The organism is Elusimicrobiota bacterium (assembly GCA_016722575.1).
Classification (GTDB): Bacteria; Elusimicrobiota; Elusimicrobia; order FEN-1173; family FEN-1173; genus JADKIY01.
The window spans coordinates 1-230686 of the sequence record JADKIY010000002.1; the positions used below are offsets into that span (position 1 = coordinate 1).

General features: G+C 60.1%; 162 protein-coding genes, 6 tRNA genes and 2 pseudogenes (1 of these 170 cut by a window edge). 48 read left to right on the forward strand and 122 right to left on the reverse strand.

Annotation, left to right across the window (positions count from 1 at the left end):
* Nucleotides 1-151: 151 nt before the first annotated feature.
* From IPP68_03745 to IPP68_03755, 3 genes are all read left to right on the forward strand, one after another.
* The gene (locus IPP68_03745; protein ID MBL0349476.1) at nt 152-793 is read left to right on the forward strand and encodes a hypothetical protein; all 642 of its coding nucleotides are present in this window, start codon (nt 152-154) and stop codon (nt 791-793) included.
* 82 nt (nt 794-875) lie between these two features.
* Nucleotides 876-2447 carry an AAA family ATPase gene (locus tag IPP68_03750; protein ID MBL0349477.1) on the forward strand — a complete coding sequence of 524 codons (1572 nt, stop codon included), beginning with the start codon at nt 876-878 and terminating at the stop codon, nt 2445-2447.
* A complete protein-coding gene (locus IPP68_03755) occupies nt 2444-4579 on the forward strand; it encodes a hypothetical protein (protein MBL0349478.1) in 2136 nt (711 codons plus the stop codon). Before IPP68_03750 ends, IPP68_03755 begins: the two co-directional genes overlap by 4 nt.
* 451 nt (nt 4580-5030) lie before the next feature.
* On the opposite strand, the gene IPP68_03760 is transcribed toward IPP68_03755, so the two are convergent.
* The 7 genes from IPP68_03760 to IPP68_03790 form a co-directional block, all read right to left on the reverse strand.
* Nucleotides 5031-8309: a hypothetical protein gene (locus IPP68_03760; protein ID MBL0349479.1), complete on the reverse strand. Its 3279-nt coding sequence runs from the start codon at nt 8307-8309 to the stop codon at nt 5031-5033.
* A 5-nt stretch (nt 8310-8314) separates the two neighbouring features.
* Nucleotides 8315-9109 (reverse strand): hypothetical protein, encoded by a 795-nt coding sequence (locus tag IPP68_03765; GenBank protein ID MBL0349480.1) that lies wholly within the window; start codon nt 9107-9109, stop codon nt 8315-8317.
* Nucleotides 9004-12042, reverse strand: a complete 3039-nt coding sequence (locus IPP68_03770; GenBank protein ID MBL0349481.1) for a hypothetical protein — start codon at nt 12040-12042, stop codon at nt 9004-9006. The genes IPP68_03765 and IPP68_03770 overlap by 106 nt, the downstream gene beginning before the upstream one ends.
* Entirely contained in the window at nt 11930-14848 is a 2919-nt protein-coding gene (locus IPP68_03775; protein MBL0349482.1) for a hypothetical protein, read from the reverse strand. The genes IPP68_03770 and IPP68_03775 overlap by 113 nt, the downstream gene beginning before the upstream one ends.
* Nucleotides 14849-15290: 442 nt before the next feature.
* Nucleotides 15291-15797 (reverse strand): hypothetical protein, encoded by a 507-nt coding sequence (locus IPP68_03780; protein MBL0349483.1) that lies wholly within the window; start codon nt 15795-15797, stop codon nt 15291-15293.
* The gene (locus IPP68_03785; GenBank protein MBL0349484.1) at nt 15788-17026 is read right to left on the reverse strand and encodes a hypothetical protein; all 1239 of its coding nucleotides are present in this window, start codon (nt 17024-17026) and stop codon (nt 15788-15790) included. Before IPP68_03785 ends, IPP68_03780 begins: the two co-directional genes overlap by 10 nt.
* A gap of 19 nt (nt 17027-17045) precedes the next feature.
* Nucleotides 17046-40646 carry a hypothetical protein gene (locus tag IPP68_03790; protein ID MBL0349485.1) on the reverse strand — a complete coding sequence of 7867 codons (23601 nt, stop codon included), beginning with the start codon at nt 40644-40646 and terminating at the stop codon, nt 17046-17048.
* Nucleotides 40647-41024: 378 nt separating this feature from the next.
* Here IPP68_03790 and IPP68_03795 point away from each other — a divergent pair, with 378 nt between their 5' ends.
* Nucleotides 41025-41261: a hypothetical protein gene (locus tag IPP68_03795; protein MBL0349486.1), complete on the forward strand. Its 237-nt coding sequence runs from the start codon at nt 41025-41027 to the stop codon at nt 41259-41261.
* 395 nt (nt 41262-41656) lie between these two features.
* On the opposite strand, the gene IPP68_03800 is transcribed toward IPP68_03795, so the two are convergent.
* The 10 genes from IPP68_03800 to IPP68_03845 all read right to left on the reverse strand — a co-directional run bounded on the left by IPP68_03800 (nt 41657) and on the right by IPP68_03845 (nt 62068).
* Nucleotides 41657-44977 carry an efflux RND transporter permease subunit gene (locus tag IPP68_03800; protein ID MBL0349487.1) on the reverse strand — a complete coding sequence of 1107 codons (3321 nt, stop codon included), beginning with the start codon at nt 44975-44977 and terminating at the stop codon, nt 41657-41659.
* Nucleotides 44978-44981: 4 nt separating this feature from the next.
* Nucleotides 44982-48284 (reverse strand): efflux RND transporter permease subunit, encoded by a 3303-nt coding sequence (locus tag IPP68_03805; protein MBL0349488.1) that lies wholly within the window; start codon nt 48282-48284, stop codon nt 44982-44984.
* 33 nt (nt 48285-48317) lie between these two features.
* A complete protein-coding gene (locus tag IPP68_03810; protein ID MBL0349489.1) occupies nt 48318-50186 on the reverse strand; it encodes a TolC family protein in 1869 nt (622 codons plus the stop codon).
* A complete protein-coding gene (locus IPP68_03815) occupies nt 50183-51463 on the reverse strand; it encodes a hypothetical protein (GenBank protein ID MBL0349490.1) in 1281 nt (426 codons plus the stop codon). Before IPP68_03815 ends, IPP68_03810 begins: the two co-directional genes overlap by 4 nt.
* A 161-nt stretch (nt 51464-51624) precedes the next feature.
* Nucleotides 51625-53586, reverse strand: a complete 1962-nt coding sequence (locus IPP68_03820) for a PorV/PorQ family protein (protein ID MBL0349491.1) — start codon at nt 53584-53586, stop codon at nt 51625-51627.
* Nucleotides 53583-55280 carry a T9SS type A sorting domain-containing protein gene (locus IPP68_03825; GenBank protein ID MBL0349492.1) on the reverse strand — a complete coding sequence of 566 codons (1698 nt, stop codon included), beginning with the start codon at nt 55278-55280 and terminating at the stop codon, nt 53583-53585. The genes IPP68_03820 and IPP68_03825 overlap by 4 nt, the downstream gene beginning before the upstream one ends.
* Before the next feature lie 374 nt (nt 55281-55654).
* Nucleotides 55655-58606: a fibronectin type III domain-containing protein gene (locus IPP68_03830; protein MBL0349493.1), complete on the reverse strand. Its 2952-nt coding sequence runs from the start codon at nt 58604-58606 to the stop codon at nt 55655-55657.
* A 175-nt stretch (nt 58607-58781) separates the two neighbouring features.
* On the reverse strand, nt 58782-59078 hold the full coding sequence (locus IPP68_03835) for a hypothetical protein (protein MBL0349494.1): 297 nt from the start codon (nt 59076-59078) through the stop codon (nt 58782-58784).
* Nucleotides 59023-60981 (reverse strand): hypothetical protein, encoded by a 1959-nt coding sequence (locus IPP68_03840; protein ID MBL0349495.1) that lies wholly within the window; start codon nt 60979-60981, stop codon nt 59023-59025. Before IPP68_03840 ends, IPP68_03835 begins: the two co-directional genes overlap by 56 nt.
* A 397-nt stretch (nt 60982-61378) precedes the next feature.
* Nucleotides 61379-62068 (reverse strand): SOS response-associated peptidase family protein, encoded by a 690-nt coding sequence (locus tag IPP68_03845; GenBank protein MBL0349496.1) that lies wholly within the window; start codon nt 62066-62068, stop codon nt 61379-61381.
* Nucleotides 62069-62403: 335 nt separating this feature from the next.
* On the opposite strand from IPP68_03845, the gene IPP68_03850 reads away from it, so the two are divergent.
* The 4 genes from IPP68_03850 to IPP68_03865 are packed head-to-tail and all read left to right on the forward strand — an operon-like array spanning nt 62404 to nt 65951.
* Nucleotides 62404-62976: a hypothetical protein gene (locus tag IPP68_03850; GenBank protein ID MBL0349497.1), complete on the forward strand. Its 573-nt coding sequence runs from the start codon at nt 62404-62406 to the stop codon at nt 62974-62976.
* Nucleotides 62976-63257 carry a hypothetical protein gene (locus IPP68_03855; GenBank protein MBL0349498.1) on the forward strand — a complete coding sequence of 94 codons (282 nt, stop codon included), beginning with the start codon at nt 62976-62978 and terminating at the stop codon, nt 63255-63257. The genes IPP68_03850 and IPP68_03855 overlap by 1 nt, the downstream gene beginning before the upstream one ends.
* Nucleotides 63229-65607: a hypothetical protein gene (locus tag IPP68_03860; protein MBL0349499.1), complete on the forward strand. Its 2379-nt coding sequence runs from the start codon at nt 63229-63231 to the stop codon at nt 65605-65607. Before IPP68_03855 ends, IPP68_03860 begins: the two co-directional genes overlap by 29 nt.
* Nucleotides 65604-65951, forward strand: a complete 348-nt coding sequence (locus IPP68_03865; protein ID MBL0349500.1) for an FKBP-type peptidyl-prolyl cis-trans isomerase — start codon at nt 65604-65606, stop codon at nt 65949-65951. The genes IPP68_03860 and IPP68_03865 overlap by 4 nt, the downstream gene beginning before the upstream one ends.
* Before the next feature lie 81 nt (nt 65952-66032).
* Here the strand turns inward: IPP68_03865 and IPP68_03870 are convergent, their stop codons facing one another.
* Nucleotides 66033-66719 carry a hypothetical protein gene (locus IPP68_03870; protein ID MBL0349501.1) on the reverse strand — a complete coding sequence of 229 codons (687 nt, stop codon included), beginning with the start codon at nt 66717-66719 and terminating at the stop codon, nt 66033-66035.
* 1102 nt (nt 66720-67821) lie between these two features.
* Between IPP68_03870 and IPP68_03875 the strand changes: the two genes are divergently transcribed.
* From IPP68_03875 to IPP68_03885, 3 genes are all read left to right on the forward strand, one after another.
* Nucleotides 67822-68082: a transposase gene (locus IPP68_03875; protein ID MBL0349502.1), complete on the forward strand. Its 261-nt coding sequence runs from the start codon at nt 67822-67824 to the stop codon at nt 68080-68082.
* Nucleotides 68033-68239, forward strand: a complete 207-nt coding sequence (locus IPP68_03880; GenBank protein MBL0349503.1) for a transposase — start codon at nt 68033-68035, stop codon at nt 68237-68239. Before IPP68_03875 ends, IPP68_03880 begins: the two co-directional genes overlap by 50 nt.
* 198 nt (nt 68240-68437) lie before the next feature.
* Complete coding sequence (locus IPP68_03885; protein MBL0349504.1) at nt 68438-68764, forward strand: hypothetical protein; 327 nt, start codon at nt 68438-68440, stop codon at nt 68762-68764.
* A gap of 51 nt (nt 68765-68815) precedes the next feature.
* Here IPP68_03885 and IPP68_03890 read toward each other — a convergent pair whose 3' ends face one another.
* From IPP68_03890 to IPP68_03965, 16 genes and pseudogenes are all read right to left on the reverse strand, one after another.
* A complete protein-coding gene (locus IPP68_03890) occupies nt 68816-69448 on the reverse strand; it encodes a hypothetical protein (GenBank protein ID MBL0349505.1) in 633 nt (210 codons plus the stop codon).
* Nucleotides 69449-69489: 41 nt separating this feature from the next.
* Nucleotides 69490-70677 (reverse strand): ankyrin repeat domain-containing protein, encoded by a 1188-nt coding sequence (locus IPP68_03895; GenBank protein MBL0349506.1) that lies wholly within the window; start codon nt 70675-70677, stop codon nt 69490-69492.
* 117 nt (nt 70678-70794) lie between these two features.
* Nucleotides 70795-71634, reverse strand: coding sequence for a tetratricopeptide repeat protein (locus IPP68_03900; protein ID MBL0349507.1), 840 nt, complete (start codon nt 71632-71634; stop codon nt 70795-70797).
* 178 nt (nt 71635-71812) lie between these two features.
* Nucleotides 71813-72256 (reverse strand): hypothetical protein, encoded by a 444-nt coding sequence (locus tag IPP68_03905; GenBank protein ID MBL0349508.1) that lies wholly within the window; start codon nt 72254-72256, stop codon nt 71813-71815.
* Nucleotides 72253-73938 carry a hypothetical protein gene (locus IPP68_03910; protein ID MBL0349509.1) on the reverse strand — a complete coding sequence of 562 codons (1686 nt, stop codon included), beginning with the start codon at nt 73936-73938 and terminating at the stop codon, nt 72253-72255. The genes IPP68_03905 and IPP68_03910 overlap by 4 nt, the downstream gene beginning before the upstream one ends.
* Complete coding sequence (locus tag IPP68_03915; protein ID MBL0349510.1) at nt 73839-74765, reverse strand: hypothetical protein; 927 nt, start codon at nt 74763-74765, stop codon at nt 73839-73841. Before IPP68_03915 ends, IPP68_03910 begins: the two co-directional genes overlap by 100 nt.
* 419 nt (nt 74766-75184) lie before the next feature.
* Complete coding sequence (locus IPP68_03920; protein ID MBL0349511.1) at nt 75185-76042, reverse strand: hypothetical protein; 858 nt, start codon at nt 76040-76042, stop codon at nt 75185-75187.
* Nucleotides 76043-76122: 80 nt separating this feature from the next.
* A pseudogene (locus IPP68_03925) lies at nt 76123-79257 on the reverse strand (type I restriction endonuclease subunit R).
* Nucleotides 79254-79580, reverse strand: a complete 327-nt coding sequence (locus tag IPP68_03930) for a restriction endonuclease (protein MBL0349512.1) — start codon at nt 79578-79580, stop codon at nt 79254-79256. Before IPP68_03930 ends, IPP68_03925 begins: the two are co-directional and overlap by 4 nt.
* Entirely contained in the window at nt 79559-80221 is a 663-nt protein-coding gene (locus IPP68_03935) for a hypothetical protein (GenBank protein MBL0349513.1), read from the reverse strand. The genes IPP68_03930 and IPP68_03935 overlap by 22 nt, the downstream gene beginning before the upstream one ends.
* The gene (locus IPP68_03940) at nt 80218-80511 is read right to left on the reverse strand and encodes a hypothetical protein (GenBank protein ID MBL0349514.1); all 294 of its coding nucleotides are present in this window, start codon (nt 80509-80511) and stop codon (nt 80218-80220) included. The genes IPP68_03935 and IPP68_03940 overlap by 4 nt, the downstream gene beginning before the upstream one ends.
* A complete protein-coding gene (locus IPP68_03945) occupies nt 80417-80935 on the reverse strand; it encodes an abortive infection family protein (GenBank protein ID MBL0349515.1) in 519 nt (172 codons plus the stop codon). The genes IPP68_03940 and IPP68_03945 overlap by 95 nt, the downstream gene beginning before the upstream one ends.
* The gene (locus IPP68_03950) at nt 80935-82206 is read right to left on the reverse strand and encodes a restriction endonuclease subunit S (GenBank protein MBL0349516.1); all 1272 of its coding nucleotides are present in this window, start codon (nt 82204-82206) and stop codon (nt 80935-80937) included. The genes IPP68_03945 and IPP68_03950 overlap by 1 nt, the downstream gene beginning before the upstream one ends.
* 87 nt (nt 82207-82293) lie before the next feature.
* On the reverse strand, nt 82294-82968 hold the full coding sequence (locus IPP68_03955) for a hypothetical protein (protein MBL0349517.1): 675 nt from the start codon (nt 82966-82968) through the stop codon (nt 82294-82296).
* Nucleotides 82961-84540, reverse strand: a pseudogene (locus tag IPP68_03960) (SAM-dependent DNA methyltransferase). Before IPP68_03960 ends, IPP68_03955 begins: the two are co-directional and overlap by 8 nt.
* 2 nt (nt 84541-84542) lie before the next feature.
* Nucleotides 84543-84707, reverse strand: coding sequence for an Arc family DNA-binding protein (locus tag IPP68_03965; GenBank protein ID MBL0349518.1), 165 nt, complete (start codon nt 84705-84707; stop codon nt 84543-84545).
* A 1456-nt stretch (nt 84708-86163) separates the two neighbouring features.
* On the opposite strand from IPP68_03965, the gene IPP68_03970 reads away from it, so the two are divergent.
* On the forward strand, nt 86164-87702 hold the full coding sequence (locus IPP68_03970) for a recombinase family protein (GenBank protein ID MBL0349519.1): 1539 nt from the start codon (nt 86164-86166) through the stop codon (nt 87700-87702).
* Here the strand turns inward: IPP68_03970 and IPP68_03975 are convergent.
* From IPP68_03975 to IPP68_04030, 12 genes are all read right to left on the reverse strand, one after another.
* Nucleotides 87681-87758: transfer RNA gene (locus tag IPP68_03975), tRNA-Asp, on the reverse strand. The two genes, IPP68_03970 and IPP68_03975, sit on opposite strands and share 22 nt — an antisense overlap.
* A gap of 44 nt (nt 87759-87802) precedes the next feature.
* The gene (locus IPP68_03980; GenBank protein ID MBL0349520.1) at nt 87803-88273 is read right to left on the reverse strand and encodes a prepilin-type N-terminal cleavage/methylation domain-containing protein; all 471 of its coding nucleotides are present in this window, start codon (nt 88271-88273) and stop codon (nt 87803-87805) included.
* Nucleotides 88274-88342: 69 nt separating this feature from the next.
* Nucleotides 88343-88414: transfer RNA gene (locus IPP68_03985), tRNA-Val, on the reverse strand.
* A 379-nt stretch (nt 88415-88793) separates the two neighbouring features.
* Nucleotides 88794-89720: a hypothetical protein gene (locus IPP68_03990; GenBank protein MBL0349521.1), complete on the reverse strand. Its 927-nt coding sequence runs from the start codon at nt 89718-89720 to the stop codon at nt 88794-88796.
* 2 nt (nt 89721-89722) lie between these two features.
* Nucleotides 89723-90391, reverse strand: coding sequence for an MBL fold metallo-hydrolase (locus IPP68_03995; protein ID MBL0349522.1), 669 nt, complete (start codon nt 90389-90391; stop codon nt 89723-89725).
* 2 nt (nt 90392-90393) lie between these two features.
* Nucleotides 90394-91155: a YaiO family outer membrane beta-barrel protein gene (yaiO, locus tag IPP68_04000; GenBank protein ID MBL0349523.1), complete on the reverse strand. Its 762-nt coding sequence runs from the start codon at nt 91153-91155 to the stop codon at nt 90394-90396.
* Entirely contained in the window at nt 91152-92429 is a 1278-nt protein-coding gene (locus IPP68_04005; protein MBL0349524.1) for a glycosyltransferase, read from the reverse strand. Before IPP68_04005 ends, yaiO begins: the two co-directional genes overlap by 4 nt.
* A 122-nt stretch (nt 92430-92551) precedes the next feature.
* Nucleotides 92552-93598 (reverse strand): HEAT repeat domain-containing protein, encoded by a 1047-nt coding sequence (locus tag IPP68_04010; GenBank protein MBL0349525.1) that lies wholly within the window; start codon nt 93596-93598, stop codon nt 92552-92554.
* Between the two features lie 4 nt (nt 93599-93602).
* Nucleotides 93603-95069, reverse strand: coding sequence for a response regulator (locus tag IPP68_04015; protein ID MBL0349526.1), 1467 nt, complete (start codon nt 95067-95069; stop codon nt 93603-93605).
* A complete protein-coding gene (locus IPP68_04020) occupies nt 95066-95473 on the reverse strand; it encodes a response regulator (GenBank protein MBL0349527.1) in 408 nt (135 codons plus the stop codon). Before IPP68_04020 ends, IPP68_04015 begins: the two co-directional genes overlap by 4 nt.
* 7 nt (nt 95474-95480) lie before the next feature.
* Nucleotides 95481-96656: a hypothetical protein gene (locus IPP68_04025; protein ID MBL0349528.1), complete on the reverse strand. Its 1176-nt coding sequence runs from the start codon at nt 96654-96656 to the stop codon at nt 95481-95483.
* Between the two features lie 80 nt (nt 96657-96736).
* On the reverse strand, nt 96737-97354 hold the full coding sequence (locus tag IPP68_04030; GenBank protein MBL0349529.1) for a hypothetical protein: 618 nt from the start codon (nt 97352-97354) through the stop codon (nt 96737-96739).
* Nucleotides 97355-97418: 64 nt separating this feature from the next.
* Between IPP68_04030 and IPP68_04035 the strand changes: the two genes are divergently transcribed.
* From IPP68_04035 to IPP68_04065, 7 genes are read left to right on the forward strand one after another with little or no spacing between them, the layout of a single operon-like run.
* On the forward strand, nt 97419-98294 hold the full coding sequence (locus IPP68_04035; GenBank protein ID MBL0349530.1) for a UbiA family prenyltransferase: 876 nt from the start codon (nt 97419-97421) through the stop codon (nt 98292-98294).
* Nucleotides 98295-98321: 27 nt separating this feature from the next.
* Complete coding sequence (locus IPP68_04040; GenBank protein MBL0349531.1) at nt 98322-98876, forward strand: UbiX family flavin prenyltransferase; 555 nt, start codon at nt 98322-98324, stop codon at nt 98874-98876.
* Between the two features lie 9 nt (nt 98877-98885).
* Nucleotides 98886-100634 (forward strand): UbiD family decarboxylase, encoded by a 1749-nt coding sequence (locus IPP68_04045; protein MBL0349532.1) that lies wholly within the window; start codon nt 98886-98888, stop codon nt 100632-100634.
* Nucleotides 100631-101752, forward strand: a complete 1122-nt coding sequence (gene mqnE, locus IPP68_04050) for an aminofutalosine synthase MqnE (GenBank protein MBL0349533.1) — start codon at nt 100631-100633, stop codon at nt 101750-101752. Before IPP68_04045 ends, mqnE begins: the two co-directional genes overlap by 4 nt.
* Nucleotides 101749-102522: a menaquinone biosynthesis protein gene (locus tag IPP68_04055; GenBank protein MBL0349534.1), complete on the forward strand. Its 774-nt coding sequence runs from the start codon at nt 101749-101751 to the stop codon at nt 102520-102522. The genes mqnE and IPP68_04055 overlap by 4 nt, the downstream gene beginning before the upstream one ends.
* Nucleotides 102515-103606, forward strand: a complete 1092-nt coding sequence (gene mqnC / locus IPP68_04060) for a dehypoxanthine futalosine cyclase (protein ID MBL0349535.1) — start codon at nt 102515-102517, stop codon at nt 103604-103606. Before IPP68_04055 ends, mqnC begins: the two co-directional genes overlap by 8 nt.
* A 1-nt stretch (nt 103607) precedes the next feature.
* Nucleotides 103608-103916 carry a (2Fe-2S) ferredoxin domain-containing protein gene (locus IPP68_04065; protein MBL0349536.1) on the forward strand — a complete coding sequence of 103 codons (309 nt, stop codon included), beginning with the start codon at nt 103608-103610 and terminating at the stop codon, nt 103914-103916.
* Between the two features lie 54 nt (nt 103917-103970).
* Here the strand turns inward: IPP68_04065 and IPP68_04070 are convergent.
* The 7 genes from IPP68_04070 to IPP68_04100 form a co-directional block, all read right to left on the reverse strand.
* Nucleotides 103971-104044, reverse strand: a tRNA-Gln gene (locus IPP68_04070).
* 393 nt (nt 104045-104437) lie between these two features.
* Nucleotides 104438-104959 (reverse strand): thiol peroxidase, encoded by a 522-nt coding sequence (tpx, locus tag IPP68_04075; GenBank protein ID MBL0349537.1) that lies wholly within the window; start codon nt 104957-104959, stop codon nt 104438-104440.
* A gap of 77 nt (nt 104960-105036) precedes the next feature.
* Nucleotides 105037-105351: a hypothetical protein gene (locus tag IPP68_04080; GenBank protein ID MBL0349538.1), complete on the reverse strand. Its 315-nt coding sequence runs from the start codon at nt 105349-105351 to the stop codon at nt 105037-105039.
* Nucleotides 105352-105374: 23 nt separating this feature from the next.
* A complete protein-coding gene (locus tag IPP68_04085) occupies nt 105375-106862 on the reverse strand; it encodes a glutamate--tRNA ligase (GenBank protein MBL0349539.1) in 1488 nt (495 codons plus the stop codon).
* Nucleotides 106863-106865: 3 nt separating this feature from the next.
* Nucleotides 106866-107738 carry an ATP phosphoribosyltransferase gene (locus IPP68_04090; protein MBL0349540.1) on the reverse strand — a complete coding sequence of 291 codons (873 nt, stop codon included), beginning with the start codon at nt 107736-107738 and terminating at the stop codon, nt 106866-106868.
* A gap of 111 nt (nt 107739-107849) precedes the next feature.
* Entirely contained in the window at nt 107850-109061 is a 1212-nt protein-coding gene (locus IPP68_04095; GenBank protein MBL0349541.1) for a hypothetical protein, read from the reverse strand.
* Entirely contained in the window at nt 108980-115357 is a 6378-nt protein-coding gene (locus IPP68_04100; protein ID MBL0349542.1) for a hypothetical protein, read from the reverse strand. Before IPP68_04100 ends, IPP68_04095 begins: the two co-directional genes overlap by 82 nt.
* A gap of 565 nt (nt 115358-115922) precedes the next feature.
* On the opposite strand from IPP68_04100, the gene IPP68_04105 reads away from it, so the two are divergent.
* Nucleotides 115923-116951: a zinc-binding dehydrogenase gene (locus IPP68_04105; GenBank protein MBL0349543.1), complete on the forward strand. Its 1029-nt coding sequence runs from the start codon at nt 115923-115925 to the stop codon at nt 116949-116951.
* A 160-nt stretch (nt 116952-117111) separates the two neighbouring features.
* Here IPP68_04105 and IPP68_04110 read toward each other — a convergent pair whose 3' ends face one another.
* From IPP68_04110 to zapB, 16 genes are all read right to left on the reverse strand, one after another.
* Nucleotides 117112-128028, reverse strand: coding sequence for a hypothetical protein (locus IPP68_04110; GenBank protein ID MBL0349544.1), 10917 nt, complete (start codon nt 128026-128028; stop codon nt 117112-117114).
* 198 nt (nt 128029-128226) lie between these two features.
* Nucleotides 128227-129333: a 3-isopropylmalate dehydrogenase gene (leuB, locus tag IPP68_04115; protein MBL0349545.1), complete on the reverse strand. Its 1107-nt coding sequence runs from the start codon at nt 129331-129333 to the stop codon at nt 128227-128229.
* A 104-nt stretch (nt 129334-129437) separates the two neighbouring features.
* The gene (locus IPP68_04120; GenBank protein ID MBL0349546.1) at nt 129438-129848 is read right to left on the reverse strand and encodes a PilZ domain-containing protein; all 411 of its coding nucleotides are present in this window, start codon (nt 129846-129848) and stop codon (nt 129438-129440) included.
* A gap of 6 nt (nt 129849-129854) precedes the next feature.
* Complete coding sequence (locus IPP68_04125; protein ID MBL0349547.1) at nt 129855-130472, reverse strand: 3-isopropylmalate dehydratase small subunit; 618 nt, start codon at nt 130470-130472, stop codon at nt 129855-129857.
* Nucleotides 130469-131869, reverse strand: a complete 1401-nt coding sequence (leuC, locus tag IPP68_04130) for a 3-isopropylmalate dehydratase large subunit (protein ID MBL0349548.1) — start codon at nt 131867-131869, stop codon at nt 130469-130471. The genes IPP68_04125 and leuC overlap by 4 nt, the downstream gene beginning before the upstream one ends.
* Nucleotide 131870: 1 nt before the next feature.
* Entirely contained in the window at nt 131871-133427 is a 1557-nt protein-coding gene (locus IPP68_04135; protein ID MBL0349549.1) for a 2-isopropylmalate synthase, read from the reverse strand.
* Nucleotides 133428-133486: 59 nt separating this feature from the next.
* Entirely contained in the window at nt 133487-134386 is a 900-nt protein-coding gene (pssA, locus tag IPP68_04140) for a CDP-diacylglycerol--serine O-phosphatidyltransferase (GenBank protein MBL0349550.1), read from the reverse strand.
* The gene (locus IPP68_04145) at nt 134383-135096 is read right to left on the reverse strand and encodes a phosphatidylserine decarboxylase (GenBank protein ID MBL0349551.1); all 714 of its coding nucleotides are present in this window, start codon (nt 135094-135096) and stop codon (nt 134383-134385) included. The genes pssA and IPP68_04145 overlap by 4 nt, the downstream gene beginning before the upstream one ends.
* A 16-nt stretch (nt 135097-135112) precedes the next feature.
* Complete coding sequence (gene ilvC / locus IPP68_04150) at nt 135113-136180, reverse strand: ketol-acid reductoisomerase (protein ID MBL0349552.1); 1068 nt, start codon at nt 136178-136180, stop codon at nt 135113-135115.
* Nucleotides 136181-136222: 42 nt separating this feature from the next.
* Complete coding sequence (gene ilvB, locus IPP68_04155) at nt 136223-138571, reverse strand: biosynthetic-type acetolactate synthase large subunit (GenBank protein ID MBL0349553.1); 2349 nt, start codon at nt 138569-138571, stop codon at nt 136223-136225.
* A 263-nt stretch (nt 138572-138834) separates the two neighbouring features.
* The gene (locus IPP68_04160) at nt 138835-140127 is read right to left on the reverse strand and encodes an ankyrin repeat domain-containing protein (GenBank protein MBL0349554.1); all 1293 of its coding nucleotides are present in this window, start codon (nt 140125-140127) and stop codon (nt 138835-138837) included.
* A 51-nt stretch (nt 140128-140178) separates the two neighbouring features.
* A complete protein-coding gene (locus tag IPP68_04165; protein ID MBL0349555.1) occupies nt 140179-140547 on the reverse strand; it encodes a CrcB family protein in 369 nt (122 codons plus the stop codon).
* A 1-nt stretch (nt 140548) separates the two neighbouring features.
* The gene (locus tag IPP68_04170) at nt 140549-141151 is read right to left on the reverse strand and encodes a 5-formyltetrahydrofolate cyclo-ligase (protein ID MBL0349556.1); all 603 of its coding nucleotides are present in this window, start codon (nt 141149-141151) and stop codon (nt 140549-140551) included.
* A complete protein-coding gene (locus IPP68_04175) occupies nt 141124-142443 on the reverse strand; it encodes a replication-associated recombination protein A (GenBank protein ID MBL0349557.1) in 1320 nt (439 codons plus the stop codon). The genes IPP68_04170 and IPP68_04175 overlap by 28 nt, the downstream gene beginning before the upstream one ends.
* Entirely contained in the window at nt 142440-142736 is a 297-nt protein-coding gene (locus tag IPP68_04180; GenBank protein ID MBL0349558.1) for a cell division protein ZapA, read from the reverse strand. Before IPP68_04180 ends, IPP68_04175 begins: the two co-directional genes overlap by 4 nt.
* Before the next feature lie 2 nt (nt 142737-142738).
* Complete coding sequence (gene zapB, locus IPP68_04185; protein ID MBL0349559.1) at nt 142739-142972, reverse strand: cell division protein ZapB; 234 nt, start codon at nt 142970-142972, stop codon at nt 142739-142741.
* Between the two features lie 149 nt (nt 142973-143121).
* Here zapB and IPP68_04190 point away from each other — a divergent pair, with 149 nt between their 5' ends.
* On the forward strand, nt 143122-143898 hold the full coding sequence (locus IPP68_04190) for a hypothetical protein (GenBank protein ID MBL0349560.1): 777 nt from the start codon (nt 143122-143124) through the stop codon (nt 143896-143898).
* On the opposite strand, the gene IPP68_04195 is transcribed toward IPP68_04190, so the two are convergent.
* Genes IPP68_04195 through IPP68_04210 form a run of 4 tightly spaced genes read right to left on the reverse strand, consistent with a single transcriptional unit; the run spans nt 143895 to nt 148124 of the window.
* Nucleotides 143895-144512 carry a VTT domain-containing protein gene (locus IPP68_04195; protein ID MBL0349561.1) on the reverse strand — a complete coding sequence of 206 codons (618 nt, stop codon included), beginning with the start codon at nt 144510-144512 and terminating at the stop codon, nt 143895-143897. The genes IPP68_04190 and IPP68_04195 overlap by 4 nt on opposite strands.
* Nucleotides 144509-146023: a hypothetical protein gene (locus IPP68_04200; protein MBL0349562.1), complete on the reverse strand. Its 1515-nt coding sequence runs from the start codon at nt 146021-146023 to the stop codon at nt 144509-144511. The genes IPP68_04195 and IPP68_04200 overlap by 4 nt, the downstream gene beginning before the upstream one ends.
* A gap of 2 nt (nt 146024-146025) precedes the next feature.
* Nucleotides 146026-147204, reverse strand: coding sequence for a DUF1343 domain-containing protein (locus IPP68_04205; GenBank protein MBL0349563.1), 1179 nt, complete (start codon nt 147202-147204; stop codon nt 146026-146028).
* A 23-nt stretch (nt 147205-147227) separates the two neighbouring features.
* Nucleotides 147228-148124 carry an N-acetylmuramic acid 6-phosphate etherase gene (locus IPP68_04210; GenBank protein MBL0349564.1) on the reverse strand — a complete coding sequence of 299 codons (897 nt, stop codon included), beginning with the start codon at nt 148122-148124 and terminating at the stop codon, nt 147228-147230.
* Between the two features lie 45 nt (nt 148125-148169).
* On the opposite strand from IPP68_04210, the gene IPP68_04215 reads away from it, so the two are divergent.
* Both IPP68_04215 and IPP68_04220 read left to right on the forward strand, forming a co-directional pair.
* Entirely contained in the window at nt 148170-149678 is a 1509-nt protein-coding gene (locus IPP68_04215) for a glycoside hydrolase family 3 protein (protein MBL0349565.1), read from the forward strand.
* The gene (locus IPP68_04220) at nt 149675-150526 is read left to right on the forward strand and encodes a hypothetical protein (protein MBL0349566.1); all 852 of its coding nucleotides are present in this window, start codon (nt 149675-149677) and stop codon (nt 150524-150526) included. Before IPP68_04215 ends, IPP68_04220 begins: the two co-directional genes overlap by 4 nt.
* On the opposite strand, the gene IPP68_04225 is transcribed toward IPP68_04220, so the two are convergent.
* The 31 genes from IPP68_04225 to IPP68_04375 all read right to left on the reverse strand — a co-directional run bounded on the left by IPP68_04225 (nt 150478) and on the right by IPP68_04375 (nt 177255).
* Nucleotides 150478-151683 (reverse strand): MltA domain-containing protein, encoded by a 1206-nt coding sequence (locus IPP68_04225; GenBank protein ID MBL0349567.1) that lies wholly within the window; start codon nt 151681-151683, stop codon nt 150478-150480. The genes IPP68_04220 and IPP68_04225 overlap by 49 nt on opposite strands.
* Complete coding sequence (locus IPP68_04230; protein ID MBL0349568.1) at nt 151676-152476, reverse strand: hypothetical protein; 801 nt, start codon at nt 152474-152476, stop codon at nt 151676-151678. The genes IPP68_04225 and IPP68_04230 overlap by 8 nt, the downstream gene beginning before the upstream one ends.
* Nucleotides 152473-154860, reverse strand: a complete 2388-nt coding sequence (locus IPP68_04235; GenBank protein MBL0349569.1) for a phenylalanine--tRNA ligase subunit beta — start codon at nt 154858-154860, stop codon at nt 152473-152475. Before IPP68_04235 ends, IPP68_04230 begins: the two co-directional genes overlap by 4 nt.
* Nucleotides 154857-155912: a phenylalanine--tRNA ligase subunit alpha gene (gene pheS, locus IPP68_04240; protein MBL0349570.1), complete on the reverse strand. Its 1056-nt coding sequence runs from the start codon at nt 155910-155912 to the stop codon at nt 154857-154859. The genes IPP68_04235 and pheS overlap by 4 nt, the downstream gene beginning before the upstream one ends.
* A gap of 37 nt (nt 155913-155949) precedes the next feature.
* The gene (rplT, locus tag IPP68_04245; protein ID MBL0349571.1) at nt 155950-156315 is read right to left on the reverse strand and encodes a 50S ribosomal protein L20; all 366 of its coding nucleotides are present in this window, start codon (nt 156313-156315) and stop codon (nt 155950-155952) included.
* Entirely contained in the window at nt 156305-156505 is a 201-nt protein-coding gene (gene rpmI, locus IPP68_04250) for a 50S ribosomal protein L35 (GenBank protein ID MBL0349572.1), read from the reverse strand. Before rpmI ends, rplT begins: the two co-directional genes overlap by 11 nt.
* Before the next feature lie 8 nt (nt 156506-156513).
* A complete protein-coding gene (locus IPP68_04255; protein MBL0349573.1) occupies nt 156514-157032 on the reverse strand; it encodes a translation initiation factor IF-3 in 519 nt (172 codons plus the stop codon).
* A 179-nt stretch (nt 157033-157211) separates the two neighbouring features.
* Nucleotides 157212-157910: a tetratricopeptide repeat protein gene (locus IPP68_04260; protein MBL0349574.1), complete on the reverse strand. Its 699-nt coding sequence runs from the start codon at nt 157908-157910 to the stop codon at nt 157212-157214.
* A gap of 34 nt (nt 157911-157944) precedes the next feature.
* Nucleotides 157945-158018 (reverse strand) — tRNA-Arg (locus tag IPP68_04265).
* A 21-nt stretch (nt 158019-158039) separates the two neighbouring features.
* Nucleotides 158040-158576, reverse strand: a complete 537-nt coding sequence (locus IPP68_04270) for an adenine phosphoribosyltransferase (protein ID MBL0349575.1) — start codon at nt 158574-158576, stop codon at nt 158040-158042.
* A gap of 1 nt (nt 158577) precedes the next feature.
* A complete protein-coding gene (locus IPP68_04275; protein ID MBL0349576.1) occupies nt 158578-159408 on the reverse strand; it encodes a sigma-70 family RNA polymerase sigma factor in 831 nt (276 codons plus the stop codon).
* A 15-nt stretch (nt 159409-159423) separates the two neighbouring features.
* Nucleotides 159424-159699: an acylphosphatase gene (locus tag IPP68_04280; GenBank protein ID MBL0349577.1), complete on the reverse strand. Its 276-nt coding sequence runs from the start codon at nt 159697-159699 to the stop codon at nt 159424-159426.
* A gap of 28 nt (nt 159700-159727) precedes the next feature.
* Nucleotides 159728-159800, reverse strand: a tRNA-Pro gene (locus IPP68_04285).
* 16 nt (nt 159801-159816) lie between these two features.
* Entirely contained in the window at nt 159817-160653 is an 837-nt protein-coding gene (locus IPP68_04290; GenBank protein MBL0349578.1) for a lysophospholipid acyltransferase family protein, read from the reverse strand.
* Nucleotides 160650-161783, reverse strand: a complete 1134-nt coding sequence (locus tag IPP68_04295; GenBank protein MBL0349579.1) for a hypothetical protein — start codon at nt 161781-161783, stop codon at nt 160650-160652. Before IPP68_04295 ends, IPP68_04290 begins: the two co-directional genes overlap by 4 nt.
* 95 nt (nt 161784-161878) lie before the next feature.
* A tRNA-Pro gene (locus IPP68_04300) sits at nt 161879-161950 on the reverse strand.
* Between the two features lie 31 nt (nt 161951-161981).
* Complete coding sequence (locus IPP68_04305) at nt 161982-162368, reverse strand: MerR family transcriptional regulator (GenBank protein ID MBL0349580.1); 387 nt, start codon at nt 162366-162368, stop codon at nt 161982-161984.
* A gap of 116 nt (nt 162369-162484) precedes the next feature.
* Nucleotides 162485-163228 carry a DNA alkylation repair protein gene (locus tag IPP68_04310; protein ID MBL0349581.1) on the reverse strand — a complete coding sequence of 248 codons (744 nt, stop codon included), beginning with the start codon at nt 163226-163228 and terminating at the stop codon, nt 162485-162487.
* Between the two features lies 1 nt (nt 163229).
* Nucleotides 163230-163487 (reverse strand): HU family DNA-binding protein, encoded by a 258-nt coding sequence (locus IPP68_04315; GenBank protein ID MBL0349582.1) that lies wholly within the window; start codon nt 163485-163487, stop codon nt 163230-163232.
* Nucleotides 163488-163501: 14 nt separating this feature from the next.
* On the reverse strand, nt 163502-164530 hold the full coding sequence (locus IPP68_04320; protein MBL0349583.1) for an NAD(P)-dependent glycerol-3-phosphate dehydrogenase: 1029 nt from the start codon (nt 164528-164530) through the stop codon (nt 163502-163504).
* Nucleotides 164530-165141 (reverse strand): glycerol-3-phosphate 1-O-acyltransferase PlsY, encoded by a 612-nt coding sequence (gene plsY / locus IPP68_04325; GenBank protein ID MBL0349584.1) that lies wholly within the window; start codon nt 165139-165141, stop codon nt 164530-164532. Before plsY ends, IPP68_04320 begins: the two co-directional genes overlap by 1 nt.
* Nucleotides 165138-166469, reverse strand: a complete 1332-nt coding sequence (gene der / locus IPP68_04330; GenBank protein MBL0349585.1) for a ribosome biogenesis GTPase Der — start codon at nt 166467-166469, stop codon at nt 165138-165140. Before der ends, plsY begins: the two co-directional genes overlap by 4 nt.
* Nucleotides 166466-167011: a CDP-alcohol phosphatidyltransferase family protein gene (locus IPP68_04335; protein ID MBL0349586.1), complete on the reverse strand. Its 546-nt coding sequence runs from the start codon at nt 167009-167011 to the stop codon at nt 166466-166468. Before IPP68_04335 ends, der begins: the two co-directional genes overlap by 4 nt.
* Entirely contained in the window at nt 167008-168255 is a 1248-nt protein-coding gene (hflX, locus tag IPP68_04340; protein ID MBL0349587.1) for a GTPase HflX, read from the reverse strand. Before hflX ends, IPP68_04335 begins: the two co-directional genes overlap by 4 nt.
* Before the next feature lie 47 nt (nt 168256-168302).
* The gene (gene miaA, locus IPP68_04345) at nt 168303-169259 is read right to left on the reverse strand and encodes a tRNA (adenosine(37)-N6)-dimethylallyltransferase MiaA (GenBank protein ID MBL0349588.1); all 957 of its coding nucleotides are present in this window, start codon (nt 169257-169259) and stop codon (nt 168303-168305) included.
* Nucleotides 169256-169633 carry a DUF393 domain-containing protein gene (locus IPP68_04350; GenBank protein ID MBL0349589.1) on the reverse strand — a complete coding sequence of 126 codons (378 nt, stop codon included), beginning with the start codon at nt 169631-169633 and terminating at the stop codon, nt 169256-169258. The genes miaA and IPP68_04350 overlap by 4 nt, the downstream gene beginning before the upstream one ends.
* Nucleotides 169634-169640: 7 nt before the next feature.
* Nucleotides 169641-170453, reverse strand: coding sequence for an ABC transporter permease (locus IPP68_04355; GenBank protein MBL0349590.1), 813 nt, complete (start codon nt 170451-170453; stop codon nt 169641-169643).
* Complete coding sequence (locus IPP68_04360; GenBank protein MBL0349591.1) at nt 170450-171229, reverse strand: ABC transporter ATP-binding protein; 780 nt, start codon at nt 171227-171229, stop codon at nt 170450-170452. Before IPP68_04360 ends, IPP68_04355 begins: the two co-directional genes overlap by 4 nt.
* 14 nt (nt 171230-171243) lie before the next feature.
* On the reverse strand, nt 171244-172290 hold the full coding sequence (locus IPP68_04365; protein MBL0349592.1) for an HD domain-containing protein: 1047 nt from the start codon (nt 172288-172290) through the stop codon (nt 171244-171246).
* A gap of 11 nt (nt 172291-172301) precedes the next feature.
* Entirely contained in the window at nt 172302-174746 is a 2445-nt protein-coding gene (locus IPP68_04370) for a glycosyl transferase family 36 (GenBank protein MBL0349593.1), read from the reverse strand.
* Between the two features lie 43 nt (nt 174747-174789).
* Entirely contained in the window at nt 174790-177255 is a 2466-nt protein-coding gene (locus IPP68_04375; protein ID MBL0349594.1) for a beta-galactosidase, read from the reverse strand.
* An 85-nt stretch (nt 177256-177340) separates the two neighbouring features.
* On the opposite strand from IPP68_04375, the gene mtgA reads away from it, so the two are divergent.
* Together mtgA and cls are read left to right on the forward strand one after the other, a co-directional pair.
* The gene (gene mtgA / locus IPP68_04380) at nt 177341-178099 is read left to right on the forward strand and encodes a monofunctional biosynthetic peptidoglycan transglycosylase (GenBank protein MBL0349595.1); all 759 of its coding nucleotides are present in this window, start codon (nt 177341-177343) and stop codon (nt 178097-178099) included.
* A complete protein-coding gene (gene cls, locus IPP68_04385; protein MBL0349596.1) occupies nt 178096-179511 on the forward strand; it encodes a cardiolipin synthase in 1416 nt (471 codons plus the stop codon). The genes mtgA and cls overlap by 4 nt, the downstream gene beginning before the upstream one ends.
* 401 nt (nt 179512-179912) lie before the next feature.
* Here the strand turns inward: cls and IPP68_04390 are convergent, their stop codons facing one another.
* Together IPP68_04390 and IPP68_04395 are read right to left on the reverse strand one after the other, a co-directional pair.
* Nucleotides 179913-181013: an acyltransferase gene (locus IPP68_04390; protein ID MBL0349597.1), complete on the reverse strand. Its 1101-nt coding sequence runs from the start codon at nt 181011-181013 to the stop codon at nt 179913-179915.
* A 10-nt stretch (nt 181014-181023) separates the two neighbouring features.
* Nucleotides 181024-181827 carry a rhomboid family intramembrane serine protease gene (locus tag IPP68_04395; protein MBL0349598.1) on the reverse strand — a complete coding sequence of 268 codons (804 nt, stop codon included), beginning with the start codon at nt 181825-181827 and terminating at the stop codon, nt 181024-181026.
* A 703-nt stretch (nt 181828-182530) separates the two neighbouring features.
* Between IPP68_04395 and IPP68_04400 the strand changes: the two genes are divergently transcribed.
* From IPP68_04400 to IPP68_04450, 11 genes are all read left to right on the forward strand, one after another.
* Nucleotides 182531-183595, forward strand: a complete 1065-nt coding sequence (locus tag IPP68_04400; GenBank protein MBL0349599.1) for a tail fiber protein — start codon at nt 182531-182533, stop codon at nt 183593-183595.
* 26 nt (nt 183596-183621) lie between these two features.
* Complete coding sequence (locus tag IPP68_04405; GenBank protein MBL0349600.1) at nt 183622-184218, forward strand: hypothetical protein; 597 nt, start codon at nt 183622-183624, stop codon at nt 184216-184218.
* Nucleotides 184219-184747: 529 nt separating this feature from the next.
* A complete protein-coding gene (locus tag IPP68_04410; protein MBL0349601.1) occupies nt 184748-188350 on the forward strand; it encodes an efflux RND transporter permease subunit in 3603 nt (1200 codons plus the stop codon).
* Nucleotides 188351-188421: 71 nt separating this feature from the next.
* On the forward strand, nt 188422-189018 hold the full coding sequence (locus IPP68_04415; GenBank protein MBL0349602.1) for a hypothetical protein: 597 nt from the start codon (nt 188422-188424) through the stop codon (nt 189016-189018).
* Complete coding sequence (locus IPP68_04420) at nt 189015-189467, forward strand: hypothetical protein (GenBank protein MBL0349603.1); 453 nt, start codon at nt 189015-189017, stop codon at nt 189465-189467. The genes IPP68_04415 and IPP68_04420 overlap by 4 nt, the downstream gene beginning before the upstream one ends.
* Entirely contained in the window at nt 189464-190624 is a 1161-nt protein-coding gene (locus tag IPP68_04425) for a PorV/PorQ family protein (GenBank protein MBL0349604.1), read from the forward strand. The genes IPP68_04420 and IPP68_04425 overlap by 4 nt, the downstream gene beginning before the upstream one ends.
* Complete coding sequence (locus tag IPP68_04430) at nt 190621-191862, forward strand: tetratricopeptide repeat protein (GenBank protein ID MBL0349605.1); 1242 nt, start codon at nt 190621-190623, stop codon at nt 191860-191862. The genes IPP68_04425 and IPP68_04430 overlap by 4 nt, the downstream gene beginning before the upstream one ends.
* 158 nt (nt 191863-192020) lie before the next feature.
* Nucleotides 192021-202130: an RHS repeat protein gene (locus IPP68_04435; protein MBL0349606.1), complete on the forward strand. Its 10110-nt coding sequence runs from the start codon at nt 192021-192023 to the stop codon at nt 202128-202130.
* Nucleotides 202131-203096: 966 nt separating this feature from the next.
* On the forward strand, nt 203097-204461 hold the full coding sequence (locus IPP68_04440; GenBank protein ID MBL0349607.1) for a hypothetical protein: 1365 nt from the start codon (nt 203097-203099) through the stop codon (nt 204459-204461).
* A gap of 1 nt (nt 204462) precedes the next feature.
* Nucleotides 204463-207834: a hypothetical protein gene (locus IPP68_04445; GenBank protein MBL0349608.1), complete on the forward strand. Its 3372-nt coding sequence runs from the start codon at nt 204463-204465 to the stop codon at nt 207832-207834.
* Nucleotides 207834-208283 (forward strand): hypothetical protein, encoded by a 450-nt coding sequence (locus tag IPP68_04450; protein MBL0349609.1) that lies wholly within the window; start codon nt 207834-207836, stop codon nt 208281-208283. The genes IPP68_04445 and IPP68_04450 overlap by 1 nt, the downstream gene beginning before the upstream one ends.
* A gap of 449 nt (nt 208284-208732) precedes the next feature.
* On the opposite strand, the gene IPP68_04455 is transcribed toward IPP68_04450, so the two are convergent.
* Together IPP68_04455 and IPP68_04460 are read right to left on the reverse strand one after the other, a co-directional pair.
* Nucleotides 208733-209125, reverse strand: a complete 393-nt coding sequence (locus tag IPP68_04455; GenBank protein ID MBL0349610.1) for a transposase — start codon at nt 209123-209125, stop codon at nt 208733-208735.
* 58 nt (nt 209126-209183) lie between these two features.
* Nucleotides 209184-209405: a transposase gene (locus IPP68_04460; GenBank protein ID MBL0349611.1), complete on the reverse strand. Its 222-nt coding sequence runs from the start codon at nt 209403-209405 to the stop codon at nt 209184-209186.
* 94 nt (nt 209406-209499) lie between these two features.
* Between IPP68_04460 and IPP68_04465 the strand changes: the two genes are divergently transcribed.
* Nucleotides 209500-210798, forward strand: a complete 1299-nt coding sequence (locus IPP68_04465; GenBank protein ID MBL0349612.1) for a hypothetical protein — start codon at nt 209500-209502, stop codon at nt 210796-210798.
* 311 nt (nt 210799-211109) lie between these two features.
* Nucleotides 211110-211802, forward strand: coding sequence for a hypothetical protein (locus tag IPP68_04470; GenBank protein MBL0349613.1), 693 nt, complete (start codon nt 211110-211112; stop codon nt 211800-211802).
* Between the two features lie 576 nt (nt 211803-212378).
* On the opposite strand, the gene IPP68_04475 is transcribed toward IPP68_04470, so the two are convergent.
* From IPP68_04475 to IPP68_04490, 4 genes are read right to left on the reverse strand one after another with little or no spacing between them, the layout of a single operon-like run.
* Entirely contained in the window at nt 212379-213149 is a 771-nt protein-coding gene (locus IPP68_04475; GenBank protein ID MBL0349614.1) for an IS3 family transposase, read from the reverse strand.
* 58 nt (nt 213150-213207) lie between these two features.
* The gene (locus IPP68_04480; GenBank protein MBL0349615.1) at nt 213208-213429 is read right to left on the reverse strand and encodes a transposase; all 222 of its coding nucleotides are present in this window, start codon (nt 213427-213429) and stop codon (nt 213208-213210) included.
* Nucleotides 213430-213472: 43 nt separating this feature from the next.
* Nucleotides 213473-213757 (reverse strand): transposase, encoded by a 285-nt coding sequence (locus tag IPP68_04485; GenBank protein MBL0349616.1) that lies wholly within the window; start codon nt 213755-213757, stop codon nt 213473-213475.
* Nucleotides 213679-214269 carry a transposase family protein gene (locus IPP68_04490; GenBank protein MBL0349617.1) on the reverse strand — a complete coding sequence of 197 codons (591 nt, stop codon included), beginning with the start codon at nt 214267-214269 and terminating at the stop codon, nt 213679-213681. The genes IPP68_04485 and IPP68_04490 overlap by 79 nt, the downstream gene beginning before the upstream one ends.
* A gap of 97 nt (nt 214270-214366) precedes the next feature.
* Between IPP68_04490 and IPP68_04495 the strand changes: the two genes are divergently transcribed.
* The gene (locus tag IPP68_04495) at nt 214367-214648 is read left to right on the forward strand and encodes a GreA/GreB family elongation factor (GenBank protein MBL0349618.1); all 282 of its coding nucleotides are present in this window, start codon (nt 214367-214369) and stop codon (nt 214646-214648) included.
* 13 nt (nt 214649-214661) lie between these two features.
* Here the strand turns inward: IPP68_04495 and IPP68_04500 are convergent, their stop codons facing one another.
* Complete coding sequence (locus IPP68_04500; protein MBL0349619.1) at nt 214662-215534, reverse strand: pirin family protein; 873 nt, start codon at nt 215532-215534, stop codon at nt 214662-214664.
* A 156-nt stretch (nt 215535-215690) separates the two neighbouring features.
* On the reverse strand, nt 215691-216017 hold the full coding sequence (locus tag IPP68_04505; GenBank protein ID MBL0349620.1) for a hypothetical protein: 327 nt from the start codon (nt 216015-216017) through the stop codon (nt 215691-215693).
* Between the two features lie 85 nt (nt 216018-216102).
* Here IPP68_04505 and IPP68_04510 point away from each other — a divergent pair, with 85 nt between their 5' ends.
* Nucleotides 216103-216345 (forward strand): CDGSH iron-sulfur domain-containing protein, encoded by a 243-nt coding sequence (locus IPP68_04510; protein ID MBL0349621.1) that lies wholly within the window; start codon nt 216103-216105, stop codon nt 216343-216345.
* 93 nt (nt 216346-216438) lie between these two features.
* Here IPP68_04510 and msrB read toward each other — a convergent pair whose 3' ends face one another.
* Complete coding sequence (gene msrB / locus IPP68_04515) at nt 216439-216873, reverse strand: peptide-methionine (R)-S-oxide reductase MsrB (GenBank protein ID MBL0349622.1); 435 nt, start codon at nt 216871-216873, stop codon at nt 216439-216441.
* Nucleotides 216874-217117: 244 nt separating this feature from the next.
* Here msrB and IPP68_04520 point away from each other — a divergent pair, with 244 nt between their 5' ends.
* From IPP68_04520 to IPP68_04545, 6 genes are all read left to right on the forward strand, one after another.
* On the forward strand, nt 217118-217705 hold the full coding sequence (locus tag IPP68_04520; GenBank protein ID MBL0349623.1) for a sigma-70 family RNA polymerase sigma factor: 588 nt from the start codon (nt 217118-217120) through the stop codon (nt 217703-217705).
* Complete coding sequence (locus IPP68_04525) at nt 217702-218529, forward strand: FecR domain-containing protein (GenBank protein ID MBL0349624.1); 828 nt, start codon at nt 217702-217704, stop codon at nt 218527-218529. The genes IPP68_04520 and IPP68_04525 overlap by 4 nt, the downstream gene beginning before the upstream one ends.
* Nucleotides 218530-218614: 85 nt before the next feature.
* A complete protein-coding gene (locus tag IPP68_04530; protein ID MBL0349625.1) occupies nt 218615-219061 on the forward strand; it encodes a DoxX family protein in 447 nt (148 codons plus the stop codon).
* A gap of 55 nt (nt 219062-219116) precedes the next feature.
* Nucleotides 219117-219449 (forward strand): hypothetical protein, encoded by a 333-nt coding sequence (locus IPP68_04535; GenBank protein ID MBL0349626.1) that lies wholly within the window; start codon nt 219117-219119, stop codon nt 219447-219449.
* Nucleotides 219450-219512: 63 nt separating this feature from the next.
* Entirely contained in the window at nt 219513-220460 is a 948-nt protein-coding gene (locus IPP68_04540; GenBank protein ID MBL0349627.1) for a DUF692 domain-containing protein, read from the forward strand.
* Complete coding sequence (locus tag IPP68_04545; protein ID MBL0349628.1) at nt 220457-221158, forward strand: putative DNA-binding domain-containing protein; 702 nt, start codon at nt 220457-220459, stop codon at nt 221156-221158. The genes IPP68_04540 and IPP68_04545 overlap by 4 nt, the downstream gene beginning before the upstream one ends.
* Here IPP68_04545 and IPP68_04550 read toward each other — a convergent pair.
* From IPP68_04550 to IPP68_04565, 4 genes are all read right to left on the reverse strand, one after another.
* Nucleotides 221155-224394, reverse strand: a complete 3240-nt coding sequence (locus tag IPP68_04550; protein MBL0349629.1) for an efflux RND transporter permease subunit — start codon at nt 224392-224394, stop codon at nt 221155-221157. The two genes, IPP68_04545 and IPP68_04550, sit on opposite strands and share 4 nt — an antisense overlap.
* Before the next feature lie 10 nt (nt 224395-224404).
* Complete coding sequence (locus IPP68_04555) at nt 224405-225499, reverse strand: efflux RND transporter periplasmic adaptor subunit (protein MBL0349630.1); 1095 nt, start codon at nt 225497-225499, stop codon at nt 224405-224407.
* Nucleotides 225496-226944, reverse strand: a complete 1449-nt coding sequence (locus tag IPP68_04560) for a TolC family protein (GenBank protein MBL0349631.1) — start codon at nt 226942-226944, stop codon at nt 225496-225498. Before IPP68_04560 ends, IPP68_04555 begins: the two co-directional genes overlap by 4 nt.
* An 81-nt stretch (nt 226945-227025) precedes the next feature.
* Nucleotides 227026-228216, reverse strand: coding sequence for a hypothetical protein (locus IPP68_04565; GenBank protein MBL0349632.1), 1191 nt, complete (start codon nt 228214-228216; stop codon nt 227026-227028).
* Here IPP68_04565 and lexA point away from each other — a divergent pair.
* Both lexA and IPP68_04575 read left to right on the forward strand, forming a co-directional pair.
* Nucleotides 228209-228802, forward strand: a complete 594-nt coding sequence (gene lexA, locus IPP68_04570; GenBank protein MBL0349633.1) for a transcriptional repressor LexA — start codon at nt 228209-228211, stop codon at nt 228800-228802. The two genes, IPP68_04565 and lexA, sit on opposite strands and share 8 nt — an antisense overlap.
* A gap of 33 nt (nt 228803-228835) precedes the next feature.
* A complete protein-coding gene (locus IPP68_04575) occupies nt 228836-229444 on the forward strand; it encodes a hypothetical protein (protein ID MBL0349634.1) in 609 nt (202 codons plus the stop codon).
* Here the strand turns inward: IPP68_04575 and IPP68_04580 are convergent.
* The 3 genes in view from IPP68_04580 to nth are tightly spaced (each overlapping or abutting the next) and all read right to left on the reverse strand, a layout consistent with a single transcriptional unit that may run on beyond the window.
* On the reverse strand, nt 229428-230039 hold the full coding sequence (locus tag IPP68_04580) for an NUDIX hydrolase (GenBank protein ID MBL0349635.1): 612 nt from the start codon (nt 230037-230039) through the stop codon (nt 229428-229430). The genes IPP68_04575 and IPP68_04580 overlap by 17 nt on opposite strands.
* Nucleotides 230032-230430 carry a DUF309 domain-containing protein gene (locus IPP68_04585; GenBank protein MBL0349636.1) on the reverse strand — a complete coding sequence of 133 codons (399 nt, stop codon included), beginning with the start codon at nt 230428-230430 and terminating at the stop codon, nt 230032-230034. Before IPP68_04585 ends, IPP68_04580 begins: the two co-directional genes overlap by 8 nt.
* A protein-coding gene (nth, locus tag IPP68_04590) for an endonuclease III (protein ID MBL0349637.1) crosses the window boundary here: on the reverse strand, nt 230420-230686 show its final stretch. 378 nt of this gene lie beyond the right edge of the window; the window shows 267 of its 645 coding nt (coding positions 379-645); its start codon lies beyond the right edge, outside the window — the gene reads right to left on this strand; the stop codon is at nt 230420-230422. The genes IPP68_04585 and nth overlap by 11 nt, the downstream gene beginning before the upstream one ends.

Consider the following 230686-nt stretch of genomic DNA (forward strand, 5'->3'; position numbering starts at 1 on the left):
AAAGCCGCCGCCGAGGTCCAAAAGCGCGCCTTTGGATAAGATCCGCCGAGGTCTTTGCGAGATTGGGAGACACGGTCCTTGTCACCACGACCTACTTGAAGGCGCGTTCCCACGATTTGGCTTTCCCGCCCATGAGCGCGAATCAACGGAAGTGGAAGGAATCATTGACGCGCACTTAAACAAATTAATCGAGGAATCGGGGGCCGGTTCCTTCGCCGTTTTAACCCGGGAAGACGAAAAAGCGGAGCGCGTTGCCGCGATCTGGCGGGCCTATATGGCGTCGCTGTCGGTCGAAAACGAGATTCAGCGGGGGCGGTTGGCTCTGCACAACGCGGAAGGGACGGCCGACCTGTCGCCGGAATTTCAAGCGACGTTTGAAGAAGCCACGGGCGTCGTTCGGGACTTGTTGGACCGGCAGGTGTTTCGGTCTGTAAACATCGTGTGCCCCCATCGACCGCGCCGCGTGGTCACGGGTGGAAATCAACCAATTTCCCCGTGGATGCCCGCGACTCGCTGCAGGGAAATCCTCTCCCTGCTGCAAGCCGCTTCAACAATAAGCGACGTCGTGCTTGTGATGGATTTGGACGAATTTCGATCGCGGTTCGGCGACATCCGGGCCCGATCGCTTTCCCGTATTTTGGGCCGCTGGGCGAGCCACCGCAACCCCCTGCCGCTGGTTTTCCTTTCGAGCGAGGAAACCAACGCCGATTTCACCGAAAACCTTCCTGTTTTCTTCCGTTGGATTCCTCAGCATCGGCTGAGGTCGCCAACGCCAAAGTGCTTTGGATTGTGAAGTAACGGCGCTGGAAAGGACGGGCGTCCCGGTCGAATCGGGGCGCGGGTTTGGCTGGAACTGAAATTGGCCCGGGAAGAGGGTGGACTTCGCCCTCGCCGCCCTGCTTTTGCGCGACGGCGCCGCCGAAGCGCACCGCCAACATCGTCGTCTGATGGTGGACGATTTGGAATCGGCCTGGTTGGCGATGCAATCCGGGGAATTGGCCGCCCGCGTGCGCATGCCTGCGGACCCCCGCCGGCGCCGGGGCATGGCTCTTCTGGCGCAGATGAACAACGCTCAAGAAGGATCCCACGAATACGGCAACATCCGCGATGTGCTGGAGAACCTGGTTCGGTTTCCGTGGTTGAAACGCACCCGAAGCCCCCTTCCGCCGTTGGCCGAGTTGGACCCGGTGGCCCAAGAAAAGGAATATCGGCGCGCGGGCCAAGCCATCTTGCGGAGCGCGCGGCTTCACTTGGACGAAAGTCATTACGGCATGAACGAAGCGAAAGAGGAGATCGCCGACTATTTGGCCGAACAAATCCAGCGGGAGCGGCACGGAAAACGGGGCACCGGCAAGGTTCTTTGCCTGGTGGGGCCCGCGGGGGTCGGAAAATCGACTTTGGGGGAATCCATCGCGCGCGCGTTGGGCCGCGAATTCGGCCGCGTCCCTCTGGGGGGCACCCGGGACCCGGCGGAAATCCGGGGACATTCGCCCACCTATCAGGGGGCCATGCCCGGGAACATCGTCCAGACGCTTCAGAAAGTTCAGGTCAAGAACCCCGTGGTCCTTTTGGACGAAATTGAGAAAATGGACTCCGGTATTCAGGGCAATCCGGCCGACGTCCTCCTGCAGGCGTTGGACGAAGAGCAAAACGAGCACTTCACCGACCACAACATCGGCGACGTGGATCTTTCGGAAGTCCTCTTTATCGCCACCGCCAACGAAGAAGAGAAAATCCCTGAACCGTTGAAGGATCGGATGGAAATTGTTCGCTTGCCCGCCTACGACCGGGCTGAGAAGATTACGATCGGGACCGAAAAGCTTTTGCCGCGCGTGTTGCGCGACTTGGGTGTGGCCGCGGAGCAAGTCCAAATTCCCCACCCCCAGGAATTGATGACCCTGTTGGTCGATGGTTACACCCAGGAGCCGGGAGTCCGCGAACTGGGGAAACAATTAACGCGTCTGATGAAGCGCGTCCTCACCGATGTGTACTTGTCCGGGGGTCGACCGGTGGTGCTCACCCCCGAATCCCTGCGCGGTTACATGGGCCTCCCCCGCCGGGGGATCGCGGCTCGTTCCTTTTCCGAAGTGGGCGAGGCGGTGGGGCTGGTGGTTTCCCCCCGCGGCGGCGGGACCATCAACATCCAAGCGGACGCGCGTCCCGGCCCCGACCCCGATGCGCCCATTGAATTGTCAATTTCGGCCAACTCCAAGCGGACATGCTGTTCAGCATTGAAACCGCGCTCTCTTTTTACGGAAAAACTCGACCCGACTCGGCGTGCCCCCCGCCGCGATGAAAGGCCAACGGGTCTTGATCAATATTTCGCCGGGGGACGTCAAGAAAGACGGCCCTTCCGCGGGAATCGGTTTCGTGGCGACCATTTATTCCGCCCTGACCGGGAGGCCGTTGCGTCAGGACTACGCGATGACCGGTCAGGTGGACGATGAAGGGAAAGTCTATCCCATCGGGGTTGAAGGAAAAAATTCTCGCGGCTTTGGAGGACCGGGCTTCCACCGTGATCCTGCCCGTGGGGAACAAAGAGGAATTGATTAAAACGATTTTCATTCAGTCGCCGGATTTGAAAGGCATCATCGAGGAAAACGGTCTTCAACGAATCACGGTGGAGCAGAAGAAACCGGTGGGAAATCCGTCTTCTCCGACGGCCGAGGATTCAACCTGGATCGCTTTAAACGCCTTCCTGTCGACCAAGGCTCAACGGTACGGTCTCCTCGCCGAATCCGATCGTTTCGGAGCGTTGAACCTGGCCGGAACGCCGGTGCAAATGCGTCAATTTCTAACCGATTCCGAAATTCAAAAAAACATTTCTTATCCCGTCACCTATTTGATCGTTTCGAACGTGGAGGAGGCTTTGAACGCCCTCCGAACGCCGGATGGGAACGACGGGTCGGAGGGGCCCCTCGACCGCTCCTCCGCCCCGCCATCGGCCAGTGTCGCCATGGGCGGAACCTTTTCGGCCCTCCTGCCCGGCCTTTTTTATTCGTCCAATTCCAGCGCGGCCACGCTGCTCCCGTCGGTCCCCGACGTCTTGACGCTTTCGTCGGCCGCCTTGGCGCCTGTCTTGTTGTTCCTGGGCGTTGTGGCATTCCGTTCGATTCGTCCGCGCGTTAACGTCACGCTTCTCTCTCAAAAGGCGTTGCGCGGTTTTGAGCGGTTGTCCAAGGATGTTTTTGCGGACGTTGCCTCGAAGGCCTTGGCGTTACTCTTCGAATCGGTCACCTTTCCCACTCGACTGAAAAATACGCCTCTGGCGCAGGGCATCGCGGGGGCGGCGGATGCCCCCCTGTCGGGCCGGACTTTTGTTGCGCAATTCCCGCTTTTATCGGCCTCGCTTTCCGGGAACGCCTATCGTTTCTGGGAGGCCCGCTGGAACGGCGGGGAGGCGGGACAACGCGGCTTTAAAGTCCTGGCCGACTGGGCCGAAAAGTTCATGATTCAAAATGAAATCCGGGGCGGGGGTATCGCCGATCCTTTCACGGGCAATCCGGGGGCGAGCGCGAAGGGGCCGGATCGGGGAAATAGGGGACAGTCCATTTCTCCGGCCGCTAAGTTTGCGGGCTTGGTTCGATCGGTTTCCTTCGCCATTAATCCCGTGGCGGAGGCGCGGCTAAATCAAGTGACTTCCGATTTGGTTGGCGGCAAAACGCCGGTGAAAGATTCAGTGGCCGCCGCGATGGAACAGATGAGGGGCGATGGTTGGAAATCCAACGAATTATCCGTTTTCGATGCCGAAAGGCTGGAATCCGCTCGGGCTGGAATTCTTGCCATTAAACGGATGTTGGTCGTTAATCTCTCCGACCCGCCGTCGAATCCCCCCTCCCCCGCCGGCCGGGAAATATGGAAAAAAGGGGGCGGGGTGCAAGCCGCGTCTTTAAACGTTGGTCTTCGCCCCCTCTCCGGCGGGCAAGCGGCCAACGAGGCCCTTTTTCTTCGTCCCGTTTCGATGGAATCTCAGGAGGTTTACATCCTGGACGCGGAGTTGGTCAAGACCGGCGTTCCGGATGAAATCCAATCGCTTTTAAAGCAACAAGGGCAAGGGAATGACGAAAACCGCGCCATGGTTGTCGTGGTGTCTGAAAAGGATGCCACGGACCAGGTAAAATCGCTTCTCCCAGCCGATCGGTGGGGTCTTCCTTCAACCCAGATCATGGCGATGGGATACGACGGCTTGACTCGGGCGAGCGCCATCGAATACGCTCCCAGCGGTCGGCGGGTATCGGTCGAAGCGTTAAAAACCGAGATCGCCCGATGGTCCGGGGGCGGGAGTGGCCGCGCTCTTCGCGTTACTCTGTGGGCGGCGGCTGGACGGTCCGACGTTTTTAGCGGCGAATTGGCCCGGCTCATTTCGGTGGAACAGGACCTTTTATTGGAGGGCGTCGCGGCGGCGGTTTTTGTGGAACACCTTCGGCAAATGTTCGGCCCGGAGGAAGCGGCCCGGATGATTCGCGATCTCTCCCCCGATGGAACCGGGCGAACCCTGCGTTTGCCCGGCCGCTCTCCGCTGTTGCAGGAAACCGTTAACGCCATCCAGACGGACCTGTTGATTCAAACCAACGCCTGATCTAAACCCCTTCGCCGCCTGCCTTCGCCCGCGGTCCCGGCGAAGCCCATGGATCCCCGGTCGACCGCCTCGACAGGCTTTCGATCAGACCCTCTGGGATCGGCTTTCCTTTCCCTCCACGGTCCGAAAGGCCACGCCCCGCCGCGTCGGGAAATTGGTTAAGCAGCAATCGCGTCAATGTCCGTTCCCTCCTCTCACAGGCGCTATCTTCGGTCCGTGTCACGTCGCTCGGGACGCCGTCGTTTCACCCAATTCCATCACCAAACCCGGCGGCCATCGAACGCGTGGAAGAAACAACGCCCATCACATCCCTGGAGTCCCCGATCCGGCCGGTTCTCGGGTCCATCGGAAGCGGGGAGGTCCAGGGACGATCGCGGTTCAACGAACTCCCGCAAAACAAAAGCCCCGATCCGCGAAGGCGCGGATCGGGGCTTTGGGTTAAAGCGACAGCTTAGGCGCTGCGTCCGGCGGCTTTCATCGCCTCGAAGGCTTTGTCCACGAACTCGCTGATCGTGAGCTTCATGAAGAAGAGCACTTGATCCTTGTCGGCGATCCAGCTTTCTTGCGCGCCGGTGAGGATGGCGATGCGCAGTTTGGCGCTGCGGGACAGGCCCAGGAGGCCGGGCAGCGCGGGCATCAGCCGGGCCAGGACGACCTTGTTGGTCCGGTCCTGCACCGCGCCCGCGGGCGCTTTGTCGATGGTCAGGACGCCTTTGCCTTTCAGTCGGGCGGTGATTTTCTTCCAGTCGCCCAAACGCTGGCCGAGGTTGTTCACCACGACGGCCCGGTACTCCTTGGTTTCCGAAGTGTCGCTGAGTTGCTGGGCCAAGGCTTCCAGGTTCTTGACCGCGTCCTCCAGCAATTTGCCGCGGGCGATCAGGTCCGAGGCCGAAACCATGAACAGCAGGGGTTCGGTGGCTTTGGTCGATGTTTTGCCCAACCCGACGCCCAAGGCCATGGCCAAGAGACCGCCGTCCTGTTGAGCGGCGGCCAGGGTCGCGCGCACTTCGCGGCCTTTGGCGGCGCCCAGGGCCAAGGCTTTGGCCAGGAGACCGTGGGCGATTTCACGGGCCCGCCAGAGCTCGGGACGGTTGTGGCCCGCAAAGGAGCGGGATTCGGATTCTTCGAATTGGGCCAGCGGCTGCAGAACCGCCCGCGACTCGAGCGCCAGACCGGTCAAGGCGCCGGCGAGGGCTTCCATATCGAGGCGTTCCTGGCTCATGGGACGTCCCCAAGCCGCCATCAAGACGGCGTGGGCCGATTCGTGGAGGAGCGCCAACGTGATGGACAGTTGGTCCGTGCCGCGAATTTCCACCTCGTTGCGGACGCTGTTGTTGGCCCATCGGCTGACCATCCAGGCCCGGGCGGCGTTGGCTTTGGAGGGCGTCGGCGACCACGTGACGCTCAATTCCGGCAAGACGGTGTTCGCCGGGAGGCCCAGGGTGCGGGCGAAAAGCGGCTGGAAGACTTTGTTGCCCAGGTCCGTCAGGGTGGCTTCGGTGAATTCAGCGTGTTTGCCCAAGAGGTTCAGATCCACGGCCCGGCCGTTCGCCTCGTTCACCAGGCGAGCCAGCATGCGTTCGGCGGCGGCTTGGTTCAGCGCCGCCTTGAGTTTCGCCGCTTTGGCTTTCAAGTCGTTGGCGTTCGTGACCAGCTCGACGCTGTCAACGTTGAGGGCCCGCAGGGCGGACAGGCGTTCGGTGTCCTTCGCCAGCGCCGCGTAGGCGGCGGAGGGCGCCAAGGGCGATTTTTCCAGGAACGCCCGGGCGGTGTGAAGCTGAAGCATCGGGTTGCCCTGGACCGCGCGTTGAGATTGGTCGACTTGACGGCGAAGTTCCTCGAGGGTCAGCCGGTTGGCCGCCAGGTCCTCCTCCAGGGAGTTGACGCCCCGTTGGAGGCTCGAGAGCACTTTGTCGAAGAAAGGCGTGTGTTCGGCGTTGGCCGGCATGGGTTCGCCGTTCAACACCGCGTTCGCCACGTACCGCTCCACGGGAATCAAGGTTTCGGCGGTGGCCGCCGATCCGACCCGGCCGTCGATCAATTGGACGAAGGCGAGACTCAGACCGGCGCGCGATCCGCGTTCCACGGCCGCGTCAACGGACAGACCGTTCGCTGGGCTCGTCCGATCGGCGGAGATGACGGGGGTCGCGTTCAAGGCGCCGCGTGTTTTATCGTCCCCGTCGCCGCCGTCCAAAATCAAGTGGTACTGCGTCCAGCGACCGTCGGCGCTCAAAATGATGCCTTGCATGACGCCGTTGACCTTTTGGAACAGGTCGGTGATCGAAGGCCAGGTGGATCCGGTCTCCGGGTGCGAGTGCGCCGCGATCGAGCCGGCCGGAATGTCGCCGGGAGAGACCGTGGTGTAATGAGGGGCGTTGGTGGCGCGGCGGAGAGGCGCCACGTCCATCACCCGGCCGTTCGCATCCAATCGGACCACGGAGGCCACTTCGCCGTCGGGGCTGGTCACGTTGGCCAAAGCCGAGGTGTTGGAGGCGAAGAAGAGCGCCAAGGACGCCGCCACCGTGCGACCCCAGGACCGGCCCGTGTTCAGGCCGGATGGGGTTTCCCCGTGGGTCATGGCAGAGAAGTTAAAGAGTCCGTGCGCCAGGGCCGACACGCCCAAAGCCGCCACGGGGCCGAAGACCGCCGCCGAGGCCAGATAAACCGCCGTCATGGCGCCCGAGAAGACCAGTCGTTGGCCGAAGTTGGACCAAACGGACCGGTCGGTCAGCGCGGACCTCCAGCCTTTGATCCCCCCGCCGCTCTGACGGGCAATCACGCTCATTTCGACCACGGAGTGCAGTCCGGCGAAAAGGGCGCCGAAGAGCACGGTGTCCCCCGCCACGGAGGCCAGGTTAAACCCGGCGCCGCCGAAGAGGGCCTGGCCGGCTTCGGCGAAGGCGGCGAAGCGGAAGACCGTTTCTTCAACCACCGGCATCACCAGCCCGCCCATGGCCCAATACAGGGCCCGTTGCGCGCGGTTGCCGTTTTGAAGGGGCGCCAAATAGGACTCAAAGATGTTAAATCGCGTGGCGCCGGCCTGAATCGTGTGAGCTTTCGCGGAATCCTGTTCTCCCACCTCTTTTTGGACCGCGATCAAGGATTCCACCGAAGTTCCCTCCGTGTCCCCCGCGGCCGGATCGACGTTGGCGGGGTTGTTGGACCCCACCGTTTGTTCTTCCGCGCCGTTGTTCTGCCCTTCCGTCAGATTGCGTCGCGACCGTCGTCCGGCGTTCCGGGAGGTGGGGGCCTGGATTTGTGTCGCCTCCCCTGTGGTGTCTTGCGATGCCGTCAAAGAAAGCGGCGCGCTTGCCGCCGCTTCGCTCGCGTGAACGGTTTCGGAGATGGTTTGAGCCTGATCGACGGATCGGCTGTCCTGGCTTACCGGGGCGGCCAGAAGCGGGGCGATGCCGGCCGACATCGTTTCAGAGGGGTTTGCCTGATCCGCGGTCGTTAAATCGACCACGCGGTCACTGGCCGCCGGGCGCTCGATGGTCCGTTCGGAAACAATCTCCGCGTCGGAGACGGGTTGGTTTCTCACCACGGCGGCTCGGGCGGACCGGGCTGTCATGATCAATTGGTCGATTTCCGACTCTTTGGAAGCGTCGGCGCGGTGGGCGTAGGCCTTCAGCGACGTCAATTGGCCTTCCACCGTTTGGAGGGATTGCAAAGCCGCCGTGACTTCGTGGCCTTTGGCGGATTCAATGGTCTGATGGATTTGGCCGGCCATCCCGCTCAGGGTGTCCTGCCACGAGGTTTCGCGGAGCCCGAACGCCCGGAGGAGGGCGCGAGCTTCGTGCCACGAGGCCCCGGTCGTGTCGGCCAGTTCCGAGGCCGTTCCGAGAGAAGTGTGTTGTCCGGGCGAATGGATTCGCCCAATCCCGCGTAAAGTCGGGTGGCGTTGGTTCGAGAAAGGCTGTTGGCCGCGGCCCGGAAGACGGGCGCGCCGACCTTCAGGGCGAATTGCGCGCCCGAATACAAGGCTCCGGCGACGGCCCCGGCCGCGCTCAACGCGCCGAAGGTCGTTGAAAAATCCAGAGCCGAGAACGCAACCGCGGCTCCGCTCACGCTGGCCTTCAACGTGGTGGTTCCCCACGAAAGAGTCGCCGATTTTCGCCTCATCCAATCGACGCCGGTTCGGAGGGCGCTCTTGTCCACTTCTTTGGAGGCGAACTGGAGGGCTTTCACGTTCGACCCCATGAGATCGGCGGTTTTCTCCGCCCGTTGGGAGGTGACGCGCGCCCCTCGGGCGGCAAGGGATTGCTCGTCGAGAAGTGTCAGTCGATCCCGCAGGCCGTTCATTTCACGAATGGCCGAGGCCCGGGAGGGGAGCACAACGGAGGCGGCCGTCGGACTGGTTTGAAGGGCGTGCAGGGCCGTGAGAGCCGAGGATTCGGTAACGCCGAGGCCTTCGGCCAGGGTCGTCAAACCGTTGGCCAACGCAATGGATCGGGCGTGGTCAAAGTTCGAACCCACGAGGGCCAAAGCGGCGCCGGATTCAATGAAATGCGCCAGGTCTTGGGCGTCCACCAGCCCGTGCGCGACAACAGGGTGGGCGTCATTTGATCGACCCCGCGGAGCATGTGGTGCGCGAGAGTTTTGCCGGTTTCGCTGTCCGCCAAGCCGCGGGAAGCTTCCAAGAGAGCCGGGCTTTGGGCCAACACGCCGGCAAAGGAGACTTCCAGCACCGGTTGTCCTCGGAGCATTTCACCGGCGGCCAACAAGGCGGGCACCAAGTCGGAATTGGCCGCGAAATCGGCGTTGACCGGCGTCGCGGTCAGGGACTCGCCCAGTGCGCCGATCAGTGGCTGCACCAGGGTTGTTAAGCGCGCGCTGTCGATGTTCTTTTCCCCCGCCAAATTCGAAAGGGCGGCGGTCATGCGGGCCAACGTCACGGACGTGCTGAGGCCCGGGAAGCGATCGGCGCTGGAGACCATTGTTTTAATGGAGGAGCGCAGGGCGCTGTCCAAAGTCGGCGTGTTGGGCAACGCGGCGAAGGCCAGCCGAACGTAGCGTCCGAAATGCTGGGCGCCCTCGGGCGTGGCCGTCAGGGCGTCGCCGGCCGCGGCGGCGCGCTGGAAGAAGGTCGCCCCATCGGGGTTTCCGGCCGCCAGCGTCGGGTTGGTCTGCATGAGTTGGGCGGCGGATTCCATGTACAGGGCGCGCGCGGAGGGCGTATTGAAGACCTCCTCGTTCATGTCCTCGGTCAGGACGCCGTGAATCGCCTCGGGCGACACGCCGTAGTTCGCGGCCAAAATTTCGCTGGACAACCGATCCGCCACGCCTTCCCGGAAGGCGAACCCGGAGGTGGGTTCGGTGAGGTTGCGGGTGGCCCAGGCCATGAAGGCGTTGGAGGGTCTCTCCGGCGTCGTGGCGTTGGTCTCGGCGGAATTCCAGAGCGCAGCGATTTGGGAATCGCTCATTCCGGTGGCGGTCGCCAGCGCTTCGCTGACGTCCGCTTTGGACCCGGAACCGCTTTCAAACCGGTTCAACGCCTGGAACACGGATTGATGGCTGTTGACGAAACCGACGGAGGAATGCGCCGCCGAGATATGGCGCCCCCGTTTGTCGAACATTTCCTGGGACACCTCGCTGGCCATGGACCCCGAATCAAAGACGTGGTCCAACACCAGTGACTGGGCGATGCCTTCCTGGAAACCTTCCTCGTAAATAAACGCCTGCATGCGTCCGAGCTTCCCTTCGGCGAACCGGCCGCCGATGAAGACTTCCGCTTGCCCGATTTGCTTCATGAGCGGTCCGAAGAACGGAATCGCCTGGAACAAGGGCCCCAGGACCGGATGCCCCACTCCCACCAACGCGGAGAAGGTCATCATGTGCGGGTCGAACAGCTGCGTGGACACCATGCTTGAAACCTGGCGCACGGCGCTCCCGAAATTATCGTAATTGCCGATGGTGATCAAGCCGCCCATGACAACGATGGGCGCGCCGTCCATTAGCGTGTTGATGGTGCCGCCCACGCCCGACACCAAGACATTGAACAACGCGACGTCGGCCATGATGTTGAAGGAACGCGGAACGGCCGTGACGAGGCCCGTGTAAACTTCCCCACCCAATTTACGGGCTTGAGCGGAGAGGAAAGTGGTCCCGCCGGAAACCAGATTTTGGAAGAAGGCCCGCGTCTCGGAGGTAATGACCAAATCCGCCGCCGAGGTGCGACCGGCCGCTTTAATGGTGTTGCCGGAGAAGAAGGCCGTAAAACCCTCGCCCTCGCGCGCGGCGAGTCCCGAGAAGAGGAACGGCGCCATAACCGCCATGTCGAGGATATGCCGGCCGGTGGAACCCGCCTCGACACCAAGGACAGAACCCAAGCCGCCGTAGTTCATCTTGATGTCGGTGAAGGGGATGTATCCTTGATAACCCCAAACCGCGGCGTTTTTCGCCATGCTGGCCGAAACGTTGGCCAAGAAACTGACGGTCGGGCTGGCCGCAAGCCGGGCCAAGGGCGAAGTGCCCTCCCCGACGCGCGTCAAGAGGCGGGACATGGATCCGCTCACCGGATTCAACAAGAACTCCCCGGACGAAGCGGCCAGGGACCGCGCCGTGGCGGACCACCCGATGGAATTCGTGTAGGCGAAGGCTTTCCCGCCCAGTCCCTTGGCGCCTTGCAGAACTACCTCTCCGGTCATTCCGTAGGTCGCGGCCAGTGTGGTCTCGACTTCGGCTGTTTTCAATCCGAGGGAAGCGGCCACGTCGGCCGCGCCTCGAAACCCAAACCGGGCCAGCTGCGTCATGTTCTCCGCCCCGGTGGCGGTGCGCGAAATCACGCCGACTTCGGCCATTCCATCGACGGTTCGAACGCCGGCCAACGCCAATCCGAAACGGTCCCCGAGCCCAATCTTCATTAAGAGGGCGGCTTTGTTGCCGTCCGCGAATTTTGCGGCGGCGGCGGTGAAGGCGGCGGTGATCCCGCGTCCGGTCACTTCAATGATTTTCCCGGCCCCCAGGGTAGCGGCCGTAATTCCGACATCGAAGGCAACACTCTTCGCAAATTGGCTGCCCGTGATGTAATCCCGGCTAAAGGCTTGGTAATTGTCGCCGATGCTGAAGCCCGTAATGCCAATCGCGATGACGGTCACCACGGCGATGGGAATGGAGGCCACGCCGACCACCACCACACCGACAATTCCGGCCGCCACGCCCGCCACGCCGCCGCCCACCCCCCAAGAATTGTCTTGGACCCAATTCATGGCGGATTTGAAAAGGCCCGGCTTGCTCGTGTCGGTCAGCGATTCCTCCACTCCGCCCTTGGCGTTCAAATAAGCGAAGGAGGCATGGACTTTGGATTCAGCCGATGCAACCCGGCCGTAGGTTTGACGCGTATAAGATTCGTTATAGCGCCCGGTGTACTCGGTGCCCTGCATGTAAACGCGTTCCTCTTTGGAAAGGACGACGCCTTGGCCCGGCGCCAAGGTGCGCCACGGTGTCGATTTTTGCGAATTCACCGTTTTTCGTGATTTCGTAAACGACGAGATTTTTAATGCCCGTAACACCGCCGGCCCCATTGAATTCCAGCTGGCCGACATTGAACGCTCGAACGGCGGTTCCGGCTCCGATAACCCGGTAAATATTGCCGTCGGCAAGCGTGAACCCGCGGAGTTCGAGATCTTTCGCGAGATGGCCGTTCCGTTCCACATCGGCGGTGGCCAGGACTTGCACGGTTTCCCCTTTAGCGCCCGTTCGGACGATCAAACCGTCCGAAAGGCCCATGTATTGTCGCGCCCGAACGGCAAAAGCGCTCTTTTCGTCCGCTCCTTGATCAAAGGCGAGGAGTCGCACGTTGTCTCCGAGCGTTTTATCGCCCGTGATGGATGTGGTCAACGACCCTTTGGCAAAAATACCCTTCACGTCCGAGCCTTCGACCAACAAAAATTTCACCCCGTTGGAATCGTTTTCGGTCATTGTCACGGATTTGCCCGATTCGTTGCGATAAAGAACGGCCAATCCATTCTCGTTTCGACCCACTTGGTCGAATTTCGCTTCGACTCCGTCAAACCGCAAACTGGTGTCGGTTCGACGCACATCGCCGGTCTCGCTGGTCGAGTGGAAGACCAAATCTCCCCGGCGATCCAGATTCAAGCTCGAAACGCCTTGATATCCCGCGATCTGGAGCCGGGTGTTCGCCGTCTTTAGATCGTCTCCGGCGAAAGCCTTGCTGCCGGCGCGGCTGTCGGACGTCAATCCAATCCGATCAAACACTTTGACGTTGTCATCGTCACGGACAAACTTAGCGTCCTCCGCCTTGGCGAACTTATTCAAGGGGTTGATTCCGTCGAAAACCGTCTTTTCCAGAGTGTAGAGTTCGGCGCGGCCCGTGTTCCGGTTGATGCTGACGACGGTGAAGTCGTCCTTGCCGGTGCGGGCCACGTGGACAGACCGACCGTCGCCGGAATCTTTGATGACTTGGCCGTCCCGAAGGTCCAGAGTATAAAGCCCGCCTTTAATGGAAGCATCGGCCATGTCCACCATCCGCGAAGTGGGAAGGAGCGCTTGACCTTCTTTGTTGTAGCCGTTCACCGCGAGGAAGGCGTCGTGTACAGCGCCGCCCGAGGTGACGCTGGCGATTCTTTGGCCATCTCCCACGACCAGGCTTTGCTTGTTTAAGAACTGCGTGTTTTGGTAAGTGAAACCACCCAAGACCGTCAATTGCGAACCCTTGGTGAAAGGATTGAATTGGACTTCCTTTTGATCAATGAGCCCGTTTTCAAGGGCCCGAAGAGCGAAGGATCCGACAATTTGAACGGGGCCGCCCCGCGCCTCGAAGTTGTAGCTCCCTTCGGAGTTCGCGCTCGCGTTGGAAACCAAAAGACGGCCATTCCCGCCTTTCACCGAACCCGCGGGCGGCAAATCGCCGCCGGATTTGCCGGATCCGCTTTTCGGCATGTCGTAGTGGAATTTTGTCCCATCCGGCAGGATCATCAGCGTTTGGAGGGTGATCTGCCCGGAATCGGCGTGAACGGAAGCCGAAAGGATGGTCAGGTCGATTTTCGTTTTTCCGCCCAAACCTTGGAAAGCGACGTTTTTGAAGTCCTTTTGCCCTTCGACGCTTGTAATTGCCCCGTTGTTGAAACGGAACGTCAACGTGGTTTTTTTGCCGTCGCCCACAGGAATTTCGCGGACGACATCAAACCGGGTGCGGGAAATTTCCGCTTTATTGGAGGACGCGGCGTAGTCCCACTTGATTCCATCGGCAGCGGTGTACCGATAGACGGCCGTCTTGTCGGCCAGTTTGGACCGGTCGAGAATCGGCAGGGATTGCCCATTCAGTTTGCCGTCCTTAAAGGTCAAAATGACATCCGCGTTGACTTTGACCATTTGGGTTTTACCGTTGGCGCCCAACTTTTCCATCGAGAAGACCGACGCCATGCTGAACGCCCCGCTCGTTTTGGGATCGACATTCCCCCACAGAACCTCGGATTTTTGAGACAGTTCGCCACGGCGGTTCGCGGTCATCGTGATTTGCACATTCACTTTAAGGGTCTTGCCGGCGTTTTCTTCCACGCCCCTCAACACCAGCGGATTGCCTTGGCTGACGACTTTGGACCCTTTGTCAGTCCAACCGGACCCGTCCCAACGGTAAATCTTGCCCTCGTGTCCAAGGTACACGACTTCCTTGCCGCCTTCCACGCGGCCCGCCAATTGCTTGTCGCTTCGAATTTCAATGATTCGTCCGCCACCCAGGTCCGCCAGCTTGGCCATGGTGGCCGCCCCGTCTGCGCCAACGTGAACGCGGACACCGAACGGATTGCCGTTGGGCCGAAGGTCGTAGGTGCCCGCCTTCGCTTCGGTCAGGACCATCGTTTGGCCGTCGGAAGATTTTGCCGTCGTCCAGGCCTGCAGGTGGGACCCGGATTTAACAACGACGATGAAGTCTTTGGTGGCGTTGTCGGCGTAGAAGGCCGTTTGGACCTGCATAACGCGCGTCGAACGACCTTCGGCGATTTCCAAGGTGGTGAACTTCATGGAAATCCCCTCTTTTTGAACCGACACGGTGGCAAAGATTTTGCCGTTCCCCATGGCCTGGACCGTGGTGAAGGTGTTCCCTTCCGTGGCGAAGCGAGCCCGCGCCGGTTGACCGTCCGCGGCGCTTTCCCCGACCACGAGAAGCCTCTCGTGGCCCTTGGCGTCCGTGGTTCGGTAAAGAATTTCATTGGACGTCGTTCGACCCATGGCCGACACTTCGCGTCCTTCGAAATACGTCGCCCGGCTTTTTTCAAAGCCGTTCGCGTCGATCGTAAATCGCGTTTGCAATGTGCCGATTTGAGTCGATTGATTGGAAAAAATGTTGTCGGTCGTTGTGGCCGCGCGAAGTTGTCCGTTGCTGGGTTCGACCGCGAACCAACGTCCTCCAGCGGTATGGAAAAGCGCGACGCACCGTTTTGACTGCCGGTGTCGACCGCGCCGTCGATACTGCCGTCTTCCCCCGCCGACAAAAGCCGGGACGCGACCGCCACGGGCACGGTGACCACGCGCGTGGCGGTGACTTGGACGGTCGGGGCCGTGAGGCTGACGTTCCCGTTGGCGTCCACCCGTACCTCCCCCTTCCCCGTTGGGGCTGAAGGGGTATTGGCGTTGGTTTTTCCGGCGGCTTCTACTCCGCCAAAGACCAATCCGCTGGCGTGTTTCACCCGCTCGCCGACACCCAACCCGCCGATCTCGCCTTTGGGGCTGAGGGTGAAGGATTCGACGTCCGTCAGGGTCGTGTAACCCATGATGGTGCTGCCGGCCCTGGCGTTGACGACTTCGAGTTTGCCGCCTTGAAAGGCGATCTGCTCGCCGCGAATGTAAACCGTTCCGGAGACGAAATCGTGGGTGTCCGTCCGCCGGTCCATGTGGAGAACCGCGTCGATTTTGTCCGCCGTTCCGAGGAACCGCCGCTCTCGCCGCCGCGTTTCACGGCCAAAGCGGAGTCGGCGTTCGCCGCGGCGTGCCCTTCAAACACGGCGCCGCCGGCGGTGATGGTGATGGTCCCACCGGCCGCCGCGGTCACGTCGTGCCAGGCGCCGGCGTTGTCCCGAATTTGAAGCGTGGTGGCCGATTCAATTTTGAAACGGCCGTCGGCTTCGGGAAGAGGCGAAATGCCGTCCATGCTGGCAACGCGGACGTTGCCTTTGAAGTTGGCCGACGTCGTGTCCAAAGCCGTCAGGTCGATTTTGGCGTTGGTGACGCCGGTCACGGTGCCCGCGCGATTCACTTCCACGATGGCCGCGCCGCTGTTCGGTGCGGCGATCGATCCAAGGCCAGGGCGGCGCTGGGGGTGCCCGATTGGAGTTGCGTCCTGGCCATTAAAGGTTCGCCCCATTCGCGAGGATCGGACCCATCTTCGGCGCCGGGAACCCCGTTCGCCAACGAGTGATACATGGGGCTTCCCAGGGGCACATTCCCTTTGATCGGATAAAGCCCCTCGGACGGCGTTCCGCCGCCGTTCGTCCCTTGGGGACCGCGGTCCAGGTCCAGGCGGTTCGTGGGGGTGACGTTCATCCCGTTAATCTTTGTCGGTTCGGTCACCGCGTACATTCGGGAGGAAACCTCGAGGGACGCCGTCAATTTGACGGCCGTTATGGATTTCCCCTCGCGGTCCTTGATCCCTTCCGAGAAGGTCAACTGCAACAGTCCGTCTTGAACCAGGCCCGAGGACTTAATCTTTACCTGTTGCCCATCGATGTTCATGCGGGCGCCGGCGAGCCCGTTTTGCGCGAAAAGCGCCAATTCGTCGGTGGGACGGAAGTCCCCGCCCAAAATAAACCCGGGTCGGCTTTGAACCGCCGTCCACCCGCCCAGCCGGTTCGACTGTTGAACGATGTGGAACGTCGTGCCGTCTTTTCGAACCTCCGTCAGACGCTCGGCGCCGGCGGAGGAGGTGACTTGACCCGTGATCGTGTTATATTCAACGGCTCCTCCCCGGAAAATCTGTCCCGGAAGCGCGGGCAAGGCGAATTTGCCGCCCGGGTTCGCGGCTTCCGCCGTGAAGGCAACGGTGGTCGCTCGACCGCCCTCCTCGTAAACGATGGTCGGCGTCACTTTCACCCGATCAAAAAAGTCCCCTTCCACCAATTTTCGTTCGCGCGCGAAGAAGGTATTGCCGGTGGTCGTTTCCGCTCCGGACACGATGCGCCAGAGACCGTTGCCCAGTTCGATGGCCTTGACGTCCCGCTTGGTGCCGTCGATGACCATCGTTTTATCGATGACCCCGCCGGTGGCTTGGCCGCCGATGACGGCGTCGGCCTTCAACGTCGCCAACGTGTCGATTCGCCCCTCGTCGTTCTTTCGGAAAGAGACGGAATAAACGCCGCCCTCGGCCACAATGCCGCGGGAGGCCCACTGGGCTTTGACATCCGCGCTCACTTTCGATTCGTCAATTTCAACCGACACCGTTTCGCGCGTTTGAACTTTGTCGCCTTCGCCCGATTTGGTGATATGAACGGTCATTTCTTTGAAGCCACTGGCTTCAAGATTCTGGAAGTTCCTTTAAGATGGCTTTCAGCCGGCGACCATCAAGCTTGATTTCGTTGTTTTGCACTTTTTGAATCAAGGTGCTGGCTTGTTCGCCGTTGAGTTTCAAGTCGATCTGATCGCCCACGGCGGTTTTGCCCTGGTCGACCGTCAAATTGAAGGCGACCTTGCCTCCGACGCTCCCGAGGCCGCCGAGATTTAACGTCGAATCATTGACCAGTTTCACATCGCCCTCAAAACGGACCCGGGCCCCTTCGATGGTCCCGTTTTCCATGGTGCGGGCGGTGAGTTTCAAATCGACGCCCATCGTAAAAGCGCCGGCCTCGTCGCTGAAGGCTTTCCTGATTTCCTTGGCATCGCTTTCGGAAACGCCCGAGGAGCGCAATTTAGCGGTCAGGTCCGAAGTGACATTCGCCACCGTCATGGGTTCCCGGCCCAGGAGAAAAATACTTCCGGATTTGAGGTCGATTTGGAAATTAACTTCTTGGCCTTTGCCGTAGCCCAATCCGCTCGCAAACCGCTGTAAACGGCCATCCAAACTGTCGAAGGATTTGCCGATCTCAACGGAACCATCAACGCCTTGGTTCACAGAGACCAGGAACTTTTTAACCGTGGCGCCTTTAAGGAATTCGTCGCCTCCCAAGGCCTTGAGATTCGCTTCCAACGATTTAAATAATTCGGACTTTTCACCGTAAGCCGCTTTGAGGAAGCCCATGAATTGCTCAGCGCCTTTGGCGTCTTTGATCTTGCCATCCCCGAACTGTTTCGTGAGATCGAGGAAAATCTTGCCGGAATCCATGTCGTGGACAACTCGAACAACCGACTCTTTAAGATGGGCCCGGTCAATGAAACCGGCGGTGGCCGGGTCTTTAATGGCCGATCCTTTGATTTCAAAAACAAGCACCTTGTTGCTTCCCAACAGACCGAGCTTGATTTGCCCAACAATCTCTTTAGGGTTGTAACTTTCGAAAAAGGCCTTGAGTTCGTTTTTGGTCAGCGAAAGCAGATTCGCTTTGCTTTGGGCGTCCAATTTATCGAGGTCCAGAACGGCCATGCGCAACTGCCCATCCGTGGCCGATCGGGGGTCCGTGACCTCGTAGGCTTGGCGGTCCGCCCGGCTCCAGGATTGCATCATCAAGTCGATGGGATTGAAGGCGTCTTTTAACAATTGCGACGCAATGTCGGTGATCCCAATGGCCTTGGCGGCCGCCACAAAGTCCGCGTTGCCGGCCAACTCTTTATTGAATTTGCCGGATTCAATGTCGCTTAAAGTCGCCCGACGCTCTTGATTGCCCGATTGGGCGTCATCGGAGGACCGAAAGCTTGCCCCAGCGGCCCGGTCGCCGTTCACGGCCGTCAAGGCCAGGTCCGAAGCCGCCATCCGACGGAGCCCGAGCTGACTATCCGGCAGGTTGGCTTGGGCCACTTCCTGCATCGTGGATTGAGCCTTCGCGCTGGGGGCCCTTTCGACGGGGGCAAAGGACCTCGCCGCTTGTTCGCCAAGGAAGTTTCCGATGTTTCGAACGCTGTCCGTCAGAAGAAACCCGACGGCGGTGCTTTTGGAGCCCACGACTTTGCCGTCGACGATCTTCGAGTAGGTGCTCATTTCGCCGGCGTATCGTTTTTGAAGCAGTTGATTGGCTTTGGTCGCCAACGAATTCATCAGGCCGCGCCACAGGTCGCCCTTGGAAGGGGAGAGAAGAGAAAACCCTTCCGCCGACGTTCCACCCTGCGTAAAGCCAACGACAACCATCAACAGCGAACTCATCCAGCCGTTTTTGGGGCCGAGGGCTTTATCGACCAATTGTCCGGCCGCGATCACCGCCGCCTTCTGCAATAGGACTTTCGAGTCCAGCATTTTCGAGAGGTCGCCCATGCCGCCAAAGGCCAGGAGGCCTTGTGTAATTGCGCCGGTCAAGTAACCAAGATCGGGGGCGTATTGTTGGAATGTGTCCGAAACGACGATGGTGATCGCCTGCCGGACAAAATCCTTCACCGCCGCAGTGATCACGTTCACGGCTTTGCCGGTCACATCGAATACGCTCGCGATGTTTTTGGAAATGCTGCCTGCCATTTCATTTAGAAAACCTTCGCTCGATCCCAGGGCGCTTTGCCCGGTGCCCGCCGCCGCGCCCGCCTCCCCGTTGCCCATGAACGAGGCGCTTCCCATGTAAAGGGTCGCCACGGAAGATGCCGCGGCCATTAACCCGGACAACAAAGCCATTTCCAAATTGCCGGTCATCATGTAAGTCATAGCGAAGCTCACGACGAAGGTGGAAACCGCAACGCAGACAAGGACCGTGGTGGCCCCGACCGCAACGCCGCCCACCGTGACCGCCGCCGCCGCGTCAAGCAACGACGCCCCCGCGGCCAGTTGTTCGCCAAGGGCGGCCCATTGGAAATTAATAGCGAATCCCACGCCAATATAAATCGCGGCAATCATAATGACGGCCATGAGCAACTTGCCGAAAATGCCGTCCATGCACCCGCCGCCGCCGCCCAGGGTTTCGGAGTGTTCCCACACCTTGTTTTCGTCCTTGGAGGTCAGTTCGTTTCGGTTGTCGTAGTGGTTGGTGACGATTTTCAATCCGTCGGTCACCGTGCCCCCGCCCTTGCCCACGGGAGGCGAGTAGCTGTGGTATTGTTCGTTCTGGCTCAGGACGTTGCCGGTGGCGTTATCGAAAACAATGTCGTAGGTGTTCTGCCATCCGCTGCTCCCGTCCGAATTCGAATAGGAGTTGTAAACCCGGTGGGCGCGACCGAATTCGTCAAAGTCCGAGGAACTGGTCCCCCCGCTGGTCCACAACATGGTGTTAACGGTTTTGCTGCAGTTTTTTCCGCAGCCCACGGTGGTGAGCCCGGGCATGTAATTGGAGTAGTCGTTGTAGACCAGGCGCCCGTAGACGTCGTATTTCATGTTGTATTGGTGGGAAGAGAATCCGAAAGCTGAAAAATACCCTTCGTAGCGCGCCTGGTTGGCGTTGTAGCCGCTGTAAACCGTTCCGCTGGCCTGCTGGTCCACCAAGCGGTCGGCGTTGTCGTAGGCGTTGGTGATCGTGACGTTGGCGTTGCCGTTGACCCAGCCGTTCACACGCCCGTCGCTGACTCCCGGGACCATGCCGTAGGTGGAATTGGTCCACTGAACGCTTTGGTTCTTCTGGTATTCGCGGCCTTTGGAATCGTACGACGTCCAATGGACTTGGACGCTGACGGGGACGCCGCCGTTCTTCGAGTAGGATTCATTGTAGGAATAAACCTGGCCGATGGAGTTGTAGGTGATGGAATTACGCTCGGTGTGGGAGGTCCCTTTGCCTTCGTCCCATCGATTTTCGACGTAGGCGGAGGTGCGCCCGCTGCTGTTGAAGGCCGTTACGGTGCGGTCCGACGTAAAGTGCCCCATCCCTCTTCGAAAACCGTCTGTGTGGACGGTTCCACCGGCAATGCGACGGCCGTTGGAGTCATACTTGTACGTTTCCAGGGAATTGCTGTAAGAATCGATTGAAGTATCGCGTATCGTCGTGGTGTGGGTCGTCACGATGGATCCATCGCCGTCGGAGACGTAACCGCCGCTTTCCCAGTCGTAGCTGTAAGTGGGCGTGCCGACCGTACTCGAGACGCTCGACTGGGATTCGCTGTAAATGGCCACGGTGTCGATGCGCGAGGACGATTCCAATATTTTCGCCGAACCCGCGAAAATGCCCATTTTCTGGTGAATCGTGCCCCTTCCCGAAATATACCCGCCCACGATGGACCACCCGGAGGTGGAGCTGGACCCGGTCGGCATGGCGCCATACCGTTGGTAATAAGCCATGCAGGACTCGCTGGAAACCGATTGGGTCGTTCCATTGGCCTTGCGGGAATCCACTCCGACAATTGAGATTGTCCCGTCCGCCTCCGCGCCGATCATCCGGCCCGCGCTGTCATAGGAGTACGTCGTGGTGATGGAGGTGGTCGTGTAACGGCCCATGCCTTCTTCGTCCGAGTAGCTCGTCGTCGTCGACGTGTTCGCCTTAATCAAGGCTTGGCCGTTGATGACGACGAAGGTCTGGGCGATGTTCCCCGAATAATTGCTCTTCCGCCCGTCCTCGGAAACGCTGGTGCCGGTCACGGTGCCGGACCCCGTGGCGCCGGTCAGGCGGCCTTGGGCGTCGTAGGAATAATTAGTCGTGACTTCCGAATGGCTGTTCCCTTGCCCGGTGGTGTCGGAAACAGAGGTCGAAACGAAGATTTTCGCCTGCCCGTTCAATACGCGGAAATACTGCGTGAGGGACCCACGGGTCGTGTTCCCTTCGCCGTCCGTGCTATGAAACGTTCCGCGCGCGTAGGCCCCAACCAGCTGCCCCGCGTGATTGAACGAATTAAAAATGGTGAGGTCTTGGGACTCGGTCGACCCGTCGGGGTGCGAGCCGGAGGTTTGCGTCCGTTGGGAGACCATCTGGTCCCGGCCACCCCAACGCTGGTAGGTTTGCGTCAAGGTGGAAGTGTTGGTAACGCTGGTCCACGTGCCGCTCCCGTTCCCGTCCGGGTCGTTGAATTGCTGGGTGGTGGAGGTGGTGGTGCCGTTGCCGTTCGTCAGCCGGCCCGCGGCGTTGTGGGTGTAGTTCAAAACGTTGCGGGAGGTGTCGGACGCGCCGTTCGTGGTGATGGTCGTGTTGGTCGTTTGGGAAGCAAGAACGGTTTGCCCCCACACGACGGCGTAGCTTTGATCCGAATCCGCAACGACCCGCTGGGCCACCAAGCCGCCGTTGGAGTAGACGTTTTCCCTGTTGGTCGAGTGAGAATGCCCCGAAGCGCCGGTCATCTGACCGACGCCGTTGAAAACAAAATCCATGGATTGGTCGGATTCGCGGGACGCGTCGCCGGCGGCGCCGCTGCTGCTGTGGGTTTGCGAATGGACCACTTCAGCGTTGCCGTTGATGATGCGGTAGGTGTTATCGGTGCGGGTCGTTCCCGACTCGATGACCGTTTCGTTGCCGGTCCAAACCCCGTCGCGATTGGCGTCGTTCCAAATAATTTCCCCGGTCGTTCCCTCGGAATGCCCGGTGGCTCCGGTCAGGCGGCTGCCGGAATACTGATAATCGACGACGCTGGTCGTTGATCCGGTCGAATTGGAGTGGGTCGTCGTTGATTCGGTGTGTTTCTCGAAGGTTTGGCCCGCCACCACGATCAAGTTGGACCAGCCGTTCGTGTAGGAATAAGTCCACGACGCTCCATCGGAGTCCAGCGTCTGCTGGGTGGAGGAAAAGGTGGTCCCGCCCCCAATCACGCGGCCGTAAAAATCGACGCTGTAACCGGTGTTGGATTCGCTGGTCGAAATGTCCCGCGCGGTGCCGTAATTCGACCCGTCGTAGGCGCTGTAGGTCGTGGTCCGGCTGTGGGTGGCCGTTACGACGGATTGTCCCCCCGCAATCACGTAGGTGGTGTCCCCCGAGAGCACTGAATGACTCACGGTGCCGTCGGCGTTCTTTTTGTCGGCGTAACCGGAAGACACGCCCCGGGTCCGGACCAGCTGGCCGGCGCCGTTGTATTCATTGAGCGTCCCCGACGTGTTGTGGGAGTGGTTGATGGCGGCCGTGTAATTCGAGCCCGCGTAGCCGGAGTAGGAGTCGCTGGTCGTCACGCTTCGTCCCGCGACCCCTTGGCCGTTGTGGATGGCCATGACGGTCGTCGTGTGCGAAAGGTCCCGTCGTTCCATGGTGCCGTATCGGTCGTCCGGCACCTGCGAAATGGACGTGCTGTCGGCCGTGCTCCCGGCGCTCGTTAGTTGGCCCAAGGCGTTGTATTCGTAATTCGTGGTCGTGTCGGTCGTGGTGTTGGTCCGGTCCGCGTTCGTGGTCGAACGCGTGGCGGAACGCGAAACGACGGCTTGTCCGGCCACGATCGCGTAGTCGTTGGCCGTTGAGAAACGAGTGATCGTGGTCGATTGGTCCGCGTTGGTCGCCGTGGTCGTTCCCGTGGTGGGGCGGGCCACCGCCCCGGTCAATTGCCCGCGCGCGTTGTAGGTGTAGGAAACGTCCGAGTCCGATTCCGTGACGTTGACGTTCCCTTCGGACGCGGAGCGGGTGTGCGAAGTCGTGCGGGACGACACCGCTTGACCCCAAACAATCGCGTTCTGGGTGTTCGACGTGATGTGGGCGGTTTGTTGTCCGGATTCGCCGGCGTCAAAAACGCCGTTTCCGTTGGTGTCGCGTTGCCAGACCCGGGTCACGGAATCGGTGGTGGAATCGGAACGGGAGTCGACCAACAAACCCCGGGAGTCGTAGGTGTTGAAGGTGTGGCTCGTGGTGTCGGACGACGAGTCAGCTCCCGAAGTGTGCGAGGTCGTCGTGATTCGGGTGGCCAGCGCTTGGCCCGCGACCACCCGGTAGGTCATGACCGACGACATCGTCGTGCGCGAAGCCGACGTGGAATAGGCGGCGTTCCCGGATACGTCGATGGACTTTTCAATGTAGGTGGTATCGCTGCTGCCGGTCGAGCTGCCCGACGCCGCCGTCAATTGGCCCAAGGCGTTGTAGGTGTAATTCGTGAGGGAATGACTGGTCGTCGTCGTGGCGCCCGACACCGTCGATGAATCGCTTTGGGCGCTCACGACCACCGCCTGGCCGCCGATGACGGCGTAGGTGTTGACCCCGCGGAAATAGGTGGACGATTGCGTCCCATCGGAATTGAGGCTGGAAGTGACACCGTTCGATATCACGCCGCTCGCGCCGGTCAATCGACCCACGGCGTCGTAGGTGTTCGTTGTGGTGGTATCGGAAACGGTGACGGCCGCCGCCTGTGCGTTAACAAGATTCCAGCGAGCGGACGTTTGGTCGAAACCGCTGTAAGCCGTCGAGTGCGTGCGGCTCTCTCGAACGAGGGCTTGGCCGCCGATCACGATGTAATCGTTGCGCGTCGTGGCCACGGAAAGACCGATGGTCCCATCGCTGTTCAAGGTCTGCGTGACGGATTTTGAGCCCCCGAGTGCCCCGGTCATTTGGCCCAGGGCGTTGTATTGGTAAACCGTCCAAGTGGCCGCGCCCGTGTCGACAAGGCCGTCCTGGCGGCCGAGGGGCGATTTGAGGATTTTGGAGGAAACGGCGGCGCTTTCCGCGGCCGTCAGATCGCCGGAATGGGACGCGGTTCGGCCCAGAGAGGCGGCGATTTGGGCTTGGCCGAAGTAAACGGCGTAATCGTTTTCGACATGATTGAAGTTGTGGGTTTTCGATCCGTCGGCGTTTGTGGTGGTGGAGGAGGCGTCGTTGATCCCCGTCGCTCCGGTCATTTGGCCTTGGACGTTGTAAGCGTAGTGAACGAGGCTGTCCGTCTCGGTGTGCACGTTCTTGAAATCGTTCACGCTGTGGGACACGTTGTCCAGCAACATGGCCTGCCCCCACAAGATGGCGTAGGTGTTAGTGCCCGTTGTGTGGTTGGTTTGGTCTTCGAGGACGCCGTTGGTGTAGGCCTGCGATGTCGAATCGCCGCGGGTGGTTCCGCGAGCGGCGATCATCATGCCCCGGGCGTCGTAGGTGTAGTAGGTCGTGTTCGTGCCCGTCGAATGATTGCCCGGGCCGTCGGTGATCGACGTGGTGGCGGCCGACATCAGCAACGCTTGGCCTTGGCGTACCAGGAACAGGTTGGTCGTTCGGGAATTGGTGGTCGAGGAGGTGCCATCGGCGAACGTCGTCGTGGAGGCGCTTGAATTGTCTCCCGTGACGTGGAGGAGGGCCCCGGAGCCGTAATCGTAGGTGTAGGAGGTCGTCGAGTCGCTCGAGGACTGCGTGGCCCCCGCCGGAGCGGTCGAATGGGTGGCGGTGCGAACCATCACCGCTTGGCCGTTAATGACGTCAAAGGTGTTCGCGGTGTGTTGGGGCGTGTCGGTGTAGGTGACGACGTTGTCGTACACCACCGAACTGGTGGTCCGGTAGAACGAATTCAGGTTTGCCGCCGCCTTGGACACCCCGCGCGCAACGGCGGCCACGCCGCCGCCCGGGGTCCAAAGGTCGGAGGCGGTGGCGAGGGAATCCGAAAGGCACGTGGAAAGAAATTCGGAAAAGGCGTCGGAATCAAATGAGGTGGACGACACGACGCGGGGCACTTTGTTGATGTATTGCTGATGCACGTTGCCGTCGGAATAACCCGTCACTCCAGTTAATTGGCCCAGATCGTTGAAGGCGTAGAACATGAAAGCCTTGCTCGTGGTGACGGTGGCGGCGGTGGCCGGGTCGTCCTTGACCATGCCCGTGCGGGTTGTTTGATCCGTGACGGATTTCGTCACGACCGCCTGGCCCCAGTGAATGGCGTAGGTGTTGATCGCATCGCTGGTCGTCCGCTGTTTAACCACTTCGCCGGCGTCTTGAACGAGATTGCCGTTGGTGTCGTTAAAAACCTCGTTGGCGCTCGTCGTGTGGGCCGAACCGGTGGCGGCCACCAACCGGCCCTGGGAATCGTAGCGATAGGCGATGTGCGAGGTGGTGTGGGACTCGTTGGTCCCCGTAACGGCTCCGGACGTGGTCGTCGATTCCATCAACTGGGCCTGGCCCCAGACGATGCCGTAAACGTTGGTGCTGGAAAAATCCGAAATTTGATCGGACCATTCGGGAGGATCGATGGTCGCCGGGTCGTTGTCGGGTTCGCTGTGCACCCGGGTCTTGTTCGTCCCACTGGACGATCCCGTCGCCGAATCCAGTTGGCCGAGGGCGTTGTAGTGATAATTCATGTAAGAGGTGGATTCGGTGGTGACGTTTCCATTCACCATCGTGGACGTCGTCTTCGTGCGAGCGGCGACCGCCTGTCCACCCACGACAATATACTCGCTGACCGAATGGCTGTGGTTCGTTTGCACCGATTCCTTGGCGATTTCTCCGGCTTTGATCGTCAGGGATTTCGTTGTGTTGTCGGTGGTCGTTTCGCCCCGAGCGCCAATCACCTGGCCTTTCTCGTTATACAAGGTGAAAGTGACCGAGACGGAATGGGTGGTTGAGGCGCCCGCCACCGTCGTGGAATCCGATGTGGAGGAAGAGACAAACGCTTGACCCCCGATGATGTCGTAGGTGTTCGTGATCGTCGAATCGGTGACCTGGAGTTCCAGTTCCCCCACGTCCTGCACCCCATCGTCGTTTTTGTCGTTCCAAACGCTCGTTTCGGAGCGGCTCGTTCCATGGCCTTCGGCGGCGATCAACTGGCCGGACGAATTGTAGGAGTAGTTCACGGTGATGGTCGAAGCGCTGTGGGTGGCGCCCGAGTCGGTCGCGGTCGTGGTCACGGCTTGGGAAACGACGGCCTGGCCCCAAATCGAGATATAGGAACTGGAAGTGTCGGAGGTGGAACGACCGATCTTTTCAACAAACACACCCTTCTGTTCCGATTCGTCCAAATACGTTGTCGTTGAATCGGTGTGGGAGGTCCCGTATCCTCCTGTCAATTGGCCGAGATCGTTGTAGGAATAATGGGTGTCGGCCGTCGTGTGCGAATGCGTGGCGCCGATATCGCTGTTGGTTTCCATGTGAGAGTCGGACTGGGCGGCCTGGCCATTAAGAATCAAATACTCGATGGAGCCGGCCGAAGTCGAGGTCTGCTGTTCCGTCTCTTTGTCTTCCTGCCAAACGCCGTCGCCGTTCAAATCGTTCCAGTAGGCCGTCGTCGAAGACCCGGTCACCCGCCCGGAGGCGGCGATTAATTGGGCGCGCTGGTTGTACGTGTTAATCACCGTCGTCACGTTGGTGGAAACGGTCCCCAGGTTCGTGGATGTCGTCGATGTGGTGGTTTGGATGGCGACGGCTTGTCCGGCGATAATCTTGTACGTCGTGTTTGAATTGGAGGTCGAGGTGCTGGCGTTCGTCAACGTGATCCCTTTTTTCAGGGAATCGGTGGTGGATTGAATCGGGTTCGAATCAACGCTGACGTCGACGATTTTGTCGGTTCCATCGGTGTTTTTGCCGTCGATGTATTTTCCGGTGGAGTGGACCGTCACTTTACCGCTTGAACCCGTTCGTTCCACAATGGTGCCCCACACGATGCGTTTTCCCGTTTCGTCATATTTCTCGTAGTTCAACGTCACGGTGCCATCCGGGGAAACCCGCTCCGTCATGTGTTCGCGCGTTTTATCGGAATTGACCCGGTTGATGGCACCGCTGTAGTCGGCGCTGTAGGTGGTCGTGGAGGACGATCCGGATCCCTGCGCGCTCACCAACTGTCCTTTGTCGTTGTAGAAATACTCGGTGACATTGGACGCGCCCGTGTTGCTGGCGCCAGCGGCGGTGGACGAATTGACGGTGGTCCGGGCGATCTGCGCTTGGCCGAAGACGATGGCGTAAACGTTGCTGGCCCGACTGGGGGTCCGCGTGACCGTGCCGTCGGCGTTCCGCGTGCTTGTCGTGGTGTCCGTGGTTCCGCTGGCCGAAATCAGCTGACCCTTCGAATTGTATTGGTAGTCCATCTTGCTTGTGCTGACCGAGCTGGTCGCGGCCAATTCGTTGGTGGAGGTCGTTTCGGTGTGAACCAGGACGGCCTGCCCCCAGCGCATTTCGTAGTCGTTTTTTGTCGTGGAGTGGCTGGGAACGTCGACTTCCTCGCCCGCGTCCACCTTCCCGTTTCGATTCTTGTCGGTGAACACGCGGGAGGTGGTGTCGCTTCCGCTCGTGCCCGTGGCCCCCGTGATTTGACCCAACGCGTTAATGTTGAAATGCATTTCGGAAGTGGCGGTGGTTTCGTTGATGTCGTTCCCCGCTTCGGGAACGCCGGCGGCCCGATCGGCCGCGGTGCGGGTGTCGACGTGCGAATTCGTTGTCGTGACCGAATCGCTCACGACGGCTTTTCCGCATCGAACGACGTATGTGGACGTGGTGTCGCTGTGGGAGACTTGCAGGGACGTATCGCTGTTTTCCTGGGTCGTGTCCGCGGAGGAGCCTCCCGAGGCGGAAACCAGCTGGTTTTTGCCGTTGTAGTTGTAATGGGTGTGGCTGGTGGAAACCGTCGTGGTGGCCCCCATGACGAGGCGGCTGTTGGTGACGCTGTCGACGATCAGAGCCTGGCCCGCTCGAATCGTATAGACGTTTTCGGACGAAAAGTCCTGTCGGGATTCGCGCGACACGGCTTGGCTCGGCGTGCTGTCCGCGTAGCGGGTGATGGTGAACCCGTCGCTCCGGCCCGTGGTGTGAAGGAGTTGTCCCAGCTTGTTGTATTGATTTTCGGTGATGGAATGGGTGTGGGTTTCGACCGCCGCGCGGGACAAGTCCGACCCGTCGTATCCCGAATACGTCGTCTGCCAACTGTCGATCCGAACGGCCACGGCTTGACCCCAAACCACCGCAAAAACGGTCGTGCCGGCGTGGTCGGGATCGCCCACGGTGACGACCACCTTCTCGTTTCCATCCTTGTCCTTCACTTTGGATTCGGTGCGGGAGGAAACCGTTCGCCCGCTCGCCGCCGACATTTGGGCGTTTTCGTTGTAGCGGTAGCTCGTTTCCTCGATGTTGACCGTGGTGTCGGCCCCGGAGGTGGTCGTGGATTTGGTGGTCGACTTGGCCACCACCGCCCGGCCGTTCAATATCGTGTAGGCGTTGTCGACTTCGATTTCCGTTTTACTTTCCGTGCCGTCGGCGTTGTACGTGATGCGAACCCCGGTTTCCCCGTCTTTGTGGACGGTGCGAGCGCCGATGAGTTGCCCCATGTCGTTGTATTCGTAACGGACCCGGCTGGGGGTGGTGGTGATGCTGTTGTCGGTTTTGGTGACGCTCAGGGAAAACGATTCCAGCAAGCGGGCTTGGCCAAGCAGGACCACGTAGCGGTTTTCCGTGTTCACGGTCGAGGTGATGACCGATCCGTCGGCGTTGCGGACGTTTTGTATCGTTGTGTTCTTCGACGAAGCCCCGATCAGCTGGCCAAGGGAGTTGTAGGCGTTGATCACAACGTTGTCGTCGACCGACGCGCTGACGGCGGTGGAAACGTCGAATTTGTCCAGGCCCGAGAATTGATTGAACTCTGGGGATTTCACGGTCCAAAGGTCTTTGGACTCCGCGACATAGCGATCAAACTTCTCGTCGATGGAGTCCCCGGCCGAGCCCGGCATGGCCGGAAGGGGTTTCATTTTGAAAATACCGTAGCGTTCGGCGGTTTCCACCAGCTTGGCGTCTTCGTAATTGGAATAGGATTCGGTGTGGGACTCGCTCTTCGTCACCAGCGCCTGGCCGGCGAAAACGCCATAGGTGTTTTTGCTGGTGGTGTAGGTGACGATGATGTGCTTGTCGTCGGTCAGCGTGTAGGACGTGGAATTTCCGGAGCCCGTGGCTCCAATCAACTGCCCGTTGGCGTTGTATTGGAAATTGACCGCGGCGTATTGGTAGGTGGTGGTGCCGGGAACCTGGACGACGCTGTTGGACACGATCCCAACCAGGACCGCCTGGCCCCAAATGACGTCGTAAACGTTGGAGGTGGAGGTGACGGTCGTTTGTTCGACGGATTCGTCTTTCGTTGGATCTTCGAGATCCCGAGTCCATTTGCCGTCGCCGTTTTTGTCTTTCCCCCACACCAATTCCTTGCTTTGGCTGAACACCGTGGGGGTGGAAACGCTCATCAAAATGCCCCGGGAATCGTACACGTAATCCATTTGGGTGGCGGAGCCCATCAGCGTGTCCGCCGTCCGCGATCCGGAAATGGATTTTGTCTGAGACACAACGGCCTGTCCCCAAACAATGCGGTAGGTGTTCGTGGTTTGGGCCCAACCAGGCGTGGTGAAGGATTCGCCCGCGTCCCAGTGGCCGTCCGCGTTCAGGTCGCTCCAGAGGCCGGTCGAGGAATTGGAGGTGCTGTAGCCGTTCGCGCCGATCAATTGCCCCAAGTCGTTATAAAAATAATTCGTCTGGGAAGTCGAACCCGACGCGGTCGCTCCCGATTGGCCCGAGGAGTGGGTGAGGGATTGCGCGACCACCGCCTGTCCCAAAACGATGACGTAACGACTGATCGTGTCGGAGACCGTTTTCTGCGTCAACGTCCCGACGTTGGGTTGCCCGGCGGCGTTCTCGGTGGTGGTGAGGACGTTCACCGCGGTCTCGGCGTGCGTTTGCCCCGAGGCCCCGATCAAAATGCCGAAACCGTTGTAATCGTTTTTCACGATGGAGCGGGAGGTCGTGTTGACGGATCCGCCGTTTGAAACGGTGGTGGCATCGGTCACTGTTTCCGTGACCATGGCCTGTCCCCAGAAAATGCCGTAACGCTGATGGGTGGCGTTGGTGGTGACTTGCACTGCCGTGCCGCCGTGGTTCCCGACCAACTGCCGGGTGGTCCCTTCCCCCTGGCCGTAGGCACCGATCAAATGCCCTTCCCGGTCGTAACGGTAATAGGTGGTGGACGAGTTGTCCGTGACCGTGGCCCCGCCCGCGCTTTCCGAGTGGGATCGGGTGATCGAATCCTTCACCTGGGCCTGCCCGTTGATAACGGTGTATCGACTTTCGGTTCTCGCGGTGCTGACCACCACTTGGGGGGATCCGTCGCTCAGCACGGTGTTCGTGGTGCGGCTGTCGGAGGCGGCGCTCGCGCCCAGCAATAACCCGACGTCGTTGTAGCGGTAATCGGTGCGGCTTTCCGTGTGGGTGGCGCTCACGGGATTGGCCTCGTTGGCCCCGAAACCGGCCGACGTGTCCGAACTCGTGTTGGCGGCGATCACCACCGCTTGGCCGGCGACCACCGCGTAGGTGTTTTGGGTCGAGGACTCCGTGTACTGCTTGGGCGCCCCTTTCAACCCCCCGGACGAAACGACGGTCGACGCCGCCTTGCGCACGTCCATCAACCGGGCAACGCCCTCGGCAATGGACAAAAAGGCGCCGGACAATCCGGCGGGCTGCTGGCCCGCCAGGGAGGCCAGCACGCTTTCCACTTCCGAAACCAACTTTTCGTTGAGGCTGTTTAAGGTCGAAAAAATGGGCAGAAAGTCGGTGAGGTCCAAATTCAGAGCGCCCGAGGCGTTGGAGGCCGAAGCGTCGGCCGGCGCCAAGGCCGTTTTTCGCGTCAACCCATCGAACTCCGCCAGGAGCGGTGCGGCCGCGGTGAGGACCGCGGTGAGGCCGCCCACCACGCGTTCCAAAAAGGTGCGCTGTTCCGCCGTGAGATCCGACGCCTCAGCGCCCGCCGCCAAAGACGACCAGGCCTCCACGATGGCCCGGAGCGGGGAAAGAGCGTAAAGGATTTCGTTTTCCCTAGCGGTGTTGGCCGAAAGGATTTTATTCCCGTCGTACATCAGCCCGGTCTCGCTGGTGGTGCGCGAACCGCCGACCGCGCCAATCAACCGGCCCGGAGCGTCGTAGCGATTGGTCGTTTCCGAGACCGTCACGGAAAGGGTCGCGCCCGCGTTGTTCGTCGACTCCGTGAACGTGTGTTCCACGAGCGCCTGGCCCCCGATGATCACGTAAGTTTGCTGGGTGACGCCGGACGCGAACACGGTTTGCCACTCAATCGGGTTTTGAGGCGCGTTGGCCGTGGTGAGCTTTTCCGCAACGGGCGCGCCGGCGTCCGCGGGGGCCGAGACGGCGTTTTCCAACAACGAATCGGGGGCGGTTTGGTTGGCGACCCAGCTGGTGGCGTTGAACACGGTGTGCCCGTCCGCGGCCACCGCGCGGCCCACGCCGTCGTACACATTCAGGACGGTGGAAACGGAATGGCTGTAACGGTCTTTGTCGCTCTCAATGGGACGGCCGGAGTTTGGATCAACGGACAACGTGTCCGTGACCGATCGTGAAACTTTGGCCTGGCCGTTGATGACCCGAAACTCCTGCGTGATCGTGGATTGATTCCGGGCCGTCACGATCAATTCGTCCACTTGGCCGTCCGGGGGGACGGTGGTGTCCGTCCAGCCCCGATCGGCGTTTTTCGAGTGCCCGAGCCCTGTGGCCCCGAGAAGGAGACCCTTTTTGTCGTAAGTGAAGGTCGTGGTCATGTCCCCGCTGTTTTCACTGCCGTTGACGTTGGTGGTTCGGTTGTCGCTGACGGTTTTCGAGACTTTAGCGTTGCCGTACAGAATCACGAAGGATTGCCGGAACGTGCTCTCGGATTCTCCCGTTTTCATGACGTTATCGGCCACCCCGTCCGGCGGAACGGTCGTGTCGCTCCAACCGCGAAGAAGGGTGTGGGATTTCCCCTCGGACCGCGCTCCGGTCATGCGGCCGGCGGCGTCGTAGGCGTAATCGGTCACAACGGTCTGGTCGGTTTCGTTTTCCCCCGTGGTCGCCTGATGAGTCACGGTGGTGGATCGGACCATGCGGACTTCCCGATCAAACACCGCGTAATCCTGCACGATCGATCCCGTCGAGGATCCCGTGTCGACCAACTGGCCGGCGTCGTTCAATCGGTTCCCGTTGGAATCCACCCATTCGATTTCCGCGTCCTGGACCACGCCATCGGCCGCTTTGTGGTCGATCTCGTCGGCGTCCACCTTTCCGTTTTTATTGCCGTCGGTCCACCCGTCGTGCCAAAGATGTTCGGGGTCGGACCAGCCGCGATCTTGACCCTCCGTCCACCCACGTCCGGCCGCGCCGGTCACGTGACCCAGGGCGTCGTAGGTGTAAATAAGATCCGAGACCGACCGATTTTCCGAACCTTCGGCCGTTTTGGAGGTGTTGTCCGAATGATTGATGATCGTTTTCATTTCACCGTTAATAACGATGGAGAGTTGTTGGAGGCGACCCTCGTTGAGGTTGTCAAACCCATCGTTGCCAACCGTGTGACCCGTGGAGACCGAACCCAATAAACGGCCCTTCGCGTTGTACTGATAGACGGATTGTGTGATGGACCGGGTCAGCCCTTTGGAATTGTCAACGCTTTTGACATTTTGTTCCGACATTTGGTTCAAAAGGCGAATTTGACCATTCACCGCGCCGAACGTTTGGTGGGACGCGCCGGTGACCGTCGGCAGCCACACCAACGCGTCTTTGTCCCCGTCTTGATTTTCGTCCGTCCACACTTGGGCGGGTTGGGTGGTGAACGTGGAGTGGGATTCGGCGCCCAGAAGCAGGTCGGTGGCGTTGTCGTAATGGAACGTCAGAACGCCGGTGGATTCCGTCCAACCGCCGTCCGTGTTGTCGATTCGGGAACGCGTGGTCTGGGTGTGGACGAATCCCCGCATGGTGTAGGTCACATCCACGTTGTTCACTTGCTTTTGAATGCGGTTTTCGGGATCGGCGCTTTCGTCCCGATAATGGGCCAGCTGCCCGTTCTCGTTGTATTGCATGTCGGTTCGGGTCGTGCTGGTCGTTTTGTCGAATTGGACGTCCACCGATCGAACCGAGAGTCGTCCGTTTTTGAGAAGTTCCCAGAACGTGGTGCCGGTGCTGGGCGCGCCTTCCTTTTCGTCCTCGGCTTTCAGCAGGGTCGCCAGGGCTTGGGCGTCGAGTTCGACCCCGTCCAGCTGGTAAATCAACTGCTGGGAAGGCCCGAATTGGTGGTTGGACATTTGGGAAGCGACCAACCGCCCTTGCGCGTCGTATTCCAGTTCGGACAAAACGTTGACGGAGGTGGTCCCGTCGGTGTTGTACACCGTCTCTTTCGAGGAAAGAACCCGGTTGAGTTTGCTGTATTTTAAATCGGTGGTCACGGAAACAATGGTTTCGTTGACCGCCACTTTCCGACGTTCAAAATTCAAGGCGCCGGACGTCACCAAGTCGGCCACGGTCTTGCCGGGGTGCGCTTCCAGAAAGGCGGTCAATTGCACCGGGGTCAAATCGGTCCCTCCGACGTTGTAAAACGTCTGAAGTTCGTCCCCCTGCTTGTTCGCGACGCTTTTGGAGGAGGTGATGCGCCCTTCCCGGTCGTAGGCGATGTCCATGACCGTGGTCACGACGTTGAGGCCGTTTTGGGTGGTGTGATCCACGTAACCGATGACCTGCCCGAAGGAGTTGTACGCCATGCCGTCCCGTTGCAGGGTTTGGAAGAGGTCGAGGTCCAGCCCGATTTTGTGGAGATCGGAAATGGTTTTGACCAGTTGACCCAACAGGTTGTAGTTGATGTCGTGAACGTGGCTCAGCGATTGAACGGCGCCTTCCTTGTTCGTGGACGTTCCTTCCCAATATTCGGCCGCGAGCCCGACGTTGTTGTAGGTGGTGCGGGCGCGAACGGCGTGGGACGCTTCGTCGACGAGATTGGACGCCCCGGGCAGATTGGAGGCGGCGGTCGAGGACACCCCGCGGGTTTGGGACACGCTGGCGTAGCCCTTTTGTTGCCCCTCGGTCGTGTAGGCGATGCCGGACATGCGGGTCGTGGACACCAATTGGTCGGTGGCCTTAACCGCGCCGGACCGAAGGTCGGATTTTTCGGAGGCGGAGAGGGAATTCCAGGCCCGATTTTGCCCGCCGAGGTTCAGGGTTTCGCTTTGAAAACGGACCTCGTCGTAACCGGTGGACCGGTCGAAGCGATCGTAGGCAAAGGCGTCCAGGACGATGGTCTGAACGACGTCCAAGGCGTGCCCTTGGTTGTCCCGGCCGGTTTGGGTGGACGTTTGATAAACGCCGATTTGCCGTTTGAGGGCGTCGTACGTCACGTCCGCGCGCGTCGCGGTCACCAAATCCGGTGTGGCGTCGCTGCGGGAGGTGTCGCGGTAGGACGCGATCAGGGACCGGTTGTCGTAAACGATGTTGTCGCGGGTCAAATGGGTGTCGGCTTGTCCCGCGCGGGTGTTGTCTTCCGTGTAACCGGTCACGCGGTCGTGCTGGTCGAAGCCCAAGGCGGTCCAATTTTGCGTGTAGGCAACGCCGTTGTCTGTGCCCGAACGATGGTAAGAGGCCAGCGCTCCGTAGTTGCTGTACGTCATTCGCGACTGGTCGTAAGTGTTCGAAGTATTCAGGTCCCAGACGACGGTGGCGTTCTCCAGACGGAAGGTTTCCCCGTTCAGCGTGGTTTGTCCGCTGGCCAGGAGGCGGACGCGGTCGGCCGAGGAAAGGTCGTTCCAACGGATCGTCTCCCCTTCGGACCCCGGGGCCATCAAATTCAATTCGTCGATGCCTTTTTTCTCTTTTTCAGCGCCCACCACGAAGGTCAGGTTCGTGAGCCAAAGGAGCCGCTCTTCGGGCTTGAGGGCCAAATCGTCCCAGTTCGACGGGAGGGTCAGGGTTTCGACGCTGAACCCTTGCTGGCCGTCCGCCTGGTGGAAGGAGACCAAATCCCCCAGCGTGTTGTAGAGCCCGCCCGAAAAATCATTGGTGACGCTCAGGTTGAAAGAGCCGTCGGGGTTGGTCGTGACGGCCAACTGATGGTATTGAACCGATTGTCCCAAGGCGTTGTAGAGTCCGCCGGTCATGTCGGTCGATTTGTTGGATTCCCGAACCAGGGCGCCGTTGACGTCAAAAATCGACGTGTAGGCTTCTTCGTGGCGCTGATCCACGTGGCCGGTGCTGTCGAAAAGGATGGGTTTTTGCGTGGAAAGCGTTTCGGTGCGGACGCCGGCGGCATCGGTGGCCACGGTGTTTTCGACCACTTCCGCCGCGAGGCCCGCGTCGTTGTATCCGGTCGCCCGCCGGTCCGTCACGGTTACGGTGGCGAGGGGGTCGGTCACGGTTTGTTTGAAAGTGGCGTTCCTTCCGGCGGCGTCGTAGGTGATGTCCTCTTGGACTTTGTGGGTGACGTTGCCCCGATCGTCCGTCGTCGTTTCATCGAAAGACGCCAAAAGGCCGCGGTCGTCGTTTTCCCCGGCCCAGGTCGTGACGCCGACGTGGCCCAGCTTGTCCGTGAGCCGCTGCACATACCCGATGGTCCGGTTTTGATCGTCGAATTGGATCCCGTCCCGGGCGGTCGAGGTGTGAATGTCCAAGGCGCCGTTGTCGGCGTATTGGTGGGATTGTTCGACAAAGGAACTCAGTCGGCCGAAGGCGTCAAAGGTGCCGGTCCAGTCCGTGGCTTGCTTCAGCGCCGGGTTGTCGGTGGCGGACGCGTCCTGGTGGTACCCGATCAAGTTCCCGAAAGCGTCGTAGGCGAGATCGGATTTCTTCTGGGTCGAAGTGACGTCAAAAGGCGCGCTGTTGCCCGACGCAAACCGCCGGCGCACTTCCAGAACGCCGGTGGCCAGACCCGCGCCGTTGAACCCGTCCGCGGACCAATCCAAAATCTCTGTGATTTTGTCGGCGTTGGTGATGATGGCGTCGGTGTAGGCTTGGGCCTGGCCGGGCAGGCTGTAGCGGATGTTCGAGCGCGTGGTTTCCACCCGGTGGGTGCCGGCGGGGTTGGTTTCAACGCGGACTTCTTCGGACGCCGTGACTTGGTTGTTGGCGTTCAAGTCCGTCGCCTTCCAGTCGGTGACCAGGGTGACGCTGGGCTTGTCGCTGGATTTCTTGGTTTCCCGGGAAGCCACCAAGCGCCCGCGCGTGTCGTAAAAAAGTCCCGTTTTGCTTGAAACGGTCGAAAGGCTGAACCCCGTCACCAGCGCGCCCGTCAAGACGTCGGTGCCCGCCTCCGCCGATTGGAGAGTTTCGATCGATTCGGCGGCCACGCGGCCGAACCCGTTGTAGCTCCCCACGGTGTACAAACGATCGGTGGTGACGCCTTGGGCATTGACGCCGACGGTGTGTTCCGTGGCCAGCCGGCTGGCCGCGTCGTAAGAAATATTTCGGTCGGTCTCCACCGTGGACGTCAAATCGCCGGTTTGGGTCTTGGTTTCGTGGTTGGCGATCATCTGTCCGAACCGGTTGTATTCGATGTTTTGAACGTGGGTGGTTTCGGTGATTCCCGGGGTGAGGTTGTCCCGAACGGTGTCGGTGTAGTTGATGGCCTGGGCGAGGGCGTTGTAGGCCACATTGCGGTGTTCGTTGGAGCGCGTGTGGTCCAGGTTCGTCGACAATTCCCGGGTGGCGTCGTTGTAGTCGGTGGTGAGACCCCGGCCGTTGTAGGCGATGCCGGTGCGGGAGGTCAAGGTGACCATTTCGTCCGCGATCAAGGCGCCCGATTGAAGGGCCGCGCGTTGCGCGTTGGACATCCCGCTCCAGGCTGTTTCGACCCCGTTGATTTTAACGGTGTCGCCGTCGAAACTCAATTCCCGGGAGGAGGTCAGCTGACCAACGTCGTTAAAGGCCCGTCCGGATTGAATCACCGTGGTCCATTTGTCCAGGGCCATCGGTTGGAAATCCCCGTTAATGTCCGGGGTGGTTGTTTGCCCCAGTTCGTGTCGAAGGGAGACGGAGGCGACTTCGCGGCCCAAAAGGTCAAAATCGGTCGATTGGCGGTCGGTCGTGGTGGTCGCGTCCGGTTGGGAGGAATCCCACTGGGTTTCCCGGAAAGTGCGGGTCAAACCCTGATCGTCGACTTCGACGGCCGATCGGCGGGTGGTTTTGGTGACGTCGTAAGTCCCGGCGGTCGTGCGGCCCGACGTTTCCACCGATTCCACGGAATCGGTGACGTTGCCGCGGCTGTCGTACAGCGCGGCCGACCAGTCGGTCTGGCCGGTGAGTTCCGGGGCGTCGGAGCGGTTGGCCGACTCGGTGTAGTGGCGAACGTGGCCCAGGTCGTCGTAGGAAACGTTGTCCCGGGAGGTGACGGTCACGATGCCGAGGACCCCTCCCGCCAAATGTTCCGTTCGGGTTTCGGTGAATCCCGCGGAACGGCCCAGGGGGTCGTAGCGGCCGTCCCAGGTCAGGGCGGTGGTGAGCTCGGGCGATTCCAGGCGCGATTCATCCCCTGTATAGGAGAGAAGTTGGCCCATGGGGTGAAAAACCATGTGGTCCCGGTGCAGGAGACTTCCCCCGGCCGGGCGGCCCAGGCCGTCGGTCAACGTGGTCTTTTCGGTGTATCCGGTCAACGCCCCGAGGGCGTCAAAGGTGGCCCCCGAACGTTCCGTGGTGGTCACGCTGTCCAACGTGGCGGCGGAAGAATCGATGACGGCGCGGCCTTTGGCGTCGCGCCCCACGGCGGTTTGAGAGACGCGCCGGGTCGTTTGATTGAAGGTCGCCACGCGGCCGAATTCGTCGTAGGTGGCGCCGCCAAAAGTCGTCACTTGAAGGAGGCCGGGGGTGGCGGTGCTGTCGGATTCCTCGCTGTAGGACACCAGAGAAACGCCGTCCCGGGTGTATTTCATTCCGTAGGTGCTCGTCTTTTCGATCACGTCCAGCCGCTGGGCCACCCCGTTGACCGTGGTTTCGCCCAATTTGTGCGTCACTTGGTTCGAAGCGGAGACCAAGCCCAGGACGTTGTATTGGCCGTGCCAATCCTGGGTGTCGATGACCGTGGTTCCCAACCGCGCGACCACTTCGTGGTAAACGGTCACGTCCGAAAGCGCGTTGTATCCGATGTTCGAGCGGTCCACCGTCGAGCCCGAGTGGATCCCCTGGGCTTCGCTGGCGGTTTCCATGTGGTAGCTTTCCAGCCGGTTTTGCTGGTCGTAAACCATGCCCGTCCGGGAAAGATCGGTGTGGACGCCCAGCGCGTTCAACGACACTTCGTGACTGGCGATCATGTTGCTGTCCACGTTGTGGACAATTTTGTCCACCGTGCGTTCGGTCCAAGTCGACGGGCGCCCGTTTTGAATGGATTCTTCTTTAAAAGTCACGGGGCGGCCGAAACCGTCCAACACGGTTCCGGTGCGATGGGTTTTTGTTTCGGTGTCCAGCGCCTCGCCGTCCGCCTCCCCTTTGGTGCGGCGGGTTTCCAAAAAGTCGCCCTGGGGCGTTAAGTCGGAACGCGTCGTGGTCACGGTCAATTGCCGGAGCAGTTCCCCCGTGGCGTTGTCGCGACCCTCGATCGTTTGAACGGACGCCGTGTCCGTAATCCGTTTTTTGTTCATGATGATGCCCAGTTCAATGTCTTTGGGCGCTCGTCCGGTTTCCAACGCGTCGGGTTTGGCGGTGGTCACGGTGGTCAACGTCACGTCCGCCGGCTGACCATCGGTTTCGATGCCTTTGATGACCTTGACTTCGGTCCCGCCGTTGCGGTGCCACAGGGCGTCGTAGGTGATGCCGGTCACGGTGGTTTGAACCGTGAGATTCTCAAACGTGGTCGTTTCCTGGTAACCGCGCAAATCGCCTTTGTTGTAGCCGAAGTCGGGGCCCACGGAACTCCACACCCGGTTCGAAACGCGGCCGGCGGAATCAATGACCTTTTCGCTGTAGCCGATCATGTTGCGTTTCGAATCGTAGGTTCCGTTGGAGAATTGGCGCTCCCGGGTGAGGCCGTTTTCGGTCACCTTCTCGATGTAGGAAATCATGTTGTCATCGATGGTGTAATCCGCTTTGCGGAATTCCAGACGCTGTTGATGCCCGAAGGAATCGGTGGTCACCTGATCGTAATCCGTGGCGCGGTCGTATTGGTCGTAGCCGCCGTCCCAAACGATTTCGGAGGGTTTGCCCTGGAAATCAATGGCGGTTCGGTCGAAATGGGTCATGTTGGAATACTTGTTGTAGGTCATGTTGCGGTAAATGTCGGTTTGTTCGGTGCCGTCGCCGTTGAATGTTTTCTTGGTGTAGCCGGTCAAGAAGTGCGATTGGCGGCCCCAGTCGTCGGTGGTCCCATCGTCGATGCCGGTCCATTCCGGGTTTGTGGTGTAGGAATCGGCCGCCCATTCCACGTACGTGTCGATGCCTTTGGTGCGGGACAGTTCCTTATACGACAGCATGTTTTTGTGCCCGTCGTATTTGGCGCCGTACCACCAGCGGTCGGTTTGAACGCCGTTTTCGTCCACCGCTTTTTCGTTAAACCGAATCAGATTGTTGTTCCCGTCGTACGTCATGTCCCAGCGCGACAAGGTCTTTTTCTCCCCCGTGTGAGTCGTGGTGACTTCATCGAGGGTCTTCATCTTCTGGGTTTTCTGAACCATCGCCTTCGCGCCTTCGTGATAGGACATTTTGCGTTCCGTATAGGTCCGCATGCCCTTGGGATCGGTGCTTTCGATGTTCATCGAAATCAACAAGCCGGACCGGTTGTAGGTCATGTCCGTGGTGTTGGACACGATGGCCAGTCCGTGGGGGTTCCGGGCCTTGGCGTCCAGAATCCGATGGGCCCGCCCGTTGATCAAATAGCTTCGGGAATAGGTCCCATCGAAGTTTTTGTTCAGATCGAACTTGAATTCGGCGCCTTGCCCGAACAGATTTTTCATTTTGGTTCGAATGGCTTCGATCACTTCCTGAATGGACTTGGCCGCCAAATCCGCGGGGGTCAGGGCTTTTTCCAATTCGTTGATCTGTCCCAGGGCGCCCGGGCCCGTGGCGTAATCCGGCCGCCGGGCGTTTTCCAAGTCGCGGAAACCCGTGTTCAATTGATTTTGGCCGGCAATGTCGGCCCGGCCGTTTTGCGCGCCTTCCAGGCGCTTGAGCGTGTCCGGGGAAACGCCGGACTCCTCCTCGGGGTGCAACAGGCGCCGCCGGTCGCTCGACATGCTGTCGCGGAACAGGTAGGGGGCCTGTTTCGCTTTGCGGCCGAAGCGGGCGATCAAACGGGTCAAGAAGCCGGGGCGGGCGATGGCGCCTTGGGCGGACGGCCAGAGGGGGAGGCTGGTCGTTCCGGCGCAGAGCACCTGCGAGTGAAACATAACAATGGCCAACGCCAACGCCAACGCCCGACGGAGCGTTTCAAGGCGCGGCAGGAACTTTTCGACCGGCGGCGTGTGCGGAATGGGCGCAAACAAAGCGCGGCGGAACGGCGAGAGTTGGTCTTGCATGGATTTTCCCCCTAAGGAAAATGGCTTCATGACCCTTCTAATATAGTGTCCGGGCCTTAAGAAGGCCTTAAGTAGATGTAAACTAATCGGAAAATGAAGGTAAATGAAATGAAACTTAATGATGTTTTGATTGTAACAAGCTGTTTTACGTGGTTTTTTCGGCGTTTGGCCGTTGGTTTGGTCTAAAATCATGTTCTATATCATATGCAACACAATGGCCAGGCGAACGCAATCCCCGTTCCTTGGAAATTAAAAATAGTTGGATTTAAATTTCCCCTTGACAGGAATGGGAGTCTGTTATAGATTTAACAGGCCACGTCGGGAAACCGACGTATCGTATTCATCCTGCGTTTTTATTCTCGAGGAGGTTTCGACCGAATGGACAACAAGCCCCTGAAGTATATTCCCCTGGCGTTCAAAGCCCTGGCGTTGATTTCCGCGGCGTTGGGTTTGGTTTTTTTCGTCATTATTTTGATTGGTGGCGGCACGCCGGACGCTCCCCGGGTTACATCGATTCTCGCCTTGATCTTGGGCTTCTTTTACCTCTTGTTCTTCTGGACGATCGCGGAGGTTATCGGGCTTTTGATCAAGATCGAAGCCAACACGCGTCGCTAAACGGTTCCCTTCGGGAATCGGTGAATTTATGACCCGCCGGCAGGTGTGGTTGTTGAGCGTTGTTGCGCTCATAACAGCCCTCCTGGCCGGCGGGGTTTTTTATGCCAGTTTGAATGAGGAAAAGAAGCGTCGGTCCCTTAACGGCCCGGGACCTTTTCCAGGGTCGGTGGAAGATCGGGAGCGAACGTTGCGGGAGATCGAAGCTCTTCGGAAATTGAACAAGGATGGCAAATCCCCCCCGCCAGGGGTGGATCCGCGAATTCAGGAAGCCTTACAAACCGTGCGGGAAATCAACCGTCTCAATCAAGTCAACCAACAAAACCGCCAACGGTTGGAAAAACCGGTCCGAACGTCTCCCCCGGCGGTCAAACCCGTTAAAAAACCCGATTAAAACCCTATTCCGGCTGTGAAATTGCCGGAGCGCCCACCGACCTCGGCGTCTCGTTTTTGGCCGCTTCCACGCGAGCCATAAACCGTTCTTTAAAGGCTTCAATGTGGTAATAGAGGGCCGGAATCATAAAGAGCGTCAAAAAGGTGGACATGGTCGCGCCGCCGATGACCGTGAGAGACAGAGGCGCCCAAAGGGAAGCCGACTCGCTTCGGCTCATGGCCATGGGAATAAGATCCACGATGGTCGTGAGGGAGGTGTTCAGGATCGGCGAAAGCCGCAACCAGCTGGATTTGAGCACCGCCCTCAACAAGGGCGTCCCTTCCGCCCGGGATTGATTGATTTTTTCGACCAAAATGATCGCCGCGCTGACCGCAATCCCCCCCAACATAATCACGCCGATGTAAACGCTCATGGTGGCCGAAGTGTGGGTAATCCACAACAACGGAATGCTTCCGATGAGAGCCATGGGAATGGTGGCCATGATCATCACGGCCTGGAGGTAGGATTCGAACAAACTCGCCAAGACGATGAAGACGAGACCCACCATGATGAAAAAGGCGAAACGAAATTCTCTTTCGTTTTGAACCATGTCCACGTAGTCGCCGCCGATTTGAAAATAATATCCCGTCGGCGCCTCCAACCCCTTCATGGTCGACAACGTACGTTTTGCGGCGGTGCTCAACGGCAATTTGTCTCGGTTGGCGCTGACTTGAATGACGCGTTGCTTGTCTTTGCGCCAGACTTCGCTGGGGGTCAGGGCAAAATTGAATTCCGCCAGTTGGTCGATGGGAATCAAGGTGCCGTCGGGGCCCGTGAGAGTCAGGTAATGCACGTCTTCGAGCGTTTTTCGGAATTTTTCCTGGTCCCGGGCGATGATTTCGATTTCGGCGTTTTCCGTGTAAAAATACGTCGGGCGCAAGCCGCGGATCCGTGCGTGAAGATCTTCGGACACGTCTTTAATGGTTAATCCAAAAAGCGCCGCCCGCTCTTTGTCCACTTTGATTTGGACTTCCGGCTGGCCGGGTTTGTAGCGCAGTTTAATGTCCGTCAGGCCACGAACGCCCTGGAGCTTTTGCGCAATCCCCGAGGCCATGTCCCGAAGCGTGGTGTATTCCGGGCCGAAGGCGTCAATGAGGAATTCTTTCGAACTTTCCGGTTCCGAGAAGTAGACGAAACTATCGAATTGTTGGCCGATGTCCGCCACTTTCGGCCGGAGGTCCGTGATGATGTCCTGAATGGACCGGGAACGCTCCGCCCGCGGTCGAAGCGTGACATACACTTTGGACGACCATCCCTCCACCCGCGCCGCGGCGGTTTTGACCACCCCCGCAATTTCCGGCGTGTCGGAAAGAACTTTCTCCACTTCGCGCACGACTTGGTCGGAGATGTCCAATTTGGCTCCCGCGGGGAGCTCGATAAAAATGATGAATTCGTTTTGCTCCGTGGTTCCCATAAAATCTTTTTCGAGAACGAAGAGATACATCATCAGGGCTCCGGCCGTGGCAAGGGCCATGACGATGGAAATAATCTTTTGATGGCGGAGGCTCCAGCCGCACCAATGAACGTAGGTCCGCCGCGGCTGGGCGCGCAGTTTAAGCATTTCCAGGTGCACGGCCGGCCAAAGACGCTCGAACCAGAGAGATTGGAGCCGGGCCCACCGGCCCAAAGGCGGATTCCCCGGCGCCTTCGGGACGGGTTCGCCGGTCGGGAAAAACCGATTGTTCAAACGGAAGAAAAAGGCGGCGGTCCGATGGAAGAAGGCCGGGCAATCCGTCCAGAACCGGCGGAGTTTCTCTTGGGTTTCCGGAGCAAGGAACCCATGATGTTTGGGTAAAACAATCCGAGAGGCCAACAAGGGAATCAGCGTGACGGCCACCAGCAGCGACGCCGCCATTGAAAAAGCGATGGTGTAAGCCAATCCGGAATACAATATTTTTACTTGTTTGTTGATGAACACAATGGGGAGGAAGACGACGATCGTGGTGAGCGTTCCTCCCACCAAGGAAATGAAAAGTTCTTCGGTGGCTTTGATGGAATCTTCTTCCAGGTTGCGGGTTCCGTGCAAGGCGGCTTCGCGTTTCTTGTCCAGGATGTTTTCCAAAACGACCGTCGCGCTGTCCACCACGATGCCGATGCCCAACGCCAACGCCGACAAAGTCATCACGTTGAGCGAGAGGCCGGTGATCCACATGAACGCCAGCGTGATCAGCGCGGCGATGGGGGCGGACAGAAAAACCAGTAACGTGTGACGCCATTCTTTTAGGAAGTACCAGATCACGAGCAACGTGAGCAACATGCCGAAGGTCAGGTTGCCGGTGACGTTCTCCATGGCTTCCCGGATGAAAACGGACTGATCCGTGACGACTTGCAACTGGATGTCGGATCCCAACACATTGTCGCGAACGCGGTTGGCCACTTTCAAAACCCGTTCCGCCACCCGGATCGTGTTGGAATTGTTTTCCTTTTGCACATAAATCGAGACCGTCGGCTTTTTGTTCAATCGCGCGTAGCTTTGAGCCTCCAGATAGAAGTCTTTGACGTCGGCCACGTCTTCCAGTCGAATGGTGGAGCCCTGGGGGCTTCGAAGGATGACCAGTTTTCGAAGATCGTCCATGGTTTGGTATTGGCCCATGGTTCGGATAAAAAAGGAGCTTCGATCGTCCTCCCGTTTGCCCGTGAGGAGGTTGACGTTGTTTTTCCCGATCGTGTCAATGACCTGGCGGATGGAAAGGCGGTAGGCCTCCAAGCGCGATTGATCGAATTCGACCAGGATTTTCCGTTCCCGTCCGCCGCCCACTTCCACGTTGGCGACGCCGCTCACCCGCATCAATTGCGGTTTGATGTTGTTGTCGACCAATTCCCGCAGACGTTCGGGGCTGTATTTGTCGCTGGTCAACGCCAAAATAATAACGGGATAATCGTTTTCGGAATAGTGAGCGACGATGGGTTTTTCGATGTCTTTGGGCAGTTTGTTCTTGATTTTGGCCAGGCGCTCTTGAACTTCCAGGGCGGCGAAGCTCAGATCCGTGCCCGGTTCGTACGTCAGCGTGACCGTGGAACGGTCTTTCCGGGAAACCGACAAAAGATTCCGCAAATGCTGAACGCTGGAAACGGCGTCTTCGGTGATTTTGGTCACGAGGGTTTCAATGTCTTCGGGGGGCAACCCGCCGCGCACCCCGATGTAGATGGTCAGGGTGCCCGCGGTGGCGTTGGGCATGAGATCGACGGGAAGTTGGATCCAGGCAAAAACGCCCATCAAACAAACGCCGACAAAAAACATCAGCGTGGCGACCGGCCGTCGCACCGCGAAGCGCGGCAAACTCATGGAATCAGGGCTGGGCCGGCGGGGGTTCCGCGGCCGAGAGGGCGGCGTTTTCGGCGTCGGCGCGTCGCCGACGCCAATCTTCGATGAAGTAATAAATCAGCGGCAACACGAACAAGCTGAGCAAGACCGAAATCCCCAAGCCGCCGAAGGTCACCACGGCCATCGGGGAGGCCAACTCCGACCCTTCGGAAAGGCCCAAGGCCAACGGGAAGACGGCCAGCACCGTCGTCAGGGAAGACATTAAAACGGGGCGCAGACGCGTCGTACAACCGTCCACCACCGCGTCCCACAGGGTCGACCCTTCCCGACGTTTTTGATTCATAAAATCGATGAGAATAATCCCGTAGTTGACCACGCTGCCGACCAACAAAATCATGCCCAAAATGACCGGGGCGCTGATGGGGGTGCGTGTAAAAAACAAGCTCAAGGCCACGCCAACCACGGAAAAAGGCACCGTAATCATGATTATGAACGGGTTGCCGAAGGATTCAAATTCGGCGGCCATGATCATGTAGACCAGCAGGGTGGCGAAGACCATGGCCACCGCCAAGCCGCCAAACGATTCTTTAATGCGCTGGCTTTCACCGGACAGCACCACCTGGTAATCGGACAAGTTGTGATATTTTTCCAACAACGCCGTCACGTCTTGGATGACGTCGTTGGTCGATCTTTTCGCGACGTTGGCGGAAACGACGATGGATCGCTGCTGGTCCAGATGTTTTATTTCGCTGGGACCGCGGGCCGACACCAACGAGGCGATTTCACTGAGGGGAACCATGACGTTGCCGGGCGCCAGAACGGTGAGACGGCCGATGGAATCAATGTCGGCGCGGTCCTCGGGGCGCAGCCGAACGCGAACGTCGACTTCTTGGCCGGCTTCTTTGTAGGTGGTGGCGACGAACCCTTTGATCCCGATCAAAGCCGTCCGGGCGATCTCGGCCGTGTTGAGGTGGTAGGAGGCCGCTCGCAATTTGTCAATTTCAACGCGGGTCTCGGACGACGGCAAAGCCAAGCTCGTCTTGGCCCCGAACACGCCGGGGACCGCGGCCACTTCGCGCAAAATATCGTCGGCAATTTTGCGCAGGGTCGTCATGTCGGGCCCCTTGCATTCGATCACGATGGGGGCCGCCGTTTCAAAAGCGGACGCCAACAGGCTGTCCTGGAGGACGTATTGCACTTCGGCGCCCTGCAGATCCTGCTTCTCGAGAACGCCTTTGAGCGAGTCGATGTAGTCCTCGGTGGCCACCCGGCGGCGGTCCAGGTTGACGATCGATTGCGATTGGTGATCGCCCAAGGCATCGACGGCCTCCACGTTGTTCGATCCCACGCTCACCGTGACTTCCCGAAATCCCGAAAGGGATTTCATGACCGCCTCGACTTTTTCCGTCACTTCGTTTGTGATTTCCAGTCGGGTGCCCACCGGCATTTGGATTTTGAGAATGAACTGACCTTGGTCCACTTTGGGCATGAACACGCGGTCCTGAAATCCCAGCAATCCAAGGCTCAAGAGCGCGCCCACCGTTATGCCCGCCACCGTTTTGCTCGGATTCCGCAAAACCCATTCCAGCAATGTCCTGTAGCGGTCCATCAGCCGATGGTAGGCTTCGTCCGAAAATCCGCTGAGGAACCAACGAACGGCTTTCTGAATTCCCGCGGGCAAACGATCGACGAACGGTTTCTTTGCGGTCTCCGGCGTTTCGGGATCTCCCCCCTCCGGCAACGGAGCCCCGGAGGATCGGATTCCCAGAAGCGTTTTGATGAAAGCAAAGGAAACCGGGTGGGCCGTCAGCAAGGGGACCAGGGTGATGGAAATAAACACCGAGGCAAAGGAGGCGCACGTCACGATAAAAAACATGTCGCGAAAGACCAATTGAGCCACGCCTTTGGCAAAGAGCAACGGCAAAAGAACCGCCACGTTGGTCAAGGAGGACGTGACCATGGACGGGGCGACCTCGTCGGTTCCATCGATGGCGGCGTCGATGCGTCCCTTGCCCAGTTCCAATTGGTGGCGAGCGATGTTTTCAGCAACGACGATGGAGTTGTCGACCATGTTTCCGATGCCCAGCCCCAAACCGGCCAGGGAAAGCATGTTGATGGAAATCTTTTTGAAAAACATCCCCGTGAAGGTGATCAGGGTGGAAGCCGGAATGGCCAAGGCGACGATGGCCGCCACCGACCAGCTTTTGAGGAAAAAATACAACACGAAAAAAGCCAAAATGCCGCCGACAATGCCGTCCGTGGCCACGCCGCTGATGGCGTCTTCGATGAACCGGGATTCATCGTAAACCAATTCGACGTCGACGCCTTTCGGCTTGAGAATCGTCCGCAATTCCTCCGTGGCGATGCGCACGCGCTGGGCCGTCGTCAACGCGTTGGCGTCGGCTTGTTTTTGAATGGTGATCGAAATGTTTTCGTGCCCGTTGTAGCGGGAAAAGCTGGTGCGTTCCTTGAACGTGTCTTGCACCGACGACAAATCGCTCAGGTAGCTCAATCGGGCTTCCCGGGGATGGTTTTCACGATCGCGGCTGTTGCCGTAGCGATCCCGGTCTTCTTCCTCCTGGGGTCGTTCCACCTTAATGACCGTGCGGCCGATTTCCGAAATGTTCTTAAATTCCCCCATGGTCCGTACGAGGTATTCGTAGAATTTGCCTTGCACCGTTCCGGCGGGGTAGTTTAAATTGGCGTCCTTCAACGAATCCACGATGGACGCGAGGGAGATTCCCTGGGCTTCCATGCGCGGCCGGTCCACTTCCACCAGGATTTCCCTTTCTTGACCGCCGGAAATGGAGGCGGACGCCACCCCGGTGACTTTTTCCAATCGTTGTTTAATGACCTGCTTGGCGATTTCCGTCAATCGCGGGATCGGGAGGGACCCGCTGATGGAGTAAATCATCATCGGTTGGGCGAAGGGGTTGATGCGGTTGATGATGGGTTCTTCGGCTTCGCTCGGGAGGCGGTCTTTGATTTGGTCGATTTTTTCCCGGGCCGTCAAATGGGAGAATCCCATGTCGGTGCCCCAGTCGAATTCGAGCGTGACCAGGGAGACGCCCTCCTTGGAGAGCGACCGAACGCGTTTCAGGTTCGGAACGGTTCCGACGGATTCCTCAATGACCTTGGTGATCAGGTTTTCGATTTCTTCGGGGGCCGCGTTGCCGTAGCGGGTGATGACCAGGAGTTGCGGAAAGGAGATGGACGGAAACAGCTCGCGGGCCGTGAAGAACCACGAAATCACGCCCATGAGCGCGACGCCCATGTAGAACATCGTCCCGGTGACGGGACGACGGGCGACGAAACCGGCCATCGTCATGCGCGATCTCCTCTCCCGCGGGTCGGCGGCGGACTAACGAAATTCCGGAATGGACTCCAACGGCATGCCCACGGCGCGTTCCAAGCCGGCCAGGGACACTTGATAGAAGGACAACGCTTCCTGGTGGCTCGCAACGGCGTCCCCGTAGGCGCTTTCGGCCGCCAGCGACTGGGCGGGCTCAATCAGGTTCATGCGTTCTTTTTGACGGGCGATGTCCAATTCCTTCTCGCGGTAATCCAATTCCGCTTCCGCGCCTTTGATTTGAATCTTGCCTTTTTGGATGTTGTAGTAGGCCTCCCGAACGTCGATTTCCACGTTTCGGCGGGCCTGGTTTCGGTCGTTAAAGGCTTTTTGACGCTCGATCTTCGCTTGGAGGTAATCGCTTCCGGTGCGCAGGGCGTCCCAAAGACCGACACTGGCGGTGTTGGCGGCGATGTTCGTGGCGGTCGTTTCACCAAAATCGGGAACGGTGTGTTCCCGCGTGCGGGCGCCTTTCACCGTGCTGCCGCCGAAATAAAGGCTTCCTTGAATGCCGGCGTTCCAGCTGTAGCGCATTTCAAGGGGTTGGTCCTCGAACGCGCCCCCCGCGCGGCCGGAGAAAAACGTGCCATCCACCATCAGGAGTTTTTTGGACAAGGCCGATCGCGCGGCGAAATGCTGGGCCGCCGCGGTATACTCGGAAATGAGCAGTTCGGGTCGATGCGACAGTCCCAGTTGGATGAGGGACTCGGGCGGAACGCTCAATTCCAAGAGCGTGCGGGAATCTTTCGATTCTTTGGGTTCCGGAACCACCTCGGGGAGCGGGTCGCTCGTGTTCAAGAGGGCGCTCAATTTCAGCCGGGTGATTTCCAGCTCCTTCTCGTCGGAAAGAAGCCGGTAATAGGACTGGCTGTAGAGCGATTCGGCCCCCAGGGCGTCGGCTTGAGTGATCAACCCCAATTGTTTCTTCTTTCGGGACACTTCAATGATTTTTTCCGTTCGCTGATTGAGCTCGCGGCGCACCCGGAGCGAACGCTGGGCCTTGATCATATTGAAGTAGGCCCGTCGAATTTCGAAGGTGATGTCGCTCTTCGTTTTCGCCACGTTTTGTTGCGCCACGCGCTTTTGGTAGGTGGCTTGTCGAAGCGCGTAAACATTTTGACCGCTGTGGAAAAGGGGCATGCCCAATTCCAGTCCCAATTCTTTTCGCTTAAAGCCGACGTCGTCGTCGGGTTTGGTGGGATCTTGAACCATTTGGCCCGTCGAGAACGTGTATTTCCCCGTCACCGAAGGGAGCAGGTTGCGCATGGATTCAATGTGCCGCGCGGTGGCAAGCTTCAGTTCGTCTTGGGCGATCCGTAAGGGAGCGTGGTTGGCCAATCCCACTTCCATAAAATCCGAGAGGCCGGGATTGGGCGGAAGGGAGCGCAATCCTTTCTGCTTAACGGAAGGCGCGTTGCCGGTCAAAGGTTCGGGCGTCAAACCCGGCGGGGCGTCGGCCGCGGATTCCCCCCGTCGAAGTTCCACGGCCAGAAGCCAGTCTTTTTGGACGATGTTGGAGGTCGCGGCCTCTTTCAGATGAATGGTCACGAATTCCAGCAATTCCGGGTTCCCCCCCGCCAACGGCGTCCGATTGCCTTTGTAGGTGTACCGAATCTCGTCCACCAGGTCGCTGTAGGTTTTCTCGACGGGCGGCTTGCGCGACAGGGTCGGTTCCAGCATAAAGAGAACCACCGCCGACTCTTGCTTTGCCTCGCGGTATTTCAACGACCGAGCCGACTGTAAAATGACTTTCGAAAAGCGTCCCGTCGCCTGGACGGTCACCGATTCCAACGTGTTTTCCTGGCTGGGCTCATCGGCCCGAAGGCACGGGGTCGCCATGAATAGCGCGATCGTGAGTTTCGCCGCTTGGTGAATTTTCATTGTCCGCGAACCTCCTGCATGGTTTTAACCAGCGCTTGCTTCGCGCGCACGAAATCCGGGTCGACGCGCAGGGCCTCCTGCCATTTCTGGATCGCTTGGTTTTTCATTCCCTGGGCGTAGGCCGTCAAACCCTCTTTGTAGAGAAGGTCCAATTGTTCCTTTTGGCGCGTTTTCGTCTCCTTGAGCAACGCGTCGGCTTTGGAATCGGTCGGGTTGCGCGCCAAATACCGCTCCAGGGCTTCGATGGCTTCAACGAATCGGCTCTCCTTCAAATAGCTCACGGCGCGAACAAAATCGTCGGGCGCCCGGGGCCCTCCGGTGAACCCTCCCGGGGTGGGCCCGCTGCCGCCGGAGCGAATGCGGTCCATGTAATCCCGGGCCAGGGTGTTCGACGGGTCCAAACGCAGGACCTGATCCCAGAGCCGGACCGATTCCTTGAAATTACTGGAGGAGTAGGCATCGATGGCTTGGACTTGGAGGTTTTGAATTTGCTCCATTCGTTGGGCCTGCACCTCCTCTTCGGCCGACTTCAACGCCTTTTTGACGCCTTCTTTGGCCGCTTCGTTGTTGGGTTCCAGCGTCAAAATCTCTTCCCAGTTGGCTTTGGCTTCCGCGTAACGAGCGTCTTTGTAATTCGTTTTGGCCATTTCCGTTAAAACGCGCAGCCGCTCGTGGCGTTGCTCGTCGGCCAGATTGTGCTTGGCTTTTTCAACTTTGGCCACGAGATCCAGCCGGTCGGGATTAAAATCCAAAATGCGTTGCCAGTTGTCGGCGGCCTTGAACCAATCGCCATCCATATACGCCAAAACGCCCGTGGCGTAGTGGTAGTCGGAACTGTCCGGGCGGGCCTTGGCCATGGCCTTTTCGGCTTTGGATCGCAGTTTGACCTTGAGTTCCAGGGCGTCCGGGTGGTCCGGCACGCGGGAAAGGACGTCCCGAAGGCGTTCGTAGGCGTCAACCAGGTTCCCCTCCTTCAACCGATCCTCAACGTAGAAGATATTCCGCCGTTCCTGCTCTTTGACCTTTTGAAGCTGAGCGGCACGTTGACGCCGGGCGTTTTTGAGGCCCTTTTGGGCCGAACTGTTTTTGGGGTCCTGGGCGAGAACTTTTTCAAAGAGGTGAACGGAATCTTCGTAGCGCTCGTCGAAATACGCCTCGAGGGCGTCCTGCATCATTTCGACGGGGGAGGCGGCGGCGTTCAATTTCACGCCGCTCCAAGGCCCCGCGGTCAATGCCGCCAGGACGATCCAACGGAAATTAGACAAGGTGCGACACATGGTTGATCGATTCCGCCTTCCCGGAGATTCTCGCGGGTCGTTGAAGATCACAGAGACCCGCCGCCGATCTTCCGGCCACGGGTCCGCGGGACAGTCCTTAACAAGAATGTAACAACGGTTAAGTTTCCCTCATAAACCGTCTTTTGTCAACCCGCCGGATTTTACGGTTGCTTGGGGGCGTCCCGGCGCTGGGTCAGCCGTTCCACCAACCGTTTGGCTTCCAGGTTCTCGGAGTCCAGCTCCAAGGATTTTTGGGCCAGGAGGAGGGACTTCTCCAAATCCCCCGCCAGGAAGGAATCCAAGGCGTCCCGATAGATGCGTTGGGATTCCAACCGGTCTTTTTCATGTTGGCGGTCTTCCACGGAGGCATAAATCTTTCGAATGTCCGGATTGTCCGGGTCGTAGTGGAGGGCGCGCTTCAGTTGCGCACGGGCCTTCGGGAAATCGCCTTCCTGGGCGGCTTTCAGGCCGGCGTTGTAGGATTCTTTGGCGATCAAACTGCGGGAAATCCCCCGGTAGCGAATGGCCTCTTGATCCGTCGTGTCGATGGTCAGGATTTCCTCGAATTTGGACAAAGCGTCCTCGTATTGTTTTTGTTCAAAGAAAAGCATGGCGGCCTGGCGAATCGGGCGAATTCGTTCCAACCGTTGTTGCTCTTCCATGGCCTTGGCCTGCTTCTCCAGGAGAATTTCCACCCGGGCCAATTGCTCCCGGGCTTCGCTGTGTTCGGGATTGACCACGAGCACGCGTTGCAGGTATTCCTGGGATTGTTTGTAGTCTCCGGCCGCGAAAGAGCGCATGGCCGCTTCGTAAAAACTATCGACAATGCTTTTGAACCGTTCTTCAATGCGGTTCAAATAGGTTTTGGCGCCCATGTGATCGGCTTGCAGGGCCAAGATCGCCTCAAATTCGCGCTTGGCGTGGAGCAGATCATCGATTTGGAACAATTGTTCGCCGCGGGCATAGTGCTCGTCCACCTGGGCCTGAAGTTGCTGGCGCCGGGCCTCGGTTTCCATGGCCTTGAATTCGCTTTCAATGCGTTTGGTGAGCAGTTTAGACGCCCGGTGCCAGGGGGCGACATCCAATATTTGCGTCGCTTGCATGTAGGCGTCCACCAAAAGGCCTTGTCCGTATTTCGCCTCGGCCCGCATGTAGGCCGTTTGAATTTGGTCGGCGACTTTGCCTTCCCGGAAGGCCTTGCCGAATCGCACGCCCAGGCTCACCCGGTGGCTGTCGCCGAAGGGTCCGAAGGGGACGAAGGCGTAGTCCATGTGAAGGCGCTCGTTGCCGAGCCGGACGCCGTAGGTGAGTCCCGAATCCAAATCGTTGGAGCCGCGGTAGCCGACGCGGAAGGCCAAAATGTCCCAAATTCGGTAGTCGGTTCCCATGTTGATGTACAGGCTGCCGTCGGTGGGAAGCACCAGGTCCGTCGCCAACACCAGGTTGTCGCCGAACATGGGGTAGGCAAACCCGAGCTTCAATTGAAGCGGGAAATTGGACTTTTCGCCCCCCATGGAAAGCCCGGTGCCGAGGTTTTGAATGACGAACCCCGTGTTGAGCCCGTGGAACCAGCCGCCCCGGGTTTCATAAAGAAGGCCCAAGTCCGTCATGTAACCCAAGGCGGAGGTTTGGTCCAAGGTTTTGCGAAGAATTTTCAGATTGGCGCCGACCCGCATGCCCCGGAACCAGACCAACTGTTCCATGGATTTCCCCCACCCGAAAGTCAGCATCGTGTCGGAGGCCTGGACGGAGCCCGTCGGGATGTCCGAGGCGTCGAAGCCGGCGATGTCGTTGACCCGAAGGACCGACAGGCCGGCGCCGAACGTTCCTTTGGTTTCCGTCGGTCGCGCGTAATAAAACACGTCTTGGGACACGCCCTGGACGAAATTGTTGTGCATGAAGCCCACTTCGTTCAGGTAAAGGTACCCCAGCCCCGCCGGGTTCCAGTACAGGGACATCACGTCGTCCACGGCGGCGGTGTGCGCTTCGCCCATCGCGACGCCGCGGCCGCCCACGCCGAGTTTCAGGAAATTGGCCGTGCTCGAGCCCGAGGCCTTGGCCCAAAGGGACCCGGTCCCCAACAGGAGGGCGCCGAGGCCCGTTAGGACGTGTCGACGGTTCATCGGATCACCATCAGCTTCCCGATCCGCCGTTGCTGATCGTTTTCAATGACATAGAGGTAGACGTCGCTGGCCACGGGGTCCCCGCTCTCGTTGTTGACCGGATCCCACCGAACAAACCCGGCGCCGGAGTCATCGGTCAGCGTTTTAACCAACCGGCCGTCCAAAGTGAAAACTTTCACCGTCGCGATGCTCGAAAGGCCCGTGAAGGTGATCCCGGCCGGGTCCCGGGACGCTTTGTAAGGCACGGGGAAGGGGTGCGCGTTGGACAAGTCCAAGGACGGCGCCCCGATCAAGGCATACACCGAAAAATGCTGGAGCGGGATGGAAACCGTTTTGGCCACCGTGTCCACTTCTCCTTCGGGCAATTTGATCCAGGCGCCGGATTTCTCGTCCAGCCAGTGAATGGCCAAATCTTTCACCTTGACCGGGAATCTGGCTTCGGTTTCATCCACGATGCCGTTGTCGTTGACGTCGTTGTATAGGAACGTCAGAAGAACTTGGCCGTTGAACGGCGTTTTCATCGCCTGCTGATTCAGGTCGTAAAGTTCGAATTGTTTGATGGACAAAATCTTGCGGTAATCGCCGCCCTTGGTTTTTACGATCGTTTCGACGGCTTTCCTCACGGTTCCGGCCAGGCCCGGCGCCGCGCTGACGGTGCGCGCCGCGGGGTTGTCCGCAATGGCCGCGCCGGCGGGATTCGGCCCGAAGGCCCCGGGTTGGAACGACACGGTGGTGCCGTCTTGGCTTCGGGCAATGTTCACGACCGCGGGGTCCATGGCCGTGTTAAACAACACGTCGTAATTCACGTTCAAACGGTTCCCAGCGAGATCGCGGGTGAAGAAGCCGTCGATGTGAAGGACAAACCGACTGCCTGTGGGCCACTGGTTCCCGGGCAAGGACGGCGTGATCACCGCCGACGTGCCCGTGGGGAGCTCCACCCAAGCCACGGTGTAGGGAATCGTGGTTCCCAGGGGATTCCCCAAATGGTCCTGGGTTTGAACGATGCTCATGGCCTGATCTCCGCCCACGAAATTCATCAATTCGGAAAAAATCACCTGAACGGGGACCGTTGAATTGACGGCTTCGTACCGGGTGGGCGAGGAGGTCCAGACTTCCACGCCGGGGAAATCAAATCCAAGCAGGTCGGGCGGAACCTGGTCCTTCACGTAGTTGTATTGAAATTCGGAAGGCGTGGGGGTCCAGTTGCCGGCTTGGTCCAGAGCGGCCACTTTGAAATAAAAGGTGGATTCAAACACCAAGTCGAAATTGGCCACGTAAGTCGCCATGAAAACCCGATAACTGGCCGAAGAAGACGCCACAAAGAGGCTGGCGGACAAAAATTGAGGTTGCCCGGTGCTTAATTGAGGCATCACCACCGGGTTGCTTGAGAAACTCCAACTCCAACCTTCGATCGGGCTCCGGGGATTGGGTTTTCCCAGGAGGTCGGTTTTGGTCCAGAAAAACTCGGGCTTCTGGTGGCCGGTGGGGAGGCCGGGCAGGATTTCCGTGTGGTCCGGCGTGCCCGTGGCGTCCTGCCCAAATTCGGCCCGGATCGTCCCCGGGTCCGCGGGGGTGGTGTCGATGAAAAGCCGGAAAGGCGACGTGGAGATATAGGTGTTACCCGGATCGCCGAGGTCGGTGAGATCGCCAGCGATGTTGAAGTACCACAAGCCCTCCGTTTGAAAATCGAACATGTTCCATGCGCCGGCGTATAGAGGCGGTGGATTCATGTTTCGTGCGGGGAACCCCGACCCCGATTGTTCACCGTTCCATCCGGACCAGAATTGATAATAATCCGGATTCAGGGGGTTTAGCGCGTCCAGCACCGCAATGGGAAGGTCTTCCGAGGCCATTGCATTGAAGTGACCGGACCCCAGCGCCCTAAATTCCCCAACCCGTTGATTCGTGTAAATCGCCGTCCCATAACTGCTTGTCGCAAGAACAACCTCCGACGTTGGAAGGATGAATGTCACTTCCGGATATCCCGATTGCAGGGAGACCGCCAGAGGGATGCTCCAGCCTGTTTCGATGCCGTTACGGTTTCTCGCCTTTAAGAATAATTCGCGATCTATCCCGTCCACCGGAAGATTATCGGCTGTGAAGGTGTATGTCGATCCGCCCTGAGGTTTAGCCCACGCAGTGAGTTTTCGCCATACGGCGACCGCCGAGTCCGGAATGGCCATCCGCTCAATGGAGGGGATCGGGGCGTTTCGACGACCGTGTTGAAGTAATTCATTAAAACAGCGTCGGTCGAACGGAGAAGAATGGCGAAATCCGTGTATTCCGGATTATTCAGATTAAGGATTTTTAATTGAACTCGTGTGGCCGAAAGTGTTCGACTTGGCAGCACCGCCAAAGGCACATTGGCCAGCGTGGCGGTGGAATAAATGGCCGAAGGCGCGGACGGTTGAAAAAAGTTGCCGGGGAGTAGCTCTGTTTCCACACGGAAAGAATGGGTGGAGTTGGGAATGGTTTTATCGAAGGCCCCTCCGGAGGGGAAGGTATGGGTGTAACTTGTACCGCCCGTGGAAGCGATTGGAGCGCTGTCAACGTAAATTTTATAAGTGGAATCGGTGTTGTTTCCGTTGTGAGTCCAGTTGACGGTCACCGCTCCGGTGGACAAATCGCCAACAGTGAAATCAATCAGATCCGGGGGATTCGCAAAGGTGTAGCCATTGGTCGGGGCAGAAAATAAGGTTTGGCGACCCGCGTGGTCTGTGATGTACGCCCGGGCCTTGTATAAAGCCCCGGCTTGAAGTCCCCCCAACGTGGCAAACACGTTAGAAGTGGTCGAAGACGCCTGAACGTTTAAAAAGCTGACGTCGGTCGATAAGAAACATTCATAGGTATACAAACTGCCAACGGGGTTTTGTGCCCCTGTGAGGAAAAGAGCGGTTTGGAATGTCAACGTATCGGTGGACGCGCTATTAAAAGAAATTTGCGGCCTTCGCGCCCAAGTCACGGTTGATTGCACGGAAATATTCCCGTCGCCCCAACCACCGATGCCCTTGGTAATCAAGGTGAACACGTAGGTGGTGTTGGGTTGCAGGCCTTGAGTTTCAAAAGTGAAATTAGCGTCCTGAAAAACCGCGGGGCCAAGTTTATTCAAGAGGGGCGTTCCGATGGTTCCCTGCCACGCTTCGTATTGGGTCGGAGCCGCGTTGTGCACACCGGGGCGCAAAGAATCGTCGCCGGTCCACCCGACCTGCACGTTGCCGGTGGACACAACGATAAACTGGAGATTTTGTGGCGGGATGGGTTTGGTCACCGTGGAGGCGAAGACAGAGGCGCTGAGCTGGTTCCTTCCTGCATCAGCGTCCAGGACTTCCACTTTGGCGTAATACGTGTTGTTCGAAATGAGGGGTTGGAAGTTGTTGGTGGAGAAGAGCACTTCATAAACGCCCGGGCCCACAATCGCGGTGGAAGCGTTCAATGCGAAATCGGATGCGCTCGAAAGAACGACTTTAAACTGGGTATTCGCCGGCGTGTTGTTTCCGAGCCCCCATGTGAATTTGACCCGGCTTTCCGAATCCGTGGGCGTCAAGGTCGCCGGTTTGAAGGACACCGGGGGCACCGGGTCCGGTCGTGTGATGATGGTCGGGCCGGGGTTCGTCGTCGGTGATACCCAGCCCACGTGGTTAATGGCGGTGACCCTCGAATAGTACGTCGTGTTGCCGATCAAACTGCCGAGCGAGGTGGATTTGGAATCGTCGCTTGCAAGAAATGTCAGAACCGTAAAGGTTGAGACACCGCTGGCAAAGCTCGGCGTGGTCGCAAGCTCAATTTTATACGAGTGATTGTCCGGAACTCCCGTTTCGGAAACGTCGTAAGTCGCGCTCGCGATAAACACATTGCTTGACGCCACGGCGACGGACGGGAACGACACTCCCGTCATGGCCGAGGAAACCGGTGTAGTTCCGATGACCAGGGCTCCCGAAAAGTTGTAGGTAATTACACGGAAGTAGTAGGTCGTGTTCTCGGTTAAGGACGAGAAAAGCTGGGACGAGATAAAGTTTTTGGGGCCTGGGGTGAAGGACCCGAAATCAGAGGTCAAGGAGTACTGGGCCTGATATTTGTTGTCAACGTCTCCGGTCCAAGACAACGAAATGCTCGTCGGAGTAATATTGGAGGCGACGATGGGATCCAACACGGCGGATCCGTTCGTGAAGTCGTAGTTGTAAACACTGCTATAAGGCGACCAATTGCTGACGGCCGGATTTCGGGCCTGGACACGAATGTATTGCGTCAGGAGCCTGTTTCGAACATCGTTGATCAGAAACACGATGTTCCCCGCGCTGGACGATGTCGTGTTGGTCTTGAAAGTGTGCGCGCCGGTGGGCGGGAAAGTGGGATTTTCGGATATTGCAACCTCGTAGAAAATGGACTTTCCAAGCGGGTTGGACCCATTAAAGGTGACCGTCACTTTCTCCGTGGCATTGCTCCCAGTGGCCGTCACGATGGTCGGCCGAGGACAAAGGGTGTACGTTGAAAAACTCACTAGCAGGGACCCGTTCCGAGGGGTTCCCGCCGTTTGCTGCGTGTCGTAGGACACGATTCCAACAAAATATTGGGAATCGTATTCAAGTCCATTCAGGGGTTCGGGAGGGTGAACGTTTCCCGGAGCAAAAAAATTGGTCAATATCCCGTGGGAGGTGGCGTTGCCGAAGTCGACAAAGGAACTCATGGAGGCGACCGTGGACGAAAAACGAATTTGATAAGCGGACACGTCCTCGTTGTAATGAACCCCGCCGGCGGGGGCCACCCAATTGGCCGTCAAGGAAAACGAGCTGACGTTGGAGACGCTGAAGCCGACGGGGCTCTGCGGAAAATAGAGCGCCGTGTGCTGGCCGGACTGATGGCGATCAGTTCCCGAGTCTTGATACGGCAAGACGGGGGCAATGGTCTCCATCGCCCCGGTCAATTCATCGGAATCCGCCCCTTCCAAAACGACGGCGCCGCCGCCCCCCCCCACCCCCTCGAAGGTATTGGGTTCCGTCCGAAGAGGGAGAATCAAACGCACGGGCCGAAAGAGGTAAAACGGCCAACAGAGCCATGCTCAGCAGGGCACCCCGCCAAGCCGGCCACTGTTCGTTCCGGGACCGTTTGTCCAACTCGTTCGGAAGCATTTAACTCCTCAGACTAGCGTCTTCTCCAAAATCCAAAAAGACCGACGTCGTCGACCAGTCAAGTCTTCGTCAATTGAATACAACGACCGTGTAGGTCAGGGAGCCGATTGTGTGCGACGACGAGTCGGTGTTCAGGAACACAAATCGGATCGTGCTTGAATCAAGCACGTAGGCGCTGATGACGATGTGCGGGTCAAAGGTCGTCGGATTGACACCGAGGAACACCGGGTCCCCGGCACTGAACGGAGTCCCGGCCACGCTCTTATCAACGGTGGAAGTGGCGTTCGAGCTGAGATTGCCGGGCCACGCATCAAAGGTGAAGGCGGCTTTGTAAATTTGCTGGATGGCGTTGCCTCCGGACCCCACCGTCAGATTCCCGGCAATCCTCGCGTCGCCCGCCACCGTGACGCTGCTGGCCGCGGGAAATGTGAAGCTCGACCCGGTGGCAAAGACCCCGCCCGCCATTTGAGAAGCCGTGAGGCTCGTCAGGGCCGAACCGTTCCCGGCGGGGTAGGTGGTGGCGCCGCCTGGAAACTTCACGAGTTGCCCAACGCCGTTGAAGCTGTTCCCCATTTTGGTGATGGAAGAACCGTCCACCGCGCTGTTCGGGACCAGCCCGGTCGCGCCCAACCGCAGCAAGTTGTTGCTGCCGTTGAAACTGTTCCCCATTTTGGTGATGGAAGAACCGTCCACCGCGCTGTTCGGAACCAGCCCGGTCGCGCTCAATTGGAGCAGATTGTTGTTGCCGTTGAAACTGTTCCCCATTTTGGTGATGGAAGAACCGTCCACCGCGCTGTTCGGGACCAGCCCGGTAGCGCCCAACTGGAGCAGATTGTTGCCCGTTGAAACTGTTCCCCATTTTGGTGATGGAAGAACCGTCCACCGCGCTGTTCGGGACCAGCCCGGTAGCGCCCAACTGGAGCAGATTGTTGTTGCCGTTGAAACTGTTCCCCATTTTGGTGATGGAAGAGCCGTCCACCACGTTGTTGGGGATCAAGCCCGTGCCTCCCAACTGCAGCAAACCGTTGCTGGTGTTTACGACACTCCCCAGCTTGGTGACCGAAGAGCTGTCCACCAAGCTGTTGGGGATCAGCCCCGTGGCGCCCAACTGCAAGAGGTTGTTGTTCCCATTGAAGGCATTCCCCATTTTGGTAACGCTCGAGGAGTCGATTCGCGCGCTGGGGATGGTCCCGGCGTTCAAATTGCCCGCGTCCTGGTAGAAAGACCCCGACTGCCCGTCCAACAAGTCAGCGTTCAAGTTTGGGACGAGGCCGCTGTTGGTCACGGCGAAGGGCGATCCCACGGCCGAGAAACTCGGCGCGGCCGAGAACGTTTTCGCGGCGGTGAACGTTTGAACCGTGCCCAGCGTGCCGTAGCGGATGTCCACATCGGCCGTGTTCATATCGATCAGCGCCACCTCGCCGTTCGCAATCTTATTGGTGTCCACGGCGTTGTTCGCGATTCCCGTCGCGTTCACGTTGGTGATGGCGCTGCCGTCGCCGGCGGGGTAGTTGGTCGTGCCGGCCCCAAATTTAACGAGTTCTCCATTGCCGTTGAACGAGTTCCCCATTTTCGTGACGCTGGACCCGTCCACCCTGGCATTGGGCAGGGTGCCGGCGGTGAGATTGGTTGCGCTTTGATAGAAAGACCCCGTCTGCCCGTCCAACAAGTCCGCGTTCAGGTTTGCGACGAGGCCGGTGTTGGTCACGGCGAAGGGCGATCCCGCGGCTGAGAAGCTCGGCGCCGCGGAAAATGTTTTCGCCGCGGTGAACGTCTGCACCGTGCCCAGCGTGCCATAGCGGGTGTCCACGTCGGCCGTGTTCATATCGATCAACGCCACTTCACCATTTTTAATTTCCGCCGTTCGCACGCTATCGGCGGCGATGGAAAGGGCAAAAGCCGTCGCAACGAGCTTTTGGCGGCGTGGGCTGTTAAAAGTTTTGCCGTTCACCTTGACTTCCAGGTACACGGTGGCGTTGTTTTGGATGGAGGAAAGAGGCGGCGTGAAGTCGGCGCTGAAAACGCCATTGACCACGGGAACCGCCGGGAGGCTGATATCGGCGCCAATTTGACTTCCCCCCGTGTCCGCGTCCCAAAGCGAAAAAACGACCGGAACGGTGCCGTCGGGGATGGGCACGCCGGCGCTGCTGGTGACCTTCCCCTGGTAGTGCAATTCGCCGGGCGACGCGGCGAACGCCTCCCTGGCCAGACCGACGGCAAACGCCGCGGCGAGAAGTGTGCGGAAAAAATTTTCGATGGTCATCTTCATGGGAAACTCCTCTTGGGTCCTTTTAATTTCCGTCGTCGCTCGGTGACGAAAAAAAATGGGGGTTCTTCAACTCAAATACTTGCAACATTGTAGCCAAATTCGATAGAAATGATTTGCGGGACATAACGAACTAAGCTTAGTCCCATATTTACATGAATTCAATGGCCGAAACCAATTAAATTAACAAGGGAAGTTAAGTTAAAACGCGACGGTTTCCCCCGTCGAAAAGCGGCAAAACCTGTAAACCATGCAGCGTCACAAAAAACCGTTTCCTTCGTACCTCATGCTACCCGTATTGCCCGAGGCCGGATCCCACAATTTTTCTCCGGCTGAGGATAACCCCTGGATTCCGGCTAAAAGCATGCCGGAATGACGGGCATAAGGATTTACTGCCAGCCTAGTCCTTCAGCTTTCGTTCCCACCCCGCCGCCAGGGGCCTGTCCAAGGCCTCGGTCCAATCAATGGTTTCCCGGTTCCCCCTCAGGAATTCCAGCCAACCCGCGGGACTGGAAGCGGAGGCGTTCAGCCACCGGTCAAAATGACTCTCGCCCAGGAAGACCGGGGTCCGGTCGTGGCCCATTTGGGCGATGTGGGGCACGGGATCGTCGGTGAGAACGGCGAAAGATCGCACCACCTCGCCGCTCTCCTTGGACACCCACTCGTCCCAGAGGCCGGCGGCGGCGAAAACGCCTCCCGTTCGGGGAAGAAACCCCACCATGTTCCCGGCCAGGGGCCCCGTGTAGAGCGGTTCGATGAATTGGGTCATGGGCACCAGGCAATGGCGCCGGGCGAAGGGCTCCCGCCAGGTGGGTTTCTCAAAGATCGCCGTCGGTCGATGGGTTTTGGGGTCCTCGGAGAAAAGCCGGGCGTTGTGGGTGGCGAATTTCACCCGACGGTCCTTGCTCCAGGCCGGGAGGAGGCCGAATTCCATGTCGGTCAAGACGCGCTCGTCCCCCTCCCGAAGGACCACCGGCGCCGGCCGGTGCGGCAAAATCCGCCCCCGGGGTTCCGACGCCTTTCGAAGCAGGGCCTTGAACAGCCGAGCCAATTCTTTCCCGGTCTTGTCAACGATGTACTGGGCGCACATGGGGAGGCATTGGCTCCTTGGACTGTCCTGACGACGGAAGGATAGCCCGTTCCCGGGGGGCCGTCAAGGACGGGACCGGTCTTTCCGCGGACACAGCGTGGACGGGCCGGTTCGACGAAAAACAGCGTGCTGTGATTTTTTGACGGGCCGAGCGGGGGGTCTCTCTCGCCCCCCGCAACGCCCTCCTTGCCGCCCGGGCGCCCTCCCGTGGCGCGGTTGTTTTCGAGGGAGTGGAAAGTCCCTCGCCCAAGAGACGCTGACTGTCCATGGCGACGTCGAACGGCCGCTTGATTTGCATGCTATACATATGTATAGTATTAAAAATCGAGGGCCCCATGGTCGCCACGCTTCAACTCTCACAGTATTTGGACTTGCCGAACCCCGTTCCCGGCTGCAACCCGGGGATCCACATTCTGCGGGGCCCGCGTATTCTCCCCGCCTGGACTCTTCACGAGCTCTCCCCCCACCTGGCTCGGGGAGCCCGGGTGGCCTGGATCGACGCGGGAAACCGTTTTGACGCCTACGGCCTGGCCAAGGCGGCTCTGTCGCTGGGGGTGGATCCGCGGCGAATCCTGGAGAGGGTTCAATTGGCCCGGCCCTTCAACGCCTTTCAATTGGTCACCATGTTGGCCCGGAAGATCCAGCCTCTTGGGTTGCCGGTGGTGCTCTCGGACGCCCTGGGGCTCTTTAACGACGATGAACTGCCCCTGGAAGAAGCCCGACGGGCATTCCAATCCTTTCTGGAGTGTCTGCCCGGAACGGGGCTGCCCCTCCTGTGCCTCCTGCCCGAACACCGCGTTCCCCAAGGCCGTGATTTTTTCACCGCGGAATTCCTGACGCGGGGCAAAGACGTGCTGACGCTGGAACCCGCCGCCGAGGGGTTTCGGATCGCGCGAAGGGACCTCTGATGGGCCGAACGCTCCCCACCCAGGTTCAGGCCCAGAAAGACGAGCGGGAGGAGTGGAAGCTCTTCCGCCGGGCCCTTCGCAAGGAGGATCAGGAGGCCTTCGACGCCCTATGGCGCCTGGCCCGTTACCACGCAGCCCCCGTGGCCATGGGAAGTCAGGCCGTGCCCCTCTTCGGCATCCTGATGGCCATGCTGGTGGGCTTGACCCGGCGGGTCATGGATCTGGAAGCCCGGCTTCCCGGACCGCCCCCCCATGAGCCGCCTCCCCGGCTGGATCTTTGACGCCTACCCCGAAGGGACCGGCGTGCGCCTCTGGGTCATCACGCCCGAGGGGCGGCACGCGTCTTTTTTCGACGACTGGCGGCCGACCTTCTGCGTGGACGGCGACCCCGGGAGCGTCGACACCGCCCGTCGGGTTCTAACCAAGGCGGGCGTTCCCCTCGAGACGGTTTGGCGGGAAAAGACCGACCTCTACACCGAGCGGACGCGCCGGGTGATGGAGGCCCGGGTGCCGGCCGGCGTCCACGGCCGCGTGGTCAAAACCCTACGGAACCTTCGGGTGCCCCTTTTCAACGCCGACATTCCCCCCATCCAGCACTACCACTACGAACGGGGCCATTTTCCCCTGGCCCGGGGCGAGTTTGAAGCGACGGGCGACCGCCTGGTGAATTTTCATCTGCGGGACGACCCCTGGGCCGTGGATTACGCTCTCCCGCCCCTCACCACCCTGCACCTGAGCCTCGCGGGCTCCGAGGTGGCGGGCGCCCTGGACCCCAACCATCGCGCCCTGGGGAGCCTCCGGCTCCTTTACGAGAGCAACGCCTACGAGCTGGAGGGCTCCACCGAGGACCAATTCGAATCCCTGGAGCGGCGCCTCAGGGAGTGGGACCCCGACGTGATCACCTCCGACTGGGGCGACAGCTTTTTGCTGCCCCGGCTGATCGAGCAATCGGCCGGACGCGGACGCCCGCTTCCCTTTTCCCGGGACCCCCGGCGGACCCACGCCGGGCGCGGGTCCCGGAGTTTCATGACCTACGGCCGCACCGTTTATCAAACGGGGTCCGTGACGCTGTTCGGCCGCTGCCATTTCGATCTAAAGAACAGCTTTTATTTCAAGGAATGCGGATTCGACGGCCTTTTTGAAATCGCGCGCATCGCCAAAATCCCCCTTCAGCGGGCCGCCCGGAGCACCATCGGCACCTCCCTCTCCTCCATGCAACTGCACCGGGCCCACGAACGGAATCTCCTGATCCCCATCGAAAAACAGCAGGCCGAGGACTTCCGCCCCGCCACGGAACTGGTGGTGGCGGACAAGGGCGGGCTGGTCTACGAAGCCCCGGCGGGGTGGTACGACCACGTGGTGGAATACGATTTCGTCTCCATGTACCCGACCCTGATGGTTCAACACAACATCTCCCCCGAAACCGTCAACTGCGCGTGCTGTGCGGGAACCGAGAGTTCCGGCGCTCCGGAACCATTGAAACCGGATCGACCCGCCGCCGCGCCCGTGGATCGTCCGGAATGGGGCGGCGCCGTTCCGGAAATCGGCCACCACCTGTGCCGTCGGCGACGCGGCCTCGTGCCGGAAGTCCTGGCGCCCATCCTGGAAAAACGTTCCCGCTACAAAGTTCTGGCCAAAAGCGATTCTCCGAATCGTCGGATTTACAAAAACCGGGCCAACGCCCACAAATGGGTGCTGGTCTGTTGTTTCGGTTACCTGGGGTTCAAGAACGCGCGGTTCGGGAAGATCGAGTCCCACGAATGCGTCACGGCCTGGGGGCGGGAGATCCTCCTGCGGGCCAAGGAATCCGTGGAGCGGCGCGGGTATCGGGTGCTTCACGGCATCGTGGACTCGCTCTGGATCGTCGGTCATCCCGGCATGGATTACGAGGCCCTCCGCCGGGACATCGAACGGGAATCCCAGTGCCCGGTGGGGTTGGAAGGGGTCTATAAATGGATCCGCTTTTGCCCCTCCAAAACGGACCCGCTCGCGGGCGTGCCCGCCCGGTATTTCGGGGCGTTCACCAACGGCGAGTTGAAAGTCCGCGGCCTGGCCCTGCGCCGGCGGGACACGCCGGGCCTGCTGAAGGAGATGCAGGAGGGCTTGCTTCAGCGTTTGGCCCGGGCCTCCAACGTTGAGGAATGCCGCGGGAGCCTGCCGGCCCTGCGGGAAACGGCCGACGAATATCGCTACCGCCTGAAAGAGGGCCGGGTCACCCCGCCGGAGCTGGCCGTGACGTTCCACCTGTCCAAAGACCCCGCCCACTACGTGCACGACACGCTGTCCACCCTCGCGGCCAAGCAACTGGCGGCCTCGGGCGTCCCCCTGCACGCCGGGGAATCCGTGAAATACGTCATCCGCGCGGCCGGGGATCGCCTAAAAGAGGGCCGTTCGGTCCCCTTGGCCTTTCTCCACGAGGGGTTCGACTACGACGTGCAAAAATACGTGGAGAAATTGGCGGAGGCGGCGGAGGAAATCCTGGGCGGTCTGGACCCGGGCGGAGCGCCCTGGGGAAAAACAGAGGAGGCCGCCCCGGCAAAGAAATCGTTTCCCGGAGGCCGGCGAAAATGTAAATTACCCGTCGCCGAGCTTTTCACCCTTAAAAATGAAACGGAAAGGAACGTGCCATGATCACCACCGCATCGGGATTGCAATACGAGGACACCGTGACCGGGACGGGAGCCGTCGCCCAGTCCGGCAAGCGCGTCGTCGTTCATTACACCGGATGGCTCTACGCCAACGGAAAAAAAGGCGCCAAATTCGATTCCAGCAAGGACCGCAACGACCCCTTTGATTTCAACCTGGGCGCCGGCGAAGTGATCCGCGGCTGGGACGAAGGGGTGGCGGGCATGAAGGTGGGCGGGAAGCGGACGCTCGTCATTCCCGCGGCCTTGGGCTACGGCTCGCGCGGGGCCGGGGGCGCCATTCCGCCCAACGCCACGCTTCTCTTCGACGTCGAATTGCTGGGGGTCTAACCCCTTCGTCGATCGGCGGTCGTTTTGGGGAATTGACCGACAACGCGCGGGCCGGACGGTCCGCGTGTGAACGGCGTGTTGTTAATCGCCGCGAAAGAATCGAAGGATTTCCAGCGCCGCCAGGGCTCCCAGACCGCCCAGGGACAACCGATACAGGGTCCACCAGCCGGGCGCGCCGGCTTTAAGAATCTCGAGGTTTTCCACAAAGAGCACTTCGCAGGCGCCGTTGCCCGTGTCCGACCGGATCAAGCTGGAGGCGCGCCAAAATTCCGGATGGGCGGCGTCCTGGTAAGCCACCAACCGACCCCGAAGGCGAATTTGGTCCCCCACCCGGACGCGGGCGATGGTTTGGCGAATGGCGTCGCTTTGGGTGATCAGGTGGTTGTTGGACACCTGGGACGCCGTTGCTCGAACCCCGTCGGGGTAACGCCAATTGCAGGTCCAGGGTCCGTTCCAAAACTTCACCCGGTGAAAATCCTCCGTGGCCACGTTGTCCCCCCAAATCACGCAGACGTCCTTGGTGTCGAGAGAGTCTTTGGTGTGATAAATATCCGCCAACCCGCCGATGTCGTTGTGGCTGACCACCAGTCCCGCCAGATCGTAGGTCGCCAAGGGTTTGACGTTGTAGGGCCGTCCCCGATAACTGAAGGCGAAGGGGGTGGGTTCCGTGGGGGTTTGGAGAGGTTCCCGTCGAAGTTCCGGGCGAATCGAGGTCAGCGGTACGGGCAGGGCTTTCTGATGCCAGGATAAAATGCAAAGGGCGCTCATCGCCCCCCATGCGAAATTCAAAAAGCGCCGCGTCCCGGTGCTGGCCAATCGGTCCTCCTAAAAAACAAAACCCACGCAGGGGGCGTGGGCTTTGGAAGAAAAATGGCGGGGTTTACGTTGGGCCGCCGATTGTGATCCCGCTTTCCTTCCCAAACCTTTCCCACAACTATTGGGAAAACTATGACCTGACCGGGGAATACCACGTGAAGCGGCTGGAGGCGGCCCCTCCTTCGTAGACGGGTTTGAGGTTACCCGCGGACTCTGACCGAGCCGTGGGAGGCGAGGAAATGCCTGGAGGGGCCACCCCGCAAGGCCGCCCTACCTTTTTCCTTCTCATCCTCTTTTTGACCGTCGACCGCTATCGCGGCGCTACGCGGGGCCACTCTATTTATCCTCCACGGTGTAGAGAGACAGAGACGCATTGGACATTGACCTTGGCGCGGCGGCCGACCTCTCGGGATCGAAAACCAGAGCCGCCCATTGTCGCCCTCGAAAAACCCAAACCCGCCCCCGCTGAAAAGACCGCTCCGGTCGGGACGCTTCCGGGGAGAAAACCCGAACGTCGTCCGCCCCCTTGGTCGCTCTGGCCCCGACGACGAACCCGGGGGGGTGCCCGCCCCCGCGCGGCTGGACGCGCACACCCGGTAATCTGTTCCAAACCGGCTCCGGTTGATTCGCTTCCCCCGGAAAACCCCCTGACGCTGACTGCTTCGGTTGGGTCGTTTCACCCCAGGGCGCTCGCCGCGCGGCGGAGAAACGCCGCCGCACTGGCTCGCTCGGTCGCCCCGGCGATTGTATCGTTGTCCACTCCGCTGGGAACAAAACCCCCGCTTCGGAGTGAAGTCCGCGGCCCCGCACTCGGGCTCGGTTGTTGCCGCAAACAGGCATTTGCTGGTGGACAGGTCGCCCGGCGCGGGGCCACTCCACACTGGTGAGGGGAACGCTGTCCGCTCCGGGTATGCTGCTCCCCATTAAGGCCGGGGTCCTGCTAAGAGAGTAAAATGGGGCTGAGACCCGAACCGAGGAGACTCAGCCATGAAACGAAGAGAATGGGAACCGAAAAGAAAGCCATGATCGTCTCCAAGGACTACGCGGTAAAGCCATCGCGGACCTGTGTAGCGAACACCAAATCAGCCAGGCCCAGTATTACCAGTGGCGTGACCACTTTTTGGCCAATACCGACCGCATCTTTGACAAACACCCCGACAAGAAACAGTTTCGACTCCAGGAGGAGAACGCCCGGCTCAAGCACATGATCGGGGAGCTCACGATGGAGTTAAAAAAAACAGAAATCGAGCTCAAGGAGCTCGGCTTTGAGGCGGCCGTCCTGTTCCGTCACCCAGCGCAACCAGGACATCGTTAAAAAGATCAAGAACCTGAAATCGGATCACCCCTTCTGGGGATACCGGCGGATCTGGGCCCGGCTCAAATACGATGAGCACATGAACATCAACAAAAAGCGCGTCCTGCGTTTGATGCGTCGCCATGACCTCTTGGTGAAGCCCAACCTGCGCCTTTAAAGCCAAGAGGACGTCGTCGAGGAGCAAGCCCGTCGCCGTCCGCCCCAACGAATGGTGGGGCATCGATATGACCAAGGTCCTGATCCAACCCTACGGCTGGATCTACGTCGTCTTGGTGTTGGACTGGTATACCAAGACGATCGTGGGTTATTACGCCGGACCCCAGGCCAAACCCAGCACTGGTTGATGGCGCTAAACATGGCGGTCAATCGGCGGTTCCCCAATGGGAGTCGCGGTCAGGACGTCAAGCTCATGAGCGACAATGGCTGCCAGCCCACGTCCTTGGGTTTCCAGAAGGCCTGCAACGCCTTGGGGATTACCCAGGCGTTCACCAGCTACAACAACCCCAAGGGCAACGTTGACACCGAGCGGGTCAATCGGACCCTGAAAGAAGAGCTCGTTTGGCTCCGCGAGTGGGACAGCCCGTTTGTCTCTTGTCAAAGAACTACAGAACTGGATCGAAATCGATTACAACCAGCGGCACCGGCACTTGACCCTCGGCCACCGAACACCGGCCGAGTTTGAGGCCCTTGCCATCAACCAACCAGCCCCGGCACTCTCTTAGGAACCCCTTGACTAATGGGGAGCATTACATTTCTTTTTGAGAGGAACCGCCTCCTTGCCAAGGAAAACAATTCGGTTTTCCGGTGAATAAATACCGGGAAAAACAAAACCAAGCTGCAGCTTACCGGCTTTCAGCGACTCGAATTGTATCCCGCCGCCCTTACCAATCCTCATCCCCATCCTGGCCAATGATCCGAAAGCATCGAAAGATCGATCCCCAATTGTGACCACGTTACCGGACATCATGGAGTTCTTCATAAGGTAGGCGCTGAACTTCTCCGACTCTTCACCGGCCAGGAAATAATAAATCGCGCTGATCTTCTTGCCAGTTGGGGTTTTCATGACAATCTGACGAGCTGTAATCTCAAAGACAACTCCGGGCCGGTCAGCGGCCAGTTCCAAGACAGCCCCGGTTAAGGCCTTCCCTTTAAATTCCTTGTCGTCCTCCTTTCCCGTAAGAATGCGGCCGGTTCCAGCCTCTAAAAGTCCAACGGAAAACCCGTCGAGTCTTGACGCCCCGTTACTCAATGTGGAGTAAAAAACCGCTGCAACAATAAATCCCACAAATCGTCTGGTAAACAATTTATCCTCCATTAGCTCAATTTTCTGCTTTCCAAAAATGGGCGCTCTTCTCAATGCATTCATGAACCTTTGCAATATTCAGGAAAATCGAGCGAGCAGAGAAATTATTTTTCATACCAAGCCTCACCTGTCCAGTCCATATGAGTGCAGTCGATGAATGCCAACCCCCTATGAGGGTCGTACCCCCATCCTCCCGTATCTTTAAGGAGATTGGATTTACTTATGTCAAATTTGCTCAGAGATGTGTCCTTCGTGCCAATATTGGGATATATGGTGACGGTTCTTGTTTTTTGGTGATTGACCAGCTGGATTTCCGGAAAAGGTTCTTTGCTAGAGGGATGCGAATAAGCCCTCTCGAGGGTTTTCGGGTAGCCCTCTGGGCTTTTTGCAAGTGAGGGGTCATCATATGCATCTGAAAAGTAAATCGCCACCGCCGACCTAAGGGCACCAAGATTCCCAAGGGCTCGGTTTCTCGCAAAATAAGCTGTTTCCAGGGCCTCGCAAACTTTTTTGTGTTTATGCATATCTGCGAGGTAATAAGCATTCCATTTCAAATCATTCGTATAGGAAATATTCGCCCCGGCTTTAATAAGGGCGAGAACAGCCTCCAAATGGCCTTCCCTAGAGGCTGCCATTAAAGGGATAATTTGACCTTTTTCCACAGGAACGTTTACCAATGCTCCCCTTTTACTCAACACCTCGATTACTTTCGCATGACCTTTGAATGCCGCAAAGAAGACCGGAGTAATACCATCCTCGCTGGCATTGATCTCCGCTCCCGCGTCTACCAATTTTTCACAAATCGCCACATTCCCTTGGATTGCCGCGAGCATTAAACCTGTCTGTCCTTTGGCCGTTCGAGATTCGATCTCATCCTTAGTTGAGGATTTAAGAAGCAACTCAACAGTTTCTTGGTGGTTATTTTCAATGGCTGTCTGCAAAGGTGTCAGCTTATATGCAACGAAATCCAATTGCCGCTTAGCTCCACGTTCCAATAGTAGTTTCACCACATCGGTGTGGCCTTCTTGCGCAGCAAGAAACAGAGGCGTTGCGCCTTCGTTCGTACGGGCGTTGATATGGCTTCCATTTGTTAGTAGGAACTGGACCACTCGTTCATGACCGGTTAAAGCTGCGTGATGGAGCGGGGTTTCACCATTCGCATTGTGTGAATTTACTTTGGCGCCCTCTTGAACAAGCTTGGCCACCATGGCAATATCGCCGGTTTGGGCAGCCTTAAGAAGTTTGTCAATCCTTTGGTCCGGCTGAGCCATGAGGATGGCGGTGCTACCCATGAAGCAGAAAACCAACGCGACCCTGGAGAGCACATGCTTGCCTGACCGAGTCAAGTCAAATCCTGGGAATGGGTGTGTCAATGGGATATCTCGAAGGAGTATGGGTTGGGGTCGGTATCAAAAGACCTTGATCGCTGAGGATCTTTCCCCCTTGTAGAATCCTCTGGGGTCCACCTCAACGGTTCGAACCGGCGATCCTTTGGCGTCCAGGATCTTGAAATGGAGAAGTGTTATCGGGACATCTAGTTGAGCAATTACAGTAGAAAAGCCACTGACAATTCCTGTTGTGGCGTCGGCCAGCGATTTTAATTCTGCTCTATTTTCTTCCTTGAGCCATAGAACATTCCAAACTTTCTTAATCGGAAAAGGGCGCTCATACCGGCTTAACAGGTAAGGATACAGTTCGGGTTTGCCTGCACTCAACTCAAAGGGGATCACCGCCGTGCTCGTTGAATCCCCATTGGCTTTCAGGGTAATTTCCTGAAACCTGAGGTTTGCTCGATGAGGCACCGCCCGCTCAAGATGGCCTCTCACACGATTCAATATAAGCATTGGCGCGCCTTCTGTGCGCGGGTCCTGGATTGCTTTTAAATAGGTTTTTCCCTCTAGAGCCGGGGCATGCCTGGGATTCAGTGTCAAGGACCTGCTAAACATCGCATCTGCTTCTGCGACATCGCCCATCTGCATGTAAATGTTGCCAAGCCTGGCGTAGGCCTCGTAATTTTTCGGGGCCAGGTTTACGCATGCAAGATTCACCCTTCTCATGTCATCGAGAACGATAGGAAGCCTGCTAATAAAGACTTTGTCCAGGCTTTTAGTTGCTTCTTTCATTAAATAATCAGCGTATTTTTCATAGAAAGCTGCCAGACTGCATTGAGTTTTTATTTCTTCGGGTGATTGCTCGGCAGCCTCTCTATATTTTTCAAACGCGCCGGGAAGGTCCCCTTTCTTTTCCAAGTCCTGAGCCTGATGGATTTTGGCTTTCGAGGAACCAGTCTCCCCGTAGGCCCCAATGGGAAATATTAAACTAACAGTCAAAAGGAGGCGGGGTGAATTAAGTTTCAAATTTGTCATCATTAAACTCGTCGATATCGTTCATGCTCACCGATATCCTCATTAAGTTCAAGAATTGAGCTCAGTTCAGTCCCCCGCTTAGAAGCTCATTACGTTTGTCATCATCCTGGCGGGCACGCTCAATTAAGTCAAGTTCGTGCAAATCGCCCCTGAGAACCTCTTGTGCGTAAGTCTTCAATTCGTCGGCCATACGCGATAGAACGGTTTCCATTTCTGCTCGGGTTTTGGGAGGAAATTCAACACCGGGAGGTGGATGTCCTTGGAGCCTCTTGAGCTCGTAGATAGCGAATGATGGGACATATTTGTCAAACTTCTGTATTCTGTCTATCCCAAGATCGAGTTCTGGGCGATCGACCGGTTCATAATATAAACTCACTTTGACCTTATCACCTCTGTAATCCAAGAACGGTCGTTGGCGGGCTGGGTCGAGCTTAAAATTGAAATCAGTCTCCAAAAACCGAAACGTCTTCTCGGCCAATAAACAGAATTCTTCCCAAGAAATCATAGATCCAGTTTACCTCTGGGCCGCCACATTCCCCCTCTACGAAACCAATCTATTCGCTGTAGGTGTATACGTTCGGCGTTCAAATAATAGCCTCGCATTTCAACCGATGGGGAAACATCTTTGACCGACAGGCCCATTTTCGTAACCCTGTTTAGCCGGTAGATATTAATTATCTTGTTTGCCTCTATTCCCAGTGAATCTTGAACGTCAATCCATCCAAGCCGATATTCCCCAACACCAGAATGGCCGGATTCGAAATACATTTTTATGCTCCGGCCTCGTCCAATTACTGCCCCTGATTCTCCACGAGTATGGGGCATTTGGGAAACAAAATCAAATTCGAGTTGCCTTACAGAAGCCGAGACACCTTTTCTACCTATAATCCGCTGAAATAGGTTTTTCCCGCTGGACCAGAACTTAGCGACTGCTGGCATTTTCTGAATAGCACCGGAGGTTGCGACATGTCCTGCCTCGCTTTCTATTGTCCTCAGTGTCCACAGGAAGGTGTCCTGAGCCCCGTCAAAAAAATCCCGTGACAATTGGCCTACGCTATTCGTTGCTCCTATCCGCATTGCCCAAGCGCGTTCAAGTAACGCCACTCTGGTGAAGTTTCCGACCGCAATTCCGGTAGTAGCCCCAGCAACCATCCCGCCAAAACCAGAGAGGTCGTCATTGTACCCAACTGCCTGTAAGGTTTGATCAACGCTAAAACTTGTTCCTATCGCAATAAGTGACGATACTGGAAAGGTAGCCGCGAGCCCAACGCCGGCCGCCTTGCCGACGATGTTGGCACTCTTCGCTAATCCATAACCGATTTGCGCAATTGCTCCAATCGTTCCGGGTGCAGTTTCAACCTTCGATGAAAGGAAATCGAACAAATACAGATCTGCCGCTTCATTGGCCGCCAGAGAAATTGTTTCTTGCGGCCGGCTCGCTGATACCTTCAGCCTGTCACCGAGCTGGCTGGGCCCCGCGGCAAAGACCTGGTCCTTGGCTAGCTTGAGCGCCATGGCCCAGTCTAAGCCCTGCTCGGGCTCTATCGCCTTGGCTTCCACTAGGTTGATTAAGGTCTCCTGCGCAAACGTTGCCTTAACTGAGAATTTAACCTTCTCGATGGCGGGGTAACGCTCATAGCCCTTGGCGATTTCCGCGGACGACCGAGCGCCCTTTTTTGCCACCTCCCCCATATCCACGGCGTTGCCCATCCCGCCCAAATATTGATTCACCTCGCGGATCTCGCGGAAAAAGCCTTTCACCATCTCGGCCGCGGCTGCCATTCCCTCGGACTTGGCCTTAAAGATTTCAGTGCGTTGGTTAAATTGCTGTAAGAGGTCGGCCGCTTCCTGGTAGTTCCCCGCATTCATGTCCCGGTCAATCTGGACGGACATGGCGGACAGGGCCTTCCCTTCGTCCCGAAGGGATTTCATATCCCCAGGCTCCTTGAAGGACAAAGCGTCCGTCTGTCCTGTCGCCTTGGTGAGGTTGGTCAGCATTCCCCGGGCGGCCACGCCGGCGTTGGCATAGTCTTTTTCAGCCTTGGCAAATTGGCCCTTGGCTTCACCTAGGCCTGTACCAATGCTGGTTAAGGTCTTTTCAACATCGGTGAGGTCCAGGGGAGGCCTGCTCTCCTGGACGAATAGCCGCTTACTTTGGGATTGGATCTCCGCGCTGTTGAGCCGCATGAGCCCGGCTTGAGGGAGAAGGTGGCTTGGCGTACGGCTACGGGGTTGTTCATCCCTAGGCCGTGGGCCATGTCCTTGTTCAGGTCCATGAGGGTGTTCTGGAATTTGAACCGTCCCCCGGTTGTCTGGCCGTCGGGGGACTTCCAGGCCCCTTGGTAGGTCATCTCTCCGGCCTTGAGTTCTCCTAGGCCCTCAATGTTCATGGGGGACTTGATGGAAAGGGTGGTGTTGGGGGCCATCCGGTCAAAGTCCAGACCGGTGGGCTGGATGGTTCCGTTGATTTCCGCCATCCGAAGGGGGAGTTGGCCGCCGTCTTTCCTTTCAATCCCCCCGAAGTTCTTCTCCATGCTGGTCCCTTGGATTAGCTTGAGTTTGTCCCCTTCCAGTTTGAAGGTTGATCCCTCCTCCCAGGCCCGGTTAAGTGCGTGGGTTTGCCCTCCGGTGGTCTTAAAGGTGCCCTGCCCGGCGGGCTGTAGGTTCCTGTAGAGGCCCAGGGTGGCCTTTTGGCTGTCGGTGAGGGTGGGCGTCTGTTTCCCGGGGCCGAAGGCCCTTTGAACCAGGTTCACGATCCCCTGGCCGATCTTCTGGAAGGGGAAGGCTATGGCCCTTCCAACGGCCTTAAAGGCGTTGCCGATGGTGTTTAGAAAGCCTTGCTTTGGGGCTAGGGTGGCGGCTGTAGGTTGGGGCGTTGTCTTGAGTGCTTGAAGCGGCTTAATCTGCTGGTTGGTCCGGGTAAGCTCAAATTTGATTGTGGGCTTAAAAGCGGGCTGGGTGGGGGTGGTCAGGTTGAGTTTTGAGCCGTTCCCCTGGAGGGAGAAGACGCTCATGTTCCTCAACTGGATCGCAGCGTTTTGGTTCTGGATTTGACGGTCCAGTTGGAAGGAGGGCGATAAATTCCGGTTCGGCTTGTATTGGTTTTGGAATTCGAGGGAACGATTTGATGTGTAGGAATAACGGTCGTCATCCCGGGCGAAGGCGGGGAGGGCCTGGAGTACCCCTAGCCAAATGCCGAGGCCGAGGGGCATCGTTTTTTTCAACGGGGAGCCGAGCAAGAAGAGGGTTGGGAGAACTCGGCGCATAGAAGCCTTTTGAAGCAGGATTTACATCAAAAGTATGATTATTCTAGCAGGTTTCCGTCGAAAGTCAATCACACCCCGACAACATCGCAACCAGCCATGGTATACAGTTTGATTTCAAGATTATGTTGGAATTGCCGCGAAATATGTGGCATTGATGATCAAGCCTCTTATTTCCCGAAAAGTTTTTCTTTCTCTTCCTGCAAGAAATTGATCTTAAACTTTGCGTCTTCTCTCGCCTCTGTGATCAGTTTTTCCTCATCAATCTTCAGCTTCTTGAGCTCATTCGCGAACATGCCGCTTCTCACCAAGCCTGAGGCGCTGAATTTGGTTTTAATGGCCTCCTCTCGGCGCGGCGTCTCATCCCGAATGTTTTTAATACGCCTATCGAGCAACATCTGCTCATACCGAATTTTCTGATCCAACTGTTCCGGAGTTTCGTGGCTCCAGCGAACAACATTTTCAACCATCTCCTTATACCGATCAATCTCGGCTTCATTTGCTCGCGTTGTTAGCCAGATGGAAAAACCAGCCACAATGAGGGGGATTGCCAACTGAAGCCAAAAGCCTTTTATTTCTCGCCACCTCTCCTCTTTAAGGGTCTCTACGAAAGACTGATATTTCTGAGTAAGGACAACACAAGATGAGTTAAGCTCATCTTGGCCCTGTTTAATAACGGCGTCATATCCCTTGAAGGAGCGCCGCTCAAGGTCAGCCTGAATCTCCCGATCAATAGTGGCCCTCTCTAGATTTATTATTCCTTCGACCTCGCGCCGCGCACGTTTTGCCATATGCCACGGCCACCAATAGGATTCCCGCCGCCAAGAATCTTGAAAATATTCGGCCCAAAATTTCATGAGAGCGCCGTTCCTAAGAGTTGCCGCTTTATAAATCGCCCTTACCGTGTCACTTGAATGAAAATTGTTTTGAGCCGCCTTTCGTTGATAGACTCCAGCAATAATTTCTTCTCGGACCTTCCGATTCTGAGCTCGCTTCGCTTCCCATAGTGACTTACCAATCTTATCCATTGGGCCTTATCGGATTTTCCGTAGTATCGCTAAAGGATGGCGGGAAGCAGTGCGTCCAGCCTGGTCGCAGTTTCTCACAGTCAATTTGACCATGCCTCGGTTAGTACTTCAGCCTGTTCAAGGACGGTTTGCGTAGCTTTTTCCTGTTTATCTGGCGGATAGCCGTACTTGCGCAAAATACGTTTAACCAGCACCCGCAATTGGGCCCTTACGTCCTCTCGAATTGTCCAATCAGTCTTGACGTTGGTCCGAACGGCGGTGACAAGCTCCCTAGCAATGGTCCGCAGGGCTTCATCCCCCATGACTTTAACGGCACTGTCGTTGATTTCCAAAGCGTCATAGAAGGCGACTTCGTCATCCGTCAAGCCAAGTTCCTTCCCGCGGGCTTGGGCTGTGTTGATTTCTTTGGCCAGGCCGATCAGTTCTTCAATCACTTGCACCGTTTCTATCGCCCGATTCTGGTATTTACGGATGGATTGCTCCAACATTTCCGCAAAGGACCGGGCTTGGACAACGTTTTTCTTTCGACGGGTTTGAATTTCGCCCATCAACAACTTTCTTAGGAGTTCCACAGCCAAATTCTTTTGGGGCATGTCCCGCACTTCCGCCAAGAATTGCTCCGATAAAATAGATATGTCCGGCCTGGTCAATCCAGCCGCTTTGAAAATATCAACCACCCCGTCCGAAGTCACCGCACGGGAAACAATTTGCCGCACCGCCAAGTCCAGCTCCTCCTCTGTTTTTGCGGTATCGGCAACTTTTTTCGCCAAGACAGAGCGAACGGCCTGAAAGAAGGCCACATCGTCCCGAATTTTTAGGGCTTCTTCGTGGGGAACAGCCAAAGCGAAGGCAAGAGAGAGTTCCCTCACCGCCGAAAGGCACCTCTGTTTCCCGTCCTTTTGGGCCAGGATATGCTCTTGAGCGGCGGGTAAAAGACCAAGCCGCTCGGCGGGCGTCCCCTTATTCCATCTCTCCCAATTGAATCCGTGAAAGAGTCCGCAACAAATTTCATACTTCTCAAGCATGACGGCCACGGCTTCCCTTTGCTCAATGGCCGTCCGGCCGGTTCCGCCGCTTTCCGTGTAGGTGGCCAGGGCCTGCTTTAATTCGTGGCCCAACCCCAGGTAGTCCACCACCAATCCGCCGGGCTTGTCCTGGAACACCCGGTTCACTCGGGCAATGGCCTGCATCAGGCCATGCCCCCGCATGGGCTTGTCAACGTACATGGTGTGAAGCGACGGGGCATCAAACCCGGTCAGCCACATGTCCCTCACGATGGCTATCTGCAGGGGGTCCCTGGGGTTTCGGAAGCGTTTCGCCAATTCCTCCCGTCGAGGCTTGTTTCGCACGTGGGGCTGCCAGTCCAGGGGATCTGTGGCAGAACCTGTCATGATTATTGTCATGATCCCCTTTTCATCGGCCTGATCCGCCCAGCTAGGCCGCAATTTGGCGATTTCGCGGAAAAGGTCCATGCAAATCCGCCGGCTCATGCAGACAATCATCGCCTTGCCGTTCATAACCTCAAGCCGCTTTTCAAAATGGTCAACCATGTCCCTGGCCACCAGTTTCAGCCGCTTTTCTGCCCCGACCACCGACTCCAATTGTGCCCATTTCGTCCGAAGGCGCTCCCGGCGTTCGGTTTCCTCCCCCTCCGTCACTTCCTCAAACTGGGGATCAATCCTGGGCCGTTCCGTTTCGTTTAGGTCCAACTTCGCAAGGCGGCTTTCGTAATATATGGGAACGGTTGCCTTGTCTTCCACGGCCCGTTGAATGTCGTAAACGCTGATATATTCTCCAAACACGGAGCGAGTATTGGCATCAGCCTTTTCAATGGGCGTACCTGTAAACCCGATAAATGAAGCGTTCGGCAGGGCGTCCCGCATGTGCCGGGCGAAACCGTCAATAAAATCGTATTGGCTCCGGTGGGCCTCATCGGCGATGACGACGATGTTCCTCCGTTCCGAAAGGGGTGGAAATTTTCCCCCCTTTTCTTCCGGAAAAATTTCTGGATGGTTGTGAAAACAACCCCGCCCGCGTCCACCGTAAGCTTTTCTCTTCAAGTCATCCCGGTCCGCCGCCTGCACCGGCGGTTGCCTGAGCAAGTCCTGGCATAGGGAAAGGTGCCAAAAAGCTGGTCGTCCAAATCGTTCCGGTCTGTCAAAACAACGATGGTTGGGTTTCCCATATTCGGGTCACGTATCACCCTCCCAGCGAAAAAGCCATAGTCAGGCTCTTGCCGGAACCCTGGGTATGCCAAACCACTCCGATGCGCCGGTCCCCCGCGCGCCCCCCGGTTGACGTTGGGACGAATAACCCTCCGACGCGGTGGGCCGTTCCGCCCATCCGCCCTGGCCCGAGGCCCGAAGGGTTTCCTCCACCGCCACATTGACGGCATGGAATTGATGGTACCCCGCCATTTTCTTAGTCACGGCTCCCGCGCCGGAATCTTCAAATACAATAAAGTCTCTAATCAGGGAAAGGAAACGCTTTTTGTCAAAAACTCCTTCGGTTAAAACCTGCAATTCCGGCGTTGCTTTGTCGGCCAGTTTTTCACCTGTAATGGTGCGCCAGGGTTTAAACCATTCCCGCCCGGCGCCGATGGTTCCCAACCGCGCCTCCACCCCATCGGAAATTACCATCGCCGCGTTATAGGCAAAAAGGGATGGGATTTCATTTTGGTAGGTTTGCAACTGCTGATAGGCGGACCAAATGGTGGCGTTCTCGTCCGCAGGGTTTTTGAGTTCAATGACCGCCAGGGGAAGGCCGTTCACGAACAGCACGACATCCGGCCGACGGTTGCACTTGTTCTCAATGACGGTGAATTGGTTCACCGCCAGCCAGTCGTTATTGCCGGGGTTATCAAAATCAATCACCTTGACCTGCGCCCCACCCACGGAACCGTCCTTCCGCTTGTATTCGACGTTAACTCCATCCACCAACATTCGATGCATGGCCCGGTTGCGGTAAAGTAAATCCGGCCCCCCCGGGCGGGTCAGTTTGCGGAAAGTGTCATCCAATACTTCTGTGGGGAGCTTTGGGTTGAACTGCGCCAACGCATCGCGCAACCGTTGTGACAGGGTGGGCTGGGCATAATCACCGCGCTCGGCGGCGGCCTCTCCTGGTGCAATCTTCGCACCGTTCAAAACCTTTATGCCGGCGCTTTCGAGCCAAGCGAGCGTGGCCTGCTCAACCACAGATTCCGCAAATGGGGTCATTCCCGAACCAATCCTGGCTTAAGTCCTAACCGTTCCCGAAACTCTGAGGGAATGTCCTCCCAGTGCTCGATCAGAAGGTCAACAAGTTGCCGTCCGTTAACAAGTCCGATCCTTGGGAAACCTGGTGCGAGCGCCACCCCCGCGGCAGCGGATTGATAGTCCGCGGTTGTAATGAAGGCTCCCTGGCCATTCGATGGAATTGAGGATCGAAGTTGCTTGACAACGCTCGCGTTCACTTTTGAACCAAGCTTGTATCGCTTGGCCTGCACAAAAACCTTCACCTTCGCCAAGTTAGCGACATTTAGCTCACCGGTAGCGTCCACCCCACCATCACCGGTTTTGCGGTTACTTCAGAACCCTCAAATCCAAGAGCTGTGAGTAAATGTCCGACAAGTATCTCGAATTCCTTGTCATCGAGCTCCAGCACCTGTTCGAGCACTACGCGGTAGGGATCGTATTGCGCGGTGGCCTTTGGGGCGGCACCCGCGTGACCAATGGCGGAAAGAAATTCTTCGCGTTGCGAAATAGCAAAAACAGTTAATGAGGATCGGATAGTGTTCTGGAAGGGAACTGAAAAATCACCCCGCTTCAATCGCTCTTTCGCCCAGGCAACCCTTCGCCGATGTCGGTAGGGGCATCCGTCATTGCCCGCGGCGAAAAAATAGGACGGGCTGGCCTCAACTTTCCCGTAATGCACCCATTCCGTGTCAGGGGACGGTGTGATCACATAATCACCTGGTTGAATTTCCAAAAGAAAACGAGCTATCTGGCCCACCTGCTGGCCAATAACGATGTTGCTTATGTCCGCCGGGTGGGCCGCTTTGTAGAGTGGGTAAAGCTGATCACGTGTGGATACTGCCGAAAGGTCTGTATTGGCCATCCAGCCGATCGCAACATATCCACCTTCAACAAATTGTTGAGTATAAGTCCCGAAATCTGCTCGAACGCACCAGACGCTAGTCATGATGTCTTCCCAGGGGGTCCGCTTTTTTCACGTTTGCTTTTAGCGTCCTCCCGATCCAAATTAAACTCAGCCAAGTACACGCGATAACTCTCCGGCTCCATTTGGAAGAGCACCTCACTCGGCTGGAATTCGACATCGTAGATGCGAATCATTTCATGGGCTTCATCAATGGATTCGTTGAATTCAGGGTTGTTCTCAAACAGCGCCAGCGCTAACGGCGGCGCTGCACGATCCTGCCGATGGACGCGATAAAGAAATCCCACGATGGTGTCTGCCGCCCCAGCGGCCATTAGTGCCCTGAACGGTCTCCATTTGGGGACGCGGTGTTGCAGCCCCATGCGACGCAAAATTACACTTATTGCGCAGTTCGCAAATCCCTTGAATCACAGTGTTTAGGCCGCTGAGTGTTCGCCGCAGGCTCACCCCTGTTTCAGTTTCCCCGCTCGCGGTCGGTGGTAAAAAGGGTAGGTTTGTTGAAGCGATCTTAAATAACCTCGGCAGATCGTCGGTCTCACTAAATGCGATCGATAGTTCAGTTAGCACCACTTTACACACGCTCTCTACAAGCGTTTTGGCAAGGTCGAATGCCAGTCCTGGATTCTCAACCACCGATTGCTCAATAGACTTGACTTGCTGCTCAATGTGCGCCAGGCCACCGGCAATTGCGTCCCGAGCTCCATGCATCACGAAAGGGGAGGTTATCGCTTCAGGCATCAGACCTCTCTCCCAATATACTTCTCCGCGTCCTTCAATCGAAGCTCACCGGAAATGAGTTTTGGCAACAGTGCGTCGCGCAAATCAGCAAGTGTGCGAGATTCTTTTTTCTTGGTGACGATGCTGTCGTACCAAGGCTGACAAATTCTGTTGAATTGGTCTGCGATATTCGGGGGAGGTAAAATGACTCTGAAAAGGTCTATGTCGGTTTTTCCAAGATGAATAACGGTTGTAGCAGTCTCAGTTGCCTCAATATGACTGAGGAGCGGGATAATTGTATTCCGCACGAATGCGGCGCTCCAACCTGGTTTAGGTGTAAACACACAGACTCGCTGATTGACCCAGCCTTCATCCCCACCCCACAAGTACGCTCGGAACTCACCGTCCATGCCAACCACAATATCTCCAGGTCTAGCCTTGTAGCCCTTCGGGTGCACTTCTGTGGTCCATACTCCCGGAGATTCGTCTGAAAGATCGCGAATGCGTATTAACGGCTCGCCAACCCCATCACTTCTAAATTTATCAGATGCAAAGGGAGCACCGTAAAGGACATCCGCAATCTCGTAGATATTAGAAATGCTCCACCCTTGCGGAATCAATCCAAGTTCAGAGTCTTGGAAAACACCAGGGAAGAGATTTGCGAATCCTCTGGGGAGGCCGGTGTCGCGGCCGGAAGCTTTGGCGCGGACGGGATCGAAGTCCACTAACCAAGACTTGAACAGTGCCTGTGCCATCCCCTCCAACGTCTCATTCATCCTTCGGTTCAGCTCAATCTTATCGTCAAGCGCGCCAAGGATTTTAGCAATGGCGCTTTGTTCAACGAGCGGAGGAATTGGCACCTCAAGATGATCGAGCGTCTCAGATGGAACACGTTGTCGGCCTGACGTGCCGGTCATCTGGCTAATTGCATATCCGCTGACACCATCCCACTTTGTTAGGTAGTAGGCGTAATCCGTCTCGCTTACCCCCTCGCGGCCACGGATCACTATAAACTCAGTTGAGCCGTGTGCTGTCTCCCCCGACTCACCGGTGTAGCGAGCAATCTTTCCATTCTCAAGACAGGGCGTAATTCGGGCCATTAACGTGTCGCCTATCGCGAAGCGCGAGCCTCCGCCGTCAAATTGCCGTTCTTCGCTCGCAAAAGCAGAGCGTGAACCAGCGCTGACTGCGCCCATGTCAACAAATGGGTAAGTTGTTCCGCGCTTGAGCTGCACCCGTGGGTTTACCGTGACAGCTTGACTAAATGGCGTCACTCGCCATTCACCCGCCATATCCAGGCTCCTTCAGATCGGCGGCATTGGTGGGGGCGAATTTAGTGAGTGCGCTCTGCTCATTAACCGAACCCATAGTCTTCCCCATCAGAGAAATCCTGAAATTAGCCCGGCAACTTTGGCGACAAGAGTCACGCAACTATTGATAGTGGCTGCACTCTTGATTGTTTCCCAAGCTGCCTTGATAATTCCCCGATTGGGCTCAGGTTTCGCAAGTTGAGACTGAATCGTTTCAATGTCAGCAACGAGGCCCATCTTCTGGGCTTCTGGTGCTTCGGACTGCGTGATTGCATCGCGGAGCTCTGCCAAGGCTCCTCCAAGGTCGCCAAATTTGGCATTAATTTGGTTTCCATCGCCTAGAGTAATGATGTTCTGACCTGTCGCATCGATCTTGATTCCATGAAATTTAGGCATTGTGAACTCTCCGGGGCCTTCGATTTTGTCGATCCCTGGGGCCGTAATCACGTAAAAGGTCGTGGGGGATGGAATCACCGTTCCTCCTGGAGCGGTGAAGGATTTTACTACCGTGTCATCTTTCACCCACCCTTGGCTGATAAGGTATGTAAGGTTGGATTGAACTTCTTGTTGCGTTAGACCACTCGTCGCTTTAAGTTCCTTTTTCACGTCACTAATTTTAACAGCTGATCCTTTCTTTCCCCGGGCACTGGTTGCATTCTTATTCCGGTCGTAGAAATATTGAAGCATGATGCGCCTGATTTCCGTATTAGATGGCGGTATGCGTGCCGCATCTTTTTTAGTCATAACCAAGCCCTTTCAAGTTGGCGGCTATGGCGGCGTCGAGTTTTTTTGCTTTGGCCTGATGAGCCATTAGATCGGCTGTTAGGCGTTTCATCTTCTCCTCGAATGGCTCGCCATCGTCTTCAACGGCTTCGGTGCCCACGTAGCGGCCGGGGGTTAAAACGTGCCCATGTTTTTGAATCTCCGCAAGTTTTACCGATTTACAGAAGCCGGCCTTGTCTTTATATTTCCCAGCCCCTTTCTCTCCCCGCCAGGCATGATAGGTTTGTGCAACAAACTGGACATCCTCATCGGTTAATTCTCGATGGGTGCGGTCCGCCATCCGACCCATTTTCCGAGTGTCGATGAATAGCACCTCCTTTCGCCGGTCCCGGTGGCCGTGGTCCTTTTTGTCTCGCGAGAGGAACCAGAGGCAAGCGGGGATTTGCGTGGAGTAGAAAAGCTGGCCGGGCAGCGCCACCATGCAATCCACCAAGTCCGCTTCGATGATTTTTTTTCGTATTTCTCCTTCCCCCGATTGGTTAGAGGACATGGACCCGTTCGCCAAAACGAACCCTGCAACGCCCATGGGCGACAAGTGATGAATAATGTGTTGCACCCAGGCAAAGTTGGCGTTCCCCGGTGGTGGCGGCCCATAGGCCCAACGCCTATCGCCTTTCAAAAGTTCGCCCCGCCAATCACTGACGTTAAATGGAGGGTTGGCTAGGATGAAGTCCGCCCGCAGGTCCGGGAAGCGATCGTTATGAAATGTGTCTCCGTGGGCGATTTGTCCATCTATCCCACGAAGGGCAAGGTTCATTTTCGCCAGGCGCCAGGTGGTGTAGTTGCTCTCCTGCCCATAAATACTGATGTCCCCTTTGGCCTTGCCACCATTGCCATTTCCGTTGGCATGGGCTCGAATGAAATCCACCGACTGCACAAACATGCCGGATGACCCACAGCAAGGGTCGTAGACGCGGCCCTTATAGGGCTCCAACATTTCAACCAAAACTTTGACCACGCAACGAGGGGTATAGAATTCCCCACCCTTTTTCCCCTCGGCGCTGGCGAATTGGGATAAAAAATATTCGTAGACCCGGCCCAATACGTCCTTGGCCTGGCTGGCCTTATCGCCCACCTGAATATTGGAAACAAGGTCAATGAGTTGCCCAAGTCGTGTTTTATCCAGGGCAGGGCGGGCGAAGTCCCTCGGTAGGACGCCCTTTAACGAAGGGTTGTCCCGCTCTATGCCTAACATGGCATTGTCCACGATTTCACCAATGGTGGTTTGTTTTGCCTGGGCTTTCAGATGGGCCCAACGCGCCTCCGGTGGAACCCAAAAAACATTGACCGCCCGGTATTCGTCCTGGTCGTCGGGATTGGCGCCCTTGGCGGAGTCGCGGCTCAACTTCGCGCGTTGTTCCTCAAAGGCGTCGGAAATATATTTGAGAAATATTAAACCCAGGGTCACATGCTTGTATTCCCCCCCGGATCCATACTACCCCGCAAAGCGTCCGCCGCCTGCCACAGCTTGGCCTCAAACCCGATATTGGCCGACGTGGTTTCTTCTTTTTTGGATATCGCCTTGCGTCCCATGATTATGCTTTCCCCGTTTCATGGCCCAAGGCTTTTTCCAACAACACAACCACTTCCGAGCTAACGGATCGTCGATCTTTGTCGGCTTTTTCCTTGATCTTCTTCAAAAGTTCTTTAGGAAGATAAGCCGCGACATGGGTCAAATCTTTTGTTGATTTTTGCCTCAATTAACCCTCCCCCAACTTGCTAAATATATCGTTGTGTAATACAATATTACATAACGTTAAAAAACGTATCATATTAAACAAAGACATTCTATTTCAATTGGTTTGAAGAAACAATACTGCAAAAATCACCCACAAACCCGCCACGTTCCACATGTCGGGCTTTGTGGGCTGAAAGATTGAAAACGAGAAGCATGCGCGCGCGAGAAGGAGAGGGAGGGGCAGACCTTGGGGGCATTGGGGTGCCGAGCCCCGGAGCGGACAGCGTTCCCCTCACCAGTGTGGAGTGGCCCCGCGCCGGGCGACCTGTCCGCCAGCAAATGCCTGTTTGCGGCAACAACCGAGCCTGAGTGCGGGCCGCGGACTTACTCCGAAGCGGGGTTTTGTTCTAGCGGAGGGATAACGATACAATCGCCGGGGCGACCGAGCGAGCCAGTGCGGCGGCGTTTCTCCGCCGCGCGGCGAGCGCCCTGGGGTGAAACGACCCAACCGAAGCAGTCAGCGTCAGGGGGTTTTCCGGGGGAAGCGAATCAACCGGAGCCGGTTTGGAACAGATTACCGGAGTGTGCGCCGTCCAGCCGCGCGGGCGGCGGAGCGAGTTGGCCCCGCGCGGGTTCGTCGTGCGGGGCCGACGAGCGACCAAGGGGGCGGACGACGTTCGGGTTTTCTCCCCGGAAGCGTCCCGACCGGAGCGGTCTTTTCAGCGGGGGCGGGTTTGGGTTTTTCGGGGGCGACAATGGGCGGCTCTGGTTTTCGAGCCCGAGAGGTCGTGGCCGCCGCGCCAAGGTCAATGTCCAATGCGTCTCTGTCTCTACACCGTGGAGGATAAATAGAGTGGCTCCCGCGTAGCGCGCGATAGCGGTCGACGGTCAAAAAGAGGATGAGAAGGAAAAGGTAGGGCGGCCTTGCGGGGTGGCCCTCCAGGCATTTTCCTCGCCTCCCACGGCTCGGTCAGAGTCCGCGCGGGTAACCTCAAACCCGTCTACGGGGGAGGGGCCGCCTCCAGCCGCTTCACGGGGTATTCCCCGGTCAGGTCATAGTTTTCCCAATAGTTGTGGGAAAGGTTTGGGAAGGAAAGCGGGATCACAATCGGCGGCCCAACGTAAACCCCGCCATTTACGTAAGCATCGAACGAAGGAAAAGGGTCTGACTGCGATAAGCGGTTGGACTCTTTTCTTTTTAAGGCGGGCGGGCAAGCGGGCGGGGCGGCGGGCAGAGTCGCGGCGGCGGAGTCACTCCATTTTGCAGTTCTCCGACGGGCGGGCGGCCAATGCGGAAGTCTACACACACCCTCTTTGGAGTAACGAATCTGTTGAATGTGCCCACGAACCCCCAGGCTTTTTTCGATTCCAAACCCGCGCGCGCAACCCCAAGGTGGTTCCCCTCTCCCGGCCTCTCCCCGTCGGGGCAAGGAGAACATCATTTTGGTTGAAAGCGCTTTCTACGGAGGAAAACCAAAATGCCAACGTCAAATACGCCAAAGATTGACGCACACGGAAATCAAAAGCCCACTGTTGCCGTAAAGACTGACGCCCCCGAAAAGCAGAGGCCCACCCGGTGCGCCATTTATACCCGGGTTTCCACGGACCAACAAGCTGAACTGGAGTATAACTCCTGTGAGGCCCAGGAAGACCGCATCCGCTCCTTTATAGCCAGCCAGGAGGGTTTCGTTGTCGGTGGCGTCTACACCGATCCCGGTTATACGGGCGCAAACACGGATCGGCCAGGGCTTCGTCATGCCATCTCTGATGTCCAGGCGGGCCTCATTGATATGGTTATCGTCTATAAAATTGACCGTCTGACTCGATCTCCCCGTGATTTCTATCAGTTGATAGAGGTTTTCGAGGCCCACAAGGTTGGGTTTATTTCCGTGACGGAGCGTTTTGACACCTCGACGCCCGCCGGCCGATTATTGAGGAACATCATGTTGACCTTCGCCCAATTCGAGCGGGAATTGTCCTCGGAGCGGGTCAGGGACAAGGTTGTTCAACGATTTAAACGTGGGTTATATGTCGGCGGTTGTCCCGCCCACGGGTATAAGGCGGAAAAGGGCGGGCTGGCCCTTGATCCTCCTAGGGATGAGGAGGTTCGGCTAATCTTTGAAACCTACGTCAAAACGCGCTCGATCCGGGGTGTTCTTAGGGCATTGAAGGAAAAGGGGATCGTCTCTCGCAAAGGAAATCCCTTCACGGATTCAACCGTTTGGCACATGCTCAAGAAACGCATCTATACCGGCGCTGTGGTCCATAAAGGGGCGACTCATCCCGGCCAGCACCCGGCGATTATCTCGAAAGAGCTTTTTGACCATGTTCAGGAAATTATCAGCAAGGGACCGCGCCGGGGGCCGGACCATTCGATCCTCCTTCCTTACGCCGGACTTATTAGCTGTGAGGAGTGCGGATCATCCATGACGGTGGCCTTCACCAATAAGGTCACCAAGAGAGGGCAAGGGAGAAAATATTACTACTACCGCTGTTCCACCATCGGCCACAAGGGATGGAACTCTTGCGCCACAAAACAGATCGGAGCGGACCGGTTCCATGAAACGATCCAGAGAAATATCCATCGCATATCCATGGACCCGGACTATTTGGAAAACCTGCTCTTTAAGGTTAAAATACAAACCCAATCTGTTGACTCGGCGGGATATGAACCCTCCCGCCAGGAGGAGGGTTTAACGGTCCAAAACGTCCAAAATCATTTACAAGGATTTTTGAGAATATGCGCGCGCAAACCCGGAATCGAAAAAAGCCTGGGGGTTCGTGGGCACATTCAACAGATTCGTTACTCCAAAAAGAGGGTGTGTGTAGACTTCCGCATTGGCCGCCCGCCCGTCGGAGAACTGCAAAATGGAGTGACTCCCGCCGCCGCGACTCTGCCCGCCGCCCCGCCCGCTTGCCCGCCCGCCTTAAAAAGAAAAGAGTCCAACCGCTTATCGCAGTCAGACCCTTTTCCTTCGTTCGATGCTTACGTAAATGGCGGGGTCGACGGGATTTGAACCCGCGGTCTCCGCCTTGACAGGGCGGCGTGTTAACCGAGCTACACCACGACCCCAAAATGGATGCTTGTTCTTGGGACCGGTATTATACACGAATTGGTCAATAATTGGACCAGGTTGAACTTCGTGTGTCGGTGTGGGTGCAACCGATCCACAACTGCCCTTGAGTTCCGGCGCCCCCCATGGACGGCGGCCAATTCCAATAACGCCAAAGCGGCTGCATGGCCATATCCGAAAATATCGCCGCCGACCCCAGAGCGCCATTATTGCCCACGCCGGCCATTGAATCATGATAAGGAGGAATGGCGGTGACCGGAATTTCGTTAAGATACATCCCGCCGATGGTCAGGGCGCTTAAATCATCCCCAGGGTAAATTCCTTCATTGTTCGAATAATAGATGGAAATGGCCGACCGCATCGATCCCAATTGCCCTTTCACAGAAGCCTCTTTGGATTTTCGCACGAGTTCCGCAAACTTCGGAATGGCGATGGCGGCCAACAGACCAATGATGGCGACGACAATCATGAGTTCGATGAGAGTGAATCCACGGAGGGGAGAGCGAGCCCACATGGAACAAATATAACAGGCGACGCCCCAGTTTTCAAGACGTTCCCGGCGGGACGAATCCAACGGAAAAATTGGGCGGTGCAGGATTTGAACCTGCGACCCTTCGCGTGTAAGGCGAACGCTCTACCGCTGAGCTAACCGCCCGAAAACTGTGCTGTTGCGGGCCCCGCTGCCCCGTCCAAATTCGACGGGGCGTGCGTCCTCGTTCGGTCCGGCGGGTCCGAACTCCGGGCGCCGAGCTAACCGCCCGAAAACTGTGCTGTTGCGGGCCCCGCTGCCCCGTCCAAATTCGACGGGGCGTGCGTCCTCGTTCGGTCCGGCGGGTCCGAACTCCGGGCGCCGAGCTAACCGCCCGAAAACTGTGCTGTTGCGGGCCCCGCTGCCCCGTCCAAATTCGACGGGGCGTGCGTCCTCGTTCGGTCCGGCGGGTCCGAACTCCGGGCGCCGAGCTAACCGCCCAAAAATGGTCGATATCGGCGACCCCGATAGAGCGACGGTCCCCGTTGCCCCCGGCGATCGCACGTCATTCCGGGGGCAGATTGGGAAAAGGGACAACGTGTCCCGCCACCGTTCCGGCGCGTGACGGGAAGTCCAAGGATTGACCGACGGCGGACATTTCCCGCCGAAGCAAGGCCAGACCCAAAGGCGCCCGCAACGCGGGCGACTCAACGACGGTGGTCAGGCGGCCCACTTCCTCCCCCTTGCACTGGACCGCCGTTCCCGCCTTCACGGGGCCCGCCAATTTAATGGCGCGCAAGCAACGGGGGGCGGGGCCCAGGACCTGCAAACGCCGGACGCTTTCTTGGCCGACGTAACAGCTTTTTTTCTTCGACACGAGATCGTCGAGATGGATTTCCATCGGGGATACATCGCGCGGAGCGTCCACGCTCAATTTGGCGACCCCGCCTTCCACCCGGAAGACCTCGAACGTTTCGGGCGACAGCACGCCGTCCGGAAAACCCTTGCCGAGGATCGCGGGCAAAAGAGCCAGCGCCTCCTCCGTGGGAACCACGCAGAGATACCCTTCCACCCCCAGCAGGCGGGAGTCAACGTGAAAGGCCTTGGGAAGAGCGTTGACCCGAACATCCGCTTGGGCGCCCGTTAAGAAAACAGCCACCCATCCGGTCATTTGCTCAAAACGGTGCTCCGACAATCCGGCGTATTTCGCCATGTTTTCGCGAAACCCGGCGGCCCCGCCGGTCGGAGTCAAAAGAAGCATTTCGTGACCGCGATTGTGGACAAAAACCGGAGAGATCAATCGGCCTTGCGCCGAGAGCAAACAGGTCAAGGTTCCGTGCCCGGGCGACAAGGCGGCGACGTCGCTGCTCAGGAGATCGTTGAGGAACGGCCCCAGGTCCGAGCCGATAAGATGAAAAATACTTAACGGGGCCAACCCCGCGCCCGCCCCCAACGTGAGATGGTCGAAAATAGAAAAGGGGAGCGGCGTCACGGTCAAAACCCGAGTTTCTCGAGAAATTCGTCCAAACGATGAACACTGAGAAAACGATTCTCTTTTTTTTCCTCCCGCAGGGTGCTTTGCGTGCCCCGCGAGGAATAATTGTGCCCGGGAAATAAAATCGTATCCTCCGGCAATTTGGCCAACACCCCGTTGAGCGTCTCAAACAATTCGTGCGGATTCCCCCCCGGCAGATCGCACCGGCCGCAGGTCCCCAGAAACAGCGTATCGCCGCTCAACAAGCGTCCATCCACCAGGAAGCATTGGGAACCGGGGGTGTGCCCGGGGGTGTGCAGAATCGTCAGGCGGGTCGATCCAAGGCTCAGGGTGTCGCCGCCCTTCACCGGACGCACGTGGTCCTTCGGCAAATCCCAAAACAGGCCCCGGGGAGCTCCCTTTTCAAGGTATTCCAATTCCCGCGGTTGAACGTACAGGGGGATGTTGCGGCCGGCCAAGAGGGTTTCGACGGCGTTGCAGTGATCGAAATGACTGTGGCTGATCAGGGCGCCGTCCACGGAATAACCGTCGGCGGCGGCGATGTCCAAGGCGGTTTTAACGTCCCAGGCGGGATCGACGATCCAACATTTCTTGACGGTCGGGTCCCCCACCAAATAACAGAAGTTTTCCATGGGGCCCACGGGAATTTGACGAAGATAAGGAGGCATGGTTAGTCATTGTATCGCACAAAGACCTGCAGGGAAAAGCCTTTTCTGGGGGGCAGATGGATTTCGTCTTCCAACATCAACGTCCCCGAAAGGCCGAACCAATCCCGGACCAACAACTGCAGGCGGGCGTGGGCGTAGGTGGACTGATCCCCCGTGGCGCCGGGGGTAAAGGCCCCGACGGCCGAATGGCTCGTTCGTCCCAGCGTCAGCTGGACGAATTCGTCTTCGTTGCCGCCGTAACGCCGAATGACAAATTCGCGTGAAACGCCGACCCCGTCCCGGGACGGAACCCACGTGACGCGCGACTGCCCATACCACTCGTTGTAATATTTCGCGAGGGAGAGGCTGTACAAATCCACGTTGTCCCCCACGAAACTCATGTGGCGCGCCCGGGCCGAAGCCTCCCATTGATGTCCGAACCCCTGGTAAAGCTCAAAAAAACCGTCGGCTTTGGGGAGGATCTGGACTTTTCGGGTGGCTTGCACGCGCAAATTCGTGTACGCCCGGGGCCACACGCTCACATACGTGTCGACGACCGCCGCGTTGTCGCTTTGGGTAAAACGCGCGACCCGATCGACGCCCAGCGAGAGGGAATCCCCCCGGGCCGTCATCCGTTTGGCGGAAAAGGAGGACGTGTACCAACCCGTTCGGCCCGAGGCGTAATTCTGTTGCTCGGTGCCGGCCTTGGTTTCCCAATAGCCGGCGTCCCGCGCCCAGAGTCCCGACGGGACCGCGAAGGCCGCGAGGATCCACCAGCGGTTCACGCGGGGCCTCGCGCAAACCCCAATCGGGGATTCCCCCCCCACCGCTTGACGCCCCGAACCGCGGACCAAAGACCTTTCAACCTCCACCACATGCCCAATTGGCGGTAGCCCACGTTTTCGATCAAGGCCAACAAAAACAACAACGCGTAATCCCGAAAACGATGGTAGCGGTGAAACGAGAGCTCCTCCAGCGCCACCGTCAGGATCGAAAGGGCCATGCCGAAAGCGAAGGCGGACAGACCGAACGCCGCGGAAAAGGCGAGAGAGACCCGATGCTCCCAAAGGGCCCATCCGAACACCACGAACCCCCCCAATTCCATCACGGGCCCCAGCATCTCGAGAAAAAAGAAATAGGGAAAGGCGAACATTCCCACCGCCCCGTAACGGGGATTGAAAAGCATTCGCGTGTGGCGGACCAGGGTTTGGGCCAATCCCCGTTGCCACCGGTCGCGCTGACGGGCCAGGGCGCCGTAGGTTTCGGGGCATTCCGTCCAGGCGACGGGGTCCGGAAGGAAGGTGATGCGGTAAGGGCGGCGGCGTTCCCGGCAATGCCGGTGGAGACGCACCACCAATTCCATGTCCTCCCCGACCGTGGTCGTGGAGAAACCGCCGGCGTCGATCACCGTTTCCCGTCGAAACAAACCGAAGGCCCCCGAAATGATCAGCAACGCGTTCATCGCGTCCCACCCCATTCGACCCGTTAAAAAAGCCCGAAGATATTCCAACACCTGAAAGCGCGGCAGCAACGCGCTCGGCAGTCGCACGTCGACCACTTGCCCCCCCTGGAATCGGCAGCCGTTGGCGATGCGCACGATGCCCCCCACCGCCACCGTCCGGTCGTCCTCCACGAACGGACGGACGATCCGGGTGAGGGCGTCCCGCTCCAACAAACAGTCGGCGTCGATGGCGCAGAACAGCGCCGTCCGGCAGAAATTGATTCCGGCGTTCAACGCGTCCGCTTTGCCGCCGTTGTCCTTGTCGATCACCCACAATTTGTCGTTCACCGCGCTGCGGTAAGTGCCCCGCACGCTCGCGGTCGGAATCGAAGCCATCGGAAACCGCCCGGTGGGTTTGAGCGCAAAGGCGCGGGTCAAGGCGTCGAGCGTCCCGTCGGTCGAACCGTCGTTGATCACCACGATTTCGTAGGACGCGTATTCCAGCGTCAACAGGGAGCGGAGGGAGCCGACGCACGTTTGTTCCTCGTTGTGCGCCGGCTGCAAGATGGTGATGGACGGGGGATCGCCCCGTCGAACGAAATCGTCCACCGCGTCCATCCATTTAAAGCGGCGGTGGTAGCGGCGAAGGCTCCCGATGGCGATCATGGCCGTGGCCAATTGCACCGTGTTGAGGATTAAAAAATAGAGCAGGACCATTCCGCCCGCCACGTCGAACCACGTCACGACACGCCCTCCAATTCCAGGCCCAAGGGCCGAAGCCGGGCGTCGCCGAGGATCCTGGACTTGAGCGCGGCGCCGCCCCGGAGGCGGCGGAGGCCTTCCGCCGCGCGCCAGGCCACCCAGGGCGAGGGATCCTGAAGGGCGGCGTCGAACAATTCGGCGTCGCTGGAGTTTCCGATCACCATCAAAGCGGCCAAAGCCAGGGACCTTATTTCCGAATGCTCGGAGGCGACCAGGGGACGAACCAGGGGACGGTGTTCGGGTCGCCCGTAGGCCGCCAGAAGACGAAGAGCGACCACCGCCACCCCCGTGTCGCTGGTCTGATGGAGAACCCGGGCGGCGGCGTCGGCCGATTCCAGGTCGCGCAATTCGCGGAGCGCCAGCCCCATCACCCGCCGGGTCCACGGGGAACGTTGCGGCGATTCAAAAAGGCGCCGGCACTCCGACGTCATCCCGGGTCCGAGGCGCGCGATGGTGTGGGCCCAAAAATGCGGGTTCCACCGCTCGTAGCGGTCGAGATGGTTCAGTATATCCAGCGCCGCGGCGGGGTCGCGCGTTCCGGCCAAGGCGAAAGCCGCGCTTAAGGACACCAGGGGGGCGGGATCGGCCAAAGCCGCGGCCACGGCGCGATGGCGGGTTCCCCGTCCAAAAACCCCCAAAGCGCGGACCGCCCACGCCCGTTCTTCGGGGTCCCGGGCTCGGAGAGACAACTCCACCCAGGGAAGGTGGGGTTCGGCCAATTCCCCCAGGTCGCGATGGCGTCCACCCCGCAAGGCCGCGGCGTAGGTCAATAGAAATTCAAGAAAGTACCGGGTTTCGCCGGGTCGCACCCGGCCCGGCGTTTTTCCGGAACCGCCGTCCCCGAAATCGTTCATCCAGCGGGTCTCCCACCGCGCGAACAACCGGGTCCGTCGACGTTCTCTCTGGGCCCCCGCCAGTCGGGACAAGACGGCAAAAAAGGCCAGACCGCTGGCCCCCACCACCAACGCCAAAGCGCCGAAACCCACCGCCCACAACAACGGCTCGAACACCGTCGGGGCATTCACGCCGTCACCGCGCCCGGAGATGCCGATGAACCCGCGCCACCAATTCCACGGGAGAAAACGGCTTTAAGATGTAATCGTCGGCCCCCAGGGCCAACCCCTTCACCACGTTGGATTCGTCCCCCATGGAGGTCAGCATGAGAACGGGCGTTCGCTCAAAGATCGGCTGGGCCCGCAACCGTTCGAGCAACTCGAAACCGTCCATGCCGGGCATTTTCACGTCCAAAATCATCAAGTGCGGTTGGATGGACGCCGCGCTTTGGAATGCTTCCGCGCCGTCGCTGAAACACCGGATCGAAAAGCCTTCCCGTTCCAGGCGATGGCGAACCAAGGCCACCACCAATTCGTCGTCTTCGGCCAACAGAATGGTTTTTCGCGCCACCGTGGATTGTTCCTGAAACCGGGCGAACCGGGCCGCCCCATCGGCGGTTGTCTGACGCAACACCGTGCCGGCCCGCGCCACCGCCTCTTCAATGGAAAGGTTGTCGATCAGATTGACCAAACCCGCTCGAAAAAAGATGGGCGGCGATTCCCGCCGCGTCCGCTCCAACAACGCTTGAAGCAATTCCTCGGCCCGGTCCATTCCCTGCTCCAGAAACAGGACCACGTATCGGCGTTCTTCCCAGCGCCCAACGGCGCCGCCGCCTTGAATCTGGTGTTGCAGAAGGGGACCGAGGCGATCGTCGCCGATCCCGGGGTCGCCGTCGGCTTCAATCATCGCCAGGGACCAGGGGGTTTGGAGGCCGCGCCGCAGCATTTCGGCGCGGTGATAGAGTCGGGTCAATCCGACCCGTCCCAGGAACCCTTCCACCGCGGAGTCGTTTTCGGGTTTGGCCTTCACTTTCTCATCGATGGCCTGGACCAGCGTCGGGACGGGGACCGGCTTCTGAAAGCATCGAACGGAACCGTAGGCCAGGCACTCGTTGCGCAAATCGTCGTTGACGTGGGCCGCGAGCACGAACACGGGAACGCAACTGTTCAATCCGTCCTCCCGGAGTTCGGCCAAAAAACGCCGACCGTCCTGGTCCGGAAGAAGGAGGTCCAGGACAATCAGGGCCACCTCCTCGCCGTTCAAGAGCGGCCCCGCTTCCCCGGCGCTCCGGGCGCGAAGCACCGGACGCCCGGACGACGCCAACCGGGATTCAAATTCCGTCAACCAAGCGGAATCCGGCGCCACCACCAACACCGGACAACGCCGTTGGCTTTCCAAAACGGCGTTCATGGCCGCCAACAGTTCATCCACGGGGCCTCCCACCTCCCCCGGCGGCGCGTGCTCCGCCGCCCGCGCCGCCTCCGTGATGCGCGGGAATCCGAAGGCGCTTCCCGACCCGGCGATTTTGTGGGCCAAACGCCGGAGTTCCTCCTCGTGGGTTTCCGGGGCGGCGCGCCATTTCCCCAAACCCTCTTCCAATTCCCGGCGTCGATCCCGGAGGATCTCCCGGTACAATCCCCGCATGTCGGTAAGTTCGTTCATGACGGGGAATTTCCGCTCGTCGGGGGGGCGGCCGCGTTTTTGGCCAGGGACCGCCGAATGGCGTCGAAGAGGTCCTTTTCGTCCACGATGGGCTTGGAGACGTAATCGTCGAAGCCGAAAGCGAGGAACTTTTCCCGGTCGCCCACCATGGCGTGGGCCGTGAGCGCCACGACCGGAAGAGTCCGGAGAGCCGGGTGTTCCCTTAAACGAACCAGAACTTCCACCCCGTCCATGCCGGGCAGCGAGATGTCGAGCAAAACGATGTCCGGTCGATCGGCCAAAATGGCGGCCAGGGCCTCGGGACCCGTTTCGAATTCCCGGAGGTCGAACAAATCCTCCAGAATCCCCCGCAGAAGCAGGCGATTGTCGGCGTTGTCTTCCACCACATCCAATTTGGGTCTCATGGGGCGATCAGGCGGAGTTGTCCTTGGAAACATTATCGACCGTCGGCGCCGAAACTGTCACGGCGTCGGGATCCGTCGCGTCGCCGTCCGTCGTCCCAAAAACGACCCGGAACGTCGACCCCCGTCCGACGTCGCTGTCCAATTCCAATCGGTGGCCCATGAGTTTTAAAAGCGCCGCCGAAATCGTCAGCCCCAACCCCGAACCGCCAAATTGCCGGGCCGTGGTGTTGTCGGCTTGTTGAAACGCTTCGAAAATCACCTCCCGCTTTTCCGGGGGGATTCCGATTCCGGTGTCCCGAACCTCCAATTGGACCGGCCGGGCCGTCAGCGGGTCCGCCGACACCCCGATGGTGATCGACCCTTGTTCCGTGAACTTCAAGGCGTTGTTCATCAAATTGATCAGCACCTGCTTGAATTTTCGCTCGTCCGTTCGAAAAGCGGCGAGGCGGGGCGGGAGATCGGTCAACAGACGGATTTCTTTTTTCTCCGAAATACGCGATTCCATTTCCGAAATAGTTTCCAAAACCAAAATATCGAGACCGATGTCGGACAACAACAGGGGCATTCGCCCCGCTTCGACGCGCGACAAGTCGAGGACGTCGTTGACCAGGGTCAGCAGGTGAAACCCGTTGGCTTTGATGCGCTCCAGACGGGTTAAATCGTCGGGATGCAGATTTCCGGATTTGTTTTTAAGCAGCAAATTGGCGAAGCCGATGACGGAGTTGAGCGGGGTTCTCAACTCGTGGCTCATGTTGGCCAAAAATTCGCTCTTGGCCCGGCTGGCGCGGCGCGCGGCGGCCTCGGCCGCCCGAAGCTCCCGGGTCATTTCCCGGGCCAGAAGACCGGCGCGGCGTTGGGAAGTGGCCAAGGCCCAACCGAGGCCGAACAAGGCCAAGGTGGTAAAACTTCCCCCGATCAGGATCCACAACGGCGTGTTGGAAAACAGGAGGGCCACGAAGGCCCCCGTCGCGGTTCGCGGCTGGGCCAACAAAACGCCCGACACGTTGGGCGGCAACGAGGACAGGGACATCGACCAAAAACTCAGGGTCAGGCCCAGTCCGATGATCAATATTGTCCACGGAAGCAGGCCGGCCCACCGGTTTTCATCGGGGGTCTTTTCGCGACCAGGTCCGGCCCAGAGGCCTTGCCAAAAGGAAAAAATCAGCGACGCGGTATGAGTCATAAGGATGGGCCCTCCGCGTTGACGGAGGTCCTCCCGATCACTATCGGCTGTTTGGATTAAAAGATGAGGAGGGCGGAGGGTTAAAAACGAACGCCGGCGGACCGCAGAACCGCGGCCAGGGAACGCCGTCGGTCATACACACGGGCCACGATGCCCAGAGCGGCCGCCGCGGCGATAAAATCGCCCCGGTCGTCCACGTAGACCATTCGTTCGAACGGGGTGCGGGTGATCCGGGAAACCGTCCGGTAAACCCCGGTCGCCGGCTTCATCGCCCCCAACCGGTGGGAGCCGAACCGCCAACGGGCATGGCGAAGGCGGGGATATCGCTTCATCACGTGGCGCCAGTGGATGGGGTTGATGTTGGACAATAAGGCGGTGGGATGGGTCGAAGCCAGGCGCTCCAGAAGGTCCAAATTCTTTTCCAGCGGCGTGAATATTTCGACAAAGGCCGCGCAAAATTGCCGATAGCTCATTCCGATCCCGGTTTCGCGTCGAATCCAGCGAAAAAAAGTCGCCCCGGTCATTTTCCCCCGTTCAAACGCCAACCCCCGGGGATGGTTCCATATTTTATCGACGAGTCGCCGTCCCGAGCCGCGCTCCACCCGGTCAAAATTTCGGCGGGCCCGTTCGATGCTGAAAGCGATCAAAACGTTGCCGATATCGAACACCACCAGGGGGTTTTTGTGCACGGTAACCATGGGCGCTCATTGTAACACGAAGACCGCCGGGATGTGCTAAAATAGCGCGCACATGGAGACGGTTATGGCCCCCCCCACCCGGGGAGTGGACCTGAGGGAAAGACTCTCGGCCTACGCCCGGTTCGTCAAGATCGAACACACCCTTTTTTCCCTTCCCATCCTCCTTTCGGGCACGTTGTTGGCCCGGGGAACCCTCCCCTCCTGGACGGTGACGGGACTGATCCTCTTGGCGACCCTGGGCGCCCGCACCTTGGCGTTGGCGCTCAACCGGATCATCGACGTCCAAATTGACGCTCGAAATCCGCGCACCGCCGGCCGGGAACTGGCCACCGGCGCCCTGAGCTTGTGGGACGCTTTTTTGGTCGCGCTGGCGGGGCTGTTAATTTATATTTGGGCGGCCACCAAGATCAATTCCTTTTGCCTTATTTGGAGTTGGGTGCCGGCGTTGCTTTTTCTCATTTACCCGACCCTGAAACGGTTCACCTGGCTCTGCCACTTCGGTTTGGGGGTTACCTGGGCCATGGCGCCCCTGGCGGGGTGGTTCGCCGTCAATCCCGGGTTCCCCGGAAGCGGTCCGGCCTGGATATTGGCCGTGTTCAGCTTCTTTTGGCTGGCGGGGTTCGACATCATTTACGCTACGCTGGACGAGCAGTTCGATCGCCGCGAAGGCCTTTTCTCCGTGCCCGCGCGTTTCGGAAAACAGACGGCCCTGCGGCTTTCCGCCTTGACTCATTTGATGGCCTTTGGTTCCCTGGGGCTTCTTTTTTTCTTTTGCCTCCGAGGTTCCGCGGCGGCCTTTCTTTGCCTCACCGCGGGGGTGCTCCTGTTTCTTGAACACTTGCTGGTGGATCACGTGGATCTGGCCTTTTTCAAAATCAACGTTTTGACGGGGTTCGTGGTGCTGGCCATGGTGTTTGTGGGCGTTCGGCCGGATTTTTAAATCGGCGACGACCGCCAAGGAGATTTTATGCGCATTGTGCTGGGCATGACCGGAGCCTCCGGCTCCATTTTTGCCGTTGAGTTCCTGCGCCGGGCCACGGCCGAGGAGGTTTATTTGGTCATGTCCCGTTGGGGTCGTTCGGTGCTCCATCAGGAGACCGGGCTGACCGCCGAAAACCTTTCGACTTTCGCCAAAAAGGTGTTTTCCAACGATGACATGAACGCCCCCATCGCCTCCGGCTCCAACCCCGTCGACGCCGTGGTGGTGCTCCCCTGCTCCATGGCGACCCTGGGGAAGATCGCCCACGGAATCGGCGACAATTTGATCACCCGGACCGCGGAAGTGGCTCTCAAGGAACGCCGACGACTTCTGCTTTGTCTGCGAGAAACGCCGCTGTCGACCATCGATTTGGAAAACGCCCACAAGCTTTCCTTGGCGGGGGCCGTCATCATGCCCGTTTCCCCGCCTTTTTATCAAAAGCCCGCCTCCCTCCCGGACCTCATCAACGGTTACGTCGACAAGGTCCGCGGCGTTCTGGGTTTGCCCGTCGAAGCCGGTTGGCGATCCCGCGATCTCGACTAGAGAAATGCGTTGACCGCCCCTTTTTCCGATCTGGGGTCCTTTTTGGCCCACCTGGAAGCCCAAAAGGATCTCGTTCGGGTTCGGGCCGAAGTGGATCCCCGCCTTGAAATGACGGAAATCGCCACCAGGCTGGTGAAGGCCGGGGGCCCGGCCGTTGTGTTTGAACGCGCCACGGGCTCCCCCTATCCTGTGGCGATCAATTTCATGGCCACCGCCCGACGGCTGGAATGGGCTCTGGGCCGCGCCCCCGCCCAGATCGGCGAGGAATTGGCCGCGGCGGCCGAAGATTTCGCACCGCCCACCGTCTCGGCCCTGTGGCGCCACCGGGGTTTGGTGGCTCGCGCCCTTAAAATGCGGCCCCAACGGGTCGTCGGACCGGCGGTGGTGGAATTGCCCCGCCTGGATACGTGGCCGGTTTTGACTTGTTGGCCCGAAGACGGCGGACGGTTCGTCACCCTCCCCCTGGTCATCACCAAAAGCCCGTCCAACGGCCGGCAGAATCTCGGCATGTACCGCCTGCAGGTCTACGACGAGCGCACCACCGGCATGCACATTCAAATTGAACGGGGCGGCGGCGCCCACTACGCGGAATACGAATCCCGGGGAGAATCCATGCCCGTGGCGGTGGCCCTCGGGGGCGATCCGGTCACGATCCTGGCCTCTGTCCTTCCCCTGCCGGAAAACATGGACGAACTTTCCTTCGCCGGCTTTCTCCGAAATCAGCGAACCCGGGTCTTTTCACTTTCCAACGGCCTTCAAGCCCCCGCCAACGCCGAATTCGTTTTGGAAGGGCACGTGCCTATTCACGAGCGGCGCCTGGAGGGCCCCTTCGGCGACCATTTCGGCCACTACAGCCACGCAGCGCCTTTTCCGGTTTTTTACGTTTCCAAAGTTCATCGACGCCAAAACCCGATTTATCCGGCCACGGTGGTCGGCAAGCCGCCGCAGGAGGACAAGTTCCTGGGCAACGCGGTGCAGGAAATGCTCTTGCCGCTTTTGAAAGTCATGCGTCCGGAGCTTGTGGATCTTTGGGCTTATTTTGAAGCGGGGTTCCACAACCTGGCGGTCGCGTCGGTGCGCCAACGATACCCCAAAGAAGCCGTTAAAACCGCCCTGGGCCTCATGGGGCAGGGGCAAATGTCCCTCACCAAATGCGTCGTCCTGGTGGACCCCTCCGTGAACGTGCGAAAATTCGGCGATGTCCTGGACGCGCTGCGAACCCATTTTAATCCGGCCGAGGACTGGATCCTTCTTCCCGGAACGCCCCAGGACACCTTGGATTTCACCAGCTTTAAAATGAACTTGGGAAGCAAGATGATCCTGGACGCCACGTCCCTCGGCCCCCAAAACCAACCAACGACCTCGGCGCGCCCGAGCCGGGTCGAAGTGGACGGGGTCGAATTCCCCGCCCGAAATTGGCGGGACGCCCTGTTGGTGGTGCGAACCTCGGGCCCCGGACGCCCCCTGATTGAAAAAATCCTCCGAAACCCGGCCTTTTCGGGGTACAATTTAATCGCCGCCGTCAGCGAGGACGTTCCCTTGGACGACGACGAATTGTTGCTGTGGGGCCTTTTCACGCGGTTCGATTGCGCGCGGGACGTCGTGCCCGCGTCGGTCAAGATGAACGGCGCCTGGCCGGCCTATTTAGGGCCCCTGGGGGTCGACGCGACCTGGAAATCGGGCTACCCAAAACCCCTGGTCATGAAGGAAGACATCGTCCACCGCGTGAATCGGCGCTGGAAGGAATACGGCTTATGATATTCAAGGACAAGGATCTCCCCCTTCTCTGGGACAAAGTGCGCGCGGGTCAACGCCTGACGGTGGAAGACGGACGCGTTCTCTACGCCAGCCCCGATTTGCTGGGCTTGGGGTGGATGGCCGACCAAGTCCGCCGGGGACGGCACGCCGACCGGGCCACCTTCGTTTTCAACCGGCAAATCAATCCCACCAATATTTGCCTGCTCTCCTGCAAGTTTTGCGACTACGCCTCCAAAGAAGGCTGGGACAACGCCTATGTCCTTTCCGAGAAGGAAATTCTCGACCGTTTGTCCCCCGAACTTCGCGAAGTCCACATTGTGGGAGGGCTTTACCGCCGATGGTCTTTCAACGATTACTTGAACGTTTTGCGGGTGATTCGCCGGGCGTACCCCCATATTCAACTCAAAGCCTACACCGCGGTTGAAATTGATTTCTTTGCCCGAAAAGAAAACATTTCCATCTCCGAAGTGCTTCAGCAATTGAAGAACGAAGGCCTGGTCTGCCTGCCCGGCGGCGGGGCCGAGGTCTTCAGCGAACGCGTGCGCAAACAACTCTTTCCCTTCAAAATTGGTTGGTCCAAGTGGTCCGAAGTCCACCGAACCGCGCACGGCCTGGGGATTCGATCCAACGCAACCATGCTCTACGGGCACATCGAAACCTCGGAGGAGCGTCTGGACCACCTGTTGAAGCTGCGCGCCTTGCAGGACGAAACGGGCGGGTTCCTGTCGTTCATCCCGCTGGCGTTTCAACCCGGCAACACGGGCATCGTGGAACGCCAAACCTCCGCCATCGACGACCTGAAAACCATCGCCATTTCGCGGCTCCTCCTGGACAATTTCGATCACATTAAATCCTACTGGGTCACCGTCGGCGAGGAGACCACGTCCATGGCGCTCCGGTTCGGGGCCGACGACATCGACGGGACCATTTTGGAGGAACGCATCATGCACGCGGCCAAAGCCCAAACCCCGGTCGGAATGGCCCGGGAACGCCTCCTGCGGATTATTCGGGAAGCCGGGGGCCTGCCGGTGGAGCGGGACGCTCTTTACAATGTCGTGCGCGAATACCCGCGGTCCCCGGCTTCCGCCCCGGAAATCACGGCGGTGGGGGCCCGATGATGGCCCTCCGGTATCCGGTGCGGGTCGGGGAATTGGCCTACCAAAACACCGTTCCTTTTCGTTTGGACGGCCGGTGGAACACGATGCCCTGTCTGTCGCCTCGCCTGTTGGCTCGCTGGGCGGAGGCCGGGTCCATCGACGCCGGCGTCATTCCCGTGGTGGAGGCCTGGCGTTTGGAGGCGGACTTCGAACCGGTGGGTCAATTGGGCATCGCCGCCCGAAACCGCGTCTTAAGCGTCGTTTTGTACTCCCGGAAACCCTGGACCGAATTGGACCGCGCCCGCATCGGTCTCACGGACCAAACGGCCACCTCGGCCCGGCTTCTCCATACCCTTCTCACCGTCCGGGACGGTTTTCAGACGAGTTTCCGAGACGGGTTCCGCCCGACGGACGACGCCCGGCTTTTGATCGGCGACGCGGCCCTGACGCCGGAGCCGGGGTTTCTCCGGGATTTTCCCCACGCCTTTGACTTGGCCGAAGAATGGCATCGGTGGCAGGGGACGTCCTTTGTGTTCGCCCGCTGGATGGTTCGAAAATCCACGCCCCCCTATTGGAAAGCCCTGCTGGAAGAAGCCTTGGAAGCCTCCTTGGAAGCTTTTGATCGAAACCGACAGAACATGTGCCGGCAAGCGGCCCGCGCCCTTCGCCTTCCCTTTTCCCGTCTGGACGAGTATTACGACGGCTTGGTGTATCGTTTAACGGAAAACGAGCGGCGCGGCGAGGCGTTGTTCCGCGATTTGATCGCCGGCCCGGGGACCGTGCGTGTTTGACCCGCGGCTCCTGGAAAAGAAGATCCTCCGCGGCGAGAGGCTCAACGCCGCCGACGGCCGGTGGTTGCTGACCGAGGAAGTCCCCCTTCTGGAACTCGGCGCTTGGGCCAATCACGTTCGCGAGGCGAAGAACCCCGGACGCGAGGTTTCTTTCGTCGTGGACTCAAACCCCAATTACACCAACGTGTGCGACACCGATTGCCTTTTCTGCGCTTTTTACCGCCGTCCCAAGGACGCCGACGCCTACGCTTTGACGGTGGAACAAGTCATGGCCAAGGTCCAAAACGCGGTCAACCAGGGCGCCACCACGATTCTCCTCCAGGGCGGCCACAACCGGGCTCTGCCCTTTTCGTATTACGTCGACATCGTTCGCACCATGAAGGAAAGATTCCCCGCGGTCACCCCCCACTGCTTTACGGCGTCGGAAGTTCAAACCATGGCCCAGGTGTCCGGCCTGGGCGTCGATGGCGTGTTGACGGCCCTTTGGGACGCGGGCCAGCGCACGTTGCCGGGAGGCGGGGCGGAGGTCCTCACCGAAAACGTCCGCCAAAAACTGGCGCACAAAAAAGGCGGACCGGAGAAATGGCTCGACGTGCATCGCGCCGCCCACCAAATCGGTTTTCGAAGCACCGCCACGATGATGTATGGGCACGTGGAAACGCTCGAGGACATTGTGGAGCATTGGGAGCGCATTCGCTCCTTGCAGGACGAAACGGGCGGCTTTACGGCCTTCATCCCGTGGAGTTTTAAACCCCAACACACGATGCTCGAGCGCCGCCACCCCGAGCGAACGGGGCCCGTCCCTTACTTGCGAATGTTGGCGGCCTCCCGCTTGTACTTAGACAATTTTGACCACATCCAAGCCTCCTGGTTTTCGGAAGGCAAGAAGGCCGGCCAGGCCTCGCTTTATTTCGGTGCCGACGACTTCGGCGGGACGTTGATCGATGAAAACGTCCACGCGGCCGCGGGTTTTGTGAACAAGGCTTCGACCGATGAAGTGGTGGCCCTTATCCGCGAAGCCGGTTTCCTCCCCGTCCAACGGACGACGTTGTACGACGCGTTGAAAACCTTCCATCCCAACTGACGTGCGGTCCCAACCCCCGCCGTTCCCCCAGATGGTTTACGTTTGCACCAATGCCCGAGCCGTCGGCGAACGAGTTTCCTGCGCCGCCGCGGAACGGGTCGGCGCCCAACTCAAAGACGAACTGAAGCGCCTCGTCAAAGAGCGCGGTTTAAGTGAAAAAATCCGCGTTTGCTCCTCCGGTTGCATGGACCGGTGCGAAGAGGGCCCCAACGCCGTTCTTTGCGGCTCCACGGGCACGGAATGGGTGTCGCGCCTGGCCCTTCAGGATCTCCCGGCGTTGGTGGACCGTCTCCTACAAACGCTTCCCTAAATCACCCAATAAAAAAAGGACGGTCCCGTGGGGAACCGTCCTTTTCTATTTATATGGCTGCCGGACTAGGATTCGAACCTAGACGACCAGGTTCAGAGCCTGGCAGGCTACCGTTACCTCATCCGGCAAAAATTGGGCGTTGAACGCTTTATGGGGGAGGGGCGTTTTCATCGCCGCTGGCCAGGCAAGCCTGGCGGTTTCCGGGCTAGCGCCCTCCAACCATTTCGTCGGCTCCCTCGCCTCCGTCACACGCTACCGTTACCTCCTCCGGCAAAAATTGGGCGTTGAACGCTTTATGGGGGAGGGGCGTTTTCATCGCCGCTGGCCAGGCAAGCCTGGCGGTTTCCGGGCTAGCGCCCTCCAACCATTTCGTCGGCTCCCTCGCCTCCGTCACACGCTACCGTTACCTCCTCCGGCAAAAACCTTCGAGTTTTCCGAAAGGAAAATAAAATCCCCTCCGGTAAAACCGAAGGGGATTTTATCAAATCCCGATTCCGATGAGAATCTGTGCCGAAACGGGTCTACACCCCCGCCGGTTGGCGAAGGGCGGCCAAGGCGGCTTCGTAATTCGGATGGTTCGTCATCTCCGGAACGTATTCCACGTAGGTGACGACGTCCTGGGCGTTGACCACAAACACCGCGCGAGAAAGTAGGCGTAATTCTTTAATCAGCGTGCCATAGGCCGCGCCGAAGGAAGCGTCCCGGTGGTCCGAGAGGGTTTGAAGGTTTTTGATGCCCGCCGTCTGGCAAAAGCGTCCCTGGGCGAAAGGCAGGTCCATGCTGACAACGTAGGTTTGAACGCCGGAGACCTTGGCGACGCCTTCGTTGAATTTGCGGGTTTCGGCGTCGCAAACGGGCGTGTCCAAGGAAGGAACCGCCACAATCAAGCGCGTTTTCCCGGCCGACTTGGCGAGGTTCACTTCGCTCAAATCGCCGGCCACCGCCTTAAATTCCGGCGCCTTTTGTCCGACTTTAATCTCGTTGCCGACCAGGGTCAGCGGATTTCCCTTAAAAGTGGTGCCGCCTTTGCGTTCGTTGGACATGGTGAATGCCTCCCAATGATATATGACTTATTTAGTTATATATTAATAAATCGCAAGACGCGATGCCACCCGATCCCTTACTTCAGGGACTGAAGTTCTTTTTGAATTTCGCTCCAGGCCGCTTTCATGTCGTCCACGAGGCCTTTGAGCTCGGTTTTGTTGACGGACGCCGCGGCCTTGTAGCGTTGCGCGGCCTTTTCAACGACGCGGTGGTAGGCTTCTTCGTTGACCGACTTCAATTTTTCCAGGGTTTGAAGAACATCCCCCTTCATTTTGAACATCCAGCCTTTGACCTTCGCCCGTTTCTTGGCCGCGCCCTGGCCGTAGAGAAAATACGCCCCCGCCCCGGCCGCCACCGCCATGCCCATCAACGCTTTGGTCACTTTGCCCATGTGTTCCTCCCGATTCGCCGAATTTACAGGCGCCCGTCGGCGAGCCGTTGTTTGGCGTCGGCGAGGCGTCGAAGGACCGTTTCTTTTCCCATCACTTCCAACATGTGAAATAGACTGGGGCCCTGGGTTCGTCCCGAGACGGACACCCGGAGCGGATGAAACACCGCCGCGTTTTTGACCCCCCGCCGGACGGCCAGGGCCTTGCAGGCCTCTTCGGTGGAAACCGCCGTGAAGGCCTCGAGGGTCCCGAAGGCGGTCCCAGCCTCTTCCAGCAGGGACGGAACGTCGGGTTTCTTTAATGTTTTCTCGACCGAGGCGGGATCGAATTCCACGTCCTTAAAAAAGAATTCGATGAGCCTTGGAATTTCCGTCAAATGCTTCACTTTTTCCTGCTCCAGGGCGACGGCCGCCTCAATGTCGCGGCGACGCGCCTCCTCTTGCCCCGCCAGAAATCCGGCTTGGCGGATAAAGGGCATGGCCCGATCGACGAGTTCCTTCAAGGGCAACTGGCGAATGTACTCGCCGTTCATCCAAATCAGCTTGTTCGGATCGAAAATGGCCGGGCTCTTCCCGCAACGCTCCACGGTGAACTTTTGAATCAGCTCGTCCTGGGTAAATAAATCCTGGCTGTCCTCCGTGGACCAACCCAACAGGGCAAGGTAGTTTCGGGTGGCTTCGGGCAAGTAGCCCGCGTCCCGGTATTCTTCGACCGCGGTGGCCCCGTGCCGTTTGGAGAGGCGTTGGCCGTCGGCCCCGAGGATCATCGAAAGATGGGCGAACACGGGGGGCGTCCACCCCAGGGCCTCGTACACCAACGCCTGGCGGGGGGTGTTGGAGAGATGGTCGTCCCCGCGGATCACGTGGGTGATTTCCATCAAGTGATCGTCGACGACGCAGGCGAAATTGTAGGTGGGCACCCCCGAGGTTTTGAGCAGGATGAAATCCTCGATCAACGAGTGCTCCCACTTCATGGGACCCCGAATAAGGTCGTCGAATTGAACGGGGGCGTCGTCCTGGGGGGTCTTAAACCGGACGGTGAACGGCTTTCCTTCCTTGATCAAGGCTTCCCGTTGGGCGGGCGTGATGTCCCGGAAGGGGCTGACAAATTTGGGGGGCTTTTTTAAAAGCTGCGCTTTTTCCTTGGATTTTTGAACTTCCTCGGGGGTCGCAAAGCAATAAAAGGCCTTCCCGGAAGTCACCAGCTGGTCGGCGAATTTTTTGTAATGGTCCAGCCGATGCATTTGATAATAGGGGCCGAAGGAGCCCTTGCTCTGGGTGGGGTCGGTGGCGGAGGTGGGGCCTTCGTCCCAGTCCAGTCCCATCCAGCGCATTCCGTTGAAGATCGCCTCCACCGACGCCTGGGTGGACCGGGTTTCGTCCGTGTCCTCGATGCGGAGGATGAACGTCCCCCCCGTGTGGCGGGCGAAAAGCCAGTTAAACAACGCCGTCCGCGCGCCACCGATGTGCAGAAAACCGGTGGGCGAGGGGGCGAAACGAACGCGGGGTTTCACGGTTTAGTAGATGATTTTGTTGAGAGGGTATTCGATGATCCCCTCGGCGCCGGCGCGCTTCAAGGCGGGGATGTTCTTTTTCACTTCTTTTTCGGGCATGATGACTTCCAAGGCCACCCAGCCCTTTTCCGTCAGTTGGGAGATGGTCGGTTTCCGGAGGGCCGGGAGAAGTTTCGTCACGTCGGCCAGCTTGTTTTCGGGAATGTTCATTTTGATGCCGACAAGCCCTTCGGCGGCCAGGGCGCCCTGAAGCAACATGGCCATGTTTTCGATTTTTTGGCGCTTCCAGGGATCCGCCCAGGCTTTTTCGTTGCAAATGAAGCGGGTGGAGGAGGTGAGCAATTCCTCGACGATTCGAAGGCGGTTGGCCCGCAAGGAAGAGCCGGTTTCGGTGAGCTCCACGATCGCGTCGACGAAGCGTCCGGCCTTGGCTTCCGTGGCGCCCCAGGAAAATTCGACCTTGGCGTCCACGTTGTTTTTGGTCAAGTAGCTCTTGACGATGTTGACGACTTCGGTGGCGATGCGTTTGCCTTGGAGGTCTTTGACGGACTTGATGGGCGAATCTTCGGGAACGCAGAGCACCCAGCGAACCGGCCGAAAACCCGACTTGGCGTAGAGCAGTTCGCAAACTTCCTTCACCTGGGCGCCGGACTCCATAATCCAGTCTTTGCCGGTCAATCCCGCGTCAAAGACCCCGTCCTCGACGTAGGTCGCCATTTCCTGGGAACGGACGAGCATGATTTCCAATTCGTCGTCGTCCGAGGTCGGAAAATACGAGCGTTCGGAGGCGTTGACCCGAATGCCCGCTTTCTTGAAAAGTTCAATGGTGGATTCCTGCAGGCTGCCCTTGGGCATGCCCAGTTTCAATTTAGTCATGGCGGCTCCCGAAATGTGGTGTGAACCTTATGTTAGCAAATATCCCTCCTCCGAAAAGCAGCGGTCCCTCCCCCCCCATTGGGGAGGAGGGACCGCGCGGAAGGGGTTCGGCTAGGCCGATTGGAGAACGCGCAACGCCTTTCGCAGGTCGTCGGCTTGAGGCAAAGGGGCCGCGACCACGGTCCCGGCCAACAACAGAACGATGAGGATCTTGATTTTATCGCCTCCCGACACCCAGCGGGTCGTGTCGGTCACGGGGGTGTGAAGGAAGACTTCGTCCAATTGACGGTATTCCAAGGCCGACAAGCCCCGCTCCAAGACCGCCGAGAGAACCACCCGGGGAGAAGCCTCCCGGGCGACGTCAAAGGGGTCCGCCAACCCGCTCTCGGTGAGTTTGGTGAGTTGGACGAAACGCAAGCGGGGATGGGCCGGATCAATGCCCAAAGCTCGAAGCTGTCGCCGGACGGCTCCCAGGTGCTGGGGATTTCGAACCAAAAGAATCGCGGGACCGCGCTCCGCCTCGGTCCGGGTTCGGAGGATTTGGAGAACCGATTCCCGGAACTCGCCTTTTTTTAGCCCCCCCAACAGGTTGACCACCGCCACGCCGCCTTGGTTTTGCGCGGCGTCCGGCCGAAGGGCCGGGACCAACGCCGCCACGGCGGATTGGATTTCGGGCGTTACGGGGACCCCTCGCTGGCGTAAAAGCGCCAAGAAACGGGGAACCGCCGATTCCCCCGGTCCGCCCGGCGTCTTTGAAAAGGCCGCCAAGAGGGCCAAGGCCGTCCCCACGTGGTCCAAAGCCGGGGCGGTCGCCCCACCCCCGGGGGCCCGGTCATCGATTTTCAAATGGAAACCGTCGGTCGGGGCGGGTTCCTCGGACAACAACGACTCCACCCCCGCCTTGGTGACCACGCCCTGGGGATTGAGCGAAGCGCGGGTCGATTCCGCGGGCGTCCAGATCAGACGCCCCTCGTGTTCGATCAACAACCACCGGGTTTTTTCTCGATAGAAGGACGCGCGTTGCACGCCCTCCCGATGGCCGTTCAACGCCACCCGGTCGGACTTGATCGTCGGAAAAACAAAGGCTTCTTGGGCCGTCAGCCGCACCGGCGTCGAATCCATCGTCCGGCCGGGACCGGTCCCCACATAGGCCGATTGAACATAACCCTCCACCGCCCCGACGCGGACGTGGGCCCAATGGGCCTCCCGCGAAAGAACCTCCACGCTCAAACCCGCGGGGATCACCGTTCGTATTTTCCCTTGACGTCCGGCCGTCTCCCGGAGCAATACGGGGCCGCCGTAACGGGACGCGATGCGTCCCACTTCCGGCGCTCCTCGGGGCGTCCGAGACCGGCCGGCAAGGCCAATTCCCCGGCCATTCGCAAGTTCGAGAGGACGGCCGATTGGACCTCCGGAAACCGGCTCTGCGACCCGGGGATCGCGAGAAAAACGCCGATCATCAGGGCGAAGACGGTCAGTTTCAACGCCCGACTCACATAGCCGCGAAGAGCCGGCGCCCAGGAACGCCACGAAAACGTTCGGCCCGCCGACGTTTCCGCGGAAGAACCGATGGCGGCCGCCTCCGAAGGGGACGCCTCCGCGGAAGCGGTCGGGGTTTCCAAGCGGGAAGGGGCCGACGGTCGCGCCGCGGGTTCCTCGACGACCTTGACGCCCGGGGATGAATTGGACGGGCCCGCGTTCTTGCGGGGGGCCCGGGGACGCGCCCGTTGGGACGGTTTGGGCGCCGGGATCGGGGCCCCAAAAACTTCGCGAACAACGCCCGCCGGCAGAGGCGGGTGCGGTTGCTGGGTCGTCGACGTTTTGGCTTCGCTGGAGGTCTGACCAATGACAAAGTTCAGGGGCCGAATGTTGGCCAGGCCTTCGGCCACGTTCAAGGCCAGGGCCATGCCGGCGGTGTCCCGGGCGCCCGCGTCCTGGAAATATTCCTGGAGGGTCAACAAATCGGCGTCCGTTCCCGCCGGGTTGTCGTCCGCCATGGCCAAAGAGACGTAGCCTTCCGTAAAGGCGGCGTTGGCTTCCGCGATCGGTTTGTGGCCGATGCCCATGCGCCACGCGTGGCCGGGGCCGTTGGGGCTTCCGCCCAACTGCTTGAAATTCATCGCCGTCGCGCTTTCGCTCACCCGGGATTCGTTTTGCAGGTAAAGCGTGCCGCGGACGTTGGTGTTGGGCGCTTCCTCGTGGGTCATGCGGCCGAGCGAAGACTCGTTCACGGAGTAGAGGCCCATCCAGCCGAAGCGCAGGTTGAGCATCCGCCGCCAGCGAGCGGCGCTCAATCGGGCGTTGGCGTGCAGCGGATCCACAACCACCAAAACGCGTCCCAGGAACCGGTCCCACAACAACCGCCCCTGGGCTTTCCGCAACCCCAGCATGAACGCGGCGGAGAAAAACACGTAGCTCGCCGCGTTGAGGAGCGTGACCGGGGAGGCGTCCACGGGCAACGGCAGGACGCCCAACGCCATCCCCCAAGGCTTATACCCCAGGGCGGTGCCGGCGGCGTCCAACGCCAAAACCGTCACGTCGCCCAAAAAGATCCCCGCGCTGGCGAGGACGCACGCGCCGAGAAGGGCCAGAAACGGGTGCCACCGAAGGCGCGATTTCCAGGCCCCCACGCCGAGAGCCGCAACGCCGAACAAACCCGCCAAAAGGGGCAAGCCCCCCGCGAAAACGAACGCGCTGTTGGGAAACCAACCCAGCAGCACGCTGGCCGGGGTGGCGTGCAATTCGAGGGTCCCCAATACAAACAGGGCCGTGGCGGCGGCGGTCCACAGATTCTCCAGGAGGGCCTGCCGAAGCTTTTTCCCCAGGGCTTCGATCTGGCGGGGAACGTCGTTGACTTCTCCCCGGCTGTTAACGTGAGGGTTCCCGTCCTCGTCCAACCCGACGATCCGACGGTCCAATTCATCGCCGTTATCGATCATCTTTCGAATCAACGACACGGTTTTGGCGGTCAACCGGGATCCGGCCCAACTCCGTTGAGACGCCAGACGCCGGGCCACCAAAAGCGCCACTTCTTTCAGAAGGCGTTCGGCCGCCTTGTGGGTCACCGTGGCCGCTTCGGCCGGGTGAAAGGGATCCAACGGCGCCGGGAACGTCACGAAGTTGCGCTCCTTGAAGGGTTCCCCATCCCCCAGGCCCTGCCCCAGCAATTCCTCGGTGTAGGGATTGTCCATGTGGGAAGAAACCAGGAAATGGGGCGGCGTGGCTCCGCCGTCCCCCCCGTTCGTTTCGGTCAACGCCCGCCAGGCTTCAAACAGATTTTCCAAGGTGTAAAAGGTGTTCGCGGTCTGTCCCGAGCTGGCCAAACCCAAGACCAGGGTGTGCTCGTTGAATCCCCGGTCCCGCAAACGAATCAAATCCTCGCGGGTAAAATCCGCCCCGTAGACCGTTTCCGTGCGAAGCCGCCGACCCGCCAAGGACGATATTTTTTCCAGCAATTCGCCGAAGGTCTTTCCTTCGTCGAAGCTTTTTTCCGTTCCCACGATGACCAGATCCAACCCGGCGTCGTTGGGGTCGCGCGCGAGCAGCCGTTCCAGCAGTTGGTCGGCAAAGGCCCGTCCGGTTTTGGCGTTGTCCGATGATCGCTTTTGGAAATCGGCCGCAATGGCCTTTTCGACTTTCGGCACCCGGTTGAAATCGTCCCGGACCCGGGTTTCGGGGGCGTCGCCGTCTTCCGAAATGGCGGGGACCCGGCGGCTTTTCCGCAGGTCGAGCCACCGCCGATGGGCGAACACGCCGGCCGGATCGGTCAAATCGAATTCCGCCACGCGACCCTTCGTCGCGTGGTCGATCGTCAAGCGCGTTCCGGACAGAAAAGCGACTTCGCCGTTGGCCAGGGTCAACCGGTGCGCGAAGGGGCTGTCGCCGCTTTGACTTCCCAGAAAAGCGGTCGATTCGCTGCTGCCGGCCACGCTCCGCCCATCGTCCGAAATCCACAAATAAAACGGCTGGTTGGAACGGGCCCAAAGGGCGCTCTCCGGCTCCGACAGGGAAGACGCCATGAGGCCGTAGGTCGAGGTCGTATCGGCCCGGCGGACGAGGTGGAGGCCGGCCCGGCGCAAATCGCCGGTGAAAAAATATTTCAGGAACAAATCGGCCAATTGTCGCGCGGTCGCCTCGCGCGTTCCGGGGTCCGCGTCCCGACACCATTCAAAACCGCTCAACACCGCGTGGGTGTGTTCGGCCAGCCGATCCCGGAGGCCCTCCAGGGCCGATCCCGGGACCAACGTCGCCGTTTCCTCCAACGTCAAACCGTCGATCCCGGCCGCGGAAGGCCCGCCGGCCCGCGCGTAGAGATCTTCGAGGGATTTGGCTTCCGGAAAACGAGCGAGCAGCGACGCCACGTCTTTCCCGAAGGTTTCCAACGCGTGGATTTGCATGGCGCCCGCGACGGCGGCGGCGGTGGGAACCCGTCCCCAAGCCGCCTCGTCGAATTTCTTTTCCGATCCCCGGGGCAAAGCGCTCAGCCCCGTCATCAAAAGCGCCAAGGACAAGGCGCTCCGAACGGACCCTTGGGTGATCCAACGGTCCAAGCGCGTCGCGATTTGCGGCGAGTCCCCTTTGCCCGACGGACGAAACCCCGTTAAACGTTCGCTGATCAACGCGTCGTCGTCGTTGGATATTTCCATTACGCGCCCGTCGGGCCAGCGAACGGCCACGGTCGCGTTGTCGTCCCCGTTGTGGGCGATGGCCACGCCCCGGGGGGCGGAAACGTTTTTTATTTCCCCGGGCCCGGCCGGTTTTTCCCAGGATCGTTCGTAGGCGTCGTGGCGGTTCCGGTCGCCCACGAACAGAATGGTTTCCGTGCGGGATTCGCCCATATGCGGGTGCGCGTTCTGGGCCACCGGCGGGGCCAGGTTGGTCCCGTAGCGGGTGTGGGCGATGGAGACGATCTTGCTTAAGCCGCCGAACCCGTCCTTGTCCGCGGCGGCGCCGAGCCGGTCGCGACTCTGGGCCATGAGCGCGGCCAACGGCGCCCGCCGGTTCTTCTCCTTGGCCGTTTTTTCGACTCGAAATCCGATTTCAATGTGGCCGTTTTCCCGGGCCACCACCGAGGCCACGCCCCCGGATTGACCGCCCCGGTGGAGCGTTCGACGCGTGGCTTTGTCCAAGAGGTTGGACAAGGCCGTCGGCATCGCCCGAGCGCCGGGGTTCGGACCGCCGAAAACCACGCCGATCACGCCGCAGTGGAGCGCGACGGCGCGTCCACGCCAAAACGCCGCAAAATCGGACCACGAAGCGGCCGCCAACAGGCCGTTGACCGCCGAAAAGGACCACAGGGCCAAATCGCCCACCGGGGGAAACGCGTGAGCGACGGCGGCGGTTCCGGCCGCGGCGGCGGCGAGTAAACTGAAAACGGGGCCCAGGACCGCGGCCCACCGGAGACGCGCCGCCGACACGGTTGACGCCACCGCCAACGTGGGGGCCAAGCCGCCCAAAACAGACCACGAGAGCCTCACGCCCGGAACCAGCGTCGACCACCCTTGGGGGTCGTACGCGGTCAACCGCGCGGCCCAAACCCGCGGAGCCCAGCCTTCCAGCCCCCACAGGTGTCCCCATCCGTGCCAAAGCGTTCCCCATTTCCAGAAACCGCGGAGACCAACGCCTCCCAAAACCGCCAGGGCCAATCCACCGCCCCAGGACATTCCCGACAGGGAAACCGCGCCGACCGAAACCAGGACGCCGAAGGCCACGGTCTCGGGCAACAACCCCAGAGCCCATCGGCCCACCACCCGAAGACGTTGCAGGGAAAACGGCGCGCGCCGTTGCACCGGAGAGACCTCGCCGGTCACGACGGTGTCCTGCGACTGAAGATTCAATCGGCCGTTGACGCCGGATTCTTCCAGCGGGGAGTCCCCGCTGGCGTCGTCCCGAAAACCGGGAACCACTTTGATGTCGGCCTCCACGCCGCCCACCGACACCCGGGCCTCCCGGCGTTCCTCCTGAAATTTCACCCCGCGCACCGGGATGCCTTGGTTCTCCGCCCAATCTTCAAAACCGGCGGCCCTTTCCTGAACGCCCAACTGCCAGGCGCCGCGCCCCAACCCCGCCCACCGCTCGGCCATGGCCCCCAAACCGGGCTCGTCCAAGGGACGATCCGCCAACGCCGACGGCGGCGCCAAATCCAATTTTTGGCCCATCAGAAGCCGTTCCAACGGGGTCCGTTCAACGGTGAACGCATCGACGGAGGAGGAGGCCGCGTTCCATTGTCCGATGGTCGGCGTCAGCACCGCCGTCGCGGTTCCGCGGGCTTTAAACGCTTCCACCAACCCCGCGGAATGAAACCCCCCCGCCACCAAGGCGACGGTGTCGGCCCCCGCGGCTTTCGCCCGGGCCAGCAAATTGTCGGCCAAAGCCCCGTTTCTCTTCTCGGCCGTTTCGTAAAAAGCAAACCCGGGACGCAAATCGTCCCTCCAGGCCTGGGCGTCGGTTTGGGGCCAGGTGCCGGTGAGCGCCGACAGACGGGTTTCCAGGGTCTCGAAGGCGGACCGGCGACGCCGGGTCGCCGACCAATCGGACGCGGTCAATTCGAGCGCGGCCAGCCGCCGAAGAGTCCGCAGATCGGCGCTCAATTCCAAAACGTTTCTCTCCGTCGACGACCGGGCCAATGCGGCGGTCGTCCGGTATCGAAGCGACTCCATTTGATCGTACAAAAGAGTCGGGGAAATGGTTTCGGCCAGGCCGACCGCTTCGGTGTATTTGGCCAGGGACGGAAATCCCCCCCAAGGAATTCGATGACGAGCCGCCAACGCCCGCCACCCTCCGTAATAATGGGCCGCGGAAAGGCGTCCCAACCGGAAGGCGGCCGTGTTATCCAACAATCGCGCGGTCTCTTCCGAGGTCAACAGGGGCACCAGCCGCTCCAGAGCCCGGGAACGATCGGCTTCCACCGCGGGTCGCGGCGAATCCTTTTCCAGCGCCACGACCCGGAGGAGTTTGGCCACTTCGGAAGGCAACGGGCCGGGAGCCGATTTTCCCAAGGCGGCGGCGAAATCGACGACGGATTCCCCGGCGCGATCGTAGCGATCCAGCGCGTCGTCCCATTCCCGGGCTTCCGGCGTTAAAAATCGGTCCCGCAAAGCGTCCACGTCCCGGGCCCAGCGGTCCACCCTTTCCAGAACCGCGCCGCGGCGGGCCGCGCTCTCCCGCAACGCGGCGACGTTGGCCAGGTATTCCTCCGGCGCCTCCACCCCCCAAAGCGACGGTTCCGCGGCGGAAACCACGCCGAAATGTTCGGCGCCGTTCAAAACGCCCCCCCGCACCAGGCAACCGGCCACGGCGTCCCGCTCGCGAACGTCGGTCCAGCGACGGAGGGCGCCGAGTCGAAAGGGCCCCGCCGCGCCTTCCACCCCGACCAGCAGGGAGCGCGCCCCGGCCTGCAGCCGGGCCAAAATCAAAGAAATATTCAACTGCGCCGACGGAACACGGTGCGCGTCCTGGATGAGAATCACGAGAGGCGCCGCGGTCGAGGGCCGTTGGATCGATTCCAGCCGGCCCAGCGAAGCGGGCAGTTGGGACAAGGACGCCGGGGCGCGGTCGGCCGCGGGGGCGGTAAAAAGCGTTGAAAAGTCCGTGGGGACGGTGGCGGGCAACTGGGCCATCAAGGCGTTCGCGGAAGGGGGAGCGGCGGGAGAAGCCCCCCGACGTCGTTCCTCCCAAAAACCGGCCTCCACCCAAGGGGCCAAGACGAATTGCGAGGAAAAAACGAAAGCCACTCCGAGACCGATCCCGCGGAACCATGGTCCGGGGCGGCGTGAAACGGCGTATGAAATGGTCATGGGGCTGCCTCCAATAAAAAAGACGTCCCGCGCGATTTTTACGCGCAAGACGTCTTCGTCTGTCGCCGGCGGTGACGGCCGCTCGGCGTTCGAATCGGAGCCCCGTTCCCCCTCCGACCCTAAAAAAAAATCCCGCGGACGTTGAAAAGGTCTCGCGGGACATCGCTGTCTATGAACACAACTTTGTGTTGTTGCTATTATAGCACGATCCCGTCGGAAGTCAAGCGCCTTTTCACCGTCGGCCTTTTGTTGTCCTCCGACCCGCCATGTGTTAAAGTTCTTTTTTGCCAGGAGGCCCCATGACCCACCGTCGAAATGCCCGCCCCCCCAACGGTTTCCCCCTCGACGCCGGAGTCGGAGCGCCGACCGACCGGGGATTCGCGCTCTCATGAGAGCCGTCTGGATTGAAGAACACGGCGCCTCCGATGTCCTTCGTCACGGGCAACAATCGGTGCCGACGCCGGGGCCCAACGACGTTCTGATCCGGGTCCGGGCCTGCGCGCTGAACCATTTGGACCTTTGGGTGCGACAGGGTCTTCCCGGCCTAAAAATCGAATTTCCTCACATTCTGGGCAGCGACGTCGCCGGCGTGGTGGAGGGCACCGGAGCGGCGGTCCGAGGTTGGACCAAAGGCCAACCCGTTCTGGTGGCCCCCGGTCTTTCCTGCGGGCGTTGCGCCCATTGCGCCGCCGGAGACGATCATTTGTGCGATTCCTACGACATTCTGGGGCAACGCTCCCAAGGCGGCTACGCCGAATTTGTGAGCGTCCCCGCGGGGAACCTGTTCCCCCTCCCCGCGCCGTTGACTTTCGAGGAAGCCGCGTCCCTTCCCCTCGTCTTTTTAACCGCTTGGCAAATGCTGGTCGTGAACGGGGACCTTCGGACCGGCCAGACGGTGTTGGTGCACGCCGGCGGCAGCGGGGTGGGGGTGGCCGCCATTCAAATCGCCAAGGCCCGCGGCGCGCGCGTTTTGACCACCGTGGGGTCGATTCAAAAGGCGGAAGCCGCGAAAGCCCTCGGGGCCGACGGGGTGATTTTTTATCGGGACACGGATTTCGCCGCCGCGGTCGAAAAAGAAACGAGCGGGCGCGGGGTCGATTTGGTGGTGGAACACATCGGGCAAACGACCTTTGAAAAAAGCCTTCAGTGCCTGGCCAAGGGCGGCCGATTGCTGACGTGCGGCGCCACCAGCGGCCGCCAGGTCCAGTTTGATTTAAGAACCCTTTTCGGCCGGAACCTCACCGTGCGGGGGTCGCGCATGGGACGGCGGGACGGGCTGGCGGCCGTGTTGGAGGGTGTCAAGAAAGGATTGCTCAAACCGGTGGTGGATTGGGTGTTTCCGTTGGAAGAGGCCGCGTCGGCCCACCGGCGGATGGAAGAACGACTGAACTTCGGTAAAATCGTCCTATCGATTTAACCCGCAATTCTCAATTGAATGCGAGGACCGAGACGGGAAAGAGGGGCCCTGACCCGAAATAAAAAAGGGAGGTCGGAGCGGTGACCACGGACGAACTTTTTTGTGAAGGGGAAGGGTCCGGATTTTCCGTGGAATCCCGCGGGCGACTGAGAATTTCAGGTTAGGCCTGGATTTCCAGGTAGCGAATCCTTGATATATCCTCGCCGACCGCGGCGGTCATGTTTTTCACCAATCCCCCCGCGAGCGAAACGATAAACGCCGCCAACTCTTCCACGCCTTTCAAATTCCATTCGACCCCGTCTTCCCGGAGCGCAAAAATCGTTCCCACCACCAGGTGGAGACCCCGCCCAAGACGGAGCACCTCCGCTCCCTGAATGATGGTCTTTGAACCTTGCCGCACATGGGTGACTCCGGGGACGGCCTCGATCGTTTTCCCCCGCCCCCAAGCCGCCAACCCCAGGGACAGGCCGCCCTTTTGGCCCAACCCGTCTCGGACACGATCGGAAAGCCGCCGAACCACGTCCTCGTAATTTCCGTGAACCCCCTCGTCCAGAAGCAGGACCACCGCGCCTTTCCATTCGTTTTCCACGCCGCCGCTCAAGCGGCGATCCAGTTCGCGCAGAACGTCCAATTGCGTTTTCTCCGACGCCGACAGGGCGCCCCCGTCGGCCATTCCACGGGACACCTGAACCAAAACGTCTTTCCCTTGACGGAGAGCCCGGTCCACTTCGTCGACCGCGGGCGCGAGGACCGCGGCTCCCCGGGCCGCCCGATTGTAACTTTGGGCCAAAACATTCAACGCCTCAAGCAGCGACAGGCCTTGAAGGGTCGGAGGTCGTTGGCTTTCAAGCGAACGTGCGGCGGCGTCGATCAACAGCCGGACGGAAAGATCCTGCCTCGCGGCCAGCGACGCCCGCCCGTTGGCGCCTTCGCTGGCGGAGGGCGGGTAAAGCGCCCCGCCGAGTTTAATCAACAACCCGGCGGCGCCGAAGGTCCGGGCCCAGAAGGCGCCCGGACTCTCCTCCACAAACGGACGCCCCTCGTTGGCCGCGCGAAGCCGTTGAAGGACCTCGCGGGCCAGTCCGGCGTTCAAATACTCCAATTCACCGAGTCCCAGGTTTCGGACGATTTCCGATTCCAAACGGGCGACAAACACGTCGTTCGACCAACGTTCCGTCGCGGGCCCCGTCAGCGCCGAGAGATCCGACCGTTCCACCCGCGGTCCGAAACGGTTGGACGATTCCCACTGCCGGCTCAACCCCAGAATCAGCGCGTTCAAGCGATTTTTTCGGTCCCGCCCTTCCCGATCGGTCAAGTCCCGCGCGGATTCCAAAGTGACCAATCGCGTCCACCCCAAGGCGCCGGGCGGAAGAAGGTCGTCCACCGCCGCGGCCACGCCCTCCCCGGGGGACCGTTTTTGAAGGCGCTGGCCTTGCCGGGAGGCCGTGACCGCCCGGTAACGATGGGCCTGAAGCTCGGCAATGGCCGCGGGACCGAGACCCCGACCGTAAAGCGCTCTTAACCCATCAACGTCCAGCCCCAGGTCCTTGGTTTCCTCCCCATCGGTTTTGGACAGCGTGGCCGCCTCTCGGAGAACCGTGGTCAACAGGGCGTTGTTTCCGAATTGGAGCCGATTCGGACGACTTTCCTCTTCGCGCCAATCGGCAAGGCCGGCCGCGTGAAGGCCCACCAACGGAGCGCCCGTGCGCTGATCCAGCAAGGACAGCGCAAAGTCTTTTTCCTCCACCCGCGCCCGAAGCGGGGCGGGAACGAATCCCTCGATCGTGAAAAGCCGAAGATCCCGCAGCTCCTCAAAACCCAACAAGGCCAGGTCGCGGCCCAGGCGACGCGTCTCCCCGAGAAGCGGTTCCGAAGGCGTAACGGAAAGATCGGCCGCGGCCAACAACCGTCTCACCGCGTTCAACGAGCCGACCCACGCCTGACGCACCGGATCGGGGGCCAAAGGGAACCGCTCGAGCCGGGGCGTTCGACCGTCCCGAACCAATCCCCACGCTTCGATGGCGGCCCGCGCGATTCCGTCGCCGGCCGGCTTATTTTTCCCGTTCGTCCAACGGTCCCGAACGGCCACCACCAAGGCCGGGAGCACGCCGAGAGTCGCCGCGCTGAGGGGCCCCAGGGCGTTGGCCAGGGGCTGGGCGGCGTTCACCGCCAACGTGGCCCAAGCGGCGGAGGCGTCGGGAGCGTAAAACAACCCCAAACTCGCCAGAACCCCGGCAAGCCCGATGGCCGCGAGGGAAATCAGCGATGACGATCGATGAAAGCCAACCCCATCGGGGTCTTTAAGGTCCAACACGGCCGCCGTGGTGTCGTCGCCGCTCAATTTCGGGTTGCCTTTGACGGCCGATTGGGCCTCCTCCACCAACACCGTGGCCATTTCATCGGACGTCTTTCCCGCGTGACGGTCCAATAAATTCAAAAGATCCGCTTGGGAAAGAGCGGCGTGAACGCCGTCCGATAAAATGACGACGCGACTTCCCGCGGGCACGTCGTCAATGGGATGGTAGTCCACCCCCACGAACATTTTCGCGAGTCCGGCCTTGTTCGGATTGTGGCCGGGTTGAATGGCGTTCAACAGCACGCCCTCGTCCCGAGCCCCACGCGACGTCGCGACGCCCTGGCGGTGCATGCGATCCACTTCGGCCAAACGCTCGCCAACCCGCTTTCCTTGGCCGCTGTGCGGCCGCTCCCCGTCCGTCACCATGTATAACCGCTTTTCCCGCGGATTGTAGACGAATATGTGCGTGTTCCCCACCGCGACGGCGATCACACGATAATGCCGTCCGTCCGGCATCAAGGTCGGAATCACCAAGGCCTGGGTGGTCCCCGGATAAAACTCGGCTCCCTCGTCGCGGCTCCGACGGAGCAAATGCCCCAGTTCGCGTTGAATCCGCCCAAGCGCGTCGGTGATCGTTCGATTCACGTCAATCCAGATTTGTTCAATGGAGGGGATGGCCGGCAATTGCCGCATCCATTCCCGGAAGGTGTCCGCCACCAACGAACTGGCTTCCCGGCCGGAACTCTTTCGACCGTATCCATCCAACACCGCCACGCCCGGGATTTCGCCCGGAGCGGCGCCCGCCGCGCGATCTCGCTCCGGGATCAGCACCGCGTCGTCGTTGTGGTCCGGATGTTCGGGGGAAACGAGGCTGGCGTGGCCCACCTCCTGGGCGTGCCAAGCGACCGGCTTCGTCAAAAGCGGCAAGTCGGGCCGGGACGGATTCGTCGTGACGAAATAATATTTGCCGATTTCCTGAAGAGCCGCCGGCGAGGGCGCGATGTCCGAAAAAACGACCCCGCCCGGCGCCAGAAGGGGCAGCAGGTCCATGAGATACGCCCTCCAGCGTTCGCCCGGGACGTTGCGAAGGCTCCAATGACTGAACACCAATCCCAGAGACTCCGGAGGAACCACATCGCCCAACGTGCGCGCGGGAGCGAAAACCATCGTGACACCTTCGGGAAGGGTTTCCCATTCCTCGAAATACACGTTCGACAATCCCACCAAAACCACGTTTCGAACCTCGGCGTGGTCTTTTTTAAGCGCCGCGTCCATTTCGCGCAGGGCTTGCCCCTGCCCCGCCCCCCAATCCAAGACAACAAAGGGGCGGGAGGGATCCCGGCGGGCCCGTTCGACAACGGCGTTGATTAAATTGATTTGAAGCGTATCATTGATTTCGGAAATCGACGACGACACTTTTTCATATTGAAATTGATTGCGCACGAGGAATTGATCGCCCACGGCTTCAATGAGCCCTTGGGGGGGGATCGCCGTCGCCGATCCCCTCAGCGGCGTCAGCAATTCGGCTCCTCCCCCCAGGGGTCGGCGGGACCATCCGGGCCGCTGGTCTTTCAGGGGGGAAACGGTTCCGTCCGGAGACAACGCGCCGAACATCCCGGCCGAAAGCAATCCGCCTTCCACGGCAGAGGCCCACGACGTCGGGTCTCCCAACGCGGCCCCCGCCACCAACTGGGCCAATCCCACCGCCGCCAACGCGAACGCGATCGTCCAAAGGTTCCCGCCGCCCCCCCGGGACCCTCTCTCCGCGAGGGCGAAATCGTTGACATGGTCCATGTCCTTCGGCAATTCTTCGGAGAGGGGCGTGGCCACGAGCCCGTCGTAAACGCGCGCGAGGTGGTCCCGCGTCGACTCCAGGGACTCCCGAACATCGGCTTCCCGATTCAAAAGAATCTTCTTCCCTCCGCCGCCGTCCGCGAACAATTGCAGGAGATGGCGCGGCAGCAGACGCACGGCGGCGATCGCCTTAAAATCCGGCCCGCTCCAATCGTCCCAGCGGTGATGCAGCTTTTCCAGCTCCGTCGTTTGTTTTTCCACCTCGGCCAACCACGCCTCCGGCGCCCCATCGAACGATTTCAGGGCGGATTCCACCAGGCGGCGCGCAACGGACACCACGTACGCCGCTTCCGCGCGTTCGAGCAGTCGTTGGGCCGTCGGGCGGGTCTCGGCCTCGAAGCCGACCGTCGGGATTTTGGGAATGGCGCGTCGAACCCCGGACGCCAACCAGTTTAATTGAACGGGATCGTCCCGGTAGAGGTCCAACGCGCGACGGGCAAATTGATCTAATTCCTCCAGACTCCACGTTCCCTTCGTCAAAGAATCCACCACGTCTTTTCGAATGGCTTCGTATTCCCGGCGGCTCAGTCCCCCGCCCAACGCCCCCACCATGGCGAACAGGGGCAGAAAGGGATGGGAAGGTTTCGGAGCCGAAACAGACGGCGGGGCGGCGGGGTTGCGGAGTTCGTTTTTCTCCGCCCCTCCCAAGGTCGAAAGGAACACGCCAAAACCCACCATCATAAAGCGTCGTGCCCACGAACCGAAGGCGCGCCGGGCCGGACGAACCATTGTTTCCGTCAGAGTGGCCAGGGCGCCGAGCCGGCGCGAAGGGGTGGCGCGACCGTCCGTCGTGTCAAAAAAAACCGAGGGAACGGCGTCCGCGCCCAACGCCGCCTCGACGTCGTCGGCGGCCTTCGGGGACGCGCGCGACGCGCGCCACCAGGCCCAGGCCACCGAAAGGGGGTTGAAACCGGACTCCCGGGCACGCCGACGAACCACATCGGCGAAAGCGCGGGCGGTTTGGAAAACGGGCCCCGCGTCCCGGCGATTTTCGTTCCAGTGAAACGCCGACAGGCCGGCCAACGAGATCGCCGCGCCGACCCACACAAGACCGGTGGGTTCAAAATGGAAGAAGGCGAATCCAAGGAGGGACTTCAGGAAAGCCAAACGGTAAACAGACGGTTCGCGATAAGCGGCGGGATTAAAGACGTGCCCCATCAAAAACGCGATCGGGTACAGAAGCCCGACGAAACCCGGGTCCGGCAAGGACTCAAAGAACGCCACCAGCGGGTCGCGGAAATACGACAACGCGCCGAAAAGGAGCGGGGTTTCAATGAACCACGCCGCGTACGACTTGTAAAGACCGGGGAACCACGAAGCCCCTCGGCTTCCGTAGGGGCCCCGCTCCTTCATTTCCTGGCTGGCGTCGTCCAAGCGCAAATTCTTTGTCGCCGCGTTCATTTCGTCCCTCAGCCGATCAATTTCGATGTCGTCGGGGAGCTGAACGTCCAGGTCAATGACGCGATTGCCCCCCTCCACGTGGACGTCCATGGTTCGGATGTTCGCCCGGTTCGCCTCGGAACCCAGCACCCCCGTGACCCGGTAAAGGGCCTCCACGAGCGACACCCCCGACTTCAACAACACCGTATAATTCACTTCACGGCCGAGCAGATACTCGTTGGGATAGGAACGCGCCCGGGGAAAATTCTGAATTCGCCGCTGAAATTCGAGTCCCACCTCCCGATCGAGGCTGGACGCGCGCGCGATTTTCACCGTCACTTCCGACGATCCATCGTCCAAGGTTTTCGTTTCAATCGAGGTGGCCTCCAACTCCAAATCGACCAAAACCCGCACAATCTCATTCAACAACCCCCGCCGATCGCTGGCGGGAATCGTGTAAACCCCTTCCTTGGGGATTAAAACGGCAATGCGTTCCATCGAGGCGGCCACGACCTGCGGATTGATCCACCCCAATCCGACGCCCGCGGCCAACGCCATCAGCTCCGACGATCGTCCGGAAGAAGGAACCACGCGCGTCAGCAAAGATTTGAACCGGGGGATCGAGGCCAATTGGGATTCCACATACCGTTTCAGTTCTTCTTGAATTTTGGGATGGCCGAGATCCAACCCTTCCTGCCCCAGCCGGGTTTCCCCCGTTCGGCTAAACGCGTTGATGATGCGTGGAACGATCAGCCGGTCGACGGGACGGTACTCCATGTTCGTGTAAGAGGAGATTTCCTCCCCCACCAACAACGCCAGCATGTCCGGGGTCAAATCGTATTTCCGCAAAAATTCCTCGAGCGTCTTGTTCGCGCGGAAAACCCGGCGGCCGACGAAGGAGATGTCGACGCCCATCTCCGACAAGAACCGCTCGCCGCTTTCGAGGAAACGGGAACGATCTTTGGCGTCGACAATGCCTTTGGCCCATAGACGAAAGGTTCGTCCCGCGCTCCGAATGTCGTTGCGCTCCCCGGCGCCGACGATCGGCGCCCGCGAGGTTCCAAGACGCACCAAGGCGCCATTGGGCATCGGCTTGTTTAGGCCCATTTTTGACGAATCGTTCCCGTCCCGGAAGGTCCGTCCATCCCAGGGACAATCCACCACGTCGCGGTATTCCTCGAAATTGAATTCGAAGGCGGCCAGGGCCGAACTCGCCAGAAAGTCCATCGATGTCGCGCCCACCGGAAGCAAAACCGTGTCGGCCGCGGCGTCGGTGTTTTTGATTTGTTCCCGCGACATCATCGTCACAATCGTGTATTTCGAGGCCTTGGCAAAAAGCGCGCTATAATCCGCCTCCGCGTCCCCTTCAAAAAGGCGCCGATGGGGCGTCATCTTGATGGGCGCGAAACCGATTTTCTCGCCCAACCACGCCATGAGTTGATTGGCTTTCCGCACGTAGTGGGCTTGCCCCCCCACGCGCGCGACCCGGTCCCCGGCCTCTTGCCTTTGGTGAATGGCCATGGTCTGAAATTGGACCTCGCAAGGAATTCCGTTTAAATCGAGATTGTAATGGATGTAGCCTTGTTCTTTTTCGTCCGGGAAGGTGAAACTCACGGGGCCGACGGAACGCAATTGTTCCTCCAAACGATCCTTCAATTGATAAACCATCGTCCGCCACTCCTGCCAGGTGGCCAAGGATTGTCCGGCGCCGCGGAGATCAAACACAATGGAAAGAGTTTCGATGTCTTTCACTTCGCCGGCGGTGTCGTAATTGGGATTGACGATCACCTTATTCACCACCGAGGAAACGGTTTTGGTCCGGGCTTGGGTCATCCAACGGGTGGCGTTGGCGGGGCGAAGCGACTCTCCCGCTTGGGACAGCGCGCGATGGGTCTCAACCAACCGCTCGGCGCTCCCCACGCGGGCGAGAAGTTCCGCGCGGGCTCGTTCGTATTGCGCGGGGTTTTCAAGGAAAACGACCAAGTCCGTCATGATCGCGGCGATGTCCATCCCCGCCAGATCCAAGGCGGGGTCCTTCGGCAAACTGGCCGCCAGCGGCGCAAACAGCCGCACGTCCCATTTAATTTCGTCCCGTAAAGCGTCGTCGATGTCGCCGGGCCGTTGGAGCGTCGCCATCAAAGGCCGGGCCGCCCGGGACAGCGACACGGCGCGATCGAGCAACACGAGACGCATCAAAGCCAAATCGGGCTGTCTCTCTTCTTTCGCGGCGCGACGCCCGTTCGGCGTCGACCTCTCGCACAAACCAATCAGCATGTAGTAGTAGTTCGTCATTTGACTGGCGGTGTTCTTGATGGGTTCACGGAACGGATATCGCGAAAGGCGATGAACGCGGGCCAGCGCTTCCGCTTCCGAAAAACCTTCCCGGGACACGTAGTCGGCCAACCGGTTGGCAAAGGTTTGCTCCAGCAGGGGCAATCGATCCATCAAACCCAGCGGCGTGGGCGTATCCAGCGATTCCGGAGGAGCGCGCGTCAGCTGGTAGCGCGCGGGCGAAAGAAGGTTCCAAAGGGCGTGGATCAGGATGGCGGCAAGGATTCCGGCCATCGGGGCCGCGACAACAAAATAAACGATGGACGCGTCGAAACCGAAATACGATTTAATCAAGACCCCGAAGGATCCGGCCAACACCGCGGCCGTGTTCAGAAGAACGGTTCCCCGCCGACGCAAGACGATCTGGCGCTCGGATTGACCGGCCCCGTGATCGTCCACGAATTTTTTTTGCCCCGACGAAAGGGACCCGATAAATCCCGCCTGAAGACCCACCAGCGCGACTTCCAATGCCCCGAAATTCAAATGCGAAGAAGCCAACCCCAAAGCCGCACCCAACAAGGCCATCGGAAGGCGACTTTCCAGAAAGGCGTTGCCGGCCCCCGGGCGCGACAACCGCAAACCCATTTCTTCGATTACGGCCGTCCCCAACACGGGGTGCCGGCCAAGGAATCGCTTTAAACGCGCGGCGACACCGTTTCCCGGCGTCGCCGCGGTCGAGGACCACTGGATCAGCTCCCACCGCGTCGATTCCCGCAAAAGACCGTGGCCGGGCCCCCGCGTGCGAACCGCGGTCTCCAATTCCCGAAGAAGAGAGCCGATCGCCGCGGCGGAAAGAACCGCCTCCTCCGGGACCGCCACCGTTTCCAGGTGTTCGGCCAGCAATTGGCGAACCGCCATCGACCGTCCGTTCAAGAAATCGCCGCGACGCACCCGATCGACCAAGTCCTTCTTCGAGGCGAAGGCGCCGGTCCGTTCCATTTCGTCCTGTAGAATACCCAGCGCCGAAAGAAGTTGGGCCAACCGCGAAAGGACGACGGGATCCTCCTCGCGGGATTTGGCCGTGGCGCCGGGGGTCGGAACAATCGGGCTCACCGGCGGAACCGGGGGGATCCCCCGGCCGCCCAGAAGTCGCCGAATGACCCCGAAAGGGAAGATGGCCGCCAAGAAGCTTTGTCCCCGACCAAAGAATGAATCCCCCCCGGAATAGAGACGTACGTTTTTGGTTTCCCCGGCGCCGTCCCGTTGGATTTCCAGGGAGGCCGTGGTCAAAGGCGCCGAGGCGTCCGTTCCGCTGCCCTCCCGCGCGGAGGCCACCATTCGCGTTTTTTCCCCGTTGCGCCACTCAATCTCAATTCGCCGATCGCCGCCCCGAAGTGAAGCGAGACGCACGTTGCCGACGTCCGGCAATCCGGCGGCTCGGTCCAACAAGGCGTCGGGCCCGGCCACCGTGTTACCGGCGGCAAGGAACACCCCGAGGGTTACCGCCAACCCGGTCAACACCCGGCCGTACCGAGTTGGCGCCTCCACCGCCGTGGCCCGGGGCGTCACAAGGTTGATGGATTCGCCGGCAAAAAGTTTTTCCAGAGGCAGGGGGTCGCGCGCCAAAACATCCAACGCCCGCGGACCCATCGCCAGCGAATCAACGACCCGGGGGGTCACCACCACGTAGGAAATTCCTTTTTCCCGAAACCGTTGGGTCAAGCCGTCGGTGTGGAATCCGCCGGCCACCAACACCGCTTGGGACGCGTTCTCGTTTTTCATTTTGGCGAGCAGGGAATCGACAAGAGCCGCGTTTCGCGCGAGGGCTTGGGAGCAGAAATCCTCGAAGGGGTCCAAATCGTTGGCGGCGAGGGATTCCATCCGATCGGCCAATCCCGCGTCCCCCGCCACGCGGTTCAATTCTTCGGCGAACCCGATGAGATCGAGACGGTGCACCTGAAAATCGCGCCACTCGGCGGGCGTCAACGCGTGGCGGACCAACTTGTCCAGAAGACGGTACCGCTGCCCCAAATCCACGAGAGAACGCTCCAGCGGGGTCGCCGCCGTTGATATAAGGGTTCGGCGCTCCAGGGCCCCCAGCTCGCCCAACATTTCCACACGGTTGATCTGTTCCGAAAGAAGCACGTAGCGAATGTAGGAGTGGAGTTGGGGGTAGCGATTTATTTCCAACCCGGCGGCGGACAACCGATTCTGAAAACCCCGGTAGTAATCGCCGTAGGTGAGATCGCCGGCCCGATACCGGAGGCTTTCCTCCATCAAAGCGCCCAAATCCGCCGGGCGGAGCCGGCGGGTCAATATTTCAATCAATTGATTCCGTTCGGATTCCACCGCTCGGAAATCGATGGCGGCTTCCCACTCCAACGCGTCGCTGAGAAGTCGGAGATTCCCGTAAGCCAAGGGATCGGCGCCTTTTTGCCGAAGGAGAAAACGCACGTAAGGCCCGACGCTCTCCTTTTGCTCGGCGTAGGCCGTCACGTGCCGGTCCAGGGCCAAAAAGACGGCGGAGGCTTTTCGATTCTTAATGTCCGTCAAAAGCCGCTGGGCCTGGGCCAATATTTTCTCAACCCGTCCCCGGGATTTGGCGGACCGTCGCACCGAATCGATGTTTTCCGCGTAGGCTCGGCCGTCTTCGACGCCCCAGAGGGTCGGCGGATGGGGCGAGGTCCACCCCGCGAATTCCGCCCCGCCGATCAACCCCTCTTTCAAGAAGTACTCGGCCAAAGACCGGGAAAGGGGGTCGTCCGGGAACCCCCGGAAAGAGCCCGTGGCGAAAGCCCCCTGGGCGCCTTCCAGACCCACGAGCGAGACGCCCCGCGCGCGCGCGAGGGCGTCGATCAACGCGGCCGTGTTTTTCTGAGCGTCCACCGAATCGTGAAGATCCTGAATATGCACGACCAGGGGCGCGTTCGGCTGTTTGGCGATGTAGACATCGCGGAGGGTTCCACGGTTTTGGATGATTTGGGCAAACTGTTTTGGAAGGTCGGCGGCCGCCCCCCCCGTGTTGACGCGAACGGCCGAGTCGCCGGTGTCCACCGGACGCCAATCGGGGGTCTTGTACGCGGGGGGCAAAAGGGATTCGCGGGAGGCCCCAACACCCACGGGAAGTTCCGCCAGCAGGGGGGGCGTGGGACGGAGGGTCCGGCTGTTGCGCGTGGCTTGGCGGCGGGAAGTCCAAAACTCGGATTCGGCCGCGTACACGAAAACCCCGTTGTTGACGGTGAAAAGGAGCGCCAAAGCCGCCCCCAAAAATGGCATGGCTTTTCCCCGTCCCGACCGAAGAGGGCGGCGCGGAACAAAAGGACAACGCTCTGAACCCATCCGATTCATAGCTTAATAGTATTCAGGCGGGATTAAAGAATCCTTTTGCAAATGAAACATACTTGTAAATACCTGGGATTAAAAAAATGACTTGAACGCGTTGATGGGGAAGCGGTCCGCTAAAGGGTAATGAAACTAAAGGGTTTCGAGCGCCGCGGCGACCGCATCGCCCATCTCGCGGGTACCCACTCGGACGAGGCCCTCGGAGTAGATGTCACCGGTTCGGAACCCGCGGTCTAAAACAATCGCCACGGCTTTTTCAACGATCTCGGCCAAGTCGCCGCGATGAAGACTGAAGCGAAGCATCATGGCGGCCGACAAAATGGTCGCCAGTGGGTTGGCCACGCCCCGTCCCGCGATGTCGGGGGCGGAGCCATGGATGGGCTCGTAAAGCCCTTTTCCCCCCGCGTCCAAAGACGCGGACGGCAGCAACCCGATGGACCCGGTTAACATGGACGCTTCGTCCGATAGAATGTCGCCGAACAGGTTCCCGGTCACGATCACGTCGAATTGCTTCGGCCGGCGGACCAACTGCATGGCCGCGTTGTCGACATACATATGCGACAAAGCAACGTCGGGATAGTCTTTCGCCATTCGTTCGGCCGTCTCCCGCCACAGGCCGGAGACTTCCAACACGTTGGCTTTGTCGACCGAACACAACCGCCGGCCCCGTTGACGAGCCAAATCGAATCCGACTTTCAAAATACGCTCGATTTCGGATTCCCGGTAAATCATGGTGTTGAACGCCTCGCGCTCGCCCGCCTGAGTGCGAACGCCCCGGGGTTGACCGAAATACACATCGCCCGTCAGTTCGCGCACGATCAGGATATCCAACCCGGCCACCAACTCGGTTTTCAGGCTCGACGCCGACGCCAACTGGGGATAAAGCACCGCGGGTCGAAGGTTGGCAAACAAGCCCAAGGCGCTTCGAATGCCCAAGAGGCCGCGTTCCGGACGAAGGGACCACTCGATCTTGTCCCACTTCGGTCCGCCGACCGCGGCGAGCAAGACGGCGTCCGCCGCTTTCGCCTTGGCGACGGTGTCCGCCGGCAGGGGCCCCCCCGTGGCGTCGATGGCCGCGCCGCCGATCAGCGCGGTGTCCAACGAGAGCCGCAGGGCTTTGCGACGTTTCAGAATTTCCAACACTTTCAATGTCTCGGCCATCACCTCGGGGCCGATCCCGTCGCCGTTTAAAACGAGAACGCGGTGTTCCTTGTCCGTCGATGTTTTTGACGAATGCATAGCAAACTCCTTGGATGGCTATCGGTGAAAAAAGCGTTGTTTGGGTTTAAACGGCCGACGTCGAGGGGAGGGCGGGCGCCGGCCCGACGCCGCCCCGGGATGGCTCAGACTTCCTGCACCCCGGTGTCCGTGAAAATGATTTTGGGTCCCATTTTTCGCAACTTGGCGGAATATTCGCCCACAAACGTTTCAATGATTTTCCGGGTTTCCTCAGCGTATTCGCCGAACCGGAGGCCGTATTGAAAAGTCTTGGTGAAGTAGCGCTTCCAGACCACCGTCACCGGAAGCGCGATCACGCTTTTAGCGTCCAGCAGGAGACGGATGACGAACCGATCGCCTTCGATCAAATCGCTGGCGGAATCCACGCAGGCGCCGGAGACCGATAAATCCAAGAGCCGGGAGATGCCCCGCAGTGTTTTGCCGTCGGGATTGTGGATTTCGATGACAAAATCCGTCGCCGCCCGTTCCGCGGCGCGCGGGAAATGGGTCGGACCGGATTCGTCGAGGGGATCCACGGGATTTTAGCGACCGGGCGCCCAGGCCATGTAAGGAAGCCGCGCCGCGGTGTCCCGAACCTGCGCCGCCGCGCTCAACAAGGTGGCGGCGGAATCCCAGGTCCCCTCCAAAAACAATTCCCGGGCGGATTCCCGCATTTCCACGGGCACCCGGCGTTCGCCCAACAACACGGTCTTTTGCTCCAGGTCCAGGACGACGGGCCGGTCGGGATGATCGGCGGAAAACGCGGCGATTTCCCGCACGACCTCGGCGGCGGCGGTCACCGCGGGCAACCCGATGGCGGTGCAATTGCCCGCGAAGATTTCCGCAAAGCTTTCCCCGATGATGGCCTTGATTCCCCAACGGAGGATCCCCTGGGGCGCGTGCTCCCGGGAGGACCCGCACCCGAAATTTTTGTTGACGACCAAAATCGAGGCCCCTTGGTGACGGGGATCGTTGAACGGGTGCGCTTTGGTCTTTCCCGCGGCGTCAAACCGCTCGTCCTGAAAAGTGTATTGCCCGATGTCGGCGAACGTCACGCAGCGCAAATAACGCGCGGGCATGATCCGGTCGGTATCGATGTCGTCGCCCGGAACGGCCACGAGGCGGCCCCGGACCGCTTGTATTTTGGAATCCAGGCTCATAGCATCTCCCTCACGTCGGCCACGCGGCCGTTGATCGCGGCGGCGGCCACCATCGCCGGGCTCATCAACAGCGTCCGCCCCGTCGGACTTCCTTGGCGGCCGATAAAGTTTCGGTTCGAGCTCGACGCGCAGATTTCGCGTCCCTTCAATTTGTCGGGGTTCATCGCCAAGCACATGGAACAAGCCGCGTTCCGCCATTCGAACCCCGCGGCCCGGAAGACCTCCGGGAGGCCTTCTTTTTCCGCTTGCCGCTGAACTTTCTGGGAACCGGGCACCACGATGGCCTTGACCCCCTTGGCCACGCGCCGTCCCTTGGCCACCCGCGCCGCCTCCCGGAGGTCCGACATCCGGCCGTTGGTGCAGGAACCGATGAACGCGACGTTGATGGGGATTTGTCGAACTTCTTGACCGGGCTCGAAAGACGTAAACCGATAAGCCTCTTCCAAGCCGGCCCGAGAGCCGTTGATCGAATTTTCCGGAACCGGAAGCCGCTCCGTCACGCCGACGGTTTGACCCGGGTTGATGCCCCAGGCGATTTGCGGTTCCAAGTCGGCCGCGTTCACGCGAACTTCGTCCGCGAAAGAAGCGTCGGCGTCGGAGGCCATGGAGAGCCACCAGGCGGAGGCCTTGTCGAATTCCGCGCCGGCCGGCACGAAGGGCCTTCCGCGGAGAAATTCGACGGTCGTACGGTCGGGATTGATGTATCCCACCCGGGCGCCCCCTTCAATGGCCATGTTGCAAACGGTGAGGCGCTCTTCCACGCTCATGCGTTCGATGGTGTCCCCGGCGAATTCGTAGGCGTAGCCGATGCCGCCGTTGACGCCCAGCGTGCGAATGATGGACAAAATCACGTCCTTGGCGTAGACTCCCGGCGCCAGGGAGCCGGACACGCGTATACGCCGGACTTTGGGCCGGGCCAAGGCCAGCGTTTGGGTCGCCAGGATGTCCCGAATTTGGGTCGTTCCAACGCCGAAAGCAATGGCGCCGAAGGCCCCGTGGGTGGAGGTGTGCGAATCGCCGCAGGCGACGGTCAAGCCCGGTTGGGTCAACCCCTGCTCCGGCCCCACGACGTGAACGATCCCCTGTTCGCCCGAAGCGAAATCAAAAAAACGAACCCCGAATTCCTTGCAATTTCGCTCCAACGCCACCATCATTTCCTCCGCCAAGCCGTCCGCGAAGGGGCGTTCCTGGCGGTCCGTCGGCACGATGTGGTCCACCGTCGCGAAGGTCCGCTGGGGGTAAGCCACCCGCAGGCCTTTCTCCCGAAGCATTTGGAACGCCTGGGGGCTGGTCACCTCGTGAAGGAGGTGAAGGCCGATGAACAATTGTGTCTGCCCGTTGGGCAGTTCCCGCACGGTGTGCAAATCCCAAACTTTGTCGAGCAGTGTCTTGCCCATATCACATACCCTCGTTCTTTTTGGCCGCGGCGCGGCCGCTGGCCCGCGCCGACAAAATTTTATTGAGCGCGTTCAAATACGCTTTGGCGCTGGCTTCCACGATGTCGGTGGAGGTGCCTTTGCCCATGACCACCAATCCCTTGTCGGACACTTTGACCACCACGTCTCCCTGGGCGTCGGTCCCCGAGGACACCGATCGCAGGGCGTAATCGAGCAACTCCGGACGCAACCCCGTGATTTTGTCCATGGCCCGGTAGGCCGCGTCCACGGGGCCGTCCCCGCAAGCGGCTTCCTGAAACACGGCGTCTTTTTTCTTCAACCGGACGGTGGCCGTCGGAACGATCCCCGTGCCGGAGGTGGTGTTCAAATAATCCATTGAAAACACCTCCGGCGACTTGGCCCGCCCCTCTTCCTCCACCAAGGCGATCAAATCATCGTCAAAAACGTATTTTTTCTTATCGGCCAAGGTCTTGAATTTTTCAAACAGCGCTTCCAGGGCCGGCGCGGCCAGGTGGAACCCCAAATGCTTGAGACGCGTGTTGACGCCGTTGCGCCCCGACCGGGCCGTCAACAACAAAGCGCTTTCCTCCACGCCGACGTCCTCGGGGTTCATGATTTCGTAGGTGGTCCGGGATTTGATGACGCCGTCCTGGTGGATCCCGGAGGAGTGGGCGAAGGCGTTGGCCCCGACGATGGCCTTGTTCGGCTGGACCACGATTCCGGTCAGCTTGGAAATCAAGCGGCTGGTTTTGGCGATCTCGCGGGTGCGCACTCCGGTCGTGACGTTGAACAAGTCTTTCCGGGTCCGAAGCGCCATCACGATCTCTTCCAGCGAGGCGTTCCCCGCCCGCTCCCCGATGCCGTTGACGGTGCATTCCACCTGCCGCGCGCCGTTTTGAACGGCGGCCAGGGAATTGGCCACCGCCAGGCCCAAATCGTTGTGGCAATGGACGGAGAGAACCGCGCGCCGGATGTTGGGCACCCGGGCGACGATTTGTCCGATGCGCGCCCCCCAATCCGAGGGGATTCCGTAGCCGACGGTGTCGGGGATGTTCACGGTCGTGGCGCCGGCGTCGATGACCGCCTCCACCACCTGGCAGAGATAGTCAAAATCCGACCGGACGGCGTCTTCGGCGGAAAACTCCACGTTGTCGGTGAATTTTTTCGCGTAACGCACACAATCGACCGCCCGGTCCAACACCTGGGAACGGGTCATCTTCAATTTGCTTTCGATGTGCAGGTCGGACGTGGCGATGAAGGTGTGAATGCGCGGTTTCTTGGCCGCTTTGACCGCGCCCCAGCAGGCGTCGATGTCGCCTTTGACGCAACGGGCCAACCCCGCGATCTCGGGGCCGCGGATTTCCCGGGCGATGGTTTTCACCGCCTCGAAATCGCCGGGGCTCGACACGGGGAAACCCGCCTCGATCACGTCCACGCCCAATTCGGCCAATTGGCGGGCGGCTTGGCGCTTTTCCTCGATGTTCAAGCTGGCGCCGGGGGATTGCTCCCCGTCGCGCAGGGTGGTGTCAAAAACAACGATGCGGTCGGACTTTGGCATAAAACAGTCTCCTTAAAGGTCGGTGGCCCCGGCCCGTCGCCCTTCGCCAAAGCGAAAGGCTATTTACCGTAGTGATCGACGTGTTCTTCGGATTCCGATGCGTGGGGGGTGGAGGGTCGCCGGAGGGAGCGACCAAGGAAATAATCAACGAGGCCCCACACGATGTAGGACACGTAGAGGATGAAAATCGTGTTTTGGGGATAGACCCAAATCATGAGCACCGCCAAAATCGTCAGCACCAGGGCCCGCATGCTTCGGGGCCGAAGCAAATTCTGCGTGCGGAATTTGGCGTAACGAACGTCGGACACCATGAGGAGGGACAACAGGAGCATCACGGCCGGGACCACTTCAAAAAACACCGGCACCTGACTCATGACCAATTTGAAGCTGCGGATGGGCTTGCCCAATTCCATGACGTCGTAGAGCAGAGCGAAAATCGCCAACACGCCACCGGCCGCCGGGGTTGGCAAGCCGGTGAAAAAGGACGGCGGGGCTTCGCCCATCTGGGCTTTCAGGTTGAAGCGGGCCAAGCGCAACGCTCCGCAAATCACGAACAACAAGGCGATGGCGAACCCCCACGACCGGTTGTCTTTCAACACCAGCTCGTACATCAGAAAAGACGGGGCAATGCAGAACGTCATCCAATCGGCCAAGGAGTCCAACTCGATGCCGAAGCGGCTGGAGGTCCGCGTGAGGCGGGCCACGGCGCCGTCAAAAATGTCCAGCACGTGCCCGAACAGGATGGCCGTGGCCGCGGCGCTGAATTCGTGACCGACGGATTTGATCAACGCGAAAAAGCCCAGCGCCATGTTGCCCACGGTAAACAGCGCGGGGAGCAGATAGATGCCGCGTCGGACCGGCGGCACCGGGGCGGTCGAAGCCGGGGGCATGTTTGGATAGCCCTCCCCCCGGAGACCCAGAAGCCGGGACAGGAAGCCGAAACGGGGCCCGAGGCTCACGCGCCCACCCCGGCGGGTTCAACCGTGCGGCCGGCGTTGCCGGCCCGCTGGGCGGATCCCGCGTTCTTCCAACGTCCCACGATGGTTTGCCCCGCCGAAACCTTGTCGCCGTCTTTCACCGTTATCTCCACGTCCAAAGGTACGTACAAATTCACCTGCGATCCGTAACGAATCAGGCCGATGCGTTCCCCCGCTTCGACCGCGTCGTCGGGGCGAACCCAGCAAACGATGCGCCGGGCGATCAACCCCGCGATTTGACGAACCACCACGCGGCCCTTGGCCGATTCGATTTCGATGGCGTTCGATTCGTTGGCGAAAGCCGCCCGGGAATTCCGGGCGTCCAGGAACAACCCCGGCTGATAATGCGTTTTTGTGATCCGCCCCGCCAACGGGGCCCGCTGAACGTGCCCGTCGAAAACGGACAAGAAGATCCGAATCACGCGGCCGCGCCCGTACCCTTCGCCGTCCACGTCCGAGACCTCGGTCACCGTGCCGTCGGCCGGGGCGAGAAGGTCGGTCGTCGTCGGGATGTCGCGCTCGCCGTCGCGAAAAAACCGCAGGGAGAACAAGGCCAAAAGGCCCAAGACCACGCCCACGGTTTTGGCGAACCAGGCGCCCAACACCAAAAAGAGGAGTCCCAAAACCCCGAAGAGCAGAACGAAGCGCCAGCCGTCGGGCGCGATGGGAATCAGTCGCGACTTGTATTTCATGAAAGCGACGGACCGGTTATTCTTTCTTCTTGAGCCAGGGCATCATGGCTCGGAGTTTCTCGCCCACCTTTTCAATGGGGTGTTCGGCGGTGGATTTGCGGAAACTATTGATGGACGGCCGCCCCGCGATGTTTTCCAGCAGATATTCCTTGGCGAAGGTGCCGTTGCGCACCTCCTCGAGGTTTTTCTTCATCTGGGCTTTGGTCGCCTCGGTGATCAGGCGCGGCCCTCGGGTGTATTCGCCGTATTCGGCGGTGTCCGAAATGGAGTAGTTCATCCAACCGATGCCGCCCTCCTGCACGAGATCGGTGATGAGCTTCAATTCGTGAAGGCACTCGAAATAGGCGATTTCGGGCTGGTACCCGGCCTCAATCAAGGTCTCGAACCCGGCTTTGATCAGGTCCACGACGCCGCCGCAGAGAACGTTTTGCTCCCCGAACAGGTCGGTTTCGGTTTCTTCGGAAAAAGTCGTTTGAATGACCCCCGCGCGGGTCGCCCCGACCCCTTTGCAGAAAGCCAAGGCGAGCGGCAGGGCGTTCCCGGAATAATCCTGCTCCACGGCCACCAAAGCCGGGGTGCCCTTGCCCTCTTCGTAGGTCCGGCGGACCAAATGCCCGGGCCCTTTGGGGGCGATCAAAACCACGTCCGCCTCTTTCGGAGGCGTCACGCAGCCGAAACGGATGTTGAAGCCGTGGGAAAAGGACATCACCACGCCTTTTTTGACGTGGGGGGCGATTTCGTTCTTCCAAACCGGCCCCTGGGCTTCGTCGGGCAGGAGGAAATGAATCCAATCCGCGTCCCGGACGGCGGCCACGTTGTCGGTGAGCAGGTTTTTCCCCTCCACCCAGCCGTGCTTGAGGGCCAAGGCGTACCCGCGGCCGCCTTTGCGCACCGCCACGGTCACCTGGCACCCCGAGTCCTTCAGATTCAACGCCTGGGCGTGCCCTTGGGAGCCGTAGCCCAGCACAACGATCTTTTTGTTTTTGAGCAACGCCAAATCGGCGTCCTTTTCGTAAAAGGTTTTGGCCTTCAGTTCGAGGCCGGAATGGCCGTTGGTGGAAGCTGATTTAACCGCGGTCGTCATGGGTATTTCTCCTCAGGAATTAAAAGGCAATTATATCTATTTTTAAAACAGATCCGGAACCACGTCCCCCGGCACTTCGTGGGGGGCGGTCGAGTGGGGGCGGGATTTGATCCACTCCCCGGTCGCCATTTCCTTGTAACCCATCCCCGGCCCCACCATCGGGTAAACAAAGGCGAAGGGATCGATGGTCACGTCCAGAAAAGCCGGCCCGGGGGCGCCCAGGAACTCCTTCAGGGCCCCGTCCACGTCGGCGGGTTTGTCGATCCGGCGGGCGTAAGGGAACCCCATGGCCTGGGCCGCTTTGACAAAATCCAGGGTGTGAAGATTCTTGTCGATGGCGAAGTAACGCTTGTTGAAATACAAGGTCTGCCACTGACGCACCATGCCGTCCCCCTCGTTGTTCAACAGGAGGACCTTGACCGGCAAGTTGTAGGTGGTGATGGTTTCCATTTCGCTGAAATTCATCCGCAGGCTGCCGTCGCCGTCGACGTCGATCACCAGCTTTCCCGGATTGGCGAATTGGGCCCCGATGGCGGCCGGCAGGCCGTAACCCATGGTGCCCATGGACCCCGAGGTCAGCCAGCGCCGGGGCACGGCGGTGCGGCCGTATTGCGCCGCCCACATCTGATGTTGGCCCACGCCCGTCGTTACGATGGCTTCGCCCCGGGTCATCTCGGCGATCTTTTCCAGGACGGCGTAGGGCTGGATTTTTTCGGCGGTCCGGTTGTAATTCAACGGGTGCGCCTTCCGGGTCGCGTCCGTGTGCTTGATCCAGGCCGAGAAATCCCGCTTGAACCCCCATTTTTTGCCCGCGTCGATCAAATCCCGCAGGCCCCGCTTGGCGTCGGCCACGTGGGACCAGGTCGGCGTTTTCACTTTTCCGATTTCCGCCGGGTCGATGTCCAGGTGGGCGATGAAGGACGCCTTGGGGGCGAATTCCGACACTTTCCCCGCCACCCGGTCGTCGAAGCGCGCGCCCACGGCGAAGAGGAAATCACAGTCCTCCACCGCGTAGTTCCCGTAGGGCGTCCCGTGCATGCCCAGCATGTGCATGGACAGCGGGTGCCGGTTGTCCAGGGCGCCGATGCCCATGAGCGTCGTCACGACGGGGATATTAAAGGTTTCCGCAAATTCCTTGAGTTCGGCCGACGCGTTGGCGTTGATCACCCCGCCCCCGACATACAATAGAGGCCGGTGGGCCTCGGCCAAACGCTGAAAAAAGGTCCGCCCCTGGGATTCCGACAGCCGGGATTCGGACAGCGCCTCCACCCGCCGGCGATAGCCGCGCAAGGGAAGGAGCCCCGCGCCCTTAAACTGCCCGGGCGTGACCTGGACGTCTTTGGGAATGTCCACCACCACGGGACCCGGCCGGCCCGTGCGGGCGATCCAAAAAGCCGTGCGCAGGGTGCTTTCCAATTCCTCGGGTTTCTCCACCAAAAAAACGTGCTTGGCGCAGGCCATCATAATGTTGAAAACCGGCGCCTCTTGGAAAGCGTCGGTGCCGATGGCGGGCCGGGGCACCTGCCCCGTCAAAACGACCAGGGGGACCGAATCCGCCATGGCGTCTCGAATGGGGGTCACCGTGTTGGTGGCCCCGGGCCCCGAGGTCACGAGCGCCACCCCCACCTGTCCGGTGGAGCGGGCAAACCCGGAGGCCATGAATCCCGCCCCCTGTTCGTTGGCGGGGACGATGTACCGAATTTTTTTACCCTCCGACTGCTTTTCGTTGAACCGGAAGAAAGCATCGATGGCCGGCAGAATGGCGCCGCCCGAATAGCCGAACACGGTGGTCACGCCTTCCTGGGCCAAGACCCGGGGAATCATGTCCGCCCCGGTCATGGGCTCTCCCCCCGTGGGGAGGGCGGCGTCGGCGTGGAGGGCCAAATCGGCCGACATGTCGAGGGTTTTCCCCCGTTGCAACAGCACGCGGCCCGTCCGCGACACCTCTTGGATGCCGAAGGGTTCGAGGGCCTTCAGAAGGGCGTCCACCTCGCCGGCCCGGCCGGCGTTTTCGATCACAAAACCCGCGGCGCTGTCGTGCACCCGGGCGTGAAACGGTTGGCACGAATGGGCCACCCCGGTCCGATCGGTCGATCCGATCTTGACCAGGACCAATTCGCTTTCCACGTTGTCTTCCCAGCTCAGGTCCGACACCCGGACCACGTCCACCAATTTATTCAATTGGCTGATGATCTGGCCGATGACCTTGTCGTCGCCTTTGCACACCAGCGAAATTCGGGAAACCCCGGGGATTTGAGTGCCGCCGACGGCCAGCGAATCGATGTTGAAGCCGCGGCTGGAAATCAACCCGGCGATGCGGGCCAAAACGCCCGGGCGGTCTTCCACCAGGCAGGAGAGAAAGTGCGTGTGTTCCGTTGGTTTGTGCGTCATTGGTTTGTGCCCCAAGTGTTTTTCGATTTCGCTTCCGTTGATTTTCCCGCCCGCCGCCCCGAACCGCCCGCGGCTTAAAACAAAAACGCCGCCGGAGCTTGGGCGCCGGCGGCGGTCGTTTTAAACTTTTTCTCACCGCCTACGGCGCAACCCTCTCTCCCAGGACGACCTGGCTGAGGACGACGACCGTAAGCGCGAGTTTTTTACACATCGGTGTTATTTTACTTGATTCACTTTTTCAAGTCAATAATTTTATGCCGGAATCACCGGGCGGGCGTTCCGGAACTTTTCGCGTTGCCCGACTTGTTGGATAAAAAGGATTTCGATCCTCCGGACCGCGGGCCCGGGCGGCTCCCCGCGTTGGAATCCGTCGTTTTTTTTCCCGCGGCCCCGCTGTCCCGCTGGGCCCGAAGAAAAAAGACCGACTCGGCGTGATGGGCCTCCTCGGCGATGGCCAAGGCCGTTTTCCCCGCCGCGTTCTTGAGGGTGATGTTTGGGGTGTAGCGGAGAAGAGTTTTGACGCACTTTTCAGCGGAATTCAAGCGGGCGGCGATCATCAACGCCGTGTCCCCCGCCTTGTTTTGAAGGTTGATCTGGGCCTTGTGTTGCATCAGCTTTTGAATGTAGTCCTCCCGGCGGGCCTCCACCGCTTCCATCAACGCCGTTTTCCCCTCGTTGGATTTCCGGTTCACATCGGCGTTTCGGTTCAACAATTCGTCCACCAAGGCGTCGCGGCGCCAATCCAACACCGACATGAGCGGCGTTCGGCCTTCGGCGTCCGCGAGATTAATGTCGGCCCCGGCTTCCATCAACAGTTTGCTTTCGGGGCCTTTATCGGCGAATAGGGCGTGCTGAAGAGCCGTTCGGCCGTCCTTGGACTGCAGATTGACGGACGCTTTCGCCGCCAGCAGTTTCCGAACGGCTTCGGATTGACCGCTTTCCGCGGCCAGCATCAGGGCGGTTTTGCCTTCCTTGTCCCGGGCGTTGATGTCGGCTTGGGCCGCCAAAAGCCGGTCGATGGTCTTGGCCCGTTCGATTTCCCCCGCGGGTCCCATCTTGCGGACGTGAACGACCGCGGCCATCAACGGGGTGCGCCCGTCCGCGTCGGCGTCGCTGGCCTTCGCCCCGGCGGCCAACAATTGATCGATGATCGCCGACGTGTAGGCGTCGCCCGCGTACATCAGAGCCGTGCGGCCGTTGGCGTCCCGGGGGCGGACGTCGGCTCCTTTTTTGAGGAGGAGGTCCACGGATTGGCTCCACCCCTTGCCCGACGCGTTCATCAGCGCGGTCCGTTTCTCTTCGCCCTGAAAATTAATTTTCGCGCCTTCGTCCAACAACACCGTCACGATGTCCGCCGGATCCCGAAAAGCGAACTTGGCGGCCGCCGTCAAGGGGGAGTCCGTCCCGGAAAGGACGTTCACGTTCGACGAATCCACGCAGGATTTCACCCCTTTTAAATCGCCCGCCGCCAGGGGCCCCCACACGTCGCAGGCCCCCGCCGGAAATCCCGCCCCGCCCATTAAAACCAAGCCCCAGGCCCATCCGTTTTTACTCATCGTTTGCGTCCTCCGTCCAAAATCGATTTCGGGCCGATCCGGCGCCCGTTTTCAGCGTCCCAGCCAGGCCCCGGCGTAAAACATCCCCAGTCCCAGGACCACGCTGGACGCCACGTATCCGACCGCCGAGAAAAGATGGCCGTCTCGGACCAATCCGGCCGTGTCCAAGGCAAAGGCCGAGAAGGTCGTGAAGGCCCCGCAAAAACCCGACATCAACAAAAGCCGTTGCTCGGCCGAAAGCCGAAGGCGCAGGTCCGCCCAAGCGTGAAACAACCCCATCAGAAAACACCCCGTCAGATTCACCGTCCACGTGGCCCAAAACCCGCGAATCGAAGCCTGGCCGAAGCCCTGGGCCACCCCGTAACGCCCGAGCCCGCCCGCCACGCTGCCGATCACCAACGCCAAAAGTCCCCGAAGCATCTCAGGCCGTATAGGTCCGGTTCGGGGAGACGACAAGCCCCACCCGCCGATCGTGAGGTCGTCGGGGAAGCCGCAAAACGATTTGCTCGTCAAACGCCAAGCCGACCGACCGCGCGCGTCCGCGCGCCAGGAAACGATCGTAATACCCGCCGCCCGCCCCCAACCGGTCGCCGGCGGGCGTAAACGCCCGGCCCGGAACCACGAGCAAATCCCGGGGACCCAACGGTCGTTCCGGGCCACGCGGACCGCCCGGTTCCAAAATCCCGTGGACGTTTCGAACGCGGGGCCCTCGAACCGGCCAGACGGCGAAGCGCAGGGTTTTGGTCGGGGGGTCCACCACCGGCGCCAGAACGATTTTGCCCAAGCGACGGCACAAAGCGATCAAGGGCGCCGTGTCCAATTCGCCCGGACGGGTCAGGTAAACCGCCACGGCGGGCGCCTGGGCAAAGACCGGAAGGCGGGACAGGCGGCGCGCCACCGCCCCGGCGCAATCTCGACGGCGCGCGGCGGGAAGGCAACGAAGCGTGTCGCGAAAATGCCGCCGGAGAAAATCCTTGTGGCGAACGTCCTCCCCGGTCATGGGGCGGGCCGCCGCTCGGGCCACAACGCCTCGAAGTGTTCCTTCAAACGCCGCTCGTCCCCCAAGCCGGTGGGCCGGTAAAACGGCTTCCACTGGGGCAAATAGGTTTGGGCCACGAAGTGCGCCGGAAAGTCGTGGGGGTATTGATACCCTCGCCCGTGACCCCGGGTTTCGCCGTCCCGGTTGGCGTCTTTGAGGGCGTCGGGAACTTCCCGCCGGGGGCCGTTTTCCACCTCGGACCAGGCGGCGTTGATGGCCGCGTAGGCCGCGTTGGATTTGGGCGCCAGCGCCACGTAGGCGGCCGCTTGGGCCAGGGGAATCCGCGCTTCGGGCATGCCCAGTTTTTCCACGGCGTCAAAAGCGGCGTTGGCGATCAGAAGCGCCCGGGGGTCCGCGTTGCCCACGTCTTCGGCGGCGGCCACCAACAGGCGACGGGCCACGAAGCGCGGGTCTTCCCCGGCGGCCAGCATTTTGGCCATCCAGTAGATGGCCGCATCGGGATCCGAGCCCCGGAGCGATTTAATGAACGCCGAAACGGTGTCGTAGTGTTCGTCCGCCGATTTGTCGTAGCGGAGGGAGCGTCGTTGGGTGGAGGCTTCGGCCACGGCCAAAGTGACATGGACGCGACCGTCGTTTTCCGGCGTCGTCACAACGGCCAATTCCAAGGCGTTCAAAACCCGCCGAGCGTCCCCGTCGGCCCGGGACAAAATATGAAGCTCCGCTTCGGGGTCCACCGTCACCGGGCGATTTCCAAAACCCCGGACGTCGTCCCGCAAGGCCCGTTTAAAAAGACCGCGCAGGTCTTCCATCCCGAGAGGCCGCAATTCGTATACGGTGGACCGGGACAAAAGCGCCGCGTTAACGTAAAAAGACGGATTTTCCGTGGTGAGCCCGATCAAGGTGACCAAGCCCCGTTCCACGTCGGGCAACAGCGCGTCTTGTTGGGTGCGATTAAAATGGTGGATTTCGTCGACGACGAGAAGGGTTCGACGGCCTTGCCCGCGACGGCGCTCTTCGGCCGCCGCCAAAAGCCGGCGGATGTCCGGGACGCCGATGGTGACGGCGTTGGTCCGTTCCACGTGGGCCCGTGTCTTGAGGGCGATCAGGCGGGCCAGCGCGGTTTTACCGCAGCCCGGGGGACCGAAAAAGATCGCGGAGCCCAGCCGGTCCGCTTCGATGGCCCGGCGGAGGAGTCCGCCCTCCGCCACCAACGCCTGTTGCCCGACGAATTCGGACCACTCCCGGGGGGCCAAGCGCGCCGCCAACGGTTCGGGCGACGCCGCCGAAGGCTCGGACGTGGCGAAAAGGTCTTTCACGACGCCAGGGCCTTTTCCAGGTTTTCGACGAGACCGCGCAGGCGGCTCTCGTCCTGGGGCGAGAGGTCGGGGTTGTTTTTCTTGCTTCCCATTTCAAAAGCGATGTTGAGCGCGGCCAGCACCGCGATTTTCTGGGTGTCGACGAGCCCCAGCTTGTCGGCGATTTCCCGCATTTTCTGGTCGACGTAGGCGGCCAATTGGCTGGCTTCCAGGGGGGTCAAATTGCCCGGGTCGAGTTCGTAATCTTTTCCGAAAATATTGACGCGGATCTTGTCGCGGACGAGGGGGTTCATGGCTACACTCGCAATTTGTCCAATTTCGACAACGCTTTTTCAATCCGCGCTCGAAGCCGTTGGCGCTCTTCGATCAACTCCCCGTGCTCCCGCAACAGCCGGCGGGCGCGGCGGTTCTCTTCCGTCATCAGGGCCACGTCGGCTTCCAACCGCTCCTTCTCTTTGCGCAAACCGTGGATTTCCGCCACCGCTTGGCGGACTTTTTCGGTCAGTCGATGGAGGAGGGCGTTTGCCACGGGCCCAATTTAGCATAGACCCGCCCCGCCCACAAGCGCTTCGTCGTCGGTAAGTTAACGTTCTTTGTCAAATACGCGAACGTCGTTCGCGCGCGGCCCGGGGGCCGCTCCCAATTGTTCCCGCCTCTCGGAATGTTTATAATGGATCCATGGCGACCAAGACACGCGCTCGTTCGGATTTGTTGACGTACGTGGACCGGGAACCCACCGCCCTGTGGACGTTGTCCTCTCTGGCGACGGCGACCGCGTTGATCGCGGCGCGGTTCCATTTTTCGTCCTGGGCGGTTTTGGGCATGGCGCTCGTCGCCACGGTGTTTACCTTCAGCGTGCTGTGGGCGATCACGCTCTATCCCCGTACGTATCTCGGCGCCCGCTGGGCGTCCATGGCCTTCATGGTCGCGCTCTTTCTCTTGTGCGACGGCATCGGGCAGGTGGGTTTTCAAATGCAATGGCGGCGGTCGTTCGAAGTGGACGGCGCCTGGAAAGATTTTACCGATCGGGGCAACGTTTGGCGGGTACGCATCCCCTCCAAATGGCAGCCGTTTGAGCTCTACACCCCGGCGACGGGAACGGTGATCTTCAAACCAACGCGGATGACGCCGGCCATTGAATTTTCCGTCACGCGCCATCCGCGCGCCAAGGACCAGGATCTGGCCGCGGCCGTGGAAGCGTACTACCTAAACCTGCCCAAAAGCGCCGACACGAAGATCCTGACGGGCACGCCGTTCGATTACGCCCCCGGCGTGGACGCCTATCGGATGGTCCACCAGGATCCGCAGCAAGCGCTGGTCCTGCGGCAGGAAAACGTTTTCCTTTTTCACGGCGAGGACCTCTACATGCTGACCGCCACCGCGGTTCCCGCCTGGTTCAACCGCTTCCCGGCGGATTTGGACCGTTTCCTCCGCAGCCTTCGGTTTACCGCTTAACCCCCGCTTTTTTTCGCCGACTCCGTTCGCGCGCGCAATATCCATCCGATCACGAACACGGCCACCACGACGGCCGTGCCCGCCATCAGGGGCCGACTGTGGTCCAGCAACGATTGCCGGAACCCTTTCAACCCCGCGTCATGCAAAATGGCCCAAAACGTCCCGGAAAAAAAAGTCATGACGAACGTCCACGGAAAAAGCCCCACGGTACTGGTCCACAAAAAAACGCGAAAAGGCATGAACGAGAGCCCCGCCAGATAGTTCGTGATGACGAAAGGCGGAAATCCGACCAGTCGAAGGAGGATAAAAGCGCCCGGGGTGGGGTTCTCCAACGCGGCGACCCACGCGTGGGCCTGCCCGGACCGCTTCAACCACGGTTCCAGGCGCCGCCGACCCAACACCCTCGCCAGTCCAAAGGCCCCGCTGGCCCCCAACAGGGCGGCCGCCAGATTGATGATTAATCCTTTCCCGAAACCGAACAACACCCCCCCCGCCACCGGGAATAGGCTGATGGGGGCGATAAAGCACCCGCCCGCGTAAAGCAGAACGAAAACGGGCGCCGACAGGGGGTTGCCTTGCAGCGCCTCGATGAGGCGGATGAAATGATGAATCACGCGGCGGTCCCGTCGCGGGCGCCGGGCCGGGACAGAAGGCCCGCCAGCCCGAAGGTGACGACGGTCCCCAGAACCACCAGCCAGCTCCACCCCACGGGCACAATTTTCTTTTCCGACAGAACGAGCAGAATCAAATTGACGATCGCGCTCGCGACCATCGCGACGGCGTTCCATCCGTCGGACCGACGGCGGGTCAAGAGGCCGAGCAGGAAAATCCCCAAAAGGGACCCGAACGTCACTCCCCCGATCTTGAAGGCCAACCACAAGATGTTTCGATGGAAGCTGAACCCGTAGGCCAAGGCCGCCAGCAAGACGCCGAACACCGCGACCCCCCACCGCGACAAACGCAACACCTCCCGATCCGTGGGGCGGCGCCCGCGACCTTCAACGTAGGGCCGGTAGAGGTCCGTCACGAAGGACGTCGCCAAAGAGGCCAACGGGGAATCGATCCCGGCCAACACGATGGCCGACAACATCCAGCCCTTCAACAAGGGCGGCATGACGTGGCCGATAAAATGCGGAAACACGGCGTCGGGATTCGCGGGGAAGGGAACGGATCCGGCCTGACGAAAGTAAACGAAGAGGCCGGTTCCGATGGTCAAATACGTGAGCAGCACGCCGAGGCTCACGGCGATCGTGCCCACCATCGTTTTCTGGCTGTCGCGCCGCGTCTCGACGGTCAACAACCGCTGCATTAAATCCTGGTCCGTGCCGAAGGCGGCCAGGGATCCGAAGAAACCGTTCAAGATGGCAATCCACAGGATGTTCGGGTTGGCGAAGAATTGCCGCCAAAAATGGGGAACGTCGCCGGAGGGGCCCCACTCCAGAACCGCCGTGTGCCCCGCCGCGGAGGCCTGGGACCAAATGGCCGCCCACCCCCCCGCCACCGTGTGGCCCAAGAAGGCGATCGTCGCGAGACCTCCGCCGATAAAAACCAGCGCCTGCACCACGTTGGTCCACACCACGGCCTTCATTCCCCCCAGGGACATGTAGGCGACTCCGACCAAAACAAACACGCCGATCACCGGCAAAATCGGCACGTTCAACAGAACGGACAGCGCCAAACACGCGGCCATCAGACGAACCCCGGAGCCCAAGAGCCGCGTTAAGAAAAAGAAAAACGAAGCGGCGGTTTGAGTGACGCGCCCGAACCGCGCCCCCAGGAACTGATAAATGGTCGTGCAATTAAATTTGTAGAACGCCGGGATGAAGAGGAAGGCGATGACCAAACGGGCGGCGGTCGAGCCGATGAAAAATTGAAGGTACTGCCAGTTCTCGTTGCAGGCCGTGGCCGGAACGGAAATGACGGTCACGGCGCTCACTTCGGTGGCGACAAAAGAGAGGCACGCGGCCCACATCGGCATTCGGCGGCCGCCGAGAAAAAAATCGTCGGCCGTGCCTTGCCCCTTCCGAAGGAAAACCCCCATCCCCACCATCAGCGCCAGGAGGCCCAGGAGGACGGCCAGGTCCGCCGCGCCGATCAACGACCCGCTGAACGACCAGGCTTCCATGGTCAGGGGTACAGCAGGTGGGCGCGGCGGGCCGCGTCGAAATCGGCGGCGCTTTGGTGAAGGACGGCCAGGAGGTCCCCGGGGCTCCGCCCCGCGTTGAAATCGGATTCAAAAACGGCGCTGCCCACCACCCGGGGCATTTCCGCCCAACGGGGCTGAAACGCCTTGGGGCGGGCGTCCCGGATCAAACACGCGGCGTGGACGAAAAGGTCCACCGGGCGCGCCCGCCGGGGGGCGTCGATGATCACGCGAACACCGTAACAGCGTTCTCCCCGGTATCGGTCCGACGTCGGCCGAAACGTCACGGAACGAAAGCGAAGCCCGTCCAATTTCAGGGCGTTGAGCTTTTTGGCCAGAGGCACGTCTTTGAGCCACGGGGCGCCAAACACTTCAAAAGGGGTCGGGGTGCCGCGGCCGACCGACACGTTGGTCGACTCAAAAGCGCCGATCCCGCAATAAAGAAGGGCCGCCCGGGCCGTTTTAATGTTGGGGGAGGGCGGCACCCAATTCAAACCGGTGTCCTCCCACATCATGGACCGCCGCCACCCCTTCAGGGGGATGACCATCAACCGGGCGTTGAGGCCGGCCTGCACATCGTGCCATTGGGCCAATTCCCCCACCGTCAACCCGTGCCGCACGGGGATCGAATAGTAGGCGGTGAAATGGCGGACCTCGGTGGAAAGCACCAGGCCCTCCACGGTTGCGCCGCCCAAGGGATTGGGGCGATCCAACACGATGAATTCCTTGTCCGCCCGAGCGGCCTCTTCCAACGCGTAACCCAGGGTCGTGATGTAGGTGTAAAAGCGCGCGCCCACGTCCTGCAAGTCGAACACGAGGGCGTCAACCCGCTCGAGCGCCGCCGCGGTGGGGCGCTGATTTTTCCCGTAGAGGCTGAAGATCGGGACGCCCGTGTCCCGGTAGGTGGTGTCCTCCACGGGCCGACCGTGTTCTTCCGTCCCGCTGAAACCGTGTTCGGGACTGAAAATGGCCGCCAGGGTAACCCCGGGCGTATCGATCAGCAAATCCACCAGGTTTTTCCCTTGGCGGTCGACCGAGGTCCGATTGACGATCACCCCGATGCGCTTGCCCCACAACGGAGCGAAGTTTTGGGATTCCAAAACATCCAAGCCGGTCTCCACCGCGGCGTGGGCGGGACCCACCGCCAGGATCAAAATCGCCATCGCCGCCGCTCGTGGGAGGGCTTTCATCGGGATTTCAGGGCACCGCGCAAAAATCCCTTCGCGGCCCGCAAACGGATTTCCGCCGTCCGACGGTCCACGCCCCGCCGGGCCATGACGATGGCGGTCTTGGCCCGGCCGTCCGCCAACCGCAAAAGTCGCGTCGCGGCCGCCGGGGACACGCCGCCCAGCCCCGACACCAAACGAGCGGCCCGGGCCCGAAGCTTCTCCGACCGGGGTTGGAGATCAACCATCCAATGGTCGTACACCTTGCCGGTTTGGACCATGGCCAGGGTCGTCAGCGTGTTTAGTATGATTTTCGTCGCGGTCCCCGCTTTAAGCCGCGTGGATCCCGTCAGGGGTTCGGGGCCGGTCCGGGCGGCGATAATCACATCGGCCAAGGCGCGGTTGGAGGGCCGGTTGCAGGTGACGAGCACCGTGGCGGCCCCCCGTTGACGGGCGGTCCGCAGAGCCGAAAGAACGTAGGGGGTCACGCCGCTGGCGGCGACGCCGACCACGGCGTCCCGAGGGAGCAAACCCCGCAGGGCCGATCGAGGTTCCCGGGTTCGATCCTCGGCGCCTTCCTGGGAACGGAACACCGCGCGCCGGCCGCCGGCCATCAAAGCGCGAACGGTGCCGGAAGGGGTGTTGAAGGTGGGCGGGCATTCGGCGGCTTCCAAGACGCCCAAACGCCCGCTGGTGCCGGCGCCGACAAAAAAGATTCGCCCGCCTCGGGACAAGGCGAGCGACAATGAGCGCACGCCGCGAACCAACGCGTTTTTTTCTCGGGCGACCGCGGCCACGGCCCGGGCGTTTTCACGGACCATCAGGTCCACCAGGCCGGGCAAGGGCCTTTGGTCCAATCCCCGGGACGCGGGGTTGGGTTTTTCCGTCGTCAAACGCGCAAATCGTTTTGGATTCACGGTTTATTAGAATAACACTTTCGGTTCGTGAACGGAGGCTCCGCGGTGATCGACGAACAATTGATCGGGGAACGGTTGGTTTTCGGCATTCCCGGCCCCCGGCCCACCCGGGCCGACCTTCAACTTTTTCGGGACACCCACGCCGGGGGGTTGATTCTCTATCGAATCAACTACCGCTCCCCGGTCCAGATCCGCGCCTTGGTCCGGGAGATGGAAGAGTCCCTGGGTCGCCGTCTCCTCGTGACCGTCGACCACGAAGGCGGCCGGGTGATCATGTTCCAGGGCGGCGTCACTGTTTTTCCCGATAATCTCGCCTTCGGCACCGGCGCCACGCCCGCGGACGCCGCCCGGCAGGGCGCCGTGGAAGGCCGGGAATTGCGTCGTCTGGGCATGGACGTGGCGTTCTCCCCCACGGTGGACGTTTTAACGCGCACCCACAGCCCGAACATCGGCATCCGCTCCTACGGGGACAACCCGGATCGCGTGGCGGCCATGGCGGTGGCCCGATTGCGCGCCCTTCAGGCCCAGGGCGTGAGCGCCTGCGCCAAACACTTCCCGGGCCTCGGGCCGGCTTCGCTCGACCCCCATTTGGATCTGCCCGTTATCCGAACGACCTGGGCCGAAATGCGTCGCTCCCATTTGAAGCCCTTCCGGGCGGCCATCGCCGCCGGGGTGGACATGATCATGTCGTCCCATCCCCTCTACCCCCGGCTGGAACCCCGCCCTCGAACCCCCGCCACTTTTTCGAAAAAACTGATCACGGGCCTGCTCCGGGAGGAATTGGGGTTTCGCGGCGTGATCGCCTCCGACGACCTGGAAATGGGCGCCCTGCGTCGGCTGGCCCCCGTCGGCCGCGCCGCCGTCCTGGCGGCCGCCGCCGGGCACGATTTGATTTTGTGCTGCCACCGGGCCGATCTCCAGCGCGGGGTTTTCCACGCGTTGCTCGAGGCCGTCCGCTCCGGAGAACTTTCCCGCCGGGACCTGGAATGCTCCGTGGAACGCCTGCGGCGACTTCGGGGATTCGCTCAAAAACGGTTTGCCCCCGGACCGGCGGTGGCCGACCCCGCGGGAGCGGCCCTGGCCGCCCGCGTCGCGCGCCGAGCGGTCACGGTCACGGGCCCGGCGTTGCGGTCGCCGGACGCGCGGCCAGCGAAAACCCTGGTGATTTTCCCCCGTTTCGAACCCCTCTCCCGTCGCATCATGATCGAGCCGATGATGACACGGCCGGGGGCCTTTTTTAAAAAAACCGTTCCCGATCCCCGGGCGCGGCTCTGCCCGATCGACATCAACCCGGGCCCGCGCGAAAGGCGCCGGGTTCTTCAGCGTGCCCGAAACGCCGACCAAGTCGTCTACGTTTGTTTCGACGCGCACCTCCAACCGGGCGATCGCGCGCTGATGGCGTCCCTTCAACGGCGGCAACCAAAACCGATTCTGGTTCTTCTTCGCAACCCCTACGACCGCGTCTTCGCGGACCCACGCTCGACGGTCGTCACCGCCTTCGGGTTTCGTCAATGCCAAATCGCCGCCTGCCTGGAACGGATTTTCGGCTCGTGAACCTCGGGGTCGATTTGGGCGGGACGAACCTGCGTTGGGTCTTAACGACCGCCGCCGGCCGCGCGGTAAAAACCTTCCAGGGACCCGCCGTCCCCCCCAACCAATTGCCCGGTCGGCTACGGAATTCCCTCCCCCCCCTTGGGCGAAAATCGATTCAACATCTGATCATCGGTTCCAAAGGGGTTTGGGCCCTCCCCGAGCGTCGCGCCCTCCAACGCCGATGCCGGGACCTGGCCCAGCGCGTGACAGTCTTTTCGGACGTGGAATTGGCTTTTTGGACGTCGGTGGGCCGACGGACCGAATCGGGCCTCTATTTGGCGGTGGGAACGGGGTCTCTGGCCCTCGGTCGCACTCCCGCGGGCCGTTGGGTGCGCGCCGGCGGCCTGGGTCCGCGCCTCGGCGACGAGGGGTCGGGGTTTTGGATCGGGCGGGAGTATTTGCGGCGGGTGAAAGGAAAGTCGGCCTCCGACCTTCGGCGTCTTTCGTCGACCCCGGAAGCGGTGCGGCAAACGGCCGCCTTGGCGCGGCGCGTGGCCTTCGGCGCCCCAACCGATTCACGTTATCGATCGATTCTTCGGGACGCCCAGGAGCAACTCGTTCGGCTGGTGGAGGAGGCGGCCCGCCCTTGGGGGAATCGGCGGGGTTTAAGATTGGGCGGCGGCGGGGCGGTTTATGAAAACGCCGATTTTCGGTCCGGTTTCTGGCGCCGCCTGCGGCAAAAATGGCCGGGGCGATTCATCCCCGCGGCGCCGGCCCGCGACGTCGCCCGTCGAGCGGCCCGCGACGCGGAACGCCTCGCTCAGCGCGCGCCGCGCTCCGTGCCGCCGCGCCGCTTGGCCAAAAAGTAAACCCGCCCTTTTTCCCAAAAGCCGACGGCGAAGGATTCCCCGGCGGCCCCCCCGCCCACGAAATAGTCCACCCGCCCCGGCCCTTTGATCGCCCCGCCTTCGTCCTGATTGACCACAAAACGGGCCGTCTTGTTTTTCGTGTCGGTTTCCATCCACGCCAGGGCGCCCGGGGGATACACGGCGGGATCCGTGGCGATGGACCGCCGGGGCGTCAAAGGAACGTTCAAGGAACCAAACGCCGCGTCTTTGAGGTCGGACCGGTCGATCTGGAAAAAAACGTAGCGCGGATTGATGTTCAAGAGGGATTGCCGGGTTCCGGCGTGGGACCGGAGATATTGCTTCATCGCTTCCCGGGAAAACGTTTCGCGGGACAACAGCCCCCGTTCGATCATGGCGCCGCCCACGGACCGGTAGGGGAGCCCGTTGTTCCCCGCGTAGCGGATGCGCAGGCGTTCTCCGTTCGGCAACCGCAACCAGCCCGACCCCTGCACCTGCAAAAAGAAAACATCCAAGGGATCCGCCGCCCAGGCGATCTCCAAATTCCTACCGGCCAGGCGGCCGCCGGAATCGATCTCCTCCCGGGACCAATAGGGACGAAGATTTCCGCCGACGCGGCGCCCGATTTGCTTTTCGCCGCTGGGCAACATCGATTCTTCCAGATCGGCCGGCCGGCCGTAGAGGGGCACGGTGAAGGAGGAAGTCCGGGTCAACGAAGCGTCCAGGTCGTGCTCGTAGTAGGCCGAAAACACGACGTTCCCGTCCGGCGCCGCGCCCGTGGATCGGTATACCCAAAAGGCGTCCCGGACGCGACGGCCGAAATCCGGCGGATTCGCCGCCAGCCATTCGTCGATCAGCGCCATCCCTTCGGCCATTTCCCGGGCGTTGTAGGCATCGGGACCAAAGTGGAACAAACGGTCGGAAGGTTGTTTTTCAAAGTAGCGGCGGCTCGCCCGGACGGCGATTCCCAAGTCCTCCCGATCCAGGTCGTCCAGAAAATCCGGCGCCTCCTCGGGCGGGAGGCGAAGCAGGGCGGTGGCGGGAACCGGAGCGGTGGACCCCGACCGGGGAACGGCCACGGCGGGCGGGTACCGGTGGATGGGGCCCAGGCAGCCCGCGGCCAACAGAAAAAAAACCGCCGCCCGCCCGGGATTATTCACGCGGGAAATCGGCCTCAACGGAGGAAATATCCCATCGGACAAAGACGCGCCGAAGAAGTCCGCGCGCGTCGAAACACAAGCGCCCCTGGATGGGCACCCGCCGGTCCTCTTTGGCAATGCGGAAGTTGTAAACAAACGTTTGAAGGTCGCCCTCGGGATAACTCGTCGCCGGTTCCCCCAACAAAAACAACGTTTTCGATAAGCTGGGCAATTCCGCCTCGATGTGAGGGGGCAACGAGATCCGTCCGCGGGCGAGGCGCTTGGTTTCAAAAACCTCCGCGTTGGCGGCTTGTTTCAAGGTTTCCACCAGAACGTTCCGGGGGAACAACAGCATGAAGGTTTCGGGAACGATGATTTTGACCAACTTTCCTTCGTGAAAGGCCAAGTCCAGAGACAGGCGGGCCAGGGGCGGGGGACCCGCCGCGGGAACCGTCGATTCGTTCAAAACGAACGTTGTGGTTCCGAAAACCACCGGGGCGGGCACGACGGGGGCCGGGGATTCTTCGAATTCGTAGTGGTAAACGTCCTCCCCTTCCGCCGTTTGGTACAAGGGTTCCGCGCCGATCAGGAATTTGACGTCCTTTGTCTTAAGAACGGGCACGTTAAACCCGATGATCAATTCCGAACGTCCGGAAATATAAAAGTTTTCGTCGAAATTCCGGAGCTGCTTTTTGATTTCCAAGAGGCGCAGGTAAACGCAACCGGAAAGGAAGGGGACCGCCAAAAGCAAAACCGCGCCCCCGCGCGCAAAGGCCCGTCGGAAACCCCGCGATCGGGCGGCGCGGCCGGTCATGAATTCGGCGGAACAACGGCCCGGGGGTGGGCGTGAAAGGCTTCGGCCAAGCCTTTGAGAATCCGTTCGTGGAGCGCGGCCCCCTCGGCGTCGCTCACGGTCCGATCGGCGTGGCGAAAGGTCACCCGAAACGCCAGGCTGCGTTGGCCCTCGGCCACGCCCGCGCCGGTAAACACGTCGAAGAGCCGAACGTTTTCCACCAGTTCGCTTTGGCCGTGAATCCAAAAAACGAGGGAGGACCAGGACACCGTCGCTGGAAAAATCATTGAAAAATCCCGGATCAAAGGGGGTTGATTGGACAGGCCCTGAAACCGCAAGGGCAGAAATTCCCCCTCGGCCGCCAGCGTCAAATCCAATTCCCCGGCCAGGGTGTCCGGCGGCAAATCCCACGCCGCGGCCCGGCGGGGGTGCAAACGGCCAAACACACCGAGGGAGCGGCCGTTTAACACGACCGTTTGCGATTCGCCGGGATGAAAGGCGGGATGTTCGGAGGTTTCAAAACGAACGCCCTTCAAACGCCACTCTTTTAAGAGCGCCTTGGTCCAGGCTTTGGCGTCCCAAAACGACAGGGGACGCGTGGAATATTTCCAGTGGTCCTCTTCGGAGGCGCCCACGGCCACCCAGGCGGTGGCGTCCCTTTCCACCGCCGTCCCGCCCGTGAGCCGAAAGACCCGGGCGTTTTCAAACAAACGGACGTTGCCCGCCCCCCGCCGCCGGTTGTGCCGGGCGTTCGAAAGCAAATTGATTAAAAGAGTCGGGTTGAGGCAATCGCCCGCCGTGGAGAGGGGATTGTCCAGTTCGGCCAGGTCCGCGCCGTCCGAACCGCTCCAATCCGTCCAATCGGTCCGGGACACCAGCCCGCTGTTTCGCGCTTCCCGGAACCCCCACCCCACCCACCGGGCGCCGGCCCGCTGGGACAATTCGCGCGCGGGCAAAGGATGGTCGATCACGCGGGTGGCCGCCCGCCGCCGTTCGGGAATACGGTCGTACCCCACGCCCCGGGCGATCTCTTCGGCCACATCGGCCGTTTCGCGCACGTCGGCGCGGTGGACGGGCGGCGTGAGGGAGAGCCGGTCGCCCGACCCGCTGACCTTGAAACCCAAAGCGATCAGGGCTTTTTTCACCGGGGCCGGGGTCAAGGGCATTCCCAGCAATTCCCCGATCCGGTCCACCGAAACGTTGACGATGAGCGGTTTTTCGGGTTTTGACGCCGCGTCGCAATGCCCCGTCAGTCGCCCTCCCCCGGTTTGAAGAATCAATTGAACCGCGCGGGCGCTGGCGGCCTCCGCCAGGGCGGGGTCGGTTCCCCGCTCAAATCGATAGGAACTCTCGGTGGACAGATTCCATCGCCCCCGAGCCCGCCGAATTTCCGCGGGAAGAAAAACGGCGCTTTCCAAAAACAGGTCGGTGGATTCCGCGGTGACCGAGGCCGGGCGTCCGCCCAACACCCCGGCCAAGGCCTGGGGCCGCGCGGCGTCGGCGATGACCAACGCCCCGTCCACGGGACGAACGACGCCGTCCAACCCCTCCAGGGTTTCCCCCGCCCGTCCGCGACGAACCACGATTCGGGATTCCGCCAATTTCGCCCGGTCGAAGGCGTGCAGGGGGTGGCCCCACTCCAGCAGCACGTAATTGGTGACGTCCACCACGTTGTTGATGGAACGGAGCCCGCAACGCTCCAACCGCAAACGCATCCAAAGCGGCGAGGCCGTCACGCGCACGCCTTCCAAAACGCGCCCAATGTATCGGGAACAGGCGGCCGGGTCTTCGATTTTGACGTCGTTTTTTCGGGCCGGGGCTTTGGGCACGGTCGGCGGTTTCCAGGCCAGGGGGCGCCCGGCCGCGGCGGCCAATTCCCGGGCCAAACCCCAATGAGACAGGGCGTCCGGCCGGTTCGGGGTGATTTCCACTTCCAAAATTTCATCGTCCAACCCCAGGGCCTTCACGATGGATTCGCCCAGCGTCGCGTCGACCGGCAGCTCGAAGAGCCCGGCGTGTTCGTCGCTCAACCCCAATTCCCTGGCCGAACACATCATGCCCTGGGAGTCGACCCCCCGCAGGGCCCGCGCTTCGATTTTCAAATCCCCGGGAAGCGTGGCGCCCAAACGGGCCAAGGGATAGACCCCGCCCGCCGTGACGTTGGGGGCGCCGCAGACGACGTTCCAGCGATCCTTCCCGTCGAACACGCGGCACACGCGCAGTTTGTCGGCGTTGGGGTGTTTTTCCACCGCTTCCACCCGGGCCACCACCACGTTGGTTAAAACGCCGCCCACCCGGGCCACGGAGGGAACGTCGAACCCCGCTCGTCGAAGGCGCGCCGCCGCTTCCGGGGCGGTCAGCGGTTCCGGCAGAAATTCGTTGAGCCACGCCAGGGACGCCTTCATGAAAATTGCTCCAGAAACCGCAGGTCGTTTTCGTAGAAGAGCCGGAGGTCGTCGACGCCGTATTTAAACATGGCGACGCGCTCCACGCCGATGCCGAAGGCGAACCCGGACCATTGTTCGGGGTCCAAGCCCACGCCGCGAAACACGTTGGGGTGCACCAATCCGGCGCCCAACATTTCCACCCATCCCGTCTGTTTGCACACCCGGCATCCTTTTCCGTCGCACAAGGTGCAGGAGATGTCCACCTCGGCGCCGGGTTCGACAAACGGAAAATACGAGGGGCGCAAACGCACTTGGACCCCGGGACCAAACACCGTTTCCGCGAACAGCCCCAACGCCCCTTTCAAATCGGCCATGGAAATGTCCCGGTCCACCGCGAGGCCTTCGACTTGGTGGAAAACGAAGGAATGGGTGGCGTCCACGTTCTCGTGGCGGTAGACCCGTCCCGGGGCCACGATGTAGAGGGGCGGGGCGTGGGTCTTCAAGAATCGGATTTGAACCGGCGAAGTGTGGGTGCGCATCAAAAGCGGCTTCCCCGCGGCGTCCCGGAGGGCCTTCAGATAAAAGGTGTCGTGGCTGTCGCGGGCGGGGTGATCGGGCGGATGATTGAGGGCGGTGAAATTCGTGTCGTCGTCCTCGATTTCCGGACCCTCGGCCACGGAAAATCCCGAACGTCGGAAAGCGTCGGTGATTTCATTCATGACGCGCGTGAGGGGGTGGAGGCTTCCGGACAGGAAGGCGGTTCCGGGAAGCGAAAGGTCCGGTTTGTCCCGGGTCAAGGCGGCGGACAAGGCGACATCGTCCAGCGCCTTTTTCTTTTCGGAGAGGGATTTTTCGAGCTGGTTTTTGAGTTCGTTGGCGCGACGCCCGGCGTCGCGCCGCTCGTCGGGAGAAAGGCCCGGCAAGGCCTGAAGAAGAACCGTGAGCCGGCCCGCGGCCCGCCCCAGGTATTTGAGCCGGAAGGCCTCCAGCGCCTCGGACGTGCCCAACGCCGACAGCTCGCCCAGGGCCTCGCTCTTGAGTTTTTCCAAATCCTCCACAAGCGCGGTCATGGGCGGTCGATCGCCGGCGGTCCGGGATCCGAGGCGGTTAGGCGGCTTTGGCGGAGAGGTTGTCCCGCGCGACGTCGGCCAATTGCTTGAACGACGCCGGATCGGCGGAGGCCAGATTGGCGAGCATTTTGCGGTCCAGGACCACGCCGGCCTTTTTCAGGCCCGACAGGAACCGGGAGTAGCTCAGCCCTTCTTGACGGGCGGCGGCGTTGATGCGCTGAATCCAAACGGCGCGCAAATCGCCTTTTTTCTGTTTGCGGCCGCGATACATGTGCCGCATGGACATTTCCAAATGCTGCAGGACCATGCGCCAACGGGATTTCTTGGTGGCGTAGGCTCCTTTGGCTCGGCGGAACCATTTCTTTTTTCGTTGACGGGTGTAAACGACGCTTTTAACGCGCATAGGGCAAGAGTGTCCTGATGATTTTGGATTGAATTTTGTTCAACTTGTTGTCTTTGCGAAAACGGCGTCGGCGGTTGGACGACATGCCGATCAGCAAATGCCGGCGTCCCTGCGTCTGGTGCATGACGAGGCCGTTGGCCGTCACCCGGAACCGCTTTTTCGAACCGCTGTGGCTTTTGATTTTGGGCATGATCCGTCCTATTTTTTCTGGGGCGCCAGCATGAGGATCATTCGATTCCCCATCATCATGGGGTTCGACTCCACCGTGGCCAGCTCGCCCAAATGCTCCTTGAGGCGTTCGATGATCCGCTGCCCGAGATCCTTGTGTTCCATTTCCCGGCCGCGAAACATCACCGTGATTCGAACTTTGTCACGGTCTTCCAAAAATTTCTGCACCGCCTTCAGCTTGGTCACGAAATCGTGCTCCCCGATCTGCGGACGGAAGCGGATTTCCTTGACGTGGCCGCCCTTCTGGTGCTTGCGGGCTTCCTTCTTCTGTTTTTCCTTCTCGTAGCGGTATTTCGAGAAGTCCACCACCTTGCAAACGGGCGGTTGCGCCTGGGGCGCGACTTCCACCAAATCTTTGCCGCGATCTTGGGAGATACGAATCGCTTCTTCGAGGGTCTTGACGCCGAGCTGGGTGCCGTCTTCGTCAATCAGCCGAACCTGTTGAGCGCGTATCTGGTTGTTGATCCGGGGCTCGCCGGATTTGACCATGGGTCGTGAAAACGGACGCGGGTAGATGCTCTTAACCTCCAAACCCGTGGGCGATGAAAACCATCGTGTTCGCCGGGGGCCTATTTAAAATACGAAAAAAAACAGAGGAGGGGTCCCTCCTCCGTTCGTCGAAGCGGTTTGATTTTAACAGAACGATTTCCCGGTGTCAAGCGCGGAGGTCACGGCCGGACCGCCGCCGGGGCGGGAGCGGCGCTCGGCGAATGGGACCGCGCCTCCGCCAACGACGCCTGGGCGTCGGCCACCCAAACGGATTTGGGATAGAGAGTCACCAGTTTTTCAAACGCGCGCTGGGCGTCGGCCCAACGACCGGCCGCCATCTCGGCCCGTCCCAAATCCATATACGCGCGGGGGGCGAGGAAATGCTCCGGATACTCCTTCAAAAACCGTTGATACAGCCCGGCCGCTTCGGCCCACTTTTCAAGTCCCGCCGCGCAGAACGCTTGGCCGGAAAGGAACAAGGCGCGGTAGGCCGGCTCGGTGGCTTGGGCCAGCGCTTCCCCGTAAACGGCTTCGGCTTCTTTCATTTTGTTGTCGGCCAGCAGCAGTTCGCCCTTCATCACGAAGGCTTGCATGGCGGCCGCGCTCGAGCGGTTGGTTGCCAAAACGGCGTCCAACGTTTGAAGGGCTTCCTTCACCTTCCGGGCGCCGGCCTGGTTCCGCGCCACGGACAATTGATCCGCCGCCCGTTCCGCCAGCCGCTCGCGGTTCAGCAAAATAAAGAACGTCAGAACCCCGCCGATCAGGCCCACCCCCGCCGCCAAGGCCAATTGCGCCCAGTGCCGCCGGACCCAGCGGGCCGCCGGGGATTCCTCCGAACGGGGGCCGTTCGGGCGATAGGTCGGGAACGTCGTCGTCATCGTCATCCTCTTTTCTTTGTCCGCGCAACCTCCACGCCCCCGGGCGGAGTTGAACCACCAACCTTCTCCTTAGGACGGAGCCGCTCTATCCAGTTGAGCTACGGGGGCTCGGAGGTGGAGCGTGAAGGGTTAAAAGCGAATCAGCGCGGTCACGTCCAACGCCGGAAGCTTTGAACGCCCGCTGAGAAACTCCAATTCGATCACGAAGGCCAGCCCCACGGCGTCGCCGCGGGCCTTCTGGACGAGCCGCACGACGGCTTCGGCGGTGCCGCCGGTCGCGAGCACGTCGTCGACAACCAACACCCGATCGCCCGGCGCGAGGGCGTCGACGTGCATTTCGAGCGTGTCCGTGCCGTATTCCAGGGCGTAGGTCGTGGAAATCGTCTCGAAGGGGAGTTTCCCCTTTTTTCGGACGGGGATCACGCCCACGCCCAACGCCTGCGCCACGGCCGAACCGAAAATGAACCCCCGGGACTCGATGGCGACCACTTTGTTCGCCCGAAGACGGCGGCCGGCGTCGGCCAGCAAGGCGATGGTCATTAAAAACGCGGGACCGTCGGACAAGAGCGGCGTGATGTCTTTAAACACGATGCCCTTTTTCGGAAAATCCGGAATGTCCCGAATAAACCGCTTTAAATCCGTGGCCGGAGCGGTGGACAGCGCCATGTCAAATCAACCCCATTCGCTGCGCCACGCGTCGAAGGCGCGCCAACCCGCGCTCCTCCAGCTGGCGAACCCGTTCCCGGGAAAGGCGAAGCTTTTTCCCCACCTCTTCCAAGGTCATCGGATCGCGGCCGGTCAATCCGAAGCGCATGTCCAAAATGCTTTTCTCCCGGGGCCCGATTTGGATGAGGGCGTGGGCCAGGTCGTCCCGAACGCGGAGCAGGGAAAAAATCTCGTCCGGCCCTTGGTCCGAGCGATCGGACACGATGTCCCGAATGAAAAGATTTTCGTCTTCGTCCAAGGGGGTGTCGAGACTGCCGACCGATTTGGCCGCCTCGTGGGCGTCGATGATGCTTTTGATCTGCCGGGCGGACAAATTCAACTTCTTGCCCATTTCCTGCAGGGTCGGGTTGCGGCCCAGGCTGATGGACATCCGGTCCCACTCCCGCAGCCATTTTCGAAGGGCCTCGAGGGCGTGCGGCGGGATGCGAATGGTTTTGGACTGTTCGTCGTAGGCGCGACGGACGGCCTGTTCGATCCAATAGGCCGCGTACGTCGAAAACCGGAAACCGCGTTTGGGATCGAATTTATCCACCGCGTGCATCAGACCCAAATTCCCCTCCTCGATTAAATCGAGAAAGTCCACGCCGGGGCGGTAATATTTTTTTGCGATCGGTATGACGAGCCGGAGATTGGTTTCGACGATGCGTCGTTTGGCCTTTTTGTCGCCCCGCTTCGCCGCGCGCCAGAGGGCGGACACATCGTCTTTGGAAACATCCTGAAGGCGCTTTACGCCGTGAAAATAGAGGGTTACCGCGTCCAAGCTTTCTCTCATGATCCTCCCGCCGAGTCAACCCGCGATGTCAAAACCGTGATCCCGCGCCCCGCCGGCCGAACACCGAACGGCGTCGACCCGCTCCACCCGCGCCCAGGGGTGCGCGGTTTGAAGGCGCGCCAGCAATCCATCGAGCGACGCCGGGGGCCCCTCGGCTTCCGCCAAAACGCTGCCGTCGGGCTCGTTGCGCACCCAACCGAGAATCCCGCGTTCCGAGGCTTCCCGCTGGCAAAAAGCGCGAAACCCCACGCCCTGCACGCGCCCAAAAAACCGCCAACGCACACGTTCCACGATGCCGCCTTTCGGCTTCTCCCGGATCTCGGGGTGCAGGGACTTGAACCCTGGACCTCTTGGTCCCGAACCAAGCGCGCTACCAGCTGCGCTACACCCCGGGATCCGGCAGTGCCGTTAGGAGCCTTCCCAAACCGGTTCAAAACAATACCATTGCTCGGCGTGTTGGGCCAGGTATTTTCCCAATACTTGGGCCATCTTGTCCAATAGAATTTGCACCGCGGCGTGGCCCTTGCCGGTGGGCCAGATGGGATCTTCCACCACCACCCGGTAACGCCCGGGGCCTTCCATCAAAACGAACCCCGGCACGAGGGGCGCGCCCGATCGCGCGGCGAACAAAAAGGGCCCCCGGGGAAGCCGGGCGGGACGTCCGCAGAGGCTCACGATTTCCCCCGCTTCGCCGAACGGGCGATCGGCCAATATCGCCACGGATTCGCGCCGCTCCAAAACCCGCGCCACGCCCAGGGCCGCGCCTTTTCCAACGGCCAAATAATTCAAACCCGGCGCCCGCCGTTCTTGAATGTATTTTTGCATGGCCTTGGACGTGTAGGGTTGATACACCGCCGTCACCGGCCAACCCCAACCGGCGAGCACCCGCCCGCCGAGTTCCCAGTTTCCCAAATGCGACGTCAGGAAAATCGTCCCGTGGCCGTGTCGGCGCGCCTCTTCGGCCTTCTCGCGGCCCTCCACGCGGATATTCACCGGCGGATGAGCCAGAAAATCCGAAAGGGTCATGCCGAAATTCTCAAACACCCGCTCCACGCGATAGCGGGTTCCGGCCCAGGCGTTGATCACCGCCAGGTTTTTTTCCACGGCGACCCGTTTGTCCGGAAACAGCCGGCTCACCCCCCGCCCGATGGCGGAAGCGCAAGCGTAGCGGGGTCCGTCGGGAAGTTGGCGCACCGTCCGGCTGGCGCCGGCCAATCCCAGGGCCCACAGGGGTTCCCAGTTCATCGCGGACCGCGTTCCATCAGAGCGCGGATCGCCTCGGCGGCGTCGTACGCCGCCCGGGGACGGGCCAGCGGCCGGCCGTTTTCCCGAAGGCGGTCCAATCGTTGGCGGTTGGACAAAAGTTGTTGGGCCAGACGGGTCAGGTCCTCCAAGGTGTCGGCGCGCTCCGCCGCCCCGTACCGCAGCAGGTGCTCGGCGTTTCGTTCTTCCTGGCCGGGGATGGGCTGAATGATGATCATGGGCAGGCCCTTGGCCAAGGACTCCGCCGTGGTCAAACCGCCGGATTTTGAAATCAGCAAATCCGCCGCGTCCATGAGACGATGAATCGTCCGGATTTGACCCATGACGCGAACGGAGCGGTCTTCGGCAAAGCGCCGATGCATCTTGCCGAGCAGCCGTCGATTGGAACCGCAAACGGCGATCACCTGGGGGGCCGCCGGCAGGCGTCGCAAGGAACTCACCACGTCTTCCATGGGACCCAACCCGTAATTGCCTCCCATCACCAGGACCGTCGAACGCTGGGGGGCCAAGCCCAGGGCCATTCGTTCGGCCCGCTTGTCGCCCGGAAGGCCGAAATGGGGGTCGATGGGGATGCCCGTCACGCGAATCCGGGCTTCGGGGACGCCCACCCGGGTCATTTTTCGCCGCACTTCCTCGCTGGGCACCAGATAGAGATCGACCTGCGGGGAAATCCAATAATTGTGAACGCCGAAATCGGTCAAAACGCCGACCAAGGGCAGTTTGATTTTCCCGCGCTCCTTGAGCGCCGCCAGGAGCCCCACGGGAACGGCCTGGGTGCACACCAAGCATCGGGGGCGGAACCCCCGGAGGACCTCGACGATCCGTCCCGTGTTGAACACGTTCAGAAGTTCGCGAAGGTCCCGGGTGGCTTTTTCAATGTGGGGATTGTCGTAAAGGAAATCCCACAATTGGGGCGCGAATTTCAAGACCTGCAAATAGAGTTTTGAAACGATTTTCCCCAGGACGGGGTTGGCGTAGCTGATGGAATTGACCCCCTCGCATTCAATCGCAGGGTGGCCGTGGCGAAGAACCGACATGACGGCTTCGGCCGCGCGCCGGTGCCCGCTGGCGGGCGAGATGTAACAGAAGAGGACACGCTTGGGAATCGACAAGGGTGGACGGCGTTCTAAGCTCGGATTGGCGCTTTCAAAAGGAAAGAACGCCCACAGCGATCATCGGTCGTCCTTCCGGAACCTTTAAAAAAATATCGGGGCGGTGGGGATTGAACCCACGACCTCTCGCACCCCAAGCGAGTGCGCTACCACTACGCTACGCCCCGAAAATTTATATGGCCATTCGCCCGCGCGGGCTTAGGACTTTGAATCCACCGAAAGAGGCCTTTTCAACTCGCTCAACAGTTCGGCCATGTCGCGCTTCAGTTCCTTCAAAACTTCAACGGCGGCGGAAGTTTCCTTAAAAGCCAGGGGGATCTGCTCGGCGCCGCGCCGGTTTTGGGCGCGAAGTTCTTTCTTCGCCCCCTCGAGCGTCAACCGTCGGTCTTCCACCAATTCCCGAATGCGCCCAATGGTTTCGACGTCCCGTCGGCCGAACCGCCGATGGCCCGTGCCCCGACGCGCCGGCCGGACCAGGCCGAAAGCGCGTTCCCAATAACGCAGAACATGGGGTTTGACGCCGGAGAGGCGCGACACTTCGCCGATGGAAAAATATTCCTTGTCCGGCGGTATCGTCAACAACATTGTTGTAATTAAACCAAAATCGGGAAGTCATTACAACGCGTTTTTTCGGGCCCGGCCAACGAATCGACGAGGGGGCCCCGACCGCCCGACGAAAACAAGGCGGGCGCCTCGTCCCGTTACGAAAGGGCGGACGAGCCGGCGCCTCGCCGGACCAAATACGCCTTTCGGCGGGCCGTCGCCAGACGTTCAATGGCGTAACGAAGGGCCGTTCGGGGCATTTGAGGACCGTGCCGGTCCAGAAAATCCGTCAGGCACCTTTCCGAACAACGCTTTCCCACCTCCCGCAACATCCACCCCACGGCCTTGTGAATTAAATCGTGCTTGTCCGAGAGCAAACGTTCGGCGATGCGGATCGCCGGCCGGGGATCGCCCTTTTTTGTGAAATGAAAAGTCGCGATCATGGCCACCCGGCGGGTCCACAAATGCTTGGACCGGGCCAACCGGTCCAGAAGCGCCGAGGATTTCCCCTCCAACGCCTCGCCGACCAACGTCGCCGCGGAACTATCCACCAGGTCCCAATTATTGACCCGGCGCAGGCGACGAAGATAGAACCGATGAAGGCGGAACCGCTCGCGCGGAAGGGCTTTATGAAATTGAATCAACAGGACGAACAGGGCCGTCAATCGTTCTTCGTGCACGGGGCTTTTTAAAAGTTCGGCGATCGAGGCCCGCGGCAGGGCGCCATGGGCTTTGGCGATGCGGCGCTGTTCCGGCACCGGGACGCCCAAAAAACGGTCGCCGGCGCCGTAGTCCCCCGGCCCCGTTTTGAAGAAGCTCGACAGGATAGGTATTTTTTCGGCCCGCGCGGCGCGCCGCAGGGCCCGCCGCAGGTCGGACGCCCCCGGAACGGGGACGGTCATTTCAGAGCAAATCCTTGGCCATCTTGAATTTCACCCGCCGTCGCGGCGGGATCAACACCGGCTCCCCGGTGCGGGGATTGCGGGCGGGTTTGCTTTTTCGCATCACCACGTGAAAACTTCCAAATCCTTGGACGACCACCTTGTCGCCGTCGCGCAGCGCCTTGCGCATCGCCTCAAACAGCTGGGTCACCGCGGCCTTCGCTTCCAATTGCGTGCCCACCACGTTGGACACCACCGCCGCCAAATCCGCTTTATTCATACCGCCGTCGCCTCCTATTTATTCTTGACAAATTGTTCCAGGTGCTGCATTTCCTCCACGGGGGGCCGCGCCAACAGTTCCTTCACGGCCTCCCGGGCCGTTTTGCCTTCATACAAGCAACCGTACAAAGCGTGAATGATCGGCACGTCGAGCCCGAACCGGTCGGCCAATTGCTTGGCGCTCTTGGCCGTCGGCAAACCTTCGGCCACCATGGTCATTTCCGCCAAGGCCTGGGGAACGGTTTTGCCCTGGCCGATTTTTTCACCAAACGCGCGGTTGCGGGAGTGGCGGGAGGTGCACGTCACGATCAAGTCCCCCAGGCCGGCCAAGCCGAAAAATGTGATCACCTGGGCGCCGCACGCCGCGCCGAGACGGGCGATTTCGTTCAACCCGCGGGTCATGAGGGCCGCCTTGGTGTTGTCGCCCATGCCCAACCCGTCGGACACGCCGCAGGCGACGGCGTAGACATTTTTCAATGCCCCCGCCAATTCCACGCCGATGAAATCCGGACTGGTGTAGACCCGCAGATGGTCGGTGTTGAACAGGGCGACGACCCGGTCCCGAAAGGGCTCGGGGCCGGCGGCGACCACGGCGGTCGGAAGGGATTTGGCCACCTCCTCCGCGTGGGACGGCCCGGCCAGAACCGAGACGCGGTCCTTCAGGGCCGGGACTTCGTCGACGATCACCTCCGTCATCCGCTTCAACGAATTGTTCTCGATCCCCTTCGTCACGCTGACCGCCCAGGCCCCCGGGGCGAGCCGCCCGGTCGATCGAACGGCGCGGAACGTTTGACGCACGTATTCGGAAGGAACGGCGCTCAGCACCACCGGGCGACCGTCCAAGGCCCCGGCCAAATCGTTGGTCACCGTGGCCTTGGGGTGCAGTTCCAACTGCGGCATGAAGGAAAGGCGCCGGGTTTTCTGAAGGGATTCGGCGCGTTCCCGGTTGAACTCCCAGACCACCACGTCCCGACCTTGGCGGGCCAAATGATCCGCCAAGGTGGCTCCCCAGCTGCCACCGCCCAATACCGCGACGCGTTCCATCATGGTGCCGCCCTGTTTTCCGCGTTCCCGAATCGAACCGGAGGTTCTTCCCCGCGCATCAAACGACGCATGTTGGGAATGTGCTTGTAAACGACGAAAAGGCCGAGGATCAAAGCCAGGTTCCGTTCCGCGCTCGGCGCCCCCCGCCAAAAGGCGACCGCGGGAAGCGTCACCGCGGCCAACAACGAGCCGACGGAAACACGGCGCGACAATCCAAAACCGACCGCGAAGGCCAACACGGCGAAGAGCATGGGCCCCGGAAGGAGGGCGATGAACACGCCGCCGGAAGTGGCCACCCCCTTGCCGCCCCGAAACCCCACCCAGGGCGACCCGCTGTGGCCCAACACCGCGGCCACCCCGACCGCCACGGGAACCAGCCCCCCCGGTCCAAATCGCAGGCAAAGAAAAACCGGGAGCCACCCCTTGACCATGTCGATTAGAAGCGTCGCAATCCCCGCGCCGCGACCCACCGACCGAAAAACATTGGTGGCGCCGACGTTGCCCGACCCCACGGTCCGAATGTCGATCCCCCGCAGGGCCCGCCCCATCCAATAAGCCGTCGGCAGGGAGCCCAAGGCGTAGCCCAGCAGTATCCACACCCCCCCGATCACGCTTTGCCCCGTTTGAATTTGAGGTGAACGGGCGAGCCCGCGAAGCCGTAGGCGGCCCGGAAGGCCCGCTCCAAATGACGTTCGTAGGAAAAGTGAATGTCCGCCGGGTCCATGTTGGTCTTGATGACGATGGTCGGGGGAGCGACGCCCACCTGAGCCGCTCGGTAAAATTTAAGTTTTTGCCCGCCTCGGGAATAGGGCCGGTCCTGCACCAGGCGCCAAAAGAAGGCGGTCACTTCTTCGTCGTCCAACCGGCGGTGAAATTCCTCGTGGGCGGCGGCCAGGGCCTTCAGCAACGCGTCAACCTGTTCGCCGGTTTTGGCCGAGAGGAACACCAGGGGGCTGTAGGCCAAAAAGGGCATGCCGTCGCCGGCGCGGGAGCGGTAATATTGAATCGTCGGGCCGGTGTCGCTGATCAAATCCCACTTGTTGATCCCCACCACCGAGGCCCGGGCCTTTTCGTCGATCAATCGCCCCACCGCCACATCGCCTTCGGTCATGCCCGACGTCACGTCCACCAGGAGGAGCGCCACTTCGCAGCGGTCCAGGGCCCGTTCGGCCATGAGGCGGGTCAACCCCTCCAAGGCGTCCGCCTTGGATTTTTTGGCGCGGAGTCCGGCCGTGTCCACGAACACAAAGCGACGGCCGTCCCGTTCCAACCGGGTGTCCACGGTGTCCCGGGTGGTGCCCGGCACGTCCGAGACGATCATCCGCTTCTCCCCCAACAGGCAGTTGACCAGGGAGGATTTTCCGACGTTCGGTCGCCCCACGATGGCGACCCGGATTTCGTCCTGGGACGACGGCGCTTCGGCGTCCGCGGGGCGGGGAATTTTCTCCTCGAGCATTTCCAGCAAACCGTTGATTCGCCGTCCGTGGGTCGCCGATATCCCCAGGAGCGGCGAAAAACCCAGACGCGCGAATTCGCCCGTGGCCGTGTCCCGGCGGGCGTCGTCCGATTTATTGACCACCACGATCACGCGTTTTGATTGGGGTCGAAGGAGTCGGGCGAAGGACTGATCCGAGGCGGTGAGGCCCTCGCCCGCGTCCACCACCCACACCACCGCGTCGGCCCGGCGGATCCACTCTTCCACCTGGGCCCGTACGGAGGTCAACACGTCGTCGTTGCCCGGGGAATAACCGCCCGTGTCGATGACGCGGAAGAGGCGTCCGTTCCAATGGCAGTCGCCCTCCAGCCAATCCCGGGTCGTTCCGGCGATGGGCGAGGTGAGGGCCCGGCGGCTTTCGCAGAGCCGGTTGAACAAGGTGGATTTTCCCACGTTGGGGCGTCCGACGATGACGACGGTGGGAGGGGCGGCGTTCGCGCTCATCCCAGTTCCCCCAGCTTCCGCGACCCGATCCACACGTAATCGACGGCGGAGAGCGTCGTCGCCAGAATCGTCGCCCCCAACGCCCAGGGCAAGACCCCCGCGCCCGGCACGGTCAAGGCCAGGACGACGGTGGCCATTTGAAGGAAGGTGGTGCCCTTGCCCAGCCAGCGGGGCTCCACGGTAAAGTTGCGGGTCAAAATATAAATCACGTTCCAGCCGATCAAGATGAACAAGTCCCGGGAAAAAACCACCACGAACACCCACAGGGGAAACACCCGCAGGTGGGCCAAGGCCAAATAGGACGAGGACAATAAAAGCTTATCGGCGATGGGGTCCAAGTATTTGCCGAGGGTCGTTTGCTCCCCCCGCCAACGGGCCACCGCCCCGTCCAACACGTCGGAGAGCGCCGCCAAAAGGAAAATCAGGACGGGCCAAACCCGGGCGCCGCTCAACAAACCGATGATCACCACGGGGGTTAAGAGAAGCCGAACCAGCGTGATTCGGTTCGCCCAAGTCAAAGCGCGTCGCGGATGTTTGGTCACGAAAGTCCCAATTCCTTTCTCAATTGTCCCCAATTCTTTTCGTCCAAGCGGACGCGCACGCGGGTTCCCTCCGCCTCCGCCGTCTTTTCCAGCAAATGGCCCGCCTCGTGAATTCGCGGCATGAGATCTCGCCGGGCGTGGGGCACCAGAAACACCCGTTCTTTGAGCGTTTCGTCCAGCCGTTCCTCAACCCGGGTTAAAAATTCGCCCAGCCCTTCCCCCGTCGTGGCGCTGGCCAGCAACCGCGACTCGCGCTGATGGACCGCTCGTTGGGCGGGCGTCAAGGCGTCGGTTTTGTTGAACAGTTCAATTTGCGGCATTTGATCGGCGTCGAGCGTTTTAAGAACGTCCCGCACGACGTCCCGCTGGGAAATCCATTCCGCGCTTTGGGCGTCGATCACGTGAACCAGCAGGTCCGCGTTGCGCGCCTCTTCCAAGGTGGCGTGGAAGGCCGCCACCAAATGATGCGGCAGGTGTTGAATAAAGCCCACCGTGTCCACGAAAAGGGCCGCCCGACCGCTGGGCAAACGCGCCCGGCGGGTCGTCGGGTCCAGCGTGGCGAACAATTTGTCGTCGGCGTAAACCGCCCCGGCGGGGTTTTCCCGCAAAGCGTTTAGGAGGGTCGATTTTCCGGCGTTGGTGTAACCCACCAGGGCCACCAGGGGCATGGGCAATCGCTGGCGGTTCTCCCGCTGGAGGGCCCGTTGGCGTCGGACTTCCTCGATTTCGCGGCGCAAGCGGGTGATGCGGTCCCGGATCCGCCGCTGGCTGATTTCCAATTTCCGTTCGCCGGGCCCCCGGGTGCCGATGCCGCCGACCTGCTGTTCAAACCGTCCGAATTTCTCCGTGACGCGGGGGAGCAGGTAATTCATCTGCGCCAGCTCGACCTGCAATTTCCCTTCCCGCGTGCGGGCGCGCTGGGCGAAAATGTCGAGGATCAACCGCGTGCGGTCGATGATTTTGGCCGGGATTTTCTCCTGAAGATTTTGCTGTTGGGTCGGCGAGAGGTCGTCGTTGATCACGACCGCGCCCCACCCTTTTTCGGCCACGGCGCGCGCGATTTCCTCCACCTTGCCTTTGCCGATCAAGGTCGCGGGATCCCGGGACACCCGCTCCTGAATCCACACGTCTTCGGCGACCCCGCCGGCCGTTTCCAACAACCCCTTCAATTCGTTCAGGGAGGAATCGGCCGTGGCGTTGTTTTTGCCCTTCAGATGAAGTCCGACGAGGAGCGCGCGTTCCATGCGGCCCGTATTTTAGCGGTTCCGGAGGCCCGGGGGAAGGAAAAGCCTCAGGCCTTCAGGCGGGCGAGGATCCCCTCCGCCACTTGACGAGGGTCCAGGGGGACCGCGACGGCGATCCATTCCAAGGATTTCTCCCCCCGAAACCAGGTCATCTGCCGCTTCGCGTATTGGCGGGTTTGCCGGTAAAACAATTCCGACGCTTCGCCCGGACTCAATTCGCCCGCCAGACACCGAACGGCCTCCCGGTAACCCAGGGATTCAAAACCCGGCGCCTTGGCGGGGACGTGGCGGGACAACAACGACCCGGTTTCTTTCAGAAGGTCCGGCCACAAACGCGCGCAACGCCGTTTCAAATGTTCGTCGTATTCCCCCGCCGGCCATTTTAATCCGAACCATCGGAAAGACCACGGGACGGCGGTCCCGGCGGTTCGATGCCAATGGGTGATGGGTTTTCCGGTCAAACGGTAAATTTCCAATGCCCGGATGACCCGCTGCAAATTGTTCGGCGGAATGGCGGCCGCCGCCTCGGGATCCACCGCGGCCAAACGGGCGTGAAGGGCGGGCCGCCCCTCCCGCGCCGCGAGGTCGGCCAATTCGCTTCGCAGGGCGTCGTCGCCCCGGGGCAACTCGGCGATGCCACGGGCCAGGGCGCGGAGGTAGAGTCCCGTCCCCCCCGCGACCACCACCCGGCGACCCCGCGCCCGAATGTCCTCGATCGCGGCCGCGGCTTCCCGGGCAAACCGTCCGGCGTCGTAACGCTCCTCCGGAGCCAGAAAATCCACCAGGTGGTGAACGACGCCGTCGCTCACGTAGCGATTTTCGCCATCGACCAGAGCCCAGGCGCCCCGGGGTTTCGCCGTGCCCGCGGAGAGGTCCCGGTAAACCTGACGGGAATCCGCCGACACCACTTCGGCGTCCAATGCCCGAGCCAGGCGCGTCGCCACCTCGGTTTTGCCGCTTCCGGTCGGCCCGGCGATAATGACCACGGGATCGGTGGGGATCAAAGGCCCTCCGGAGGTCCCCAAACCAAATCACACAGGGGAGAGAGAACCGGTCGCATCCGGGACACCACGGCGTAAACGGCTTCGGCCAAACCTCGGAACAAAACGTGTTGTCCGTAAAGTTTCAACCCAAGTCCGCCCCCGGGGGATTGGGCCAGGGCGTTAAAGACCGCCCCGGCGCCGGACTTCCATTCGCCATCGGCCGACACAAACAGCACGGATTTTTCCAATCGGGATTTCCCTTCGGGAGGAAGCTCCAGGGCGCGGGAGGCCGGCACGAGCGTCAAACGGCCGCCGGTCTTTTTCCCGAGCCACGCGGCCCAACGGCGGCAAAAAGCGCAGCGATCGTCGTAAATCAGGCGGGGGGCGGAGACCACGCCGGACTCAATAATGACCGAGGGTGCCCTCGGCCTTGGCCCGGCGCAAGGCGGACCCAAAAGTCACAACGCCCACGGGCCACATCACGAGGCTGAAAATCGCCAACGCCGTCATCTGGGGCAACACCTCCCGCCAACCGGCGCCCACCAACAGGGTTTTTCGCAGGCCCTCCAGGGCGTGGGTCATGGGGATCAGCAAGGCGAATTTTTTCAATCCCCCCGGCAGCGCCTCCATCGGGAAATACACGCCGCCCAGCAACGTGCTGGTGGCCTCCATAAACCAGGTCACGGGATTGCCCCGTTTAAAGCTCATGATGAAGGCCGCGGCGAAAATGCCCAGGCCCATGAAAGCCGCCAGGGTCAGCGCCAAAATGGCCAGCGCCGGGCCGACGTTGGCCGACCGAAGATTCAACCCGAACACCAGGGCGCCGAGCGCCAAGTAGACGCCGACCCGGAGGGTGGCGTAAAGGAAATCCCACAGGGCCGATCCGAGAAGGAACCGCGGCGTGCTGAGCGGGGTCATCAACAACGGCTCCAGCGTGTTCAGGAATTGCTCCTGCCGGAGCGATTGGGAAAAGGAATTCAACCCCACGTTCTGATAGGCCGCGAAGGCCACGCCGATCAAAACAAAGGCGAAATAATCCCCGCCGTAATTTTTCAAAAACGGCATCGCGGCCGAACCGAACATTTTCGCGATGAAATAGTACGTCGCGGCGCTGAAAAAAACGCCGCCCATGTCCATCACGAACCCCACTTTGTACGACACGTGGATGGTGGCGTCCCGACGAAGAAACGCCCAAAGGGTTCGCAGGGTTTTCACGAGGCCGCCCCCTCCCCCGCGGGGGAAGCGGCGGGGCTTTCCGTCAACCGGTGAAAAAAAGTTTCCAAATCGAAGGACGGCGTCTTTTCCAGGGCGGCCGCGATGGAGCCCTCGAACCGCACCCGTCCGTCGCCCAACACCACCCAATGGTCCGAGATTTTGCGCGCGTCGTCCAAATGGTGGGTGGAAATCAGGACGGTTTTTTTCCGCCGGCCGCACCATTCGTCGCGGATGACCTCCCGCAATCGGGAGGCGAAGCGGGGGTCCAGGTTTTGATGGGGTTCGTCCAGGATCAACAGCGACGGGTCGTGCAGGTCCGCCCGCGCCAGCAAATACCGTTGTTTTTGCCCGCTGGAGAGTTCCCGAAAGGGGCGATCCAAACTGCCGGCGAGGTCCAGCAAGTCCGAAAGCTCCCGCAATCGCTTTTCGAAGACCGCGTTGGAAAGTCCGTGCATCTGCCCGTAAAACCACAAATTCATCCGGGCCGACAAGCGGCCGTAAAACGATTGATCTTCCGTGGAGGCAAACCCGATCTTTTCCTTGGCGCGCACCGACGCCCGGTGCGCGTCGACCCCGTCCAGAAGGACGCGGCCGCCGTCGGGCAGGAGCAGGGTGCCGATGGTTTTAAGCAAGGTGGTTTTGCCGGAGCCGTTGGGGCCCAGCAGGCACACCAATCCGCCCGGAGGAACCTGAAAGGACACGTTCTTTAACACGGGCCGGGGGCCCCGGGAGGACGGAAAAGATTTGGAGACGTCGAGAACGCGAAGACCGGACACGGGAACGGCCGGCGTCAAAGGCCCCGGACCCACCAGCGCTGGGCGCGGAGGGCGAGGGCCAATCGTTGATCGGTGGTTTTGATTTTGGTTTCGTCGAGGGCTTCGGTGATGAAGGCGCCGGGCTTGGTGCCCAAATTGACGACGCGCTGACCGTCCACGCGGCCGCCTTTTTCGTCGATCATCACCCACACGCGCGGGCGGAGCGGCAGGCCCGGGCTGGTGGTCAGCACCCGGCCGATTTCGCCGGTGGACAAACGGACGAAGGACCCCGGCGGGTAAAGGGAAAAGGTGTCGATCATGGCGCGGATCAAGAGGGGATCGAACTCCGCCGCGTTCTCTTCCACGAAAGAGCGAAGCACCTCGTGGGGAACCGTGCGGGGGCGCCAGGGCCGCATGTGGGTCATGGCCTCGTAGACGTCGGCCATGGCGATGATTTTGGCGAAGAGGTGGATGCGGTCGGCCGACAACTTGGCGGGGTACCCCTGGCCTTCCTCCCGCTCGTGCGATTCGCCGATGACCCGGGAGACCATCGCTTTTAAATCGTCGGTCCACCCGTCAAAAAGATCCAACAGTATTTGCCCTTCTTCCACGTGCGCCCGGAGCCGCTGGGTCTCCTCGGGGCTGAGCTTCGTCGGTTTCGCGGTGATTTCCATGTGGGCGATGAGCCCCAGGTCGTGAAGAAAAGCGGCAAGGCCCACGGTCTCCAAGTCGTCGCCCCGAAGGTCCAGGGCCATGCCGAGGCGCAGGGCGACGATGGTGACGTTGACCACGTGGCTGAAGAGGAAATGGTCGGAAGCGGAGCGGTCGGCCAGGGCCAGGATCTCCTGGTCCCCCCCGGCCAGAAGGCCGATGATTTTACGGACGGGGGCCCAGGGCAGGGCCAACGAGTGGGAAGCCGTGGCGGCGGATTCGACGACTTTGGTCGGGTCTTCCCCCAGGGCGGGGGCGATTTTCTTGTATAACTCCCGGGCCGCGGCCATCACGTCCCCGTACACGTCCGCTGGACGGGGCGCGGACGCGGGGCCCCCTCCGGGAAGCGCGGTGGACGGGGCCTCGGTCATGGATATTTAATTCAACGGGCGGGTCCGACCGAGACGCGGACGTCGACCGTTTTGGCCGAAGACAAGGGCAACACGTCGCCGGCCAGGGGGCGGCCGTCGACGACGATTTTCTGGGAACCCGCGGACAGGGAAGGATCCCGCTTGATGGAGATTTGGTAGTTGACGCCGCGGAAACGCCGGGTGGCCCGGGCTTCGTTCCAGGGCGGCGGCAGGCAGGGGCGCACCATCAAACCGTCCCAAGTGGGCCGGATGCCCAAAATCCATTCCGTGGAAATCCGGTAGAGCCACGCCGCCGACCCGGTGTACCACGTCCACCCGCCCCGACCGGGGGTGGGCGAGCCGGGGCCGTCCACGTTCCCGGGGGTCACGTAGGGTTCGCACCGATAGAGGTCGGCGTCGGCCGCGCCGCGCAGGACCGGGGACATTTTCTGGTAAAGCTCCCAGGCTTTGTGGGCGCGCCCCAGGGCGCATTCCATTTGGAGGGCCCAGACGGCGGCGTGGAAGTAGATGCCGCCGTTTTCCCGCGTCGTCGGAGAATAGCGGGTCAAATACCCCACTTTTTCATCCGGCACCGTGTAGGCCGGCGTCAGAAGCAACGGGCCGTGGGGGCCGTAGAGATATTTTTCCAGGGATTTCAGAACGGTTTTTTTGCGGGCCTCCGAATCCACCGTCCCGCTCAACACCGCCCAGGTTTGGCAGTTCAGGAAAATGCGCCCCTCTTTGTTTTTCTTGGACCCCAGGGGCGACCCGTCGTCGGTCGTCGCGCCCAAATACCATTCGCCGTCCCAGCCGTGCTTGTTGACGGCGGTTTTGAGTTTCTCGGCGCTTTTGCGGTAGCGGGCGGCGCGCGACTTTTCCTTGGCCGGCAACACCTTGAGGGCCACGGCCCGGTCGGTGGCATCGGCCCAGTCCCGAAGAATCCCGTAAAGGAAATGCGCCATCCAAACGCTTTCGCCCTTCCCGCCCGCCCCGGCGGCGGACAAGCCGTCGTTCCAGTCGGCCTCGCCCAGGAGCGGCAATCCCCGGGGCGACAGCCGGGTCAGGGCTTTCTCAATGGCGCGAACCGCGTGGTCGTGCAGGGTGCCCGTCTCGGTGGTTTTGGTTCCGGGCTTGGCCGCGAAGGGCGCTTTTTCCGCCAGGACCGACCACTGGCCGGTTTCCTTCAAATAGTTCATCAAGACGAAGGGAAGCCAAAGGAGATCGTCGGAGAAACGCGACGGATGCCCTTCTTCCGACAGCGGGTGCCACCAGTGGTACACGGTGCCGTCGCCGAACTGATGAGCCGCGTGCAAATGAATTTGTTTTCGCGTTCCCTCGGGGTCCAGGGGCAGGAACACCTGGCTGTCCTGGAGCTGATCGCGGAAACCGTAGGCGCCGCCCATCTGGTAATAGGCCGTGCGGCCCCAGAGGCGGCCCGAGAGGGCCTGGTATTTGAGCCAGGTGTTCGTCAACAAATCGAACCCCTTGTCGGGGGTTTCCACCGGGAAAGCGCCGATGTATTTGTCCCAGAACATTTCCGTCCGTCCCCAGGCGTTGTCCACTTCGGAGAAATCCATGTAGCGCCGGGCCTTGACCAGGGCTTGGGACTGGGAGTCCGCCGCGCCCACGGTGAACAGGACGCTGCGCTCTTCCCCGGCCTTGAGTTCGACGGGCACGCAGAGGCTGGCGATGCCGTCGTCCCATTTGTGGGTGGTGGGGCCCGTGTAGCGCCCTTCACGGAGGGCGGCCGGGGCCTGGAGCGTGCCGTAATTGCCCAAAAAGGCCTGCTTGTCGCCCGAGGCGTCCCGGGTCGGCAAATTGACGGCGTGCCAGGCCACGTGGTCCCAGGTTCGGTTCCACAACTGGCCCTTGGAATTCTTGAGCGGCGACATCCGCTTTTTGGCGAGAACGATTTTCTTGTCGTCTTGAAAGGCGGTCTCGATGAACGTCCGGTGAAACTCCCGGTGCCAGTCCGGCGACTCGCCCAAATTCCATTCCAAATAGGTCCAGAGGCTCAGGGAGCGGGGCGTTTTGGAGGTGTTCTTGATCCGCAGGCGCCAGACTTCCAGGGGCTCTCCTTCGGGGACGAACACCAGCCACTGGGCTTGAATCCCCTCGTTTTGGGAGGTGATGATCGTGTAGCCCACGCCGTGAATGACTTCGTAGCTCTCGGGTTTCGCCTGGACCGGCTGCCAGCCCACGGACCAGAACTTGCCCGACTTGTCGTCCCGCATGTAAATGGTGCGGCCCATGACGTCTTGAATCAAATCCTGGTTCCAACGGGTGATGCGGTTCAAGGTGGCGTGGTTCAGCCAGCTGTAGCCGCTTCCCGTCTGGGACATGGCGACGCCGTAGGTCCCCGAGGACATGATGTTGACCCAGGGCCGGGGCGTGTCCGGCCGGCTGATGATGAAACTCGCGCCGTCCTCGGCGAATTGGCCGTAGGGGGTGCGGTAAGGAAAGGTTGGGTTGGGCATGGGTTGTCTCCTTAAAATCGTTTCCGGCGCCCGGCGGGCGTCACTACCACGTCAGTTGAATTTCCGTTTCAGCGCCTTCGGCTTCAAAATCGAGTCGGGCCTCGCCCGCGCTCCAGGCGGCCGTCGATTTGCCGCCCGCCACCGACACGCGGGGCTTGGCCGGCAAAGCGATCCGGGCCTGGTATTTGGCCCCGGGCAGGGTGGCGAACACCAGCTTCGCCTTGCGCCCCCGCACCACGGCGTCCAGGACCTCGGCTGTAGCGTACACAAGACGGACGTTTCGGTCCAGCGGAATATTAAGAGGCAAAACGGCCCCCGAAAGCGGCGCCAAGGGGAGGGTGCCGGTGGCCGGCAACCGCCACCGCCCGTTCCCCCCGGGCCGGGGCAGGGACACCGCGGCTTTCCGCTCGGTGAAATGGTAATTGAACACAAAAAGAAAACCGTATTCGCCGTTGCACCGAAGCACGGCCTGAATGTCCCAGGGCTCGCAAACCACCTGGGGCGTCAACCCGAGGCCCTTGGCCCAATCCCGCACCCAGTCCCGAAAGTGATCGAACACGTGGGGCAGGCCGAACCCGACCACCAACGCTTCGCCCCGACCCACGCGGGTGTGGACGGCCCCCGCGCCCGAAGGCAGTTCCGCCCGGGTTCGCGCCTTGGCCTCGGTGGCGTAGGTTTGAATGGGTCCCTGCACCCATTGGTCGGCCCCGTCTTCCTTGAACAAATTGCCCTTTTGCTCCCCCGTCACCGAGAGGCCCAGGGCGTCCGCCAGAGTGGTGTCGGCTTCGCCCCGCAAGTCTTTCACGGGCAGTCGGGGGCCCAAAATTAATTTTCCCCCTTCGCGGACATAGGCCGCCAACTTGGCCTGGGTGTCGTGGTCCATGAAATCCAAGGAATAAACCCAAAGGCTCCCGTGCTTCCGCAGAACGTCCAGGGAGGATCGCTGAACGTCCGTGTAGTCGTAGCTGAAGCCCGCCAGTTGCACCAGCCGGGCCACGCCGTCGTACCACAGATTTGTCCGTTGACCTTCGATTCCGTCCACCCAGGGGCCGGCCCAATACTCCGTGCCGTAATAGGGCAGATAAAAACCGAAAGTGGTGTCCACGGCCTTCTTGGTCTGGGCCAGGAAGGGCCCGGCCCACTTTAAGAAACGGCCGAAATCCTTTAATGGTTCGAGGTGGGGGCGCGTTTCCCCCTTGGGGCCGATGGGCGCCTGCCAGTCGTGGTAGGTGCCGAAGGCGCCGTAGCCCGGGGGGTTCACGCCGCCCGCGAACATGTAGGCGTTCAACCCGGAAAGGCCCTGCCCGACGGAACTCTTCACGTTGAGCGCCACCTGCTGGGGATAAAGTCGGGGCCGGTCCCGCATGATGCCCGTTTGAAGTTCCGCGCACACGACCGGGAGGGGCGACTCCGCCAGGGGCTCGAAGGGCGGCAGGGCGGGCAGGCGCCCTTCGGCGGCGGGGTTCAATTTCTCAACCGCGCCGTTCACCGCCACCGCCCCCAGCATGCGCGTCACTTCGGTGGTCAGGGCCACGTCGTGGAAATTTTCAAAATCCAAGTGCCGCATCTGGTAAGCCCCGCCGAAAATCAGCTTCGGCGTCAAAATCGGGAAGTCCCGGAACATGGAGGTGGTCATGGGCGCCCAGTTGCCGCGGCCCCGAATGTCGTAGTCGTAGAACTGCGGGATGTTGCAGAAGAGCGGAACGTCCACGCCCAGGTCCCGGGCCCGCCGGGCGAGCAAGTGGAAATAGGTGGCGTAGTACCGGCGGTAGAAAAGCGACCAGTCCAAGTGAATGACCACCCGGTCCGCGTCGGCGTCTTCGCTCTTGGGCTGGTGCACTTCGTCGAACGAGGCGTAGGCGGTTTTGTAGGCGTCGTTCAAAGCTTGAATCGTTCCGTGGGTTTCCTGAATGAACCGGCGGTACATGCGGTTCACGTGGTCTTTGTGGTCGGCGCCCTTTTGAAGCCAGTGGACCATGGCGACTTCGTTGCAAAGCTGAACGGCCAACACGTTGCCGCCCTTGGTGGTCTGCCGACGGACGATGTCCGGCAACAGGGCGTCGTACCACCGGGCCACTTTTTCCTGGAACACGGGGTGCAGGTAGGACAAAATCGTCACGTGGGGCAGGTTGCCGACGTTCCGACGACCGGTCACGAACACGTCGGGGTAGCCGGAAAGCAGCCAGCCGGGGATGCCTTCGTTCACCAACTCCGCGTTGGACACGGGCCCCACCCGAGCGGAGACGAACAAGCCCAGGGACTTGGCCGTATCCAGGAAGGTCATCACGTCCCGCTCGGGGTGCGTTTCCCCCGTCAGGTCGATGCGCCCTTCCTCCGGCTCGTGCCAGCTCCAGGGGATGTAGGTGCTCACGGTGTTGAAACCGGCGTTTTTAAGCGCCGTCAACCGCGCGCGCCATTGGGTTTTGGGGATGCGGAAATAGTGCACTTCGCCCGAGTAGAGGAAAAACGGGCGGCCGTTGAGGGAGAAATAACCGTTGGTCAATTCCATTGTATGAGCGTGTCCGCGGTTAGAAGAGCGATTACACTAGCAAAGAATTTCACAGGGCGGAAGGCGGTTTGTTACAATGGGAGGCATGAAGCGAATCGGCAAATTGGCCGGAACCGGCGCATTGATTTTCACCTTGGCTTACCTCGGGTTTACCCCCGCGGGCCTGGGGTTTTTCGGCCAGCCCGCCCGGGTCCCCACCCTCCGTGAATTGACGACGGCCAACCCCGCCACGACCGCCTATATGGAAATTCGGCGACGGGAGGCGAACGCTCTGGGCAAAAAATGGAATCCGCGTTTTACCTGGGTTCCCTTGACCCGCGTATCCCCCGCCCTGGTGAACGCCGTTTTGGCCGCCGAAGACAGCACTTTCTATCATCACCACGGCATCGAATGGGGCCTCACCCGGGACGCGCTTTTGGAAAACCTTCGGCGGGGCGAAAAGGCCCGGGGCGCCAGCACCATCACCCAACAGGTCGCCCGCAACCTGTATCTCTCCCCGCAAAAAAGTTATTTGCGAAAAATCCGTGAAATGATTTTGGCCCAGCGCCTGGAACAAACCCTGACCAAGCGCCGGATCCTGGAAATTTACCTCAACATCGCGGAGTGGGGCCCCGGCGTTTTCGGCGCCGAAGCCGCCTCCCAGACTTATTTCGGCAAACCGGCCTCGGCGCTCACCTGGGACGAGGCCGTCTCTCTAACGGCGGTACTCCCCAGCCCCCGCCGCCACGCGGCCAACGGCGACCGCCCTTGGATCAACGTCCGTCGGAAGTGGGTGTGGTCCCGGCTCGTTGAAACCCGCCGCTACACGCCGCCGCCCGAAGACCCGCCCGTTCCCGCCCCGTGATTCCCACGGCCGCCCTCAAATACCTCACCGTTATTGACGCCGGCCTGGCGATCCTGTTCTCCATCGTCGTCATTTCCAAAAAACGAGACCCCGCCGTCACCCTGGCCTGGGTTTTGGGATTTTTCTTCCTCCCGCTTTTGGGCGTCCTCCTTTACGTTTTCTTCGGCTATCAACGAATCCGCCTTCGTCGACGCCAAACGCCGAACCCCAGCGGCCGCCTACCGTCCATTCGGGCCCCCGACGCTTTGGCCGCCGTGCCGGAACCCCTGCGCGGCGTGGCGGATTTGGCCGATCGTTTGACCGAATACCCCGTCACCGCCGGAAACCGGGTGGATGTTTTCACCCGGGCCGACGACACCGACCACGCCCTGACCGCCGCCATCCGGGGCGCCCGGCGGCACATCCACATGTGCTATTACATTTTCGAGCCCGATTCCGACGGGATTTTCTTCCGGGACCTCCTGGCCGAAAAAGCCCGGGAAGGCGTTCAGGTGCGCCTGCTCATGGACGCCGTGGGTTCCTTCAGCGTGGACGACGACTTTCTGGCGCCCCTCCGCCGCGCGGGAGCCAGGGTGGATTTCTTCGGCCCCTTCGGCACCTTCCGCCGCCCCTGGGCCTTCAACTTCCGCAATCACCGGAAATTGACCGTCATCGACGGCCACGTGGGCTTTTTGGGCAGTCAGAACATCGGCCACCATTTTTGGCGGGTGGGGTCCCGGCGCATCGCCTGGCGGGAAACCGACGTGCGGTTGGAGGGCGCGGCGGTGGAGGAACTGCAAACCGTCTTCGCCGAAGACTGGCACTTCGTCACCCGGGAAAACCTGGCCGGGGAGGACTTTTTCCCTCCGCCGGCGCCCGTCGCGGCGGGTTCGACGCTGGTCCAGGCCCTGCCCACGGGCCCCGACCGGAAAGAAAACGCCCTCGCCTTTATTTTCGTCGAAGCCCTGCACACGGCCCGGGAACGGGTGACCATCACGACGCCCTATTTCATCCCCACCCCGGCGGTGGTCCTGGCCCTGGAAGGCGCGGCCCGGCGGGGCGTCCGCGTGGACCTGCTGGTCCCCCGGCGCACGGACCACCCGGTGGTCACCTGGGCGGGCCGGAGCTATTTCGACGAGTTTCTGGAAAGCGGCGTGCGGATCTTCGAATACGGCGAGGCCTTCCTGCACTCCAAGGTGGTGACGGTGGACGGCCGGCTGGCCCTCCTGGGTTCCGCCAACATGGACACCCGGAGCTTTCTAATCAACTTTGAATTGAGTCTTCTGGTTTACGATGAAAAAGTCGTGGAACGTCTGGTGCATACTTTCGATAAAACGGCGGGCCAGTCCGTGGCCTTCGCCGCCAGGGCCGCTCGGGCCCCCGTCCGTCATTTCGCCGAAGGCCTCTGCCGGGTCCTTTCCCCCCTTCTTTAACCCTTAAAAGCCGGTTGATTGGGCTTGTCCGTCCCAGGGCTTTATTTTTTTTCGTCATCCCGGTACGGGCATAACCGGTATCCAGACCGACTCAAACCGCAGGACCCTGGATCCCGGCTAAAATCAGGCCGGGATGACGCACTTATCGACGGGAAATGCCCTTACCAAAACCGCATTGGCTTTAACCCTTAAGATTGGGTTTGTCCGTCCCCTATGCATTTTTTTCTCGTCATCCCGGTATGGGTCTAACCGGGATCCAGACCGAGGCAAACCGCAGGACCCCTGGATCCCGGCTAAACAAACGCCGGGATGACGACCTTGACTGAATTAAACAGGGGATTTATCCCGGGTCCTCCTCCCCCCTTGAGGGGGAGGAGGGAGGAGGGGGGTGCCTCTTTCCGTCAAAGAGAATCCGCCGCGGGCCTTCGAAAGATTCGTAAACCGCCAAAAGCTCGATCGAAAAAGAACCCCAATTTTTTTCGCAGAGTCGAACGAAAACGGTTTTCGATCAAGCCATGGACCGCGACAGCGGCCAATATCAACGGAACGGTCAACAGCGCCCGCCCCCCCGGGGTTTTTCCCCAGGGGAACAAAGCGAACAAAACGTACCCCACGTCCTGGTGAAGGAGATAGAGCGGATAGGAAATCGCTCCCAGGGCCACGAACCACCGGCCCAAGGGCCGCGTGCCGATGGGTTGGTGCCAGAATTGGTCCGTCAGCGCCCCGAAAACCAATAGAACCCCGCAAAGGAACCCGAATCCGACGGACAAGCCGTCCATGGGCAGGGACGGCGCCTTTTCGCCCCCCATCCAGGGCAGTGCGGCCAACGCGCCCAGGGCGGCCAGCCATTGCCAACCGCCCCGGCCGGGATTTCCGTGGCGTATTTCCCAACCGGCCATTCCGAGGAGGAAAAGCGGCAGGTAGGGAAAAAAATCCGTCCAGTAGCCGGGCCCGCCGAACCGACCCAAAAGCGCGTTGCCCAATAAACTCACGCCAAAAATCACCCAGAAGGGTTTGAGGCGTGGAAGGGCGAAGAAAGCCAGGCCGATCAGCCAATAGAATTTAAACTCCACCAGGAGGGACCAATAGGCCCCGTCGACAAAGGCGTAATGGTTGACCGGCGCGCCCCAGAGGCGCGGCAAAAGAGTCGGAAGGTTGATGGCGGGAAGGAAGACCATGGTTTTGGCCATGTCCATAAAGCCGTGGATCCGGTCCGGCCGGGCCAGGGGAAAGCCCCGCTCCACCGCCGTCGTTAAAACGGCGCACACCCAGAGGGCGGGCAGGAGCCGGGCGTAGCGCTTGGCCAAAAAGTCGCCCAGGGAGGCGCTTCCCCGCACGCTCGGCAACATGCAGTAGCCGCTGATCATGAAAAAAAGGGCCACCCCGTAAACGCCGATACGGCCCACGGGGTCGGCCAGTTCGAAGTGATAAAAGAGGACCGCGGCGATGCTGAGCCCCCGCAGGGCGTCGATGGCGCCTTCGCGGGATTTGTCGTCGGTCAAGGGCGGGGGTTCAACGTTTTGTTTTCATCCGGGAATAGCGATCCATCAGGCGCTGTTCCTCGGCCGTCAAACTGTCGATGCCGTCGGCGGAAATCTTTTCCAAGATCCGGTCCACTTCCTGGCCCAGCTCGTGAAACTGGACGACTTCTTTTTTTTCCTTCCGCTGGATGGACCAATCCCCCACCCGCCCCAGGGCCCGGCGGAGGTCGTAGCGCAGCGTTCCGGATTTAAGATACAGAAAACCCGTCAACATGCCGCCCAGGTGGGCGATGTTGGCCAGGCGCGAGTGGGTCCCCGCGAAGCCCATGAGGAATTCAATGGCCGCGAAGAGGATCACCGCCTGCCAGGCCCGCATGGGGATCATGAAATAGATGTAAAAGACGGACATGGGGGACATCATGGCGAAGGCCACCAAGAGGCCGTAAATGGCGCCCGAGGCCCCGATGACCGGGAAAATGGAGTTGGGCTCCAGCAGAAGGTTAAAGGCCGCCGCCCCGACCCCGCAGAGGAAGTAATAAAACAGGAACGACCTGGTCCCCCATCGGTTCTCCAGTTCCCGCCCCAGGGACCAGAGCATGAAGAGGTTGAAGAGCAGATGGAAAAATCCGCCGTGCAGAAACAAATAAGTGACCGGCTGCCACAGCCAATACTCGTGCACCACCATCGTCGGGGTGAGCCCGAAATAGCGAATTAGGGATGGGCCGCCCGCCGCTTCCAGGAACCATTGGAGGAGGAAAACAATTCCCGTGGCGGTGAGCAAAAACTTCACCGCCGGCGGCAGGGACCGGTAGGAGAGGGGTTGGTTAAATACCATTTTCACTCATTTCAAATCGTCGTCCCGGCGTGCCTGTAGCCGGGACCCAGAACGACGTGAGGACGGACCACCCCTTGGATCCCGGCCAAAAACCCGCCGGGATGACGAAAAGATGGGTCAACCGGTCTCTCACCGGCATGACTCGGCAACGTTGTCCCTTGAATCGAACTGGTATTTTTTTCGGTGCGGTTGGGCTTGATCAATTAATTTTCCGTGCTATAATCAAAAAGATTTACATCCCGTTCCTGACCTCAAAGTATTATCAACAGCGATCCAGGAGGCCCGTCATGGGCGTTAAAAAATCAATTTCACGGACATGGTATATCTTTCTCGCGGCCCTGACGAGCGCCGCCATTGCCCACGCGGGGGTTCCCACCAAGATCACCTACCAAGGACGGGTTTTCAAATCCGGCGTCGCCGTGACGGGATCCCACACGCTGAATTTAACCGTCGTTGACGCAAACAATACAGCCGACCGTCGAAGCATCGCGCCCATTAATGTTACCTTGCCCGCGAACGGGGAATTTAGCGTGACCTTTGATCTCCCCCGGATTCGAATGGGACACCAAAGACCCGCAATTGGAAGTGAAGTCGACGGTGATTTATTGACCCCCTGGATGATTTCGGCGTCACCCCCTACAGCCTCTTGGCCTCCAGCGTGGCCGCCAACGGTGTTTCAACGCGCTCTTTGCAGGACGGCTCCGTGACGAACGTCAAAGTTTCGACGGTGTCCGCCTCGAAAATCATTCTACCCGGCGGCTCCACCCCCATTTCCACCTGGCAATTGGGCGCCGGCAATTTCATCGACGCTTCCAAAGTCGCCCTTCCCGGCAGCACCGCTACCGTCGCCTCCTGGCAATACGGCGCTACCGGCTTCATCGATGTCGCCAAAGTGACTGGCACCATCCCCACGACTCCCGTGGCCCACGCCACCTCCCACGGACTGGTCGGCACAGACCCATTGAACGGTCTTTCCCCACTACAAATTTCAGGCTCTGCCGTGGTTTTGCGTTCCACATCGTCCCAAACCATTCAGCCCCAGGTCGGAAGTGATGTGGTTCCCTTAGTTATTAAACCCAACGCCAGCGTTCCTGCAGGGAGCATAAACGCTCTTGAGGTATTTACGAATGCCTCGACCACGTCCGTGACAATTCGCGGGGATGGCTTAATGACGGTAAAGGGAACATTGACAGCCAACGGGCCAGTGAACGCCACCAACGGGCTGACAATTACCGGGAGCCTAAACGTCAGCACGATTGTGCCGAGCGGGAATTTGAATATTAGCGGGCGAGTTCGCGATAATTACGGCTATCTCGTCCCCCCCGGAACGATTGTGGCTTTTGCCGGAACGACGGCGCCATCCGGTTGGCTATTATGCGATGGCTCCACAAAAGACAAGTCAATCCAGCCCGAGTTAAGTGAGTTAAAATTAGTCCTGGGGTCCACCTATGGGGCAGAAACTGCAAATACATTCGTTCTGCCAAATCTAAAAGGACGCGTTCCGATGGGATCCGGAATTGGCGCCAGCGCGACCAATTGGACGATTGGAATAAGCACTGGATCGGAAACATACACGCTTTCGATAGCTCAAATCCCACCGCACCATCATGGTGGAGTTGTTATTAGCCATACGACAGATGAATTTTCCGCCAATAATAGCCAAGCAATTAAAACAATAACCTACGGCAATACTCAGGATGAAGGCGGTGGTCAGCCCCATCCCATCATGCAACCCTCCTTGGTCGTAAATTACATAATTAAGTACTGATTTATTTTTTAAAAGGGCAATTCAAAATGAAAAGGTTTCTTCCACTATTGCTTGCCGCAATCAATCTCATTTCCCCCCTCAAGGCCGCCGATCAATCCGTTCAGTCGACGATAAATCGGATGGCCAACGAGTTAACGGCCACTTACCGATCCAAATCACCCAACGCGAAGCGAGCGCGCCTGGCCATTCTGGACCTTCAAGCCAGCGAAGATTTAAACAAACAACGTATTGGACCGGCGCTCACAGACATGATCACCAACGAATTCGTCAACAAATCCGATTTCATCGTCCTTGAGCGTGAACTTTTCGGCAAAATCATGGAAGAACACCAACTCCTAGCCAACTTCGGCGACGTTTCAAACGCCATCAAGGTAGGAAAGGTTTTGGGGGCTGAGGTGGTCTTGCTTGGGAGTGTCACCCAATTCAAAAGCGACCTTCGAATCAACCTGCGCTTGGTAAACACCGAAACAACCGAAATACTTAGCACCACATCCGGCATGGTTTCATTAAGCGAATTTTCCAAAGAAAATCCAATTTTCCCAGGATTTGTCCCTATCACTCAAAAAATCGGCTTATTTGCGGTCTTTGAATATCGTTTCCTGGCAAAACGAACACACCAATAATAACCTCAGAAGGTGCAAGAATTAATGAAATTAATGTTTCAAATTTCTCTTTAGGTTATACAGGCTTGGGGATTCGTTACTTCCCAACAAGGATTATTTTTATCGAAGGATCAGTCCTCCAAGTAAGCGGCAACAATAACACCAGCAAATCGTTCAATATTTCGGGAAATTCAGGGATAATTGGCAGTTTTCAGGCAAAGGGCAAAGCTTTACGGTTCAGATTTGGAACAAAAAGAAAACATACTGAAAATCTTTGTTTCCTCCTCTCTCGGCTTTTCGATTCAAAAACTTGACCTTGCGACTGGCGTGGTTCTGCGAATGGAATCCCAAACCTATCCAAAACAGTCCCTAATTTCAGCATTGGTGCAACCATGAATATTCAACAAAGACTCGCGATTGGCTTGCAAATTCGATGCGATCTAAGGAAACTTGATGTCCAAAGAAACAGGCTCAAATCAAAAAGTATATTCCCTCAACCCGTTAGTCATTTCCCCTCAACTCACGTTCTATTTCTAGTCTGAAACAATAATTGCCCGACAAATCCCTCACCCCCATCTTTCTATTCGCCGCGTTTATGTTGGGCACGGCGCGGTTTGCGCCGCGGTGGGCTTTGCGGCGGCCGGCCCTGGTGGGGGTTCTTACGGCGGCGCTCGTTGTTTGGGGCATCGTTTCCATGCGGGGGCTCCCGGTGGAGCTCATGCCCAACGCGGCGTCGGACACCGTCACCGTCACGGTGGGCGTCCGGGGCGGCATGTCCCCCACGGACGTGGAAGCCCTCATCGTCCGCCCCCTCGAAGACGGGTTGGGGGACCTCCCCCGCCTTAAAACCCTGATCTCCAGCGCCAAAAAAGACCGGGGCGTGGTCACCCTCGATTTCCACCCCGGGGTCGACATGAAGCGCGTCACCGCCGAGGTGAACGAACGCGTGGACCGCGCCCTGGCCCGCCTGCCCGCCGAAATCGAAAAACCCGTTATCGCCCACTTTGAGGAAAACGACGCCCCCGTCTACATCGCCGCGGTCCTAAGCGACCGCCTCTCGCCCGAGAGCGTCCGCAAAATCATCGACGACAACATCAAAGACCACCTCCTTCGGACGCCCGGCGTGGCCAACGTGGAAATCGGCGGTGGGCGGGAAGGCAAGATCCTGGTGGAGCTCAACCGGGATCGCCTGGCCGCCTACGGCCTTTCCCCCCACCAAATCACCAGCCTCCTGGGCCGCCGGAACGTCGCCCTTCAAGTCGGAAGCGTCACCGGGGACGCCCGCGTGACCCCCGTGCGGCTCGTGGGCACCCTTAAAAACCTGGAGGATTTCCGAAAGGTCGTGGTGGCCCGGGACCCGTCGGGAGGCACCGTCCGGCTGGAAAACGTCGCCACCGTGACCGACAGCTACCTGGAACCGGAGAGCCTCTCCCGGTTGAACGGCCAGGCCGCCGTGTCGCTCTACGTTCAAAAAGAATCCTCCGCCAACACCCTGCGGGTCGTGCGTGACCTGGAAAAAGCCTGGGACAAAGCCTGGCGCAACCTGCCGGCCGGAACGCGGAAAGACCTTCGACACGTGGTCGTCTCCAACCAGGCCCTGGGGATATTGGCGGCGGTTGTTTCGGTTCGTGTGTCCCTGGCCTGCGGGATTCTGTTGATCCTCCTTTCCCTCTGCCTTGTTGAAAGCGAGCGCCTTTCCACCAAGCGCATGGCGGGCGTCGTCATGGGAATGCTATTGGCGCTCATGTGCGTTACCGCCCTGCTTAAAATCAGCGACGCCCGCATGGAGCCCCTCTACTGGATACTTCTGGGGCTATTTCTCCTATTGGCTTTTTTCGACCCGGACATCCGGCCTGGGCTCATCGTGGCGGGCAGCATGCCCCTTTCGGCGCTTTTCTGCTTTCTGCTCTTCCAGGCCTGCGGGTTGACCCTGAACGTCATGAGTCTCTTCGGCCTGGCCCTGGGGCTCGGCATGTTGGTGGACAACGCCACCGTGGTCTATGAACACATCAACGAACTCGGCCTCCCCCCGCCCGGCCCGGCCGCCCGGGAAGCGGCGCTCAAAGCCACGGAGGAAATGGTCATCCCCTTGATCGGCGGCACCGTCACCAACGCCATCGTTTTCGTTCCCTTTCTTTTTCTGTCCCGGGAAATCCAGTTGATGTACACCGACGTGGCGGCGGCCGTGGGGGCCTCCCTCTTCGCCTCCCTGGGAATTTCCTTAACGGCGGTTCCCCTACTGGCCTCGGGACTCATGCTTAAAGGCGCGCCGAAATGGCCGACGTTCCCGGGGCCATTCGAATCCCGGGCCAAAAAATGGGGCGAGGGCTTAAACAGGTTGGGGACGGTTTTGTGGGAGCGCGGTGCGGCCTTCTCAAAGCGCGCGATGGAGAGAGCCCGGGCCTTTTACGCCGCCCGACTTAAGCCCCGTTTCAATTCACTGGCCGGGCACCATTCCCTGGCGGGTTTGCCGCCCTGGGCAGCGCTGGTTTTGTTTGTGGTGTTGTTTGCTGGGTTGTGGGCGCTCGGGGGCAAGACGCCGGCCAAGATTTTCTTTCTGCTCACGGCCCTGGGGCTCACGGCGGCGGGCTTCGCGCTTTTCCGGGGTTTTGAGCGCCACTGGCCGCGCCTTTTTCACCGTCGGGCGGAAACCCTGGCCGCGGCGCTCTTGCTGGCGGCGGCCGCCACGGCGGTGATTTTTAAGGCCACCGAACGGGACTTTCAAACCTCCGGGGAATTGGACGAATTCGTCGTCTTTCTGGAACTCTCCTCGGGGGTCCGGCTGGAGGTGTCGAACGCGGTGGCGGCCGAGGTGGAAAAGATTTTGGACACGGACCCGGAGGTGGCCCCCACCATCAAAACGGCCGTCAGCCGGGTGGAAGGTTGGTCCTCCAAAATTTACGTCACCCTCGTTCCCCGGGCCCAACGGCGATTGAGCGCCGAGCAGGTTCAGGACCTCCTTCGGGTGAAGCTCAAAGGCGTGGGGAGCGACAAGGACCCCAACGCCTTCGTCCACTTCTCCAGCCCCCGAACGGGGCAGGAAATCACCGTGGAAGTCCTGGGCCCCGACTACGGCGTCTTGGAACAGTTGGCCCAGCAAATTTGCGGCTCACTGGAAAAAATCCCCGGGCTTTCCGACGTTAAAATGCGCTACCGCCCCGGCCGGCCCGAGGTCTTGGCCGTGGTGGACCCCGACCGGGCGGCCCGGGCCGGCCTTTCCGCCGAGGCCGTGGCCGAAACCACCCACGCCCTGGTGCGGGGCCTTCGGGCCACCACCTTCCGCACGGGCGGCCGCCAGACGGAAACCATCGTCCGCCTCCGCCGGGAAGATTCCGAAAACCTGAACGCACTGGCGGACCTGCCCCTGGGCGGCCCCTCGGGCCGCACCCTGCGGCTGACGGAGGTGGCGGACCTCACCATGTCCAAGATGCCCAACGAGATTTTCCGGGAAAACAAAGCCCGGCTCATTCAGATCACCGCCAACCGCACGCGCCTCTCCCTGGGCCGGGCCGCCGAGGAAATCCAGGCCGCCCTGGACGCCATGAATTTCCCCCTGGACTACCACGCCGCCCTGGACCGGGAAGTGACGGACATGGCGCGGTCCATCAACCAACTGACAGCGGGCATCTTGGTCATGATTTTTCTTGTGTACGTGGTGCTGGTGGTTCTCTTTGAATCCCTGGTGGAACCCTTCATCATCCTAAGCGCCGTCCCTCTCTGCCTGATCGGCGTGGCGGGCGGGTTGGTCTTTTTCGGCCTTCCTTTAAGCACCGGGGTGCTGGTGGGGGTCATCATGTTGGCCGGGGTGGTGGTCAATAACGCCATTATGCTTTTAGACCATCTCAACAACTACACCGACCGGCACGAGCCCCTGGCCGACCGGCTAAAAAAGTCCGTTTTGGCCCGCATGCGGCCTATTTTCCTGACTGCGGGAAGCGCCGTTTTGGGTTTTCTACCCATGATGCTGGACACCTCCGAAAGCGGCGTTCTGTGGCGGCCATTGGCTGTGACGCTCGTTTTCGGGTTGATTTTCTCTACTGTTTTGACACTTTACGTCACCCCCGCCTTGACCCACTTCCTATTAAGGGACATCCCCCAATGGCTGGCCAGACGACGGTTTCTAGCCAAAATAGCCCCCAACCCCGCCGCCTAGCCGTTTGTTACAACTGATTTACTTTTCGTTCATCACGTTTTTATCCTCTCCGTGATATACTCTGCGCTACCGTGAAACTCCGTCTCAAACTACTCTCCATCAGTATTTTAATTTCAGCCCCCCTCCGGGGCGAAATTCACGACCCGACCGGCTCCGGTCTGCGGGTGACGGACGTGGTGGGGTTCTCCGGTCAAATCATCTCAAGCACCACGAGCCTTCGATCCGCCTCCAGCATCGGCGTTCTTGGCTCCACCATTACTCTTCACGCCACCTCGGGACTCGAACTGCGCACCGGACTTTGGGGCGGCGGGCCCTCGCTCAAATCGACTGCCCTCGAACAAACCATCATCTTTGGCGCGCCTCGAACCGCCCGCCTCGTGATCCCCCCGGGAGCCATCGCGCGGGACTACGCTGTCTTCACCGGCACCAGCCCCGCCACGGAGCCCTTGAACGCTTCCCCCGCTATTCTCCAAACCGCCACGCGCAATCTGGCGCGGGCCAGTTCCTACAGCAACCCGGCCAACGGCCGTTTGTGGGAAATCTACGTTCAAGACGATAACGGTATTAAGCAATCCGGCGCTCTCCTTCGCTCCGCAACGCTCACACTTCCCTTTGACGACGTCGACCAGGACGGGCACGTGGACGGCAGCGCGCCCCCGTTCGCGTGAAAACTCTTTCCATCTGGTGGCTAGACGAAGTCCATTCGCTGTGGGTCAAAGTCCCGAACCCGACGATCAACACTTCCAGCCAAACCGTCACGGCGCTCATTCCCCACTTTTCGGTCTACGCCGTCATGGGAGCGCCCTCCTTCGACCCCTCGGAATCCTTCGCCTTCCCCGTGCCCTGGCGGCCGGCGGGGCCCAACGCCGGAAGCGCGGCGGGCCAAACGGGCACCTTGGCGGGCGGCATCACCTTCACCAATTTGCCGGACGCCTGCACCATCCGCCTTTACACCCTATCGGGCGGGTTGATCCGGGAGATCAACCACAGCGTGGGCCTCCAGGAAACCTGGGACGGCCGAAGCGCCGACGGCGAGAATGTCGCCAGCGGCACCTATGTCTGGGTCGTGTCCGCCAACGGCTCCAAGAAAACCGGCAAACTGGCGGTCATCCGATGATCGGCCTTCGCCGATTTTCCGGCAAAATTCTTTTTGGAGGCGCGATCGCGTTTCTTGGCTCGACGGGTTGGGCTTCCGATGGAAGCACCGGGGCGGAATTTCTAAAGATCGGCGCCGGAGCGCGGCCCGCGGCCCTGGGCGACACCCAGGCGGCGCTGTCCGAAGGCGCCCTGGCGGCCCTCTGGAACCCCGCGGCCCTGGGCGGCCTTTCCTCGGCCGAAATCAGCCTCACCCACAACCGGTGGTTTGAAGGCATCCAGGACCAGCGCTTTGTGGCCGCCGTCCCGACCAAGTCGGTCGGCACCCTGGCCCTGGCCTACGAACGCCTGGCCATCAACGACTTTCTCTCCTTCGACGCCCAGGGCACCAACACCGGGGCGGTCAACTCCGGCGACAGCGTGATTTCCCTGGCCTGGGGGCGAAACCTCGCCCAGGGCGCCACCGGCGGCAGCGGCCTCTACGCCGGATTGGCCGCCAAAAGCATCAACGAAAAAATCGCGGGCGTCAGCGCCTCGGGCTTCGCCTTGGATTTTGGATTTCTGTTCCGCCCCTGGGGCCTCACCGCCCAACGCCTCCCCTGGGTTCGCCGCTCCAGCCTGGGCTTCTACGCGAAGAACCTGGGCCAGGGCCTCAAATTCGACGAGGAAAACGCCCCCCTTCCGACGGAATACGACCTGGGCGCGGGCTACAGCCAACCCCTGGGCGGCGACATTCTTAACCTCGGCCTCGATTACCACCTGGTGACCGGCGAAACCGCCGCCGTGAGCGCCGGCATGGAATATTGGATGAAAAACCTTCTGGCCCTCCGCCTGGGCTACCGGACTTCCGACGTGAACGGCCTGGGTTTCCGCGCCGGGGCGGGTTTCAAGGTCGGCAAAATCCAGGCCGACTACGCCTGGGCCGCCACCGGCGAAGATTTCGGGCCCTCCCACCGGATCACTCTCACCTACCGTTTTGGTCCCGCCGCCGTGGCCCCCGGCCTGGCCGCCGACCTGGTCGACGACTACATCGCCCGGGGCAAGCGCCACATGGAACTGGGTCTCTACGACCGCGCGATTTTGGAATTCAACGAAGCGCTCTCCATCCACCCCGGCGACGAATCGGTCCGGGCCCTGCTGATGGAATGCGGCGAGAAAATGGAGAAAGCGGCCCCGTGAGCCGTTCCGCCGTTTTCGGCGCGGCGGCCCTCTTCCTTTTACCGTCGATCGCCCAAACCGCTCCCCCCGTTCCCGAGGCGGCCATCGCCCCGGCCAACGATCTCAAACAAATCCTGAAAACGGCCCGGCAATTGGAATTGAAGGGCGATTACCGCGCCGCCTGCCGGACCTACCTCTCCGCCCTCCCCGATCACGCCGCCGACCTTCGAATCCAAACCGGTCTCAAGCGCGCCGCCGGCGCCCTGGCCCGGGACATGGACGCCCAACGGCAAAAAGCCACGGACCGCTACGTGCGCGACGCCCAAATGAGCGCCGACCGGTCCTACGCCTACCAGAAAAGCCAGCGGGACCGGGTCGTCAAAGCGAAACGGTTGATTTCGAAGGGCCAATACCTGGCCGCCTCGGACGCGCTGAACACGATATTGGAGGAATCTCCCGGCATGGACGAAGCCCGGGACCAGTTGGACCGCGCCACGCGGCTCATGGCGGGTCGGCTCAAGCGCGGCAAGTTTCCGACGGTGCAACACCAGGCGGTCTGGGAAGGACTTGTCTTTTACAATCGCGCGGATTTTGAATCCGCCGCCCGCTCCCTGCGCCTGGCCCTCAGCGCCGGTTCGATTCCGACCGATCTCGCGGACGCCCGGGTGGAAAATTACGCCGTGCTGGCCGAGAAGAAACAGGCCCTGGCCCTCTGGCGCCAGGAGCGGCAAATCCTCCTCCTCAAAGCCGAGAACGCCAAGAAAGACGGCGACCTGGCCGCGGCCAAGGCCTCCTACGAACGAATTTTGAATAAAGACCCCGGCGACGCCGACGCCCGAGCCGGCCTGGAAAACCTGGGCTCCGTCGTGAAAGCCGTCGAAAAAGCCGTGGTCAAAGAAGTGCGCCGCAAGGAAGTCCCCGACCTCCTGGCCAAGGGCACCATCGACATGGTCCACGAACGTTACACCGACGCCCTGGAATCTTTTCACGCCGTTTTGCAGTTGGAACCCGACAACGCCGAAGCCAAGGAACAGATCAACGAAGTGCAGCGGCTCATGAAAGGGCGCAAGCTCTACGTCCCCCCCGTGAACGTCAAGAGCGCCGCCGACGATAAATACCGGGAAGGCCTCAAACTCTACGGCAACGAACAATATTCCGAAGCCCAGGCCGCCTTTGAAGAAGCCCTCCAAATCGACCCCAAGCACGACGACGCCCGCCAAGCTCTCAAACGCTTAAAAGACCAAGCCAAGCAACCGTAAATCGGCTCCCGTTTTTCCCCGCCGTTTGGATGTAAAATCATTGGAAACTATCTGTTTTTACTGATTGACATCTTTTATATTCCGTAATATAGTAGTAGCAACTCACCCAGGGCTGCATACTTCTTTTAAATACTAATTCGACGCGAGGAAACGAGGGCATGGCGACCGCCAAACCTCTGTTGATTCGACCCCTATTCCTTCTGGCCCGGCGCCTACGCCGGGTCGGTTTTGTTTGTGGGCGGTTGGCCTTCCCCGCCCTCCGTTTATCGACGGCGGGGGCCTTCCTTTTCGTCACCCTGGCGACCCCCTTCTCCCAGGCCCGGGCCCAGAGCCGGGCGTCCTTCTCCTCCCGCCAATACGACGAGTTTTCCACTTCCCGGGAAGACGGCGACTACTTCAGCCCCGACCGCCTTCGCCAACGCCTCCACACCTTGGACACCATGGTGGAGGGCCTCAACAACCGTTTCGCCCGGCTCCAGGGCCGTTCCTTGGACCGCGGCGCGTCGGAGAACCTGACGCCCCAGGTGTTCCAAGCCGCGCTGGAACGATTCCAGGCGGCCGCCCAATTCTCCTCGGAAATTGAAATGAAGCGGGCCCAGTTCTCCCAAACCCTGGCCTCCGCCGGGGGCTTCCAGTTCCGTTCCTACCCCGACGGCCGCCGAATGTGGTTTAAAAACGGCCGAGTCCACCGCATCGAAAACGAAAAAATCACCGACGGCCAGGGCCGGGTCGGCCACCAGGACGTGGTGGACATGGCCTACGACAAACGAGGGAATCTCCTTTCCTCCAAAACCATCCTCCGGGACGCCGACGGGCATCTGACCACCAAAAACTGGGTCGGGACCTACGCCGACGGGCCCAACGGGAAATCCGTTCTGGCCTCCTTCGCCGAAACCACCTGGGACCCCCTGGGGAACGAAACCAAAATCGAACGGACCGGCCTGACCTACGGCGACGGCGGGAAAAATGCGATCTCCTATCAGGAAACGACCACCGACAAATACGGGCAGACCGCCCGGCGCACCGTCACGGGCTCCTCCTACGATGGGGACGGAAACCTTCTTTCCTTTCACGAAGAATCCGAGGAAAACGGCGTCGCCCTGTCCAAGGATTGGTCCGGCGCCGTCTACCAGAAATACCAACGGGACGGCAAAGACGCCTGGCGCCTGACCTCCTACAGCGAAACCACGACCGACGCCCAGGGGCGCCAAAGCCGCCGGGAGTGGGGCGGCGCGACCTACGACGAAAACAATTCCTTAAAGACCTACACCCAGAAAGACACCGACTCCTCCGGCGAAAGCCGGGTTCTGACCTGGGGCGGGGCCCGCTACGACGCCCGGGGCAACGTGACGGAATTTACGGAAACCCGGACGGGTCCGGAGGGAGAGTCGCGGCGGACCTGGCGGGGCGGCCAATACGACGCCCACAGCCGCCTGACCGATTTTGAGGAGTTGAACGTCGACGCCCAGGGCGTCTCCACCAGCCGCCGCTGGTCGGGGGCGGAATACAACGCCAAAGGCGACCTTCTCCGATATCGCGAAACCGACGTGGACGGCCACGGTTTGGAATCGGTTCGAACCTGGACGGCCGGTTCCTACAACGACGGACGCCTCACCGCTTACTCCGAAACGACCGTGGACGACCGGGGCCACGCGGCCCTTCGTCAATGGAACGGGCTTTACGGCGCCGACCGTCGGTTGGGCTCCTTCAGCGAAGAGTCCACCGATGCCCTGGGGAACGTCACCCGACGGGGCCAGGAGGGATTGACCTACGATTCCCTGGGCCGCGCCCAGGCCTACGACGAATGGTCCGAGGACGCCTTTGGCCAGCGAACGGCGTCCCGTTGGACCGCCGCGGGCTACGACCTCAAGGATCGCCTCACCGGTTACCAATTAATCGAAACCCTTCCCTCCGGCCGAACCATGACGACCGCCCGAAGCGCCATGACTTACGACTCCGCCGGGCGGTTGGCGCAATACGACGACGCCCTGACGGCCCAGGGAGGAAATTCCCCCGACGCCACGGGGCGGCAGACGGTCCGGGTCCTGTCCTTTGATGCCTTTGGCCAGGCCACGCTGACCCAAACCACCTCCACCAACGCCCTGGGCGAAGCGACCGAGCGGACCCACCAAGCGGAATACGACGGCCGGGGCCGGTTGGCCTCCACCGCCGACACCCTCCGGTCCGCCGACGGCGCGCCGGACGTCGCCCGTTGGTCCGTCGACGCCTTTGACGAATACGACCGCGCCACGGCCACCCGGGAAATCACGGGCGCGGGCGAAAGCGAAAAAACAAAAGTTTGGTCGGGCCGGTTCGATTCCAAAGGACTCGCGACGGAATCCACCGAAACGACCACCGACGCCCGGGGCCTTTCCATCACCACCCGCCTCTCCGACGCCGTCCACAACGCCCAGGGCCGGTTGACGGATTCCCTGCAAGTCACCCAACGCTCGGACATGCCCGGCGTGACCATCGAAACCCGAACGACCGAGCGAACCTACGACCGGGCCGGCGCCGTGACCGGCGGGCGGGAAGTCACCCGAACCACCGGGGAATGGAACGGCCAACCCCTGGATGTCACCACCGTCCGCCGGACGGAGGAAGCCGTTCTGGCCGACGGGTTCGTCACGGGCTATCGGCAAACCGTCCTCACGACCGGCGTCTCGGACGGGAGATCCCTTCACACCCAGGATGAAACTCGCGTCGCTTTGGGCGCGAAGGGAGATCGCACCGAGACCACCCATCGGTTGGCCTTTGGGAAGGACGAAATCCTTGAAACCGACGCCTATTCGACCCTGCGGCGAACCAACCTGCTGGCGGACCTGGCCGGCCGCGCCCTTTCCTACACTGAGGAACGGTCCGAAGATTTCTCCCCCTTGGCCAAAACAACGACCCGGCGGGAAAACCGCTATTCGGCCGCGGGAGTCCTGACAGGGTTCACCGAGGACTCCGTGGACGGCCTGGGGCTCCGCTCCCACAGCGAAACCATCGGCCTGGTGGAGAACGCCGCCGGCCAACAGATCGCCAGTCGGGAACGCATCACGCACCCCGGCCAAACGGTGGTGGTGGACGAGATCGCCAAATCCGAAATAGTCTATTCCCCCCTGGGCCAATTGGCTTCCTACCGGGAACAAACCCTTTCGACCGGGCCCGGGCTTTCCAACGCCGCCGACGCCCGTAAAACCCTGAGCTACGACGGGGCCGGCCGAGTCGCCGTCTCGAGCGAAACGGGCACGCGAAACGGCGCGGCCTATACCACCAACACCTTCAACGCCGCCTTCGATTTGAAAGGCCGCCCAGTTCATTCCGTGGAAGAATCCACGGGCCCCGGCGGTCCCTCCGACATCGAACGGTCCGCCGTCGCCTTCGACGATTTCGGCCGGCGGGTTTCCTACCACGAAGAAGGCGTTGCCGGCGGGTCCATGGTCCATCAAACCGTCGCCACGGAATACGACGCCCTGGGCCGGGAGGCGGCCACCGAAACCACCGGTTTCCGGGAATCGGGCGCCTTCCGCGAGCGGAGCGAAACCACGGGGATCAACGATTTGGGCCAATCGACCGGCCGGCGGGTCACGGGGCATTCGGCCGCCGAAGGCGATTACGCTTATTCCCAGACCGGACAGGTTTACGGCCTGGCCGGTGATTTAATTTCGTTTGATAAAGAACGCACCGATGTCGACGGCATCACCCGTTCCCATTGGGCGTCCAAAGGCGCCGACGCCCGGGGCCGCTCCCTGGGTTATACCGAGACCGGGTCGGTCGCCAAAGACGGCCAGCCCCTTTACGAGTTCACGACCGAGCAAACGGCCGGGGCCTACACCCTTCAAAACCAAGCGGCCTCCTACGACGCCGTCACCACCAAACGATTCTCCAACGGCCCGGTGGAAACCGCCGCCACCCATTGGACCGACGGGGCCTACGACGCCCAGGGCCGCTTGACGGGCTTTAAAGAAACCCAAACGACGACGTTGACCGACAACGGCCAAACGAAAACGTCCACGACCTCCCGCCTTCGGGAAAGCGCCACCTACTACGACGACAACGGGCCCGGCCATCTCAAAGGCCAGTTGGCCTCCACGGTCGAAGTCCTGCTGGACGATTTGTCGCCGGAAAAAGCCCGGCGGGTCCGAACCGCCGGCATGACCTACGACGCCGAGGGCCGTTTGATCGGCGCCGAATCCACGACCGGCGAGGTGAACCGGCTGAAGGACGCGCTCCGGCGCCTGGGCGATCTGCTGGGCGGCGGCGCGAAGGCGGGCGGAAACATTTTGACCGGCCTGCGCCAACTTTTGGAGAACACCGCCGACCTAACCTCCGACGTTGTGGCCTGGGCAAAGGACAACCTGGTTTCCCCCACCCAGGTCTTCCTGGAGGGCCTGGGCGCCTGGCTGGCCGACGTGGCGGGTGGCAAAGGCGCCGCCAATCCCGCGCTGGACCGCGAAGCCGTGTCGGAACTGGTTTATCGAATTCACGAAAAGGCCGGCGGCGCCAACCTCGAGGAGATCCCCGCGGGATTTCAGTCCGCCGCCGCGGCGTTGGGGACCTTCGACCAAACGCTCACGGTGACCCGCGCCGTGGACAAAGTGTTTGACCCCCAGGGCCGGGCCACCGCCTGGCGCGAGATCGCCCTTTCCGCCTCGGCCCCGGACCGCCCGGCCGTCACCGACGTTCGCGTCACCTACAAGGACAATTCCCGACTCCTCTCGACCTACGCCGCCCGTACCGTGGAAGGCGAAAAAGTGACCCAGCTTTTCCGGGACCATTACGCCTACGACGCCTTAAACCGCGGTCTCTACCGCGAAGCGACCTTCGAGGGCGAGGACCTCGCTGTTCTCTCCGTTGAAAAAGGGAATGTTTCCACCACCGGCGCCCAGTGGGGCTCGCTAAAAGGCGAGGCGCGCTCCCTGCTCCTCTCGGACATATTGGAGGGCAGCACGGAAATCATCGGCAAGGTGGATTTCAAACGAATCGACGACGCGACCTTTGACGCGGCCGGGAACATGCTGGACATTTTCGGAACCCGAACGACTCGGGGAATTGTTTTGTCGGATTTCGCCCAAGGGCAAGCCATCCCAAGCGATTACGGCGCCATGGTCGAATCCGCGCTGAAGGCGGCCCAGGCCGAATACGACCAATCCCTCGCCGCCCTCGCCGAAATCGCCGACGCGGCGGAAGCCCAAGCCTCCCTTCAAAAAAACGCGGTCGCCCGGGACCAAGGGGCGGTTCAGGACGCCGACGACTTGTTGAAAGCCGCCATCGCCGCCAAGGAAGACGCCCTGGCGCGGCTGGCGCAGGCCGGCAAACGAAAATCCGAACTGGAGGCGGCCGTGGCGCAGTTCGTTTCCGACCGCAAGGAAATCGACCGTCAATCAATCACCCCGCGAACTCCCATTGCGCCCATTGTTTCCCCCGAATACGTGAAAGACGGCAAAACCTATGTGGACGTCACGACCACCCAGTGGTACCAAGTTCTCAAATTCGACGACGCCGGCAACTTGGTTAAGACCTTTGTCCAACGCCTGACGACGGATCGCAATCTGGTCGGGGGCCATGGCGGCGGGCCCGTCGACCGCACCGTGACCGAATCCGAAGCCGATCCGGGGAGTCTTTTCGGATTTTCGTCTGGGAATCGAGGAACCGAGATATTGTTAAAAGCCGACGACGGCCACGGCGCCTGGGCCGACAAACTTCCCCAAGGGGACGCCCCCAGCTTCCAAATCGACGGCAAGCGCCTTTTCTCTTTGAGTCCATCCGCCGTCGCCGCCCTCACCCGGTTGGCCGACCTTCACCGATCCCTCGCCGCCACGGTCGCCGAAACCGACCAATCCACCACGAATTTCAATGCGGCCGTTATCGCCGTTAACACCGCCGCCGCCGACCTGCAAACGGCCAACGCGGCCTTGGCCGTTTCCCAGTCGGCCCTGGACGCCGCCCAAAGCGCCGCGCAATCGGCCCAATCGGAACTTCAAAACATAAAAGTCCAAGGATTGTCCGGCCTCGAAAACAAAAAAATCGCCATCGCGGGCGAATTTGCCGCCAACGCCGCCGCCCTGGCTAAAACGCTTTCGGGTTTGGATTTGCTCCTTAACGGATCCCTCCGACTGACCGAAGCGGACGCCCTGGCCCTGGTCACCCGGGGGACCTTCGACCACGCCGGACAATCCCTTTCCCTGGCCGCCTTGGCTTCCGCCAAGGTCAAGACGAGTCTTAACAACGAGGAACACTTCGCCCAGTTATCCGTCGCCAATCCTCAAAAATCCGTTTCCCTTTCCTGGCAAGGCGAATTGATGTTGAACGGAGCGCCATTGGCCAAGAGCGCCCTGTCCGCCGCCTTGACCCCCAACGCCTTGGCGGCCCCGCCCGCTGCCGACGGTTCCGTGGCCGGCCTTTCCGTCGCGGAGGGCGGCCGCTTAACCATTAACCGAACCCTGGCCCAAACCCAGGACGCCGCCGGGCGGATCACCGGCCAAAACACCGAAACCCTCACCCTCTCCCGCACCGACGGCAAAACGACGGCCCGCCGAACCCTGCAAGACACCGCGGGGCAACAATACGACGCCCGGGGCCAGTTGATCGGCTACGTCCGAACCACCCGGGAGGACGGCAAAGACCCGGTGGTGGAAACTCTCACGGGCGCCGAGTACGACGACAGCGGCCGCCAGACCTCCAGCGATGTCCGCGTGACGGAGAGTTCCCCCAACGGGCTTCTCTCCCGCAACGTCCACACCGATGTTCTTTCTATTAACGCCGCCGGCCAAGCCGTCCGAAGCCGCCGCGTGGTCGACTCCGGCGGGCAAATCACCGTCACCCAGGACATGGCCGACACTCTTTTTGACGGTGAAGGTCGGGCGGTTTTTGCCTTGTCCGAATCCGTCGGCTCGTCCCGGGAATCCTGGGAACGGGCGGGCGGTAACTTCGCGGCCCTGACCGGGGAACGTACCCGCTCGGCCGGTTGGACCACGGCCTTCGATGACCGCGGCCAGGCCCTGTCGACCCTTCGGGTTTCAACGCCCAACTTTGGCGGAACCGCCCAGCATTTCGTCATTGAAACAAACCGAAACACCTACGACGACGCGGGACGACTGTCTCTCTCCACCACCGACTCGACGGAATTCGGCTACGACCCCAAAACCCGCTCGTCCCTCTACAAATCCGGTCGCGAGGAACGGCGGGCCCTCGCTTTCACGGCCGGGGGCCAGGCCCTCCGCGAACGGATCACCCGGACGGAGAACGGCCTGACGAGCGTCACCGAGGACGAAGCGGACCGGTTCTTTGACGCCCAGGGCCGAGTGGTTCAAACCCAAACCGTGTCCACCGACGCCCAGGGCCTTAAATCCCATTCCCTTTGGAAAGCCCTGGCCTTCGACGCCGACGGACGGTCTCTGCGGTTCGAGCGAACGACCACCGATGCCGCGGGCCTCAAAACCGTCGAGCGATCCGCCGAGGACGCCGCCTACGACGATCGGGGCCGATTGACGAGCCAATCCCTGGACCTGACCGAATGGAACGACCAGGGCACCCAATCCCGCTCCTACCGCAAAACCGAAGATCAATTCGACTACGACGGCTTCGGCCGTGTATTGAGCCTGCGCCAGACCACCGATAAAACCGACGCCAACGGCGCGGCGTTGCGCGACACCAAAACCCTGGCCTATCGCTACGATCAACAGGGCCGGGCCGTCAATACGTGGACCGACGGAATCGAAACCGCCGGCGGCCAAACCCGGGATTATCACTACGGCACCGCCGTCCTTGCCTTCGACGCCCAGGGCCGCAATGCCCGAACGCGAACCACCACCATTCAAGACGGTCTTCGAACCGACCGGTTCTCGACCTCCGACATTTCGTACGACGCCCAGGGCCGCGTAATTAAGAGCCGCGACCTGGTCCACCAATGGGGCACGGGCCTGGACGCCTACACGAGCGAAGAGACGACGAACAGCCTCTTTGACGACTGGGGACGGGCTGTGGACTCCCTTTCCATCGTGACCAACGGGGCGTTGAAAACCGTGTCCCATTCCCACGACTTGGCTTTCGACGCCAACGGGCGGCTCACGCGGCAGACGATCGACGTTCACGAGTCCTCCACCCTGCCCGGCATCGAATTGACCGCCGACCGCACCATCACCCAAACGGACATGAATTACGACGCCATCGGCAATCTCGTGGATTACACGAAGGTCGTTAAGGAAGGGGAATTGGAAGCGACCAGCCGGCCGGCCCTTCTGGAATACGACAAGAACGGGCGCGCGGTTGTTTCCTTGGAGCGCGTCACCGACAACCTTGGCCGGGACGAGATCGTCGGCAACGTGGGTTCCCAATACAACGCCCTGGGCCAGCTGATCGGCGGTCAGTCCATCACGGTCAAAGGCAACCCGGAGGCGTTGAACACCAAACAGCTTTCGGGGTTGGTCGCGGCGATTTTGGACGGGGATATGCAAACGGCCAAGGGACAAGCCCTTGTGAAATCCCTGGGCCTGGAGGGCCTGTCGGCCAACCGCACCGTTTCCCCCAACCGGTACGACGCCCAGGGGCGGTTGGTTTACACCGACACGGTGATGGACAAAGCCGGCTGGGCCCTGGCGGACGTGGCGAAAACCGAAGTCCTTTTCGATCAAACCATCTCCCGCGGCGACGCTTGGTGGTATGACGCGCAATTGAATGAGCGGTCCAAAGCCCTGGAGGCCCAGGGGTTCAAAATCACGGATAAAACTTTCCGGACCGAAGGAAACACCAGCGATCATCGCTACTGCTACGCCGCCCTCACTTACACCCGGCAAGTGAAGACTTACAAAGACACCCACGAGCGCTCCACCACCGCCGTGACGGCCTTTGACGCCTTAAACCGCCCCATCGCCCAAACCATCGCCACTCTCCGGGGCGCGAACGCCACCGTCAACCATCAAACGACGGCCTACGACGCCCAGGGCCGCGCGGCCGCCGTCGACAGCCGATTCGAAGAGACGGGCATCAACGGCGACGGAAGCGCTCTGAACCGCCGATTCAATCAACAGCAGTCCTTTACCTACGATGCCGCGGGCCGTTCCACCGCCGAGCGCACCCGGACCTGGGCGGACAGCGCCGCGCCGCTTAAGGACACGACCTCCACCGTTGACCAGATTGTTTATGAAAAAGGCCAGCGCGTGGCCTGGTCCGAAACCACCGCTTCCACCGAGCGGACCCAACAAAACGTCCGGCGGAGGGATTCGGTCCAATACGACGGCCTCGGTCGAATCGCCGCCTACAACGCCGACACCTACGAAGGCGAGCCCGGCGCCCTCCGCCTCCAATACAGCGACCGCAACGCCCGCAACACCTACGACGGCCTGAGCCGCCTCGTGTTGACACTGGGCCAACGGAATTGGGGTCGGTCATCGAACCCCCTGCCAAGCGCTGCCTCCCCTGGGTTGTCTCCTTCCCCCTTGATGGGGGAAGGCCGGGATGGGGGTGAAACCGGGGTTCCGGGCGGCGGCATTCAGGGCCTGAGCGAAGGCTGGACCTCCGGCGCGGTGGCGATGGCGATCGCCTACGAATATGCCAACGGGTCCTCTTCAATCTCCGGCCAGTGGGTTACCGCCCACGGCGCCGGGTTCAACGCCGAAGACTCCGTCCGCGCCGCGGGCATCGACCTAAACCACCACGAATACGGCATGCGTTACGATTCCGTGGGCCGCGTGACGGCCTACAAAGCGGCCTCGACCCAGATCGAGAAATACGACTACTACAAACAGGGCCAAAAGGGCCTGAAGCGATCGGTCAAGAAAGGCGCCGCCACCGGCGCCGTCACCACCGAAAGCGACGTGATCGTGACCGAGTTCGACGGGTTCGGCCGCACCGTGCGCTCCGTCACCGAAAGCCAACGCAACGACCTCAACCACACCTGGACCCGCACCGAAACCCTGGTCAAATCTTTCGACACCAACGGCCGCGCCCTGGACGTGGAGCGGCGCACCGATTCCAAAATGACGGTCGCCAAGAGCCGCGCAGGCCTTGGAGGAGCCATCACGAAGGCCTTGGGCAAAGCGGGCTCCTGGATGCTGGCCGCCATTATGCCCCTGATGGCTCCGGTCATCGCCTCCGGCAGCCTGGGCGGCCAAAAAATGTATTCCTCCAGCGTCGTCTCCCAACGCCTGGCCTACCGCCTGGACGGCGCCGTCGACGAATCCCGCACCACGACCGACACCCTGTCCCAATCGAACTACCTGCAGGGCAAAAACATGGGCGACACCATGATGATGGACGTGGCACCGCGGTCGGAGCCGTTGTAGCCTCTGTGGCGCCCTTGCGCTCATTCCCGGGCCCCAAGGCCTTGGCTTTGGCCGGTATCGCCGTGGCAGTAGGGACCTAACCCCCGACGGGGGATCGCCCCCATGGGCAGGACAGTTTGGCAAAAAAAGACCGGGCGGAAGCCAAACAAAACGCCATGGCGTTTTACAGCGCGACAACCGCCGCCGCTGTGGCCGGGATGGGAGCGTGGATGGCCGGAACAGGGACATTGTCGTCGACGACCAATGGTGTGACTACGTTGACGAGCGGCGGACGATTCTTGCTGATGGGGTTACAGGTGGGTGGCCAAATGACTGCTGCCAGCGCCGGAGGAGCCAACGGAAAACCCTCTGGACAGTGGGCGCTCTAGACGCGACAGGATTAATGAGCGGAGGGTGAGCCTGGCGGACTCTGGTGGAATAATGACAAAGACTCAAGGCACGCATTGACGATTGCGGGTTCCTTGGTCAGCACCCTTGGACTTACTTACGGGGATCAGAAACAGGGAACCACCTGGTTGACCCTTGGAAGCGCTTTGACGGGCGCGGGTAACGGAGGCCAAGGGGCGGCCGCTGCAGCCCTTAAGACATACGGCGTTCAGATGTATTCCAAGAGTAACGACGGTAGCGGCGGAATGGACCAAGACCGCCTCAACCGAGGGCTCGTGACCCAGGCTTGGGCTGAATTTGGCGGTGGAGTTATGGCGCTTGGCGGGGAGCGTTACCGGGACGAAAAGAAGGCCAGGGAGCTAGGGTGGAGCGTGAAGGAATATCGAGAAATCGCGCGGAGCCTTACCCCGGGCGCACCGGAGCCGATGACGCCAAAGGGTTCATGAAAGGCCTGGCGGAGGGGCTGACATCTCCGTTAAAGGCCATCGCAGGGTTGGGATTGGGGCTGAGCGACGTTTTGGGATTACGCGAGGATCATAGAAGTGGAATGGGGCTTCTTCTTCGGGCCTTCCGTTATCTATGAGTCTGTTTCCTGGTGTTCCCGTTGACGACGATTTGTCCGATATCTTTGCGGACTACGACACTGAATCCGCATTTTCCGGTATGAAATCCTTCAGGACGGACATCGGAAGTTTTAGTTCTTCACTTTATTCAGCAGGGCTGGCGGATTTCCTTAGTCCGATTGATTTAGATTACATCCCAGGTGTAGGTGCGTTGTCAGAAACTCGACTGTCGCAACCTTCTCGGGTTGGAACACCCGAGGCATTCCAATCGGCGGTCTCGCTTGACGCCAGCCAGAAGCAGTTCGACCTCTTGGCGACAGAGTTTGATTCCCAAAGGCAGGGCTTTGAGCTAACTTTAAAGAAACAGGCGGATACCGGTACCGCGTTAATCGACAAGCAGGCGTTCCACGACATGGCTATGCCAGAGATCGATCGACGGCTGGCCGCGGCAAGTAAGACCGGTCTCGTGAACGCCATAAAAGACGGGAATGTTAGTGAGATGTTGAACTCCATCCCTGGGGTGGAGGATCTGAAAAGCTTGATCAGCGGCCGGATTGCAAACTTGGACGCGGGGACTGTGGCTAAGGCGCCACTGAAAGCACTGGAATTGCTCCTTGGGCCGGCGGGAACAGAAATGGACCGTGCCGGTCAGCTGGCGACTCTTTATGTGCTGAAAGACCTCATGACGTCCTTTAACGGGCGGATCGGCAAAGAGAAAGCCGCCTTGGAGAGAGAAGGCAAGGCCGTGAAGGCGGCTGAGGTAAGCTTCAATGCGGCGGAGGCGGCGTTCGGCGAATTGAAGACTCTCTTCACCCAGGGCGCCTGGACGGAGAAACTGCAAAACCGATTCAACGCCCTTGTGGGGACCATCCGGGTTAATCAGATCCATGGCCAAATGGACCTTCTCCGCGTTCGGATCATCAATGGGTCGGTTGATTTCGAACAACGGTTGGAAGGACTGCACTTCCTTGCGGCTGGCAACCTCGCCACCACAGAAGCGTGGGGCAAGGTCGAATCCCTCATGGCGCGGGCCAGTGATCTGTTCGATCAAGTCGGTGGAATGCAGAAGGCCTTTGACCTTGGCGAACGAATCAGCGATGTTAAAGTGTCGACCGCTCTCCTTATTGGAGGAGTGTCAAAACATCTCGATGCTTTCTGGGCAAGAATGGCTGGGCTTGGGATGGGCAATTTACCAATGGCGGCTCAAGTAGTCAAAGACACTTTGTTGGGTGGTAAATTCGGCAAGGAATGGGTGTCGGGTCATATTGATTTCCTAGATGGTCGCCTTAAGACCGAACAAATGGTTGGAGAAGTCATGGGTTTGACGGCGGAACTGGCGCTGACCTGGGGTGTTGGATCGGTCATGTTGCAAGGGCGTTGATATGTTGGGGCGCACGGTCACAACCAAGGAGCGCAGGTGGATCGGATGGAGTAAGGCAGGGTCCGTTTTTGTCCAAGGCGCAAAGGGCGGGCTGGGTTTTGTGAAATGGACGCCGCTGGCGGAGGCTGCCGCGGTCATGACGGCGGGCAAACTACCAAAGACGCTTACCTATCGGGCGGAGCGTGGCGCAGCCAATTATGCCGCAAAAGTTGAGAAAGTGGCTGTAGACGCCAAACGCGGGCTTACCTTTGCGGAGAAAGCCAGAATAACCGCGACCCAGCAGGGGGCGGCAACTTTATCCTTAACCGAAGGCATGCTGATGGGGATGGGGGCAGACCATACGACTGCATGGGCGGTTGAAAAGGGCGCCAAAGCGGTGGGCCTGAACAGTATGACCGCGGAATCCCTGGGAAGAAGTGCGGGAAGCTTTGTGGGCGGCGTGAGCATGGGAATGGTGAGCCGGTACCGAGGCCGGGACATGGAGCTGGCCCAGGATTTTGTTAAAGGCAAGTTTGAGGCCGGAAAGACTTATTCCGTTAACATCCAAAGCGCCGAAGCCTTGGCGCTCTTCAAAAAAGCGGCTGGCAAATACGAAAAAGTCTGGATTAAGAACCGGGTGGAGTTTAAGCCCAATGTCGATCCCGAGCTATTGGCGGCAATGAAACCGGCGGATGTGGCCAAGTATGGGAAATGGTTGAACACGAGCGAGGCGGCAAATGTTAAAGCCGAATTCGCTGCTCGTGAAAAAGTCCTGCTAAACGACCGGATTGAGTTGGACCTTCTCGTGGGATCGAAAAAGGCGATTTCCGCTCGATATGAAAGAGCGGCCGACGCAGTTGGCAAAGTGAAAGCCCAGCAAGAAAATGTTCTCGCTGTGAAAAAACTAGAATTGGCCAAGTTAAAGCAAGACCTTATTCAAATTGAACAAACTCGAGGAGGTGAGGCTGGTGGGATTCTTCAAACGACTGTTCGGCAAAAAGGAGGGTGGTTCGCCTCCTTTGGAGAAAAAATCAACCGGTTCTTCGGACGCGTCCCGTCCGCTGACCCCGGAAGAAATGCGGAAATTCCAAAAGGAATTGCAAAAAGGAATCTTAGCGAACAAGAGGGAGATAGCGCATTTAGAAGAGGTTTTTCAATCTCTGAAAGAATCAGAAGAGTCTTTGCTGGGCTCGTTGGCAAAGAACGAAAAGAATTATCCGGAATTGAAGGAAATGATTGGAGAATTTCAAAAGATACCTGGGAGCGAAAAGGATATAGCAGATTTACAAGAAGCACTGAGCGAAATAGATCGAATGCAGCCGGGGATCAAGACCGAATTGGATTCCGTGAGAAAATCGATGCGCCAAACGCTTTTGGCAATAAAGGAACACGAAAACCTAATAAAGGAACGAACCGGGATTTTGAACAAACCAAAGAATTAACAATCCCGGATTTCAAAGAACTAAAAGTTGAAGCACTGAAAGCTGAAATTTCTGAATTAAGAGTATTCCAATCATCGCTTGATTCTGCCGCACAAGTATTTAAAGAAAAGGCACGAGGATTTAAAGCGCGAAGCGAGGACTTTAGGCGTGCAAGTGTAGATGTCGAAAAGAAGCGTGTCGCGCTTCGGGAGAATCGCCTCGCACTCGATTCGAGCGCAACCAAACGTCCTTCTTCCAAAAAATCCGCAGTTGAGATGACCGTCCGGGCAATTCCAGACCGCCCGGTTTACGAGCCGACGGGGCTTTTGGCAAGAGCCGGCGTTCTTTGGGACAAGGCGACACTACGAAAAACGGGCAATTACGAATTGCTCCCGGCCACCGCTGACAGCCCAGCGACCCTTTTTGTCGTTGCCGCTGAAAAAACACCTCTCTCCACCTTCTCCCGTTTGGGCAAGGCTCTGCAGTCCGAATACGTTGTCGCCATTCGTTTGTCGAATAAAGTCGGCGCCAAACCGGAAATTACGCTCTTTGATGTAGCCACCCATGCCGAGGGCCGACCTATCATGTCCCTTCGCCAAGTTGCCATGGGCGGCAAAGAAGTGTCTGCCGGTGGGGTCCAATTCAACGACTACCGCGACGCCATTCGACTGCTATCTTCCCATGCCGCCATCAACGGTAAGCCCATCATGAGCCGGACAGCATTCTTCGAGAAAATCCGGGACGTTGCCCCCTCGCTGTCCGCCGAGGTCCAGGGATATATCGCCGACGAAATCAGCTCTGCGGCCACAAAAGGCCTAAAGAGTTCGGTCCGCCAGTGGCTTTTGGGTGACGACGATCATCGAAACAAAGGGTTTCTTCTGAAGACGTTTGGGAAAAATGAATCGGTCGTTGGTAATGAGCGCGGAGGCATTCTCGCAGAAAATGTTTCGTTCAAGCAGGCTTTCCGAAACCTGAAGGAATCCTTCTTCCCGAACCAAGCCAAATCCCTCCCCGCGGCACCGGCCGACGGCCCGCCTTTATTGCCCTCCGGAGAGAAGACCCCGGTCTCCGCTCCTCCCGGGAAGTCTGTCGGGGCCGGCGCCGCCCACGAGTTCCATCGGTTCGCGGATTACTCACAAACCGCGCTCATTAACCGCGGGAAACACGGCGCGGATTCAGTCTTCAACCAAAGTTTTGAATCGCGAGTCTCCCCCGACTTCACCAACGGCGGCCAAAAGCTCGTCCGCTATATGGCCGAAAACAAAATCGACACGATCAACGGTCGTCAACTGACCCCCCATGAACTGAACACTCTCGCCACTGAAGTGTCGAACAAGATCATGACCTCAGGCGAAAGAGCAAACTCCTTCGTCAAAGACGGCAATGGCAATAAACTCATCGAAGTCTGGGCCAACGACTTCGATGGTGGCATCTTTTCACAAAAACGGGAGAGTTCGTCGAATTCGTCGGACCGGATTCCAACAGGAAAAGACGATGCAAACTTTCAGCCAGCCGCGCGTGCCGGGCCACCCCATGCCGCAACACAGACGCAGATTCTTCAACAACGGCAAGATGCGTTATTGAATGGGGCATCAGGAGTGAATATCACCCCGAGAAGTTCAGCCGTAAAATATGAAACAATCGGTAGCGGGCATCGAACGTTTTTGACTGATTTGAAGGCTGTTGAGGGGGTTGTTGGACCCTTGACGGGTGATCGGATCAAGATCACAAAATCGCAGGCGCGACTTTTAGAGAAGGAGATCGGGTTAAATCGCAATTATTTGGAGCCAAGGAATATCATCTACATCGTCGATGATATAAATGCCCGGGCGCCTGCATCTCCAATCAAAGGCAATAACTACTTTCAAGGTGGCAATAAGGGATTGCCTGGCGGTGGACCAGAGATTACAATCCATGGCATCCCAAGTGTCGGGGGTCGAAACGTGCGACAAATTATTCTCGAGGTGGATTAGTGGAAAATACCAAGCCAGTTGAAGTCGAGGAACGAAAAGGGTGGACGATTGGTTGCCCGTCCTGCTCAAAATCGATTTTATACACCAAACTCGTGAATTGGGAGAGTCCAACCCCGTTTTTTTATTGTGATTCCTGCAACGACGTTCTTCTCAGAAAAAGTGACAAGAAACTGGTTGAATCACGCTTGGCAATAAAAAATATCGATGTTCCGGGGCTTGAAAAACTTTGGGAAGAAATAGCGTCGAATGCCCCTAATTGCGGAAAAGGCGGTAGGTTCACCGTTTGGTCAAACGTCAGATGTCCGCATTGCAAGAAGGAGTTGCCCTACAACAGCGGGATAAAGAATTCTGCGGTAAGGATTAATGAGATGGAAATAATTCTCGTTGACGGTGCCACTGTTATTGGTGACAGTTCGGAGGATACCTGGAGAGTCAAAGTTCTAAGTTGAACCGGCAATTATATTTGGCCCAAACATATTCCCGTTAAAATATCTGTAATGCTCCCCATTAGTCAAGGGGTTCCTAAGAGAGTGCCGGGGCTGGTTGGTTGATGGCAAGGGCCTCAAACTCGGCCGGTGTTCGGTGGCCGAGGGTCAAAGTGCCGGTGCCGCTGGTTGTAATCGATTTCGATCAGTTCTGTAGTTCTTTGACCAAAGACAAACGGGCTGTCCCACTCGCGGAGCCAAACGAGCTCTTCTTTCAGGGTCCGATTGACCCGCTCGGTGTCAGCGTTGCCCTTGGGGTTGTTGTAGCTGGTGAACGCCTGGGTAATCCCCAAGGCGTTGCAGGCCTTCTGGAAACCAGGGCGTGGGCTGGCAGCCATTGTCGCTCGCGAGCTTGACGTCCTGACCGCGACTCCCATTGGGGAACCGCCGATTGACCGCCATGTTTAGCGCCATCAACCAGTGCTGGGTTTTGGCCTGGGGTCCGGCGTAATAACCCACGATCGTCTTGGTATACCAGTCCAACACCAAGACGACGTAGATCCAGCCGTAAGTTGGATCAGGACCTTGGTCATATCGATGCCCCACCATTCGTTGGGGCGGACGGCGACGGGCTTGCTCCTCGACGACGTCCTCTTGGCTTTAAGGCGCAGGTTGGGCTTCACCAAGAGGTCATGGCGACGCATCAAACGCAGGACGCGCTTTTTGTTGATGTTCATGTGCTCATCGTATTTGAGCCGGGCCCAGATCCGCCGGTATCCCCAGAAGGGGTGATCCGATTTCAGGTTCTTGATCTTTTTAACGATGTCCTGGTTGCGCTGGGTGACGGAACAGGACGGCCGCCTCAAAGCCCGAGCTCCTTGAGCTCGATTTCTGTTTTTTTTAACTCCATCGTGAGCTCCCCGATCATGTGCTTGAGCCGGGCGTTCTCCTCCTGGAGTCGAAACTGTTTCTTGTCGGGTGTTTGTCAAAGATGCGGTCGGTATTGGCCAAAAAGTGGTCACGCCACTGGTAATACTGGGCCTGGCTGATTTGGTGTTCGCTACACAGGTCCGCGATGGCTTTACCGCGTAGTCCTTGGAGGACGATCATGGCTTTCTTTTTCGGTTCCCATTCTCTTCGTTTCATGGCTGAGTCTCCTCGGTTCGGGTCTCAGCCCCATTTTACTCTCTTAGCAGGACCCCGGCCTTAATGGGGAGCAGCATATATCTTGAGGATAACAGTGAAAAACATTTTTAGAACCATCGCATTCTTTTTTGTAGCCGTAGCGTATCCTTGCTTCGCCAGAGCTGAAATTTTAAGCGTTTTGGAAATTGGCAAAGCAAGACTCAAGGGACCCGGTGTCATTAGCAAGTCGATAAATAAGTCCCCACATACTGGGGTTTTGGTTGAAATCCTATTGGGAAATGACACAGAGTTTGATCTCATTTCCGAAACGGTATTCATTGAAAATGAGGACGGGGCGAAAATCAATGCGGATGCGTTGGCCCTTTTTGTTGATGATGGTATGGTTCGATACCAGGCCTTAAATGCTCCTAAAGGCGAATCTTGTCAATATGGGATTGACGAAATACTATTTCCTAAATTTCCGCATGAAAGCAAGGCAGTTTTTAAATTACAGAACAAGGCTGGGTTCAAAGTTGAATCCACTGGGGAGACCAGAGTAATCTTGTTTTTAACCTTTCCTGTGGCACAAAACAATTTAAAAACAATTCAAGTCGCCCATTGGGGTGCAAAAATATTACCTCAAGAAAACAGTAACTTAATGAAAAAAGGTCGCCTGTATTTGGGATTCAAAATGTTTACCCCTGGGATTGAAAGCCTTAAACGCTTTGTTAAAAATGACCCGAATAATCCGGAAGGCCATTTTGTCCTGGGTAGTGGGTATCAAATGCAGGGCAATAACGCCGAGGCAATTAAAGAAATGGGCTTAGCTGTCGATCTGGCTGCAGATCGTTGGTTGTACCTTGATGCTCGAGCAATTGCCTTTTGGGGAATGAAAAAGTTCGATGAAGCTGAAAAAGATTGGGAACAGGCCATTTCAGGTTTTCCTAAGGAAGCTAGTTTGTACAGAAATTGGGCTTCTGCATTGAGGAACGAAGGACGTAATAGTAAGGCGCTTGAAGTTGTGGAAAATGGACTTAGGAGAATCCCGAAAAACGAAGAGTTGATTACTCTGCGGTCTAACATATTATTTGAGATCCGCAAAAATCAAAATAAAAGTGCTGAGAATGAAGAACCCGTCATCAATTCTAATTTACCAAGCTATTCTGATGTTGTTAAAACATATCCCAGAAATTTGAAGGTTTATGACAATGAAGTTACGTTGGAAATTGAAGGTGGAAAAGTTATCGCCAAAGGTGAGTTGATTGTTGATGGAGATCGGGTCATTTCAGTAGATTTTGGGACAAAATGTACCATTGGCCAAAGTTTTTCGTTTGAAGAGAGCCAATTTCGACCTGGGGATAAAGTCATGTACGACAAGGATAAGAAAATGATCAAAGTCGGTTCATGGAAATAAAATGAAAACTGCGGGAATGCCATTTCGAGGTGGCGCGTGAAATTTTTTGAAGCTGATGGCTTTGCTGGATTTCTTAAGTCAGTGGCATTAAATGTGCTGGCAATTTTAATTTGCCAGGTGCCTTTTCGATTCCTCAATGAGGATGTCGGGTTGCCTGTGGCCGCAGTAATTTTTTTTACGAATATTGTTGTGCAAGTGTTTTGTTGGTCTGAGACGAAGAATTTGAAAAGGTTCCGATGGTATCTATTGGTTCCTGTTCCACCCATTTGGGGTTTGATGATATTGTATTTGAGTGTTGTCAAAAAACGAGCATGAAAAAGTTGAACGCACCCGATGGCCTTAAGCAATTTATTTGGTTCCTTCCACTCTTGTTTCTCCAGGCATGTTTGTCAGTTCCGACCAGATTTGGGGGTTCACCTCAATCTCTTCATGGTAAGATTGCCGGAGATAGATATATCGCACCAGAAAACTGGTTTTCGTTCAAGATTTATGATGCGAAATTACCAGGATCATCGGTAAGTGATTCTGGTGGCGACAATTCCGGAACTGTAATGTATTCAGACGATTTCGGCGGACTGGTTCGTGTGGATTACATGCGGATGAATAAGGAATCCCGGGATGCACTAAAAAAGATTGGTGAGGAGGCCTTTCTTAAGAATATCCTGGATAATTGGATTGGGGAATTTGTCATTCCAAATTCCCCTGAAACGACTTTGATTGAAGAGGTTTTTTCTAAGGACAAGCATGGCAAAGGGATGCATTTTGAAATAATTGACATGCCAAAAGGATCAACACTGTCAACTGAGAATGGCCGAATGGACGCTATTCGAGGGTTAGTGTCGTTCGTTTCAGACGATTGGTTTTTTATTCTGAGCGAACAGGCGGCCACTGGATTGCGAGATTTTGCCCCGCATCCTGAAGGACAAGAGGCTTACCGCAAAAAAGAAATTGCTGACCTTAAAACGAGGCTTCTCTCTCGGAAACTCACTTTTGTTCCCCAATAGGCCTATGACCTTCGTCGGCAGTGCTTGTTGTCCCCTAGAGAATCCCCGAGAAATCGAAAGAACTTGGCCCCTAACTGTCGTAAAAACTGTCGGGAACAATTTTCGCCGACAAATTGCCGATCAGGTCGATTTCGGTGTTTTCAGTGGGATGAGAAACCTGAGCTAGAATTCATCGCATGGGAAACGTGATCCTCGGATTTGCGATGTTTGCTTAGAGGTGAGCATCTGGAAAATCTGAGACGGAAAATGAGGCCAGACTTGCTCAATCCGGCCAAAATCCCCACACAATCTTTGCATGGGGGTGAGACTACCGCAGTTTCGGAAGTTCTCGAAAATCTGTTTTTTCACCCGCCTGACCGTTCCGCAAATTACGCCTGACTGCCCCGATTTTCCCGAAGCGCGGTTTTTGCATTCGGGTGATGAATTCCAAAAAATCTTGTAATGCTCCCCATTAGTCAAGGGGTTCCTAAGAGAGTGCCGGGGCTGGTTGGTTGATGGCAAGGGCCTCATGTAATGCTCCCCATTAGTCAAGGGGTTCCTAAGAGAGTGTAATGCTCCCCATTAGTCAAGGGGTTCCTAAGAGAGTGCCGGGGCTGGTTGGTTGATGGCAAGGGCCTCAAACTCGGCCGGTGTTCGGTGGCCGAGGGTCAAGTGCCGGTGCCGCTGGTTGTAATCGATTTCGATCCAGTTCTGTAGTTCTTTGACAAAGACAAACGGGCTGTCCCACTCGCGGAGCCAAACGAGCTCTTCTTTCAGGGTCCGATTGACCCGCTCGGTGTCAGCGTTGCCCTTGGGGTTGTTGTAGCTGGTGAACGCCTGGGTAATCCCCAAGGCGTTGCAGGCCTTCTGGAAACCCAAGGACGTGGGCTGGCAGCCATTGTCGCTCATGAGCTTGACGTCCTGACCGCGACTCCCATTGGGGAACCGCCGATTGACCGCCATGTTTAGCGCCATCAACCAGTGCTGGGTTTTGGCCTGGGGTCCGGCGTAATAACCCACGATCGTCTTGGTATACCAGTCCAACACCAAGACGACGTAGATCCAGCCGTAGGATTGGATCAGGACCTTGGTCATATCGATGCCCCACCATTCGTTGGGGCGGACGGCGACGGGCTTGCTCCTCGACGACGTCCTCTTGGCTTTAAGGCGCAGGTTGGGCTTCACCAAGAGGTCATGGCGACGCATCAAACGCAGGACGCGCTTTTTGTTGATGTTCATGTGCTCATCGTATTTGAGCCGGGCCCAGATCCGCCGGTATCCCCAGAAGGGGTGATCCGATTTCAGGTTCTTGATCTTTTTAACGATGTCCTGGTTGCGCTGGGTGACGGAACAGGACGGCCGCCTCAAAGCCCGAGCTCCTTGAGCTCGATTTCTGTTTTTTTTAACTCCATCGTGAGCTCCCCGATCATGTGCTTGAGCCGGGCGTTCTCCTCCTGGAGTCGAAACTGTTTCTTGTCGGGGTGTTTGTCAAAGATGCGGTCGGTATTGGCCAAAAGTGGTCACGCCACTGGTAATACTGGGCCTGGCTGATTTGGTGTTCGGAACAGAGGTCCGCAATGGCTTTACCGCGCAGGCCTTGGAGGACGATCATGGCTTTCTTCTTCGGGTCCCATTCTCTTCGTTTCATGGCTGAGTCTCCTCGGTTCGGGTCTCAGCCCCATTTTCCTCTCTTAGCAGGACCCCGGCCTTAATGGGGAGCAGCATAAGAGTGCCGGGGCTGGTTGGTTGATGGCAAGGGCCTCAAACTCGGCCGGTGTTCGGTGGCCGAGGGTCAAGTGCCGGTGCCGCTGGTTGTAATCGATTTCGATCCAGTTCTGTAGTTCTTTGACAAAGACAAACGGGCTGTCCCACTCGCGGAGCCAAACGAGCTCTTCTTTCAGGGTCCGATTGACCCGCTCGGTGTCAGCGTTGCCCTTGGGGTTGTTGTAGCTGGTGAACGCCTGGGTAATCCCCAAGGCGTTGCAGGCCTTCTGAAACCCAAGGACGTGGGCTGGCAGCCATTGTCGCTCATGAGCTTGACGTCCTGACCGCGACTCCCATTGGGGAACCGCCGATTGACCGCCATGTTTAGCGCCATCAACCAGTGCTGGGTTTTGGCCTGGGGTCCGGCGTAATAACCCACGATCGTCTTGGTATACCAGTCCAACACCAAGACGACGTAGATCCAGCCGTAGGATTGGATCAGGACCTTAGTCATATCGATGCCCCACCATTCGTTGGGGCGGACGGCGACGAGCTTGCTCCTCGACGACGTCCTCTTGGCTTTAAGGCGCAGGTTGGGCTTCACCAAGAGGTCATGGCGACGCATCAAACGCAGGACGCTTTTGTTGATGTTCATGTGCTCATCGTATTTTGAGCCGGGCCCAGATCCGCCGGTATCCCCAGAAGGGTGATCCGATTTCAGGTTCTTGATCTTTTTAACGATGTCCTGGTTGCGCTGGGTGACGGAACAGGACGGCCGCCTCAAAGCCCGAGCTCCTTGAGCTCGATTTCTGGGGGCGAGGCGAACCAAGGCCCTGGCCAAGGGCGATGACATCAAAGCTTTTGATCGGGACCTGCGTTATTTGGAAGCGCGCATCGGCGGGGCCATCGTGGTTCCCCCGGGGGCGGGCGTCGAGGTTCGGTTTGGGGCGAGCGTTTCGATTGAAGACGAATCGGGAACGAAGCAGAGCTTCAAGATCGTGGGAGAGGACGAAGCCCGGGCCGGAGGGAATTTATTGGCCTGGTCTTCCCCCTTGGCCCAGGCCCTCTTCGGGGCCAAAGCCGGGGACGCCGCGACCCTTAAAAGCGGCGAAGGGCCGAAAAAGTTGCGCGTGCTTTCGGTGAGCTACGAAACGAACAAATAGACCGGACCGCTCTTCAGTCTTCCAGATGTCCGAATTTCCCCGAATTAAAATCTTCCACCGCTTCGTTGATCTCATCCACGGTGTTCATCACAAAGGGGCCGTAGTGCACCAGGGGCTCCTCGATGGGGGCGCCGCTTAAAAACAGGGCAATGCCGTCGGTCAACGCCTCAACGCGGATTTCGTCGCCGTCGTTTTTGAACAACAGGAAGTCCCCCTCCGACAGGGCCGCCGAGGTATTGGCCTTCATTTTCCCCTGGAGAATCAAAAGTGCGCTGTTGTGATCCTTGGGCGAGCGAAGATGGGCCACGGCCCCGGCTTTCAAGCGAAGGTCCAGCATGTTGACCGGCGAAAAAGTGGACGCCACGCCTTTGGTGTCCAAGTATTCCCCTGCCAATACACGAACCAGACCCTTTCCACCTTCCAAAGGGACTTCCGGGATGGCGCCGTTCACGAGCGCCTGGTATTTGGGCGGAGCCATCTTGTGTTTCCGGGGAAGGTTCACCCAAATTTGCATCATGTGCATCACGCCGCCGGCCTTGGCGAAGCTCTCCTCGTGGTATTCGTTGTGGAGCACCCCCGCCCCGGCCGTCATCCACTGAACTTCGCCGGGGTGGATCACCCCGCCGTTCCCCGCGCTGTCCCGATGGGCCACGGAGCCCTGGTAGGCGACCGTGACGGTTTCAAAACCCCGGTGGGGGTGGGTGCCCACGCCGCGCTTCTCCCGGGTGGGGCCGTAAACGTAGGGACGGTGGTAGTCCAGAAGGAAAAAGGGGCTCATCCGCTTGGCCAACTCCGGAGCGGAAGGGAAATAGTTGCTCACGCGGAAACCGTTGCCCACCCAGTGTTCCGGCGCGCCGCGGAAAACCCGATCAATGGAACGATTCATAAAATCCCCTCCTAGCGGGCTGCTGAAAAACTCTTTCGTTCGTTGTTCAGGAATGATATTGGCCGGAATCCGGATTTATTCATCGACGGAAGAGAACCCCTGGATTCCGGCCAGAAGCACGCCGGAATGACGGGCGGGGGGGGTTTCAGCAACCGATTAATAACGCGGGACCGTGCGGTCCACCCGGGTGGACCAGGCGTCGATTCCCCCCGCCATGCTCTGGGCTTGCTCAAAACCGCGTTCCCGCAAATAGGCCACGGCGTCCAGGCTCCGGATCCCGTGATGACAGTGAACGAGAATCCGGGTCTCTTTCGGCCAGGCGAGAACCTTCGCCATGGATTCGGCATTGTTCACGAGCAAAACGCCGTCGATTCGGGCCACCATGTATTCGGCGTCCGTTCGAACATCGATTAATTGGACCGCCGGATCGGCCCCTAAAAGAGCGGCGGAATCAACGGCGCTGATTTCCAAGGGCAAGTCCATACTTCTATAACCCCACTTCGGCGGAATAAGTTCCTGAAGGAATTTACAAACAGATATGATGGACGAAGATACTCCAGGAGGAACCATGGAACCCAAGATTGCCCAGAAAGCCCCCTACGTCCGGGAAGAAGAACCGGGAAAGAAGTTTTGGTGCGCCTGCGGGCATTCCGAAAACCAACCCTATTGCGACGGCGCCCACGCGCGGTCCGGCACCGGGATTCGGCCCCTCTCCATCGAAATCACCGAAAAGAAAACCGTGGCCTGGTGCGGCTGCAAGCACTCCAAGAACAAGCCTTTCTGCGACGGGACCCACAAAACCCTTCCCTAGTCCATCGATTCACGCAAAAACCCCGGGGCGATCCAACGCCCCGGGGTTTTTTTATTTTCCAGTTTCCTGCCTTCGATCAGAAGGACGCGGGCTTTACGTTTTCTTTTTGAACAGTTCCCGGTATTTCCCGTAGCCTTCCGACTCCAGCTTATCCACGGGCACGAAGCGAAGCGCGGCGGAATTGATGCAATAGCGCTGGCCCGTGGGGCCGGGGCCATCCGGGAACACGTGGCCCAAATGGCAATTGGCCCCGGCGGAGCGCACTTCGGTCCGCGCCATCCCATAGGCCGAATCCGTCTTGGCCACGACATCCTTGGAGTCAATGGGCCGGGTGAAGCTCGGCCACCCGGTTCCCGAGTCGAACTTGTCCGTGGAGCTAAAGAGCGGCTCGCCGGACACCACGTCCACGTAAATCCCTTCGGCGTGGTTGTCCCAATAGGCGTTGGCGAAGGCCGGCTCGGTTCCGTTTTCGCGCACCACCCGATATTGCTCCGGTGTCAGCTTGGCTTTCAGTTCTTTGTCGGTCATACCCTGTCCTTTCGTTTTATTCCATTCCCCCTGAGCCGAGGCCCCAAACCCAACGACTGCCACTGCCGTCAGTAAACCACAGTACGTTATCGATTTTCGTATCATTGCTCCCCCTTTGACTTGGGCCGGCGGGTATTTGTTAATATCATCCTTCTCCCCATGTATACGATCAACCGTGCACTTTGGATTCCCCCGGACTCGACCAATCCATTTCCGGAACCGCTGCGTATATCCTCTAAGGGCCATGGGCGCCTCTGATCCGGAAGGTTTCGATTTAATCCGCCGAGTGGCCCAGGACCGGGACGAAACCGCTTTCTCCCGGCTTTACGATCAATTCGCCCCCCGGGTGTTCGGCCTGGCCTGCCGAATGATGAACCGCCGGGAGGAAGCCGAGGAAGTTCTTCAGGACGTGTTCTTCGCCCTTTGGGAAAAGGCCGCCACCTACGACGCCAAGCGGGCCCCGGTGGGCCTTTGGATCATGGTCATGGCCCGGAGCCGTTGCCTGGACCGTCTGCGAAAACGGTCCCTGAGGGAGGGAAAAGAAAACAGCCTGGACGTCGATGAGACCGGACGGGCGCTGTTGGACACCCTGTCCGATCCCCTCCCCCCGGCGCTGGAAGGGCTGGCCTCCGATGAACGTCGCCGGGAGGTTCAAAGCGCCCTCGCGGCTCTCCCCGAAGCCCAACGGGCGGTTTTGGAAGCTTCCTTCTTTAAAGGAGAGTCCCAACAGGAAATTGCGGATCGAACCGGCGAACCCCTTGGAACGGTCAAGACCCGAATGCGCCTGGGGCTCGCTAAATTGTCCGAAACGTTAATGGATCGAAAACAATGAACCACGCCGAATTGCAGGAATTGATAGCGCCCTTCGCCCTGGGGACCCTCTCCGCCGTAGAATCGACGGCGATTAAAGCCCATCTATCCGAAGGCTGCGCCGAATGCGACCGCGCCCTTCGGGAAGCCCGCTGGGCCGTGTTGGCCCTGGCCCAAACGGCGGAGACCGTGGCCCCTCCCCTTCACGTTAAACGCGCCTTGATGGCCAGGATCTCCGGGGCTTCCCGATGGTCCTGGCGGCCCGTCTTCGCCCTGGCGGCGGGGGTGTTGGTGGCGGTGGGCCTCTTTCGGGGGTATTGGCCTTCCAGCGCACGCATCGAAGTTCTGGGCACTTCCGGGGAACTCACCGCGGAAGGGCGGTCGACGGCGCCGGGCGCGGTGATTAAACTCGGGGAAGTGATTGAGGCGACCAAAGGCAAGAGCGATTTCCGATTGGCCTCCCGCGTCGTCTTTCGTTTGAACGAGGGCGCCCGCGTCGTGGTGCAGCGACGAGGCGCGGGTTTTGTGGTTCGCCTTTCCCGGGGGGCCATTTTGAGCGTGGTCAAACACGGGACCCCCTACGCGGTCGAAAGTCCCGTGGTGGTGGCGGCCGTTCGCGGCACCGCTTTTTTCCTGAGCGTTGATTCCCCTCAAAAAACCTCCGTTTGCGTGTGCGAAGGCCACGTGCAGGTTCACGCGCTGGATAAAACGGAAGAAGTCGTCGCGACCCATCACACCGCCGCTTCCTGGCGGCGCGACGGCGATGCCGCGGTCAAAGGCCCCCCCGGGGCCCTGGACCATTCCGACCAGGACGTCGAGACCCTCCGGGGATTTTTGCCCCAATAATCCATAGATCCAAATCCGACGTTCGCCCGTATCCTAAGGGACGGTTCCAAAAGGACCGGACAATCGAACTCGGACAAGGTGGATCATGGACAAGGCAAAAGCGTTTCTCAAATCGATTCCCTCGCGGCTGGATTTCCTGCCCGCGCTTCTCGGCCGGATCACTCTCGGTTTCATTTTTGTCCAATCGGGCTGGGGCAAACTTCACCACCTCGATAAAGTCGCGGATTTTTTCCGCGCCCTCGGCATTCCGGCCCCCGGCCTCCAGGCCCCTTTCGTCGCGACGGTGGAATTCGTCGCCGGCGGGCTGGTCCTGATCGGCCTCCTCACCCGCTTCGCGGCGCTCCCCCTCATCGGAACCATGGCCGTCGCCCTTTGGACCGCCAAACGCCCGGACATTCACGAACTGTCCGATTTCCTCGCCCTTCCGGAATATTTGTTCCTCCTTTTATCCATCGGACTCGTGGTCAAGGGACCGGGCGACTTCTCCTTGGACGCGCTCCTTGGCCGTCGATGCCGAAGGAACACCGATTGACTTCCCCCCGGGAAGTAGACATTCGATTCACATCCGTTAAACACAAGGAGCTCCCATGAACCTGAAACAACTGCAAACCTTGATCTCGGCCGGCGTTTTTTCCGCCGCCGTGATCTCGGGCGCCGCTTACGCCGAAGACCTTTCGACCGCGCCGGCCTCCACCGCCGCGCCGAAAAAGATGGCAAAAGCGCACAAGATGAAAAACAAATCCGCCGCCGCCAAGAAAGACCTGGCGATGCGCCACGACTGCGCCGGCAAAAACGCCTGCAAAGGCCAGGGCGGTTGCGCCACCGACGGCACCAAGGGCAAGTCCAAGATGGACGCCATGGCCCAGCACGCCTGCAAGGGCATGAACGCCTGCAAAGGCCAGGGCGGCTGCGCGAGCTGATTAAAGAACCCCTCCATCCCGCCCCGGCCGAAAGACCGGGGCGGGACCCTGGCGGGTTCCCCTATGACCACGACCGAATTCTCCTCTCTTCCCACCCTCGGGGCCGGCCTCGGCCTTCGAAAAGAGCATTTTAAGGAGCTGGCCCCGGAAAACAACGGCGTCGGGTGGCTGGAAATCATCGCCGAAAACTTCATGAACTTCGGCGGCTTTCCCCTATCGGTGCTCGACTATTGCGCCCGCCATTGGACGATTGTGAGCCACGGGGTCAATTTGTCCATCGGGAGCGTCGACCCCCTCAACGAGGAATATCTGGATCGGCTCAAAACGTTGTTGGATCGCGTCCAAGCGCCCTGGTTCAGCGATCATTTGTGCTTCACCAGCGTCGGCGGGGCCTATTTTCACGATCTGTTGCCCCTTCCCTTCACCCGCGAAGCCGCGGACCACGTGGTCGCCCGGGTCAAAAAAGTCCGTAAAAAGATTCAGCGGCCCTTCCTCTTGGAGAACCCCTCCACCTACGTTGTTCCCCCGGGCGCCGACATGGCGGAGACCGATTTTTTTAACGCGGTATTGGAAGAGGCCGACTGCGGCTTGCTTCTGGACGTCAACAACGTCTACGTCAACAGCCGAAACCACGGGTTTGACCCGAAGGAATTCATCCGGCGTTTGCCATTGGAGCGCGTGGGGCAAATACACATGGCGGGCCATCGGGATTGCGGCGACGTGATCGTGGACACCCACGAGGGGCCCATCATCGACCCCGTGTGGGCGCTTTACCGTTTCACCCTGGAAGCCCTGGGACGCCCCGTGAGCACCTTGATTGAATGGGACACCGACGTGCCCCCCCTGGCGAAGGTCACCGCGGAGGCCGACAAGGCCCGAAGGATTCTTTCGGGGGTGGGATGGGCTGACACTTTAAGGTCCTCTCCCCTCGCGTCGGTGGATTCAAACCCGAGCCGTGAATCCGGAGAGCGGCGCGCCCTGGCCGACCGACGGGAAGCGGCCCCGCGATGAAAAGCGGACTCCGTTTTTATCAAAGCGAAATGCGCCGATTGATATTCCCGGGCGGGCCGACAACGACTGCCTCCCCCCTCTGGAAATCGGGACTTCCCGAGCGGCTCCGGGTTTACCGCGGCAACGCCGCCGCCAACTGGTGGAGCGCCTTGGAAAGCGATTTCCCTTTGACCAAAAAACAGTTTACGGACGAGGATTGGGACGGGCTAACGCGACGCTATTTCGCGAAACGGCCGCCGGCGCACTGGGAGTTGAACGCTTCGCTTTCCCCCTTCGTGGCCTTTTTGAAGCGGGCGGGGGTCCAGCGTTGGGTGTGGGAGCTGGCGGATTACGAATGGAACGATTTGGCGATTTTCATCGATCGGTCGGTGGTGGGGGCGGGCGCCGGCACGACCAACCCGACCGTGCGGGTGCGGGTGTACGAACATCAGATTTTCTATTGGGTCGAAAAGGAAGCGCCGAGGGAGAGGCCGCCGAAACAAAAACCCGAGGTTTTGGTTTTTTACCGGGACGCGGACAACACTTCCCGAATCACGGAAGGAGATCCTTTAATGCTTTTGATCCTGGATCACTTCAAGAAACCCGGAGCGACCTTGGGCGATTTGGAGCCCGTCCGGCGGCGACTGCTCCACGGAAACGCCGTGCGCCTGGAGACCGCCCTGGCAAACCTCAAGGAACGGGGTCTCGTCCTCCCTTAAACCCGTTCGGTTTCAGTGGGTTTTTCGAAGTAATGCCGCGCCTCGAGGTAAAGCGCCGGCAAAACGATCAGCGTGAGGCCCGTGGACACCAATAGGCCGAAAATGACCGTGATGGCCATGGGGGCCTGGAGTTTTGCGCCGGCGCCGATCCCGAGGGCCAGCGGCAATAGACCGATCACCGTGGTCCCCGCCGTCATCAAAATGGGTCGAAGCCGCGTGCGGCTGGCCCCGAGCACCGCCTCCTCCACCGACATTCCCGCCGCCCGCCGTTGTTGAATGAATTCCAGCAGCAGAATGGAATTGTTGACCACAATGCCGGAGAGAACCATCAAACCCTGACCCGACATTAAGTTCAACGTGTTGCCCAGGAGCAAAAGGGCCGGGGTCACGCCGTTGATGGCCAGGGGCACCGACACCAGGGCCAACAGCGGCAGCCAGAGGACGTTGAATTGAGCCACCAAAACGATATACACAAGGCCGATGGCCGCCACGCCTCCGACCAGTAAACTGTTGAGGGACGCTTGAACTTCCCCCACCTCGGCCCCCAGAGCCACGGACACGTCGCCCTTTCGCGGAAAACGATTGATGATGTTTCGAACCGCCGCTAAACCCTTTTCTCCCCCTCCCGGCGAAAAAAACACCGACAGGAGCACCGTGCGGCGCTGATCGCGTCGGCGGATTTCCGACGGACCGGGCGCGATGCTTAAACGGCCGTATTCGTTGAGTGGGTGACTGCCGCCCTTTTCCAGGGGGCTGGGGACCACCAGGCGCTCGAGCGCGGCGGCGTCCTTCCGGTCCTCTTCCCGAAGGCGCAGACGGACGGGAATTTCCTTGGCGTTCTCCCGAAAGGCCGTGGGGGTCAAACCGTTCACGCCCCCCAGGACGGATTCGGCCACGTCGGCCACGGCCAGTCCGTCCCGGGCCAGCCGGGCTTCGTCCATCTCGTAGCGCAATTGCAGGGACGGCACGGCCAGGCTGTTGTCCACCTTGGCCACGCCCGGCAACGCCCGCATTTTCTCCTGAACGTCCCGGGCGGCTTTTTTCAACCCTTCAAAATCCGTGCCCCGGACCTCGACCACCAGGTCGGCCCCCGCGCGCCCGAAAACCTGGGAAAACACGTCGCCGCCCTGGGCCTCAAAGTCCACCCGGGCGCCCTCCAAGTCCATTTGCTTTAAAGACGCCGCGGCCGCCGCCACGACGGCCCGGGCGCTTCGGCGTCGACGATGGAGGTCCCCGTCGGCGTCTTTGACGCGGTCCGCCAAATCGATGACCGCCCGCCCCTCGTTGGGGCCCAGGGCTCCCAGCAGGTTCCCCCCGGAAGACCCGACGATCACGTTTCGGTGGGCGATTTCGGGCAAGGCGGCCAATATTTTCTCGATCGAACCCATCACCCGGTCCGTCACCTCCAACCGGGTTCCGGCGGGCAGAGTGACCCGCATGACGATTTGGTTTTGGTCCACGTCCGGCATGGACTCCCGGCGGATCAAAAAGAGCCCCGCCCCGTTGGCGAGGGTGCACAAGAAGGCGATTTCCACGGTCCGCCGGGGATGGCGCACGGCGAATTGCAACGCGCTTTCATACCACTGCCCGGGCCGCGTAGCCCACCGCTTCCACGGCCAACGATAAACAGCCGTACGGTGAATTCGCTCCCGAAGGGGCGTCCACCGTTTTATCCAAGCGGCCGATAAACCCCGAAGAAACACTCGCCCGCCCTCCGGAATCCATCGCCGTCCCCCGGCGCTCTCCAAAAAGAGAATGCCGATGGCCGGGACGAAGGTGAAGCCCACCACCAGGGACATGGCGTGGCTGAGCATGACGGCGACGGCGATGGGCGTAAACACTTTTTGCGCCACCCCCACCGCGGCGAACGGAATCGGCGCGAAGGCGGCCAAAATCGTCAAAACGGAAAAGGTGACCGCGCCGCCCACTTCCTCCCCGCCGTCCAGGATGCTGTCTTTCAAACTTTTGCCCATGTCCCGGTGGCGGGAAATGTTTTCAATGATGACGACGGCGGCGTCCACGAGCATGCCCACGCCCAGGGCCAGGCCTCCCAGGGTGAGCAAGTTCAAGGTCATGTCCAATTTCCAGAACACGGCCACGGTGAGCAAAAGCGCCAAGGGAATGGTCAGCCCCACGATGATGGACCGGCGGTGGCTGCGCAGGAACGCCCACAGGATGAAATAGGCCAAAAGACCGCCCACCACCACGTTGCCGAAGACGTCGGAGATCCCTTCCCGGATGAACACCGATTGGTCGTAGATCACGTCCAGGTGGACGTCCCCGGGCAATTGCCGCCGCAGATCCCCCAAGGCTTCCCGCACGTCCCGGGCCACGTCCAAGGGGTAGGCTTCCGCGCGTTTGTAGACGGCCACGGCGATGTTGTCCCGGCCGTCGTAGCGCGCGTGGCTCGTCTTTTCCCGAAAACCGTCTTTGACCTGCCCCACGCTCGACAGGCGGAGAAGGCCGCCCTCTCCCGGACGGCCGGCGGCGCCTTCGGTTTGGACGACGGTTTCCGCGATGGCTTTGATCTGGTCGTAGGCCCCGGTGACCGTGATGGGGTATTCGAAAAGGCCCTCCACGGCGGAGCCCGCCGAGCGCGACACGTTCCGGCGCTTCAAGGCGTCCGCCACGTCCTGCAGCGTCAACCGATGGGCCAATAGCTGTTGGGCGTCCAGGTCCACCCGGACTTCGCGTTCCAGACCCCCGCTCACCTCAATGCCGGAAACGCCCAGGGTTTTTTCCAGGGTCGGGCGCACGCGGCTTTCCACCAAATGGTCCAAGTCCTCGGCCGGGAGCGCGCCCGTGACGGCGATCAAAACGACCGGGCGTTCAAAGGGGTTGTAGCGGGTGACTTCCGGTTTCTTGGCCTCCAGCGGCAGGGAGTCCTGAACCAAGCCCAACTTTTCCTGGACCCAAAGAAGGGCGGCGTCCATGTCGGTGTCCCAGCGGAACTGGATGTTGACCAGGGACACCTGCTCTTTGGAGAACGATTCCACCCCGCGGACGTTTTTAACGGTCCCCAGTATTTGTTCGATGGGTTTGGTGACCAGGTTTTCGACTTCTTCGGGGCTGGCGTTGGGAAGGAGGGTGACGACGGAAAGCTGGGGGTAGCGAAGGTCGGGCATCAACTCCTGGGGAAGGCTCCGCCAAGCGAAGAGGCCGATGACCGCCAGGCCGGCGTAGACGGCCAGGACGCCCAGGGGCCGCTCCACGCAATACTTGAGGAGGGCGCGCACGGGCCGGGGGTCAGCCGGGGGAAGCGGGGGATTCGGTGTGGGCCGCGGGGTCGAAGACATCCATCACCCGCACCGTGGCGCCGTCTTCCAAATCCGTTCCCGGGTTGAGGATCACCAAATCCCCCTCGGCCACGCCGGAGACCTCCACGACGCCTTCGTCCATAAAAAGAATGTCGGCGGAACGCGCGTGGGCGGCGTTTTTGTCGTCCACCACAAAGAGGCGCATGGTTTTTTCCTGCATTTCGGCGCCGGCTTCCAGGGGGACCGTCAGGGCGCCGGCCTTTTCGTAGCGGCGCACGGTGCAGCGGGCGAACATGCCGGGGCTCAATTTCTCCTGGGGGTTGGTCGGCAGATCCACCTTGACGCTGAAGGACCGGGTGTCGCCTTTGAGATAGGGCGTCACCGAGAGCACCGTGCCGTCCTCTTTAAAATCCGGCACGGCGTCCACCGTGACGGCCACCTTCTGCCCCTGCTTCAAATGTTGAATGTCGTCTTCGGACAAATCCATTTCGATGAACACCCGGCTTTTGTCCATCAGTTTTCCGATGACCGTCCCGGGATCGGCGTGTTCGCCTTCGTTCACCCATTTCTCCACCAGATACCCGTCGTGGGCCGCCCGAATGGTGGTCTTGTCGGCTTCCAGCTGGGCCTGCTTGTAGCGGGCCTTGGCCTGCTCGTAGGAAAGGCGGTCGATGGTTTGATCCTTGAAATATTTGACGGCGGCCTTCTCGTATTCGAGCTGGGCGACGTCGAGGGAATTCTTGGCTTCGGCCTGGTCCAGGGTGGCCAGGAGGGCGCCTTTTTTCACGAACTGTCCCTTTTCCACGGCGAAGCGGGAAACCCGGCCCGGCGCGCCGAACTGCAGATTGGTTTCGGCTCGGGCGCGGATGGTGCCGATGCGCTTGAGAGCCCCCGCCACGTTACGCGGGCGCACTTTGTAGGCTTTGACTTGCGGCACTTCCTGCGCGGCCTGGGCCGCCGAGGCGGCTTCCCGTTGATACAGCCGATGTTCTTGAAATTTCTTGATCCCCCAGGCGGCGCCCAGGATCCCCGCCACGGCGGCCACCAGCGGCCACCGTCGTTGAAGGGTCGCGGGCGGGGTCACGAACGCACCCGGTATTGGTCGGGCAGGCCCACGGCGCGGTTCAAGGCCGAGACGGCCGCCAAATATTGGGCCTGGGATTGGGCTTGGGCCGCTTGGGCGAAGGCCACGCGATTGCGGGCCGCCGCCAAGTCCCCCAAATGGGCGCGGTCTTCCTGAAGGAGGGACCGCGTGTCTTTAAATTCTTGAAGCGCCTCTTCCAACTTGGCCTTGGCGGCCTCGAAGCGGGAACGGGCCGAAGCGGCCCGACGCACCGCCAGACGAACGTCGTTGTCGGCGTCCCGACGGGTTTTTTCGTAGCGCCATTCCTCCTCGTGAAAGGACCGCCGTCCTTCCCGGTTTGCCACGCCGACGCCCAGGGCGTCGCCCAGGGAAAGACTTAGAGAGTGGTTGTCCGTTTCCGTCCGGCTGGATTCGCCCAACCGGGGGCTGGTTTTTTCCCGGTAGGCCGAATACTTCACGGAATTGCCGACAAAGGCCCAATTGGCGGAGAGACCGACGTTCCAGTCTTTCTTATAAATCAAGGGATCCGTTTCGATGAACGCCGAGGCGGAGCGACCGTAAAAACCGTTCAGATCGATTTTGGGGAAGGCCCCGCTGCGCGCCACGGACCGGGCGAAGCGGGCCGATTCCATCATACGATCAGCGATGCGGGTGTCGGGTCGGTGGTCCCGGGCCAAGCGGAGCGCCTCGGCCTCGTCGACCTCCACAAGGCCCGTGGGCAACTCCGCGGGGACGTTGAAGTCCGTGGCCGAGCGTTCGCCCAGGGCGTCCCAGAGGGCCTGACGGGCTTCCAAGAGGTTTTCCTGAACCTCGGCCAGGGCGGCTTCGCTCTCGCGGTTCTGAGCCCGGGTTGATAGAAGTTCAATGCGGGCGGAACGGGCTTCGCTCAAATCGTGGCGAACGGCCTTCTCCAAATCCTCCTGAAGCAGCGCGCGAGCGTCCCGATGGGCCCGAAGGGCCTGCTGGAGGCCCGCCACCCGCCAATAGGCCTCGGTCACCGCGTGGCGAACGTCCAACCGCTGTTTGTCCAATTGAAGTCGGGCGATGTCGGCGCCCAAAGAAGCCTGCCGTTGAGTGCCCCAGAGCTTTCCCCCGGAAAAAATCGTCTGGGTCGCCTGAACGCCGTAGGAACGCTGGACAAACGGGGGATTGTCGACCCCCTGCTCCGCCCGGCCGGTGGTCTCATCGGCCTTGGCGGTCACCGCGGGAAACAGGGAAACCGAAGCGGCGCGGGCCCGGGCGCGGGCGACGGCGACATCGTCCTCGGCCAGCACCAGGGCGGGATTTTGAGCCAGGGCTTTTTCCAAACATCGGTCGAGGGTGAGGAGAGCGCCTTCTTCCGCCCACAAAAATCCCCGGGCACCGGCCAATAACCCGAACCAGAGGACGCCGGCCCACCGGCGTCGAAAAACAAGGGGCGTTGAGTCGTATCGTTTTATTTTCATTGAAAGGTAGGTGGAAGTCCCCTGAGAGTTGTTGATACTCTTCTATTATACCACGACTGGGCGGAGATCAGCGGGAAAGAACTAAAACTGCCAGAAACCGACGCTGACTATTTGGGTGAAGTACCGGGCGGCGCTGTCGGCGGCATAACTGAACGATACGTCATGCCCCCCGATAAAATTGAAGTGGAATAGGCGAACTTCGAATCCCCCGGTGGCGTGGACGCGTCCCTTGACCCCTTTGAACCGGCTGGGCTCGAAATACGTCCCGAGGCGAAGCCGCACACGACGGGGCCAAATTTCCTCCTCCCCTCCCAGGTGATAACTGTAGGTCCTTTTTTCCCCCGTCCATTGAACACGCTGTTCAATGAAGGATTCGACCCCCACCGCGCCTCGCGTCGGGGCAATGGCGTTGATTTGAAGGCCCATTTGAAGGGGACGGTCGGACCAAAAAGTTCCACGGGAAAAGTGATACGAGATCCCGAGGGACGCCACGACCGGCAATGTCACCTGGCGGGGAATGATCAACCCGTTGTTCACCACCGGGGCCGTCGCGTCGGCGGGAAATTGGTTATCGTCTCGGATGGGGCCGGAAAAAGAAAGACCGAGGCGCCAGGGACCGCGATCGGGATTCCAAAGGGTCCCGACGCTCCCCCCGCTCCCCGACAAATGCAGCGTGAGGTTGCGGGATCCCTTGGGTTTGGATTCCAATGCCGCCAGGCGAAAACCGGCGCCCCAGAAAAAATTTTCTCCCGGGGAAGCCCAGCCGACGGCGAGCGTCCCGACGTTGAAGGCCAAACTCTCGACGCCGGCCGGGCCGCCCACGTCGTAGCGCTGATTCACGATATAGAAGCCGATGCCCACGCGGCTTTTCCGCACCAGAGCGCCGGCATTTATGAGGGAATTGCGGTGAAAAGCGCGGGTCAAATTGCCGTTGTTGTCCACGTCGTCGCCGTTGAGAAGGATGCTTCCCACCGTTAAATCGTAGCCCCAATCGGATTCGTCCGAGGGGCGCCGGAAGGCGGCCGCGACCGGGTTGTCCCAGAGACTGTCCACCCCTTCGGCGATGCCGGTGTAGGCCCCGCCCATGGCCACCTTTCGGCTCGAACCGACCGCCACGTTGGGGTTGAAGGCCAGGCGATAATTGTTGTCCAGGATGGGCGGACCGGTCAAATCCGCCCGCAGGGGCGCGGCGACCGCCAGGACCCACAGGGAACCCGCCAGCCATCGATTGACGCGAACACTATTCTTTTGTATAGTCGCTTTTATGGACAACTTAACCTCCCGACAACAGCAAATCTACAATTTCATCGCCTCGGAAATCCAGACGGCGGGACTCCCCCCCACGGTGCGGGAAATCGCCGGACATTTCGACATCTTCCCCAAAGCCGTTCAGGACCATTTGGCCGCCCTGGAGAAAAAAGGCGTCCTGCACCGGGCCAAAGACCGCGCCCGCGGGCTCATCATGGAAGCCCGGGGCGTCGTTCAAAAGCTTCGCATTCCCATTCTTGGCCGGGTGCCCGCCGGCCAGCCCCTGGAAGCCATCGCCGACGTGGAAGATTATCTGGCCGTGGACGAAGCCATCGCCAAAAGCGCCAATTTCGCCCTCCGCGTCAAAGGGGACAGCATGTTCCCCGAGATCAACGACGGCGACGTGGTTCTCGTCCAAAGCACGAGCGTGGCGCAGAACGGCGAAGTGGTGGTGGCCACCGTGGACGACAACGAAGCCACCGTTAAACGTTTGCGCCGCGCGGGCGGCGACGTCTATTTGCAGCCGGCCAATCCGGCCTATCCCATCATTCGAGGAAAGGACATCACCATCGTTGGCCGCGTCACCAGCCTGATCCGAACCTTTTTCTAGACCATCAGTACAACTCTCACGCCGAGGGATACGATGATAAACGATCCGAGACTTGCCTTGCAGAGCCTCCTGGCTCCCCCGCAACACGCCCACACCCGCGCCGGCTTTTCCGTGGCCACGGGCCCCAGCGGCCTGGTTCAGTGGGCCCTTCCGGTCCTCGCCGCCAACCTGCCCCTCTACGAACGGGTTCTCTGGGTGGACACCTCCGGCCGTTTTGACCCCCGCCCCCTCCTCCAACAAGCGGACGATTGGGGCATCGACCGGTTCTTCTATTTGAACCGAATTCAAGTGGCCCAGCCCCGATCTTCCGATCACTTGGAGCGCTTCATCGTCTCCGAGCTTTTGCCCCGGAGCGCCGGGGATCAACCCGTGGTCATCGCCGATCCCTTTCACCTGTGGGACATCGACGGCTTCGGCCCGACCGAAAAGGAAGACCGTTTCCTTCGATTCGAAGACTTGATGGCGAACCTTTTGCCCCGTTGCCTGGTGTTGAGCGAAGAACGTCGCTCCCACATGTCGGGGTTCAATCAGCGGCTGTTCGTTCAAGCCGCCCGGCGGGCCCGAATGGAAATCAAAGACGGTTTTTGGTCGGTGTTGGAGCTGTCGGAGAAACTGTCGACGACCGTCAAAAACCCGGCCTAATCCGCCGCTCCGCCCAATCCCGGAGGGCGTGGTAGGTGCTTCGAAAGGCCAGCCGATCCCACGGGATATCGTCCAGGGCGAAAGATTTGACTTCCAGGGATTCCACCCCCGCCCGGGGACCGGCTCCGACGACCACGGCGTCGTACACCACGGTCACCACCGCCGCGTCGTCGTAGGAATAGAGGCGCGGCGGGCCCGATAAGCGCACCCGGCATCCGATCTCCTCCCGGGTTTCACGAATGGCCGCGTCCTGCACCGTTTCCCCCAACTCCATAAAACCCGCCGGATGGCTCCACAGGCCGCGGGAAGGTGCGATGGCCCGCCTTAAAAGGACAATCTTGTTTTTCCAGACCGGAAGGGCGGCCGCGACGATTTTGGGGTTTTGGTAGGAAATAAATTTACACCCGCCGCACACAAACCGCCGACGTCCTTCTTCCCGCACCATCCGCCAGGCCAGATTTTTCCCGCAACAAGAACAATGCCGAATCTCTTTTCCAAAAACGGTCCACCATTTCTTGGGAAGACCCGCGTTGGCGAAGGATTTCTCAATCCGACGGTGATCCGCGGCGCTGAACCGGAGCGGGGTTTTATCCATGGACATCGATTTTAAAGCTTCGCGCACTGGAATAGGGGATTTTAAATAAGTCGGGCTGGCTCCGGCCCGCCAACCGTTCGATGGGGCCTTCCAGGATTTCCTCCAGGGCCCGATTGAATTCCGCTCTCACTAAATTCAAATCCACCCCCCAAAACGCTTCGCCGTATTTCGCCAGGAGTTCCAAGCCCGAACCGTGAAGTATCCGGGCGCCCCGCATGTTGCCGATTTGAAGATGGTGCATGGCCGAGGTTACCTGAATCATCCCCTGAATAAAATCCCGGGCCGCGCCCTGGGTCTCGTGCCACAACTCTTCCCAGACTTCGTGGGCCTCAAAGAAATCTTCATTATTGAACAGCGCGATCCCTTTAAAGAATCGCGGGTCAGGGGACACGGCGCCCCCCTTTCAAAGGAAAAGGACAGACTTTTCGAAGGACGCACTCCGGGCAGCGGGGCGACTGGGCTTTGCACACCGCCCGCCCGTGGCTGATCAAGGCGTGGGAATACCAGATCCAATCCTTGCGCGGGAGACGCTTCAGCAAATCCCGCTCGATTTTGACGGGATCGCTTTCCCGGGTCAATCCCAAACGATTGGAAAGCCGGCGGACGTGGGTGTCCACCACGACGCCGGTGGCTTCGCCGAAAGCCGT

Coding starts and splice junctions, on each gene's coding strand:
- IPP68_03755 (MBL0349478.1), top strand. CDS start 2,444: ATGAAGGGAAAGTCTATCCCATCGGGGTTGAAGGAAAAAATTCTCGCG.
- IPP68_03760 (MBL0349479.1), bottom strand. CDS start 8,309: ATGGCCGGCCAAATCCATCAGACCATTGAATCCGCCAAAGGCCACGAA.
- IPP68_03785 (MBL0349484.1), bottom strand. CDS start 17,026: ATGACCGTTCATATCACCAAATCGGGCGAAGGCGACAAAGTTCAAACG.
- IPP68_03790 (MBL0349485.1), bottom strand. CDS start 40,646: ATGCAAGACCAACTCTCGCCGTTCCGCCGCGCTTTGTTTGCGCCCATT.
- IPP68_03795 (MBL0349486.1), top strand. CDS start 41,025: ATGGACAACAAGCCCCTGAAGTATATTCCCCTGGCGTTCAAAGCCCTG.
- IPP68_03800 (MBL0349487.1), bottom strand. CDS start 44,977: ATGAGTTTGCCGCGCTTCGCGGTGCGACGGCCGGTCGCCACGCTGATG.
- IPP68_03805 (MBL0349488.1), bottom strand. CDS start 48,284: ATGACGATGGCCGGTTTCGTCGCCCGTCGTCCCGTCACCGGGACGATG.
- IPP68_03810 (MBL0349489.1), bottom strand. CDS start 50,186: ATGAAAATTCACCAAGCGGCGAAACTCACGATCGCGCTATTCATGGCG.
- IPP68_03815 (MBL0349490.1), bottom strand. CDS start 51,463: ATGTGTCGCACCTTGTCTAATTTCCGTTGGATCGTCCTGGCGGCATTG.
- IPP68_03820 (MBL0349491.1), bottom strand. CDS start 53,586: ATGAACCGTCGACACGTCCTAACGGGCCTCGGCGCCCTCCTGTTGGGG.
- IPP68_03825 (MBL0349492.1), bottom strand. CDS start 55,280: ATGTTCGATTTTCAAACGGAGGGCTTGTGGTACTTCAACATCGCTGGC.
- IPP68_03840 (MBL0349495.1), bottom strand. CDS start 60,981: ATGAAGATGACCATCGAAAATTTTTTCCGCACACTTCTCGCCGCGGCG.
- IPP68_03845 (MBL0349496.1), bottom strand. CDS start 62,068: ATGTGCGCCCAGTACATCGTTGACAAGACCGGGAAAGAATTGGCTCGG.
- IPP68_03850 (MBL0349497.1), top strand. CDS start 62,404: ATGGTCGCCACGCTTCAACTCTCACAGTATTTGGACTTGCCGAACCCC.
- IPP68_03855 (MBL0349498.1), top strand. CDS start 62,976: ATGGGCCGAACGCTCCCCACCCAGGTTCAGGCCCAGAAAGACGAGCGG.
- IPP68_03860 (MBL0349499.1), top strand. CDS start 63,229: ATGAGCCGCCTCCCCGGCTGGATCTTTGACGCCTACCCCGAAGGGACC.
- IPP68_03865 (MBL0349500.1), top strand. CDS start 65,604: ATGATCACCACCGCATCGGGATTGCAATACGAGGACACCGTGACCGGG.
- IPP68_03870 (MBL0349501.1), bottom strand. CDS start 66,719: ATGAGCGCCCTTTGCATTTTATCCTGGCATCAGAAAGCCCTGCCCGTA.
- IPP68_03885 (MBL0349504.1), top strand. CDS start 68,438: ATGGCGGTCAATCGGCGGTTCCCCAATGGGAGTCGCGGTCAGGACGTC.
- IPP68_03890 (MBL0349505.1), bottom strand. CDS start 69,448: ATGAATGCATTGAGAAGAGCGCCCATTTTTGGAAAGCAGAAAATTGAG.
- IPP68_03895 (MBL0349506.1), bottom strand. CDS start 70,677: ATGGGTAGCACCGCCATCCTCATGGCTCAGCCGGACCAAAGGATTGAC.
- IPP68_03905 (MBL0349508.1), bottom strand. CDS start 72,256: ATGATTTCTTGGGAAGAATTCTGTTTATTGGCCGAGAAGACGTTTCGG.
- IPP68_03910 (MBL0349509.1), bottom strand. CDS start 73,938: ATGCGGCTCAACAGCGCGGAGATCCAATCCCAAAGTAAGCGGCTATTC.
- IPP68_03915 (MBL0349510.1), bottom strand. CDS start 74,765: ATGAGCGTCTTCTCCCTCCAGGGGAACGGCTCAAAACTCAACCTGACC.
- IPP68_03920 (MBL0349511.1), bottom strand. CDS start 76,042: ATGGATAAGATTGGTAAGTCACTATGGGAAGCGAAGCGAGCTCAGAAT.
- IPP68_03935 (MBL0349513.1), bottom strand. CDS start 80,221: ATGACTAGCGTCTGGTGCGTTCGAGCAGATTTCGGGACTTATACTCAA.
- IPP68_03940 (MBL0349514.1), bottom strand. CDS start 80,511: ATGGCCGCTGGGGCGGCAGACACCATCGTGGGATTTCTTTATCGCGTC.
- IPP68_03945 (MBL0349515.1), bottom strand. CDS start 80,935: ATGCCTGAAGCGATAACCTCCCCTTTCGTGATGCATGGAGCTCGGGAC.
- IPP68_03950 (MBL0349516.1), bottom strand. CDS start 82,206: ATGGCGGGTGAATGGCGAGTGACGCCATTTAGTCAAGCTGTCACGGTA.
- IPP68_03955 (MBL0349517.1), bottom strand. CDS start 82,968: ATGACTAAAAAAGATGCGGCACGCATACCGCCATCTAATACGGAAATC.
- IPP68_03970 (MBL0349519.1), top strand. CDS start 86,164: ATGCCAACGTCAAATACGCCAAAGATTGACGCACACGGAAATCAAAAG.
- IPP68_03980 (MBL0349520.1), bottom strand. CDS start 88,273: ATGTGGGCTCGCTCTCCCCTCCGTGGATTCACTCTCATCGAACTCATG.
- IPP68_03995 (MBL0349522.1), bottom strand. CDS start 90,391: ATGCCTCCTTATCTTCGTCAAATTCCCGTGGGCCCCATGGAAAACTTC.
- IPP68_04005 (MBL0349524.1), bottom strand. CDS start 92,429: ATGGACGCGGTGGACGATTTCGTTCGACGGGGCGATCCCCCGTCCATC.
- IPP68_04015 (MBL0349526.1), bottom strand. CDS start 95,069: ATGAACGAACTTACCGACATGCGGGGATTGTACCGGGAGATCCTCCGG.
- IPP68_04020 (MBL0349527.1), bottom strand. CDS start 95,473: ATGAGACCCAAATTGGATGTGGTGGAAGACAACGCCGACAATCGCCTG.
- IPP68_04025 (MBL0349528.1), bottom strand. CDS start 96,656: ATGACTCATACCGCGTCGCTGATTTTTTCCTTTTGGCAAGGCCTCTGG.
- IPP68_04030 (MBL0349529.1), bottom strand. CDS start 97,354: ATGGTTACCGTGCACAAAAACCCCCTGGTGGTGTTCGATATCGGCAAC.
- IPP68_04035 (MBL0349530.1), top strand. CDS start 97,419: ATGGCCCCCCCCACCCGGGGAGTGGACCTGAGGGAAAGACTCTCGGCC.
- IPP68_04040 (MBL0349531.1), top strand. CDS start 98,322: ATGCGCATTGTGCTGGGCATGACCGGAGCCTCCGGCTCCATTTTTGCC.
- mqnE (MBL0349533.1), top strand. CDS start 100,631: ATGATATTCAAGGACAAGGATCTCCCCCTTCTCTGGGACAAAGTGCGC.
- IPP68_04055 (MBL0349534.1), top strand. CDS start 101,749: ATGATGGCCCTCCGGTATCCGGTGCGGGTCGGGGAATTGGCCTACCAA.
- tpx (MBL0349537.1), bottom strand. CDS start 104,959: ATGTCCAACGAACGCAAAGGCGGCACCACTTTTAAGGGAAATCCGCTG.
- IPP68_04080 (MBL0349538.1), bottom strand. CDS start 105,351: ATGGGCAAAGTGACCAAAGCGTTGATGGGCATGGCGGTGGCGGCCGGG.
- IPP68_04090 (MBL0349540.1), bottom strand. CDS start 107,738: ATGACTAAATTGAAACTGGGCATGCCCAAGGGCAGCCTGCAGGAATCC.
- IPP68_04100 (MBL0349542.1), bottom strand. CDS start 115,357: ATGGCCCAGTTGCCCGCCACCGTCCCCACGGACTTTTCAACGCTTTTT.
- IPP68_04105 (MBL0349543.1), top strand. CDS start 115,923: ATGAGAGCCGTCTGGATTGAAGAACACGGCGCCTCCGATGTCCTTCGT.
- IPP68_04110 (MBL0349544.1), bottom strand. CDS start 128,028: ATGCCATTTTTGGGGGCGGCTTTGGCGCTCCTTTTCACCGTCAACAAC.
- leuB (MBL0349545.1), bottom strand. CDS start 129,333: ATGCATTCGTCAAAAACATCGACGGACAAGGAACACCGCGTTCTCGTT.
- IPP68_04125 (MBL0349547.1), bottom strand. CDS start 130,472: ATGAGCCTGGATTCCAAAATACAAGCGGTCCGGGGCCGCCTCGTGGCC.
- leuC (MBL0349548.1), bottom strand. CDS start 131,869: ATGGGCAAGACACTGCTCGACAAAGTTTGGGATTTGCACACCGTGCGG.
- IPP68_04135 (MBL0349549.1), bottom strand. CDS start 133,427: ATGCCAAAGTCCGACCGCATCGTTGTTTTTGACACCACCCTGCGCGAC.
- IPP68_04145 (MBL0349551.1), bottom strand. CDS start 135,096: ATGAAATACAAGTCGCGACTGATTCCCATCGCGCCCGACGGCTGGCGC.
- ilvC (MBL0349552.1), bottom strand. CDS start 136,180: ATGACGACCGCGGTTAAATCAGCTTCCACCAACGGCCATTCCGGCCTC.
- ilvB (MBL0349553.1), bottom strand. CDS start 138,571: ATGACGCACAAACCAACGGAACACACGCACTTTCTCTCCTGCCTGGTG.
- IPP68_04160 (MBL0349554.1), bottom strand. CDS start 140,127: ATGAGTAAAAACGGATGGGCCTGGGGCTTGGTTTTAATGGGCGGGGCG.
- IPP68_04165 (MBL0349555.1), bottom strand. CDS start 140,547: ATGCTTCGGGGACTTTTGGCGTTGGTGATCGGCAGCGTGGCGGGCGGG.
- IPP68_04180 (MBL0349558.1), bottom strand. CDS start 142,736: ATGAACCCCCTCGTCCGCGACAAGATCCGCGTCAATATTTTCGGAAAA.
- IPP68_04190 (MBL0349560.1), top strand. CDS start 143,122: ATGGCGACCAAGACACGCGCTCGTTCGGATTTGTTGACGTACGTGGAC.
- IPP68_04200 (MBL0349562.1), bottom strand. CDS start 146,023: ATGGAAGCCTGGTCGTTCAGCGGGTCGTTGATCGGCGCGGCGGACCTG.
- IPP68_04205 (MBL0349563.1), bottom strand. CDS start 147,204: ATGGCGATTTTGATCCTGGCGGTGGGTCCCGCCCACGCCGCGGTGGAG.
- IPP68_04230 (MBL0349568.1), bottom strand. CDS start 152,476: ATGACCGGCCGCGCCGCCCGATCGCGGGGTTTCCGACGGGCCTTTGCG.
- IPP68_04235 (MBL0349569.1), bottom strand. CDS start 154,860: ATGAAGGCGTCCCTGGCGTGGCTCAACGAATTTCTGCCGGAACCGCTG.
- pheS (MBL0349570.1), bottom strand. CDS start 155,912: ATGACCGCGCTTGTGGAGGATTTGGAAAAACTCAAGAGCGAGGCCCTG.
- rplT (MBL0349571.1), bottom strand. CDS start 156,315: ATGCGCGTTAAAAGCGTCGTTTACACCCGTCAACGAAAAAAGAAATGG.
- rpmI (MBL0349572.1), bottom strand. CDS start 156,505: ATGCCCAAAATCAAAAGCCACAGCGGTTCGAAAAAGCGGTTCCGGGTG.
- IPP68_04255 (MBL0349573.1), bottom strand. CDS start 157,032: ATGGTCAAATCCGGCGAGCCCCGGATCAACAACCAGATACGCGCTCAA.
- IPP68_04260 (MBL0349574.1), bottom strand. CDS start 157,910: ATGACGACGACGTTCCCGACCTATCGCCCGAACGGCCCCCGTTCGGAG.
- IPP68_04270 (MBL0349575.1), bottom strand. CDS start 158,576: ATGGCGCTGTCCACCGCTCCGGCCACGGATTTAAAGCGGTTTATTCGG.
- IPP68_04275 (MBL0349576.1), bottom strand. CDS start 159,408: ATGAGAGAAAGCTTGGACGCGGTAACCCTCTATTTTCACGGCGTAAAG.
- IPP68_04290 (MBL0349578.1), bottom strand. CDS start 160,653: ATGAACTGGGAACCCCTGTGGGCCCTGGGATTGGCCGGCGCCAGCCGG.
- IPP68_04305 (MBL0349580.1), bottom strand. CDS start 162,368: ATGTTGTTGACGATACCGCCGGACAAGGAATATTTTTCCATCGGCGAA.
- IPP68_04310 (MBL0349581.1), bottom strand. CDS start 163,228: ATGACCGTCCCCGTTCCGGGGGCGTCCGACCTGCGGCGGGCCCTGCGG.
- IPP68_04315 (MBL0349582.1), bottom strand. CDS start 163,487: ATGAATAAAGCGGATTTGGCGGCGGTGGTGTCCAACGTGGTGGGCACG.
- IPP68_04320 (MBL0349583.1), bottom strand. CDS start 164,530: ATGGAACGCGTCGCGGTATTGGGCGGTGGCAGCTGGGGAGCCACCTTG.
- der (MBL0349585.1), bottom strand. CDS start 166,469: ATGAGCGCGAACGCCGCCCCTCCCACCGTCGTCATCGTCGGACGCCCC.
- hflX (MBL0349587.1), bottom strand. CDS start 168,255: ATGGAACGCGCGCTCCTCGTCGGACTTCATCTGAAGGGCAAAAACAAC.
- IPP68_04365 (MBL0349592.1), bottom strand. CDS start 172,290: ATGACCGAGGCCCCGTCCACCGCGCTTCCCGGAGGGGGCCCCGCGTCC.
- IPP68_04370 (MBL0349593.1), bottom strand. CDS start 174,746: ATGCCCAACCCAACCTTTCCTTACCGCACCCCCTACGGCCAATTCGCC.
- IPP68_04375 (MBL0349594.1), bottom strand. CDS start 177,255: ATGGAATTGACCAACGGTTATTTCTCCCTCAACGGCCGCCCGTTTTTC.
- mtgA (MBL0349595.1), top strand. CDS start 177,341: ATGAAGCGAATCGGCAAATTGGCCGGAACCGGCGCATTGATTTTCACC.
- IPP68_04395 (MBL0349598.1), bottom strand. CDS start 181,827: ATGGTATTTAACCAACCCCTCTCCTACCGGTCCCTGCCGCCGGCGGTG.
- IPP68_04405 (MBL0349600.1), top strand. CDS start 183,622: ATGAAAAGGTTTCTTCCACTATTGCTTGCCGCAATCAATCTCATTTCC.
- IPP68_04425 (MBL0349604.1), top strand. CDS start 189,464: ATGATCGGCCTTCGCCGATTTTCCGGCAAAATTCTTTTTGGAGGCGCG.
- IPP68_04435 (MBL0349606.1), top strand. CDS start 192,021: ATGGCGACCGCCAAACCTCTGTTGATTCGACCCCTATTCCTTCTGGCC.
- IPP68_04440 (MBL0349607.1), top strand. CDS start 203,097: ATGAGTCTGTTTCCTGGTGTTCCCGTTGACGACGATTTGTCCGATATC.
- IPP68_04445 (MBL0349608.1), top strand. CDS start 204,463: ATGTTGGGGCGCACGGTCACAACCAAGGAGCGCAGGTGGATCGGATGG.
- IPP68_04460 (MBL0349611.1), bottom strand. CDS start 209,405: ATGAAACGAAGAGAATGGGAACCGAAAAAGAAAGCCATGATCGTCCTC.
- IPP68_04470 (MBL0349613.1), top strand. CDS start 211,110: ATGAAAAAGTTGAACGCACCCGATGGCCTTAAGCAATTTATTTGGTTC.
- IPP68_04480 (MBL0349615.1), bottom strand. CDS start 213,429: ATGAAACGAAGAGAATGGGACCCGAAGAAGAAAGCCATGATCGTCCTC.
- IPP68_04500 (MBL0349619.1), bottom strand. CDS start 215,534: ATGAATCGTTCCATTGATCGGGTTTTCCGCGGCGCGCCGGAACACTGG.
- IPP68_04505 (MBL0349620.1), bottom strand. CDS start 216,017: ATGGACTTGCCCTTGGAAATCAGCGCCGTTGATTCCGCCGCTCTTTTA.
- IPP68_04510 (MBL0349621.1), top strand. CDS start 216,103: ATGGAACCCAAGATTGCCCAGAAAGCCCCCTACGTCCGGGAAGAAGAA.
- msrB (MBL0349622.1), bottom strand. CDS start 216,873: ATGACCGACAAAGAACTGAAAGCCAAGCTGACACCGGAGCAATATCGG.
- IPP68_04520 (MBL0349623.1), top strand. CDS start 217,118: ATGGGCGCCTCTGATCCGGAAGGTTTCGATTTAATCCGCCGAGTGGCC.
- IPP68_04525 (MBL0349624.1), top strand. CDS start 217,702: ATGAACCACGCCGAATTGCAGGAATTGATAGCGCCCTTCGCCCTGGGG.
- IPP68_04530 (MBL0349625.1), top strand. CDS start 218,615: ATGGACAAGGCAAAAGCGTTTCTCAAATCGATTCCCTCGCGGCTGGAT.
- IPP68_04535 (MBL0349626.1), top strand. CDS start 219,117: ATGAACCTGAAACAACTGCAAACCTTGATCTCGGCCGGCGTTTTTTCC.
- IPP68_04540 (MBL0349627.1), top strand. CDS start 219,513: ATGACCACGACCGAATTCTCCTCTCTTCCCACCCTCGGGGCCGGCCTC.
- IPP68_04545 (MBL0349628.1), top strand. CDS start 220,457: ATGAAAAGCGGACTCCGTTTTTATCAAAGCGAAATGCGCCGATTGATA.
- IPP68_04560 (MBL0349631.1), bottom strand. CDS start 226,944: ATGAAAATAAAACGATACGACTCAACGCCCCTTGTTTTTCGACGCCGG.
- lexA (MBL0349633.1), top strand. CDS start 228,209: ATGGACAACTTAACCTCCCGACAACAGCAAATCTACAATTTCATCGCC.
- IPP68_04575 (MBL0349634.1), top strand. CDS start 228,836: ATGATAAACGATCCGAGACTTGCCTTGCAGAGCCTCCTGGCTCCCCCG.
- IPP68_04580 (MBL0349635.1), bottom strand. CDS start 230,039: ATGGATAAAACCCCGCTCCGGTTCAGCGCCGCGGATCACCGTCGGATT.